General features: G+C 66.0%; 202 protein-coding genes, 3 tRNA genes and 1 pseudogene (1 of these 206 cut by a window edge). 89 read left to right on the plus strand and 117 right to left on the minus strand.

Going from position 1 to position 222304, the window contains the following annotated elements; all coding sequences use genetic code 11:
• Positions 1 to 896: the beginning of a hypothetical protein gene (locus ACWEFV_RS18965; protein WP_450071278.1), read on the minus strand. It extends 1042 nt beyond the left edge of the window; only the first 896 of its 1938 coding nucleotides appear in the window; it begins with the start codon at positions 894 to 896; its stop codon lies beyond the left edge, outside the window.
• A 253-nt stretch (positions 897 to 1149) separates the two neighbouring features.
• On the opposite strand from ACWEFV_RS18965, the gene ACWEFV_RS18970 reads away from it, so the two are divergent.
• From ACWEFV_RS18970 to ACWEFV_RS18985, 4 genes are read left to right on the plus strand one after another with little or no spacing between them, the layout of a single operon-like run.
• On the plus strand, positions 1150 to 1923 hold the full coding sequence (locus ACWEFV_RS18970) for a succinate dehydrogenase cytochrome b subunit (protein ID WP_450071279.1): 774 nt from the start codon (positions 1150 to 1152) through the stop codon (positions 1921 to 1923).
• Positions 1920 to 3872, plus strand: a complete 1953-nt coding sequence (locus ACWEFV_RS18975; RefSeq protein ID WP_450071280.1) for a fumarate reductase/succinate dehydrogenase flavoprotein subunit — start codon at positions 1920 to 1922, stop codon at positions 3870 to 3872. The genes ACWEFV_RS18970 and ACWEFV_RS18975 overlap by 4 nt, the downstream gene beginning before the upstream one ends.
• Positions 3869 to 4618: a succinate dehydrogenase/fumarate reductase iron-sulfur subunit gene (locus ACWEFV_RS18980; RefSeq protein WP_450071281.1), complete on the plus strand. Its 750-nt coding sequence runs from the start codon at positions 3869 to 3871 to the stop codon at positions 4616 to 4618. Before ACWEFV_RS18975 ends, ACWEFV_RS18980 begins: the two co-directional genes overlap by 4 nt.
• Before the next feature lie 21 nt (positions 4619 to 4639).
• On the plus strand, positions 4640 to 6094 hold the full coding sequence (locus tag ACWEFV_RS18985) for a DASS family sodium-coupled anion symporter (protein ID WP_450071282.1): 1455 nt from the start codon (positions 4640 to 4642) through the stop codon (positions 6092 to 6094).
• 93 nt (positions 6095 to 6187) lie between these two features.
• Here ACWEFV_RS18985 and rpsQ read toward each other — a convergent pair whose 3' ends face one another.
• From rpsQ to rpsJ, 11 genes are read right to left on the minus strand one after another with little or no spacing between them, the layout of a single operon-like run.
• Entirely contained in the window at positions 6188 to 6484 is a 297-nt protein-coding gene (rpsQ, locus tag ACWEFV_RS18990) for a 30S ribosomal protein S17 (RefSeq protein ID WP_044516145.1), read from the minus strand.
• Complete coding sequence (rpmC, locus tag ACWEFV_RS18995; protein WP_090424620.1) at positions 6484 to 6717, minus strand: 50S ribosomal protein L29; 234 nt, start codon at positions 6715 to 6717, stop codon at positions 6484 to 6486. Before rpmC ends, rpsQ begins: the two co-directional genes overlap by 1 nt.
• Complete coding sequence (rplP, locus tag ACWEFV_RS19000) at positions 6717 to 7133, minus strand: 50S ribosomal protein L16 (protein WP_036441254.1); 417 nt, start codon at positions 7131 to 7133, stop codon at positions 6717 to 6719. The genes rpmC and rplP overlap by 1 nt, the downstream gene beginning before the upstream one ends.
• Before the next feature lie 2 nt (positions 7134 to 7135).
• Positions 7136 to 7969 carry a 30S ribosomal protein S3 gene (gene rpsC, locus ACWEFV_RS19005; RefSeq protein WP_135452880.1) on the minus strand — a complete coding sequence of 278 codons (834 nt, stop codon included), beginning with the start codon at positions 7967 to 7969 and terminating at the stop codon, positions 7136 to 7138.
• Positions 7969 to 8433: a 50S ribosomal protein L22 gene (gene rplV, locus ACWEFV_RS19010; protein WP_135452879.1), complete on the minus strand. Its 465-nt coding sequence runs from the start codon at positions 8431 to 8433 to the stop codon at positions 7969 to 7971. The genes rpsC and rplV overlap by 1 nt, the downstream gene beginning before the upstream one ends.
• Positions 8430 to 8711: a 30S ribosomal protein S19 gene (gene rpsS / locus ACWEFV_RS19015; protein WP_003883480.1), complete on the minus strand. Its 282-nt coding sequence runs from the start codon at positions 8709 to 8711 to the stop codon at positions 8430 to 8432. Before rpsS ends, rplV begins: the two co-directional genes overlap by 4 nt.
• Before the next feature lie 21 nt (positions 8712 to 8732).
• Positions 8733 to 9569 carry a 50S ribosomal protein L2 gene (gene rplB / locus ACWEFV_RS19020; RefSeq protein WP_044516133.1) on the minus strand — a complete coding sequence of 279 codons (837 nt, stop codon included), beginning with the start codon at positions 9567 to 9569 and terminating at the stop codon, positions 8733 to 8735.
• Positions 9570 to 9597: 28 nt separating this feature from the next.
• Entirely contained in the window at positions 9598 to 9900 is a 303-nt protein-coding gene (rplW, locus tag ACWEFV_RS19025; protein ID WP_064885135.1) for a 50S ribosomal protein L23, read from the minus strand.
• Positions 9900 to 10547, minus strand: a complete 648-nt coding sequence (rplD, locus tag ACWEFV_RS19030) for a 50S ribosomal protein L4 (RefSeq protein WP_135452878.1) — start codon at positions 10545 to 10547, stop codon at positions 9900 to 9902. Before rplD ends, rplW begins: the two co-directional genes overlap by 1 nt.
• Positions 10547 to 11197 (minus strand): 50S ribosomal protein L3, encoded by a 651-nt coding sequence (gene rplC, locus ACWEFV_RS19035; RefSeq protein WP_044516127.1) that lies wholly within the window; start codon positions 11195 to 11197, stop codon positions 10547 to 10549. Before rplC ends, rplD begins: the two co-directional genes overlap by 1 nt.
• 14 nt (positions 11198 to 11211) lie before the next feature.
• A complete protein-coding gene (gene rpsJ / locus ACWEFV_RS19040) occupies positions 11212 to 11517 on the minus strand; it encodes a 30S ribosomal protein S10 (RefSeq protein ID WP_003925843.1) in 306 nt (101 codons plus the stop codon).
• Positions 11518 to 12037: 520 nt separating this feature from the next.
• Between rpsJ and ACWEFV_RS19045 the strand changes: the two genes are divergently transcribed.
• Positions 12038 to 12511, plus strand: a complete 474-nt coding sequence (locus ACWEFV_RS19045) for a hotdog fold domain-containing protein (protein WP_167857742.1) — start codon at positions 12038 to 12040, stop codon at positions 12509 to 12511.
• Here the strand turns inward: ACWEFV_RS19045 and ACWEFV_RS19050 are convergent.
• Positions 12508 to 12861, minus strand: a complete 354-nt coding sequence (locus tag ACWEFV_RS19050) for a nuclear transport factor 2 family protein (protein ID WP_135452877.1) — start codon at positions 12859 to 12861, stop codon at positions 12508 to 12510. The genes ACWEFV_RS19045 and ACWEFV_RS19050 overlap by 4 nt on opposite strands.
• A gap of 5 nt (positions 12862 to 12866) precedes the next feature.
• Positions 12867 to 14468, minus strand: a complete 1602-nt coding sequence (locus tag ACWEFV_RS19055) for a carboxylesterase/lipase family protein (RefSeq protein ID WP_450071283.1) — start codon at positions 14466 to 14468, stop codon at positions 12867 to 12869.
• 108 nt (positions 14469 to 14576) lie between these two features.
• On the opposite strand from ACWEFV_RS19055, the gene ACWEFV_RS19060 reads away from it, so the two are divergent.
• Positions 14577 to 15827, plus strand: a complete 1251-nt coding sequence (locus ACWEFV_RS19060) for a cytochrome P450 (RefSeq protein WP_450071284.1) — start codon at positions 14577 to 14579, stop codon at positions 15825 to 15827.
• On the opposite strand, the gene ACWEFV_RS19065 is transcribed toward ACWEFV_RS19060, so the two are convergent.
• From ACWEFV_RS19065 to mftA, 8 genes are all read right to left on the minus strand, one after another.
• Positions 15812 to 16444, minus strand: a complete 633-nt coding sequence (locus ACWEFV_RS19065; protein ID WP_135452874.1) for a TetR/AcrR family transcriptional regulator — start codon at positions 16442 to 16444, stop codon at positions 15812 to 15814. The two genes, ACWEFV_RS19060 and ACWEFV_RS19065, sit on opposite strands and share 16 nt — an antisense overlap.
• A gap of 60 nt (positions 16445 to 16504) precedes the next feature.
• Positions 16505 to 17920: a mycofactocin dehydrogenase MftG gene (gene mftG, locus ACWEFV_RS19070; RefSeq protein WP_450071285.1), complete on the minus strand. Its 1416-nt coding sequence runs from the start codon at positions 17918 to 17920 to the stop codon at positions 16505 to 16507.
• Positions 17921 to 17953: 33 nt separating this feature from the next.
• The gene (gene mftF / locus ACWEFV_RS19075) at positions 17954 to 19366 is read right to left on the minus strand and encodes a mycofactocin biosynthesis glycosyltransferase MftF (RefSeq protein WP_450071286.1); all 1413 of its coding nucleotides are present in this window, start codon (positions 19364 to 19366) and stop codon (positions 17954 to 17956) included.
• Positions 19363 to 20106: a mycofactocin biosynthesis peptidyl-dipeptidase MftE gene (gene mftE / locus ACWEFV_RS19080; RefSeq protein ID WP_450071287.1), complete on the minus strand. Its 744-nt coding sequence runs from the start codon at positions 20104 to 20106 to the stop codon at positions 19363 to 19365. The genes mftF and mftE overlap by 4 nt, the downstream gene beginning before the upstream one ends.
• Before the next feature lie 133 nt (positions 20107 to 20239).
• Positions 20240 to 21430, minus strand: coding sequence for a pre-mycofactocin synthase MftD (gene mftD / locus ACWEFV_RS19085; protein WP_135452870.1), 1191 nt, complete (start codon positions 21428 to 21430; stop codon positions 20240 to 20242).
• A 3-nt stretch (positions 21431 to 21433) separates the two neighbouring features.
• Positions 21434 to 22624 carry a mycofactocin radical SAM maturase gene (mftC, locus tag ACWEFV_RS19090; RefSeq protein ID WP_135452869.1) on the minus strand — a complete coding sequence of 397 codons (1191 nt, stop codon included), beginning with the start codon at positions 22622 to 22624 and terminating at the stop codon, positions 21434 to 21436.
• Positions 22621 to 22914, minus strand: coding sequence for a mycofactocin biosynthesis chaperone MftB (gene mftB, locus ACWEFV_RS19095; RefSeq protein WP_019344465.1), 294 nt, complete (start codon positions 22912 to 22914; stop codon positions 22621 to 22623). Before mftB ends, mftC begins: the two co-directional genes overlap by 4 nt.
• Positions 22915 to 22937: 23 nt before the next feature.
• Positions 22938 to 23033, minus strand: a complete 96-nt coding sequence (gene mftA, locus ACWEFV_RS19100; protein WP_019344466.1) for a mycofactocin precursor MftA — start codon at positions 23031 to 23033, stop codon at positions 22938 to 22940.
• Between the two features lie 93 nt (positions 23034 to 23126).
• On the opposite strand from mftA, the gene mftR reads away from it, so the two are divergent.
• Positions 23127 to 23732, plus strand: coding sequence for a mycofactocin system transcriptional regulator (gene mftR, locus ACWEFV_RS19105; RefSeq protein ID WP_450071288.1), 606 nt, complete (start codon positions 23127 to 23129; stop codon positions 23730 to 23732).
• On the opposite strand, the gene ACWEFV_RS19110 is transcribed toward mftR, so the two are convergent.
• Complete coding sequence (locus ACWEFV_RS19110; RefSeq protein ID WP_135452867.1) at positions 23718 to 24461, minus strand: phytanoyl-CoA dioxygenase family protein; 744 nt, start codon at positions 24459 to 24461, stop codon at positions 23718 to 23720. The genes mftR and ACWEFV_RS19110 overlap by 15 nt on opposite strands.
• A gap of 95 nt (positions 24462 to 24556) precedes the next feature.
• Between ACWEFV_RS19110 and ACWEFV_RS19115 the strand changes: the two genes are divergently transcribed.
• Together ACWEFV_RS19115 and ACWEFV_RS19120 are read left to right on the plus strand one after the other, a co-directional pair.
• The gene (locus tag ACWEFV_RS19115) at positions 24557 to 25072 is read left to right on the plus strand and encodes an RNA polymerase sigma factor (RefSeq protein WP_450071289.1); all 516 of its coding nucleotides are present in this window, start codon (positions 24557 to 24559) and stop codon (positions 25070 to 25072) included.
• Positions 25069 to 26355, plus strand: coding sequence for a VOC family protein (locus tag ACWEFV_RS19120; protein ID WP_450071290.1), 1287 nt, complete (start codon positions 25069 to 25071; stop codon positions 26353 to 26355). Before ACWEFV_RS19115 ends, ACWEFV_RS19120 begins: the two co-directional genes overlap by 4 nt.
• A 60-nt stretch (positions 26356 to 26415) precedes the next feature.
• On the opposite strand, the gene ACWEFV_RS19125 is transcribed toward ACWEFV_RS19120, so the two are convergent.
• Together ACWEFV_RS19125 and ACWEFV_RS19130 are read right to left on the minus strand one after the other, a co-directional pair.
• Positions 26416 to 27603 (minus strand): NAD(P)/FAD-dependent oxidoreductase, encoded by a 1188-nt coding sequence (locus ACWEFV_RS19125; protein ID WP_450071291.1) that lies wholly within the window; start codon positions 27601 to 27603, stop codon positions 26416 to 26418.
• 98 nt (positions 27604 to 27701) lie between these two features.
• Positions 27702 to 28148 carry an Lrp/AsnC family transcriptional regulator gene (locus ACWEFV_RS19130; RefSeq protein WP_135459869.1) on the minus strand — a complete coding sequence of 149 codons (447 nt, stop codon included), beginning with the start codon at positions 28146 to 28148 and terminating at the stop codon, positions 27702 to 27704.
• Between the two features lie 113 nt (positions 28149 to 28261).
• On the opposite strand from ACWEFV_RS19130, the gene ddaH reads away from it, so the two are divergent.
• From ddaH to ACWEFV_RS19150, 4 genes are read left to right on the plus strand one after another with little or no spacing between them, the layout of a single operon-like run.
• Positions 28262 to 29125, plus strand: a complete 864-nt coding sequence (ddaH, locus tag ACWEFV_RS19135; RefSeq protein WP_450071292.1) for a dimethylargininase — start codon at positions 28262 to 28264, stop codon at positions 29123 to 29125.
• Positions 29122 to 30372 carry an ornithine--oxo-acid transaminase gene (gene rocD / locus ACWEFV_RS19140; protein ID WP_450071293.1) on the plus strand — a complete coding sequence of 417 codons (1251 nt, stop codon included), beginning with the start codon at positions 29122 to 29124 and terminating at the stop codon, positions 30370 to 30372. The genes ddaH and rocD overlap by 4 nt, the downstream gene beginning before the upstream one ends.
• Positions 30373 to 30399: 27 nt before the next feature.
• Entirely contained in the window at positions 30400 to 31908 is a 1509-nt protein-coding gene (locus ACWEFV_RS19145; RefSeq protein WP_450071294.1) for an amino acid permease, read from the plus strand.
• Positions 31905 to 32786, plus strand: a complete 882-nt coding sequence (locus ACWEFV_RS19150; RefSeq protein ID WP_450071295.1) for a universal stress protein — start codon at positions 31905 to 31907, stop codon at positions 32784 to 32786. The genes ACWEFV_RS19145 and ACWEFV_RS19150 overlap by 4 nt, the downstream gene beginning before the upstream one ends.
• Before the next feature lie 14 nt (positions 32787 to 32800).
• On the opposite strand, the gene ACWEFV_RS19155 is transcribed toward ACWEFV_RS19150, so the two are convergent.
• From ACWEFV_RS19155 to ACWEFV_RS19205, 11 genes and pseudogenes are all read right to left on the minus strand, one after another.
• Positions 32801 to 33655: a mycofactocin-coupled SDR family oxidoreductase gene (locus tag ACWEFV_RS19155; protein WP_273732981.1), complete on the minus strand. Its 855-nt coding sequence runs from the start codon at positions 33653 to 33655 to the stop codon at positions 32801 to 32803.
• Positions 33656 to 33720: 65 nt separating this feature from the next.
• Positions 33721 to 33885 (minus strand): annotated as a pseudogene (locus ACWEFV_RS19160) (arginine deiminase family protein); the annotation flags it as partial.
• Positions 33886 to 33904: 19 nt separating this feature from the next.
• On the minus strand, positions 33905 to 34750 hold the full coding sequence (locus ACWEFV_RS19165) for an SHOCT domain-containing protein (RefSeq protein ID WP_450071296.1): 846 nt from the start codon (positions 34748 to 34750) through the stop codon (positions 33905 to 33907).
• Between the two features lie 56 nt (positions 34751 to 34806).
• Positions 34807 to 35652: a cutinase family protein gene (locus tag ACWEFV_RS19170; RefSeq protein ID WP_450071297.1), complete on the minus strand. Its 846-nt coding sequence runs from the start codon at positions 35650 to 35652 to the stop codon at positions 34807 to 34809.
• Between the two features lie 149 nt (positions 35653 to 35801).
• Entirely contained in the window at positions 35802 to 36992 is a 1191-nt protein-coding gene (gene tuf / locus ACWEFV_RS19175) for an elongation factor Tu (protein ID WP_135452838.1), read from the minus strand.
• Positions 36993 to 37080: 88 nt separating this feature from the next.
• On the minus strand, positions 37081 to 39183 hold the full coding sequence (gene fusA, locus ACWEFV_RS19180) for an elongation factor G (RefSeq protein ID WP_450071298.1): 2103 nt from the start codon (positions 39181 to 39183) through the stop codon (positions 37081 to 37083).
• Positions 39184 to 39270: 87 nt separating this feature from the next.
• Complete coding sequence (gene rpsG, locus ACWEFV_RS19185) at positions 39271 to 39741, minus strand: 30S ribosomal protein S7 (RefSeq protein ID WP_003881868.1); 471 nt, start codon at positions 39739 to 39741, stop codon at positions 39271 to 39273.
• Positions 39741 to 40115: a 30S ribosomal protein S12 gene (gene rpsL / locus ACWEFV_RS19190; RefSeq protein WP_003881867.1), complete on the minus strand. Its 375-nt coding sequence runs from the start codon at positions 40113 to 40115 to the stop codon at positions 39741 to 39743. The genes rpsG and rpsL overlap by 1 nt, the downstream gene beginning before the upstream one ends.
• 278 nt (positions 40116 to 40393) lie before the next feature.
• Positions 40394 to 41017: a TetR/AcrR family transcriptional regulator gene (locus ACWEFV_RS19195; RefSeq protein ID WP_135452836.1), complete on the minus strand. Its 624-nt coding sequence runs from the start codon at positions 41015 to 41017 to the stop codon at positions 40394 to 40396.
• 80 nt (positions 41018 to 41097) lie between these two features.
• Positions 41098 to 41607, minus strand: coding sequence for a DUF3558 domain-containing protein (locus ACWEFV_RS19200; RefSeq protein WP_450071299.1), 510 nt, complete (start codon positions 41605 to 41607; stop codon positions 41098 to 41100).
• Positions 41608 to 41631: 24 nt separating this feature from the next.
• Positions 41632 to 42216, minus strand: coding sequence for a DUF3558 domain-containing protein (locus tag ACWEFV_RS19205; RefSeq protein WP_450071300.1), 585 nt, complete (start codon positions 42214 to 42216; stop codon positions 41632 to 41634).
• Positions 42217 to 42348: 132 nt separating this feature from the next.
• On the opposite strand from ACWEFV_RS19205, the gene ACWEFV_RS19210 reads away from it, so the two are divergent.
• The 4 genes from ACWEFV_RS19210 to ACWEFV_RS19225 all read left to right on the plus strand — a co-directional run bounded on the left by ACWEFV_RS19210 (position 42349) and on the right by ACWEFV_RS19225 (position 46062).
• Positions 42349 to 42738, plus strand: a complete 390-nt coding sequence (locus ACWEFV_RS19210; RefSeq protein WP_450071301.1) for a DUF3060 domain-containing protein — start codon at positions 42349 to 42351, stop codon at positions 42736 to 42738.
• 31 nt (positions 42739 to 42769) lie between these two features.
• Entirely contained in the window at positions 42770 to 43186 is a 417-nt protein-coding gene (locus tag ACWEFV_RS19215; RefSeq protein ID WP_450071302.1) for a DUF3060 domain-containing protein, read from the plus strand.
• Between the two features lie 407 nt (positions 43187 to 43593).
• Positions 43594 to 44100, plus strand: a complete 507-nt coding sequence (locus ACWEFV_RS19220; protein ID WP_286174672.1) for a MarR family winged helix-turn-helix transcriptional regulator — start codon at positions 43594 to 43596, stop codon at positions 44098 to 44100.
• Positions 44101 to 44415: 315 nt separating this feature from the next.
• Positions 44416 to 46062, plus strand: coding sequence for a hypothetical protein (locus ACWEFV_RS19225; protein ID WP_450071303.1), 1647 nt, complete (start codon positions 44416 to 44418; stop codon positions 46060 to 46062).
• Positions 46063 to 46139: 77 nt separating this feature from the next.
• Here ACWEFV_RS19225 and ACWEFV_RS19230 read toward each other — a convergent pair whose 3' ends face one another.
• From ACWEFV_RS19230 to ACWEFV_RS19255, 6 genes are all read right to left on the minus strand, one after another.
• On the minus strand, positions 46140 to 46904 hold the full coding sequence (locus ACWEFV_RS19230) for a crotonase/enoyl-CoA hydratase family protein (RefSeq protein WP_450071304.1): 765 nt from the start codon (positions 46902 to 46904) through the stop codon (positions 46140 to 46142).
• Positions 46901 to 47632: a PaaX domain-containing protein, C- domain protein gene (locus ACWEFV_RS19235; protein ID WP_450071305.1), complete on the minus strand. Its 732-nt coding sequence runs from the start codon at positions 47630 to 47632 to the stop codon at positions 46901 to 46903. Before ACWEFV_RS19235 ends, ACWEFV_RS19230 begins: the two co-directional genes overlap by 4 nt.
• 1 nt (position 47633) lies before the next feature.
• Positions 47634 to 48548 (minus strand): crotonase/enoyl-CoA hydratase family protein, encoded by a 915-nt coding sequence (locus tag ACWEFV_RS19240; protein ID WP_135452829.1) that lies wholly within the window; start codon positions 48546 to 48548, stop codon positions 47634 to 47636.
• The gene (locus tag ACWEFV_RS19245; RefSeq protein ID WP_135452828.1) at positions 48545 to 50200 is read right to left on the minus strand and encodes an acyl-CoA dehydrogenase family protein; all 1656 of its coding nucleotides are present in this window, start codon (positions 50198 to 50200) and stop codon (positions 48545 to 48547) included. Before ACWEFV_RS19245 ends, ACWEFV_RS19240 begins: the two co-directional genes overlap by 4 nt.
• A 96-nt stretch (positions 50201 to 50296) precedes the next feature.
• The gene (locus tag ACWEFV_RS19250) at positions 50297 to 51418 is read right to left on the minus strand and encodes a phosphatase PAP2 family protein (RefSeq protein WP_450071306.1); all 1122 of its coding nucleotides are present in this window, start codon (positions 51416 to 51418) and stop codon (positions 50297 to 50299) included.
• Positions 51419 to 51482: 64 nt separating this feature from the next.
• Complete coding sequence (locus ACWEFV_RS19255; protein WP_450071307.1) at positions 51483 to 52235, minus strand: deoxyribonuclease IV; 753 nt, start codon at positions 52233 to 52235, stop codon at positions 51483 to 51485.
• A gap of 78 nt (positions 52236 to 52313) precedes the next feature.
• Between ACWEFV_RS19255 and ACWEFV_RS19260 the strand changes: the two genes are divergently transcribed.
• Positions 52314 to 52883: a CHAP domain-containing protein gene (locus ACWEFV_RS19260; protein WP_450071308.1), complete on the plus strand. Its 570-nt coding sequence runs from the start codon at positions 52314 to 52316 to the stop codon at positions 52881 to 52883.
• Positions 52884 to 52999: 116 nt separating this feature from the next.
• On the opposite strand, the gene ACWEFV_RS19265 is transcribed toward ACWEFV_RS19260, so the two are convergent.
• The 7 genes from ACWEFV_RS19265 to ACWEFV_RS19295 all read right to left on the minus strand — a co-directional run bounded on the left by ACWEFV_RS19265 (position 53000) and on the right by ACWEFV_RS19295 (position 64533).
• Complete coding sequence (locus ACWEFV_RS19265; RefSeq protein WP_135452824.1) at positions 53000 to 56953, minus strand: DNA-directed RNA polymerase subunit beta'; 3954 nt, start codon at positions 56951 to 56953, stop codon at positions 53000 to 53002.
• Positions 56954 to 56998: 45 nt separating this feature from the next.
• The gene (gene rpoB / locus ACWEFV_RS19270) at positions 56999 to 60508 is read right to left on the minus strand and encodes a DNA-directed RNA polymerase subunit beta (RefSeq protein WP_450071309.1); all 3510 of its coding nucleotides are present in this window, start codon (positions 60506 to 60508) and stop codon (positions 56999 to 57001) included.
• A gap of 412 nt (positions 60509 to 60920) precedes the next feature.
• Positions 60921 to 61466, minus strand: a complete 546-nt coding sequence (locus ACWEFV_RS19275) for a hypothetical protein (RefSeq protein ID WP_450071310.1) — start codon at positions 61464 to 61466, stop codon at positions 60921 to 60923.
• Positions 61467 to 61551: 85 nt separating this feature from the next.
• Positions 61552 to 62637: an ABC transporter ATP-binding protein gene (locus ACWEFV_RS19280; RefSeq protein WP_450071311.1), complete on the minus strand. Its 1086-nt coding sequence runs from the start codon at positions 62635 to 62637 to the stop codon at positions 61552 to 61554.
• Between the two features lie 202 nt (positions 62638 to 62839).
• Entirely contained in the window at positions 62840 to 63226 is a 387-nt protein-coding gene (gene rplL, locus ACWEFV_RS19285; RefSeq protein ID WP_135452819.1) for a 50S ribosomal protein L7/L12, read from the minus strand.
• A gap of 76 nt (positions 63227 to 63302) precedes the next feature.
• Positions 63303 to 63830: a 50S ribosomal protein L10 gene (rplJ, locus tag ACWEFV_RS19290; RefSeq protein WP_135452818.1), complete on the minus strand. Its 528-nt coding sequence runs from the start codon at positions 63828 to 63830 to the stop codon at positions 63303 to 63305.
• 253 nt (positions 63831 to 64083) lie between these two features.
• Positions 64084 to 64533: a DUF1772 domain-containing protein gene (locus tag ACWEFV_RS19295; RefSeq protein ID WP_450071312.1), complete on the minus strand. Its 450-nt coding sequence runs from the start codon at positions 64531 to 64533 to the stop codon at positions 64084 to 64086.
• 73 nt (positions 64534 to 64606) lie between these two features.
• Here ACWEFV_RS19295 and ACWEFV_RS19300 point away from each other — a divergent pair, with 73 nt between their 5' ends.
• Positions 64607 to 65041 (plus strand): winged helix-turn-helix transcriptional regulator, encoded by a 435-nt coding sequence (locus ACWEFV_RS19300; protein ID WP_135452816.1) that lies wholly within the window; start codon positions 64607 to 64609, stop codon positions 65039 to 65041.
• Here the strand turns inward: ACWEFV_RS19300 and ACWEFV_RS19305 are convergent.
• Genes ACWEFV_RS19305 through ACWEFV_RS19320 form a run of 4 tightly spaced genes read right to left on the minus strand, consistent with a single transcriptional unit; the run spans position 64942 to position 71374 of the window.
• On the minus strand, positions 64942 to 65859 hold the full coding sequence (locus ACWEFV_RS19305; protein ID WP_450071313.1) for an ROK family protein: 918 nt from the start codon (positions 65857 to 65859) through the stop codon (positions 64942 to 64944). The two genes, ACWEFV_RS19300 and ACWEFV_RS19305, sit on opposite strands and share 100 nt — an antisense overlap.
• 2 nt (positions 65860 to 65861) lie before the next feature.
• Positions 65862 to 66479: a DUF7158 domain-containing protein gene (locus ACWEFV_RS19310; RefSeq protein ID WP_450071314.1), complete on the minus strand. Its 618-nt coding sequence runs from the start codon at positions 66477 to 66479 to the stop codon at positions 65862 to 65864.
• Complete coding sequence (locus ACWEFV_RS19315) at positions 66476 to 70603, minus strand: glycoside hydrolase family 38 N-terminal domain-containing protein (RefSeq protein ID WP_450071315.1); 4128 nt, start codon at positions 70601 to 70603, stop codon at positions 66476 to 66478. The genes ACWEFV_RS19310 and ACWEFV_RS19315 overlap by 4 nt, the downstream gene beginning before the upstream one ends.
• An 18-nt stretch (positions 70604 to 70621) precedes the next feature.
• Positions 70622 to 71374 (minus strand): endonuclease/exonuclease/phosphatase family protein, encoded by a 753-nt coding sequence (locus ACWEFV_RS19320; protein WP_167857737.1) that lies wholly within the window; start codon positions 71372 to 71374, stop codon positions 70622 to 70624.
• A 64-nt stretch (positions 71375 to 71438) separates the two neighbouring features.
• Here ACWEFV_RS19320 and ACWEFV_RS19325 point away from each other — a divergent pair, with 64 nt between their 5' ends.
• Complete coding sequence (locus tag ACWEFV_RS19325) at positions 71439 to 71987, plus strand: nucleotidyltransferase family protein (RefSeq protein ID WP_135452813.1); 549 nt, start codon at positions 71439 to 71441, stop codon at positions 71985 to 71987.
• Here the strand turns inward: ACWEFV_RS19325 and ACWEFV_RS19330 are convergent.
• Positions 71980 to 72951 carry a helix-turn-helix transcriptional regulator gene (locus ACWEFV_RS19330; protein ID WP_450071316.1) on the minus strand — a complete coding sequence of 324 codons (972 nt, stop codon included), beginning with the start codon at positions 72949 to 72951 and terminating at the stop codon, positions 71980 to 71982. The genes ACWEFV_RS19325 and ACWEFV_RS19330 overlap by 8 nt on opposite strands.
• Positions 72952 to 73012: 61 nt before the next feature.
• On the opposite strand from ACWEFV_RS19330, the gene ACWEFV_RS19335 reads away from it, so the two are divergent.
• Together ACWEFV_RS19335 and ACWEFV_RS19340 are read left to right on the plus strand one after the other, a co-directional pair.
• Positions 73013 to 73540, plus strand: a complete 528-nt coding sequence (locus tag ACWEFV_RS19335; protein WP_450071317.1) for a DinB family protein — start codon at positions 73013 to 73015, stop codon at positions 73538 to 73540.
• A 13-nt stretch (positions 73541 to 73553) separates the two neighbouring features.
• Positions 73554 to 74153 carry a DinB family protein gene (locus ACWEFV_RS19340; RefSeq protein WP_135452810.1) on the plus strand — a complete coding sequence of 200 codons (600 nt, stop codon included), beginning with the start codon at positions 73554 to 73556 and terminating at the stop codon, positions 74151 to 74153.
• A 13-nt stretch (positions 74154 to 74166) separates the two neighbouring features.
• Here ACWEFV_RS19340 and ACWEFV_RS19345 read toward each other — a convergent pair whose 3' ends face one another.
• Positions 74167 to 74766 (minus strand): TetR/AcrR family transcriptional regulator, encoded by a 600-nt coding sequence (locus ACWEFV_RS19345; protein ID WP_135452809.1) that lies wholly within the window; start codon positions 74764 to 74766, stop codon positions 74167 to 74169.
• Between the two features lie 76 nt (positions 74767 to 74842).
• On the opposite strand from ACWEFV_RS19345, the gene ACWEFV_RS19350 reads away from it, so the two are divergent.
• From ACWEFV_RS19350 to ACWEFV_RS19380, 7 genes are all read left to right on the plus strand, one after another.
• Complete coding sequence (locus ACWEFV_RS19350) at positions 74843 to 75850, plus strand: oxygenase MpaB family protein (protein ID WP_450071318.1); 1008 nt, start codon at positions 74843 to 74845, stop codon at positions 75848 to 75850.
• Between the two features lie 52 nt (positions 75851 to 75902).
• On the plus strand, positions 75903 to 77270 hold the full coding sequence (locus ACWEFV_RS19355; protein ID WP_450071319.1) for an ABC1 kinase family protein: 1368 nt from the start codon (positions 75903 to 75905) through the stop codon (positions 77268 to 77270).
• Positions 77271 to 77279: 9 nt separating this feature from the next.
• Positions 77280 to 78197, plus strand: a complete 918-nt coding sequence (locus ACWEFV_RS19360) for an alpha/beta fold hydrolase (protein ID WP_450071413.1) — start codon at positions 77280 to 77282, stop codon at positions 78195 to 78197.
• 161 nt (positions 78198 to 78358) lie between these two features.
• Positions 78359 to 79237, plus strand: coding sequence for a cyclopropane mycolic acid synthase family methyltransferase (locus tag ACWEFV_RS19365; protein WP_450071320.1), 879 nt, complete (start codon positions 78359 to 78361; stop codon positions 79235 to 79237).
• Positions 79238 to 79421: 184 nt separating this feature from the next.
• Positions 79422 to 80282, plus strand: a complete 861-nt coding sequence (locus ACWEFV_RS19370) for a cyclopropane mycolic acid synthase family methyltransferase (protein WP_450071321.1) — start codon at positions 79422 to 79424, stop codon at positions 80280 to 80282.
• Between the two features lie 104 nt (positions 80283 to 80386).
• Complete coding sequence (locus ACWEFV_RS19375) at positions 80387 to 81082, plus strand: YciI family protein (protein ID WP_450071322.1); 696 nt, start codon at positions 80387 to 80389, stop codon at positions 81080 to 81082.
• A 6-nt stretch (positions 81083 to 81088) separates the two neighbouring features.
• Positions 81089 to 82315: an RNA polymerase sigma factor gene (locus tag ACWEFV_RS19380; RefSeq protein ID WP_450071323.1), complete on the plus strand. Its 1227-nt coding sequence runs from the start codon at positions 81089 to 81091 to the stop codon at positions 82313 to 82315.
• Positions 82316 to 82388: 73 nt separating this feature from the next.
• Here the strand turns inward: ACWEFV_RS19380 and rplA are convergent, their stop codons facing one another.
• The 13 genes from rplA to ACWEFV_RS19445 form a co-directional block, all read right to left on the minus strand.
• A complete protein-coding gene (gene rplA / locus ACWEFV_RS19385; RefSeq protein WP_044516013.1) occupies positions 82389 to 83096 on the minus strand; it encodes a 50S ribosomal protein L1 in 708 nt (235 codons plus the stop codon).
• 73 nt (positions 83097 to 83169) lie between these two features.
• Positions 83170 to 83601 carry a 50S ribosomal protein L11 gene (gene rplK / locus ACWEFV_RS19390; RefSeq protein ID WP_450071324.1) on the minus strand — a complete coding sequence of 144 codons (432 nt, stop codon included), beginning with the start codon at positions 83599 to 83601 and terminating at the stop codon, positions 83170 to 83172.
• 70 nt (positions 83602 to 83671) lie between these two features.
• The gene (gene nusG, locus ACWEFV_RS19395) at positions 83672 to 84475 is read right to left on the minus strand and encodes a transcription termination/antitermination protein NusG (protein ID WP_135452801.1); all 804 of its coding nucleotides are present in this window, start codon (positions 84473 to 84475) and stop codon (positions 83672 to 83674) included.
• Positions 84476 to 84502: 27 nt separating this feature from the next.
• Complete coding sequence (gene secE / locus ACWEFV_RS19400; protein WP_450071414.1) at positions 84503 to 84970, minus strand: preprotein translocase subunit SecE; 468 nt, start codon at positions 84968 to 84970, stop codon at positions 84503 to 84505.
• A gap of 70 nt (positions 84971 to 85040) precedes the next feature.
• Positions 85041 to 85113: transfer RNA gene (locus tag ACWEFV_RS19405), tRNA-Trp, on the minus strand.
• Between the two features lie 177 nt (positions 85114 to 85290).
• Positions 85291 to 85800: a (3R)-hydroxyacyl-ACP dehydratase subunit HadC gene (hadC, locus tag ACWEFV_RS19410; protein WP_135452799.1), complete on the minus strand. Its 510-nt coding sequence runs from the start codon at positions 85798 to 85800 to the stop codon at positions 85291 to 85293.
• Positions 85801 to 85814: 14 nt separating this feature from the next.
• Positions 85815 to 86243, minus strand: coding sequence for a (3R)-hydroxyacyl-ACP dehydratase subunit HadB (hadB, locus tag ACWEFV_RS19415; RefSeq protein ID WP_135452798.1), 429 nt, complete (start codon positions 86241 to 86243; stop codon positions 85815 to 85817).
• Positions 86243 to 86707: a (3R)-hydroxyacyl-ACP dehydratase subunit HadA gene (gene hadA, locus ACWEFV_RS19420; protein WP_135452797.1), complete on the minus strand. Its 465-nt coding sequence runs from the start codon at positions 86705 to 86707 to the stop codon at positions 86243 to 86245. The genes hadB and hadA overlap by 1 nt, the downstream gene beginning before the upstream one ends.
• Before the next feature lie 9 nt (positions 86708 to 86716).
• The gene (gene rpmG, locus ACWEFV_RS19425; RefSeq protein ID WP_003881823.1) at positions 86717 to 86884 is read right to left on the minus strand and encodes a 50S ribosomal protein L33; all 168 of its coding nucleotides are present in this window, start codon (positions 86882 to 86884) and stop codon (positions 86717 to 86719) included.
• Between the two features lie 45 nt (positions 86885 to 86929).
• A tRNA-Met gene (locus tag ACWEFV_RS19430) sits at positions 86930 to 87003 on the minus strand.
• A 39-nt stretch (positions 87004 to 87042) separates the two neighbouring features.
• Positions 87043 to 87115, minus strand: a tRNA-Thr gene (locus ACWEFV_RS19435).
• A 110-nt stretch (positions 87116 to 87225) separates the two neighbouring features.
• Positions 87226 to 88461: a globin domain-containing protein gene (locus tag ACWEFV_RS19440; RefSeq protein WP_450071325.1), complete on the minus strand. Its 1236-nt coding sequence runs from the start codon at positions 88459 to 88461 to the stop codon at positions 87226 to 87228.
• On the minus strand, positions 88458 to 88907 hold the full coding sequence (locus tag ACWEFV_RS19445; RefSeq protein WP_135452795.1) for an RrF2 family transcriptional regulator: 450 nt from the start codon (positions 88905 to 88907) through the stop codon (positions 88458 to 88460). The genes ACWEFV_RS19440 and ACWEFV_RS19445 overlap by 4 nt, the downstream gene beginning before the upstream one ends.
• A 172-nt stretch (positions 88908 to 89079) precedes the next feature.
• On the opposite strand from ACWEFV_RS19445, the gene ACWEFV_RS19450 reads away from it, so the two are divergent.
• The 4 genes from ACWEFV_RS19450 to ACWEFV_RS19465 all read left to right on the plus strand — a co-directional run bounded on the left by ACWEFV_RS19450 (position 89080) and on the right by ACWEFV_RS19465 (position 92691).
• Positions 89080 to 89805, plus strand: coding sequence for an MBL fold metallo-hydrolase (locus ACWEFV_RS19450; protein ID WP_135452794.1), 726 nt, complete (start codon positions 89080 to 89082; stop codon positions 89803 to 89805).
• Positions 89806 to 90045: 240 nt separating this feature from the next.
• On the plus strand, positions 90046 to 91035 hold the full coding sequence (locus ACWEFV_RS19455; protein ID WP_450071415.1) for a phospholipase effector Tle1 domain-containing protein: 990 nt from the start codon (positions 90046 to 90048) through the stop codon (positions 91033 to 91035).
• Positions 91036 to 91105: 70 nt separating this feature from the next.
• Complete coding sequence (locus ACWEFV_RS19460; protein WP_135452793.1) at positions 91106 to 91957, plus strand: hypothetical protein; 852 nt, start codon at positions 91106 to 91108, stop codon at positions 91955 to 91957.
• 23 nt (positions 91958 to 91980) lie between these two features.
• On the plus strand, positions 91981 to 92691 hold the full coding sequence (locus ACWEFV_RS19465; protein ID WP_450071326.1) for a crotonase/enoyl-CoA hydratase family protein: 711 nt from the start codon (positions 91981 to 91983) through the stop codon (positions 92689 to 92691).
• 73 nt (positions 92692 to 92764) lie between these two features.
• Here ACWEFV_RS19465 and ACWEFV_RS19470 read toward each other — a convergent pair whose 3' ends face one another.
• Positions 92765 to 93604, minus strand: a complete 840-nt coding sequence (locus tag ACWEFV_RS19470) for a hypothetical protein (RefSeq protein ID WP_450071327.1) — start codon at positions 93602 to 93604, stop codon at positions 92765 to 92767.
• A gap of 133 nt (positions 93605 to 93737) precedes the next feature.
• Here ACWEFV_RS19470 and ACWEFV_RS19475 point away from each other — a divergent pair, with 133 nt between their 5' ends.
• Together ACWEFV_RS19475 and ACWEFV_RS19480 are read left to right on the plus strand one after the other, a co-directional pair.
• Positions 93738 to 94214 (plus strand): MarR family winged helix-turn-helix transcriptional regulator, encoded by a 477-nt coding sequence (locus tag ACWEFV_RS19475; RefSeq protein WP_450071328.1) that lies wholly within the window; start codon positions 93738 to 93740, stop codon positions 94212 to 94214.
• A complete protein-coding gene (locus ACWEFV_RS19480; RefSeq protein WP_135452789.1) occupies positions 94211 to 95461 on the plus strand; it encodes an MFS transporter in 1251 nt (416 codons plus the stop codon). The genes ACWEFV_RS19475 and ACWEFV_RS19480 overlap by 4 nt, the downstream gene beginning before the upstream one ends.
• A gap of 11 nt (positions 95462 to 95472) precedes the next feature.
• On the opposite strand, the gene ACWEFV_RS19485 is transcribed toward ACWEFV_RS19480, so the two are convergent.
• On the minus strand, positions 95473 to 97680 hold the full coding sequence (locus ACWEFV_RS19485; protein ID WP_450071329.1) for a PEP-utilizing enzyme: 2208 nt from the start codon (positions 97678 to 97680) through the stop codon (positions 95473 to 95475).
• 103 nt (positions 97681 to 97783) lie between these two features.
• On the opposite strand from ACWEFV_RS19485, the gene recC reads away from it, so the two are divergent.
• The 3 genes from recC to recD are packed head-to-tail and all read left to right on the plus strand — an operon-like array spanning position 97784 to position 105893.
• Complete coding sequence (recC, locus tag ACWEFV_RS19490) at positions 97784 to 100981, plus strand: exodeoxyribonuclease V subunit gamma (protein WP_450071330.1); 3198 nt, start codon at positions 97784 to 97786, stop codon at positions 100979 to 100981.
• On the plus strand, positions 100978 to 104232 hold the full coding sequence (recB, locus tag ACWEFV_RS19495; protein WP_450071331.1) for an exodeoxyribonuclease V subunit beta: 3255 nt from the start codon (positions 100978 to 100980) through the stop codon (positions 104230 to 104232). The genes recC and recB overlap by 4 nt, the downstream gene beginning before the upstream one ends.
• Positions 104232 to 105893, plus strand: a complete 1662-nt coding sequence (gene recD, locus ACWEFV_RS19500; RefSeq protein ID WP_450071332.1) for an exodeoxyribonuclease V subunit alpha — start codon at positions 104232 to 104234, stop codon at positions 105891 to 105893. The genes recB and recD overlap by 1 nt, the downstream gene beginning before the upstream one ends.
• On the opposite strand, the gene ACWEFV_RS19505 is transcribed toward recD, so the two are convergent.
• The 3 genes from ACWEFV_RS19505 to ACWEFV_RS19515 form a co-directional block, all read right to left on the minus strand.
• Positions 105890 to 106039 (minus strand): hypothetical protein, encoded by a 150-nt coding sequence (locus ACWEFV_RS19505; protein WP_135452784.1) that lies wholly within the window; start codon positions 106037 to 106039, stop codon positions 105890 to 105892. The genes recD and ACWEFV_RS19505 overlap by 4 nt on opposite strands.
• A 160-nt stretch (positions 106040 to 106199) precedes the next feature.
• Complete coding sequence (locus tag ACWEFV_RS19510; protein ID WP_450071333.1) at positions 106200 to 106640, minus strand: hypothetical protein; 441 nt, start codon at positions 106638 to 106640, stop codon at positions 106200 to 106202.
• A 74-nt stretch (positions 106641 to 106714) separates the two neighbouring features.
• Positions 106715 to 108400, minus strand: a complete 1686-nt coding sequence (locus ACWEFV_RS19515) for an alpha/beta fold hydrolase (RefSeq protein WP_450071334.1) — start codon at positions 108398 to 108400, stop codon at positions 106715 to 106717.
• 180 nt (positions 108401 to 108580) lie between these two features.
• Between ACWEFV_RS19515 and ACWEFV_RS19520 the strand changes: the two genes are divergently transcribed.
• Positions 108581 to 109222 carry a TetR/AcrR family transcriptional regulator gene (locus ACWEFV_RS19520; RefSeq protein ID WP_450071335.1) on the plus strand — a complete coding sequence of 214 codons (642 nt, stop codon included), beginning with the start codon at positions 108581 to 108583 and terminating at the stop codon, positions 109220 to 109222.
• 10 nt (positions 109223 to 109232) lie between these two features.
• Here ACWEFV_RS19520 and ACWEFV_RS19525 read toward each other — a convergent pair whose 3' ends face one another.
• Positions 109233 to 110114, minus strand: a complete 882-nt coding sequence (locus tag ACWEFV_RS19525) for an SDR family oxidoreductase (protein WP_450071336.1) — start codon at positions 110112 to 110114, stop codon at positions 109233 to 109235.
• Between the two features lie 76 nt (positions 110115 to 110190).
• On the opposite strand from ACWEFV_RS19525, the gene ACWEFV_RS19530 reads away from it, so the two are divergent.
• Positions 110191 to 110751 carry a TetR family transcriptional regulator gene (locus tag ACWEFV_RS19530; RefSeq protein ID WP_450071337.1) on the plus strand — a complete coding sequence of 187 codons (561 nt, stop codon included), beginning with the start codon at positions 110191 to 110193 and terminating at the stop codon, positions 110749 to 110751.
• Here the strand turns inward: ACWEFV_RS19530 and ACWEFV_RS19535 are convergent.
• A complete protein-coding gene (locus ACWEFV_RS19535) occupies positions 110748 to 112004 on the minus strand; it encodes a L,D-transpeptidase (protein ID WP_450071338.1) in 1257 nt (418 codons plus the stop codon). The genes ACWEFV_RS19530 and ACWEFV_RS19535 overlap by 4 nt on opposite strands.
• 220 nt (positions 112005 to 112224) lie before the next feature.
• Here ACWEFV_RS19535 and ACWEFV_RS19540 point away from each other — a divergent pair, with 220 nt between their 5' ends.
• Genes ACWEFV_RS19540 through ACWEFV_RS19550 form a run of 3 tightly spaced genes read left to right on the plus strand, consistent with a single transcriptional unit; the run spans position 112225 to position 114938 of the window.
• Positions 112225 to 112887 (plus strand): hypothetical protein, encoded by a 663-nt coding sequence (locus ACWEFV_RS19540; protein ID WP_450071339.1) that lies wholly within the window; start codon positions 112225 to 112227, stop codon positions 112885 to 112887.
• A gap of 56 nt (positions 112888 to 112943) precedes the next feature.
• Positions 112944 to 114566: a peptide chain release factor 3 gene (locus tag ACWEFV_RS19545; protein WP_450071340.1), complete on the plus strand. Its 1623-nt coding sequence runs from the start codon at positions 112944 to 112946 to the stop codon at positions 114564 to 114566.
• 3 nt (positions 114567 to 114569) lie between these two features.
• On the plus strand, positions 114570 to 114938 hold the full coding sequence (locus ACWEFV_RS19550) for a hypothetical protein (protein ID WP_450071341.1): 369 nt from the start codon (positions 114570 to 114572) through the stop codon (positions 114936 to 114938).
• Between the two features lie 4 nt (positions 114939 to 114942).
• Here the strand turns inward: ACWEFV_RS19550 and cax are convergent, their stop codons facing one another.
• The 5 genes from cax to ACWEFV_RS19575 form a co-directional block, all read right to left on the minus strand.
• The gene (gene cax, locus ACWEFV_RS19555) at positions 114943 to 116019 is read right to left on the minus strand and encodes a calcium/proton exchanger (RefSeq protein WP_450071342.1); all 1077 of its coding nucleotides are present in this window, start codon (positions 116017 to 116019) and stop codon (positions 114943 to 114945) included.
• 46 nt (positions 116020 to 116065) lie between these two features.
• The gene (locus ACWEFV_RS19560) at positions 116066 to 118381 is read right to left on the minus strand and encodes an esterase-like activity of phytase family protein (RefSeq protein ID WP_450071343.1); all 2316 of its coding nucleotides are present in this window, start codon (positions 118379 to 118381) and stop codon (positions 116066 to 116068) included.
• A gap of 126 nt (positions 118382 to 118507) precedes the next feature.
• Complete coding sequence (locus ACWEFV_RS19565) at positions 118508 to 118918, minus strand: hypothetical protein (protein WP_450071344.1); 411 nt, start codon at positions 118916 to 118918, stop codon at positions 118508 to 118510.
• Positions 118919 to 118992: 74 nt separating this feature from the next.
• Positions 118993 to 119952, minus strand: coding sequence for a mechanosensitive ion channel family protein (locus ACWEFV_RS19570; RefSeq protein WP_450071416.1), 960 nt, complete (start codon positions 119950 to 119952; stop codon positions 118993 to 118995).
• 105 nt (positions 119953 to 120057) lie between these two features.
• Positions 120058 to 120972 carry a hypothetical protein gene (locus ACWEFV_RS19575; RefSeq protein WP_450071345.1) on the minus strand — a complete coding sequence of 305 codons (915 nt, stop codon included), beginning with the start codon at positions 120970 to 120972 and terminating at the stop codon, positions 120058 to 120060.
• Between the two features lie 546 nt (positions 120973 to 121518).
• Between ACWEFV_RS19575 and ACWEFV_RS19580 the strand changes: the two genes are divergently transcribed.
• From ACWEFV_RS19580 to ACWEFV_RS19605, 6 genes are all read left to right on the plus strand, one after another.
• The gene (locus tag ACWEFV_RS19580; RefSeq protein ID WP_450071346.1) at positions 121519 to 123492 is read left to right on the plus strand and encodes an OPT family oligopeptide transporter; all 1974 of its coding nucleotides are present in this window, start codon (positions 121519 to 121521) and stop codon (positions 123490 to 123492) included.
• A 559-nt stretch (positions 123493 to 124051) separates the two neighbouring features.
• Positions 124052 to 124693, plus strand: coding sequence for a DUF6308 family protein (locus ACWEFV_RS19585; RefSeq protein ID WP_450071347.1), 642 nt, complete (start codon positions 124052 to 124054; stop codon positions 124691 to 124693).
• Between the two features lie 242 nt (positions 124694 to 124935).
• A complete protein-coding gene (locus ACWEFV_RS19590) occupies positions 124936 to 126006 on the plus strand; it encodes a DNA-binding protein (RefSeq protein ID WP_450071348.1) in 1071 nt (356 codons plus the stop codon).
• A gap of 249 nt (positions 126007 to 126255) precedes the next feature.
• Positions 126256 to 126954 (plus strand): endonuclease/exonuclease/phosphatase family protein, encoded by a 699-nt coding sequence (locus tag ACWEFV_RS19595; RefSeq protein ID WP_450071349.1) that lies wholly within the window; start codon positions 126256 to 126258, stop codon positions 126952 to 126954.
• 42 nt (positions 126955 to 126996) lie between these two features.
• Positions 126997 to 127656 (plus strand): nicotinamide riboside transporter PnuC, encoded by a 660-nt coding sequence (gene pnuC / locus ACWEFV_RS19600; protein ID WP_450071350.1) that lies wholly within the window; start codon positions 126997 to 126999, stop codon positions 127654 to 127656.
• A complete protein-coding gene (locus ACWEFV_RS19605; RefSeq protein WP_450071351.1) occupies positions 127653 to 128741 on the plus strand; it encodes an AAA family ATPase in 1089 nt (362 codons plus the stop codon). The genes pnuC and ACWEFV_RS19605 overlap by 4 nt, the downstream gene beginning before the upstream one ends.
• Before the next feature lie 2 nt (positions 128742 to 128743).
• Here the strand turns inward: ACWEFV_RS19605 and ACWEFV_RS19610 are convergent, their stop codons facing one another.
• The gene (locus ACWEFV_RS19610; RefSeq protein WP_450071352.1) at positions 128744 to 128902 is read right to left on the minus strand and encodes a hypothetical protein; all 159 of its coding nucleotides are present in this window, start codon (positions 128900 to 128902) and stop codon (positions 128744 to 128746) included.
• Positions 128903 to 128911: 9 nt separating this feature from the next.
• Complete coding sequence (locus ACWEFV_RS19615) at positions 128912 to 129127, minus strand: hypothetical protein (RefSeq protein WP_450071353.1); 216 nt, start codon at positions 129125 to 129127, stop codon at positions 128912 to 128914.
• Positions 129128 to 129312: 185 nt separating this feature from the next.
• On the opposite strand from ACWEFV_RS19615, the gene ACWEFV_RS19620 reads away from it, so the two are divergent.
• Positions 129313 to 130284: a hypothetical protein gene (locus ACWEFV_RS19620; protein ID WP_450071354.1), complete on the plus strand. Its 972-nt coding sequence runs from the start codon at positions 129313 to 129315 to the stop codon at positions 130282 to 130284.
• A 144-nt stretch (positions 130285 to 130428) separates the two neighbouring features.
• On the opposite strand, the gene ACWEFV_RS19625 is transcribed toward ACWEFV_RS19620, so the two are convergent.
• The 7 genes from ACWEFV_RS19625 to ACWEFV_RS19655 form a co-directional block, all read right to left on the minus strand.
• Positions 130429 to 130935, minus strand: a complete 507-nt coding sequence (locus ACWEFV_RS19625; RefSeq protein ID WP_450071355.1) for an Ltp family lipoprotein — start codon at positions 130933 to 130935, stop codon at positions 130429 to 130431.
• Positions 130936 to 131257: 322 nt separating this feature from the next.
• Positions 131258 to 131644 (minus strand): hypothetical protein, encoded by a 387-nt coding sequence (locus ACWEFV_RS19630; protein ID WP_450071356.1) that lies wholly within the window; start codon positions 131642 to 131644, stop codon positions 131258 to 131260.
• A 79-nt stretch (positions 131645 to 131723) separates the two neighbouring features.
• Positions 131724 to 133223 carry an SIR2 family protein gene (locus ACWEFV_RS19635; protein WP_450071357.1) on the minus strand — a complete coding sequence of 500 codons (1500 nt, stop codon included), beginning with the start codon at positions 133221 to 133223 and terminating at the stop codon, positions 131724 to 131726.
• 7 nt (positions 133224 to 133230) lie between these two features.
• A complete protein-coding gene (locus ACWEFV_RS19640; protein WP_450071358.1) occupies positions 133231 to 134295 on the minus strand; it encodes a DUF2510 domain-containing protein in 1065 nt (354 codons plus the stop codon).
• Positions 134292 to 140621 carry a DUF3320 domain-containing protein gene (locus tag ACWEFV_RS19645; RefSeq protein WP_450071359.1) on the minus strand — a complete coding sequence of 2110 codons (6330 nt, stop codon included), beginning with the start codon at positions 140619 to 140621 and terminating at the stop codon, positions 134292 to 134294. Before ACWEFV_RS19645 ends, ACWEFV_RS19640 begins: the two co-directional genes overlap by 4 nt.
• A 361-nt stretch (positions 140622 to 140982) precedes the next feature.
• On the minus strand, positions 140983 to 144099 hold the full coding sequence (locus ACWEFV_RS19650; protein ID WP_450071360.1) for an AAA family ATPase: 3117 nt from the start codon (positions 144097 to 144099) through the stop codon (positions 140983 to 140985).
• The gene (locus ACWEFV_RS19655) at positions 144089 to 145018 is read right to left on the minus strand and encodes a hypothetical protein (RefSeq protein ID WP_450071361.1); all 930 of its coding nucleotides are present in this window, start codon (positions 145016 to 145018) and stop codon (positions 144089 to 144091) included. Before ACWEFV_RS19655 ends, ACWEFV_RS19650 begins: the two co-directional genes overlap by 11 nt.
• Before the next feature lie 153 nt (positions 145019 to 145171).
• Between ACWEFV_RS19655 and ACWEFV_RS19660 the strand changes: the two genes are divergently transcribed.
• Positions 145172 to 148606 carry a helicase-related protein gene (locus ACWEFV_RS19660; RefSeq protein WP_450071362.1) on the plus strand — a complete coding sequence of 1145 codons (3435 nt, stop codon included), beginning with the start codon at positions 145172 to 145174 and terminating at the stop codon, positions 148604 to 148606.
• 182 nt (positions 148607 to 148788) lie between these two features.
• Here ACWEFV_RS19660 and ACWEFV_RS19665 read toward each other — a convergent pair whose 3' ends face one another.
• Positions 148789 to 150666, minus strand: a complete 1878-nt coding sequence (locus tag ACWEFV_RS19665; protein WP_450071363.1) for an ATP-dependent nuclease — start codon at positions 150664 to 150666, stop codon at positions 148789 to 148791.
• A 1143-nt stretch (positions 150667 to 151809) separates the two neighbouring features.
• A complete protein-coding gene (locus ACWEFV_RS19670; RefSeq protein WP_450071364.1) occupies positions 151810 to 152301 on the minus strand; it encodes a hypothetical protein in 492 nt (163 codons plus the stop codon).
• 543 nt (positions 152302 to 152844) lie between these two features.
• Here ACWEFV_RS19670 and ACWEFV_RS19675 point away from each other — a divergent pair.
• Positions 152845 to 153861: a DUF2786 domain-containing protein gene (locus ACWEFV_RS19675; RefSeq protein WP_450071365.1), complete on the plus strand. Its 1017-nt coding sequence runs from the start codon at positions 152845 to 152847 to the stop codon at positions 153859 to 153861.
• A gap of 30 nt (positions 153862 to 153891) precedes the next feature.
• Here the strand turns inward: ACWEFV_RS19675 and ACWEFV_RS19680 are convergent, their stop codons facing one another.
• From ACWEFV_RS19680 to ACWEFV_RS19695, 4 genes are all read right to left on the minus strand, one after another.
• Entirely contained in the window at positions 153892 to 154455 is a 564-nt protein-coding gene (locus ACWEFV_RS19680; RefSeq protein WP_450071366.1) for a DUF3298 domain-containing protein, read from the minus strand.
• Between the two features lie 297 nt (positions 154456 to 154752).
• Entirely contained in the window at positions 154753 to 156171 is a 1419-nt protein-coding gene (locus ACWEFV_RS19685; RefSeq protein WP_450071367.1) for an SDR family NAD(P)-dependent oxidoreductase, read from the minus strand.
• Between the two features lie 74 nt (positions 156172 to 156245).
• The gene (gene arr / locus ACWEFV_RS19690; protein WP_450071417.1) at positions 156246 to 156686 is read right to left on the minus strand and encodes an NAD(+)--rifampin ADP-ribosyltransferase; all 441 of its coding nucleotides are present in this window, start codon (positions 156684 to 156686) and stop codon (positions 156246 to 156248) included.
• A gap of 130 nt (positions 156687 to 156816) precedes the next feature.
• A complete protein-coding gene (locus ACWEFV_RS19695) occupies positions 156817 to 157563 on the minus strand; it encodes a Mut7-C RNAse domain-containing protein (protein WP_450071368.1) in 747 nt (248 codons plus the stop codon).
• A 110-nt stretch (positions 157564 to 157673) separates the two neighbouring features.
• On the opposite strand from ACWEFV_RS19695, the gene ACWEFV_RS19700 reads away from it, so the two are divergent.
• Positions 157674 to 158012, plus strand: coding sequence for a hypothetical protein (locus ACWEFV_RS19700; RefSeq protein ID WP_450071369.1), 339 nt, complete (start codon positions 157674 to 157676; stop codon positions 158010 to 158012).
• Positions 158013 to 158061: 49 nt separating this feature from the next.
• On the opposite strand, the gene ACWEFV_RS19705 is transcribed toward ACWEFV_RS19700, so the two are convergent.
• The gene (locus ACWEFV_RS19705) at positions 158062 to 158274 is read right to left on the minus strand and encodes a hypothetical protein (protein ID WP_450071370.1); all 213 of its coding nucleotides are present in this window, start codon (positions 158272 to 158274) and stop codon (positions 158062 to 158064) included.
• 120 nt (positions 158275 to 158394) lie between these two features.
• Between ACWEFV_RS19705 and ACWEFV_RS19710 the strand changes: the two genes are divergently transcribed.
• From ACWEFV_RS19710 to ACWEFV_RS19720, 3 genes are all read left to right on the plus strand, one after another.
• Complete coding sequence (locus ACWEFV_RS19710; RefSeq protein WP_450071371.1) at positions 158395 to 158886, plus strand: hypothetical protein; 492 nt, start codon at positions 158395 to 158397, stop codon at positions 158884 to 158886.
• A gap of 129 nt (positions 158887 to 159015) precedes the next feature.
• Positions 159016 to 160590, plus strand: a complete 1575-nt coding sequence (locus ACWEFV_RS19715) for a protein kinase domain-containing protein (protein ID WP_450071372.1) — start codon at positions 159016 to 159018, stop codon at positions 160588 to 160590.
• A 100-nt stretch (positions 160591 to 160690) separates the two neighbouring features.
• Complete coding sequence (locus ACWEFV_RS19720) at positions 160691 to 161746, plus strand: hypothetical protein (RefSeq protein ID WP_450071373.1); 1056 nt, start codon at positions 160691 to 160693, stop codon at positions 161744 to 161746.
• Positions 161747 to 161753: 7 nt separating this feature from the next.
• Here ACWEFV_RS19720 and ACWEFV_RS19725 read toward each other — a convergent pair whose 3' ends face one another.
• Both ACWEFV_RS19725 and ACWEFV_RS19730 read right to left on the minus strand, forming a co-directional pair.
• Complete coding sequence (locus ACWEFV_RS19725) at positions 161754 to 162878, minus strand: hypothetical protein (protein WP_450071374.1); 1125 nt, start codon at positions 162876 to 162878, stop codon at positions 161754 to 161756.
• A gap of 135 nt (positions 162879 to 163013) precedes the next feature.
• The gene (locus ACWEFV_RS19730) at positions 163014 to 163334 is read right to left on the minus strand and encodes a PASTA domain-containing protein (RefSeq protein WP_450071375.1); all 321 of its coding nucleotides are present in this window, start codon (positions 163332 to 163334) and stop codon (positions 163014 to 163016) included.
• 282 nt (positions 163335 to 163616) lie between these two features.
• Between ACWEFV_RS19730 and ACWEFV_RS19735 the strand changes: the two genes are divergently transcribed.
• Genes ACWEFV_RS19735 through ACWEFV_RS19745 form a run of 3 tightly spaced genes read left to right on the plus strand, consistent with a single transcriptional unit; the run spans position 163617 to position 166492 of the window.
• Positions 163617 to 164666, plus strand: a complete 1050-nt coding sequence (locus tag ACWEFV_RS19735) for an ABC transporter permease (RefSeq protein WP_450071418.1) — start codon at positions 163617 to 163619, stop codon at positions 164664 to 164666.
• Between the two features lies 1 nt (position 164667).
• Positions 164668 to 165657, plus strand: a complete 990-nt coding sequence (locus tag ACWEFV_RS19740; RefSeq protein WP_450071376.1) for an ABC transporter ATP-binding protein — start codon at positions 164668 to 164670, stop codon at positions 165655 to 165657.
• A gap of 1 nt (position 165658) precedes the next feature.
• Entirely contained in the window at positions 165659 to 166492 is an 834-nt protein-coding gene (locus tag ACWEFV_RS19745; protein ID WP_450071377.1) for an NYN domain-containing protein, read from the plus strand.
• Here ACWEFV_RS19745 and ACWEFV_RS19750 read toward each other — a convergent pair.
• From ACWEFV_RS19750 to ACWEFV_RS19760, 3 genes are all read right to left on the minus strand, one after another.
• Complete coding sequence (locus tag ACWEFV_RS19750; protein ID WP_450071378.1) at positions 166479 to 167567, minus strand: galactokinase; 1089 nt, start codon at positions 167565 to 167567, stop codon at positions 166479 to 166481. The two genes, ACWEFV_RS19745 and ACWEFV_RS19750, sit on opposite strands and share 14 nt — an antisense overlap.
• Entirely contained in the window at positions 167567 to 168601 is a 1035-nt protein-coding gene (locus ACWEFV_RS19755; RefSeq protein WP_450071379.1) for a patatin-like phospholipase family protein, read from the minus strand. Before ACWEFV_RS19755 ends, ACWEFV_RS19750 begins: the two co-directional genes overlap by 1 nt.
• 151 nt (positions 168602 to 168752) lie before the next feature.
• Positions 168753 to 169466: a TetR/AcrR family transcriptional regulator C-terminal domain-containing protein gene (locus ACWEFV_RS19760; protein WP_450071380.1), complete on the minus strand. Its 714-nt coding sequence runs from the start codon at positions 169464 to 169466 to the stop codon at positions 168753 to 168755.
• 283 nt (positions 169467 to 169749) lie between these two features.
• On the opposite strand from ACWEFV_RS19760, the gene ACWEFV_RS19765 reads away from it, so the two are divergent.
• Positions 169750 to 169884 (plus strand): hypothetical protein, encoded by a 135-nt coding sequence (locus ACWEFV_RS19765; RefSeq protein ID WP_268952471.1) that lies wholly within the window; start codon positions 169750 to 169752, stop codon positions 169882 to 169884.
• A 119-nt stretch (positions 169885 to 170003) separates the two neighbouring features.
• Entirely contained in the window at positions 170004 to 171176 is a 1173-nt protein-coding gene (locus ACWEFV_RS19770) for an FAD-binding domain (protein WP_450071381.1), read from the plus strand.
• On the opposite strand, the gene ACWEFV_RS19775 is transcribed toward ACWEFV_RS19770, so the two are convergent.
• The 4 genes from ACWEFV_RS19775 to ACWEFV_RS19790 all read right to left on the minus strand — a co-directional run bounded on the left by ACWEFV_RS19775 (position 171173) and on the right by ACWEFV_RS19790 (position 174559).
• A complete protein-coding gene (locus ACWEFV_RS19775) occupies positions 171173 to 172513 on the minus strand; it encodes a cytochrome P450 (protein WP_450071382.1) in 1341 nt (446 codons plus the stop codon). The two genes, ACWEFV_RS19770 and ACWEFV_RS19775, sit on opposite strands and share 4 nt — an antisense overlap.
• 85 nt (positions 172514 to 172598) lie before the next feature.
• Positions 172599 to 173759, minus strand: coding sequence for a cupin domain-containing protein (locus ACWEFV_RS19780; protein WP_450071383.1), 1161 nt, complete (start codon positions 173757 to 173759; stop codon positions 172599 to 172601).
• A 94-nt stretch (positions 173760 to 173853) separates the two neighbouring features.
• Complete coding sequence (locus ACWEFV_RS19785) at positions 173854 to 174168, minus strand: hypothetical protein (protein ID WP_450071384.1); 315 nt, start codon at positions 174166 to 174168, stop codon at positions 173854 to 173856.
• Positions 174169 to 174346: 178 nt separating this feature from the next.
• Complete coding sequence (locus ACWEFV_RS19790) at positions 174347 to 174559, minus strand: hypothetical protein (protein ID WP_135452740.1); 213 nt, start codon at positions 174557 to 174559, stop codon at positions 174347 to 174349.
• A gap of 490 nt (positions 174560 to 175049) precedes the next feature.
• On the opposite strand from ACWEFV_RS19790, the gene ACWEFV_RS19795 reads away from it, so the two are divergent.
• Positions 175050 to 175712 (plus strand): sensor domain-containing protein, encoded by a 663-nt coding sequence (locus tag ACWEFV_RS19795; protein WP_450071385.1) that lies wholly within the window; start codon positions 175050 to 175052, stop codon positions 175710 to 175712.
• Between the two features lie 38 nt (positions 175713 to 175750).
• The gene (locus ACWEFV_RS19800) at positions 175751 to 176479 is read left to right on the plus strand and encodes a hypothetical protein (RefSeq protein ID WP_450071386.1); all 729 of its coding nucleotides are present in this window, start codon (positions 175751 to 175753) and stop codon (positions 176477 to 176479) included.
• Between the two features lie 195 nt (positions 176480 to 176674).
• Here ACWEFV_RS19800 and ACWEFV_RS19805 read toward each other — a convergent pair whose 3' ends face one another.
• The 4 genes from ACWEFV_RS19805 to ACWEFV_RS19820 form a co-directional block, all read right to left on the minus strand.
• The gene (locus ACWEFV_RS19805) at positions 176675 to 177778 is read right to left on the minus strand and encodes a fatty acid desaturase family protein (RefSeq protein WP_450071419.1); all 1104 of its coding nucleotides are present in this window, start codon (positions 177776 to 177778) and stop codon (positions 176675 to 176677) included.
• 130 nt (positions 177779 to 177908) lie between these two features.
• Complete coding sequence (locus ACWEFV_RS19810; RefSeq protein ID WP_450071387.1) at positions 177909 to 179387, minus strand: glycoside hydrolase family 130 protein; 1479 nt, start codon at positions 179385 to 179387, stop codon at positions 177909 to 177911.
• On the minus strand, positions 179384 to 180361 hold the full coding sequence (locus ACWEFV_RS19815) for a glycosyltransferase (RefSeq protein WP_450071420.1): 978 nt from the start codon (positions 180359 to 180361) through the stop codon (positions 179384 to 179386). Before ACWEFV_RS19815 ends, ACWEFV_RS19810 begins: the two co-directional genes overlap by 4 nt.
• Positions 180362 to 180399: 38 nt before the next feature.
• A complete protein-coding gene (locus ACWEFV_RS19820) occupies positions 180400 to 181533 on the minus strand; it encodes a glycosyltransferase (protein ID WP_135459850.1) in 1134 nt (377 codons plus the stop codon).
• A gap of 567 nt (positions 181534 to 182100) precedes the next feature.
• Between ACWEFV_RS19820 and ACWEFV_RS19825 the strand changes: the two genes are divergently transcribed.
• Positions 182101 to 182781, plus strand: coding sequence for a sensor domain-containing protein (locus tag ACWEFV_RS19825; RefSeq protein ID WP_450071388.1), 681 nt, complete (start codon positions 182101 to 182103; stop codon positions 182779 to 182781).
• A 13-nt stretch (positions 182782 to 182794) separates the two neighbouring features.
• On the opposite strand, the gene stpK7 is transcribed toward ACWEFV_RS19825, so the two are convergent.
• Positions 182795 to 184594 (minus strand): serine/threonine protein kinase StpK7, encoded by a 1800-nt coding sequence (gene stpK7, locus ACWEFV_RS19830; protein ID WP_450071389.1) that lies wholly within the window; start codon positions 184592 to 184594, stop codon positions 182795 to 182797.
• Between the two features lie 248 nt (positions 184595 to 184842).
• Between stpK7 and ACWEFV_RS19835 the strand changes: the two genes are divergently transcribed.
• Positions 184843 to 187218: a flippase-like domain-containing protein gene (locus tag ACWEFV_RS19835; protein WP_450071390.1), complete on the plus strand. Its 2376-nt coding sequence runs from the start codon at positions 184843 to 184845 to the stop codon at positions 187216 to 187218.
• Between the two features lie 375 nt (positions 187219 to 187593).
• Here the strand turns inward: ACWEFV_RS19835 and ACWEFV_RS19840 are convergent, their stop codons facing one another.
• Positions 187594 to 187743 carry a hypothetical protein gene (locus tag ACWEFV_RS19840; protein WP_450071391.1) on the minus strand — a complete coding sequence of 50 codons (150 nt, stop codon included), beginning with the start codon at positions 187741 to 187743 and terminating at the stop codon, positions 187594 to 187596.
• A 27-nt stretch (positions 187744 to 187770) separates the two neighbouring features.
• Positions 187771 to 188019 (minus strand): hypothetical protein, encoded by a 249-nt coding sequence (locus tag ACWEFV_RS19845; protein WP_450071392.1) that lies wholly within the window; start codon positions 188017 to 188019, stop codon positions 187771 to 187773.
• Between the two features lie 167 nt (positions 188020 to 188186).
• Between ACWEFV_RS19845 and ACWEFV_RS19850 the strand changes: the two genes are divergently transcribed.
• Entirely contained in the window at positions 188187 to 190136 is a 1950-nt protein-coding gene (locus tag ACWEFV_RS19850) for an SNF2-related protein (RefSeq protein ID WP_450071393.1), read from the plus strand.
• On the opposite strand, the gene ACWEFV_RS19855 is transcribed toward ACWEFV_RS19850, so the two are convergent.
• Positions 190120 to 191241: a DUF7159 family protein gene (locus ACWEFV_RS19855; protein ID WP_450071394.1), complete on the minus strand. Its 1122-nt coding sequence runs from the start codon at positions 191239 to 191241 to the stop codon at positions 190120 to 190122. The genes ACWEFV_RS19850 and ACWEFV_RS19855 overlap by 17 nt on opposite strands.
• 145 nt (positions 191242 to 191386) lie before the next feature.
• Here ACWEFV_RS19855 and ACWEFV_RS19860 point away from each other — a divergent pair, with 145 nt between their 5' ends.
• The 3 genes from ACWEFV_RS19860 to ACWEFV_RS19870 all read left to right on the plus strand — a co-directional run bounded on the left by ACWEFV_RS19860 (position 191387) and on the right by ACWEFV_RS19870 (position 193398).
• Positions 191387 to 191833, plus strand: coding sequence for a hypothetical protein (locus ACWEFV_RS19860; RefSeq protein WP_135452732.1), 447 nt, complete (start codon positions 191387 to 191389; stop codon positions 191831 to 191833).
• 126 nt (positions 191834 to 191959) lie between these two features.
• Positions 191960 to 193114 carry an inorganic phosphate transporter gene (locus ACWEFV_RS19865; protein WP_135452731.1) on the plus strand — a complete coding sequence of 385 codons (1155 nt, stop codon included), beginning with the start codon at positions 191960 to 191962 and terminating at the stop codon, positions 193112 to 193114.
• Positions 193111 to 193398, plus strand: coding sequence for a hypothetical protein (locus ACWEFV_RS19870; protein WP_450071395.1), 288 nt, complete (start codon positions 193111 to 193113; stop codon positions 193396 to 193398). The genes ACWEFV_RS19865 and ACWEFV_RS19870 overlap by 4 nt, the downstream gene beginning before the upstream one ends.
• 6 nt (positions 193399 to 193404) lie before the next feature.
• Here ACWEFV_RS19870 and ACWEFV_RS19875 read toward each other — a convergent pair whose 3' ends face one another.
• On the minus strand, positions 193405 to 194274 hold the full coding sequence (locus ACWEFV_RS19875; protein ID WP_450071396.1) for a cutinase family protein: 870 nt from the start codon (positions 194272 to 194274) through the stop codon (positions 193405 to 193407).
• A gap of 453 nt (positions 194275 to 194727) precedes the next feature.
• Between ACWEFV_RS19875 and ACWEFV_RS19880 the strand changes: the two genes are divergently transcribed.
• From ACWEFV_RS19880 to ACWEFV_RS19890, 3 genes are all read left to right on the plus strand, one after another.
• A complete protein-coding gene (locus ACWEFV_RS19880) occupies positions 194728 to 195978 on the plus strand; it encodes a PE-PPE domain-containing protein (RefSeq protein WP_450071397.1) in 1251 nt (416 codons plus the stop codon).
• Positions 195979 to 196019: 41 nt separating this feature from the next.
• Positions 196020 to 196733, plus strand: coding sequence for a TetR/AcrR family transcriptional regulator (locus ACWEFV_RS19885; RefSeq protein WP_135452728.1), 714 nt, complete (start codon positions 196020 to 196022; stop codon positions 196731 to 196733).
• Positions 196734 to 197007: 274 nt separating this feature from the next.
• Positions 197008 to 198609 (plus strand): PE-PPE domain-containing protein, encoded by a 1602-nt coding sequence (locus tag ACWEFV_RS19890; RefSeq protein WP_450071398.1) that lies wholly within the window; start codon positions 197008 to 197010, stop codon positions 198607 to 198609.
• Here the strand turns inward: ACWEFV_RS19890 and ACWEFV_RS19895 are convergent.
• Positions 198606 to 200264, minus strand: coding sequence for a DUF7937 domain-containing protein (locus ACWEFV_RS19895; RefSeq protein WP_450071399.1), 1659 nt, complete (start codon positions 200262 to 200264; stop codon positions 198606 to 198608). The two genes, ACWEFV_RS19890 and ACWEFV_RS19895, sit on opposite strands and share 4 nt — an antisense overlap.
• A 183-nt stretch (positions 200265 to 200447) precedes the next feature.
• On the opposite strand from ACWEFV_RS19895, the gene ACWEFV_RS19900 reads away from it, so the two are divergent.
• Both ACWEFV_RS19900 and ACWEFV_RS19905 read left to right on the plus strand, forming a co-directional pair.
• Positions 200448 to 202364: a hypothetical protein gene (locus tag ACWEFV_RS19900; RefSeq protein ID WP_450071400.1), complete on the plus strand. Its 1917-nt coding sequence runs from the start codon at positions 200448 to 200450 to the stop codon at positions 202362 to 202364.
• Positions 202365 to 202392: 28 nt separating this feature from the next.
• On the plus strand, positions 202393 to 202617 hold the full coding sequence (locus tag ACWEFV_RS19905; RefSeq protein ID WP_450071401.1) for a hypothetical protein: 225 nt from the start codon (positions 202393 to 202395) through the stop codon (positions 202615 to 202617).
• Between the two features lie 16 nt (positions 202618 to 202633).
• Here the strand turns inward: ACWEFV_RS19905 and ACWEFV_RS19910 are convergent, their stop codons facing one another.
• The gene (locus ACWEFV_RS19910) at positions 202634 to 203845 is read right to left on the minus strand and encodes an RtcB family protein (RefSeq protein ID WP_450071402.1); all 1212 of its coding nucleotides are present in this window, start codon (positions 203843 to 203845) and stop codon (positions 202634 to 202636) included.
• Positions 203846 to 204531: 686 nt separating this feature from the next.
• Between ACWEFV_RS19910 and ACWEFV_RS19915 the strand changes: the two genes are divergently transcribed.
• From ACWEFV_RS19915 to ACWEFV_RS19965, 11 genes are all read left to right on the plus strand, one after another.
• Positions 204532 to 205323 carry an IclR family transcriptional regulator gene (locus ACWEFV_RS19915; protein ID WP_450071403.1) on the plus strand — a complete coding sequence of 264 codons (792 nt, stop codon included), beginning with the start codon at positions 204532 to 204534 and terminating at the stop codon, positions 205321 to 205323.
• A 66-nt stretch (positions 205324 to 205389) separates the two neighbouring features.
• The gene (locus ACWEFV_RS19920; RefSeq protein WP_450071404.1) at positions 205390 to 206403 is read left to right on the plus strand and encodes a zinc-dependent alcohol dehydrogenase; all 1014 of its coding nucleotides are present in this window, start codon (positions 205390 to 205392) and stop codon (positions 206401 to 206403) included.
• Positions 206400 to 207125, plus strand: a complete 726-nt coding sequence (locus ACWEFV_RS19925) for an SDR family NAD(P)-dependent oxidoreductase (protein ID WP_135452723.1) — start codon at positions 206400 to 206402, stop codon at positions 207123 to 207125. Before ACWEFV_RS19920 ends, ACWEFV_RS19925 begins: the two co-directional genes overlap by 4 nt.
• A gap of 197 nt (positions 207126 to 207322) precedes the next feature.
• Positions 207323 to 208660, plus strand: a complete 1338-nt coding sequence (hisD, locus tag ACWEFV_RS19930) for a histidinol dehydrogenase (protein ID WP_450071405.1) — start codon at positions 207323 to 207325, stop codon at positions 208658 to 208660.
• Between the two features lie 143 nt (positions 208661 to 208803).
• Positions 208804 to 210246 carry a purine-cytosine permease family protein gene (locus ACWEFV_RS19935; protein WP_135452721.1) on the plus strand — a complete coding sequence of 481 codons (1443 nt, stop codon included), beginning with the start codon at positions 208804 to 208806 and terminating at the stop codon, positions 210244 to 210246.
• A complete protein-coding gene (locus ACWEFV_RS19940) occupies positions 210243 to 211460 on the plus strand; it encodes an alpha-hydroxy acid oxidase (RefSeq protein ID WP_450071406.1) in 1218 nt (405 codons plus the stop codon). The genes ACWEFV_RS19935 and ACWEFV_RS19940 overlap by 4 nt, the downstream gene beginning before the upstream one ends.
• A 91-nt stretch (positions 211461 to 211551) precedes the next feature.
• A complete protein-coding gene (hutH, locus tag ACWEFV_RS19945; protein ID WP_450071407.1) occupies positions 211552 to 213126 on the plus strand; it encodes a histidine ammonia-lyase in 1575 nt (524 codons plus the stop codon).
• A gap of 35 nt (positions 213127 to 213161) precedes the next feature.
• Positions 213162 to 214271, plus strand: coding sequence for an aminotransferase class I/II-fold pyridoxal phosphate-dependent enzyme (locus ACWEFV_RS19950; RefSeq protein WP_135458193.1), 1110 nt, complete (start codon positions 213162 to 213164; stop codon positions 214269 to 214271).
• A gap of 56 nt (positions 214272 to 214327) precedes the next feature.
• Positions 214328 to 214537, plus strand: coding sequence for a hypothetical protein (locus ACWEFV_RS19955; protein ID WP_135458195.1), 210 nt, complete (start codon positions 214328 to 214330; stop codon positions 214535 to 214537).
• 98 nt (positions 214538 to 214635) lie between these two features.
• Complete coding sequence (locus ACWEFV_RS19960; protein ID WP_450071408.1) at positions 214636 to 215814, plus strand: MFS transporter; 1179 nt, start codon at positions 214636 to 214638, stop codon at positions 215812 to 215814.
• 68 nt (positions 215815 to 215882) lie between these two features.
• Positions 215883 to 216338, plus strand: a complete 456-nt coding sequence (locus ACWEFV_RS19965; protein WP_450071421.1) for an acyl-CoA thioesterase — start codon at positions 215883 to 215885, stop codon at positions 216336 to 216338.
• 6 nt (positions 216339 to 216344) lie between these two features.
• Here the strand turns inward: ACWEFV_RS19965 and ACWEFV_RS19970 are convergent, their stop codons facing one another.
• Positions 216345 to 217136: an IclR family transcriptional regulator gene (locus tag ACWEFV_RS19970; RefSeq protein WP_135458199.1), complete on the minus strand. Its 792-nt coding sequence runs from the start codon at positions 217134 to 217136 to the stop codon at positions 216345 to 216347.
• Positions 217137 to 217256: 120 nt separating this feature from the next.
• Here ACWEFV_RS19970 and hutU point away from each other — a divergent pair, with 120 nt between their 5' ends.
• The 4 genes from hutU to ACWEFV_RS19990 all read left to right on the plus strand — a co-directional run.
• Positions 217257 to 218933, plus strand: a complete 1677-nt coding sequence (gene hutU, locus ACWEFV_RS19975; protein WP_450071422.1) for a urocanate hydratase — start codon at positions 217257 to 217259, stop codon at positions 218931 to 218933.
• A complete protein-coding gene (locus ACWEFV_RS19980; protein ID WP_450071409.1) occupies positions 218930 to 220159 on the plus strand; it encodes an allantoate amidohydrolase in 1230 nt (409 codons plus the stop codon). Before hutU ends, ACWEFV_RS19980 begins: the two co-directional genes overlap by 4 nt.
• On the plus strand, positions 220156 to 221529 hold the full coding sequence (locus ACWEFV_RS19985) for a formimidoylglutamate deiminase (protein ID WP_450071410.1): 1374 nt from the start codon (positions 220156 to 220158) through the stop codon (positions 221527 to 221529). The genes ACWEFV_RS19980 and ACWEFV_RS19985 overlap by 4 nt, the downstream gene beginning before the upstream one ends.
• The coding region (locus ACWEFV_RS19990) for an imidazolonepropionase (RefSeq protein ID WP_450071411.1) at positions 221526 to 222304 on the plus strand (779 nt) is incomplete at its 3' end. The genes ACWEFV_RS19985 and ACWEFV_RS19990, both read left to right, overlap by 4 nt.

Genomic DNA, 222304 nt, shown 5'->3' on the forward strand with positions numbered 1-222304 from the left:
TCACTCGGCAGCTGCGGAGTGTTGGACAGCGGCCCCACAACAGCCTTTGACTGCACCGCGAGTTTCGAGATGTCACTGGACAGCAACCGGGCCTGGTTGGTGACCTCTCCGGAAGGACCCGAAATGAGTAGGGCCGGAACAGCATTGGGACCTTGCAAGCTCAATCCAGGCGCCTCCCCCTCACGCACGATCACCTGCCGTTCCAGCGGCTGCGGCGGCGCAACCGGACCGCCGTCGGTCGTCACGATGTCCACGGAGGGACGTTGCGGGCCGTACCGGGCAACCACCGCCGTCGCGATCCCGATCGAGGCATCGGATTCCGATTGCGACGGATTCGGCGGCACGAACAGCGTCAGCTTGCTCAGCACCGGAGGCAGGAAGTCGGCGATCACCGTCGGCGGTTGTTCCAGACCGGTGAATCGAACGTCGCTGTTGATCAGCCGTAGCGGGTTCGTCGGGTCGTACACGCAGTACCCGTCGGGCATGGTCAGGTAGTCGTTCAACTGCACCGTCACGGAGTTTTCGACGACCCGGGCACCGGCCAGCGGTACCGTGATCGGCGCCTGATCGGGCGGCAGAGGAACGCGCGACAACACGCGTTGGTCCTGTGTCACCTGGAGGGTGCCACCGCGGGTGTTGACCGGCAGTTGCACCGTCGCGACCAGCTCAGCGGGAATCAATCCACGCGGCACCGGAATTGTCAGGGTCTGCGAACCCTCTATGCCGTAAAGCGCGATATCCGGACCTACGCCGAGCGTCCGCAGGTTCAATGTCGGGGAACTCACCAGCGACGGATCGTCTCCCGGAGCGGCTGCGGCCACCCCAGGCGTAATGGCTGTTCCTGCAACGAGCACCGCGGCCGCGACCACAGACAATATGCGGGAAGTCACCCGCATCAGCTTAGGGCGGGCATTGCGGCTGCACCCACCTTCGCCGGAATTAAATATCCGAATCCAATTCAGATGTGGCCGGACCTTCACGGTGCCGATAAGGCAGATCAATGTCGATCATTTGCTGCTTTTCACGTACCTGCTGCCGGAATCCATCGGGAATTCATCGACCCGGCAGGCCGTCAATCGCCACATCGGAAAACCTCTGCGATCACCTTTCGGACGAGGTAATTTCTGACTCGCAGGAGGTGGGAACCCGATGACTGCACCAGCGGAGAACGTCGACACCGCCGACGCCGGCCATGAAGTCACCCGCGGCCCAGCGATCGCCCGCCCGCACTGGGCCTGGCGCATGCAACCGTCCTCGGTGACACTCAAACTGGTCATGGCGGCCACGGGTATCGTCTTCGCGCTGTTCGTCCTGGTCCACATGATCGGCAATCTCAAGGTCTATACCGGCGCCGCCCACTTCGACGACTACGCCCACTGGCTGCGCACCCTGCTCGAGCCACTGCTCCCCTACGAGGGGGCGCTGTGGATCTTCCGCATCGTGCTACTCGGTTGCCTGGTCGCGCATGTCGGCTGCGCGGTCCTGCTGACCCGCCGGGCGCATGTGGCCCGCGGCCGGTTTCGGCGCAGAGGGCTGGGCCTGCGGTCGTTCACCGCCCGCACCATGCTGGTCAGCGGACTGGTGCTGTTGCTGTTCATCGTGTTTCACATCCTCGATCTGACCGTGGGGGCGCGGCCGTTCGCCAGTTCGGCGTTCGTCGGCGCAACCGAAACCACCAGCCGTGCCTACGACAACCTGATCGCCAGCTTCGACCGGCCCGGCGTCGCGGTGTTCTACCTGCTGGCGATGGCTGTTCTCGGCGCCCATCTGGTGCACGGACTATGGACGGCCGTCAATGATCTCGGGGTGACGGGCCAACGCGCCCGCCAGGTCGGCGTGGCGCTCGGCGGAGCACTCGCGCTGGCAGTGATGTTGGGCAACATGACGATTCCCGTCGCGGTGTGGACAGGGGTGGTGTCATGACGCCCGTGGAACTCGGGAGCCTGCGCACGGTGGGCGATCCGGTCACCGGCGGCGTGCCCGACGGTGATCCCGCCCGGGCCTGGCAGCGGCGCTGCCTGGACTACCGACTGGTCAGCCCGCTCAACCGGGGCAAGTTCACCGTGATCGTGGTCGGCACCGGACTCGCGGGCGCGGGGTGCGCGGCGGCGCTGGGCGAACTGGGCTATCACGTCGAGTGTTTCACCTTCCACGACGCGCCGCGCCGCGCACACAGCGTCGCCGCCCAGGGCGGCATCAATGCCGCCCGGGCCCGCAAGGTCGACAACGACAGCATCGACCGCTTCGTCAAAGACACCGTGAAAGGCGGGGACTTCCGGGCTCGCGAAGCGGACTGCTTTCGGCTGGCAAGCGAATCGGCCCGTGTCATCGACCACATGAACGCCATCGGCGCGCCGTTCGCCCGCGAGTACGGCGGCAGCCTGGCCACCCGATCGTTCGGCGGGGTGCAGGTCTCGCGTACCTACTACACCCGCGGTCAGACGGGCCAGCAGTTACAGATCGCCGGCAGTCAGGCGCTACTGCGCCAAGTGCGCGCCGGCACGGTCAACCTTCACACCCGGACGGAGATGCTCGACGTTGTCGTAGCCGACGGGCGCGCGGCCGGAATCGTCACGCGCAATCTGGTCACCGGTGAGGTGAGCGCCACTACCGGGCATGCGGTGGTACTCGCGACCGGTGGCTACGGCAACGTGTTCTTCCGCTCGACGCTGGCACGCAACTCGAATGCCACTGCGACGTGGCGAGCACACATGCGCGGTGCGCTGTTCGCGTCACCGGCGTTCATCCAGTTCCATCCGACCGCGCTACCGGTGAACTCGGAATGGCAGTCCAAGACCATCCTGATGAGCGAATCGCTGCGCAACGACGGCCGGATCTGGGTGCCCAGGCAAGCCGGGGACGGGCGCGACCCCAACGACATCCCCGACGACGAGCGCGACTACTACCTCGAGCGCATGTATCCGGCATATGGCAACCTCTCGCCGCGCGACGTCTCGTCGCGCGCCGCGCGGACCCAGATCGACTCGGGCCACGGAGTGGGTCCACTGAAGAACAGTGTCTACCTGGACTTCCGGGACGCCCTGGCGCGGCTCGGCAGGGACAAGATCGCCGAGCGGTACGGCAACCTCTTCTCGATGTACCAGGACGCGACCGGTGAGGATCCGTACCGGGTGCCCATGCGGATCGCACCTGGCGCACATTTCTCGATGGGCGGGTTGTGGAGCGACTTCGACCAGATGACCTCCATCCCAGGGCTTTTCGTGGCCGGAGAAGCCGGCTGGGGATACCACGGCGCCAACCGCCTCGGCGCCAACTCGCTGCTGTCGGCATGCGTCGACGGATGGTTCACCCTGCCGTTGTCAGTCCCGAATTACCTTGCCGGTCTGCTCGGCACCGCACCGCCGGCCGCCGGTCATCCCGCGGTGGCCGGCGCGCTGGACGATGTGGCCCGACGCGTCGACGGGCTGCTGTCGGTCGGCGGCAGCCAGGGGCCGGACCGATTCCACCGCAGGCTCGGTGACCTGCTCTACCGCGGTTGCGGGGTGTCGCGTTCGGAGCAGGGACTGGCCGACACGATTTCCGCGATCGACGAACTGACCGCCGAATTCTGGACCGATCTTCGGGTCGCAGGCAAGGGCGCGGAGTTCAACCAGGAGCTCGAAAAGGCGGGCCGCGTAGCCGATTTCCTCGGCCTCGCGCGGCTCATGTGCATCGATGCGATCGACCGTGACGAGTCTTGTGGTGCGCACTTTCGCGTCGAGCATCAGACATCCGCCGGCGAGGCGGAACGCGACGACGACAACTGGTGCTTCGTCTCGGCATGGGAGTACCACGCTGACGGGCCGCAGACGCGACATGACGAGAAGCTGAACTTCTCCGCCGTACCGCTGCAGACGAGGAACTACGCATGAAGCTCACGTTGCAGATCTGGCGTCAGAGCGACGCGGCCGCGGCCGGTCACTACGAGGACTACACGGTTGACGACGCAACCCCGGAGATGTCGCTGCTCGAACTACTCGATCGGCTCAACGACATGCTGGTCGCCGAAGGGCGCGACCCGGTCGCATTCGACTCAGATTGCCGCGAAGGTGTGTGCGGCTCATGCGGAATCACCGTCGACGGCCGCCCGCACGGTCCGGTGGCCAATACGCCATCCTGCCGACAGCACGTACGGTCGTTCGCCGAGGGTGCACGCATTCGGATCGAGCCGTTCCGCTCGGCCGCCTACCCGGTGGTGCGCGATCTCGTGGTGGACCGCTCAGCGCTGGACCGAATGATCTCCGCGGGCGGGCACATCGCCGTTGACGCAGGCACCGCGGCCGACGCCGATGCCGAGCCGCTGCCCCACGACGATGCCGAGTACGCACTGGATTTCGCGGCATGCATCGGATGCGGTGCGTGCGTGGCGGCCTGCCCCAACGGCGCCGCACATCTGTTCGCCGGCGCCAAGCTGCTGCACCTGGGCACAGTCACCCGCGGAAAGCTCGAACGCGGAAGGCGCGCACAGAGTCTGGTCGGCCAGATGGAGCAGGAGTTCGGGCCGTGTTCCAGCTACGGCGAGTGCTCCCAGGTATGTCCCGAGAGCATTCCCTTGACTGCGATCGCGGCCGTCAACCGCGAGGTGGTAAGAGCGCGCGTGCGCAGGCCGAAGAACTGACGCCACGAGAGGGACCGGTACATGACCGCCACCAGCTCGACCGAGACCGGCGAACGCCGCTTACCACCGTGGCTGCCTTACCTCTGGAAAGCGGGCATCCCGATCCTGGTCGCGGTGGTGGTGTACTTCCTACCGGTGCCCGACGGTGTCGAACCCACCGGGATGCGGATGCTCGGGATCTTCCTCGGGACCATTCTGGCGCTGATCCTGCAGCCGCTACCCACCGCCGCCGTGTCGATCATCGGCATGACCGCGGCCATGCTCACGAAAACCGAGACCGCCGCCAGAGCGCTCAACGGCTTCGCCAACACCACGGTGTGGCTGATCGTTGCGGCGTTCTTCATCGCCGAGGGGTTCCTCATCACCGGACTGGGCCGGCGGATCGCGCTGATGTTCGTCACCAGACTGGGGCGATCCACCCTGGGCCTGTCCTACGGGATGACGCTCACCGACCTGATCCTCGCGCCGGCGACGCCGTCGAACACCGCACGCTGCGGTGGTGTGGTGTTCCCGATCGTCGCATCGCTCAGCCACCTGGAGGACTCCTACCCCGAGCCCGAGGAATCACGTAAACGATTGGGCGCCTACCTGACTCTGACGGCGTTGCAGGTCAACGTGATCACCTCGGCAATGTTCGTCACCGCCATGGCAGGCAACCCGGTGGCTCAGGAGGCCGCCGGGAAACTGGGAATCGAAATCTCGTGGACGAGATGGGCCGTCGCCGCGATCGTGCCGGGAATCGTGAGCCTGATCGCCGTGCCGTGGGTGATGTCCAAGGTCTACCCACCCACCGTCACGAAAACACCCGAGGCGCCGCAACATGCCCGCGATCAACTACGCGAGGCCGGCCCCATGTCGGCCAAGGAATGGATCATGGCGGGCACCTTCGTCCTGCTGTTGCTGTTGTGGTGTCTCAGTGACCTGCTCGGGATCGACGCGACCACAGCGGCGTTCACCGGAATCGCGATCCTGCTCATCACGGGGGTGCTGTCTTGGAAGGACCTGGCCGACAACACCTCTGCGTGGAGCACACTGGTCTTCTTCGGGGTGCTGGTCGGGATGGCCAACGAGCTCAACGAACTCGGGGTGATCGACTGGATCGGTGACTCGGTGGCAGGCGCGGTCGGCTCACTGCCGTGGGTGATCGCCTTCGCGATCCTCACGCTGGTGTACTTCTACTCGCACTACCTGTTCGCCTCCAACACCGCCCACATCGTCGCGATGTATGCCGTCTTCGTCGGCGCGGCGATCGCCACCGGTGCGCCGGCGATGTTCTCGGCCTTGGTGTTCGGGTTCATCGGGAACCTGTTCGGCGGCCTGGCGCACTACTCGTCGGGGCCGGCCGGTGTCATCTACGGATCCGGATACATCAAGACCGCGGAGTTCTTCCGGATCGGTTTCACCATGAGCATCGTGATCATCCTGATCTGGACGATCATCGGCGGCGCGTGGATGAAGCTCATCGGCATCTGGTGAGCCTGTCGCCGAACGCAGAAGTGCCCCAAACCCGAAGGTTTGGGGCACTTTTCAGTCTGCTCGCGCGGAGCGGAAGAAGGGAAGGAGCCTTCGCTACTTCGCCTTTTCCAAAACCTCGACCAGCCGCCACCGCTTGGAGGCCGACAGGGGCCGGGTCTCCATCAGCGAGACGCGGTCGCCGATACCGGCGTCGCCGTTCTCGTCGTGCGCCTTGACCTTCTTGGTGGTCCGGATGATCTTGCCGTAGAGCGGGTGGCTCTTACGATCTTCCAGCTCGACCACGATGGTCTTCTGCATCTTGTCGCTGACCACGTAGCCGATGGCGGTCTTGCGACGGCCGCGCGGCGTCTCGGTGGCCGGCGTGTGCTTGGGGCCCTTGGTATCTGCCATTACGAATCCTCACCAACGGGTCCGGAAGCCAGACCCAACTCACGTTCACGCAGCACGGTGTAGACCCGTGCGATCTCCTGGCGCACAATGCGCAGCCGACGGTTGTTCGCCAGCTGACCGGTCGCCATCTGGAAGCGCAGGTTGAACAGCTCTTCCTTCGACTCGCGCAGCTTGTCCTTCAACTCGGTGTCGGACAGTTCGCGCAGTTCACCAGGCGTAGTTCCCACTGCCATCAGAACTGCTCCTCTCGACTCACGATGCGTGCCTTGATCGGCAACTTGTGGATTGCGCGAGTCAGAGCTTCCTTGGCGATCTTCTCATCCGGGTAGCTGATCTCGAACAAAATGCGTCCGGGCTTGACGTTGGCGATCCACCACTCCGGCGAACCCTTACCGGAACCCATGCGGGTCTCGGCGGGCTTCTTGGTCAGCGGGCGGTCCGGGAAGATGTTGATCCACACCTTGCCGCCACGCTTGATGTGCCGGTTGATGGCGATACGAGCGGACTCGATCTGCCGGTTGGTGATGTAGGCGTGACCGAGGGCCTGGATGCCGTAGTCACCGAAGCTCACCGACGTGCCGCCGCTGGCGATGCCACGCTGCCGTGGGTGGTGCTGCTTACGGTGCTTTACCTTGCGGGGAATCAGCATGATTAGTTCTCCGTGCTCTCAGCTGCGGGCGCCGAAGCTGCCGCGGCCTCGGTTGCGGCCGGTGCATCGTCTCCGGTCGCGGCGCGGCCGGCCTCGGTGCTCGTCGCCGTGGTGCCCGACGCACCGCTACGACGCGGCCGGGTGCCCGACGGACGCTCACGACGCGGCCGGTCACTGGCCGGCGCGGCGGCGGTGAGCTCACGCTTACCACCGACGATGTCGCCCTTGTAAATCCAGACCTTCACACCGATGCGGCCGAAGGTGGTCTTGGCCTCGTAGAGGCCGTAGTCGATGTCCGCACGCAGCGTGTGCAGCGGGACCCGACCCTCGCGGTAGAACTCCGAGCGGCTCATCTCAGCACCGCCGAGGCGGCCCGAGCACTGCACCCGGATGCCCTTGACGTTGGGCTGACGCATGGCCGACTGGATCGCCTTGCGCATCGCGCGGCGGAACGCCACGCGGTTGCTCAGCTGCTCGGCGACACCCTGGGCGACGAGCTGCGCCGTCGACTCAGGGTTCTTCACCTCGAGGATGTTCAGCTGAACCTGCTTGCCGGTCAGCTTCTCCAGGTCGGCGCGGATGCGGTCGGCCTCGGTGCCGCGGCGACCGATGACGATGCCGGGACGCGCGGTGTGGATGTCGACGCGGACCCGGTCCCGGGTGCGTTCGATCTCCACGTCGGCGATGCCGGCCCGCTCCAGGCCGGTGGCCAGCAGCTTGCGGATGGCAACGTCTTCCTTGACGTAGTCCTTGTACTGCTTGTCGGCGTACCAACGGGACTTCCACTCGGTGGTGATACCGAGCCGGAAGCCGTGGGGGTTGATCTTCTGGCCCACTACTCCGAGCCTCCCTTCGTCTCGGCCGTGCCCTTCGCAGCAGCAGCCTTGCTGCCCTGCGCACGACGGCTGCGCGCGGATGCGGCGGCCGCACCCTTTTGCTTGGGCGGACGGCTCTCAACGATCACCGTGATGTGGCTGGTGCGCTTGCGGATCCGGAACGCACGCCCCTGGGCACGCGGACGGATGCGCTTGGCGGTCGGACCCTCATCGGCGTGGATGGTCGCAACCACCAGCGTCGTCGGGTCCAGGCCCTCGTTGTTCTGCGCGTTGGCGGCAGCGCTCGCGATCACCTTGGCGACCGTCTCGCTGGCACCCTGCGGCGCCCACCGCAGGATGTCGAGGGCTTCCTCGACACTCTTGCCGCGGACCAGATCGATGACCCGGCGGGCCTTGCTGGCGGAGACGCGCACGAAGCGCGCCTTCGCCTGCGCTGACGGGTATTCAATGACTGTGGTACTCATCGCCGCTTGCTCTTCCGGTCGTCCTTGATGTGACCCTTGAAGGTTCGCGTCGGGGCGAATTCGCCGAGCTTGTGCCCGACCATCGCCTCGGTGACGAACACCGGGACATGCTTGCGGCCGTCATGCACCGCAAACGTGTGCCCGATGAAGTCGGGGAGGATGGTCGACCGACGCGACCAGGTCTTGATGACCTGTTTGGTGTTCTTCTCGTTCTGAACGTCGACCTTCTTGAGAAGATGGTCGTCGACGAACGGACCCTTTTTAAGACTACGAGGCATCGCTGCTACTCCTTCCGCGGCCTAGCGCTTCTTGCCGGTGCGCCGGCGACGGACGATGAGCTTGTCGCTCGGCTTGTTGGGCTTGCGGGTGCGGCCCTCAGGCTTACCCCACGGGCTGACCGGGTGGCGGCCACCGGAGGTCTTGCCTTCACCACCACCATGCGGGTGGTCAACCGGGTTCATCACGACACCACGGACGGTCGGGCGCTTGCCCTTCCACCGCATACGGCCGGCCTTACCCCAGTTGATGTTGGCCTGCTCGGCATTGCCCACCTCGCCGACGGTGGCGCGGCAGCGCACGTCGACGCGACGGATCTCACCGGACGGCATACGCAGCGAGGCGTAGGTGCCTTCCTTACCCAGCAGCTGGATGCTCACGCCGGCCGAACGGGCCAGCTTGGCACCGCCACCGGGCCGCAGCTCCACAGCGTGGATCACGGTGCCGGCGGGGATGTTGCGCAGCGGCAGGTTGTTGCCGGGTTTGATGTCGGCGTTAGGCCCCTGCTCGATGACGTCGCCCTGCTTCAGACCCTGCGGCGCGATGATGTAGCGCTTCTCGCCGTCCAGGTAGTGCAGCAGCGCGATGTTCGCGGTGCGGTTCGGGTCGTACTCGATGTGAGCGACCTTGGCGTTGACGCCGTCCTTGTCGTGGCGACGGAAGTCGATGAGGCGGTATGCGCGCTTGTGGCCGCCACCCTTGTGACGGGTGGTGATGCGGCCGTGCGCGTTACGCCCACCGGTGCCATGCAGCGGACGGATGAGCGACTTCTCCGGAGTCGAGCGAGTGATCTCGGCGAAATCGGAGACGCTCGAACCGCGACGACCCGGGGTCGTCGGCTTGTACTTGCGAATTCCCATATCAGTTAAATCCTCTTAGTTCCCGGCGTTACGCCGGGGCTCCGAACAATTCGATCGGCTTGCTGCCGGCGGCCAGGGTGACGATGGCACGCTTGGTGTCCTTGCGCTTACCGAAGCCCGAACGGGTGCGCTTGCGCTTGCCCTGCCGGTTGGCGGTGTTCACCGAACTCACCTTGACGTCGAAGATCTTCTCGATAGCGATCTTGATCTGCGTCTTGTTCGAATCCGGGTGCACGACGAACGTGTACACGTTGTCCTCGATCAGCCCGTACGACTTCTCCGAGATGACCGGGGCCAGGATGATGTCGCGGGGGTCGGTCACGGTAGCCATCAGGCCGACACCTCCTCTTTGGTATTCGCCGAGATGTACGCGTTCAGCGCCTCGACGCTGAACACCAGGTCGTCGGCATTGAGCACGTCGTAGGTGTTGAGCTGATCCGGCGAGATCACATGCACACCAGGCAGGTTGCGGACGCTCTTGAGCCCGACCTCATCGGTGCGGCCGATGATGATGAGAACCTTCTTGTTCTCGGTCAGCGAGCCCAGGAACGCCTTGGCGCTCTTGGTAGAGGGGGTCTGACCCTCGACCAGCTCGGTGATCGCGTGGATCCGCTCGTTGCGGGCCCGGTCCGAGAGCGCACCGCGCAGGGCGGCGGCGATCATCTTCTTCGGGGTCCGCTGGCTGTAGTCGCGCGGCTGCGGGCCGTGGACGACGCCACCACCGGTGAACTGCGGTGCACGGGTCGAGCCCTGACGCGCCCGACCGGTGCCCTTCTGCCGGTACGGCTTCTTGCCGCCACCGGAGACCATGGCGCGGGTCTTCGTCGCATGCGTGCCCTGACGCTTGGCCGCCAACTGAGCGTTGACCACCTGGTGCATCAGAGCGATGTTGGGCTCGACGTCGAACAGCGCGGCGGGCAGCTCGATGGAGCCGTCCTTCTTGCCTGCCGGCGTCTTCACATCAATTTTGAGAGTCATTACTTCTCGCCTCGCTTGATTGCGCTGCGGACAACCACCAGACCACCGTTGCGTCCGGGGATGGCGCCCTTGATCAACAGCACGCCGTTCTCGGCATCGACCTTGTGAACCTTGAGGTTCTGCGTGGTCACCCGATCGTGGCCCATGCGGCCCGACATCCGGGTGCCCTTGAACACGCGGCCCGGGGTGGCGCAGCCACCGATGGAGCCGGGGCGGCGGTGCACTGCCTGGGCGCCGTGCGAGGCGCCCTGGCCGGCGAAGCCGTGACGCTTCATGGTGCCGGCGAAGCCCTTGCCCTTGCTGGTGCCGGTCACGTCGACGTAAGCACCGTCGGCGAAGATCTCGGCGGTCAGCTCCTGGCCCACCTCGTACTCGGCGGCGGCAGCCTCGTCGACCCGAAGCTCAGCCAGGTGGCGGCGCGGGTTGACACCCGCGGCGGCGTACTGGCCGGTGACGGGCTTGTTGACCTTGCGCGGGCTGATCTCGCCATAGGCGAGCTGCACGGCGCTGTAGCCGTCGCGCTCGGGGGTACGGATAAGGGTCACCACGTTGGGGCCGGCCTTGACGACCGTCACCGGGACGACTTTGTTGTTCTCGTCGAACACCTGCGTCATGCCCAGCTTGGTGCCCAAAATGCCTTTTCTAGCCATTTTTCTCGGGTCTCCTACTGGATGTTGACGTCGACACTGGCCGGCAGGTCGATGCGCATGAGCGCGTCAACCGTCTTCGGCGTCGGGTCGAGGATGTCGATCAGTCGCTTGTGGGTGCGCATTTCGAAATGCTCCCGCGAGTCCTTGTACTTATGCGGCGACCGGATGACGCAGTAAATGTTCTTCTCGGTCGGCAACGGCACGGGGCCCACCACGCTGGCACCGGTACGGGTGACCGTCTCGACGATCTTGCGCGCCGAGGCATCAATGGCCTCATGGTCGTAGGCCTTGAGCCTGATGCGGATCTTCTGTCCCGCCACGCTTCTCCTACCTCTACTTCGTACATCGGCCGGCCGTATCGAAGCCTCGATGGGAAACCCACCGAAACCCGTCGGGCCTGGTCCCCGGCGCGGGTGCGCCGAGTATTGCCGCCGCTGTTTACCTGTCTGTGGTCCACCGGCCCCCGCGGTCGGGCGTGTCGCCTTCTCGCACACTTTCTCGCCCTGGAAATCAGTCGCGATCTAGTGTTGGGACCGGATGCGCCCGTGGGGGCGCGGGTCGGATGCCCGGCCAGGAATACCCGGCGCAAGGCAACCCGAACAGTATGCCTTAGATCCGGGCGTGCTCCAAATCCGCGATCGAGCAGGTCGGGGCCGGTCGACGCAACGGGGAAAAACGGCGTCCGGCTTCCGGATTTCCAGGCAGTATTCCTGCGCTCCGGCGACCGTGATCGCGTACGTAACGCCATGGCGGAAAAAGTCGCCCGCGGCGGCCACCACGTTACGGGCGGCGCGAGCCCAACCCTCCGCACCGAACTTACTCTTGAGTAAGGTTTGGCACATGACGCAGCCCAGCCCGACCTACAGAGCATGGAAGAAGTTGTCAGCGCTACCCGGCGGCAGCTGGGCGTTCTCCGCCGCGGCCATGGCCCGGGTGCCCTACTTCGCGTCGATCCTGCCGCACGTGGTGCGCATGGAACCGGGGCTGGCCGAGGTGACGGTGCCCAAATGGTTCTACGTCTACAACCACCTGCACACCGTGCACGCCATCGCGTCATGCAATGCCGCCGAGATGGCGATGGGCATGTTGATGGAGGCCACCGTGCCGACGACGCACCGCTGGATCCCCAAGGCGATGAACGTGCAGTACCTCGCGAAGGCGACCACCTCGTTGCGTGCCACCGCAGAGCTCGCACCGCCGGATTTCGGCGCGATCACCGAGGGCACCGACGTCGTGGTGCCCGTCAGCATCACCGACCGCAACGGCGTGGAAGTGGTGCACGCCGACATCACCACCTGGGTCACTCCGGCCTAGTCCAGGTAGGTGCCGTGCCCTTCGCGCACCAGGGCGCCGTCGAACAGCAGCACCTCATTGACCAGCCCGCCCCGCTGATTGCGGTAGTGGATCACCAGCGCCGACTCGCCGCGATAGGTGCCGAGCACCTCGAACTGCAGATCCGGCATGCCGGCCAGCGCCGTCGTCCAGTAATGACGTAATGCGTCCTTGCCCCGCACCACGCCACCGGTCTCGGGCAGCACGCGCGCGGCGACCGGTGAACTGAACACCACGTCGTCGTGGAAATGGGCCAGCACCGCCTCGACGTCGTGCGCGTTCCACGCACTCACCCACTCTTCGGCGAAGGCCTGCGGATCCGGTGTCGCCATCGAGTTCACTTCTCCCTCAGCCCCGCCCAGAACGGGCATTGATGAACGTGCGCATAGCCATTGTCGACGCGACTGCCATCGGCCTGCAACGACATTCGTGAGCCGTCGAACTCCGGCCAGCCCGGCTGGCCGTCGACCGCGGGATCACCGGTGCGCACGAAGGCGCTCCAGTAGTCGATCATCTGGTCCGAGAGCTGTTGCTGCGCCGGGTTCAACGGGGGCGCCCCGCCGACGTCGAACAGATAGCGAAGCTCCAGTGAGTGACTGGCCCCGACCGGGAAGGGCAGCGTCCGCATGACCTCCGGCGCCGGCGCGGAGCGGTCGTTGAACTCGTAGGCGTAGACCGGACCGGTACGGGACAGCTCACCGGCCATCCGGTCCGACACACAGGCAAACGCACCGTCGGTAACGGCCGCCGAATATGCCTGCGCCACACCGCCATAGCGATCAATCGGGTAATGCACCCCGACGGCCGCGGCATCGGCGCCGAAGGTCTCGGACAGTAGCCGCGGGTAATCCTCGGTGGTGTAGCGCTGCCCCTCCCGCAGATAGCGCAACGCCACGAAGAGCGTGAACTCATCACGGGTGGTGCCGATCAACACCGGCACCGCTTCGGCCCCACCTGATCCGAACGCCGCCAACGGGGCTTGGGGGATCAATGCCGATCCGGTGACCGGACCGGTCAGCTCGTCACTGCCGATATTGAAGTACCACACCGGTTTTCGCAGACCATCCACGGGAAGTGCCCGCAGGCAGGTACCAGCGGTCGCGGGGTCAGGACATCCGGCGGCGGCCGCGTAATCGAGCGACCGGCGGGTCGCTGCGGGGAGATCGGTCTGTGCCTGACACGGGGCGCTCATCAGTATCGCGGCGCGGAACAACCCCGCCGAGCCCGGCGACACCAGATGATCACACACTGACATGCCGCCCGCGGATTCACCGGCGACAGTGACCTTTTCCGGATCGCCGCCGAAGTCGGCGATGTTGTCCCGCACCCACCGCAGCGCCGCCTGCTGGTCGGCCAGACCGTAGTTTCCGACGTCCCCACCGGCCCCCAGGGCCGGGTGCGCGAGGAAGCCCAGGGTGCCGAGCCGGTAGTTGACCGTGACCACGACGATGTCGCCGCGCGCGGCCAGCCGTCCCGCGTCGTAGATGCCACTGCTGCCGCCGGCGAACGCGCCGCCGTGGATCCACACCATGACGGGGCGCAACTCATCCGAGACCGGCGGTGTCCAGACGTTCAGGCTCAGGCAGTCCTCGGCCGTGTTGGCGCCGCGTTCGGGATCTGAATCGGGGTCCTGGATGCACCGCGGGCCGGGGCGGGTGGCGTCGCGCTCCCCCGGCCATCCCGGCGCGGGAGCCGGCGCGGCGAACCGCATCGCACCCACCGGCGCGGCGGCGTACGGAATCCCGGCGAACAACCGATGGTCGGATACCACTGCGCCGCGCAAGGTTCCGGCCGCGGTCTGGACCAGCGCCGGGTCCGACCCCTGAGCGTGGCCCTGTGGATGGCCGGGCGTCACCGCCTGCCCGCCACCGCGCACACAGCCTGCAACCAGCATCGCCAGCATTGCCAGCAACGCGACGGCGCACCGCCCTGACCGCATGGCAGTGAGCGTACGGGCCCGATCGGAAAAATCCTCTCCCTTACGTGGCGGCGACCACATATGGTGGCAGTTGACACCCGTCAAGTACCGGTCACGTGAGGAGTCTGTATGAGCGCGCCGACGATGGACGACGCCGCGAAGGTGCTCGCCGACCCGACGGCTTATGCCGACGACGCGCGCCTGCACACCGCGCTGACCCATCTGCGCGCGAACAATCCGGTGGCCTGGGTGGACAACGCGCCCTACCGTCCCTTCTGGGCGATCACCAGACACGCCGACATCATGGCCGTCGAGCGGGACAACGACCTGTTCATCAGCGAGCCACGGCCATTGCTGGCCACCGCGGCGGCCGACGACCTCGCCAAGCAACAGCTCGAGGCCGGCATGGGCCTGCGCACGCTGATCCACATGGACGATCCGCACCACCGCAAGGTTCGGGCGATCGGTGCAGATTGGTTCCGCCCCAAGGCAATGCGTGACCTCAAGGTCCGCGTCGACGAGCTCGCCAAACGCTATGTCGACAAGATGCGCGACATCGGACCCGAATGCGATTTCGTCACCGCGATCGCCGTCGACTTCCCGCTCTACGTGATCATGTCGCTGCTCGGGCTGCCCGAGGACGACTTCGCTCGCATGCACATGCTGACCCAGGAGATGTTCGGCGGCGACGACGAGGAGTACCAGCGCGGCAAGTCCCTGGAGGACGGCCTGGCGGTTCTGCTGGATTTCTTCGCCTACTTCTCGTCGCTGACCGCGTCGCGTCGCGCCAACCCGACCGAGGATCTGGCCTCGGCCATCGCCAACGGCACGATCGACGAGGAGCCGCTGTCCGATGTCGATACCGCGTCTTACTACGTCATCGTCGCCAGCGCAGGCCACGACACCACCAAGGACGCCATCTCCGGCGGATTGCATGCGCTCATCGAGAATCCGGACCAGCTGGCCAGACTGAAGGCACAGCCCGAGCTGATGGGCACGGCGGTCGAGGAGATGATCCGGTGGTCCACCCCGGTCAAGGAGTTCATGCGTACCGCCACGGCCGACACCACCGTGCGCGGCGTGCCGATCGCCAAGGGCGACTCCGTGTACCTGGCCTATGTTTCCGGCAACCGTGACGAGGAAGTGTTCGACGCCCCGCACCGCTTCGACGTCGGGCGGGATCCGAACAAGCACTTGGCATTCGGATACGGCGTGCACTTCTGTCTCGGCGCGGCTCTGGCCAGGATGGAGATGAACAGCTTGTTCACCGAGCTGTTGAGACGGCTCGACTCCATCGAATTGGCCGGAACGCCACAGCTTTCCGCGACCACGTTCGTCGGCGGACTCAAGCACCTGCCGGTTCGCTACTCGTTGCGTTGAGGCGACGCCGTGGACCGGCGGTGGGTGGCCAGAAAGCCGTCCACCGCGGCCCGCACGCACGTGGTGTGGTCGAAGTCCGAAAACGTGGTGAGCTTGCCCAACACGATCGGGCCGAGCAGCAGTGCGGCAGCCTGCGTGCGATCCACCTCGCCGAGTTCGGCCATGGCTTCGGGGCTGTCGAAGATCGCCTCGAACGGCGCCGCGTAGTGCTCGGCCACCCGATCGCGCAGGGTCCGCACCTCGGCGCTGTCGCCCGTCCGCGGGGGCGGTTGCTCGATGTCGCCGCCCAGCGCCAGCCATGACATGGCGGTGATACTGATCGGCGCCTCGGCGATCGAGTCAGCCTGCGCCTGGACCAGCCCGATCAGACGGTCACGCAGCGAGCCATCCTCCGGCGGCATCGGCGCGGCCGGGATGAGTGCTCGAAATGCCGCTGCCAGCAGGTCATTTCCGCTCGGAAAGTGCCGATACAACGTCGCCCTGGCCACGTTCGCCGCCCTGGTGACCGCGTCGACGGTGACCGCGCTGGGCCCGCCTGATCGCAACAGCGCGGTCGCCGCCTCCAGCAGCCGGGCCCGGGACCGGGCCGGGCGCGGGTCACCGTTTTCGGCAGTCATTCGCCGTCCCACCTCCACCAAACACGCCTACCGTTCCGCCACGAGGCTAACGGTCCCAACTCAGATCGCGAGGAACTCCGCGGCCCGATGACCGATCATGGCAATGGTCGCGTGCGGGCCGCGACTGGTGATGGCCGGCATGATCGACCCGTCCACGACCCATAGGCCCTCGACTCCCAGCACCCGGCAGGTCGGATCGAGTACCGCGTCGGGCCCGGTTCCCATGGGCGCGGTCCCGGCCAGATGCTGCGATGTCGACCACGACGCATCACCGACTTTCGCTGTGTGACTTATCAATTCACGGGCCAGATCGGCACCCCGGCGGAGTGCGTCGACATCCTCTGCCACCGTGTCGTAGCGGTGCTGGATGACCGGCGCCACCGTCGGATCGGCCGACGCCAACCGGACCCGACCGCGCGAGTGTGGTCGCATCAGGGCCACACCCAGGTGCGGGAGTTCGGCGGGATCATGTCCGGGCCCGTGCACCATGGCGGCGAAACCGGCCGTGTACGGGCGAACCTCGATACCGTCGGCCGTGGTGAGCACGGCCTCCAACGGGGGCAGATCATGCGTGGCCACCCAGGAGACCGGGAGTACCCATTCCGGATGGTCGACGGTGCGCATGCCCACCGGCAGGCCGGCCACCACCTCGACATCGAGGGCCTCGAGATCGGACGGTGGCCCGACACCGGACAGCAGCAACAGGTGCGCTGACCCAATTGCACCAGAACACAGCACGATTCGGTCAGCGCGGAGAACCGCACCGTCATCGCACCGGACCCCGACGGCCCGGTTCGCGCGGAACAACACCTGATGAACCCGGGTGTCGGTGTGCATCTCGAGGTTGGGTCGCTCCAGCGCCGGTTTCAGGTACGCACCGCCCGGCCCAACCCTGGTCCCGCCGTTGATGTTCAACGGAACCGCCCCGACCCCGGCGGGCAGCGCCGCGCCGGCATCCGAGCCGTTCAGGTCCTCGATCCAACCGAACCCGGATCTGGTGGCGGCGTCGACGAATGACGCTGTGCAACCGTCGAATTCGCGCACCCGCCGAACCGTGATCGGGCCGCTGCCACCATGGAGTGCGGTGTCGAAATCCAGATCCGACTCGATGGCGCGGAAATGGGGTAGCACATCCCGCCAACCCCAGCCCGGTACCGCCCAGGTGTCGAAGTCTGTGGGCAACCCCCGGCAGAAGTAGCCGCCGTTGACCGCCCCGGAACCACCCACGACCGACCCGCGGATGATCTCGGTGTGCCTCGGCGGGTTCTCCGTCAGCACCGACGCGTAGTGGCGCACCACCGAGCTGGCCGTCCCGATCGGCAGCCGCAGACCGTCGGTGATCTGCGCCTCCACCCGCGGGTCACTGGGCCCCGGACCAGCCTCGACGACGGTGACGTTGCAGCCGGGATCGCTGGAAAGCCGTTCAGCCAGAATTGATCCGGCGCTTCCGGCGCCGACGATCAGGACGTCCCGCACGCGAGGAGGACAAGATGGCAGTTGCAACTGGCTTTAGCTCCGCAGCTGCGGCTTGAGCGCGCCCAGCTGGCGTTCCCGCACCACCCCGGTCCACAAGCCGATCCCATAGGCCAGGTCGTCCAGACGCTTCAGCAGAATATGGGCCAGCAGGCCCACCGGTTTGGTGTCGTCGTCGGCGTTGCCGCGCCGGCTCGCCCAGTCGACCACGCCGTCGAGTACCGCGGCCACCAGCACCGCGTGTCTGGCTCGCCGGAAAAACAGGGCGGCGATCAGGGCCACCGGCCAGTAGTGCCGGCAGATCGCCGAACACAGCTGCAGAGCCGCCGACCACAACCCGCGCGCGGTCACCGCGGCAACCTCGGTGGGCTCGGTGTCGACGGTACTGAGGGAGCGTGCGATGCGCCGGCCGGTGAAGATCGCGATCACCACGGAGCCCAGGTATCCGACGTACGACCCCATGGCCAGGAACAGCCACACCATCAACGTCCACCCGGAGATCACCACAGGGGCGGTCTTGCCCGGGTGCCGGACACTCAACGGCGCCGCCGAAGTGCCGTAGAAAGCCTTGCGGTTGAACCACTCTCGTAAATCGGTCCGGTGGTCGTGCGCCACCAGCGCGATCGGCTCGTACCGTAGCCGGGCCCCGGACTCGACCAGCCGCCAGCAGAGATCGACATCCTCACCGGACTGCATGGTCTCGTCGAACCCACCCACCGCGGCCAGCGCCGACCGCCGGCAGATGATGGCCGCACTCGGCACGTACGACACCGGGCCGTAGGGCACCACCGGTGCCTCACGCACTCCGAGATCCAACGACGAACGAACGGCCTCGTACCGCGCCACCACATTGTCGGCCGTGTGCAGTCCGACGATGCGGGGCGCAACCAGCGCCACCGCCGGGTCGCAGAAGTGTCCGAGCAATGCCTCCAGCCACCCGCGCCGCGGCACCACATCGGAATCCAGGAACGCCACGAAATCGGTCTCGGACGCGGCCATGCCGGTGTTGCGCGCGGCCGCCGGACCGTTGCTGCGGAGGTGCCGGAGCACCTGCACATCGCAGTGCATCCCGGCGAACTCCGATTGCGCGACGGGAACCGCCGATCCGTCGTCGACCACGATCACCCGCAGGCCCCGCAGCGCTGCGATCAATCGGTGCAGACCGGATACGTTGTCGCGCACCGGGATAACGACCGTCACGTCGCGGTGCGACGGCCCGCTGGGCGGACGAGGATGGGCGACCGTGGCGTCGAGCAAAGTCCGTGCCAGTTGTGCGCTCTGCGCATCATGCACTTCCAGGCGGCCACCGTTGAGCATGGTCTGCGCCGTCGGCGCCAACCGCAGCAACCGGGTCGGTGACCCGCCGAGCAGCGCCGCGCCGGCCCCGAGCACCTTGACACGGCGATCCACCTGGACGGCAAAACCGTCGGGCAGCCTCGGTCCGGTCATGTCAGCAATCCGTTCCGGTCCGGCTGCCATCGCTTCATCCGGCGGGCGGAGCCGTTGACCATTTCAGCAAAGATACGCTCCCCCTCGGCGGCCGTGGCGGTTGTCGGGTCACCGAGCACTCCGACTTCGCTGACCGCTGCGATCCCGCCACTGCGCATCGCAGGCATCAGCTCGGCCAATGGGGCGGTGTTCCCCGCAGTCAGGTCGTCGGTCCAGACATCGCCGGGCGAAATATGTAGCAATACAGATGTTTCGGTATGCCCCGCGTGTGCGTCGGCACCCGCGGCGATGCATGGAACCCAGCCAACGTCGCGGCCCTCCTGGCGCAACAGGGCGACCGCTCCGGCCAGCGCCTCGACATTCCCCCCGTGACCATTGACGAAGACGAGTTTCGACGCCCAGCTCGACGCGGAGCGTCCGTACTCCACCAGCAACGACCGCAAAGCGGCGGTGCCGATCGACACCGTGCCGGGGAACCCCTCGTGCTCGCCACTGGCGCCGTAGTGGACGGGCGGCGCGACCATCCAGTCACCGTCCGGGCCGCCGTCGAGTTGCTCGAGAACCCCGTGGGCGACGGCCGCAGCGATACGCGTGTCGGTGTCCAGGGGCAGGTGCGGACCATGTTGCTCGGTAGAGCCCACCGGGATGATCAACATTGGCGACACGCTGCGTAGCTGTCTCGACGTTGAGTTCCCGAGCCCGCTGGGGAAAGCCACGTGCCGATCGTAGGCCGAATTCACCTACTGTGCGCCAATTGTTGGAGCACGGGCAGCAATTGATTTGCCTTAGCTTTCCCGACACGGGCCGTGAGCATCACGTACGTCTCTCCTGCCACCCCTGTCACGCCACACCGCGGGGCGCCGGGAGCAACCGTCAGGCGTCGGCGCGCGGAACGCCGAGCGCCCGGGTGAAGCCCTCCGGAACCAGGATGTCATCCGGCGTCAGGTCGTGGATCGAAGACTTGCCCAGCCCGCGCAGCGCGGAGTCGATGCCACCGCTGAGGATGTCCAACACGTTCTCGACACCCGCCTGGCCGTTGGCGGCCAGGCCCCACAGGTAGGCACGTCCGATCATGACGGCCCGGGCGCCCAGCGCCACGGCCTTGACGACGTCGCTGCCGCGGCGGATCCCGCCGTCCAGCAAAACCTCGACCTGATCCCCGACCGCGTCGGCGATGGCCGGCAGGCAGCGGATCGCCGCGGGGGTCCCGTCCAGGTTGTTGCCGCCGTGGTTGGAGACCGTGATCGCCGAAACACCCGCATCCACGGCACGTTTGGCGTCATCGACGCGCACCATGCCCTTGAGTAGGAAAGGACCGCCCCACTGCTCACGCAGCCAGGCGATGTCCTCCCAAGTCGGGGGCGGGGTGCCCATCCACTGCCCGTAAGCCTCGAAGAACGTCGGCCCCGGCTCGCCACGCCGGCCCTGGTTGGGCACACGCAGGTCAGGCGGACGCAGATGCTTGCCGAAGCTCCACAGCCAGCGCGGCTTGGTGAGCACCTCCGGGGACATCCGCAGCATCGTGCGCAGGTCCATCCGCTCCGGGATCTTCGGGCTACCCCAGTCCCGGCCGTGGCTGAAGCTCCAGTCGGTCGTGGCGATGAGCCCGACGGCACCCGCGTCCTTGGCGCGCTGCACACGCTCGGCAATCTCGTCGCGGGACCCGAGCCAGTAGATCTGGAAGAAGATCTTGTCGTTGACGGCGGTGACTTCCTCCATCGGCTTGCTGGCGAACGACGACAGCCCCATGGCGGTTCCGCGTGCCGCAGCCGCGCGGGCCACCGCCACCTCACCGTCGGGATCAACCGCCTGCACACCGGTCGGCGAGATGATGACCGGCATCGAAATGTCTTGACCCATAACGGTTGTCGCCATCTCGCGCTTCTCGGTGGCACCCACCACGTGCGGCGCGAAGCCGAGTTCGGCGAACGACTCGACGTTGTCGGTGACCGTCACGCCCTTCTCGCTGGCAGAGATCAGCGACGAGTAGGCAGACTTGGGCAGCCGCTTCTTGGCCCGCTGCTGGGCGATGGCGACGGTTTCGAACCAGGTATCACGGGCCATGGATTACACCGGACTTTCGTTACAGATTCGGGCGGGGGGCTTGGTCAGCAACTTGAGTGCCACCGGCCCCTGCTTGGTACCGCGGGAGTGGTCACCGCTGGGCTTGGGTTTGATGCGCTCCTGCGCCAGGGCGGGCTCGCCCCAGCCTTCGACGCACTCGGGATCCGGTCCGTCCATCGGCAGACCGGTGAAGAACTTGGCTGCCATGCAGCCACCACGGCAGGCGTCGTAGTGCCCGCAACCGCTGCAGGCGCCGGCCGACTGGGGCTCGCGCAGCTCGCGGAACAACGGGGAGTTCTGCCAGACGTTCTGGAAGCCAGCCCCAAAACCGGTGTCTTCCAGGATGTTTCCGGCCAGGAACTTGTCGTGGATGGCGAACGGGCAGGCGTAGACATCGCCCACCGGGTCGATCAGGCACACCACCCGGCCGGCACCGCACAGGTTCAGACCGGCCAGCGCGCCGGGCTCGCCCAGGCCCGACAGATGGAAGAACGAGTCACCGGTCAGCACCCGCTCACCGTGGGCGACGAGCCAGTTGTACAGCTGACGCTGCTGGTCCGGGGTCGGGTGCAACTCGTCCCAGACATCGGCACCGCGGCCCGACGGGCGCAGCCGGGTGATCCGCAGCGTGGCGCCGTACCGGTCGGCCAGCGCCTTGAACTCATCAAGCTGGTCGACGTTGTGACGGGTCACCACAACTGAGATCTTGGCATCGGAAAAGCCTGCGGCAGCAAGGTTTTCCAGCGCGCGCACGGCCATGTCGAACGAGCCCTTGCCGCGCACGGCGTCGTTGACCTCGGCGTTGGCGCCGTCCAGGGAGATCTGCACGTCGACGTAGTCACTGGCAGCGAGCTTCGCGGCGACCTCGGGCGTGATGCGCACACCGTTGGTGGAGAACTTGACCCCGACATGGTGCTCGGTCGCGTAGTCGACCAGTTCCCAAAAGTCCGGGCGCACAGTGGGTTCGCCACCGCCGATGTTCACGTAGAACACCTGCATGCGTTCCAGCTCGTCGATGATGTCCTTGCACTGCTCGGTGGACAGCTCGCGCGGATCCCGCTTGCCCGAGGAGGACAGGCAGTGCACGCACGCCAGGTTACAGGCGTAGGTGAGCTCCCAGGTCAGGCAGATCGGGGCGTCGAGTCCGTGCTCGAACTGCTCGACGAGCCTTGGCACAGGTGCAACAGAAGTCATTGTGAATTCCCGGGGATGAGCATCTTCGAGGACACCAGCACACTCAACGCGTGCAGGTAGGGGCCTTGGTCGGAGTCTGCGATACCGGCCGCGCGGCACGCGGACCGGGCGTCGGGGTGATCAGCCAGAGAGTTGACCACCTCGACGACCGTCCGGTTCTTCAGAAACGACAGCTTGCGGGTTCCGAAGTGATACAGCAGGGCACCGAACGGCTCCGGCCGCACCGCCACCTGGTGGTGCAACCGCCAGCTGACATCAGGGTCGAATACGACGCCAGTGCGCCCAGCCATATCGGCAACCTCTGCGGACACCGTCAGTAGACCCCGCACATACCGTCGATCGAGACCTCTTCGACGAGCGTCTCGGTGACGAGCTGGGTTTCGGTTTCAACCTGCGGGTTCTGATCCATGAATCGCACCTTTCCTGCAACTGTGGGTCTCGACAATTGTGACCTGAGTCGCAAGAATATGGCATCGAGTGCACAAATGGAAGGGCGGGTTTCATGCGGCAGGCATCCGGGCCCCGCGTCGGTCGGCGCCCGTCCACCACGCAGGATCACATCACCGACGTCGCGCTGGCCCTGTTCGCCAGCCGAGGCTTCGACGAGGTGAGTGTCGACGACGTGGCCAAGGCCGCCGGGATCGCGCGGCGCACACTGTTCCGCTACTACGCCTCCAAGAACGCCATCCCCTGGGGAGACTTCGACGCCCACCTGCAACATCTGCGTGAGCTGCTCGACTCCCTGAGCACCGAGATCTCGCTGGCCGAGGCGCTGCGGGAAGCCCTGCTGTCGTTCAATACCTACGACGACCAGGAGATGGCCCAACACCGACGGCGCATGCGAGTGATCCTGGAAACCGCTGGACTGCAGGCATATTCGATGACCATGTACGCCGGCTGGCGTGAGGTCATCGCGGCCTACGTGGCACAGCGGATCGGCGCGGCACCCCGCGATCTGATGCCGCAGACCGTGGGCTGGCTCATGTTGGGCGTCGCACTGTCGGCGTACGAGCACTGGCTCGCCGATGAGTCGGTCGCCCTGGCAGATGCCATCGCCGACGCCTTCGAGGTGACGCGGCCAGGACTGGAGGCCCTAGCCCCGCGGTAGCTCGTCCCACACGCAGGCCAGTGCCGCCGGACCGGCCGGACCGAGTTTCCCGGTGAGCATGACGGGCGCCTGCGACATGAAACGTGGTGTGCTGCCGCGATGTATGTCGGCGGCATGTGCCGTGAACGGATGGACGACATACATGTCACCGGGCCGGCCCGTGGCATGGGCAACCGGACGGGTCCGGCTCACCTCGTCCACCAGCGCGCCGGCTTCGATGAAGTCGATCGGCTCCGGCCCCAGCGCCCGGGCGACGTCGCGATGTGAACCGACCCGGATGCGCGTCGGCGCATCGTCGGGCCCCACCTCGGACAGCAGCGTCAGCACCAACAGCGTGCTCGGGCGACCACTGACCGCCCATTCGCCTCCCGGCAGCGGGGTGTTGGCGTCGACGTGCCACCCCCGGTCCTCCGCGGGCGGATCGACCGGAAACCGGACCGGGATGTTGCCCAGGGCACCGCGCGGTAGCCAACCCCCGGTTCCGCAGATCCGGTCCAGGGCATCGGCGAGCGGGGCGCTACTCACCACCTGCCGGAACGGGCCCGCGCCGGTGAGATCGGCCGCCCACACCACGGGGTTCTTCCACGACGCCGGTTCATCTGGGGACAGCCCGATCTGCCGCCAGAGCAGATCCCTGGCCGCATCGGCGATTTCGGCCGGGACGGCCTGCGCGATCTTGACGAACCCGTCCCGCTGGAATACGTCGATGTTCACCACGCCGACCACCATGACGCACTCCGCCCGGCCGCGGCCAATGATTTTCCGCCGAAAGTTTCTTCGCACAACCCCGTCGGAGTTCGGTCCCCGGCGGCGACGATAAGGGTGTGAGCGCCGAAACTGACGCTCCGCGGGTACTGCTGAGGTGCTACGACGAGGCCCTGCCAGTGGTGTACGGCTACTTCGTACGACGCTGCGGTGACCGCGGAACCGCCGAAGACCTGACGTCGGAGACGTTCCTGGCCGCCATGGACGCGGCCCGCAGACCGTCGCCGCCGCCCATCTCGGTGCCCTGGTTGATCGGGGTGGCCAGGCATAAACTCGCCGATCACTACCGTCGGCGGCACGATCGGTTCACCGTGCCGGTGGCGGAGCTGCCCGAACCGGTGGACCCGGTGGACGACTGGGATGCCGAGTTGGATCGCATTGTCGCCGAATCGGTTTTGGCCCGGTTACCCGAACATCACCGCACCGTCCTCGTCCTGCGCTACCTCGACGACTGCACGGTGGGTGAATGCGCCGAGCTGATCGGCCGCACGGTGCACGCCACCGAGGCCCTGCTGGTGCGGGCCCGCCGCGCCTTCAGGTCGCAGTACCCGACACCGGAGGGAGGGACGTCGTGATCAACAACCACGATCCGCTGACGGTGCTGAACGGCAATGACCACCCGGTCTCCCCCGATCCGGCGTTCGCCGCCCGGCTGCGCGCGCGGCTGGAATCGGCCCTCACCCTGCCCACCCACGCCGAAGGAGTTGACATGAGCGGAACCGACACTGCCATCGCCGAACTGAATGAGCCCCCGGTCACCCCGGCTCCCCCGCGGCCCGCCGCGGCGGCGATCCCCTATCTGGCCGTACCCGACGCCCGCGCTGCCATCGCCTGGTACATCGAAGCCCTCGGGGCCGTACAGATCGGCGAACCGGTGGTCATGGACGACGGACGCATCGGCCACGCCGAACTCGAGCTGGGCGGCGGGGTGCTGTACCTGGCCGACGAGTACCCAGAGTTGGGCCTGAAGGCACCTGCACCACAGGCCAATTCGGTCAGCCTGATGCTCCAGGTGCGCGACACCGATGCCACCCTGGAGCGGGCCAGGAACCTGGGGGCACTCGTACAGCGTGAGCCCTACGAGAGCTACGGCACCCGCAATGCGGCGATCATCGACCCGTCCGGCCACCGCTGGATGCTGACCGGGGCGGCGACCGGAGCCGTCACCCCCATCCAGCACGGCGACGTCGGCTACGTCTCGGTCTGGGCACCCGACATCGCGCGTGCCGCCCGGTTCTACGGCCACGTGCTGGGCTGGACCTTTGACCCGGCCACCCGGCAGGTCACCAACACCGAACAGCACATCGGCATCTTCAACGCCGACGGCCCGTCCACCCTGTTCTGCGCATACGCCGTGACCGATCTGGACGGGGCCCGCCAGGCCATCCTGGCAGGCGGCGGCCAACCCGGGGAGACCCACGAGTTCGACTTCGGCACCGTGCTGGACGCCACCGACCCGGCCGGAACCGCCTTCGCGGTGTTCCAGCCGACCTCCGTCATCCCCCGCCCCAAGCTCAATGGTGCTGGGCCGGGCGAGCTTTCGTACATCACCTACGAAGTAGCCGACTCGACGGCGTTCAAGGCGTTCTACAGCCGGCTGTTCTTCTGGACCTTCGAATCCGGCCGGGTCGACGACGGCTGGGGGATGCAGGGCAGCCAGCCGATGTCCGGCATGGCCGGCGGCGCGGCACGGGCCGTGACCGTGCCGATGTGGACCGTCGCCGATATCGATGCCGCGGTCAGCCGCGTCGTCGAGGCCGGCGGCACGGTGTTGCAACAGCCGTCACGACAGCCCTACGGACTGATGGCCGAGTGCACCGACGACCAGGGCGGCCGCTTCTACCTCGGCCAGTTCTAGAGCGGTTTGTGGAGTTCTGGCCGCACCCAGCGCGGCTGAAACTCCACAAATCGGAGAAAGTCAGCCCAGGACGTCGGAGATGGGGGCGCCTGCGGCGATCTTGCCTCGGGCCTTCATCACCTTGCCGGGCATGCCGCCGCCGACCACACCGACCACGACACCGTCGCGCTCGTAGAAGGCCAGGAACTTGCGGCCGTCGTCCTCGACCACGTGCACGACATCGTCAGCCTCGGGCTCGCCCAGGCACTGGATCTTGACGTCGTACTGATCGCTCCAGAAGTAGGGCACCGACACGACGGGCGAGGCCTCCTGGCCCAGGATCGCCGGCACCATCGCCCGCGCCTGATCGGCGACGTTGCTCCAGTGCTCAACGCGCGCTTGGTCACCCACGTGATCACGCCACGACGCGACATCGCCGATGGCCCACACGCCCGCGGCACTGGACCGGCCGACCTCGTCGCAGACCACGCCGTTGTCGAGTTCGATCCCGCTGCCCTCCAGCCACTCGACCGCCGGGTGCGATCCGATGCCGACCACCACCAGATCGGCGTCGAGCTCGGTGCCGTCGCCGAGTACCACCTGCTCGACCTTGTCCGCGCCGCGCACCTCGGACACCCCGACGCCGCAGCGCACGTCGACGCCTTCGGCCTGGTGCAGCCGGGTCACCAACGCACCGATCTGCTCGCCCAGCACCGAAGCCAGCGGTGTCGGCTGCGGCTCCACCAGAGCCACCTCGACACCCAGCTTGCGCAGGCTCGCGGCCACCTCGCAGCCGATGAAGCCGGCTCCGACCACCACGGCACGTTGGGCCTTCCGGGCGTGCTCGCGCAGGGCCATGCTCTCGTCGTAGGACCGCAGCACGTGGATGCCGGCCAGATCGCCGAAGGACCGGATGCGCCTGGGCACCAGTCCGGTGGCGATCACGAGCTCGTCGTAGGCCACGTCGCTGCCGTCGGCGAGCTTCAACGTCTTGGCTGCGGTGTCCACCGACTGCCCGGCCGAGCCGAGCCGCAGCGTGATGTCGTTCTCTGCGTAGAACTCGGCCGGCTTGAGCGTGACGTCGTCGGTCTCGGCACGCAGGACTTCCTTGGAAAGCGGCGGCCGATCGTAGGGCAGATGGTCCTCGTCGCTGACGATCGTGATGGGCCCGGCGTACTCCGACCGGCGCAGCTGTTCGGCCGTCCGGGCCGCAGCCAAGCCGCCGCCGACGATGACGATGCCCGCCGCTGAACCCGTAGAAGTAGTCACGTGGGGTTTTTACACGATCGGGGTTAAGCGTTGTAGGGCACCCTACGTTTGCGCAGGCCGATGACCTACCGCCGATTTTGCTCCTCGCGTGCGCGGCGTCACGACCGGCCCCGGTCGATGACATTGGTGAGCACCACGATGCTCTCGCTGCGCTCGATACGGGCCGTTGATCGGATGCGTTCCAGCGCCTCCTCAAGGTGGCGCATGTCGCGTGCCAGCACGTGCAGGATGGCGTCCGCGGTACCCGTCACCGTTGCCGCACTGACCACCTCCGGGATGTCGATCCAGGCTGCGCGCAACTGATCCGGCGAGATGGTTCCTTGGCAGAACACCTGTACATAGGCCTCGGTGCTCCAGCCGAGCACATTGCGGTCGACCACGGTGGTGAAGCCGCGGATCACCCCGTCGGCGACCATGCGGTCCACTCTCCGCTTGACCGCGGGCGCCGACAGATTCACCCGCTGCCCGATCTCGGCGAACGTCGCCCTGGCGTGCTCGGTGAGTGCGGCCAGAATCCGCTCGTCGGTGTCGTCCAGACGCTCCACATCGACCTCCACGCAACAAACCATCGCCGTGACGCGACTTGTGCAATATATCCCCATACATAACGCAACAGGCAGCGATTGATTGCGTCACTGGCACTTCTTATCGTCGATTCATGACGATTTCCGAGGAAGTCATGCCCGACGCTGCGCCCGGGAGCGGCGCGGCGACACCGACACGGTCCGCGACAACCCGCCACTACGCCATGACCGCCCCCGAGTACTTCACCGTCGAATACGCCATCAACCCGTGGATGGACACCGCCACGCCCGTCGACACCGCGCTCGCACTGGCCCAGTGGGACACGCTGCGCCGGGTGTACGCCGACCTCGGCCACACCGTCGACCTGGTGACACCGCGCGACGGCCTGCCCGACATGGTCTACGCCGCCAACGGCGGCTTCCTGGTCGGGGACACCGCGGTGGTGGCTCGTTTCGCCTACCCGCAGCGGGCCGCCGAGGCGGACGCCTACGCCGAGTGGATGGCCGAGGCCGGCTACCGCCCCGTCCGCACCGACCACGTCAACGAAGGCCAGGGCGACCTGCTGCTCGTCGGGTCAAACCTGTTGGCCGGATACGGTTTTCGCACCGACCGGCGCGCCCACGACGAGATCGCGGCCATCACCGGCCTGGACGTGACCAGCCTGGAACTCGTCGACCCGCGCTTCTATCACCTCGACACCGCGTTGGCCGTGCTCGACGACTCGACGATCGCCTACTATCCCCCGGCCTTCAGCGACGACGCCCGAAGGCGTCTTGCCGAACTGTTCAGCGATGCCATCGAAGTGGGCTCGGCCGATGCGTATGTCCTCGGCCTCAACGTGGTGTCCGACGGCCACCACGTCGTGATGCCCGCAGCCGCCTCCGGATTCGCGGGCCAATTGCGCCGGGCCGGATTCGAGCCGGTCGGCGTCGACCTGTCCGAACTCCTCAAAGGCGGCGGATCCGTCAAATGCTGCACCCTGGAGCTACATCCATGACCATGCTGGACGGTGTGGACAACCAGGTCACCCCGGATTCTGTGACCGCCTCGGCGATCGCGCTCGACGATCGCTATGTCGCCCACAACTACTCGCCGCTGCCGGTGGTCGCGGAAAGCGCCGAGGGAGCCTGGATCACCGATGTGACCGGCCGGCGCTACCTCGATTGCCTGGCCGCCTATTCGGCGGTCAACTTCGGACACCGCAATCCCGAGATCATCGCCGCCGCACACGCCCAACTGGACCGGCTGACCCTGGTGAGCCGCGCCTTCCACTCCGACCGGCTCGGTCCGTTCGCGCAGGCACTGGCCGGATTGTGCGACAAGGACATGGTGCTGCCGATGAACAGCGGCGCCGAGGCTGTCGAGAGCGGCATCAAGGTGGCCCGCAAGTGGGCCACCGACGTCAAAGGGGTGACTGCAGAAACATCCAATATCGTGGTGGCGCACAACAACTTCCACGGCCGCACCACCACGATCATCAGCTTCTCCGATGACGAGTCCGCGCGCCGCGGCTTCGGCCCCTACACACCCGGGTTCCGCTCGGTGCCGTTCGGAGACCATCGGGCGCTCGCCGACGCGATCGACGCGAACACCGCCGCGGTGTTGATCGAGCCGATCCAGGGTGAGGCGGGCATCATCGTCCCGCCCGCCGACTTCCTGCCCCGGGTCCGCGAGATCTGCACCCGCAACAACGTGCTGATGATCGCCGACGAGATCCAGTCCGGCCTGGCCCGCACCGGACGCACCTTCGCCTGCGAACACTGGGATGTGGTTCCCGACGTGTATCTGCTCGGCAAGGCTCTCGGCGGTGGCGTGGTACCGCTGTCCGCGGTGGTGGCCGACCGCGACGTACTCGGCGTGCTGCACCCCGGCGAGCACGGCTCCACATTCGGCGGCAACCCACTGGCCACAGCCATCGGCACCACCGTCGTCGGCATGCTGCGCCGTGGCGAATTCCAGCGCCGTTCAACCCAACTCGGAGAACACCTGCACAACCGGCTCACCGGGTTGATCGGGCACGGCGTGACCGCGGTGCGTGGGCTGGGCCTGTGGGCAGGGGTGGACATCGACCCGGATCTGGGCACCGGCAAGCAGTTCGGCCTCGCGTTGGCCGAACGCGGTGTGCTGGTCAAGGACACCCACGGCTCGACCTTGCGGTTCGCCCCGCCCCTGGTGGTGACCGCCGACGAGCTCGACTGGGCCGTTGACCAATTCGCTGACACCCTGACCGAGGCGCGCCGATAATCGGTGGATCGGCAGCAAGGAGGCACCATGTCCGCCCCAGCCAACGGCTTGACCGGCCAGATGTTGCGACGAAGGCCGGTCCTGGGAGCTCCGGTCGCCCACGGCGCCTCCGACCACCTCCGACGAAGTATCGGCACGTTCCAGCTGACGCTGTTCGGCGTCGGCGCCACGGTCGGCACCGGTATCTTCATCGTGCTGCAGCAGGCCGTCCCCAAAGCCGGCCCCGCCGTGCTGGTCTCGTTCATGGTCGCCGGTATCGCCGCCGGATTGTCGGCGCTCTGCTATGCCGAAATGGCGGCAGCCGTGCCGGTTTCGGGCTCCACGTACTCCTACGCGTACACCACGATGGGTGAATTCATCGCAATGGGTGTCGCGGCCTGCCTGCTGCTGGAGTACGGCGTATCCATGTCGGCCACCGCGATCGGCTGGAGCGGCTACCTCAATCAACTGCTGGACAACTGGTTCGGTTGGCGGTTGCCGCACGCACTGTCCGCGGCTCCGTGGGGCGACAACCCCGGGCTGATCAACCTGCCGGCAACGGTCCTGATCATCATGTGCGCACTCCTGTTGATCCGCGGCGCCAGCGAGTCCGCGGCGGTCAACACCGTCATGGTGATCCTCAAACTCGCCGTGCTCGGGATGTTCGTGGCCATCGCGTTCACCGCATTCACCACAGACCATTTCGCCGGCTTCTGGGACAAGGGTTTCGCCGGGATCACCGCTGCCGCCAGCACCATATTCTTCACGTTCATCGGTCTGGACGCCGTATCGACCGCAGGCGACGAGGTGAAGGACCCGCAGAAGACCATGCCGCGGGCGATTCTCGGGGCCCTGGTGGTCGTCACCAGCATCTACATCCTGGTCGCATTCGCCGGCCTCGGCACCCAATCCGCCGACGAGTTCGGTTCCGACGAGCAGTCCGAAGCCGGGCTGTCGGTCATGCTCACCAACATCCTGCACGGGCAGACCTGGGCCAGCAGCATCCTCGCTTTCGGCGCGGTGATCTCGATCTTCTCGGTGACCCTGGTGGTGATGTACGGCCAGACCCGCATCCTGTTCGCCATGGGCCGCGACGGCCTATTGCCACCGATGTTCGCAAAGGTCAACCCGCGCACCATGACTCCGGTGAACAACACCATCATCGTCGCCGCGGTCACCGGCACCCTGGCCGGATTCGTGCCGCTGGACTATTTGTGGGATCTGGTCTCGATCGGCACGCTGGTGGCGTTCATCGTGGTGTCGATCGGCGTGGTCATCCTGCGGGTGCGGGAGCCGGACCTGCCACGTTCCTTCAAGGTTCCCGGCTATCCGGTGACTCCGGTCCTGTCCGTGCTGGCCTGTGGGTTCGTGCTGTGGGGCCTGCCGCGCATCACCTGGCTGTGGTTCAGCATCTGGGTTGCGCTCGTGCTGACGTTCTACCTGCTGTGGAGTCGGCATCACAGTGCACTCAACGACGGTGGCGACGGGTACATCCCGGGTGCGGCCGCGGGTGAGGACGATGTGATGACCACACCTGGAGCCGAGGAGACCCGATGACCGTCGTCGTCGGATACCTGGCCGGCAAGGGCGGGGCATCGGCACTGCACCTCGCGGTCGGCGCGGCCCGGACCCTGAACACCTCGCTGGCAGTGGCCACCGTCGTGCCACGTCCGTGGCTGAACCCGTCTCCGGCCCGCGTCGACGCCGAATATGCCGAGTACGCAGCCCAGTTGGCGGCATCCTCGGCCGAACAGGCACGCCAGCACGTGGCAGCGCTCGACGATCGCCTCGACGTCAGCTTCCACAAGTTCGCGCACCGGTCGGTTTCCGGCGGCCTGTTGGAGGCCATCGCCGAACTCGACGCCGAGCTCCTCGTTCTGGGCTCGGCATCTGAGGGTCAGTTGGGCCAGGTGGTGGTGGGGTCGACCGCGGATCGGCTGCTGCACTCCTGCCCGGTCCCGTTGGCGATCAGCCCGCGCGGCTACCGTCGGCCGAAATCCGCTGTCCTGGCGCGCATCACATGTGCCTACCCGGGATCCCCCGAAGCGGTGGCCGTCGTCCAGCAGGTGACCGACCTGAGCCGACGACTGGAAACGCCCCTGCGCGTGGTCACCTTCGCGGTCCGGGGACGCAACATGTACCCACCGACCGTCGGGCTGCACGCCGAGGACGCGATCCTGCAGGAGTGGGCGAAACAGGCCCAGCAGGCACTGACCCGGTTGAAGGACCAAAAGGTCATCGACGACGACGTGGACCTGCAGGTCGTCACCGGCAACGACTGGAGCGAAGCGCTCGACGCCATCGACTGGCTCGAGGGCGAGATCCTGGCGATCGGAACCTCCCCGGGCGGCGCGGTCGCCCGGGTTTTCCTGGGCTCACATGGATCAAAGATCCTGCGGCACAGCCCGGTTCCGGTTCTCGTCCTCCCGGGCTGACCGCTCCGGAACCGTCAGTACTTGAGCACACCCCGGTCTACGGCGATCTGGCTGCCCGACAGGGTGGCCGAGTTGTCACCGGCCAGGAACGCCACCACGTCCGCGACCTCCTCGGGCGCCATGAACGCCGCGAGTCCCTCGTTCTTGCCGTCGGTCACCTTGTGATACGGCATCGGGGCGAAACTGTGCAGGTAACTCGGGTACTTGGAGAAGATCTCGGCCATTGCCTCCGGTTCGATCATCGGAGTGTCGATCGAGTACGGATGGATCGAGTTGACCCGAATTCCGAACTCCCCCACCTCAAGTGCCAGAGCGTTGGTCAACGCGACCAGCCCGTGCTTCGAGGCAGAGTAGTGGCCGTTGCCCGGCGTGGCCTTGAGCCCGGCCGAGGAGCTGACGATGATGATCGAGCCGCCGTTGCCGGCCTCGATCATGGCGGGCACCGCGGCCCGGATGGTCCGCCAGGTGCCGTTCAGGTTGACGTCGATGATCGTGTCGAACTGCTCGGGCGACATCTCGAACAGCCGTCCCCAGCTGAGCACCCCGGCGTTGGCCACCACGATGTCGAGCCGGCCGAACTGCTCGACGCCGTCGGCCACCACCTGCTGCTGGGCGGCCAGATCGCGGATGTCGACCTCGCGCGCGAGCACCTTGCGGCCCGCGGCCTCGACGGCCGCGACCGTCTCGGCCAGATCCTCCGATGTCGCGGCCGGGTAGGTGATCGAGTCGTCGACGGGCCGGCACACATCGATCGCGATGATGTCGGCGCCCTCGTTCGCCAACCGCACCGCGTGCGCGCGCCCCTGGCCGCGTGCAGCGCCGGTGACGAATGCCACCCGGCCTTCCAGTGTTGCGTTACCTGCCGCCATCCCAGGGTCCTTTCAGTGAGTCTGGCCACAGGCTAACAGCAGAAGTAGAACGTGTTCCTGGACTCCTACCACTGAACGGGATCGCGGATGATCGGACAGGTCACACCGTGCCCGCCACCTCGGCCGCGGCCCAGTTCAGCACCGACGATCGTGATCACCTCTACGCAAGCCGTGCGCAGCAGGAAGCTGGTGTAGGTGATGCGGTCGCAGGCGAACACCACCCCCGGTTCGGGTTGATCCAGAACCAGATCAAAGATCGGCGATGATCTGTCCTCGCTTCGAGGTGTACTCGTCCTCGCTGATGGCGCCCGTCGCACGCAACGTTTCCAGTTCCTGAAGACGTTGGGCCGTCGACGGCGCGGGCGGTGCGATGAAGGGCGCGGACGGTGTACCCGGTTCCGGAGTCACCACCGACGGGGACGGCGCCGCCTGCTGCGCAGCGGCTCGCCGCACCACCGCCTGGACCTGTTCGCGGGCCGCGGGATTCGCCCGTAGGTCGACCATGCTGTTGATACCGATGCCGTGCGCCTTGAGGATCTGCAAGATCTCCATCAGCGGGCCGGACTGGCCGGTCAGGTCGTAGGTCTTGTTCTCCTCGGCGATGGTGAACGTCGCCGGCATCAGACCGCTGACCAGACTGCTTCTCTCCCAATCGATCCGGTATTCGTTGGTGGTCGGGTCAACCAAGGCGACCAGCTTGCGGTTGGTGATCATCGGCAGCCGCGACACCGAGGCCAGCACGCGGTCCTGACTGGCGAACGGCGCAAGGCCAGGTCCCGAGATCTGCAGATCCAGCTTCACCAGCGGCTGCTCGTTGATGCGGGTGTTGGTCTCCTGAATACCGGTGACCTGGGCCAGCGCCAGCACCCCGACCTGTTCGAGCTTCTCGTTCTGCGCCGCCGACTTCGTCCCGGCTGCGGTGAGCCCCAGCGCGATCAGAACATCGATCGCGGTGATCAACAGACCCACCCAGAACATCCACTTCATCATCGGATCACCGCCGCTGACGAAGTAGATGGTCAGGAAGATCGGACCGACGATGCCACACAGCAGCACGAAGGCCTGAATGCGCACGTACCGCCAGAATGTGGACATCACAGGCTCCTGTCGTCGGTTGGGCGCCATCAGATTAACGCCCGGGACCGCGCAGATCAGGAGTGAACGACTCCACCCGCCGCGCCACCCGTCGGCACCACCTGCTGCTGCATCGGCGACGGGCCCAGCATCCGGTACAGCGGCCAGGTCCACCGGTATCCCCCGCCGGCCGACCGGGCGTAACTGGTGTGCACGGCGATCGCCGTGGCGGTCACCTGTTCGGCATCCTCGTCGTAGTCGCAGACCGCGTCGCCACGATCGCACACGCTGATCGTGCGACTGCCGACCGACGCGGGCAGCACGGCCGGGGCGTGAGCCAGGATCGGCCAGTCCTGCGCAACGCCCTTACCGGCTCCGGACAATCCCGTGGCCGTGCCCAGGTTGACGGTGGGGTCGGCAGGCAACCGGTCACCGTCGGCGACCAACAGCGCGCCGGCCAGATTCGGGCTGGCCGACAACGCGGCCAGATTGCGGTGAACGACCATCGCACCCTGCGAGTAGCCGGCGAGAACGACCTTGCTGGACGGGCACTGCTGGGTGAACGCCGCGTACTGGTTGCCCAGCGCCGCCACCCCGGTGTCGACACTGCTCATGAATCCACCCCAGCCCAGTAGATCCCCGTCGGCGGGTACCGGCGCCGCGGGGTAGACCACCGCCTCGGCGGTCATGGTCCGGCCGTCCTGCTGCACCCACTGAGACAGATCGCGCAGGGAGTTGTACACCACCCGGCCCATGCCGGCGTCGACCGTCGGGTCGTCACGTTCACCCGAGCCCGCGACACCGATCCAGTGCAGGTCCGGACATCCAGGACTGGCCTGCGCCGCTCCCGCCGCAAATCCGACCGCCGTGGCGGCAAGTACTGCTGCCGAAGCCAGCGCCCATATCCGTCGCAGTTGTCTCATGTTCGTGCCCCCAAACCCCGTAGCTCGCCTATGCAATAAAGATCGTCTCAGCTACCACAGGCGTTACACCAGACCCAGCAAGAACACGCCGGGAAAACAAAAACGGCGCTCACCCGAAGGTGAGCGCCGCTCTCGCGTGCTAAGTCAGATCACTTGATGATCTTGGTAACGCGACCCGCGCCGACGGTACGACCGCCCTCACGGATGGCGAAACGCAGACCCTCGTCCATGGCGACCGGCTGGATCAGCACGACGGAGATGTCGGTGTTGTCACCGGGCATCACCATCTCGGTGCCCTCGGGCAGGGTAACCACGCCGGTCACGTCCGTGGTACGGAAGTAGAACTGCGGGCGGTAGTTGTTGAAGAACGGCGTGTGGCGGCCGCCCTCGTCCTTGGACAGGATGTAGACGCTGCCCTCGAACTCGGTGTGCGGGGTGGTGGTGCCGGGCTTGACCACAACCTGGCCACGCTCGACGTCCTCGCGCTTGATGCCACGAACCAGCAGACCGACGTTGTCGCCGGCCTGGCCCTGGTCGAGCAGCTTGCGGAACATTTCCACACCGGTGACGGTGGTCTTGGTCGTGGTCGGGCGGATGCCGACGATCTCGACCTCTTCGTTGACGTTAATCACGCCACGCTCGACGCGACCGGTCACCACGGTGCCACGACCGGTGATGGTGAAGACGTCCTCAACGGGCATCAGGAACGGCTTGTCGGTCTCGCGAACCGGATCCGGGATCGACTCGTCGACCGCGTCCATCAGGTCCTCAACCGACTTGACCCACTTCGGGTCGCCCTCCAGCGCCTTCAGCGCGGAGACCCGGATGACCGGGGCGTCCTCGTCGAAGTCCTGGGCGGCCAGCAGTTCGCGGACCTCCATCTCGACGAGCTCGATGAGCTCCTCGTCGTCCACGGCGTCCGACTTGTTCAGGGCCACCAGGATGTAGGGCACACCCACCTGGCGGGCCAGCAGCACGTGCTCGCGGGTCTGCGGCATCGGGCCATCGGTCGCGGCGACCACCAGGATCGCGCCGTCCATCTGGGCGGCACCGGTGATCATGTTCTTGATGTAGTCCGCGTGACCGGGGGCGTCCACGTGGGCGTAGTGCCGCTTCTCGGTCTGGTACTCCACATGGGAGATGTTGATCGTGATGCCGCGCTGACGCTCTTCCGGCGCATTGTCGATCTGGTCGAATGCGCGCGACTCGTTCAACTCGGGGTACTTGTCGTGCAGAACCTTGGTGATTGCTGCAGTAAGCGTCGTCTTGCCGTGGTCAACGTGACCGATGGTCCCGATGTTGACGTGCGGCTTCGTCCGCTCGAACTTCGCCTTCGCCACTGTGGTGTCCTCCTGGACTTGTTGGTGCTTTTACTTAAAGCAATGTTGATGTGTTCAGTTGTGAGCCGCGACAGTTGCCGCGACGAGCTTACTGACCCGTCGCCTTCGCGATGATCTCCTTCGACACGTTCGCCGGAACTTCGGCGTACGAGTCGAACACCATGGAGTAGTTCGCCCGGCCCTGGGTCTTCGACCGAAGGTCGCCGACGTAGCCGAACATCTCCGACAGCGGCACCTGCGCCTTGACGACACGCGCACCGCTGCGCTCCTCCATGGCCTGGATCTGACCACGGCGGGAGTTCAAGTCGCCGATCACTTCACCCATGTAGTCCTCGGGTGTGATGACCTCGACAGCCATGATGGGCTCCAGGATGACCGGCTGAGCCGCCTGCGCGGCCTTCTTCAGCACCTGCGAACCCGCCACCTTGAACGCCATTTCCGAGGAGTCGACCTCGTGGTAGGCGCCGTCGAGCAGCGTCACCTTGACGTTCACCAGCGGGTAGCCGGCCAACACGCCGTACTGCATGGCGTCCTGCGCACCGGCATCCACCGAAGGGATGTACTCACGCGGGATGCGGCCACCGGTGACCTTGTTCTCGAACTCGTAGGTGGCACCGTCCTCGCCGCTGAACGGCTCGAGGTCGATGAGCACCTTCGCGAACTGGCCGGATCCACCCGTCTGCTTCTTGTGGGTGAACTCGACCTTCTCCACCTTGCGGCGGATGGTCTCGCGGTAGGCCACCTGGGGCTTACCGACGTTGGCCTCAACCTTGAACTCGCGACGCATGCGGTCCACCAGGATGTCCAGGTGCAGCTCGCCCATACCGCCGATGACGGTCTGGCCGGTCTCCTGGTCCAGGTGCACCTTGAAGGTCGGATCCTCTTCGGCGAGCTTCTGGATCGCGGTGCCCAGCTTCTCCTGGTCACTCTTGGTCTTGGGCTCGATGGCCACCTCGATCACCGGATCGGGGAAGGTCATCGACTCCAGCACGACCTGCTGGTTCGGATCGCACAGGGTATCGCCGGTGGTGGTGTCCTTCAGACCGATCACGGCGTAGATGTGACCGGCGGACGCCGACTCGACCGGGTTCTCCTTGTTGGCGTGCATCTGGAACAGCTTGCCCAGACGCTCCTTCTTGCCCTTGGTGGCGTTGATGACCTGCGCACCGGACTCGACCTTGCCCGAGTACACGCGGACGTAGGTGAGCTTGCCGAAGAAGGGGTGCACCGCGATCTTGAATGCCAGCGCGGCGAACGGCTCGTCGACCGACGGCTTGCGCAGAACCTCTTCGTCCTCCTTGCCGGGGACGTGGCCCTTGACGGACTCGACATCCAGCGGCGAGGGGAGGTAGTCGATCACGGCGTCCAGCATCGGCTGCACACCCTTGTTCTTGAACGCGCTGCCACACAGCACCGGGTACAGCTCGCTGTTCACGGTCAGCTTGCGGATCGCGCCCTTGATCTCATCGATCGTCAGCTCTTCGCCGCCGAGGTACTTCTCCAGAAGCGCCTCGTCGGTCTCGGCGACGGTATCCATGAGCTCGCTGCGGTACTCGGCGGCCTTGTCGGCCAGGTCCGCGGGGATCTCGACGGTCTCGTAGCTCTCACCGAGCTTGGTCTCGCCGCGCCACACCTTGGCGTTCATCTCGACCAGGTCGACGATGCCCTCGAAGTCGTTCTCGGCACCGATCGGCAGCTGGATCACCAACGGCTTGGCGCCGAGGCGGTCCTTGATGGTCTGCACGGTGAAGTAGAAGTCCGCGCCGAGCTTGTCCATCTTGTTGACGAAGCAGATCCGCGGCACGTCGTACTTGTCGGCCTGACGCCACACCTGCTCAGACTGCGGCTCAACACCCTCCTTGCCGTCGAAGACGGCAACGGCACCGTCGAGCACACGCAGGCTGCGCTCCACCTCAACGGTGAAGTCGACGTGCCCGGGGGTGTCGATGATGTTGATCTGGTTGTTGTTCCAGAAGCAGGTGACGGCTGCGGAGGTGATGGTGATACCACGCTCCTGCTCCTGCTCCATCCAGTCGGTGGTGGAGGCACCGTCGTGCGTTTCACCGATCTTGTAATTGACGCCGGTGTAATAGAGGATGCGCTCGGTCGTCGTCGTCTTACCGGCGTCGATGTGCGCCATGATGCCGATGTTGCGGACCTTGTTCAGGTCAGTCAGCACGTCCTGTGCCACGGAAGTCTTCCCAACTCTTTCGCTTGCTTGATTAGGTGTTCGATTGCGCGCCGGCCGGCACCCGACTCTGGATGCCGGGCGCGGGTGTCACCAGCGGTAGTGCGCGAAAGCCCGGTTCGCTTCGGCCATCTTGTGAGTGTCCTCACGACGCTTCACAGCGGCACCCAGGCCGTTGCTGGCGTCCAGGATCTCGTTGGCGAGGCGCTCGATCATGGTCTTCTCGCGACGAGCCTTGGAGAAGCTGACCAGCCAGCGCAGGGCCAGGGTGGTGGAACGATCGGGGCGAACCTCGACCGGCACCTGGTAGGTGGCACCGCCGACGCGGCGGCTGCGGACCTCGAGAGCGGGCTTGACGTTGTCGAGCGCACGCTTGAGGGTGACGACCGGGTCAGTACCGGTCTTGTCGCGAGCCTGCTCCAGCGCACCGTAGACAATGCGCTCGGCCAGTGACTTCTTGCCGTCCAGCAGAACCTTGTTGACCAGCTGGGTGACCAGCTGCGACCCGTAAACCGGATCGTTGACCAACGGACGCTTCGGCGCGGGACCCTTGCGCGGCATCAGCTCTTCTCCTTCTTGGCGCCGTAGCGGCTACGGGCCTGCTTGCGGTTCTTGACACCCTGGGTGTCGAGCGATCCGCGGATGATCTTGTAACGGACACCGGGGAGGTCCTTCACACGACCACCGCGCACCAGCACCATCGAGTGCTCCTGCAGGTTGTGGCCCTCACCGGGGATGTAAGCGGTGACCTCAACGCCGCTGGTCAGCTTCACGCGCGCGACCTTGCGAAGCGCCGAGTTCGGCTTCTTCGGGGTGGTGGTGTAGACGCGGGTGCACACGCCACGGCGCTGCGGGCTGCCCTTGAGGGCCGCGGTCTTGACCTTCGCGACCTTGTCGCGGCGACCCTTGCGGACCAGCTGGTTGATGGTTGGCATGTACCGGCTTTCTCTGTGTTGCTCTGCTCTTTTTTGCTGTTCTAAGTCTCTGTACTGCTGTTATCCCCCGACCGCGTACCCCGCGTCCGGGCGTGTCGCACGTGCTTACACCGGTGGAATTCCGATGCGTGATAGACATGCAAATTGGCCCGGCGTGCGGGCACGCTTGCGAATCACTCAGCAGCGTGCGCCTTCCGGCCAGGCACGATCTACCACAATACCAGGGCTGGCCGCGCCGAACCAAACCCGCTTACGACGACCTATTCCCAGGTCAGACGCTACGACTCCAGTTGCCCCATACCTGCGGCCAGTCGTCGCAGCATATCGGTGAACACCGCATCGGTGTCGATGTCATCCATCACACCCGTCATTTCCAGCAGGACGAAGCCGTGCAGGGCAGACCAAAACTGCAGTGCGGCATAGAAGGCATTCTCGCCCTCCAACCCATAGGAGGTCAGCACTTCGATGACCGGGCCGGCCGCGGCCCTGGTGGCCGCCGAGTACTCGGGATCGTCTCCGCCGAAAGGCATTCGGGTGAACGCCGAGTAGCGACCGGGATGGTGGTGGGCGTAGCTGCGGTAGGCGCTGGCCATCACTGCCACCGCATCGTCACGGGTACGGCCGGACCCGACGGTGTTGAGCATCTCGATGATGTCGTCGATCACGCGCATCCGGACCGTGCGACGCAGGTCGTCAAGGCTCTGCACGTGGTTGTAGAGCGACGGGCCCTTGGTGCCGAGCTGGCCGGCCAGCGCGTTGATGGTCAGGGCATCCCAGCCCTCGCGGTCCAGGAACGTCAGCGCGGCGTTGACGATGGCATCGCGGCTGAGCTTGGTGGTCCGCGCCGGCCGCGACTGGGAACGTCGGGCACTGGCCACCTGTGGCTCCGGCCGAGCTGACATGTACGCACTGCCTTCGAATCGAAGTGATTGACGCCCCCGTTGGGGTCGCCGTGAAACTGTAGCCCCTCTGACAGCGCAGATCAGTTCATCCGGCCCTGACTGAGCCGGGCGAGTTTCTCGGTGACCTGACACAGATCAGGCAGCGTGGCCGGGTTCATCGTCTGAATCGACCACGTGATCACATCCTGCCCCTTGGCGACATAGATACTGCAGACATTCGCATCCGCCGCGCGGAAGCCTTGGTTGCCGTCGATGGACAGTTCGGTGAGGGTGCGGCCGGCCCGGGTCTCCAGCGTCCTCTCGGTGTCCATGTCACTCCCCCGGTACCACCAGGTGGAGATGCCCATCCCGGCGCCGAAAGTGCCCAGGACCGAGTTCTCCTGCCAGAAACACCCGGTATCGCTGACCACAGCCTTGGTGAACATCGAGGAGCCGACGGCATCGGCGATGTCAGCGTCGGTGACGCCGTTGCAGTCCGCGCCGTGAAATCCGTCGCCGGCGGGAGCCGACTCCAGAGCCGGCGGTACGTCCGTCGACCCGCACGCGGTCAGCAGCGCCGCTGCGGCTGCGACGCCGACCAGACACCTCATTGCGAGGTAGCGATGCGCCACGGGTCAGAGTTCCGATTGAAGCGTGGCCGACAGCAGCTTCTTGGCGTCCTGGCACGGATCGCCCTTGGCGGCGTTTCCGGCTGCGCCCGCACTGCGGAACTGCACCCACCAACTGATCACGCCCGACCCGGCGGCCGCGGTCGCCGAGCACGCCGCGCCCGTCACATCGCGGCGCGCCACGAACGCCTGATGCCGCTCGACCACGACGTCGGTGATCTCCGCGTCCCGGCTGCGGGCCACTGCCCGCTCGCGCTTCAGCGAGCCCTTCTCGAACCAGGAGAAGATCACGTCGAGCATCGCGGGCGAGCCCGCATCCAGCCCGGGAGCGGGCTGGGCCTTACGTGACAAGACGTACTGACAGACCGCACCGCTGTACGGGCGCACGACGTTGTCGGCGGCCAGGATCTCCTGGATCGTGCTGTCGACGAGCAGCCCGCACCGGTCGTCGACGTATCCGAAACTGCGGTCGGGGTCAGCGGTATCGGCCGATGCGCGCCGGGCAGCCCCGTCGATGGTGTGCGAACACCCCGCGACGGTCACCACGGCTGTGACCGCCACGGCAGCAGCCTGAACAACACACCGACGCATTGCTGAACACGGTACCCAGCACCGACACCGCACGCGACCTGTCGGCGAACGCCCGTCAAACTGGTCAACACTTACCGCCACGGGGAGAGCGCCACGTACTCTTCTCGCAGCAGATCGGAAGGGGAACTCACCGTGAATTGGACAGCTGTGGGCCGGAGGATGCTTGTTGGGCTGGCAGCCGGCACGCTCGCGTTGCCGCTGGCGCTCACCGTCGGCACGCCCGGCGCGGTAGCCAAGAACGGTGACACCACGATCACCGGCCAGAGCGTCGAACAAACCATTGATTGCAACAACGGCACGCTGTTCGTCAATGGAACCGATATCCGGATCACCGCGGTGGGCACCTGTTGGGCGATCGCCGTGCAGGGCGGGTCCAACGTGATCGTCGCGGACAACGTCATCAACGACGTCACTGTGTACGGCTTCAACCAAACCGTTTTCTTCAAAAATGGCGATCCGATACTCGTCGACCGCGGCCGAGAGTTGGGGATGACCAACCAGATCGGTCGCGTCCCCGCCTGATCAAGCCCGACGCAGAAAGCAGAGACACACCGTGCTCACCCGTTTTACCCACACCCGACTGATCCTCGGTATCACTGCCGCCGCCGCTGCACTGACATTGGCGGCCTGCGGATCCGAAAGCTCGGACACCAACACGCCCAGCGCCACCGCGGGACCGTCCGGCGTCAACGTCGAGGTCGGTAACACCATCAACTACATGTCGGTCGGCACCACGACCGACATCGACTGCGCCGACGGCAAATCCCTCACAGTGGGCGGCACCAACAACACCCTGACGGTGAAGGGCACCTGCGCCAATGTGAACATCGGCGGATCCGACAACAAGATCACGTTCGAGCGGATCGACAAGGGCCTGACGATCATCGGGCTGAACAACACCGTCAGCTACTCCGCCGGTGACCCGAAGGTCACCAACACCGGCAGCAACAACAAGGTCAGCAAGGGCTGATCGGTCCTCCGTAGCGGATTTCGCCGGCCAATGGCGGCGGCGAGCCGCCGGAGGTGTTCTGCGTCCAGTTTTGCGTGCGGCTTCGCGTCGAGGCCAATCACACTGCGGCCGAAGATGTTTGCACTCCTCGGCCCGCACGCTTCCGGGGTTTCTCGGCTGGGGAGCGACTGACCCCGGACAGTGCGATCTTCCGACAAGTGCCGACCGACACCGTACCGGTCGACGCCTGCGTAACCGCGCCTTTTGAATACTTATCCCCATCGTTGGATAGGCACCCTGCGGACCATCACGCCGAACAGGAATGATTCTCCGCACTGCAGCAGCAGATTTCACCACTCAACGCCCAGTCGCTAAATAAATTCATTTAGTGCGCAAGGACCGGTCCGAGGCTGTTAGAGTCCCGCACCGTGGAGCAGACGCGGACGAACCGTCTCGGAAGCCGCTTGCCCGGCCTGGACGAAGTCGAGTACGACTGCTGGCAGTCCTTTCTCGCATCGTCGACCCAAGTCGGCGAGATCCTCTACCAGCGACTGCTGGACGAGCACGACCTCACCCTGGTCGACTTTCTTCTGCTCGACGCACTCGCCAAATCGGACGGCGGCTCGGCCCGGATGAGCGATCTCGCCAACCGCCTGACGTTGACGCCCAGCCGCGTGACCGCGCGGATCCAGCGCCTGCAATCACGGAAACTTGTGAGCCGCATCAGCAACAAGGACGACCGAAGGTCAGTACTGGCCATCATCACTCGCGACGGCCGGGCCTGCATGCAACGTGCGACGTGCACCTACGCACGAACCGTTCGTGAGCTGTACCTGGATCGGCTTTCGCGTCGCCGCATGACCGCACTTGGTGACAGCTGCCGCCGGATCAACTCAGACTTGCCGCCGGTCCGCCGGTGGTTCGACAGCGTGTAACCCGCCGGGAGTGGTCACCGAAATTTGCTGACCGTCCGCTCGACGGTCCTGAACATTTCCGTGAATGGCCCTGACGCAAGCCAGGCCGTGACTATCGACGATCAAGGGCCGGCCACAACTCCGTAGGCCCGACCGAACCGCTGCCACTGCATCGAGCGACGGCCATCTCGGCGTTGCCACCATTAGCCGGTCGGAACGCAAAACCGATGCGCGGCTATTTTCGATTGCCCCCTCACAGCTAATCGTCATTGACAAGGTATCAGCATCTCGGAATCGTTCATTTCTGCTTGCAGCTATGCACTGATGTGGTACAACATGTTGCAGTTGTCCATAAAGTACTTTTCCAGTGAAGTAAAAATCTCTGAATATTTCTTTGCTGGAAACTGGGACGCAGCCGCTGATTGGGGCTTTCATCAAGACCTCCCGTTGCCGATTCCCGCGCAATACAAGAAACATTTCGCCGATCCGCCAGACACCCGATTTCTTCGGATACCTTCTGACGCTGTCAAGATCACGCACAGAAGAGAGCTCTCCATGCACTTAGCTATCCGATCGACACTCACCGCCGGTATAGCGCTGGCCGGCGCAGGCGCCATCGCGGTGAGTCCGATCAGCCCGGTGGCGGCACCAGTGGCCGACGCTCCGGTCGCAATACCCCATTCCTCCTGGGCCCCAGTCGAACTCACCGCTCTCGCCGACGGGCTTCTTCAGGATCCATCCCTTACCGATCCACTCACCGAATGGCTGGGGGTTTTCGGGACGACGTTCGACAACGCCGCCAAAATCGGCGGCCAGATGGCCGCCGACCCGTTTCCGATCCTGCAGCAGGTCATCGCCAACCAGATGGCCAACGGACAACTTCTCGCGAGCTCGCTCGACGCTGCCGCCATGAGCTACATCAGCTTCTTCACCTCGGATGAGGACTACAAGCTGAAGTTCCTTGCCCGGATGGCTCTCGACTACCTCGAGTCGGGCGATGTGGCCGGGGTGGCGAGTGTCGTCACCAGTGTTGTGTTCCGCCTCTTTGCCTTTGCGAACCCGCTGCTCAACATCATGCAGCTCCCGCTGAGAACGGGTCAGAACGTCATGAACGCGCTCTCCGCAGTGCCGGACTTGATGATGCCCCTGGGGTTGGGGGTGCTGAATCCGGTGGAGGGTGCGATCAACGCATTCGGTGACAGCGCCCAGCACGTTCTCAACGCCGTCAACGCCGGCGATCCGGCCGCGGCATTCAGTTCGCTCATCAACACTCCCGCGGTACTCACCGACGCGATCCTGAATGGGTACCTCAGCGATATGGGGGCCGGGACCTCCGGCCTGTTCACCAACGGAGAGTTCGTGTTGAACAGGGGCCTGCTCCAAACCCTGCTCGTGACCGTGCCCCAGACGATCGCCAAAGCCATTGGCTGGCAAGGGCCCGGCGCAATGCAAATGCAAGGCACCGCCATCGAGGACGTAGCGCCGGCACCAACCGATGTCGGCACCGACCTGCCCACGGCGTCACCGTTGGTTCAGCGCAAGGCACTCGGCACCGCGGCGGTGGTGAGCCATCCCGCCGCCGATGTCACCAGTACCGTCGACCGCATCTCGGAGACCACCTCCGCAGCGGTCGAGAAGCTCAAGACCGTCACCCTGTCGGTCGCACCGCAACGCAACGCAGTGGACGCTCAAACCGCCGGCACACCTGCCGAAAACGACGGTGCCGAGGTCGGGTCCGGTTCGGCAGAGGCACCCGCCTCCTCCGCAACGCCGGATGCCAAGACCGAGGCGAAGTCCGGTCGGGACGATCGTTTGGCAACGAGAGCTGCCAAACGGGCCGCCAAGCAGGAAGCCAAAGCTGCGGGGGCTGAGGCCAAGGTGCAACACCGCGCGGCCAAGCGGGAAAGCAACGAGAGCAAGCAAGAAGCCAAAGCAGGCACCAGCGGTGCCAAACACCGTGCGGGTGGTGATCACTCCGACTGACGCCGACTGACGGCATGACGTATGCAAGGTGCTCGGGCGGGTTATCCCACCGAGCGCCTTGTATTCGTCAGGCTCGTTCAGGCACTCGCGCCGTGTCTGCCCGCACCTCCGGCGAACCGGCCGGCGCCATGGGCGGCCTCCTCGGCAACACGGGGGATGCTGGCGAATTCGAATTCCATTGCGGCCTGTTCGGATTCGCCCCACTGATGAAGTGCCGAAAGGCGGTCCGCCCGCATGCATTGCTGCGGCAGCCGCGACAGCTCTGCGGCCAGTTCCTCGGCCGCCGCACGGGCGTGACCTTTAGGCACCACCCGGTTGGCCAGACCGATCGCGTGGGCTTCGGCCGCATCGACGGCGCGCCCGGTCAGGATCAGGTCCATCGCGCGGCTCTCCCCGATCAGCCGGGGCAGCCGCACGGTGCCACCGTCGATCAGCGGCACTCCCCAGCGACGGCAGAACACCCCCAGCACGGCGTCCTCCTCGACCACGCGCAGGTCACACCACAAGGCCAGTTCCAGTCCGCCGGCCACCGCATGGCCGCCGATCGCGGCGATCACCGGCTTGGACAACACCATTCGGCTCGGCCCCATGGGACCGGGCCCCGCGGGGTCGAGCCGGTTCATCTCCGGCGTGCCGAAGGCTTTCAGATCGGCGCCGGCGCAGAAGGTGCCGTTGGCACCGGTCAGCACCGCGACCGCGGCCTCCTCATCGGCGTCGAACTGCTCGAAGGCCGCGAACAAGGCCGCGGCGGCGGGGCCGTCGACCGCGTTGCGGGCGTGCGGTCGGTCGATGATGACGGTGGTCACCGGTCCGTTGCGCTCAACCCGGACAGCTTCGGTCACGTTGCCTCCATCAGTTCGGTACGGTCGCGCCGCACGACGAGTTCGGCGGCAAAGTCGCTGTACGCCTTACGCAGTTCAGCACCCGGCCACTCGCCCGACAGTAACCCGTCCGGCAGCACCGGGTCCGCCAGCAGGTGACGCACGATGCCCGCGGCCGCGACGAACCGGCCCGGAACGTCGGTCGCGGCGGCCATCTCCTCCAGTAGCTGCTCGCCCGTGCGCCGCCAGCCGGGCAGATCCCACAGCGTGGCGGCCAGGCCGGCCGGATCCTCGTCCCGGGCATGCAGCAGCCGCACCCGGCCGGTGATCTCCTGGGGCAACACCTGGTCCAAATTGTCCGGGCGCATCCACACACCCTCGCGCAGTTCGCCGAACCGATACTGCTGCAGGGCATTCCGCAGCGCAGCGCGGGTGCGGGCGTCGGTGCCAACACTGGTGATGACCAGTGTCTGCCACTGTCCGTCGTAGTCCCGCAGTTTCGGGTCGATCGCGTCGTCCTGGCGCCGTTGGCGGTTCAGCAGGCGGTCCGACAGCCGGTAGCCGTCCTCCGAACGGATCAGGTCACCGGCGCCGACCATGCGGGTCAACGCCACCCGCAGGGTAGGTTCCTTGATGTCGAAATCGGCTGTCAGCCTGATCAGTTCGGCGGCACTCGCCCAGGCCGGGTGGGCACCGAGCAGCACGCTCAGCACCACCGACCGGGCCGTCATCCGTGTGAGCGCGGGCATGTCAGACCTCGGAAGACCTGCGCCCGTAATCACCCATCGGCTCGTCGCGATGGCGCACCGCTTCGCGGAAGCCGTGTTCAACTGCGTCGGCCACGAAGGCGTGCCCTTCGGGAGTGTGCCGGGCGATGCCGTCGAACACCGTGCTCACCATCCGGCTGGTCGCCACCCCCTGCTGCAGCAGCGCGGAGTTGCAGGCCAGCTTGGCCATGATGAGCTGGTTGACGGGCATGGCGGCGATGCGTGCGACGAGGCGCTCGGTGCGCTCATCGAGGTCTTCCGGTTCGGGCGCCTCGACGGCCAGGCCCCATTCGGCGGCCTGCGCGCCGGTGATGCAATCCCCGGTGAACAGAAGGCGTTTGGCGCGTTGATCCCCCAACCGGTGCGCCCACAGGCCGGCGGCCGGAACGCCCCACACCCGCATGGGCGGGTAGCCGATCTTCGCGTCAGAGGCGGCGATCACCTGGTCGGCGTGCAGCGCGATGTCAGTGCCACCGGCCACGCAGTAGCCGTGAATCTTGACCACGGTCGGCTTGTCGGCGTGCATCAGGCTGGAGAAGCCGCGGACGAACCGGCTCATCATCTGGTAGTCCACCATCGGATCCCATGGTTGATCCGGAAGGTGGTTGATCGCCTGGGTTTTCCCGGACAGCACGGTCCCGTCGTATCGGCCTCCCCCGGCTTCACCGGTCCCGTCCGCGTACGCGGACAGATCGAATCCCGCACAGAAGCCCTCACCGCGCCCGGACACCAGGATCACGTGCACGTTCGGGTCCAGGTCCGCGCGCTCGACCAGTGCCTGCAGTTCCAGCGGGGTGTCGGCGACGATCGAGTTGCCCTTTTCGGGGCGGTTGAAGGTGATTCGCGCTATCCGATCGGTGACCTCGTAGGTCATCGTCTTCAGCGTGTCGACCGTCATCCCTTGACCAGGGCACGCTCGAGGATCGGCGCCAGGTCGAGCCCGGTCGGCAGGGTGCCGAAGGCCTGTCCCCACTGCCCGCCGAGCCTGCTGGCCAGGAAGGCCTCGGCCACGGCCGGGTGTCCGTGACGCACCAGCAGCGCGCCCTGCAGCGCCAGCGAGATGTCCTCGGCGACCTTGCGGCCCCGGTAGGTGATGGTCTCCAGATCCTGCAGATCGTTCTGCAGGGTGGTGACGTGGCGGTCCAGCCGCGGGTCCTGCCCGGCGGTCCTGGAGAGTTCGTCGAAGAGCACCTCGATGCTCTCCGGCCGGGTTGCCATGGCGCGCAAGGTGTCCAGCGCGCTGACGTTGCCCGAGCCTTCCCAGATACCCATCAGCGGGGCCTCCCGGTACAGCCGGGGCATGCCCGAGTCCTCGACGTAACCGTTGCCGCCCAGGCATTCCATCGCCTCGGCGGCATGCGGGGTGGCCCGCTTGCAGACCCAGTACTTGCCGGCGGCCAGGCCGATACGGCGCAGCAGCGCCTCGCGCTCGTCACCGCGGACCGCCTTGTCGGTGGCACCGGCCATCCGCATCGCCAGCATGGTCGCCGCCTCGGCCTCCACAGCCAGGTCGGCGAGCACGTTGCGCATCAACGGCTGGTCGATCAGATAGGCGCCGAACGCCTTTCGATGCTGGGCGTGGTGCACGGCACGGCTCAGGCCGTTGCGCATGCTCGTGGCGCTGCCCAGCGTGCAGTCGAGTCGGGTGAGGTTGACCATCTCGATGATGGTCGGCACGCCACGGCCCTCCTCGCCCACCAGCCAGGCGGTGGCACCGTCGTATTCGACCTCGCTCGAGGCATTGGCGTGGTTGCCGAGCTTGTCCTTGAGCCGCTGCAGGAACATCCGGTTGCGGCTGCCGTCGGGCAGGACGCGCGGCAGGAAGAAACAGCTCAAGCCTCCCGGAGCCTGGGCGAGAACCAGGAAGATGTCGCACATCGGGGCCGAGGTGAACCACTTGTGCCCGCGCAACGAGTAGGTGCCGTCACCGTTGGGCGTCGCCTCGGTGGTGCCGGCGCGAACGTCGGAGCCGCCCTGCTTCTCGGTCATCGACATGCCCGCCGTGATACCGGCCTTCGTCGTCGCGAGCTTCAGTTCGGGGTCGTACACCCGGCTGGTCAGCAGCGGCTCGTAGATGGCGGCCAGTTCCGGGTTGAACCGGAGTGCGGGCACCACGGCGTAGGTCATCGAGATCGGGCAGACGTGCCCGGGTTCGACGGTCCACACCGAGGTCTTGGCCGCGCGCACGACGTGGGAGCCCTCACGGTCATCGGCCCACGGGGCACCGTGCAGGCCGTGGGTGACGGCCACATTCATCAGCTCGTGATAGGCCGGGTCGTATTCGACCTCGTCGATCCGGTGGCCGTAACGATCGTGGGTGTGCAGCACGGGCCGGTTCCGGTCGGCGAGTTCGCCCCAGCGCTGGGCCTGGGCGCTGCCGTTGATCGCGCCGAGTTCGTGCACCTCGTCGACGCCCCACTGCCCGCCTTCGCGGATGAGGGCCTCGGCGAGCACCGGCGAGGTGGCGGGGTTGTAGTCCTCCAGCGTGGGGACCTGATTGGTGACGACGTGTGTGCCCGCGGACGTGAGGAGCGATGGATCAACAGCCATGCGTCCAGTGTTACAAATCTCCGACAACTGCACAATACTTGTAATGAGACGGCTCGGCGGCCCATCGCGTCACGCCAGTCGCCCCTGCTCCGGGAGTCAGGCCGGGTCGAGTTCTCCGACCGCGGTCGGTACGTCTTCGCTGTCCCGGGGCTGTTCGTCGCCCTCAGCCTCGCGCGCCCTCCGCGCTTCGTACCGATTGAGGGCGAACAACACCACCGCCGCCAAAATCCAGCCGAGCAGGATGTCGACCACATAGTGCTCGGCGGTGTACACCAGCGTGAAGGCCATGATGAGCGGATAGGCCACCAACAGCGGCCGCCATCCGCGATTCACCCGGTTCCAGAGGAAGACCGCGACCGCAGCGGTCAGGCCGGCATGCAGGGACGGGATGGCCGCGACGAGGTTCACGCTGGCCTGCCCCTGATCGATCAATGCCGTCGCGGTGTGCAGGTTGAGCTTGCCCCAGCCGCGGGTGACGATCCGTTCGATCCAGTCGTGCGCGCCGTCCCGACTGCCCTGCATCGTGCCGAGGAGTCCTCCGTCGACGGATTCACGCGCCGATCGGAACATGCACCCGGGCCCGGACGGGCCGCCGTCGACGTCATCGGCACTGCACCGTGCCGCGGCCCACGGTGGGGCGGCGGGCAGCAGCGCGTAGATGATCAGCGCCGCGAACGACAGTCCGACGAACAGGCGAACGAACCGTTTCCACTCCTCACGGTCACGCAGCCACAGCACGCCTGCGACGACGTAGGGAAGGATGAAGAACGACATGTACACGGTGCTGATCACCACTTCCCACCACGGCGGGTGAAGCAGTTTCAACCGTTCCTGCAACCACACCGTGGGCACCGTGCCGAAGAACATCCAGCGATCCGCGTCGACCTGCCAGTGCCACAACGTAGGACGGCCGACCAGGGTGGCCGCTCCGCGGCTCAGGTCGTAGGCAGCCAGCACCGCGGCGAACGGCAGCCAGTCGCGGATCACATAGAGCATCCGCCTGCCCTGGCCGATGCTCGCCGCCAGCAGCCCGGTGGCGATGTAGAGCAGCAAAAGTTCGCGGTTGAACGCGAAACCGTCGGTGACGGTGCGGTAGACCACGACCGACGCCCACACCAGGATCGCGACGTATCGCAGAATGCGCAGTCGATCGGCGCGGGTGTCGGCGCCCCATTGCGCTGACGCTTCTTCGGTTACCGAGTCATCAACCGCGGTCACAGAGGTGACGTTAGTTCACCTTTACGTCACGATGCCGTTGAAAACGGTTCAGGTCGCGAACGTGTCAGTCGGCGTGCTCGCGCAGGAACGCGATGTCGTCCTTGCGTCCGGCTTCCGAGGTCTCACAGATAACGGGCGCATCCGCTGCCTTCACCACCGCCGCCAGCAACTGCGGATCGATCTGCCCGGCACCGAAATTCGCATGACGGTCGGCACCCGAACCGGCCGCATCGCGTGAATCATTGCAGTGCACCAGATCGATGCGCCCGGTGATGGCCTTGATCCGGTCCACCGAATCGATCAGCGCCTCCCCCGCCGCCCACGCGTGGCACGTGTCGAGACAGAAGCCAATGCCCTTGTCCCCGATGCGATCCCACAGCCGGGAGATAGTGTCGAAATGCCGTGCCATGGCGTGATCGCCGCCCGCAGTGTTCTCCAGATACACCGGCATCTCGGTATTCAGCGCATCCAGGGCCTTGACCCACCGCTCGAACCCGGCCTCCATGTCGTTGTCGTCGGCATGGCCGCCGTGCACGATCACCGCGGTCGCGCCGATCTCGGCCGCGGCGTCGCACGTGTCCTGCAGGATCTTGCGGGACGGAATCCGCACCCGGTTGTTGGCCGAAGCCACGTTGATCAGGTACGGCGCGTGTACGTACAGCGGCACCGTCGACGCCTTGAGTGCCTCGGCGTCTTCACGGGGCTTGGGCTTCTTCCAACTCTGCGGGTTGCCGAGGAAGAACTGCACCACGTCGGCGCCATCTGCGGCGGCCGCGGCCAATGGGTCGGTGTTGTCTACATGCGAACCGATGAGCACACCGCCAAGTCTAGGTGGCTGCCCCGACACCCAAACTGCCGCGCGGCGACGAGGATTCGATGACTTAGTGTGGCAAACATGCACAAACGCGCGTGGCTCATCGCGGTGGCGGTGGCTGTCCTGACGGTCGCTGCCGTGGCCGCGACGGTGGGATACCGCGGCTACCGCGAGCACGTCGCCCAACCGGAGTTCCCGCAGGTCGACACGTCGTCGCTGAGCCCCGGCCGAGCCGCCGTCATGCGCATCGTCGCGCAGGAGTACGCGACGCAACCAGGCATGTTCAAGTACTCCGAAGGCAACGACGAGCCATGGTGCGCGGACTTCACCAGCTGGGTGATGCGCGAGTCGGGCGAACCGTTCGCCAACCCCAACTCCGGGCATTGGCGCATCCCGGGCGTCCTGACGCTCACCGACTATCTGCACAACGAGGGCCGCTGGGAGCCGACGGATTACCTGCCCCAGCCGGGCGACATGGTGATCTACGACGAGCCCAGCCCCAAACACCAGCACGTCAACATCGTCGTGGCCGACGACAACGGCACCCTGACCACCATCGGCGGCGGAGAGGGCCGCGACGGTGGGCTGGGGCTGTCGACCTACAAGATCATCGATGACCCGGGGATCCAGGGGTTCGGCCGCTACGAGTGACGCCGCCGAGTGGCCACCTGTTGCACATGAATTTCCGATAGGCGTGCAACAAGTGGCCACTCCCGCCAAAGGAAAAGCCCCCCGCGCTGACGCACGGGGGGCTTTTCCTTGACTAGCTAGCGGTAGTCGCTGTAACCGTAATCGTCCAGCGGCACCGCGGCACCGGTGGCCGCACCGAAGTCCGGGCTGTAGTACTGATCCTCGTAGGACGGGATCGTGTACGCCGCAGCGCGGGCCTCTTCGGTCGGCTGCACCTGGATGTCGCGGTAACGGGCGATGCCGGTACCGGCCGGGATCAGCTTGCCGATGATCACGTTCTCCTTCAGACCCAGCAGCTTGTCGCTGCGGCAGTTGATCGCCGCATCGGTAAGCACACGCGTGGTCTCCTGGAACGACGCCGCCGACAGCCACGAATCCGTGGCCAGCGATGCCTTGGTGATACCCATCAGCACCGGGCGGCCGGCCGCGGGCTCGCCACCCTCGGCAACAACCCGACGGTTGGCGGTCTCGAACTCGGCACGCTCGGTCAGCGAACCGGGCAGGAACTCCGTCGCACCCGAATCGATGATCGTGACGCGACGCAGCATCTGCCGGACGATGACCTCGATGTGCTTGTCGTGGATCGACACACCCTGGGCCCGGTAGACCTCCTGGACCTCCTTGACGAGGTGGATCTGCACCTCGCGGGGGCCCTGGACACGCAGCACCTCGTGCGGATCCGCGGAGCCTTCCATGAGCTGGTCGCCGACCTCGACGTGGTCACCGTCGGACAGCACGCCTTCGGAGCCGTCCTCGTGGGTGAGCACGCGCAGCCGCTGACGCTTGGAGAGCTTGTCGTAGACAACTTCCTCGCCACCATCGTCGGGGACGATGGTGATCTTGAAGAACTTGTCGCTCTCCTCCAGCCGGACCCGGCCCGCGACGTCGGCGATGGGCGCCTTGTTCCGCGGGATACGAGCCTCGAACAGCTCCTGCACGCGAGGCAGACCACCGACGATGTCGGCGCCACCGGTAACACCACCCTGGTGGAAGGTACGCATGGTCAGCTGGGTACCGGGCTCACCGATGGACTGGGCGGCGACGATGCCGACGGCCTCGCCGATGTCGACCAGCTTGCCGGTGGCCATCGAGCGGCCGTAGCACTTGGCACACACACCGGACGCCGAGGCGCAGGTCAGCACGGAGCGGACCTTCACCTGCGAGATGCCGGCAGCCAGCAGCGCGTCGATGGCCGGGTCACCCAGGTCGTGGCCGCGCTCGATGACGACGTTGCCGTCGGCGTCGACCGCATCGGTGGCCAGGGTCCGGGCGAACGCCGAGGTCTCGACGTGTGCATCGCGGATCAGCGAACCGTCCGCAGCGCGCTCGGCCAGCGTGACGATGATGCCGCGCTCGGTCTCGCAGTCGTTCTCGCGAACGATGACGTCCTGCGACACGTCCACCAGACGACGGGTCAGGTAACCCGAGTCGGCGGTACGAAGAGCGGTGTCGGCCAGACCCTTACGAGCACCGTGGGTGTTGATGAAGTACTCCAACACCGTCAGGCCCTCACGGAACGAGGACTTGATCGGGCGCGGGATGAACTCACCCTTCGGGTTGGTCACCAGGCCCTTCATGCCGGCCAGGGTGCGGGTCTGGGTGAGGTTACCCGTGGCGCCGGACTTCACGATCGTGATGATCGGGTTGTCGGCCGGGTAGAACTCCTCCATCGCCTTACCCACCTCTTCGGTGGCGTCCTGCCAGATCTTGACCAGCGACTCGTTGCGCTCGTTGTGGTTCAGCGCGCCGCGCTGGTACTTGCGCTCGATCGCCTCGGCCTCGGCCTCGTGCCGCTCCAGGATCTCCTGCTTCTGCGGCGGCACCAGAACGTCGGCCATCGAGACCGTGACACCCGAACGGGTGGCCCAGTGGAAGCCGGCGTCCTTGAGCTTGTCGACGGTCTGCGCCACCACGATCATCGGGAAACGCTCGGCCAGATCGTTGATGATCCGGGCCTGGACCTTCTTGTGCATCTGCTCGTTGACGAACGGATAGCCCTTGGGCAGCAGCTCGTTGAAGAGCACCCGGCCCAGCGTGGTGTCCGCGGTCCAGGCATCGCCCGGCTTCCAGCCGTTCTCGAACAGCTCGGCCTCGACGGCGGCCGGCGGACGCTGCTGCGTCAACCGCACCTTGATCTTGGCGCGCACCGACAGGGCACCGCGGTCCAGCGCCATGATGGCCTCGGCGGGCGAGCTGTACACGCCCTGCTCCGGCTGGTCCTTGGCGGCCGGCACGTACTCGCCGGGATCGCCCGCGACCTCGGTGGTCAGGAAGTACAGACCGGTCACCATGTCCAGACGCGGCATGGCCAGCGGCTTACCCGACGCCGGGGACAGGATGTTGTTCGAGGACAGCATCAGGATGCGAGCCTCGGCCTGGGCCTCTGCCGACAGCGGCAGGTGCACGGCCATCTGGTCACCGTCGAAGTCGGCGTTGAACGCCTCACACACCAGCGGGTGCAGCTGGATGGCCTTGCCTTCCACCAGCTGCGGCTCGAAGGCCTGGATACCCAGGCGGTGCAGCGTAGGTGCACGGTTCAGCAGCACCGGGTGCTCGGCGATGACCTCTTCGAGGACATCCCACACCTGGGGACGCTGACGCTCGACCATGCGCTTCGCGCTCTTGATGTTCTGCGCGTGGTTCAGGTCGACCAGACGCTTCATCACGAACGGCTTGAACAGCTCCAGGGCCATCAGCTTCGGCAGACCGCACTGGTGCAGCTTGAGCTGCGGGCCCACCACGATGACCGAACGGCCCGAGTAGTCGACACGCTTACCGAGCAGGTTCTGACGGAAGCGGCCCTGCTTGCCCTTGAGCAGATCGGACAGCGACTTGAGCGGACGGTTGCCCGGACCGGTGACCGGGCGGCCACGGCGGCCGTTGTCGAACAGCGCGTCCACCGACTCCTGAAGCATGCGCTTCTCGTTGTTGACGATGATCTCGGGCGCGCCGAGGTCGATCAGTCGCTTGAGCCGGTTGTTGCGGTTGATCACGCGGCGGTACAGGTCGTTCAGGTCGGAGGTGGCGAAACGGCCACCGTCGAGCTGAACCATCGGACGCAGCTCCGGCGGGATCACCGGCACAGCGTCGAGCACCATGCCCAGCGGGGAGTTACCCGACTGCTGGAAGGCCGCGACGACCTTCAGACGCTTGAGGGCGCGAAGTTTCTTCTGGCCCTTGCCGTTCTTGATGGTGTCGCGCAGCGACTCGGCCTCGGCCTCGATGTCGAAGGTCTCGATGAGCTTCTTGATCGACTCCGCGCCCATGGCGCCGGTGAAGTACTCGCCGTAGCGGTCCTGCAGCTCGCGGTACAGCACCTCATCGACGATGAGCTGCTTGGGGGCCAGCTTGGTGAAGGTGGTCCAGATCTCGTCGAGCCGGTCCAGCTCACGCTGGGCCCGGTCACGGAGCTGACGCATCTCACGTTCGCCGCCGTCGCGCACCTTGCGGCGCACGTCGGACTTGGCACCCTCGGCCTCCAGCTCGGCCAGGTCGGCCTCGAGCTTCTGGGCCCGGGCCTCCAGGTCGGCGTCGCGCTGATCCGCGACGGCCTTGCGCTCGACGGCCATCTCGGCCTCGAGCGTGGACAGCTCGTTGTGGCGCATCTCGTTGTCGACAGAGGTGATCACGTAGGCCGCGAAGTAGATGATCTTTTCCAGATCCTTCGGGGCCAGGTCGAGCAGGTAGCCCAACCGCGACGGAACACCCTTGAAGTACCAGATGTGCGTGACGGGTGCGGCCAGCTCGATGTGGCCCATCCGCTCACGGCGCACCTTGGCGCGAGTGACCTCGACGCCGCAGCGCTCACAGATGATGCCCTTGAACCGGACGCGCTTGTACTTGCCGCAGTAGCACTCCCAGTCGCGAGTCGGTCCGAAGATCTTCTCGCAGAACAGGCCGTCCTTCTCCGGCTTCAAGGTGCGGTAGTTGATGGTCTCCGGCTTCTTGACCTCGCCGAAGGACCAGTTACGGATGTCGTCCGCGGTGGCCAGGCCGATGCGGAGTTCATCGAAGAAGTTGACGTCTAACACGTAACTCCCTTTCCCCTTTCGGGACTAGAAATTCTCGGACGAGATCTACGCAAGATCTTCAACAGAGGCGGACTCGTTGCGCGACAGGTTGATACCGAGGTTGGCAGCGGCACGCTCCAAGTCCTCGTCATCGCCGTCACGCATCTCGATCGCCGCGCCGTCGCTGGAGAGCACCTCAACGTTGAGGCACAGCGACTGCAGCTCCTTGAGAAGCACCTTGAACGACTCCGGAATACCGGGTTCAGGGATGTTCTCGCCCTTGACGATCGCCTCGTATACCTTCACGCGGCCGACCGTGTCGTCGGACTTGATGGTCAGCAGCTCCTGCAGCGTGTAGGCAGCGCCGTACGCCTGCATGGCCCAACATTCCATCTCACCGAACCGCTGACCACCGAACTGCGCCTTACCACCCAGCGGCTGCTGGGTGATCATCGAGTACGGACCGGTCGAACGGGCGTGGATCTTGTCGTCGACCAGGTGGTGCAGCTTCAGCATGTACATGTAGCCGACCGTCACCGGGTACGGGAACGGTTCGCCACTGCGGCCGTCGAACAGCGTCGCCTTGCCGTCGCTGTCGACCATGACGTCTCCGTCACGGTTGGGCAGCGTCGAGCCGAGCAGTCCGGCCAGCTCCTCTTCGCGGGCACCGTCGAACACCGGGGTGCTGACGATGCTGTCGACCGGGGCCGAGTGCAGACCCTCGGGCAGCCTGCTCGCCCATTCCGGCGTTCCCTCGGCCACATCGATGTTCCAGCCGGCCTTGGCCACCCACCCGAGGTGGGTTTCCAGGATCTGGCCGATGTTCATACGACGCGGCACACCGTGGGTGTTCAGGATGATGTCCACCGGGGTGCCATCGGGCATGAACGGCATGTCCTCGACGGGCAGGATCTTGCCGATGACGCCCTTGTTGCCGTGGCGTCCGGCGAGCTTGTCGCCGTCGGAGATCTTGCGCTTCTGGGCCACGTACACGCGGACCAGCTCGTTGACGCCGGCCGGCAGCTCGTCGTCGTCCTCACGGGAGAACACGCGGATGCCGATGACCTTGCCCGACTCACCGTGGGGCACCTTGAGCGACGTGTCGCGGACCTCGCGGGCCTTCTCACCGAAGATGGCACGCAGCAGGCGCTCCTCCGGGGTCAGCTCGGTCTCACCCTTCGGGGTGACCTTGCCGACCAGGATGTCGCCGTCGCGGACCTCGGCGCCGATGCGGACGATGCCGCGCTCGTCGAGATCGGCCAGCACCTCATCGGAGACGTTCGGGATGTCCCGGGTGATCTCCTCGGCGCCCAGCTTGGTGTCGCGGGCATCGATCTCGTGCTCTTCGATGTGAATCGAGGTGAGCACGTCCTCTTCGACCAGGCGGTTCGAGAGGATGATCGCGTCCTCGTAGTTGTGGCCCTCCCACGGCATGATCGCCACGAGCAGGTTCTTGCCCAGGGCCATCTCACCGTTCTCGGTGCACGGACCGTCGGCGACGACCTGGCCGGCCTCGACACGCTGCCCGGCGTCCACGATCGGACGCTGGTTGGCGCAGGTGCCGTGGTTGGACCGGGCGAACTTGCGCATCCGGTAGGTGTGCCGGCTGCCGTCGTCGGCCATCACGGTGATGTAGTCAGCCGAGACCTCCTCGACGACGCCCGCCTTCTCCGAGACGACGACATCGCCGGCGTCGATCGCGGCACGCAACTCCATGCCGGTACCGACCAGCGGCGCCTCGCTGCGCACCAGCGGAACCGCCTGGCGCTGCATGTTGGCACCCATCAGGGCGCGGTTGGCGTCGTCGTGCTCGAGGAACGGGATCATGGCGGTCGCGACCGACACCATCTGGCGCGGCGAGACGTCCATGTAGTCCACGTCGGACGGGGCCACGTTCTCGACCTCGCCGCCCTTACGGCGCACCATCACGCGGTCTTCGGTGAAGCTGCCGTCGACGTCGATCGGCGAGTTGGCCTGCGCCACGACGTGGCGGTCCTCCTCGTCGGCGGTCAGGTAGTCGATCTGGTCGCTGACCACACCGTCGATGACCTTGCGGTACGGGGTCTCGATGAAGCCGAACGGGTTGACCCGGGCGTACACCGACAGCGAGCCGATCAGACCGATGTTGGGACCCTCAGGGGTCTCGATCGGACACATGCGGCCGTAGTGGCTGGAGTGCACGTCGCGGACCTCAAGGCCGGCACGTTCACGGGACAGACCGCCGGGGCCCAGCGCCGACAGGCGACGCTTGTGGGTCAGACCCGACAGCGGGTTGTTCTGATCCATGAACTGCGACAGCTGGCTGGTGCCGAAGAACTCCTTGATCGCCGCCACGACGGGACGGATGTTGATCAGGGTCTGCGGCGTGATCGCCTCGACGTCCTGAGTGGTCATGCGCTCACGCACGACGCGCTCCATGCGGGAGAGACCGACCCGGATCTGGTTCTGGATCAGCTCACCCACGGTGCGGAGACGACGATTACCGAAGTGGTCGATGTCGTCCACCTCGACCGGGACCTCGACGCCGCCGGGGACGGTCATCGTGGTCTGGCCCTCGTGCAGACGCACCAGGTACTCGATGGTGGCGACGACGTCTTCCTCGGTCAGAGTCGACGACGTGATCGGCTTGCCGGCGTTCAGGCCCAGCTTCTTGTTGACCTTGTAGCGGCCGACGCGGGCCAGGTCGTAGCGCTTCTCCTTGAAGAACAGGTTCTCCAGCAGGGTCTGCGCGGACTCCTTGGTCGGCGGCTCGCCCGGGCGCAGCTTGCGGTAGATGTCCAGCAGCGCCTCGTCGGGACCGGCGGTGCTGTCCTTCTCCAGGGTGCCCATCATGATCTCGGAGAAGCCGAAGCGCTCCACGATCTGCTCGCTCGTCCAGCCCAGCGCCTTCAGGAGCACGGTGACCGGCTGCCGACGCTTACGGTCGATGCGGACACCGACGGTGTCGCGCTTGTCGACGTCGAACTCCAGCCACGCACCGCGGCCCGGGATCACCTTGACGCTGTGCAGCGTCTTCTCGGTGGACTTGTCGATGCTGTCGTCGAAGTACACACCGGGAGAACGCACGAGCTGGGACACCACGACACGCTCGGTGCCGTTGATGATGAAGGTGCCCTTCTCGGTCATCATCGGGAAATCACCCATGAAGACCGTCTGGCTCTTGATCTCACCGGTGTTGTTGTTGATGAACTCGGCCGTGACGAACAGCGGAGCCGCGTACGTCATGTCCTTGTCTTTGCACTCGTCGACCGGCGCCTTGACCTCGTCAAAGCGCGGGTCGGAGAAGCTCAGCGACATCGAGCCCGAGAAATCCTCGATCGGCGAGAGCTCTTCGAGCACCTCTTCGAGGCCGCCCTTGGGGTCGGTCTCACCGCGATCAACGGCCTTCTGGCGCCATCCGTCCGCTCCGACCAACCAGTCGAAGGAATCCGTCTGAACGTCCAGAAGCCCCGGAACCTCAAGCGGTTCGCGGAGCTTGGCAAAGGAAACTCGGTTCGGTGCTCCGGGGACGGAGTTATTGGTGTTAGCGTTCGCTGTGCTCTGGCTAGAGACTGCCAAGATGCATCCTTCCAGCACCTCATGCGACTTTCGAAAAGGCCAGCAAGAGCCGTCCTTCTGGGCCGCGATTCTGCGTCGGTTCGGCTGACTGTTTCCTACTTCAGCTCGTCCAGAACCCCATACGCACGGCACTAAGGACTAGGTGCTGAGCAATGCTCAGGCTAGAACTACGATGTGCAGGTCAGATGAGATGGGCAGGATGCAGCCAGCGCAACGTCCAACAATAGCGCAGAACGGCGCATTCCTCAACCACCACACATCCACTGTATGAAACGGATCACCTGGCGCTGGCTGGCGTCCCTAAACCCGTCACACATGCTGCCCAACAGATTGGCCTGTCCATGGCCTTCCGTCAAGTGCTCACACGCGGTTTCGTGTGGGAGATTTCCGGACCGCGCGGCAGCTCTGGCAACGGCTGGTAGAGCTTCACCTACGCCGCGCCGAAACGCGCCAGGAGCGCTGCGCCCACCTGCGCCGGAACGAGCTGTTCGGCAATGATCAGCCCGGCCGCCACCCCTCGCACGGAGACGTGAAACGCGCAGTCGGCGTGCCGGATGCGTTTGATCGAGCCGAGCTCCAGCGTTTGCAGGTAACCACCGAGCCGCAGGCCGATCCGCTGAGGCCCGAACTCGGCCTCGATCGGAGTGCCCGGCGGAATCAGCCGGCGGAATCGCGTCGGCATCCCCCAGTACATGAAGTACCCGACCAAGCCGACGGCAACGACCATCACCACGACGGCCGGTAACACCGAGGAAGCCGTCAACCCCCCGCCCTTCAGCGAGGTCATGACCAGCGTCAACAGCGGGATACCGACGGCCGACGCAAGCGCGACCCCCGCCTCGGTGCTGTGTCGAGCCGCTGCGGCCAGTTGGTCGGCCAATCCGACGCCGGCAATGCCCGCGGTGCGGGTCACCTGGTCGAGCCCGGCGCCCGGTTGCGCACCGGACACCGTCGGCTGCGTCCGCGGCGGATTCATCGCGGCTGCGCGTGCATATCGGCTCCTGGTGTCCACGAGACAAGTCAGGCCGGACCCTCGGGGTCCGGCCTGACTTGTTCGAAACTCAGCTCTGGTGAGGCACCTCGATGGCGCCGGTCGGGGCGTCGTCCTCGACCGGGCGGTGGTGGCGCGCGGTGGGCTCGTCGCCGAACTGGTGCACCGGCAGCTTGTGCGTGCCCTCGAGGTCGTCGAGGATCGCGGCCTGCGCTGCGGGCGGCAGGGTGTGCAGGATCTCCCGCACGCGGGCCTGGCGGCGGCCCACGGCCTTGCGTTCCGGCATACCGGGAGTCGCCATCAGCTGCGGCGGCACACCCTCGATCTCCTCGACACCGCCGTCGTGCTGGCCGGCGTCGATCATGGCCTGCTCGGCGGCCGCGGTCGCCTCGTCCTTCTCCTCAGACATACCGATCGGCCCAATACGGCGACCGTTGAGGAACTGCTTGACGACGGGCTCCTCGCTGGTCAGCAACACCTCGCGGGGGCCGAACATGACCAGCTGCTTGCGGAACAGCATGCCGATGTTGTCGGGCACGGTCCGGGCGATGTTGATGTTGTGCGTCACGATCAGCACCGTGGCGTCGATCTGCGCGTTGATGTCGATCAGCAGCTGGCTCAGGTAGGCGGTACGGACGGGGTCCAGACCGGAGTCCGGCTCGTCGCACAGGATGATCTTCGGGTCGAGCACCAGGGCGCGAGCCAGGCCGGCGCGCTTGCGCATACCGCCGGAGATCTCGCCGGGGAACTTGTGGCCGTCATTGGGCATACCGACCAGGTCGAGCTTCTCCATGACGATGTTGCGGATTTCGCTCTCGCTCTTCTTCGTGTGCTCGCGCAGCGGGAAGGCGGTGTTGTCATAGATGTTCATCGAGCCGAACAGCGCGCCGTCCTGGAACAGCACACCGAACAGGGTGCGGATCTCGTAGAGCTCCTTGGCCGAGCATTCAAGAATGTTGGTGCCGTCGATGACGATCGAGCCGCGCTCGGGACGCAGCAGGCCGATCAGGGACTTCAGGAACACCGATTTGCCGGTACCCGACGGGCCGAGCAAAACGCTGACCTCACCCTCGGGAACCGTCAACGTGACGTCTTCCCAAATCTTTGACGATCCGAAAGATTTGCTCAGTCCCGTCACATCGATCTGGACGCCCATAAAGATCCTTCCGCCTACGGCTCACCCCGCCACCTGCTGCGGCCTGTGGCTTGAGTCACCATAGCGCACGGGGCACCGCCCACACATGCTTGTCTCCCAATATTCGGGAGTACCCGGACCCGGACCGAATCAATCCAGCTCATACAAGCAAAGAACCCCCGAATCCGTGGGGATTCGGGGGTTCTTGCGGTCCAGTTTTGGACTACTTGACGGTGACGCTGGCGCCGGCAGCCTCGAGCTTGCCCTTGGCGTCCTCGGCGGCCTCCTTGGAGACCTTCTCCAGCAGCGGCTTGGGAGCGCCGTCGACCAGATCCTTGGCTTCCTTCAGGCCCAGGCCGGAGACGATCTCGCGGACGACCTTGATCACGCCGATCTTCTTCTCGCCGGCACCCTCGAGGATGACGTCGAACTCCGACTGCTCCTCGGCGGCCTCGGCGGCGGCCGGGGCGGCACCGGCGGCGGCAACGGCGACCGGAGCAGCAGCGGTGACCTCGAAGACCTCTTCGAACTGCTTCACGAACTCAGAGAGCTCCAGCAGGGTCATTTCCTTGAAAGCGTCGAGCAGTTCGTCGGTGGACAGCTTGGCCATGTTTATGGTCCTTCCTGATTTTTCTTACAGATGTTGGGTGGTTTGTGCGGTTGCGGTTACGCGACAGCGATTGCGGTTAAGCAGCCTCTTCGGCAGCCTTCTTCTCCTGCAGCGCCGCGGCGAGGCGGGCCATCTGAGAAGCGGGCGCGTTGAACAGGCCGGCGGCCTTGGACAGGTTGCCCTTCATGGCACCTGCCAGCTTGGCGAGCAGCACCTCGCGCGACTCGAGGTCGGCGATCTTCTCGACATCGGCGACGGACAGCGCTTTGCCGTCCATGTAGCCGCCCTTGATGACGAGCGCCTTGTTGTCCTTGGCGAACTTCTTGATCGCCTTGGCGGCGTCAACGGGCTCACCCTTGACGAACGCGATCGCCGTGGGACCGGCGAACAGCTCGTCGAGACCTTCAATGCCGGCTTCGGAAGCGGCGCGCTTCACCAGAGTGTTCTTGGCGACGGTGTACGAGGCGGAGTCGCCGAGGGAACGACGCAGCTCAGCCAGGTTCGCCACAGTCAGCCCGCGGTACTCGGTGACGACGGTGGCCGTCGACGCCTTGAACTGCTCAGCAATGTCGGCAACCGCCGTGGCTTTATCAGCCTTGGCCATGCATGCCTCCTTGTGGTGGGTATCGGGCGCTCCACCAACTTGGGGCCGTGAAATGACGAACGCCCCGACGCAGATAGGTCGGGGCGCAGATATACCCAGCACGAAACTGGTCTAGCCTCGTCCTCCTGCGTGGGCCGCCGGGACATTTCCCGGACCTTCAACCGATTGCTCGGTGACCGACGGTCTTCGGTGGAACCCGACCAGAGTAGCCGAACACCTACCAGTCAGCCAAAACGAGCACGCTCGCCGCGCCTCAGCACCCGCCGGCCAGCACCAGGCAGACGAACGCGGCCGCGAGCAATCCGACCCTCAACCAGTGCAATCGGCCCCAGCGGCGGACCAGTTCGTGGAACTGCCCGGGGTCCTCACCGGCGTCGTTACCGCCGAATCCCGCCGCGACGCGGTTGTTGATCGGTACGAGCGTGGTGAGGGTCAGCAGAATGACCAGCACCATCAGCACGACCGGCGCGATGAGCAGGGGCGCGGGACGGAACACCGCGGCGGCGATCATCAGCGCCACCGCTGCCATGTACCAGAACGGCATCGCGGTCCCGAGGATCTTGGCGCCGGTTCCGCGCGCCTGCCGATAGGCGGCGTCGGGTAGCCGATGCAGGATCGGGTTGGTGAACGCGGCGACCCCGAACTCGACGCCCAGCAGCGGCCCGGTGACGATGACGGCGAGAATCTGAACGATTTCCTTCACATCATCGAGCCTGGTCAGTAAGCTGCCAAAAAACAAGGTACTGACAAATTAGTCAGCATATGAAGGGCCGGAGATGGCGGTTTCCAAGAAAGAGGTCGGCGACTGCCCGATCGACGCGACACTGTCGGTCATCGACGGGCGCTGGAAAGGCACCATCCTGTGGCGGTTGGCCGACGGGCCGATGCGCACCGCTGAGTTGCGCCGCAGCATTCCCGACATCACCGAGCGCATGCTCATCCGGCATCTGCACGATCTGGTCGACGCCGGGATCATCGACCGCCACGATGCGGGCACGGTGCCACCGTGCGTGCACTATTCGATCTCCGAATACGGCAAGACGCTGGGCCCGGTGCTAGGTGCGTTGTGCGAGTGGGGTCGCACCCACATGGAGATTCAGAAGCGGAAGCGTCAGTCACGCGCCAGGGCGGCCGCACCGACCAGGCCTGCGTCCCCGCCGAGTTCGGCCGCCACCACCCGGAGCCCGCGCAGGAAGTCCAGCCCGGCGTAGTCCGCCAGCGCCGCACGGACCGGGTCGAACAGCAATGTCCCGGACTTGGCCACTCCCCCGCCGATCACCACCAGGTCCAGGTCGCATACCGCGCCCACCGAGGCGATCATGGCCGCCACCGCGCGGGCGCCACGCTGAAAGGCCTTGATGGCCAGCTCATCTCCGTGATTTGCCGCGTCGCCCAGCGCCTTTGCGTCAGTGCCGGACCAGCCCTGTCGGCGGGCCCAGCGCACCATGCTCGGCCCCGATGCGATGGTCTCGACGCAGCCGTGCCCGCCGCAGGTACACAGCTCACCGCCGTCGGGCGCGACGACGACGTGGCCGACGTGCCCGGCGTTACCGGTGCGGCCGTCGTACGGTGCGCCGTCGAGAACGAGCCCGCCGCCGACCCCGGTCGAAACCACCATGCCGAGCAGGAACTGCGCACCCCGGGCGGCCCCGCACCACTGCTCTCCCAGCGCCATGCACAGCCCGTCGCCGCCGAGTCGCACCGGCAATCGGGCAACGCCGGCAACCCGCTCGACGATCGGAAAGCGTTGCCACTCAGTGATATTGATCGGGCTTACGGTGCCGTTGGGCAAATCGATCGGCCCGGCGGAGGCGACGCCGACGCCGGTCGCGGCTCCGTCCGCGGCCCGCATGGTCTCGCCGAGCAGCTTCTCGACGACAGCCCACACCGTCTCGGCATCACCGTCCGGGGTCGGCAGCTGGGCCCGATGGACCAGCTTTCCGTCGGGATCCACCAGGCCGGCGGCGATCTTGGTGCCGCCGATGTCGAGCGCCAGGGTCACCGGCTGAGTCAGGGTCACGTTGGGCATTCCTAGTGTTTGTGCGTGTTGTCCGGCTGGCGGGGATCACCGGGGTGTTCATACCCGGGGGCGAGTTCCACCAGGGCGGCGCATCGCGCATCGAGCCACTGCCGGTAAGCCTGCCTTCGAGCGGCCGCCCGCAGGTGCGCGGCGATCCGGTCGTGGACCTCGTCAAGGGACGGTGCGACAGGACCCGCGCGCCATCCGTGCGCCCCGGCCTGTGTCTCGGCGAAGCGCAGCGGATTGCGTGCGTGATATCCGGCCACCTCTGCGTCCGAAACATCGACCGCCGCAGTCACATCCGCGAACACCGCCCGGGCCAGGGGGGTGCCCAGCGTGGCGGCGGCGACACTGCCGATCTCCAGCCGGGCCGCGGTGTCGGGGAGCACCTCACCCAGAGCCGGCACACCATCGGAACACAGTCCGCGCGCGGAGGCCTCGCCGTCGACCACCCGTTCGGCCACCGCCAGTTGAGTCAGCCACCGACGCAGCTGACGCCCCTCGCTGGTTCCGGGGCGCGGCAGCGCCGAGACCTGGTTTCCTGCTCGCAGTGTTGCCTCCCTCTCGTCGATCTCCTTGATCGACACCGGTTTTCCGGCCACCTGCGCCACCCAAGCCACCTGGTTCATCGCACCGTGACCTTCACCGCAGGCGAGTAGATCAGCCGCCCGGCACAGCCCACCCGGATCAACGCCCACCACTGGCCCGGCTCGACCCACGATGGCGGCGCGACGTCGAACCCGATCTTGGCGGTACCACCAGCGGGCACTTCGACACCCACCGCCGCAGGCCCCATCCATTCCCACGTTCCCCACGGGCTGATGAGGTGCGCCTCAGCGGTCAGGTCCGCGAGTGCGTCGGTGCCGATCGTGATCGACAGTCGCGCGGTCTCACCGGCCTTGACGTCGACGGCATGTGGATCGGACACCAGCTTGAGCACCTGGGCGCTGGTCTCACCGATCGTGACGACGCAGACGTCCTCGACCACCTGCCGCCACGACGGAGGCAGGGCCGCACCCCCACCGGTCACCACGAGTTCGGCGCGCAACGGGTACAGCCCGGGCCCGGCCCCGGCCGGGATGCTCAGCACCACATCGGTTTCCAGGTGTTCCCCGGGCGGCAGCACATAGGGCAGCTCAGCGGGGTGCACCTCCCACCCGGGCGGGGCGGACAACCTGACCCGACCGTGCAGCGCGTCGTCGGTGCAGTCGCTGGCCGCGGTCAGGCGCACCACGACGTCTGTACCAGGTTGCCCGGCAGTGCTTTCGGGGTGCAGGTATGCGACGGCAGGCAGGCCACCCAACGGAGCCGGACCGCGATTGTGCAGCCAGTACCTGGCATACAACGGCTGCGCCGCCTCGGCTTCCGGCGCCAACCTCCGGTGCTCGGCACGCACCACCTTGGGCAGATTGAGCTGGGTCGACACCGTGGCGATCTGGTAGCCGTGCAGCCTCAGATCCGAAGGCTGCTCGGGCGCCGGCTCCTCCAGCAGGTTCAGGTTCGCGGCGGCCGAGACCGCGCGCAGGCCGGAGCGGAGCGTGACTTCTGCGGAACTACCGGTGATCTCGACCAGACGCGCGGTGACCCCGTCGACCGGATCGGCACTGCGCACGCTGCCCGACGCCAGCGGATTACCGGCCGCCTTGAGTGCACCGAGTTGCACCGACCCGGCGGGCTCGATCTCCAGCAGCGATCCCCACGCCGGCAGCCCGCCACCGGCGTCCGAGTCGACGACCACCGGCTGCAGCGGCCGGTTGAATTCTGCGGCGCTGGGTGCGACCCCCGCGGCCCGCCAGTCACCGGCACCGCTGACCAGTGCGTAGTCGAATGTGTGTGTCCAATGCTGCAGTTGGAAGTTGGATCCGTCCGGTGCCGTGCGCCGTGGCGGGTCGATCCAGGTGCCGGACGGCCAGCCGGTGCAGGACCGCATGAGTGACGTGTGCAGGGTGCCGTCCGGCTCGACCGCGAAGCTCGGCACACCGCGGTTCAGCAGTGCCACGGTGCGGGCCTCGAACGGCTCGGCCGCCGCGGGAGCCTGTTGGGTGACGGCGATTTCGGCCTGCCCCAGCTCATCGACCACCGCATCGAGGTCGCCGGCCAGGATCAGCACCGGCAACGTGCGCACGCCGCGGAGATCGGCGCCGGGCACCCAGTGTTCGATCAACGGCGCGGCGGCAGGCACCCACACCCGAGCCGATCCGGTGGCGTCGATCTGACGTTTGAGCTCATCGGTGTAAGCGACGTCCGCTTCGGCGAGAACAGCTTCGGTGAACGGGTTTTCATCCGGACCGCCGAGAGCGAACCGGGTGTCGGGCAGGTTGGAGTCGACGCTGAGGTCGCCGTACCGCGGCTTGTCGGCGGCACTGCACGTGGCGGTGACGCCGGCCCGCACCAGGGCCACCATCAGATCGCGGGGGTTCACACCGTCGGGAGCGACCACCTCGGCCACCGAGACCGCCCGTACCGCCGCGCCGATGCGCACCCGTACCGCCGAGGACAGCCCGAACCAACCGTAGGCCGGGTTGTCCAGCGTCCACGGGTGTTGCGCGGCGTCAACGGCGTGATGATCCGAACCGTCGTGCAGCAGCCCGAATCCGCGACCGATCACTGCGTCGCCGACTTCGCTCACCGGCAGCGCGCCGGGTACCGGGCAAGGCCACCGAAGCCGGACCAGACGGTCCGCGCCGACGAATTCGTCGATGACGGTGCGGCATTCGACGCGGTCCACACCGGACCAGAGCGTGATGATCTGGGTGTAGCGCAACAGGTCTGGAATGCGGCCTCGCACGATCACCCGCTGCCCGAGTGGGCTCTGATAACACTGCACGTCGTCGGCCGGGCCGGCCGAGGAGCACACCACCGGCCCCGTGGGCAGCAGGTGCCAGGGCCCTTCCCCGGCTTGGGGGTGGGCCGAATACTCCTCGTAGACGGCCAGTTCGTTGCCGACGCCGCCGGCGGCGATGAGCTCGCGCCCGTCGTCCACAAGCGAGCACACCGCCCCGCCGCGGGCCGCGTCGACGCGCAGCCGGTAGCGGTCGTTGGCGATCTCGTCTCCGGCCAGCGGTTTCCAGCCGCGCGCCGTCCCGGAGACGAACCGGTAGGACCGCCAGCCCAGTGACGGCACGTCGCGGGCCAGCCAGCTCACCGTCGCGCCGTCATGCTCGACCAGCACGGGCACGTCATTGCCGTCGCTGTCGAGCACCGCACCGGAGAACGGTTCGTCCAGATGCACCGTGACGATGTCGGTCCGGTTGTGCGCCACCGCGTTCCACACGACTACTGACCCATCGACCGCCTCCGACAACAGGCCCAAGGCGTTGTCCCGAGCGGTGACGCCCAGCTCCCAGGCATCGCGCCAGCCGGTGAGCAGGTCGAGGTAGACCTGGTCGGATTCCGATCCGGTGATGGCGTCGTGATGCGCTCCGTAAGCCAGCTGCACCCACGCCTTGGCCATTGCCGCCTGCGGATAGTCGGCGCCGCCGAGCAGCCCGGCGAACACCGCGAACCGCTCGGCGTCGAGCACCGCATCCTCTGCAGCCCGGTTGGCCTGCTTGGTGTCGATGTAGGAGACGTCCTTGCCGGTGTAGATCGGGTTCATGTCGCGGGTCTGCGGGGACGGCGTGATCCCGCGCTCGTCGATCTCGGCCCGCACCGCGCTGAAGAACTCCGACGGCAGCGCGCACACGAACTTCGGCCAGACGTAGCGCGAGTTCCAGTCGCGGTGGATCTGGGTTACCCATTTGTTGGGCGGGGTGTAGTCGGTGCCGACCGGTAGGAGCACGTTGCGGGTCAACGCAACTCGCTTGAGTTTGGTGAACAGCGTGTAAGTGGATTCCTCGGCCTCGGCCAGTGATGCCGAGGAATCCATCCACCATCCGGCCGAATAGTGCGCAGGCATGTAGTGCGTGAGAAGCCCTCGGCCCGAGGGCGCGATCCACTCGAACTCGCTCGCGAACTGCATGCGCTCGGGGTCGCCGTCGTTCTGCATGGGACCCCACTGGTGATGCGGCCCGCGGGCCCACGAACTGGAGGTCAGGCCGACGTCGGCCGCCATCCCGGGAAACTGCGGGTCGTGCCCGAACACGTCGAGCTGCCAGGCGGTGGCCGGGTCGGCACCCAGCACGTCACGCTGAAAACCCATGCCCGCCACAAAGTTCCGGATCGCGGTCTCCGGGCTCGTGAGGTTGGTATTGGGCTCGTTGTAGGTGCCGCCCATGATCTCGACGCGGCCCTCGGCGATGAACCGGCGCAGATCGGCCCGGTCTCCGGGTCGGGCGTCCCAGTAGGGCTTGAGATAGTCCACCTCGGCCAGCACGAACTTGTACTCCGGAACACGGCGGGCCATTTCCAGGTGTGCGTGCACCAGGTCGAATCCGTTGGTCTGCCGGCACTGACCGGGCGGGTCCTCCGTCCACACGCTGGTGTAGGCGGCCTGGGTATTCCACCAGACAGGGTCGTAGTGGAAGTGGCTGATCATGTACATCGTCCAGCCCGGCTCCGCCACGGTGAACGCGAAGTCGGTGGAGCCCACCCGGGCGCGCCGGATCTCGCCGGGCACACCCCGCTCGACGTCCACCGGTACCTCGACGGCGCCGTCGCCGGGCGCGGCGATCGCCTCACCGGAGAGCCCGTCCCCGCTGACCCGCACGGGCGTCGGCGAGGCACAGGCCTCGTATCGCACCCGAACCAGCTGCCGAGGGGCATCCTCGGGCCCGGCAAACAGCTCCGTCGTCTCCACTGACGTGACGTGCATCTGCAAAACCCTACGACGTCAAGGCACCGAAATGTCGACGACCAGCGCCCGATGATCCGAAATCGGTAAGTGCGGCGCAGCGTATGCGGCAGCGGCCAGCGTGGGGTCGTCGGTGAGGATGTGGTCGAGTTGCGTGGTCGGCGTGTCGGCAGGAAACGTCGGGGCGGCCCCGAGCGGCCGCCAGTGCTCCGGCGCGCCCGAGTTCAGGTCCCCCATGAGAATCCTCGGGCCCGGGAAGCCACCCAGATCCCGCACGAGATGCCGCAGTTGCACCCGGTTCCACCCCGGCACGAACGACAGGTGGGTATTGGCCACCGAGATCGCGCCGAGTGGCGTATCGACGCGGGCCACCATCGCGGCCCGGGGTTCTTCGTGGACGATCCGGAACCGGCGGATCCCCGAGACGTACATCGGGAACCGGACCGGTATCCGCGGGAGCCGCAACACCTGCCAGTTCTCGACCGGGTACCGGGTGAGCAGGGCGATGCCGTAGGCGGCGGTGCCGGGTTGTTCGCGGCCGGTGGCGGCCATCCAGGTGGCACCGGGTGTTCCGGAGATCGCGGCGACGAACCGGTGGTGCACGGCGTTCATCGCGTCAGCGGCCACGGCGGTCAGGTCCGCCTTGCCCGAGCGCGGCTGATCCAGGTCGACTTCCTGCAGAGCGAGGATGTCGGCGTCGAGTTCGGCCACCGCGGCAGCCAATCTGCCCAGGTCGACGTCGCCGTCGTGGACACTGCGCCCGTGCAGGATGTTGAAAGTCGCCAGCCGCATGGGTACTCAGTACCCACAACCGCGCCGGCTCCACCATCGGCGCCCGACAGACCCGGGATCACACATGCTCGACCGCAACGACGCCCTTCGTGACGCACTGAAGCGCGCCGCGGCGGCGTTCAAGGCGCACGGGCCGCAGTTCGCGCTCGCCGGCAGCTACGCGCTGTGGGTCTACGGCGCGCCCGAACCCGTGCACGACGTCGATTTCGTGGTCGCGGAGGCCGACGCCGAGGCGGCCGAGGTGACGTTGCGCAAAGCCGGGTTTCAGATCGTGCACGTCCCCGAGGACTGGTTGTTCAAGGCCTATCCCGACGATGACGTCCTGGTCGACGTGCTCTACCAACTCAACGGGGCCTCGGTGGACGCGGCGACGCTGCGATCCGCCGAGGTGCTCGACGTGCTGGCGATCCGGATGCCGGTCCTGCCGCCGACTCTGGTGGTGTCGGAGAAGCTGTTGTCGCTCAACGAACACCACTGCGACTTCGCGGCGCTGTTGCCGGCGGCCCGTGCGGTGCGCGAGCAGGTCGACTGGGATGCGGTGCGGGTCACGACAGCCGACAACGACTTCGCCGCCGCGTTCCTGGAGCTCGTCGACCGGCTCGGCATCACGTAGTCCGCTGCGAGGCGGCGTGCAGGCGGGCGGCAACAGCACTGACGGCCGTCGCCACCTCGGGTGGTTCGAGCACCTCGAAGTCGTAGCCCACGGTGGCGAAGTACAGCACCATGCGTTCGGAGTCGTCGGCGCCCGCGGTGACGATGCAGGCGTCGGGTCCGTCGGCCTCGACGGTGGCTGATGCCGGTGGAAACTTTTGTGCCACAACCTCTTGCGGGGCGTGGTAGCGGACCCGGGCGCTGTAGCGGTACGGCGAGGCGCTGATCGAGCGGCGCACGTAGTCGGCCGCGTCCGGAGCCTCGCGTGGCACGAACGTGCTGCCGCGGGCCGCCACCGCCGACATCCGGTCCAGCCGCAGGCTGCGCCAGTCTTCGCGGTCACGGTCATAGGTCATGAGGTACCAGCGCCGTCCGGTGGTCACCAGTTGATAGGGCTCCAACCGCCGCTGGGTGTGATTGCCGCGGATGTCGGTGTAGTCGGCGCTGACGTGTTCGTGGTCGCGGCAGGCCCGGGCCAGGGTCATCAGCACCTCGGGTTCCACGGGCGCGTCCGACGAGTTGGGGGCCAGGGTGACGGTCGCGTCGTGCACCGCCGAGACCTGCGAACGCAATCGCGCGGGCATGACCTGGTCGAGTTTGGACAGCGCCCGCAGTGCGGCTTCGCCGACGCCTGCGACGCTTCCGCCGGCGGCCAGCCGCAGACAGACGGCCATCGCGACGGCCTCGTCGGGGTCGAGCAGCAGCGGCGGCAGCGCCGCACCGGCGCCGAGTTGATAGCCCCCGCCCTGGCCCTTGCTGGCGTGGACGGGGTATCCGAGTTCGCGCAGCCGCTCGATGTCACGGCGGACGCTGCGCGTGGTGACGCCGAGGCGGTCAGCCAGTTCCTCACCCGTCCAGGCCCGGCGCGACTGCAACAGTCCGAGAAGCTGCAGTACGCGGCCGGTGGTTTCAGTGCTCACGGCCATGCAAGAAGTGTGCCGCACTTTTAGGACCGAATCTGTCCTATATGCATGAAACGGTAGTCCTATGTGGACAAACCTCCTCGCCGACCAACTGGACTTCCATTGGACCCATCAACTCAGGCCGCGTCTGGACGGCCTGACCGACGACGAGTACTTCTGGGCACCGGTCAAAGACTGCTGGACTGTTCACCCCGACGGCGCTGTCGACTTCAGTTATCCACCGCCACAACCGGAACCGTTCACCACCATGGCGTGGCGCCTGGCGCACGTGATCGTCGGGGTGTTCGCGATGCGCAACCACTCGCACTTCGGCGGGCCGCCGGCTGACTACGAGTCCTGGCCTTACGCCACCGATGCGGCCACGGCCCTGAAACAACTCGACGACGCCTACCGACATTGGATCGACGGGGTCAGAAGCCTCGACGACGATGACCTGAAGAAGCCGTGCGGGCCCGCGGAGGGGCACTACGGCGATGAGCCGATGGCCGTACTTGTTCTGCACATCAACCGGGAGGTAATCCACCACGGCGCCGAAATCGCCTGCATCCGTGACCTTTACGTGCACTCCAACCAAACGACCCACAACAGCTGAGGAGAACTGAGCCATGCCAGGAATGCCCCCACCCGCCGGCGACGAACGTCAGACCCTGATCGATTTCGTCGCCTTTCAGCAGAACGCCTTCTTAGCGGTGGCGCACGGCCTCACCGATGAGCAGGCGCGGTCAACCCCGTCGGTCAGCGCGCTGTCGGTCGGCGGTCTGATCAAGCACGTCACCGCCGTACAGAAGGGCTGGGCCGACCGCGCCGAGTATGCACCGCAGTTCCCGCCGCCGGATCCCCGTCCGTTCGAGGAACAGGCGGCCGACTACGCCGATCTGCACGTCATGCGTGACGACGAGACCCTCGCCGGTCTACTCGAGGCGTTCAAGGCCCAGAATGCCGAGACGCTGCGGGTATTCGCCGAACGGGATCTGGACACCGCGGTCCCGGTCCCCCATGACGTGCCGTGGTTCCCCCAAGACGTCGACCACTGGTCGGTGCGGTGGGTGGCCATGCACCTGATCGAGGAACTCTGCCGGCACGCCGGGCATGCCGACATCATCCGCGAATCCATCGACCGCGCAACGATGTACGAATTGCTGGCCGCCGAGGAGCAGTGGCCCGAGACCGAGTGGATCAAGCGCTGGCGGCCCGCCGAAGTCTGATGGATCTGAGCAATCAGCGGCCCAGGACCAGCCGTAGCGCGTAATCCACCACGGCCTCAAGGTCGTCGCCCAGGTTCCCGCCCAGCCACTGCTGGGCAAGCTCGGCCATCGCCCCCGTGTACATGGCCGCGCCGACCTGGGCGGCGACCGGGTCCGAACCCGGATTGAGCCGGCCACCCTCGGACAGCACGGCCTCGCGCAACAGGTCCTGGGTGGCCGCGCGTCGCGCGGCCAGCACCGGGTTGGCCCTGGCGTCGGTGAACAGCACCCGGCCCCGACGCGGGTCGGCCGAACTGAAGCCCAGTACGGCGGCGATTCCGGCCCGGGTTCGGGCCGGCACTGAATCTCCAGCCCCGGCCATCGCGGCGTCGACATCGGCCGCCAGGGCCGCGTTCACCTGGTCGTACACCGCACCGAGCAGGTCGTCGGTGTCAGCGAAGCTCTCGTAGAAGTAGCGGGTGTTGAGGCCGCATTCGCGGCAGACCGAGCGCACCGAGGTCGCGGCTTCCCCACCGTCCCCGAACAGCCGGAACGCCGCGTCGACGAGCAGTGCGCGACGTTCGGCACGGCGGTCCGTCAGCGGCACGCCGGCCCATCGCGTAGGACTGGACATTCCCTCAGCCTAAGTCTGGTCACACCCGTACCCAAAATGTATTCTGGCTACGGACGTAACCAGAAGGGGGTCCACGGTGGACATGCCGCACCAGGTGCTCGAGCAGATGCTGCAGCGGAAGTTCGACAAGGACATTCGTCAGCACTACTTCCGTGGCATGGAGTTCGCCGGGCCGGCAGGCGATCCGGGCTGGTTCGGCCCGGGCAGCGCCGTCTGGCATGTCCACTCCCACACCGAGGCGTTGATCTTCGGTCTGCAGTGCGCGGCCTACATCGAGCGCCTCGATCCATCGATCTACTGGATGGGCATGCACCATTCGCGCCTGGTCAAGCGCGACGAAAACGGCGATGCAACCGGGGCCGGAGTACCTCAGATCGACCCGCAGGGCGCAGCGGTGCGACTGGGCCACTCCATCGCGTTCTTCATCGGCACCGCCTACGGCAATACCGAAACCGCCGAACGGGTGGCCAAGACCGTGCGCGCCATGCACCACACCATCAAGGGCACCCGCCCCGACGGCGCGGCCTATGACGCCGACGATCCGGACTGGCTGCGCTGGAATTACGCGACCGTGGTGTGGGGGCTGGCCACCGCGCACGAGATCTACCATCCGAACCCGTTACGCGGTAAGAAACTTGACCGCTACTACCAGGAGTTCATCCGCGTCGGACATGCGTTGGGTGGCACCGACCTGCCGGAAACCAAGGCCGAGACGCTGGACTGCCTACACTCCTACCTGCCCAAGTTGGCGCTCACCCACGGGGCCGCGATGGCCACCGGCCCCAACCTGCCGATGCCACAGAGCGCCGTGGACTGGGCGATCCGTGACACCATGCCGAAGTGGGCCAAACAGCTGATCGGGCACACCGATCCGAACCCGATCGAGCGCGCGGGCCGGCGCGCCATGGTGTGGTCGATCATCAATGGACTACACACCGCGGCGGGCCCCACCTTGGAGTTCCGGGCAGCGCAGAAACGCGTCGCCGCAGGCACCACCATCCCTCATACCGAGCCCACTTACCTACCCGGGAGCGACCCGGTTCTGAGCCGCGAAGAGATCGAAGAAAGGTTTGCGTCGGTGTGACTCACGGCACAGATGTTTTCGGGCGCACGGTGGCCTTTGAGACACTGCAGCTATGAGCACTACGCCGCCGAAAACCAAGCACCGCGAGGTCGCCAGGTTGAGTCGGGTGCCGTTGCCCGTGGAGGCCGCCCGGATCGGGGCCACCGGATGGCAAATCACCCGCACCGGAGTCCGGGTCGCCGCCAACATGTTCGGCAAAGGGTCGCTGCAGCAGAAGATCATCAAGCAGGTGCCGCAGACCTTCTCTGATCTGGGTCCCACGTACGTCAAGTTCGGCCAGATCATTGCGTCCAGCCCCGGCGCCTTCGGTGAGCCGCTGAGCCGCGAATTCCGCAGCCTGCTCGACCGGGTGCCGCCGGCCGACACCGATGAGGTGCACAGGCTGTTCGTCGAGGAACTCGGCGACGAGCCGACGAACCTGTTCAAGAGTTTCGACGAGAAGCCGTTCGCCTCCGCCTCGATCGCGCAGGTGCACTTCGCCACGCTGCACACTGGCGAGGAGGTGGTGGTCAAGATCCAGCGCCCGGGGATCCGCCGCCGCGTCGCCGCGGACCTGCAGATCCTCAAGCGTGGCGCCCAACTGGTGGAGCTGGCCAAGCTGGGCCGCCGGCTGTCGGCGCAGGACGTGGTCGCCGACTTCGCCGACAATCTCGCCGAGGAGCTCGACTTCCGGCTGGAGGCCCAGTCGATGGACGCCTGGGTGTCACACATGCACGCCTCTCCGCTGGGCGAGAACATCCGGGTACCGCAGGTGTATTGGGACCTGACCAGCCCGCGGGTGCTGACGATGGAGCGGGTCACCGGGGTCCGTATCGACGACGTGGCCGCGATCCGCAAGAAGGGCTTCGACGGCACCGAGCTGGTCAAGGCCCTGTTGTTCAGCGTGTTCGAGGGCGGCCTCAAACACGGCCTGTTCCACGGCGATCTGCACGCGGGCAACCTCTACGTCGACGACGACGGCAAGATCGTGTTCTTCGACTTCGGCATCATGGGCCGCATCGACCCGCGTACCCGATGGTTGTTGCGCGAGCTCGTGTTTGCCCTGCTGGTCAAGAAGGATCATGCGGCAGCGGGCAAGATCGTGGTGCTGATGGGGGCCGTGGGAACGGTGAAACCCGAGGCGGAGGCCGCCAAGGACCTGGAGAAGTTCGCTACCCCCCTCACGATGAAGTCGCTCGGCGATATGTCCTACGCCGAAATCGGCAAGCAGCTCTCGGCACTGGCGGATGCCTACGACGTCAAACTGCCACGCGAACTGGTGCTCATCGGCAAGCAGTTCCTCTATGTCGAGCGCTACATGAAGCTGCTGGCGCCGAAGTGGCAGATGATGAACGACCCCCAGCTCACCGGGTACTTCGCGAACTTCATGGTGGATATCGGCCGCGAACACAAAGACAATGCCGACGGGAACGAGGCCTGAGTGGCCGGGATGAGGGTGCGGACCGGGTTCGCCAAGTCGTCCGCCGAACCCGGCGACGTCGACGTCTACTACGAGGACATGGGTGACCCGAACGATCCGGCCGTGCTGCTGATCATGGGTTTGGGCGCACAGATGCTGTTGTGGCGCACAGGTTTCTGCGAAAAGCTGGTCAACCAGGGTTTGCGGGTCATCCGGTACGATAACCGCGACGTCGGCCTGTCCACGAAGCTGTCCGGCAAGCGGGTGGACTCCCCGCTGCCGCTGCGGATGGCCCGGTCGTTTCTGGGCCTGCGCAGCCCGTCGGTCTACACGCTCGAAGATGTCGCAGATGATGCTGCCGCCCTGCTCGATCACCTCAACATCGACACCGCCCACATCGTCGGCGGCTCGATGGGCGGGATGATCGCCCAGGTGTTCGCCTCCCGGTACGCACAGCGCACCAGGACACTGGCGGTGATCTTCTCCAGCAACAACCAGCCGCTGCTGCCGCCGCCCGGCATCAAGCAGCTGCTGTCGGTGATCACCGGCCCGCCCGCCAGTTCATCGCGAGAAGCCATCATCGACAACGCCGTTCGGATCAGCAGGATCAACGGCAGCCCCGGCTATCCGACTCCGGAGGAGGAGATCAGGGCCCAGGCCGCCGAGCTGTACGACCGCGCCTACTACCCGGCCGGGATCGCCAGGCATTTCGATGCCATCCTCGGCAGCGGCAGCCTGCGCCACCACGACAAGCGGATCAGTGTGCCGACCGTGGTGATCCACGGTCGCTCAGACCGGCTGATGCGCCCGTTCGGGGGCCGTGCGGTGGCCCGCGCGATCGCCGGTGCCCGCCTCGTGTTGATCGACGGCATGGGCCATGAGCTCCCCGAACCCGTGTGGGACGAGATCGTCGGCGAGCTCAAGACGAACTTCGCCATTGCCACCTGATCTCTGCATCTTCAACGTTAATTGCTTTGCCGGGCACCGGAAAGCTCGGTAGCTGGCCGAACTGCCTCTACGCTTCACTGGAAGCAGCCTGGGGGGGCGGCTAGGTCAAGAAGTGGCATAGCGCAGCTCTCGCCAGTGGGCCTCCTCCCGATAGGTGCCGCATGGCAAAACAACCGGAGCAACTCAAACCCCATTTCGACGATGTACAAGCCCATTACGACCTGTCCGACGATTTCTTCGCCCTGTTCCTGGATCCGACCAGGACATACAGCTGCGCGTACTTCGAACGCGACGACATGTCGCTGCAGGAAGCCCAGTTGGCGAAGGTCGACCTCGCGTTGGGCAAGCTCGGCCTCCGACCGGGGATGACCCTGCTCGACGTCGGATGCGGTTGGGGCGCAACGGTTATGCGCGCGATCGAACGCTACGACGTCAACGTCGTCGGCCTCACGCTCAGCCGGAACCAGGCGACCTACGTGCGACAGCTGTTCGACGAATCCGACAGCCCACGCACCAAGCGGGTGCTACTGGCGGGCTGGGAAGAGTTCGACGAGCCGGTGGATCGCATCGTCTCGATCGGCGCGTTCGAACATTTCGGCCACGACCGCTATGACGACTTCTTCCGCTTCGCCCACGACGCCCTGCCCGCCGACGGCGTGATGCTTCTGCACACGATCACCGGATTGAAACCACAGCAGATCATCGACCGCGGGATGCCGTTGTCGTTCGAATTCGCCCGGTTCGTCAAGTTCATGGTGACCGAGATCTTCCCCGGTGGGCGACTGCCGTCGATCGAGATGGTCGAGGAGCACTCCGCGCGGGCCGCGTTCACCCTCACCCGGCGGCAGTCGCTGCAGTCGCACTATGCGCGCACCCTCGACATCTGGGCAGCCAACTTGGAGGAACGCCGCGAGGAGGCCGTCGCGATCCAATCGCAGGAGGTCTACGACCGGTACATGCGCTACCTGACGGGTTGCGCGAGCAGCTTCCGGACCGGGTACATCGACGTCAACCAGTTCACCCTGCATGTCGCCGCTTAATTTCCTTCGCTAACGAAGCGCAGCCGGTGCATTTCCGCAGGCACCGACCGACAAATTATCGCGTATCAGGCAAAATTTGTTTGCCGACGAAATTGATTGACAGTGGCGACAACAGGCCCGCGGTAGTGACCTGCGGTACCCTAAGATTCGCGGGGAGAACTCTACAGCTTGGAGCATATCGAATATGTCCAAATTGACACCGAAATATGAAGAACTCCAGTCGATCTACGACATTTCCAATGAATTCTACGAACTGTTTCTAGGCCCCACGATGGGTTATACGTGCGGCTATTTCGAGCGCGAGGACATGACCGGCGACGAGGCCCAGATCGCGAAGTTCGATCTGGCGCTGGGCAAGCTGGGCCTCGAACCGGGGATGACGCTGCTGGACATCGGCTGCGGCTGGGGCGCGTGCATGGCGCGGGCAATCGAGAAGTACGACGTCAATGTCATCGGTCTGACACTGAGTGGCGAGCAGCGTGAATACGCCATCGAAAAGCTCTCCAAGGTGTCCACCGACCGCAATGTCGAAGTTCGCCTGCAGGGCTGGGAAGAATTCGACGACAAAGTCGACCGCATCGTGTCGATCGGCGCCTTCGAGCATTTCGGATTCGAGCGTTATCCGGCGTTCTTCGAGACGGCCTACAACTCGCTGCCCGACGACGGCACCATGTTGCTGCACAACATCACGGGATTCGACCTTCGCCAAGGCCAGAAGCTCGGCCTGCACATGACGTTCGAAGACGCCCGGTTCGCCCGGTTCATCATGACCGAGATCTTCCCCGGCGGCCGGCTGCCCTCGGTGTCGATGGAGGAGGAACGAGCGACCGAAGCCGGGTTCAAGGTCACCCAGCTGCAGGAGATCGGGCCGCACTACGTCCGGACGCTCAAGATCTGGGCCGACGCGCTCGAAGCCCACAAGGACCAGGCCATTTCGATCCAGGGTCAAGAGGTCTACGACCGCTACGACAAGTACCTCAACGGCTGCCAGAAGTACTTCGCCTCGGGTCACATCAGCGTCCATCAGTTCACGCTGCAGAAGTAGTCGGAAGCAATCTCGCGCGGCCTGTCGCATCCCGGCACCGTCGTTCGTCGAATAGGTAGAGAGTGGAACAGACGGTTCTCACTCGCTGACACCGGGAGACGACGATGCATTACTTCGCACTACTGATCAGTCGAGACGTGGAACTCGCACCCGACGAGCGGGCCGAGGGCATGGCCGCGTTCCAGGCTTTCCACGCCAAAGCGGCAGCGGCGATCCGGGCGGGCGACGCGCTGGACAAGCCCGCCGCCGCCACCCGCATCACCGGTGGGCCGGACAATCCGACGATCACCGACGGCCCGTTCGCCGAGGGCGCCGAGGTGGCGTGCGGCTACTACGTGTTCGAGGCCGACAATCTCGATGAGGCCCTTGCGTTGGCCCGCGACATCCCAGTCGCCCAGTTCGGTGCGGTCGAGGTGTGGCCGATGGTCCATTGGCAAGCGCCCGAACAGCCGCTGGGCAACGATTGGCTGGCATTGCTCTTGGAGCCGCCCGAGGACGTCAACACGCCGGGCACCGACGAGTGGAACCAGCAGGCGGCCAAGCACGGCGAACTCGCCAAGACCATCGGCGACAAGACCCTTGCCGGGGCGCCGCTGCATCCGCCGTCGACCGCAACCACCGTGCGGGTGCGCGACGGTAAGGTGGTGCTGACCGACGGGCCGTACATCGAAGGGGCCGAGGTGGCCAACGGCTTCTATGTGCTGCGGGCCGCCGATCGCGACGAAGCGGTCAAGCTGGCGTCGATGATTCCGGCGTCAGCCATCGAGGTCCGCCAGTTGGCCGGGGTTTCCGGCCTGTAGTCGCCGATGATCCAGCTGGACGGCGTCTTTCGGCGCGAGTGGGGCCCGGCCGTTGCCGCGCTCGCACGGTGGTCGGGCGATCTCTCGGTGGCCGAGGACGCCGTCCAGGAGGCCTGTGCGCAGGCACTGCGGGTATGGCCGGCCGACGGCGTGCCCGCCAATCCCGGTGCGTGGCTGACCACGGTGGCCCGCAATCGGGCATTGGACCGGTTACGGCGTGAATCTGCCCGTCCCGGAAAGGAACTCGCAGCGGTGTACGAGGAGGTGAACGCGTCGGGCGGTGACGGGGAGCTGCACCCGGTGCGCGATGACGAGCTGCGGATGATGTTCACCTGCGCTCATCCCGCGCTGGACCGCAGCTCGCAGCTGGCCCTGACACTGCGGCTCATCTCGGGGCTCACCGTCACCGAGATCGCCCGCGCCCTGCTGCAATCCGACACCGCGGTCGGGCAACGGATCACTCGCGCCAAGAACAAGATTCGCAATGCCAACATCCCGCTGCGGGTTCCGCCGCCGGAGCTTCTGGAGGAGCGCACGCCGCACGTACTCGGCTGTATCTATTCGGTGTTCACCGAGGGCTACTGGTCGACCGGTGGGCCGTCGGCGATCCGCGACGAGCTGTGCGACGAGGGGGTGCGGCTGGCGGGTGAACTGTGCGCGTTGATGCCCGGCAACCGGGACGCGCACGCGCTCTCCGCCCTTGTGCTGCTGCATGATTCGCGCCGCCGTACCCGGGTGGACGAGGGCGGTGCGTTGATCCCGCTGGATGAGCAGGACCGTAGCCATTGGGATCGGGGGCGTATCGCGCGGGGTCTGGAGCAGTTGCGGTTGGCCGAGGGAGCATCCGGCACGTACCTTCCGCAAGCGGTGATCGCGGCGCTGCATGCCACCGCGCCCACCTGGCAACACACCGACTGGGCCACCATCTGTCTGGCTTACGACCAATTGGTCGCGATGACGGACTCGCCCGTCGTTCGAGCCAATCGCGCACTCGCCGTTGGCTTTCGCGACGGCTTCGCGGCCGGGCTGGCCGCCCTCGACGAGGTGGCCGGCGATCCGCGGCTGGCCCGGACCAATGCGGTGGCACCGATCCGTGCGGATCTGCTGCGCCGGGCGGGCCGCTTCGAAGAGGCCCGGCGCTGGTACCGCATCGCACTTGACGGTGAAGCCGCCGGTTCCGAGCCGGCGCAGGTCTTCCTGCGGCGTCGGCTCGCTGAATGCGCCAACCCTTGATTGCCGAGCAGACGCAAAAGTGCCCCAAATCCGTAGATCTGGGGCACTTTTGTGTCTGCTCGCGCAGAGAAAATTACGCCTCGGTGAAGTTCCGGGTCACCGACGGGTCGACCGGGATACCCGGGCCCGTGGTGGTGGAGACGGTCACCTTCTTGAGGTAACGACCCTTCGAGGACGACGGCTTGGCACGCAGCACCTCGTCGAGGGCGGCGCCGTAGTTCTCGGCCAGCTTGGCCTCGTCGAAGGACGCCTTACCGATCACGAAGTGCAGGTTGGCCTGCTTGTCGACGCGGAAGTTGATCTTGCCGCCCTTGATGTCGGCCACAGCCTTGGTGACATCGGGGGTGACGGTGCCGGTCTTGGGGTTCGGCATCAGACCGCGCGGGCCCAGCACGCGGGCGATCCGACCGACCTTGGCCATCTGATCCGGGGTGGCGATCGCGGCGTCGAAGTCCAGGAAACCGCCCTGGATCTTCTCGATCAGGTCGTCGCTGCCGACGACGTCGGCGCCGGCGGCCAGTGCCTGCTCGGCCTTCTCACCGACGGCGAACACGGCGACGCGGGCGGTCTTACCGGTGCCGTGGGGCAGGTTGACGGTGCCGCGGACCATCTGGTCAGCCTTGCGGGGGTCGACGCCGAGGCGGATGGCGACCTCGACGGTGGCGTCCTGCTTCTTGGAGGAGGTCTCCTTGGCCAGCTTCGCGGCCTCAAGCGGGGTGTAGAGCTTGTCCCGATCGACCTTCTCCGCGGCTTCGCGGTATGCCTTGCTGTTCTTGCTCATTTGTGAAATCCAATCGTGTTCTTGGAGTCGTGGTGCGGGCCGATGCCAGCCCTCCCACTGGGGATGCGCTTCGCTATTCGACCGTGATGCCCATGGAGCGGGCGGTGCCGGCGATGATCTTCGCGGCGGCGTCGATGTCGTTGGCGTTGAGATCGGCCTTCTTGGTCTCAGCGATCTCGCGCACCTGGTCCCAGGTCACCTTGGCGACCTTGGTCTTGTGCGGCTCGCCCGAGCCCTTGGGCACACCGGCGGCCTTGAGCAGCAGCCTGGCGGCGGGCGGGGTCTTCAGGGCGAAACTGAAGGTGCGGTCCTCGTAGACGGTGATCTCCACGGGGATGACGTTCCCGCGCTGCGACTCGGTCGCAGCGTTGTACGCCTTGCAGAACTCCATGATGTTGACGCCGTGCTGGCCAAGTGCAGGACCGACCGGCGGGGCGGGGTTGGCCTGCCCGGCCTGGATCTGCAGCTTGATGAGCCCGGCGACCTTTTTCTTCTTCGGGGCCATGCTTCTGGTGTTCCTTTACTTGCTCATCCAAGGGCGCGTGAACGCCCTTTGTTACTAGCCGCTGTGGCGACTAAATCTTGGAGACCTGGGTGAAGGTCAGCTCGACTGGTGTCTCGCGGCCGAAGATGGAGACCAGCACCTTGAGCTTCTGCTGCTCGGCATTGACCTCGCTGATGGAGGCGGGCAGCGTCGCGAACGGGCCATCCATGACGGTGACGGACTCGCCGACCTCGAAATCGACCAGGATCTCGGGGCGCTCCAGGGTGGCCTCGGTGCTGGCACCGGCCGCGGCGGCGGCGCTGGACTTGGCGGGCTTCTTGGCCGCGCCCTGCGGCAGCAGGAACTTCACCACGTCGTTCAGCGACAGAGGCGACGGACGCGAGGTGGCACCGACGAAGCCGGTGACGCCCGGCGTGTTGCGCACCGCACCCCACGACTCGTCGTTGAGCTCCATGCGCACCAGGATGTAACCCGGCAGCACCTTGCGGTTGACCTGCTTGCGCTGGCCGTTCTTGATCTCGGTGACCTCTTCGGTGGGCACCTCGACCTGGAAGATGTAGTCACCGACGTCCAGGTTCTGCACGCGGGTCTCGAGGTTGGCTTTCACCTTGTTCTCGTAACCGGCGTAGGAGTGGATGACATACCAGTCGCCGGGCTTGAGTCGCAGCTCCTTCTTGAGCGCGACTGCCGGGTCCTCGTCTTCGTCGACCTCAGGAGCCTCGTCGGCAGCAGCCTCTTCGGCCGGAGCCGCGTCCGTCTCGTCGACCGTATCGGCCTCGACGGCCTCCTGGCCCTCGGTCAGATCGTCGGTCTGCGACTCGACGCCGTCGACGGTCTCGTCGGCGACCGTCTCGTCGCCGTCGAACGTAGTCACGTTGTCAGTCCTCTCTCAAATTCCAGATCAGGTGCCGAATACCAGCGACACCAGCCGCGCCAGTCCAAGGTCGGCGCCGGAGATCAGCGCAACCATGAACACCAGGAAGACCAGCACCACCGTGGTGTAGCTGACCATCTGCTTGCGGTTCGGCCAGATCACCTTGCGCAACTCGGCAACGACCTGCTGCAGGTAGTTGACGACGAACATGATCGGGTTCCGCGACGGACCGTTCTTCTTGGCCTTCGCGTTCTTCTTGGCTTTCTTCGACTTACTCGAGTCGGCCTTGACATCGTCGCTCGACGCGTCGCCCTCGGCGGCCTCGTCACTGTCGGCCTCATCAGCCGCACCACGACGGGTCCGCTTACCGGTCGGGCGCACCGGCCGGGTCACCACCGCGGTCTGGCCGTGGGTGGTGTCCGTAGCCCCGGTATCGGTGCCAGCGTCGGTTCCAGTGTCGTCTGCGGAGCCGGCACCTTCGCGCTCGTCGCTCACCGCATGCCTTTCATCCTGGTTTGCGTGGTCACCTTCCAGTGTCCACACGTTGTCGAGTATTCAGTTTGAGCAGGGGCGACAGGACTTGAACCTGCAACCTGCGGTTTTGGAGACCGCTGCTCTGCCAGTTGAGCTACGCCCCTCTGTTGGTGACATGCTGGCGCTTTCGTCACCGTACTGCGCCGAGGCTTACACAATTCGCGCGCTCTCCGATCGCTCGATGGTCAAGCCGACGGACAGCGCGCTGAAATGGGAAAAACCCCGGGTTCCGAGTGTACCCGGCGTGGGCGCCAGAAACTAATCGCGCCCATTGATGACAACTACTCCCCGGCGGCCTTCCGCATGACCTTGCCGGTTTCCGGATCCCACTTCACCTGGATGGAATCGTCGGCATCGTGACCCATCATGGTGGTGATGGCTTCCAGAACCACCGCACCGTCATCGTCGGTGCAGACGTTGTGGGTGACGACGATGTCGGCGCCGAAGCGCTCCTCGACCGAGGTGACCTCCATGATGGCGTGCAGCTGATCGCCGGCCTTGAGCGGCTTGCGGTACACGAACTTCTGATCCACCTGGACGATCTGCTTGGTTTCCATGCCGATGTCGACGTTCTGGAAGAAGTGTTCCTGCACCAGTAGCGCCAGAGTTGAGGCGAAGGTGAGTGGCGCGACCAGGGCGTCATGGCCGAGTTCGGCGGCGGCAGCCTCGTCGTGGCTGGCCGGATCCATGGCCTTGACAGCCTTGGCGTACTGACGGATCTGCTCGCGGCCGATCAGGAACGGATACGGATACTTCCAGACCATTCCCTTGATGTCAGCCTTGAGTGCCATTGGCCCAGAACTCCTTACGCCAGTTTCGCGGTCGCTACGGCCCGCCCGAAGATCTTCTTCCCGCCCGCGGTCGCCGAGATGGCGACGGTGACCAATTTGGCTTCGGGATCCACGGACTTGACCCGCCCGTTGAAGACGATCTCTGCTCCGACACCGTCATTGGGGACCGGCACCACCGCGGTGAACCGGACGTTGTACTCGGTCACGGCAGCCGGGTCGCCGACCCATTCGGTGACGTAGCCGCCGCCGAGGCCCATGGTCAGCATGCCGTGGGCGATCGCGGTGTCGAGGCCGACCTGCTTGGCGATCTCGTCGTCCCAGTGGATCGGGTTGAGGTCACCGGACACACCGGCGTAGTTGACCAGATCTCCGCGGGTCAACGGGATCACGCGCTCCGGAAGCGTGTCACCGACCTTGACCGAACTGAACTCGCGCAGCGCCATCAGTTAAAACCCTCTTCTCCGTCACCCGCACGCCCGGCCAGGGTCGTGTAGGCCTCCTGGACCACCTCACCCTTGTCATCGGTGATGATGTTCTTGGTCACGATGATGTCGGTGCCGTGCGCCTTGCGAACGGAGTGCACGTACACGTCGCAGTACAGCTTGTCACCGGCCCTGACCGGCTTGAGGAACTTCAGCTCCTGGTCGACCTGGACGATCTGAGCGTCCTGAATACCGATTTCGGCCCATTCGAAGAACGCCCACTGCGCCTGGTAACCGAAAATGCAGATAAAGGTCAGAGGCGCGAGCAGCGAGTCGTGTCCGAGCTCGGCTGCGGCAGCCTCATCGTGAAAGCACGCGTCGTTGTTCTTGACCGCGAGCGCATGCTCGCGGATCTTTTCGCGTCCGACCTCATAGTGCTCAGGATGCCGATAGTGCATCCCGACGATGTTCGTCGATAGAGCCACGGCGAATTGCTATCGCGACTCTTTGTGCGGCTGGTGGGTACCGCAGTTGGGGCAGAACTTCTTGATCTCGAGCCGGTCGGGATCGTTGCGGCGGTTCTTCTTGGTGATGTAGTTGCGGTGCTTGCACACCTCGCACGCCAAAGTGATCTTCGGCCGTACGTCGGTACTCGACGCCACGTCAGTTCTCCCTGCTCAAAATCATGCTCTGCTTTGATGTTCCTGTAGCGGTGGGGGGACTCGATCCCCCGACCTCACGATTATGAGTCGTGCGCTCTAACCAGCTGAGCTACACCGCCCCGATGAGGCGAGTCGGCGCACCGCCTGCTCGTCCACCGAGCCCCCTAACGGAATCGAACCGTTGACCTTTTCCTTACCATGGAAACGCTCTGCCGACTGAGCTAAGGGGGCTTGTCCCGCAGCGTTGCGGCTGCGGGGCCTTAAAGAGGGTACAACCTCCCCGGCGGCCGCACCAAACCGCAGGTCAACGCGGCCGCCCGGGAGCTATTTTGCCTGGTCGGCTAGTCCAGGAGCCAATCGTTGGGCGCGAACAGCTCGCAGTGCACCCGCTCGGTGGCGACTCCGCGCTCGCTCAGTTGGGTGCGGACCGCCTCGATGAATCCGGCCCCGCCGCACAGGTAGTAGGCGGCGTCGGCGGGCAGCTCGATGCCGTCGAGCTTGAGCAGGCCGGCGTGCACACCGGGGGCACCACCGGTGACGCCGTCCTCGTACCAGAGGTCGAGGCTGGCGTTGGGCAGTGCGTCGATCAGCTCGTGCTGACGCTCCCGCAGCGGGTGGCCATTGTCGGTGCGGTCGGCATGCAGGACGCGCACGTGGGCATCGGGCGCCTCGGCGGCCAGGAATTCCAGGATGCCGACCATCGGGGTGACACCGATTCCCGCGGACACCAGCACCAGCGGGCCATCGGGCCGGCCGCCGTTGTACAGGTCGCCGAAGGGCACCGTGATGTCGAGCAGGTCGCCGACGCAGAGGTTGGCCCGGATCCAGGACGACACCTCGCCTGCAGGCTGGTCCGCGACGGCGTCGACCGGTTTGACCGCAAACGTCAGATCGGTCGAGCCGGGCGCCCCGACCAGGCTGTACTGGCGTAGCTGACGGGCACCGTCGGGCAGGGTCACGCCGACCGAGACGTATTGTCCGGCAGCGAAGTTGACGGGCTCGGCGGCGCGGACGGTGACGAGCACGGCGCCGGACGGGTCGTCGACGCGGGAGATGACGCGCAGCCGCCGGAAGACGTCACCGGGTTCGACGCCGGCTCCCGCGTACAGATCCCGCTCCAGCGCGATCAGAGTGTCGGCCATGATCCAGTAGACCCGGTCCCAGGCCTCGGCCACCTCGGCGGTCACGGTGTCGGCGCCCAGCACCTCCACGATCGCGGCGAACAGGTTGTCGTGCACGATCGGGTACTGGTTGGCGGTGATCCCGAGCGAGGCGTGCTTGTGGCCGATGCGCGCCAGCAGGGCCGAGGGGTGGGGCAGGTCGGGGTTCACCAGATGGGTGGCGAACGTGGCGATCGAGGCCGCCAATGCGCGCTGCTGGGCACCCTGGGCCTGGTTGCCACGGTTGAACAGGTTGCGCAGCAACTCGGGGTGGTTGGCAAACAGCCGCCGGTAGAACTCCGAGGTGATCTCGTCGATGTGCGCGCCGATGAGAGGCAGTGTCGCCGAGACGATCTCGGCGTGGTGCGGCTCCAGTTCGTCGCGTACCGCAGACGGCTCGGGGCTGGTGACGGTCATCGGAGATTCCCTTCGGTTGTGAGTTGTAAAACAATCGGTAGGCGGTTGCCTGCCGTCAGGTCTGTCACGGTGTACCGGTCGAGTTCGCGATAGAACGCCTCTTTGGCGTCGGCCAGTACGCGGCGGAGCCGGCAGGCCGCGATGAGCGGACACGGGGAATCCCCGCCGCATTCGATGACCTCACGGTCACCTTCGAGTTCGCGCACCAGCCAGCCGATCGAGGCGTTGCGCCCGGCGTCGGTGAGCACCAGTCCCCCGACCCGGCCGCGCCGGGCATGCACCATGCCCAGTTCGGACAGCTTGGACACCGCCTTGGCGACGTGATGCTCGGAGGCATTGGCGCCCGTGGCGATGGTGCGGGTGGTGATGCGCCGGTCCTCGGACTCACCCGAGGCCAGCAGCATCAGCGTGCGCAGTCCTAGGTCGGTGAACCGGGTGAGGTGCATACCGCTGACGCTAGTAATTCCGCATTTGAGATGCGAGTTTTATGCCGTGTGGGGTCAAACACTTCGTGACGTGCGGTTTTTAGACCTGCGGGGATGCGCGCAGCGGGTGATTCAGGGCACCGCACACCCCGTCGGTCATGGGCCTCGTAGCGCCCACGAATAGTCTTGATTCATGTCCGAGCCCCAGGTTGATGACCGCTTGTACTTCCGGCAGTTGCTGTCCGGTCGCGACTACGCGGCGGGCGACGTGATCGCCCAGCAGATGCGCAACTTCTCCTACCTGATCGGCGACCGCGAGACGGGCGACGCCGTGGTGGTCGACCCTGCGTACGCGGCCAACGACCTCGTCGACGTGATCGAGAACGACGGCATGCACCTGTCCGGCGTGCTCGTCACCCACCACCACCCCGACCACGTCGGCGGCACGATGGCGGGCTTCTCCCTCAAAGGCCTGGCCGAGCTGCTGGAACGTCAGAGCGTGCCGGTCCACGTCAACACCCACGAGGCCGAGTGGGTCTCCCAGGTCACCGGAATCGCGCCGAGCGAGCTGATGGGGCACGTGCACGGCGACAAGGTTTCGGTGGGCGCGGTGCAGATCGAGCTGCTACACACTCCCGGCCATACCCCGGGCAGCCAGTGCTTCCTGCTGGACGGCCGCCTGGTTGCCGGGGACACGTTGTTCCTCGACGGATGCGGGCGCACCGACTTTCCCGGCGGCAATGTCGACGACATGTTCCGCAGCCTGCAGGCGCTCGCCAAGCTGCCCGGCGACCCGACCGTCTTCCCCGGGCACTGGTACTCGGAGGAACCGAGCGCCCCACTCGATGAAGTCAAACGCAGCAACTACGTGTATCGGGCATCAAACCTTGAGCAATGGAACATGTTGATGGGCGGCTGATGAATCGTTCCAGTCCGGCCGAATACGGAATCCAGTGAATTAACGGCGCCGCAACGGAGCAATTCCGCCTTAGGATCAGCCGTCTGCCACGGATTTCGTTGCCTGAACGGTTGCAAGGGGAACTATGGCCCATTTTGCGCGATTCGAGTAGTGCAATACTCAGGACATCAGGCCGCATACCCGGCAAAGTAAATGTCAGCAATTGTCGAGGAGTAGTTGACAGTCCCGCCGGGGGTCACCGTGAAGAACATCGTGCTGTGCTTCGACCACACAGATGAACATCCCGGACTCCGTGACGCATCGAATACCGAGATGCTGTTTCGGTTGCTGGACGGCACCGATCAGCTGAACTGGTATCACAGCGGCACGCCGATGCGACCCGGTCGAAGAATCACGCCGGGCCGCCGCGGCGACGCCGTCAGCGAAGCCCGGACAGCCATCGTCGAGGCGTACCGGTTCCTCGGAGACGCGTGGGATCCCGGGGACCGGATCTTCGTGTTCGGGGGCGGCGAGGGCGGACACCGCGCCGGTGAGCTGGCCACCCTGCTCGGCACGGTCGGCCTGTTGCCGGCCCACTCCGACGACGTACTGGATTACGCGCTCGCCACCTACGTACTGCCCCGCACCCCGCGCACGCCGCAGGATTGGCGACAGATCAGGGTGCTGGCGGCGCAACTCGTCGGCGACCGCGACCCCGCGGTCCCGGTGCGGTTCGTCGGCCTGTGGAACGCGACGGCCACTCCGGGCACCAAACAGCAGATGGGCCCGCTACCGACCGTGGAATCGGGTCGGCACGCGGTGGGCGTGGATGGCGGGCGCCGGACCATGCGGTACTGCGAGCGCCTGGACGAAGTCTGGTTCCGGGGAACCCGCTGCGATGTCACCGGCGGCACCGGCGCGTGCTGGCCGCTGTCCGATATCGCGCTGGACTGGATGCTGGACGGGGCCATTGCCGCGGGGCTGCTGGTTGTCGACAACAGTGCCTGCCCCACTGACCTCGATGCGCTGGCCGGGACCGCGCCGACGATCGGTCGGTGCCGGCCGCCGCTGGACGCCAAGGTGCACGCGAGTGTGGAGGTGTATCTCCGTTCGCACCCGCACTATTGGCGGCGACTGCCCGCGCGTATCGAATGGGCCGACGTCGAATGGCTGGCCCGCGGTGAGCGCCTGGTGCACACACCGGTCACCGAGACCGTGCACCGCGACATCCTGACTGCCGTCGCGTCATGAGGCCGGTTTTGGTCGGAGTTTGCTGAGCCGGACCGCTGCCCGCGCCGAATGTCCGTGATATACCCACTTGGTGGGGATCATCGATTCAGTCACGGAGCGGGGGCGTGAGTTGGCTAGTTTCGAACCGGGTGCATGGACTGCGCTCGCGGCATGGGTGGCAATTGTCGTCGTCGTCATCGCGTTGATCTATGCGTGGCGGCAGTATCTGAAAGCCAAGGACCGGCAGGCCGAGCTGACCCAGCCCAATGTGTCGATGTTCATGGAGCCCAGCAGTGCCGATTGGCACCTGGTCGAGCTGGTCGTCCGCAATTACGGGCAACGGCCGGCCTACGGTTTGCGGTTCGAATTCGCGAACCCGCCGACGGTCGGCAAGTACGAAAGCTCCTATGACGACAACTTCGTCGACATCGTGCCGCTGAACCTGCCCGCCGAGATCCCGTACCTGGCGCCATCGCAGGAGTGGCGCATCGTGTGGGATTCGGCGCTGGACCGCAAGCAATTGGGTGAGGCCATCGCGTCCCGCTTCGATGGCGCGGTCACCTACTACGACGAGCCGGGCTCCCCCGGCAAGCCCAGTGGCCGCAAGCTGCGCAACACCGCGGTGCTGGACTGGGCCACGCTGCCGCCGGTGGACCGCATGGAGCTGCTGACCACGCATGACCAGGCGCGCCGGGAGAAGCAGAAGCTGGAGTTGTTGCGCGGTGTGCTGACCTATTTCCAGTACGCGGCCAAGGAGAGCGACGAGCAGACGCTGCGGAACGAGATCAACCGCATCAACTCCTTGGGCTCCGAGGTGCGGTCCCGCTGGCGCGACCGCTACGAGGCCAGTCATGACGATGACGACGACGATTACGACGATGACGATCCCGAGACCGACCTGATCAAACCGGCGGCAACGTCCGGCAGGCGTCATCGGGCCTGAGGCCACTCACTACCATCGGTGCGATGAGCAGTCTGGTGAGCTACGAGCTCAACAATGCCGTGGCCACGATCACGATGGACGACGGCAAAGTCAACGCACTGTCGCCTGCGATGCAGGCCGAGATCAACGCGGCGCTGGATCAGGCGGCCGCCGGCGCGGCGGCCGGCGAGGTGAAAGCCGTGGTGCTGGCGGGCAGTTCGAAGGTGTTCAGCGGCGGGTTCGACCTGAGCGTGTTCTCGTCCGGCGACGTGGCGGCGACGCTGGGCATGCTCGCCGGCGGCTTCGAACTGTCGGTGCGGTGTCTGAGTTTCCCGGTCCCGGTGATCATGGCCGCGACCGGACACGCCATCGCGATGGGCTCGTTCCTGCTGCTGTCCGGTGATCACCGGGTCGGCTCGTCGACTGCGCGGTGTCAGGCCAACGAGGTGAAGATCGGGATGACGCTGCCGATCGCGGCCATCGAGATCATGCGGATGCGCTTGACCCGGGCGGCTTTTCAGCGCGCGATCGCCATGGCCGCGGTGTTCACCGGTGATGCGGCGATCGCGGGCGGCTGGCTCGATGAGGTCGTCGAGGCCGACGCGGTCCTGTCCCGCGCTCAGGAGGTCGCCGCCGAGGCCGCCGCGGCCTTGAACACCGGTGCGCATGTGGCCAGCAAGCTCAAGGCCCGCACCGAGACCCTGACCGCGATTCGCGCTGGAATCGACGGACTGGCAAAGGAATTCGCGGGCTAGGCGCAGTTTTTTGGGCGTTGGCTTCGCGTACGTAGCGCTACGGCGATTTTTCGACCGTTTTTCCGCCACAGCGCTACGCACGCGAGGCGCGAGCTTTGGCGATCCGGCCGAGCACGTTGGCGGCACCGTCCCTGCGAGTGACCCGGATGACGATCCAACCCATCTCGATCATCTCGTCGACCCGGGCGATGTCCTTGCGGAGCCGGTCGAGGTCGGTGTGATGGCGCCCTTCGTATTCGAGCGCAATCTTCAGCTCCGGCCAGGCGAGATCGACCTCGCCGACCACCACGCCGTACTCGTTGCAGACGGGATACTGCGTTTGGGGCGGCGGATAACCAGCGCGAACGACCAAGAGCCGCAACCAGGTTTCCTGCGGTGACTCCGCTCCCGGATCCACCAAAGCGATCGTGGCGCGGGCCCGCTTGATACCTTTACGGCCCGAATGGCGTTCGGCCGCCAACTCGATGTCAGAGACCTTCAGCCGGGCCGATCTCGCCAGTGCATCGATGGCCGCCACTGCCGTATCTTCGGGAAACTTGCAGGCCAGATCGAGCGCGGTGCGGGCAGGTGTGGTGAGGCGGATATCGCCGACCCGGCAGATTTCGTCGTCCGCGATCGCGTCGGCCCACGTGACGATCCCTCGGGCCGGCCTCCGATTGTTGTTGTTGATGACGTAGGCGGGCAGGCCCGCATCAATCCACCGCGCCCCATGGAAGGCCGACGCCGAGAACCCGGCCAGGACTCCGTTTCCGCGACATCGCAACCAGCAGGCCTTGGCGCGCATGAGGGCAGTCGGCTGAGTGCCTTTGGCGACGTAGATGTCTCGATGAACGGCCATGAACCGGGTTCGCAGCTGATGCCGGGTCAGAGCACCTGAGGCCAGCGCTTCGCTTCCGACGAATGGATCCCCCATGGGCGGAGTGTGCCGAGGCCTACCGACATCTCACGTGTGTAGCGCCACGGCGATTTTTCGACCGTTTTTGCGCCCTGGCGCTACGTACGCGGATCAGTTCGGCCACGCACGCGCCGCGGCCGCCAATATATCTATGTGCTATGCACATATGGTGCCTCGCTACAACCAACTCGATGAGCTTCTCGTGCGCATCCACACCGTCCGGCAGCGCCCGGGATGGCGGCGCCGGCTGATCGACGCATCGGGCAGTGTTCCGACGCTGTCGACGCTGCGGGTGTTGCGCGCCGTCGAGCAACGGGAGAAGGCCAGGCAGAGTGCATCGGTCGGCGAGGTGGCCGAGTACATGGCGGTCGAGCACTCCACCGCCAGCCGCACCGTCGCCAATGTCGTCGCTGCCGGTCTCCTGACCAAAACCCAAGACGTCGAGGATCAGCGTCGGTGCGCGCTCGCCCTCACCGACACCGGGCGCCAGGCCCTGGCCGACGTGACCGAACGGCGCCAGGAGATGGTCGCCGAGACCGTGGCCGACTGGCCCGCATCCGACGTGGACAAACTCGTCGACCTGTTGGAGCAGCTGGTCTCCGATTTCGAGCGGGGGATCAGCTCGTGACGGCCCAGGCCACTTCCCGCCCGCAGCCGCGCGGTGCCCTCCGGCTGATGTTCGACCCGGTCTTCGGCGCCTTGTTCTGGGGCAAGATGTTCTCGGTCGTCGCGGTGTGGACGCACGGCATCGTGGCGGCCATCGTCATCTTCGACGCGACCGGCTCGGCGGTGATGGTGGGCATGGTCGGCGTCGCGCAGTTCCTGCCCCAGCTCATCCTCAGCCCGACCAGCGGCAAGTGGGCCGACGTAGGCAACCCGGCCCGCCAGATCCTGTGGGGCCGGGTGTTGTGCATCATCGGCTCCGGTTCGACCGCGGTCTGGCTGGCGCTGTCCCCCGATCTGCAGGGCACCGCCGCCGCGGTACCGGTACTCGTCGGCTCCACCCTCGTGGGCTTCGGATTCGTCATCGGAGGACCGGCCATGCAGTCAGTCGTGCCGAGCCTGATCCGCGACGGCGAACTGCCGACGGCCATGGCGCTCAACAGCATTCCGATGACCATCGGCCGCATCCTGGGCCCGGCCATCGGCGCGTTCCTGGCCGCTCGTCTCGGTGCGGCGCCGGGCTTCGCGATCAGCGCGGGCCTGCACATGGTGTTCGCGATCTTCCTGCTGCTGGTCACTTTCCCGGCCCGGCCCGAGCGCAGCCCCGACGGCGACTACCGGGTGCGTGCGGCGCTCAATTACGTCTGGCGGGACCGCCCGCTGCTGCTGGCGCTGCTGGCCGTGACGACCGTCGGGTTCGCCTCCGATCCGTCGATCACGCTCACCCCGTCGATGGCAGAGGAGCTTGGCGGCGGCGCCCACCTGGTGGGTGCGTTGTCGGCGGCGTTCGGCCTCGGCGCGGCCGTCGGCATGGTGGTGCTGGCCTCGATGCGCGGACGGTTGCCCGCTGCCCAGGTGTCGGCGATCGGGCTGTGGCTTCTGGTGGCCGGGTCTGGCCTGCTGGCGCTGGGCACCGTGACGGCCTTGGCCCTGGCCGGTTTCGCGGTCGCGGGGCTGGGTTTCGGTTGGGCGATGACGGGCCTGAGCACCGTCGTGCAGGAGCGTGCCCCAGAGGAACTGCGGGGCCGCATCATGGCGTTGTGGCTCGTCGGCTTCCTCGGGTCGCGTCCGTTCGCGGCGGCGCTGCTGGGCGGCGCGGCCGACGTGTTCAACGTGCGGGTGGCGTTCGTCATCGCCGGTGCCGTCACACTGCTCGTCACCCTGGCTGCCCGACCCGCCGCGCTGTCGGCCCCGAATCCGGTGACGGTCTGACGGTCTGACGCTCAAGCCACCCGCACGATGCGTCCGGCGGCCCCGTCGACCTCGACGATGTGGCCGGTACGCAGCACCCGGCTGGCGGTCTTCGATCCCACCACGCACGGTATGCCGAACTCCCGGGCGATGATCGCCGCGTGCGACATCGTGGCCCCGGTACTCATGACGACGGCGGCCGCGTAGGTGAAGTACGGGGTCCAGCCGACGTCGACGCTGTCGGCGACCAGGATTTCGCCGGGGCTCAGTTGGTGCAGCGATTCCACGGTCACCACCCGCACCCGACCGGTGGCGGAGCCGACAGACGCCGGTATTCCGGAAAGCGCTTCGCCACATCCGATTTCGGGAACCGTCTCCGGACTCGGCGTCCAGGTCCCGACGAAGTCCAGCGGTGGCCGCTCGCGCTCCAGACGCGCCCGTTCGGCCCGCCGACGCAGTACCAGGTACCGGACGTCGAGCGGAGGCCACAGCAGTTCGTCGAGCACGAGGTAGAACACGTCGTCGGCGTCGACGATGACGCCCTGCGCCACCAGCCGCGCTCCCAGTTCTCGCGCAGCGAGCCGATATTCATGGGTGAGGCGGATCGCGGCGTCGCGTCCGCGTTCCCTGGACCGCTGGAACCACGCCCCGACCCAGGTCAGCAATCGCACCCAAGGCGACATCGCCGGCTCGGGCACTCGACGTCGGGCAGCGCTCGCGAGCTTGCCGATCACCTCCAGCAGCACTGCCGGGTCGTCGGCGTAGACCGGGTTGGCCAGCTCGCTCTCCCCCGGTCCCCGGTGGCCCCACGCGGCGACCACCGCGTCGAGCCGCGCAACGAACTCCGGGTGTTGCCTCCTCAGCAGTTCGATGGCCGACGAGGGTGGGTGTTCACCGAGGACGGCCGCGATCGCGGGGTCCGACGCGACATCGGCGGCCAGCGAACGGGTGGCCACGGTGAGACCCGCGCTCGCCAATTTCTCCATCCCGCCGAAGAATTCGGTGGACAGCGAGCGGCGGGCCAGGATCTCCAGAACGCCGGTGAACGACACCGAGGCCAGGGTGATGAGTGCCGCCGTGGCCCAGGCGTCGACGACTTCGTCGTGCAGACAACGCATTTCGTCGCGCAATTGCACGTCGGACCGGCCGCGGTAATGGGCGGCACCGCGCTGCCGGCTGCGCGCGTCGGCGTCCATCCGCTTGGTTTCGGTACCGGAGGATGCCACGAACACCAGCAGCCGCGGCAACCGGCGCGCCTTCGCCCACAGCCCCGCCCGCGCGGTCTCGGAGCCATTGTCGTCATGGTCGGCGCCGAACAGCTTGTCACGCCAGCCCGCCGGTCCAGCGGCGGGAAGCACGGCGCCGGCCGCGAACAGCACGGTGAGGTTGGCGTAGATGCGGTGGCCGAAGGCCCCGGTCTGCTCCTCGATGACCGCGCGGCGCAGCTCACCGTCCACGCTCATCGCCTCGACCGCGTGCACTCCCATCGCCCGCATGCCGTCGAGCGAAAGCTCCAGCGACAGCGGTGTCATCGGCCCCGGAAACGCCTCGGTGGTGTTCACCGCGGTGTACGCGGGCCAGCGTGGATCGATGTCGGTGTCGAATTCGCCGCGGGCCTCGCTGGCCGGGTATCGAGGCGCCGGCGCACGGGTAGGCACACGCGCCCACGGGTAACGCCACGGCAGCCGAACCTGCCTACCGCGCACGACGATGTGGGCCCGGTTGGCCTTGGCGAAGTCCTGCACGCATTCGGCCGTAGACCACCCGGGCCGGAAGCCGAACGCGCTCAGCCGGGTGGTGTCGAGCACCGGTTGGTCCTCGCCGGCCCGTTCGAGGTACGGCTTGCCCAGCAGCGCGGCCACCTGCCGTAGCGGCAGCGGATCGGCGGCCAGGCCCACCGTCCCGGCCCAGTCCGGGGTGTCGACGGCGTCGGCGATGAAGCGCGCGACGTCGTCGTGGTGAATGAACTGCACCGTGTTGGGCCGGTTCCTGGCCCCGACGATGACAGGTGCGGCATAACGCTGTCGTGCCGCACCGGCCGAATCCCGGCCCAGCACCGGGGCCAGCTCGACGCGCAGCTCGGCGTCCCGTGTCACCGTGACGACGCGGGACGCGAGCCGGAGGACGACGGCGGGGACAACGGAGCTGCCCGCCTCGGACAGGTGGTGTCCCCTGCGCCGCAGTTCCGCCCGGATAGCGGCGTCGGCGCCGTCGCAGGTACCGCTGACCACAACACGCATCCCAATCAGTGTGCGGCGGCCACAGGCGGGCTGTCAGTCGATTTGCTCAGGATCGTCGGCCTGGGGTTTTCGGTGTCAGCCCGCGGTCTTATCGTGTGTGTCGATGGCACTGCACCTGCACCGGGCCGAGCGCACCGATCTGCTCGCCGACGGACTGGCCGGTCTGCTGTCGCAACCTCCGTCCGATCCGTTCGCCCAGGACCTCGTGCTGGTCCCGGCCAAGGGCGTGGAGCGCTGGCTGAGTCAGCGGCTGTCGAACCGGCTCGGGGTGTGCGCGGCGGTCGAGTTCCGCAACCCGCGTTCGCTGATCGCGGAGCTGACCGGGACAACAGATGAGGATCCCTGGTCGGCCGATGCGATGGCCTGGCCCCTGCTGGCGGTCATCGACGACAACCTGGATCAGCCGTGGTGTCAGCCGGTGGCCACACACCTCGGGCATTTCGAGACCGGTGACGAGTATGAGCTGCGTCAGGGCCGGCGCTATGCGGTGGCCCGCCGGTTGGCCGGGCTGTTCGCCTCCTACGCGCGGCAGCGCCCGCAACTTCTGGTCGACTGGGCCGACCTGCCCGACGACCTGGCCTGGCAGGCCCCGCTATGGCAGGCGCTGGTCGAGCGGATCGGCGGCGAGCCGCCGTACCTCCGGCACGCGAAAACCCTTGCCCGGCTGACTGAATCACCCAGTGGCCTGCCTGAGCGGCTGTCGTTGTTCGGGCATACCCGGCTACCGGTGGCCGAGATCGAACTGCTCACCGCGCTGGCCACCCATCACGATCTGCATCTGTGGCTGCCGCACCCCAGTGACGACCTGTGGCAGTCGCTGGCGGCGCACACCGGACCGCTGCCGCGTAGTGAAGACAGCAGCCACCGCGATGTGGGCCACCCGCTGCTGGCCACCCTCGGCCGCGATCTCCGCGAGCTGCAGCGCAGCCTGCCCGCCCCGGACACCGACGAATATCTCAGTGGCACCGGCTATCCCGACACCGTGCTGGGCTGGTTGCAGTCCGATATCGCCGCCAACGCGGTGCGCCCGATCGGGCGGGTGCCCCGTCGCGAGGACCGCTCGGTGCAGGTGCACAGCTGCCACGGCCCGGCCCGGCAGATCGAAGTGCTGCGGGAGGTGCTGCTGGGCCTGCTCGCCGACGATCCGAGCCTCGAGCCACGCGACATCCTGGTGATGTGCCCCGACATCGAGACGTATGCGCCGCTGATCACGGCGGGGTTCGGGTTGGGCGATGTGGTGCGCGGCGCACATCCGGCGCACAAGCTGCGGGTGCGGTTGGCCGATCGTGCTCTGGTGCAGACGAATCCGCTGCTGGCGGTGGCGGCGTCGGTGTTGGCCCTGGCCGGCGGGCGGGCCACCGCGAGCGAGGTGCTCAATCTGGCTGAGTCGGATTCGGTGCGGGCCAGGTTCGGGTTCACCGACGACGATCTGGACGCCATCACCGCCTGGGTGCGTGAGGCCAACATCCGGTGGGGTTTCGATCAGGAGCATCGCGGCCCGTACGGCGTCGAATTCCTGCACAACACCTGGCGTTTCGGTATCGACCGGGTGCTGGCCGGGGTGGCGATGTCCGACGATTCGCACGCCTGGCTGGGCACGACTCTGCCGCTCGACGATGTCAGCAGCAACCGCGTCGAGTTGGCCGGCCGGTTCGCCGAGTTCGTGGAAAGGCTCAGGCACGCTGTCGATCAGCTCAGCGGGGTCCGCCCCCTCGGTGAGTGGCTATCCGCGCTGAGCACCGGGATCGAGGCGCTCGCCTCCTCCGACGAGGAGTGGCCCGCCGCCCAGGTGCAGCGCGAGTTCGCCGAGATCACCGAGGCCGCAGGCGCGGCCGCGACGCCCATGCGGCTCAGTGACATCCGCGCACTGCTGGACCGGCATTTGGCCGGCCGCCCGACGCGGGCCAACTTCCGCACCGGAACCCTGACGGTGTGCACCATGGTGCCGATGCGCTCGGTGCCGCACCGGGTGGTGTGCCTGGTCGGGTTGGACGACGGGGTGTTCCCGCGGCTGGGGGCAGTCGACGGCGACGACGTCCTGGCTCGTGACCCGCGTACCGGCGAACGCGACATCCGTTCCGAGGACCGCCAGTTGCTGCTCGACGCGATCGGGGCGGCCACCCAGACCCTCGTCGTCACCTATACCGGCGCCAACGAATACTCCGGTCAGGCCCGCCCGCCGGCGGTGCCGTTGGCCGAGCTGCTCGACACGCTCAAGATCACCGCTGAGCAACCCGTGGATGTGGTGACCGCACACCCGTTGCAGCCCTTCGATATCCGCAACGTCACCCCCGGCGCCCTGCTGCCCGACGGCCCGTTCACGTTCGACCCCACGGCGCTCACCGCGGCGCAGGCCAGCGCCGGGCAGCGGGCCGACCGGCCGCCGTTCTTCGCCCACCCGCTGCCGGAACCAGCTGCCGCGGACGTCCCGCTGGAGGATCTCGTCACGTTCTTCAAAGATCCGGTGAAGGGCTTCTTCCGGGCGCTGGAGTACACGCTGCCCTGGGATGTGGACGGGGTGTCGGATGTGATGCCGGTCGACATCGACGCTCTGGAGGAATGGACCGTCGGCGATCGCATGCTGAACGACATCCTGCGTGGCATGACCCCGGCCGACGCCCAGCAGGCCGAGTGGCGTCGCGGCACCCTGCCGCCCGGACAGTTGGGCTGGCGCCGTGCGATCGCGCTGCGGGATCAATGCGCGCTGCTGGCCGCCGAGGCATTGCGGCACCGCGGCACCGACCCGCAGGCCTACGACATCGACATCGATCTGGGCACCGGGCGGCGGCTGACCGGTACGGTCTCCCCCGTGTTCGGTGACCGGCTGGTGTCGGTGACGTATTCCAAGCTCGACGGCAAGCACCTGCTGCAATCCTGGATTCCGTTGTTGGCGTTGGCCGCGGGGCATCCGGGGCGGGACTGGTCGGCGGTGTGCATCGGGCGGCCCCGGCGCGGCGACAATCCGCGCGTCGAGGGGTTGGGCCGCCCGGACGATCCGGTCGCGCTGCTGGCCGATCTGGTGGCCATCTACGACGCGGGCCGCCGGGAGCCGTTGCCGCTGCCCATCAAGACCTCCTATGCGTGGGCGGCCGCGCGGCACGCCGGTGACGACCCGGAACGGGAAGCCGGATTCCGGTGGCGTAGTTCCAGATTCCCCGGCGAGGACGAGGCGCCCGCCCATGTGCGGGCGTGGGGCCGCGGCGTGCCGTTGAGCCGGTTGCTCGGGCTGGGTGAGTATTCCGAGCGGTTGTGGCTTCCAGTCCTACGGGCCCAGTTGCAGGCCGAGGGACCAACCCGGTGAAGGTCTTCGATCTGCTCGGCCCCTTGCCGGAGAAGAACAGCACCACGGTGCTGGAGGCCAGCGCGGGCACCGGCAAGACGTTCGCGCTGGCCGGGTTGGTGACCCGGCTGGTTGCCGAGGGTGCGGCGACGCTGGATCAGATGCTGCTCATCACGTTCGGCCGGGCCGCCAGCCAGGAGTTGCGTGAGCGGGTGCGTGCCCAGATCGTCGGTGCGCTCGTGGCTTTGGAGGATCCCTCGCGTGCCGACAACGATCTGCTGCGGTATCTGATATCCGAAGATCAGCAGGCCCGCGGGCAGCGGCTGCGCGACGCGCTGGCCGGTTTCGATGCCGCCACCATCGCCACCACGCATCAGTTCTGCCAGATCGTACTGAAATCCCTTGGCGTGGCCGGGGACAGCGATTCGGGTGTGACGCTGGTCGAAAGTCTTGACGAGCTGGTGTGCGAGATCGTGGACGATCTGTATCTCGCCCACTTCGGTGCTCAGCGGGATGTCCCGGAGCTGGGGTATGCCGAGGCCCTGCGGTTGGCCCGCGTCGTGGTGGCCAATCCGGCGACCGAACTGCGCCCGCTGGATCCCGAGCCGGAGTCCCCGGCGGGGATACGGATCGGGTTCGCGCGGGCAGTGCTGGCGGAGTTGGAGATTCGTAAACGCCGCCGCGGTGTGCTGGGCTATGACGATCTGCTGACCCGGCTGGCCGGAGCGCTGGCGGCGGAGGGCTCGGCGGCCCGGGTACGTATGGCGCAGCGCTGGCCGATCGTGATGGTCGACGAGTTCCAGGACACCGACCCGGTGCAGTGGCAGGTGATCGAGCGGGCCTTCTCCGGGCGTTCCACCCTGATTCTGATCGGCGACCCCAAGCAGGCGATCTACGCGTTCCGCGGTGGGGATATCGACACCTATCTGCGGGCCGCGGCCACCGCCGGCGACAAGCAGACGCTGGGCATCAACTGGCGCAGCGACAGCGTCCTGGTGGACCGGTTGCAGGCCGTGCTGCGCGGCGCCGAACTCGGCGGCCCGGACATCGTGGTGCACGACGTACAGGCCAACCACCAGGGCCACCGGCTGGCCGGGGCGCCGCACAACGATCCGTTCCGGCTGCGGGTGGTGACGCGGAACCGCACCGGCACCAAGGTGATTCCGATCGCCGATCTACGCGGGCACATCGGCAAGGACCTGGCCGCCGACATCGGTGCGCTGTTGACCAGCGGCGCCACCTTCGACGGGGACAAAGTGCAAGCCCGCGACATCGCGGTGATCGTCGAGACCCACAAGGATGCCCGGGCCTGCCACACCGCGCTGATGGAGGCCGGTATCCCTGCGGTCTACACCGGGGATTCGGATGTGTTCAATTCCGAGGCCGCCGAGGACTGGCTGTATCTACTGGAAGCGTTCGACCAACCGCACCGACCCGGGCTGGTGCGCGCCGCGGCGGCCACGATGTTCTTCGGGGAGACCGCCGAAACCCTTGCCGCGGGCGGGGATGCGTTGACCGACCGGGTCGCTGACACGCTCCGCACCTGGGCCGGTCACGCCCGCGAGCGCGGTGTGGCGGCGATCTTCGAGGCCGCGCAACTGGCCGGCATGGGCAAGCGCGTGCTGTCCTGGCAGGGCGGTGAACGGTTGATGACCGACCTGTCCCACGTCACCCAACTGCTCGGCGACACCGCGCACCGGGAGGGGTTCGGGTTGGCAGCGCTGCGGGACTGGCTGCGCACGCAGCGCTCCGAGGGCGGCGGCACGTCCGAGCGCAACCGGCGCCTGGACAGCGACGCCGCGGCGGTCCAGATCATGACGGTGTGGGTGAGCAAGGGCCTGCAGTTCCCGATCGTGTATCTGCCGTTCGCGTTCAATCGGTATGTGCCGGAGCCGGATCTGGTGTTGTTCCACGACGCGGGGGTGCGCTGCCTGCAGGTCGGCGGGCCCGACCCGGCGGTGACCCGGGCCGGGCGGGCCGAGGCGGCCGCCGATGACAGCCGCCTGACCTATGTGGCGATGACGCGGGCCCAGTCCCAGGTGGTGGCGTGGTGGGCACCGTCGAACGACGAGCCGAACGGCGGCCTGTCGCGTCTGCTGCGCGGGCGCACCCCCGGCCAGGCCGCGGTGCCCGACCGGTGCGCGCCGGCCAAGGTCTCCGATGACGATGCGCTGACCCGGTTGCGGGCCTGGGAGGCCGCGGGTGGTCCGGCGTTGGAGGAGTCGCTGATCTTTCCGGCGCCACCGGTGCCCGCCCCGGCGATACCAGATGATCTGGCGGCGCGGCATTTTCATCGCTCCATCGACACCGCGTGGCGGCGCACCTCGTACTCGGGGCTGCTGCGTGCGGCCGAGGACGACGGGAACTCCGGGGTGTCCAGCGAGCCGGAGGTCGCCGAGCTCGATGACGAGTCGACCGACATCGCCGTCGTCGCCCCCGCCCAGGGCGCCGACGTCCCCTCCCCGATGGCGGCGCTGCCGACCGGGGCCACATTCGGCTCGCTCGTGCACGCGGTACTGGAGACCGCCGACCCGCTGGCCGCCGATCTGACGGCCGAGCTCCAGGTCGAGGTACGCCGCCACGCGGCCCACTGGCCGGTCGAGGTGTCAGCCGACGAGCTGGCCGCGGCGCTGTTGCCGATGCACGACACCCCGCTGGGCCCGTTGGCGCCCGGCGTGACGCTGCGCCAGATTGGGTTGCGGGACCGCCTGTGCGAGCTGGACTTCGAGTTCCCGATGGCCGGCGGTGATCTACGCGGCGGCGAGTTCGCGCGGCTGGCCGACATCGGGGAACTGCTCGATGAACACCTCCCGGACGACGATCCGATGGCCGTCTACGCCGAGCGGTTGTCGACGGGGCTGCTGGGCCGCCAGCCGCTGCGCGGGTATTTGTCCGGTTCGGTCGATGTGGTGCTGCGGATAGGGCAGCGCTTCGTCGTCGTCGACTACAAGACCAACTGGCTGGGCACCGGTGACGACCCGCTCACCGCGGCCGATTACGGGCGGGACCGGATGGTCGAGGCCATGCTGCACTCGGACTACCCGCTGCAGGCGTTGCTGTACAGCGTTGTGCTGCATCGGTTCCTGAGTTGGCGGCTACCGGACTACGACCCGGGCACCCATCTGGGCGGGGTGATGTACTTGTTCGTGCGGGGGATGTGCGGGGCGCAGACGCCCGTCGTCGACGGACACCCGGCCGGGGTGTTCAGTTGGGAGCCGCCCGCGGCGCTGGTGATCGCGATGTCGGAGCTACTGGATCAGGGAGCCTCGTGATGCTGGATGCGTTCGCCGAGATCCTGGAACCCGCTGATGTGCATGTGGCCCAACGGTTGAGCTCGCTTGCCGAGAGCTCCGACCCGTCCGTCGAGCTGGCCCTGGCGCTGGCAGTGCGGGCACTGCGCGGCGGGTCGGTATGTGTGGATCTGCGTTCGGTGGCCGAACAGTCTCAGTTGCCGGAGCTGCCGTGGCCGCAGGCCGACGAGTGGCTGGCGGCGGTGGCGGCCAGCCCGCTGCTCGGCGCTCCCCCGGTGGTGCGGTTGTTCGGGGACCTGCTGTACCTCGACCGGTACTGGTTGGAGGAACAGCAGGTCTGCGATGACGTGCTGGCCTTGGTGGGTGCTCGACCCGGCGGCTCGGCGCCCGACGTGGCGCGGTTGTTCCCGCCGGGATTCGAGGAGCAGCGGGCCGCGGCGAACGTGGCGTTGTCGCAGGGGCTCACGGTGCTGACCGGCGGGCCCGGCACCGGCAAGACCACCACGGTGGCCCGGTTGTTGGCGCTGCTGGCCGAGCAGGCCGCGCTGGCCGGTCGCCCGTCCCTGCGGATCGCGCTGGCGGCGCCGACCGGTAAGGCGGCGGCCCGATTGCAGGAGGCCGTCCAGCTCGAGGTGAACCGGCTCGATGCCGTGGACCGGGAGCGGATCTCGGGCCTGCAGGCCACCACGCTGCACCGGCTGCTGGGGCCGCGCCCGGACACGTCATCGCGGTTCCGCCATCACCGGGCGAATCGGTTGCCGCACGACGTGATCGTCGTCGACGAGACCTCGATGGTGTCGCTGACCATGATGGCCCGGTTGTTGGAGGCGGTGCGGCCGCAAACCCGGCTGCTACTGGTCGGCGACCCTGATCAGCTCGCGTCGGTGGAAGCCGGCGCGGTGCTGGCCGATCTGGTCGACGGGCTGGGATCGCGCGGGGTGGCAGCGCTGCAAACCTCGCACCGGTTCGGTGAGTCGATCGGTGCGCTGGCGTCAGCAATCCGGGCCGGGGACGCCTCGGGCGCGGTGGAGGTGCTGGCGGCCGGTGGCGAGCATGTGGAGTGGGTGTCCTCGGAGGCAGGCGGGCGGCTGCGGGAAGTGCTTGTGCCGCATGCCCTGGCACTACGGCAGGCGGCGATGCTGGGGGATGCGGGCGCGGCGCTGGCCATCCTCGACGAGCACCGATTGTTGTGCGCGCACCGGCACGGTCCGTTCGGTGTCGCGCAATGGAACCGTCAGGTGCAGCGCTGGCTGGCCGAGGCGACCGGGGAGCCCATGTGGGCGTCGTGGTACGTGGGGCGGCCAGTCCTGGTGACAGCCAACGACTATGGGCTCAAGCTCTACAACGGCGACACCGGCGTCACGATTGCCACCCCGGACGGGTTGCGTGCCATCGTGGGTGGGACCGTGGGCGGGTCCACGTCATTCGCGACCGGCCGGCTCACCGAGGTGGAGACCATGCACGCCATGACGATCCACAAGTCCCAGGGCAGCCAGGCTGACGAGGTGACCGTGCTGCTACCGCCGGAAGACTCCCGCTTGTTGACCAGGGAGTTGTTCTATACCGCGGTCACCCGGGCCAAGACGCGGGTTCGCGTGGTGGGTTCCGAGGCGGAGATTCGCGCAGCCATCGCCCGGCAGGCAGTCCGAGCGACCGGCCTGCGAAAGCGGCTGAAGCTCTAAACGGCGCGTCCGGCGAAAAATGCGCCGGAAATGAGGCCGATCACGAGTGCCAGGGTGGGCAAGCCCATCGCGACAGCCGTGACGACGCCGGCGACCGCACCGATGCCGAGCACCAGCAGAAGTACGCCCACAAATGCACCGACCATTGCACGCCCTTTCCTATGACAGCGATCACAATGTACATCGTCCGTGGGCTGAATCACATACGGATCGCGCACCAATTCGGTTAACGATTTCGCGGCAAAATGTATAGCTGAGCTTGGTATATGCCTTGTTCAGCGAATGTCAGCGAACTCGAGCGCGGCGCTATCCGGCACCCGAGACGCTCAGCGCCCAGAACACCAGCGCGTTGAGGGCCACGAGGGCCAGCAACGAGATGACGAAGGCGCGCCCCCAACGGTTTCTGGGTGCGGCGAACGGCAACACCAGGGCCGAGAAAAGGCTCAGTGGCACGGAGATGAGGACGCCGAAGACGATCCCGTAGCCGTGCGGATCGGTGGCCGGGTCCGTGTCGAAGGCCGAACTCAGCATCGCGAAGACGATGAGCGCCCACAGCGCCGCGGCGCCGGCACCCATCACCCCGGCGAAACAGCGGATGGTCAGCACGGCTTGGTAGTTACGCTGGGCCGCCGACGTGGGCGGGACATACCTCGGGGGCATATAACCCTGGGGTACATACGCCTGGGGCCCGTACCGGTCGACCCACTCGTGCGGGTATTCCTCTGGCGGCGTCTCGTCCACAGCCACGGCAACCCCCCGGTTTGGCGTCCTCACCAGGATATGGGCCGAATCGTGTGGCGGCAGGCACCGATTCTCGTTCGTCAGACGGTCATCGGAACAGACTGTCCGGCCAGCGGTTCGTACACCGCGTACTGGAACAGGGCATCCAGGATCGGCCCGACCAGCCCGTCCCACGGTGTCGCCTGCACCGGCTCGGTCGAGGTGAACGGCAGCACCACCGCGGTGGCGGTGCCTGACGAGGTCGGGATGTCGATGCTCTGCTGTGGTTCGCCACCGATGCCGTCGTCGGTGCCGTCGTACATGTCGTTGATCCAGCCGGTGGCAATCGCCTTGACCGCCTCGGTGTTCTGCGGTTGCGAGAAGCCGGCGATGAGGTACTCCGCGAACTGCAAGATGACGTTGCCTCCCTGCATCCCGTCGATGTGCCGCCCACCGACCAGCATCACGCCATTGAACTGCCCGGGCCGGGCGGCCTGCAGTTCGTCCCCGACGGTGCCGTTGCGATTCCACACATACCGTTCGGATGAAATGAGCAGCACCGGACGGTAATTGGCGCCGCTCAGGCCGTCCAGCGCCTCGGGCATGTCGTTGTGGGTGTCCACCGCGTCGAGCAGCACAACGCCGGCCAGGTTGTCGACCGCGCCGTTGTCGACCATGCGTCCGGCGGCGCCGGTCACCAGCATCCCGCCCAGGGAATGGCCGACCAGGACGAACTTGGACGGCAGCGTGACGGGGTGGCCGGCCGCCGCACTGGCGCTCGCGGTCAGTTCGGTCCGGTCGCCGGCGAACAGGTCGGCGACGGACTGCTGCATCGGTTTTCCGCCGATCCAATCGCCGCTGGGGTCGAACAGGTTTGACGACAATGTCGGTACGACGACGATGCTGTTTGTCTCCTCGGCCAGGTATGCCGCGGTGTAGCTGTACATCGGGCCGGTGGCCATGAACCCGTGCTGTAGATAGATGACACCGGTCGCCGAGTCCGGGTCCTCGGGGAAGTACCAGTCGGCCCGCACGGTCTGGTTGGCGCCCGGCATGTCCAGCGTCGAGCTGCGGACGGTGACGTTGCTGCCCGGCGGGAGCACCGGCGGGCCCGAGAACACCTGTAGCGCAGCGCCGACCACGTTGAACACCAATGAGCCGACGATGTTGACCAGGGGTACCGATCTCTGCTCGATCGCGGGAGTGCTGATGGCCGCGGCCAGTTGGGCGATCGGTCGCGAGGTCTGAGTGTTCGACGCCCGGTCAGTGATGTCGGCGAGCACGGTGCGACTCTGCGCAGCGACGTGGTCGACGACCGTGTTCACCTGCACGAGCGGCGCCTTCGCATCAACGGGGTGGGTGATGGCGTCGATCGCGTCGGCGATGTCTGGTGCGGCATGCTCGGCTGCGGTGGCGTTGGCGGCTTCGGGCACCTTCGGCACTACACGTTTCGTGGTGGGCTTGGACCTCGGAAGTGATTGCGCGGTCCGGGTTCCGGTCTCGATGTCGTCGACCGCCTTGGACAGCGGTCTCGGCAGAGACAGGCGCAGGCGCTCCCGCGGCGACACGTCGTCAGCCTTCGCGTCGACATCCTTCGCGTCGGCCCGGCGCAGCTTGTCCTTGCGCAGGCCGAAGCGTGCGGGCTCGTCGCGTCGCGTCGACGATTTGTCAGAGTCGTTGGCGGACTGCGTCGTTGATTTCCCGCCGCCAGGATCGGCGTGCGCCGTCGTAACCGTGGCCGCGATCAACCCCATCCACAGGGCGGCCACCAACACGACCCACCCCATCGCCGGCACCGCTTTGATTGCAATCCCCCGTTTGATCACGCCCGCACGCTAACCGGCGGCAGCGACCGCCCGGACCGAAATAGAACAAATTGGTAGAAATGTTTCTTTAATGCTGCGGAAGCCGCGGTGCCCCGTCCGGCATACTGAAACTCCGATTACGCCGCCGAGCAGGACAGTCGATTGTCAGCACCAGAACGCCGACCCCGCGGGCGCCCGGTGGGCGGCGGCAACAGCGCCGAGCAGGCTCGCGAAGTGCTGATGGATGCCGCCGAGCACCTGTTCACCACGCGCGGCTACCGGGCCTCGACCATGGAGGTCATCGCCCGCGAGGCCGGCTATTCGCGTACCGCCATCTACCGTCAGTTCGCCAACCGCAACGAGTTGATCGCGGCGATGGTGCAACGCACCACGCAGCGGCACATGGCCTCGATCCTGATGCGCATCCCCGAGAACGCCAGGCCGATCGAGCTTCTGACCGAGAGCATGGTCATCGTGGCCACCGAACTGGTCGCCGATCCGCTGCTCAACACCATCGCCGACCAGACTGCCGACGGCACGATCGCTTCGTTGATCGCCAAGGACTCGGAACTGACCGAACTGGTGACCGCCACCGTCGAGGGAATCATCGCCGACGACGCCACCCAGTTCCGACCCGGTGTGCACCCGAACGATCTGGCGCAGTTCATCATTGCGACCGCGCTGAGCTTCCTGGTGAACGCTGTGCCGGTACGCAACGACCCGGTGGTGGCGCGGGGCTACATCGAGACGTTCATCCTGCCCGCCATCGTGAAGAAGCCACCACCGCCGCGTCGGGTGTTCTGAGTAGCGCCGCTCATGCGAAGTAGTGCCCGCGGTCGAGATCCTCGACCAGGCCCACTCCGGATGGCCGCCAGCTGAACCGTTGCCGGGTCAGCGCACTGGATGCCGGGACGTCGAGTGCGAACATGCCGCCGATCCACCCGAAGTGTTCGAAGGCGTGCTCAAGCGGGACCGTGGTCACCGGCAGTCCGAGGTGGCGGCCGATGGCAGTGGCGATGTCGCGGCCCGCAACACCCTCCTCGGCCACCGCATGCAGGACTGTCCCAGAAGGCGCCCGCTCGACGGCCAGCCGGAACAGTGGGGCCGCGTCGAGGCGGTGCACGGCCGGCCACCGGTTGGCGCCCTCACCTATGTAGGCCGAGACGCCTTTCTCCCGGGCGACTTGGATCAGCCGTGGCACGAATCCGTGATTACCCTCTCCGTGCGTCGTCGGTGACAGGCGCACGATCGAGGCCCGCACACCCTTGTCGGCGAAGGCCAGCACCGCAGGCTCGGAGTGCCGGGGCAGACCGGGTTGAAACGCGTCGTTCTCGGTCAGTACGCGGCCGGCGCTGTGACCCGCCACGCCGGAGGTGACCACCAGCGGGCGGTCCGAGCCCGCGAGGGTCGTGCCGAGCACCTCGATGGCGCGACGGTCCAGCTCCCCAGCGTCGGCGAAGTCGTCGAAGTCGTGATGGAAGGCGAGGTGGATGACGCCATCGCTGGCGTCGGCGCCGGCGCGCAGGCTGTCGTGATCGTTCAGATCGCCGCGATGGACGCGGGCTCCGGCCGCACTGATCGCGTCGGCCGAGGCGTCGGAGCGCGCCAGGCCGACCACGTGGTGCCCGTGGGCAACGAGATCACGAACCACCGCGTCGCCCACAAAACCGGATGCACCCGTGACGAAAACCTTCATGGAATCCTCCTGATGTCAGTAACTGTCATCACCAGGAACGCGATGACAGTCACTGACATTCCCTAGGATCACATCCATGAGCCGCTGGGAGCCCAACGCGAGCGACCGCCTGCAGGAGGCGGCCCTGCAGCTGTACCTCGAGCGCGGGTTCGACCAGACCACGGTCGCCGAAATCGCCGAGCGGGCCGGGCTGACCGAGCGCACGTACTTCCGGTACTTCACCGACAAGCGCGAGGCACTGTTCGGCGGACAGGCCATGCTCACGGAGCTCTTGGTCACCGCCATCGCCGACGCCCCGGCCGAGGCGTCACCACTGGATGTGGTCGGTGGCGCATTGGCCGCACTCGGCCCGGTATTCGACGGCCGGCGCGGCCATGCCCTGCGCCGGCAGTCCGTCGTCGACGCCAACCCCGCGCTTCAGGAGCGCGAACTGATCAAGCTCGCGACGTTGTCCGCCGAGATGGCCGGGGCGCTGCGTCGCCGCGGCATCGGCGATGCCGCCGCACGCTTGGCCGCCGAAACCGGGATGGCGGTGTTCAAGGTCGCGTTCAGCCGATGGGTGCACGACAGCGCCGGCGTCGGGCTGGCCGAGATCGTCACGTCGACGATGAACGACTTGAAGGCGTTAACCGCCTAGCGCAGCGCGCTGCCCTTGACCCATTCGGTCCACGGCACCGACCAGTCGCCGTTGTTGGTCGGCTTGAGCGGGTCGCCGCCGGTGTTGCGGATCTCGACGATGTCGCCGGGCACTGAGAAGTTGTAGAACCACTCGGCGTTGTCGCCGTTGAGGTTGAGGCAGCCGTGACTGGTGTTGGTGTTGCCTTGGGCCCACACCGTCGCGTTGAGCTGGTGCAGGTAGATGCCGTCAATGCTGATGCGGGTGGCCCACGGGATGGTCGTCTTGTAGCCCAGGCGGGAATTGACCGGCAGACCGTAGGTCGAGGAGTCCATGACCACCGGGTTGGCCTTGTCCATCACGGTGTAGATGCCGCGCGGGGTCCAGAAACTCATCGTCGTACCGGCGATGGTCTCGGTGCCGCCCATGCCCATCGAGGTCGGCATGGTGCGCACGAGCTTGCCGTTCTCGTAGACCTTGACCTGCTTGTCGGTGTCGTCGGCGACGGTGACGTGCGAGGCTCCGATGGTGAACGAGACCTTCTCGTCCTGCGCGCCGTAGAGGTCGTCGCCGAGCTTGGCGCCGTAGATGCCGGCGTCGACGGTGACCTTGGTGCCCGGGGCGTAGTACTTCTCGGGACGCCAGTGCGCGGTCTGGTCGTCGATCCAGTTCCACGAGCCGACGGCCTTGGGCTCGGTGATCACCTTCATCCGGTTCTCAGCGGTGGCCTTGTCGGTGACCGGCTCGTCGAAGCGGGCGACGATCACCATGCCGACGCCGTAGGTGGCGCCGTCCTGCAGCGAGGCGTACGAGGTGCCGTTGAGGTAGACGCGGGCCTGGTAGCCGGGGGTGAGGGTGGAGAAGGTGGTGGTCCTGCGGGTCGGCATGCCGCCGGGGCCGCGTGCGTCGACCTTCAACGTGTAGGTGCGTCCGTAGCCGAGCGTGGTGGTCGGCTTCCAGGTCCTGGCATCGGGGGTGAGGACGCCGGGGATCTCCTTGCCGGCGTCGTTGACCATCTTCACGCTCGCCACCGTGCCGGTATCGGCCGTGACCATGACCCGGGCCAGCGGGTCCACCTCGGCGTCAGGCTTGGGGATGATGGTCAACTTGGCCGGCTCGGTGGGCGAGGGCTGCGGCACGCCCTGTGGCGGCGCGGCCAACGTCTGGCAGTGCTCGGCGCAGTCCGGCAGGGCCGAGACAACGACACCACCCGACACGGCCAGCACGGCAAGTGCGACCGCCAGGTAGGCACGGCGAACAGACGTCAATTTCACTCCAATGTGGTTCGGCGACGGCCATATTGATCGAGGTTCCGATCAGTGGCCCAATCGTAGCCGGACGGCCTGGTCTTCGGCTCAACGGCTACCCGTTGTGGGCGAGTCGTAATGGTGCTGTTGTCTGCGGTGGCAACACCGTCAGCGGGTGTGACGATTCGCCCTCGCCGGTTCGAAAGTTCGGGGATTGTGAAGCCAGGTCACGAAGGAGGTTCTCGTGATGTGCGGACGGGTCTCGGGCTGGTCGCGCGGTGCGGCTGCGTTGACGGTCATGGCCGCTGCCGCTCTGCAGTCGCCGGCACCGGCCGGCGCGGATCCCGGGGCAACGGCTGTCGTCACTGTCGTGGCCGTCGCCAACGGTGAGCCGGTCAACGGCTACCACGTGATCAACCGCCAACCCTCGCCCAACCTCTCGACATGCCCGGGCCCGTCACCGGCGGCCACGGCCGGCGACATCTACGCGTGTGAGCCAAATCAGGCCTTGGCCCAGGTGTGCTGGCCGAGCCCCGGTTCCGTGCTGTGTGCGGTGGATCCCTGGCGCAAGGAACTTCGCCGGTTCCCCACGCCGGGCGCACTGCCGCCGGTGGATCCGCCGGGTACACCGATGCCGTTCGCGTTGGTCCTCGAGGACGGAACGAGCTGCGTGCTCTCCGGCGGCATCGACTGGGGCGGGCGCAGAGACGGCCTGGTCCCCGCGTACGGATGCGATCCGAGGGTCATATCGCGAGGGGTCCTTATCGATCCCGGCCAGGACTTGGTGTCAGCGATCGACCGCTCGCAGGAACCGTGGGCGGTGCAGGTCGGCCAGTTGGGTCCGCGGGGCACATCGTTTGAGCCTCCGCGCCGGTACACCGTGACGACCGCCTGGTTCGCGGGCAACTGACCCGAGGAGCTCGATTACGGGTTTGCACCCGAACCCCCATACCATCGCTAATCGAGATGACCGACAACGCCCTGGCCACCCCTGCCTCCAACACCCCGCAAGCTGCCCGGATCGCCGCCGAAGCGGCCCGTCGCCGCACCTTCGCCGTCATCAGCCACCCCGACGCCGGTAAGTCGACGCTGACCGAGGCGCTCGCATTGCACGCCCGGGTGATCACCGAGGCCGGCGCGATCCACGGCAAGGCAGGCCGGCGCTCCACGGTGTCGGACTGGATGGAGATGGAGAAGGCCCGCGGCATCTCGATCACCTCGACGGCGCTGCAGTTCCCGTACCGCGACTGCGTGATCAACCTGCTCGACACTCCCGGGCACGCCGACTTCTCCGAGGACACCTACCGGGTGCTGACCGCGGTGGACTGCGCGGTCATGCTCATCGACGCCGCAAAAGGCCTTGAGCCGCAGACCCTCAAGCTGTTCCAGGTGTGTAAGCACCGGGGAATCCCGATCATCACGGTGATCAACAAGTGGGACCGTCCGGGCCGGCACGCGCTGGAGTTGATGGACGAGATCCACGAGCGGATCGGGCTGCGCACCACTCCCCTGACCTGGCCGGTGGGTATCGCCGGCGATTTCAAGGGCGTGATGGACCGTCGGGCCGAGAAGTTCATCCGGTTCACCCGCACCGCGGGTGGCGCCACCGCGGCGCCCGAGGAGCACATCGCGGCCGCCGACGCCCACGCTGCCGCCGGGGATGACTGGGACACCGCAGTCGAGGAATCCGAGCTGCTGTCGATCGACGGGTCCGACTACGACCGCGAGACCTTCCTGTCCGGCGAGTCCTCCCCGGTGCTGTTCACCTCGGCCGCGTTGAACTTCGGCGTGAACCAGCTGCTGGACATCCTGGTCGAGTTGGCCCCGGCGCCGAGCGGTTCGCTCGGTGTTGACGGGGTTCACCGGGCGGTGGACTCCCCGTTCAGCGCGTTCGTGTTCAAGGTGCAGGCCGGCATGGACTCGTCACACCGCGATCGCATCGCCTACGCACGGGTGGTCTCGGGCACGTTCGAGCGCGGCGACGTGCTCACCCACGCCGCCACCGGCAAGCCGTTCGTCACCAAGTACGCGCAGTCGGTGTTCGGCCAGCAGCGCTCGACGCTCGATGACGCCTGGCCCGGCGATGTGATCGGGCTGGCCAACGCCGCGGCCCTGCGCCCCGGCGACACGCTGTACCGCGACATCCCGGTGGTGTACCCGCCGATCCCGAGCTTCTCCCCCGAGCACTTCGCGGTGGCCCGTGGCACCGATCCCAGCAAGCACAAGCAGTTCCGCAAGGGCATCGAGCAGCTCGAGCAGGAAGGCGTCGTGCAGGTCCTGCGCTCCGACAAGCGGGGTGAGCAGGCACCGGTGTTCGCCGCTGTCGGGCCGATGCAGTTCGAGGTGGCCGCCCACCGGATGGCTACCGAGCTCAGCGCACCGATCTCACTGGAGAACCTGCCCTATCAGGTGGCGCGAGTCGTCCGCCCCGAAGACGCCGACTTTGTGAATCGCCAGGTGTCGGCCGAGGTGCTGACCCGCAGTGACGGCGTCATGCTCGTGCTGTTCTCGACACCGTGGCGGCTGGAGGGTTTCCAGCGCGACAACCCCGACATCAAGCTCGGGTCGCTGGTGGCTGCGGAGGGCTAGTCGATGACCGACCCGACACCGCCCGCCAGCGCCCGCAACAGCGGGAAGCACTGGGCCTGGTTCGTCGGGTTGCTCAGCGTCATGGGCATTTTCGGTTTCGTAGTGGCCTTCGTGTTGATGCTGCCGCTGGCCATGGCGACGGACCCCTGCCACGAAGGTGTCACCGACAAGGTGTGCCAACTGTCCGCGAAGGGCGAGAACGTCCTCGTGTGGATTCCGTGGATGTGTCTGGCGGTAGGCACAGTCCTGGCCGTCGCGGGTGCGGCACTGGCCGAATGGCGCAAGTGGACGCCGCTGATCGGGATCCCCGTCGGAATCCTCGGGTATTTCGCGATGATCCCGATCGGCTACTGGTTGGCGTTCGCCGTCTAAGTCGTCATCCCCACCAGAACGAGGCGGCGATGATGCAGTACAGCGCGATCAGGGCCGCGCCTTCCAGCCACGTGGATTCGCCGTCGAAAGCGATGATGGCCGCCAGAACGACGGCGACCAGCAGCGCGACGATCAGCATGGGCCCGAACACCAGGGTCAACGACGCCAACCCGAAGATCTGACTCACCAGCACGAGCACCGGGGCCAGCACCAGGGCGATCTGGATCGGACTGTTCAGGATGATCGAAAAGGCGTACTCGGACTGGTTTTTGGCGGCCAACTGCACACCGACCACATTCTCGACCGCGTTGCCCGCGATCGCCACGATCACCAGACCGGCGAACGCCTGCGAAATGTGCAGCGAGTCCATCGCCGGTTCCAGTGCGGCGACAAACCAATCGGATACGAACGCCGCTGATGCGCCGGCGATGGCCAGCATGCCGATCGCCAATCCCACCGGCCACCGCGGCGGCTCCTTATCCGGTTGCGGCACAGCCGCACTGGTCTTGTCCCTGTCGCGGCTCAGCGAGTACGGCAACGACAGCCCGAACAGCACCAGCAGGACGACCGACACGATCATCGAGAAGGCCACTTCGTGTTCAGAAGCGGGAGCGTGCACCTCGTGGGCGATCGACGGAATCGCCATGGCGGTCACCGACAGCACCATCAGCACGAGGATGGTCCGGACCTGGGCCGAGCCGAGCTTCTGCGAGCCATGCTTCAGTCCACCGACCAGGAAGGCCAAGCCCAGTACCAACAGCAGGTTGGCCAGGATGGAACCGATCAGCGCGGCCCGCACGACGTCGACCAACCCGGCCTTGAGCGCGAAGATGCAGATGAACAACTCCGGCAGGTTGCCGAGTGCGGACTGCAGCACTCCGGTTGCCCCGGGGCCGAACCGATCTCCGAGTTGATCGACGGCCAGGCCGACGAGGGAGGCCAGTACACCCACGGCCAGTGCGCTGACGGCGAACGCGAGCAGGTGCGGCCAGCCACCGTAATGAGACAGCCCCGCCACGACGCAGATGGCAAGGCCACCAAAGATCAACAGCTTGTCGGATCGGATGAGCGCCGTCCCCATGCGCGCCATCATGACACGACGGCCGGGCTCAGGGGCCGAACCGGCGCTACCCCTTCAGCGCCTCGGCAACCGGGCCCAGATCCAGAAACACGGTTTCGCCGTTGGCGTCGTCGAGCCCGTCATTGTCGGTGACCACATACAGGTTCTGATTGCCGGCGATCGCGACGCCCTCGACCTTCTCCTGCACATAACCGTTGGTGGCCTGCAGGTCCGGCACCAGGTTGCGGGCCAATGTCTTCGGCAACACCCGCGGTTTCTCAGCGGTTTCGCTTGCGCCGTCGGGAATCGCCACCCGGTACAGCGCCTTCACTCGTGCCTCGGGTCCGTTCAGTTTGTCGCGTTCGAGCACCAGCAATTCACCGTCGTGGACCGAGATTTCGGAGATACCGATCCAGTCGTCCTTGGCGCTGGCGGAGTCCAGCTGGTAGCCGAACCATTCCCACTTGTCCCCGTCCGGCGTGTAACGCCCGATGCGGACCACACCTTTGGCGTCGGACTTGAGCTCGCGCTGCAGCGCGACCCAGACCGAGTCTCCATCGACGGCAACACCTTCGAACCCGTTGCTCCCGAGTTGCGCCGCAATGTCTTTCGGCAGCGGCACTCGCTTCTCGATCTTGCCGTCGCCGGCAACGTAGATGAGCTGGTTGCCGGGCCCGTCTTCGCCTTCCACCGCCAGGACGAATCCGCCGTCGGGGCGGGCCGCGAGACCTTCGGTGTCGAGGGTGACGGGCTTGCCGTCCTCGGTGATCGGCAATTCGGTGTCGATCAGGGCCGGCCTCTGTGCCACGTCCACGCCGAGGATGCGGGCCGGGCTGTAGGCGATGTCCGTGGCGGTGTAGAGCCGGTTCTCGTCGCGAGGGTCCGCCGACAATGCGCCGAGCGCGCCCCACCCGATCGGGGCACCGTCGATATCTCCCGAGACGATGGACGGAAAGTTCGGTTTCCCTGCGGCGGCGAATGATTCGCCGTACCCGTAGAGGTTGACCGAGGCACGCACGTGGGCCTCGGCATCGTCGGCCTCCGACGAGATGGCCAGCAGATTGCGCGACGGGATCGGCAGGACGCCTTCGGGGCCGGGCGTGGTCGGCAGGATCTGCCGGAACTCCGGCGCCTTGGGGTTACTGACGTCGTAGACGGCGACGAAGTTGCTGCGTTCAGAGGCGATCAGCGCGGTGGGGTGGCCGTCAATGTTGGTGATGGCCAGGCCTTCCGGCTCGGGCCCCTTGGACTCGGCCCGGCTTTCGATGTGCAGGCCGGTGCGCACCGCAAGCTGCTCGAGGGAGTTGCCGGCATCCCAGGTGACGTCGCCAGTGCCGGCGTCGAAGATCGTCCAGCCCCGCGTGCCGCCCTTCCAGTCGCCTTCGTTGGCGGTGGCGAAGTAATCGTCGCCGATCCAACCGATGGCGTCGGGTTCGCGCGGGGTGTCGGGGATCGAACCCGTCTGGTCGATCACGCCGTCCTCTTTGGTGTCGATGCCTTGGACGGATTGGCTTCCGGCGCTGAAGATCTTGGTGACCTTGCCGGTGGGGCCGTCGAGGACGGCGATGCCGTTGTTCTCCTGCAGGGTCACCGCGACCTGGCCGCGGGAGTTGATGCTGACGTACTCGGGTTCGAGGTCCTCGGGAGTGTCCAGCCCGGCTTGTCGCGCGGCTTCGACGTCGAAGTCGACCTTACGGGGCTTCCAGGTGTTGGGTGCGCCCTTGAGGTCGATCAGTTGCACGAATCCGGTCGGCGGCTGCGGCAGGTCGCCTTCTTCCTTGCCGGGCGGGGTGAACTCCTCGTTGCGCTGGTTCTCCATCGCGATCGCGGCGAAGGTGCCGTCGGGGCTGATGGCGATTGAGTCGGGCTGGCCGCCCAGATCGATGCTGTGCACGCGGGTGCGGTCACTGGTCCGGACGATGTCGACGCGCCCGGTGGGATGCGCGAAGTCACCTCCGGTGGTGTCGACGACAACGAGGACGAACTCGCCGACCGCCGCCACCGAGGTGGGCTGATCATCTTTGTGGCCCAGCTCTGCGAGGGAAAGCGTGCCTTTACCAACGGGTTTGGCCGGATCGTGGATGTCGACGAAGCCGATGCGTTTGGCGGCAGCGTCGGTGTAGATGACGGTGTTGCCGTCAGGGGTGACGGTGGAGATCTCGGCGACGGTCTCCTTCTCGGCGGGGTCCTGGGCCGGCCGGTTGAGATACACCGGGTAGGTGGCGGTGCGGTGGTAGCGGTCCGCGTCGGGCACGCTCCAGTCGATCGGCGACGTCGCCTTCGGGGATGTGGCGTCGCCAGGCCGTTCGTCCTCCGTGGAGCAGCCCGCCAAGATCAGCGCTGCCGCCGTGGTCACTGCCGCAGCCGCTCTCGCCCGTTTCATTCGCCACCCTCTTCAGTTGTGCCGGTGCGTCGACCGAGCCTGCCTGGCACAGGTAACTGACAGGGATTCCACAGGTGAACGAACGGCGACGGATCGGCCCTCCGGTTCAGGCGGCCGCCGTGACGGTTACAGCGGCGCCGCGAGCGGGCCGAGCACCTGGCACTGCGGGGCGATCTCCCTGATGCCCATCCAACCGCCGCATCCCCGGCCGGTTGACACGTAGGTCGCTCCGGGCCGGTAGGGCGTCAGCACCTCCGCCGGTTGGGCTCCCCTGCCCTGATTGCACTGGATGGGTGAGGCGTTGTCCTGACGCTGGACGCACGCCACGCTGAAGCGGGGGTCTGCCGGCGCTCCACACGCGGCTGGGGCGACGGTCACGCTGACCATGTCGGCGCCATCAACGTGGACGACGGCAGGTAGTGACAGTGTGAAAGCGCACGGCGGCGCTGGTTCGGCGTGCGCCACCGTCGCGGTGACGACGCCCGTGAACCCCGCGATCACGACTCCCGACAACAGCACCGAACCGGCCCGAGCCATACGGGGAGCATAGTTCCGTTATGCCGTCATGAAGGTCTAAATGCGCATGTCACAGGGTGGATCAACCCGGCCAATTACGAACCGTTGGTCTCCTGACCGCCGACGTAGGCGTGGATGCGACCCTGCGGGTAGGGCAGGTTGATCCCGTTTTCGTCATAGGCACGCAGAATTTCCCGACGGAGTTTGCGCTGCACTGACCATTGCGCGTTCGGCCGGGTCTTCAGCGTCATCCGCAACGTGAGCTGGTCCGCCGACAACGACTGCACACCGAGCATCTCCGGTTCGCCGATGACCTTCCCGGCCATCGACGGGTCGGCGATCACCTCGTGCGCGGCCTCGACGGCCACCTGCTCGGCACGGTCCACGTCAGCGGTCAACGCGACGGGTACCTCGACGCGGGCCACGGCGTAGTCCTGGCTCATGTTCCCGACGCGGGCGATCTCACCGTTGCGGACATACCAGAGCGTGCCGTCGATGTCGCGGACCGTGGTGATCCGCAGCCCGACAGACTGCACTTCCCCGGACACCTCCCCGAGGTCGACGTTGTCGCCGACGCCGTACTGGTCCTCCAGCAACATGAATACGCCGCTGACGAAATCGCGCACCAGGTTCTGCGCACCGAAGCCGATCGCGAGGCCGACCACGCCGGCCGAGGCGATGAACGGCGCGATGTTCACGCCGAGCACGCTGAAGATCGCCAGCACCACCCACACCAGCAGCACGATGGACGTGGTGGACTTCAGGACCGACCCGATGGTCTGCGCCCGCTGCTGACGACGTTCGGCCGCTCGGATGCCATTGGTCGTCGCCGAGGCCCGGTCCCGCAGATAGCGCAGCAGCGGAGGTTTCCTGGCTTGCCCCTCGATCTCTCCGCTACGGGGCTTCTTGGTCCGACCGGTGGTCGCGCGGTCGATCATGCGATGCAGCAAAAATCGAATGATTAATGCGACGACGATGTAAGCGACAACCCGAATGGGAACCTCGATCAGCCAATGTCGATTGGTATCTGTCCATTCGAAAGCCTGGTTGTACATCTCCACGTTTTCGACCGTACGACAGAACTGACGCACCCGTCGAATGAGCGGAGCGGCTCACGTTTGACGGTCGGCAAATCGCCTCAGTAGAGGTCGAATTCGCGGTTACCGGAGATTGAGACTCACATCACCTTTCGGCGCGCGATGCCCTTTCGCTTCTAGGAACGATCCCGGAGTCGACTGGTGGATCTCGAAACCATGCCCGCGATACCAGCCGGCGAGTCGTTCGGCACTGCCCTCGGTGCGATCACCGGGCATGATCATGAGCTTGACGGTCAAGCCGTAGTGGTCGGCAGTGCAACACAAATGTTGCAGCGCCGCGGTCCCCAAGCCAGACGAGCACGTCGGCCGGCTGTCAGCGGGCAGCTCAGTGGCGACGAGGTCGTGCAACTCCAACGTGTCGATCGCAACCAACGACACAGTGAAGGTGCGCAGCTGAAACCGCGTCCCGGCACAGAACCAGGCTGGCTCCATGTAGTGGAAGTAGCGCTCGGCGAATCGCACAATTCCATGGCGAGTGAGATTTTCGGCTTCGACGTCGAGATCAACATGCGGAATCGGTCGCGCCCACGCCGGGAGGTGGTGCACGAAATGGCGTGCGCGCTCATCGCAAGGTTCCAATTCCAGGCAGGACGCGAGGTCACGCGTCAGCTCCGCCTCAAGATCTCGATCTCCAGTGTGCGCTGCTATCCGCGCCTCAAAAACCTTGTCACGTATGGCTTTCAGCCGAACACGCAACTCGTCGCCGATATCGCGGTGCAGGCAGTAGTCCAGCGTCGATTCAACGTTATCGCTCAGCAATCCCCATTGATGCGGGATCGAACCGACACCTGCCCGAGCGATACCGGAGAACGCGTGCTCGAACCTCCGGTCCGCCACATCGAGCGTTTCCACAGCTTCGTAGTACTTGCGTTTTCGCCACCAGCGCCGCTCGGGTATCGCTGCACCCGCAATGCAAACCGCGTCCCACGCGGTTTCCAACTCGGCGACAGCCTCGTCAGGTGTAGCGGGGTTCTTCATGCGGTCCATGATCGGCCCAGGGTCCGACAAACGGGGGCGTCAGTCACACGCTCTCGTCCGCCAGCACGTGTGGTCACCCCGAGTGCTTCGTAGGTGGCTCTCGCACGGGCCTCCCGGCCACCACCCCTCGTTGAGTACGTTCAGGCGGGCAGCTCGCAGTCTTGGTCCACTTCGACGCGGATGTGGATGTGGATGCCGAGCCTTGATGCGATATCGACGAGTGCGTCGAGGGAAACTTTGAGATCTTCCCTCGGATGAGGTCGGATACCCGCGGCTGTCTCAACCCAAGATGACCTGCGGCTACTGCTTGCGACCATCCGGCTTCGGCATCAACGCTGCGCGAACTCTGAGATTCTCGGCTTCCTCGCGGCTGTGCGCGATGTCATCCCACACGCTCAATGTCATCACCCCAAGACGATTGGCGTCGCGCCTGGCACGGCGTCAACTTATATCGGTATCGATACATCCGCTGCAGGCCGATCATCCCGCGACACCGCGACCCAGCGCCTACCGTTAGTCAGCAACTTCAACCGAGAGGACGCCGAGTTGGCTGTCGCAGAACCCACCACACCGACGCTGCGCGAACTGACCCTCCGCGGGATCCTGCTCGGCGGGGCGATCACGCTGGTGTTCACCGCGGCCAACGTCTACCTCGGCCTCAAAGTCGGCCTGACGTTCGCCACTGCGATCCCGGCCGCGGTGATCTCGATGGCGCTGCTGCGCAACTTCGCCAACCACTCCATCGTGGAGAACAACATCGTGCAGACCATCGCCTCGGCGGCGGGCACGCTCTCGGCGATCATCTTCGTGCTGCCCGGGCTGATCATGATCGGCTGGTGGACCGGGTTCCCGTACTGGATCACCGTGGCGGTGTGCGCGGTTGGCGGGATCCTCGGCGTGATGTACTCCATCCCTCTGCGCCGGGCCCTGGTGACCGGCTCGGATCTGCCCTACCCCGAGGGCGTGGCCGCGGCCGAGGTGCTCAAGGTCGGCGACAGCAGCGGCGGTGTCGAAGAGAACCGCGTCGGGATCCGGGTCATCGCGTTCGGCTCACTGGTGTCGGCCGGGTTCGCGCTGCTGGCCAACCTCAAGGTGCTGGCCAATTACGTGGCCGCGTATTTCCGGGTCGGGGCCGGCGGCTCGATGTTCGGCGCCAGCCTGTCCCTGGCATTGGTTGGGGTGGGGCATCTGATCGGGATGACCGTCGGGTTCGCGATGCTCGTCGGGCTCGTCATCTCGTTCGGAGTGCTGCTGCCGATCCGCACCATCGGGACGTTCGGGACCGACGAGTCCGTGGCCGACGTCATCGACGGGGTGTTCGTCCACGAAGTCCGGTTCATCGGGGCCGGGGCGATCGCTGTGGCCGCGGTGTGGACGCTGCTGAAGATCCTGCGCCCGATCATCAAGGGCATCACCGAGGCGCTGGCCTCGGCGCGTGACCGACGGCAGGGCCAGCTGGTCGACATCACCCAACGCGACATCCCATTCCCCATCGTGGTGGGCATCGTGGTGGCGATGCTGATTCCAATTGCCGTGCTGCTGTGGGATTTCAGTCATAGCACCGTGCTGCACGGTAGCTCGACCGGGATCATCGTGGCCAGCGTGGTGTTCATCTTCGTCATCGGTCTGGTGATCGCCGCGGTGTGCGGCTACATGGCCGGCCTGATCGGCTCGTCGAACAGCCCCATCTCCGGCGTCGGCATCCTCACGGTGCTCATCGCCGCACTGCTGATCAAGCTGGTCTACGGCCCGACCACGGATGACGGGTCCCTCGCCCTGGTGGCCTTCACCCTGTTCGTCGCCGCCATCACCTTCGGGGTGGCCACCATCTCCAACGACAACCTGCAAGACCTCAAGACCGGCCAGCTCGTCGGGGCCACCCCGTGGAAACAGCAGGTAGCGTTGGTGATTGGCGTGCTGTTCGGCTCGGCGATCATCCCGCCGGTACTCGACCTCATGCAACGCGCCTTCGGATTCCTGGGCGCACCAGGCGCCACCGACCACGCCCTGGCCGCGCCGCAAGCCGCCCTGATCTCCTCACTGGCCAAAGGCGTATTCGGCGGATCCCTGGACTGGTCGCTGATCGGGCTGGGTGCGGCGATCGGAGTCGGGATCGTCATCGTCGACGAGATCCTCACCCGGACAACACGATTCTCCCTACCACCGCTGGCCGTCGGGATGGGCATGTACCTGCCGATGAGCCTGACCCTGATCATCCCGCTCGGCTCCCTGCTGGGTTACTTCTACAACAAGTGGGCTGACCGCACCGGCGGCAACGTCGAGCGCAAGAAGCGGCTCGGGGTGCTGCTGGCCACGGGCATGATCGTCGGCGAGAGCCTCTACGGCGTGGTGTTCGCCGGGTTCGTCGCCGGCACCGGAAGCGACGATCCGTTCGCGATCTTCACCGGCAATGACGGGACGTTCGCCGAAGTACTCGGGGTGATCGGGTTCGCGCTGGTTCTCCTTTGGTTGTACAAGCGGACGCAGAAGATTTCTGCGCGTCAGCTCGTGACGGAGTGAGCGGTTCCGCGATCCTAGAAGGCAGCCTTCTCTGCTTGTCACGAATCCCGCCGTGCAACACCTTCCGGAATGTAGGGTGAGCGCGATTTCCGGGTTTGCCGCACCCCAACGGGTGGGTGATGTTGCGGCGCGACAGGAGGCTGGTTGCGGCATGTTCGGACGAAGCGACGACGAATGGGACGCGATGGTCGACGACGCCATTGCGTTTCTTTTCAACCAGGCCCGGCTCCGGCGCATCGTCAGCTACAGCGAGCTGAATTCTGCGTAGCCCGCCGCGGCCACAATCCTTCGATTTCGCGATCGAAAGCGACCGCAACGCAGTCGGTGCGATTCTCGGTGACGCGGTCCACCGCACAATCGGAGAAACGAAGCTGATGCTGTCTGCGATTGTCGCTTACCTGGACCGCAATGACGCAGGCCCCGGGTTCTATCGACTGGCTATCCAACTGGGGCTGCTACCGAACACCGCCAGTTCCGACGACAAACTCATCTTCTGGTCGGCCCAAGTCGACGCAGTTCACAATCGGTACGCACGGCCGCCTCGCCGACGGCAACAAGCATGACGGAAATTGATTCGTCCTCGACTTTGCGGGCACACATCCTCGAAAATATCGCTCCTCCGGCAGGCCGCCTCACAGCCGAGTTCTTCAGTCCTGCTGGACCATTCGCTGCGACCTCCTTCGACACACTGCCGGATAACCCCTCGGATCGTTTCACGGCCACGGACCTACTTGCCGTTACGTTGCTCGATGTGGTGTTGCCGCCGAATGCTGTGCGGCAACTGCTCGACACTGATGGGGACCGATTCAGCGCCCTTCTCGATGCTGTGCCCGCCGACGTAGACCTTTGGGAGGCGAGCGACGAGCATCTCGCAGCCGCTCTCCGGCTGTACGACTCGCTCGACGAGTTGCCCAAGGTGGGCGAGACTCGTGCGAGCAAGCTCATGGCCCGCAAGCGTCCGCGTCTAATCCCAGTGATCGACAGTGTCATTCGTCGCGCACTAGCACTCGGTGATCAACCCTGGACCGAGCTGCGTCACTGTCTGGCTGATCCAGATGTACGGAGATCCATCGAAGCTATACGTCCCACTGCGGCATCTGATGCGATCTCGACGCTGCGCCTGCTCGACGCCGCGGTGTGGATGCGCCATAGCCAATCACGTAACGCCAAGAAGGAGCGAGCGAAAGCGGCTGCAAGCTGACGTACCGCTGGACGTCGTCTATCCGAAAATGGGAAACAACACTCGGATGGCCGATCTCCTCGTAGGACGATCACAAAGCCCCGGTTCTCCAGCTTCAAAACAGATGAAGCACCAAGACTCGATGTTGAAGCAAGGGCGACATACACCTGAGGCAGTTCCAAGCCATTGAATGGTGCAAGCGATCCTTTGTCTTAGGAGTCCGATGCGTGACGGCGAGCAGTTACCGATGCGACACTGGCCGCATGCAAAGTGACATGCAGATGTTCACTGTCGTTGGTACCGACACAGGGTGCGTTTCAATGCCGCCGCGCCACCTAGCCGAAATTGGCATCTTGGAGCCCACACACCTTGAGAAATGGGTGGTCGAGCACCCCGAGGTGCTCGGAGACCACGTCAAGGTGGTCACCACTCAATATGACAAGTGGTCCTCGGATTCTGGCGACCTCGCGCGAGAGCGGCTAGACGTGCTCGGCCTCGATAGTTCCGGTCAGCTGGTCGTCGTTGAGCTGAAGCGGGGTACTGATTCCCGCATCCACCTCCAGGCAATTACCTACGCGGCGCTCGTCGCGGGCTTCAGTAAGGAAACCTTGGCCGAAGCCCACGCCGACTACCTCAACCGTCTCGCCAACGAACCCGTTAGCCACGCAGAGGCTCGACAGCATCTCGAAGATCACGTCGACGGCACATGGGACGAGGACATCCTCACCGTGCCGAAGATAATCCTGCTCGCTGAAGATTTCAGTGCGCAGACGTACACGACGGTGACGTGGCTTTCAGACCTCACGCCGAACTTAAGCATTGAAATGCACACCGTCAACGCGTTCGTGTGGCCGGATTCAGCACCGGCACAATCATGCATCGTTTTTAGGCGCCTCTATCCGGCGGTCGACCCAACGACTAGAGTCCTGACTCCCGGAATTGCAGCTGCGTCGGCCGACTCGGTGGCCACAAAGATTGCAGAAAAGAAGCGGCGTATCCGTTCTACGTATTTACTTTATGAGTCCAATGCGATCCCCGAGGGCGCGGAAATCGAACTCGACCTGCATACCTGGATCAACCAGGACCTCGTTGCCGCTGTTGACGCGTGGGTCGCGGTGGATCCACGCCGAGGACGCGCTGTGTGGGTTAATAATCGAGACCGTCCGCTGCAATGGTGTGCTGGCCCAACAGATCAGGCCACGATGACGCCGACCACTCTGGCCAAGCAGATTGTGCTCGAAGCCACCAACACACCCGTTGACGCGATACCGGGTGCTGACGTTTGGCGCTACAAAGGGGAGTCACTGGCCGCCATTGCCACACGCGTCGACTAGCTCAGTGGCCGGTCGCGCTAACTCGTTCCGCGCCGTACGACGAACGAGAGCGCCACTGTGGAGGCGGGGCTGGACCGAACCCTCAGAATTGCTGATGAAAGTCTGGGTAGCCGCTCCACCTCAGGGCGGAGGACTCTCCAAACCTTCCTTGACACAGACGTTTTGTAGAGGCATCAGAAGTTTGTCGGCGCCTTCCTCCATACTGTCCGGCTCGCTGGAGGTTCCACGTTGAGCGAGAGGGACAGCCCGATGACGACCACCATCGCGGCATTGAACATCCGCCACGGCGGCAGCAAGTTCGCTGACGCGCTCACCGCCCGACTGCTCGGCTACACCGCCGACCTGCTCGTGGTGACCGAATTCCGGGCCAACGACACCGGCGCTCGCCTCATCGCCCAGCTCGAACGCGCCGGATATGAGACCTCACATCCCTCGGCCGACCCGAAGCAGAACGCCGTGCTCATCGCGTCGCGCACCCCGATCGACCGCGCATCCCGCTTCAGCCGCGACCTGTCCGCCCACCACCTGTGGTGCGTCGAGTTCGACGGGACCATCGTCGGCGGTGTCTACCTGCCGCAGGCCCACGCGAAACTCCCCTACTGGGAGGCGCTGATCGACCGGGCCAGACGCAGCGCCGTCGACCTGCTCATCGGTGACTTCAACACGGGCAACAACGATCTCGACAAAGATCCCAAGGGCACGAAGTTCATCGGGCCGGAGGTGCCCGGGCGCCTGATCGCGTCGGGCTACGTCGACGTGTGGCGCTCGCTGCATCCGACGGTCCGCGAGTACTCGTGGTTCGGCCGCCCCAGCGACAACGGGTTCCGCCTCGACTACATCTACGCCACGCCGGAGATCGCGCGACACGTCCGCACGTGCGAATTCGACCATGCACCGCGTCTGACCGCCGAGACGGACCACTCCGGGCTGGTCGCGACGCTGGACTAGTGCCTGACCGGGGATGGCGACGTAGCTAATAGGCTGTGCCAGATGATCGACTGGCTGGCCCGAATGGTGGAGCCGCTCAACAGTGCGCTCTTCACGATCGGCACCGACACGGTCAGCTGGGCCGAGTTCCTCGGCTTTGTCACGGGTGGCCTGTGCGTCGCACTGACGGTCCGGCGCAACATCCTCAATTTCCCGGTGGGGATCGCCAACAACGCGTTCTTCCTCGTGCTGTTCACCTCGGCCAGTCTGTGGGCCGCCTCGGGCCTGCAGGTGCTCTACATCGCGCTGGGTTTCGCCGGGTGGTGGCAGTGGCTGAAAGGCCGGGCAGATACGGGCACCACCGTGGTGCGTCGGTGCGGTCGGGTCGAGTTGGCTTGGTGCGCGGTGTTCTTGGTGCTCGGCACCTGGGTTCTGTACGTCATCCTGACTGCGGCGCACGATGCGGCCCCGTTCCTGGACGCGGTGACGACGTGCCTGTCGCTGGTCGCGCAATGGCTGCTGAACACCCGGCGGATCGAAACCTGGTACTTCTGGATCGCCGCCGACTGCATCTTCATCCCGCTCTATCTCAGTCAGGGGCTGATCCTCACCGCGGCGGTGTACGTGTTGTTCCTCGGCCTGTGCATCGCCGGTTTGCGTGCTTGGGCACGCGAGGTGGAGCCGGCCGACGCGGCGCTGCCCGCAGACAGCGCGGTGCGATGACCGAGTTCCGGCACGGCCTGATGATCGGCAAGTTCTATCCGCCGCGGATTGGGCATCATGTGGCGATCCGGGCGGCTGCGGCGCGCTGCGACCAGTTCACCGTGCTGGTGATGGCTGCGGCGGTCGAGACGATTCCGCTGGCCGACCGGATGGCGTGGCTCCGCGAGGAGCACGCTGCCGACGTGAACGTGCGGATCGCCGGAATCCCTTGTGATGCACCCGTCGACGTGACCGATCAGCGGGTGTGGGCGGCGCAGGTCGCCGCCATGCGCGCCGGCGTGCACGCCTCCGGCGCTGCACCGGACATCGATGCGGTGTTCAGCGGTGACGACTATGTCGACGAGCTCGCCCAGTGGTTCGGCGCGACCGCCGTCAGGACCGGCCGTACCGGCAGCAGCACCGCGGTACGACACGACCTCGCCGGCCAATGGCATGAATTGGCGCCGGCGACTCGGGCGGGATTGACCACCCGCGTCGTCGTGGTGGGCGCCGAATCGACCGGAACCACGACGGTGGCCGAACGCCTCACTCAGCACTATGCCGCGCGCGGCGGAACCTGGGCCGCGACGCAATGTGTGCCCGAGTACGGCCGCGACTACACCGAACTCAAGTGGGCGGCCAATCCCGAGGTCGACATCACCGAACTACATTGGGATGGGTATGATTTCGATGTCATCGGTCCCGAGCAGACCCGACTCGAAGAACTTGCGGCGCGTACCGGCTCACCCGTCTTGATCTGCGATACCGACGCCTTTGCGACCGGCGTCTGGAAGCGCCGCTACCTCGACGACGCGTCCGGCGGCCCCTGGACGGAAGTCCCGCCGCGAGCGGTGTACCTGCTCACCGACCATGAGGGTGTGCCGTGGGACGACGACGGGATGCGGGAAGGTGATCTGGCCATCCGCGCGGCGATGACCGGGTGGTTCGCCGACGCGCTCACGGCCGCCGGGCACTCATGGGTGCTGTTGACGGGGACGTTGGAGGAGCGGCTGGATATTGCCGTCCGCACGATCGAACCGCTGTTGGAGCTGCGGGCACGGTTCGGGGAACCGTTGCGGGGGCCGGGGTTTGAGGGGACGTCGTAGTCCTAGATCTTTTCCAGGACGGTCGGGCGGTTCTGCACCACCACGACATCAGGGAACTGGGCGAGCAACGCACAGACGAATGCCGACCGCTTGACGTTCAGGTAGTTGAGCAGCTCGATATGGCTGAGAGTTCCGTTCTTACACAACTGTTCCCACGCCACGGCAATCATTCATGCCGGCACTAGCTGCGGTCCGGATGCACGGGCCCTGGACCGCTCCGTCTCCACCCACACGCCCGCATGGTCGAACGACGTCATCCAGTTGGTGCGCTTGTTGCTCAACGTCTCCACGACATCGCTGCCGGCGATCACCTCTGTGATGCGCGCGAACAGGTCGTCGTCGAGTTCGACCGCCTTCTTGCGACTGCCTCCGGTATCACGTGTCATTACCCCTGTGCCTCCCATCGTTCTTTCCTTTCGCAATCGGTAGCGCGATGTGCGCTCGAGCGAGCCGGACAGAATGACAGAGCCCTCCGACAACTCTTGATTTCACACCGCTGAGGCATGGCAGACAGTCCCCAGCGGCAACCAAATCCACATCCTCCGCAATGGGACAACGGTAGTGTTCCGCCATGCCGTCAACCGTCAACGCCCTGTTGGGGTCTGCTGGCTTGACATGGGCAGATGCTGTTGCCTGGGGAGCAGCGGTGCCCTTTGACGAACCGGGCGTCTACATCGTCGCGCTGAGTAGGTCACCCGATGGGTTGGATACTCGCGACACACCACCTATCTCCCTGAGGGCGGTCGAAGCGCTACTGGATGCCCGCCCGGAGCTTCTACTTGACCGGCAACGACCCACCGCCGAAGAGCTGAGAGACCGCCTGGGATCGATGTGGCTAGCCGATGAAACGGTGCTGTACGTGGGACTTGCAGGGACATCTGTCGCCAATCGGATCGACCAGTACTACAAGACGCGATTGGGTGCGCGTCAGCCACACGCGGGCGGTTGGCCAATCAAGACCCTCGTCGGGCTCGATCAACTTTGGGTGCACTTCACAGCCTGCGCAACAGCGGATGTCGCCGAGCAGACGATGATCGACACATTCATGATGAATGTGTCGGCGACATCGCGCGCAGCAGTTTGTGACCCGAGTTTGCCGTTGCCCTTTGCGAACTTGAAAGACCCGCGTGGGCCGCGGAAACGTCATGGCATCACCGGCGCGCGGGAGCCCCGGGTGTCCGCCACGATTTCACCAGGAACACCCCCACCAGATAACGCCATGCCGGTTCGTTCGCGGCTCGACGCTATTGCACCAGAACCCGTTTCGTCGCAATGTTATTCACAGCCCGTGCGCGCTGGCGACCTCAAAGCGGGTCGTATCCGCATCCCCAAAGCGACCAAGTCCTTGTTCCCTGACTCCAAGATGCAACTCGCAGTCTTGTTGCGCGGACAATCGATAGAAGCTCTGTGGGACCCGCGACACGGCCCCGACCGACCGCGATCGGGTGTGCTGGCTGTCGGGCGAGGGATACTAGCTGCCCTGGTTCACGAGGACGAGGTACTCGCGGTCTACCACAGCGGCGGACGGATAAAGCTGTCCTGAGATTCCCATTGAGCTGTTCGACGACTGTCGTCATATCGAGTTAGGCGGTGGGCCGGAAGCCGCGGGAAACCCGCAAACCGTGACATTGGTCAGGGAATGTGGGCGCCCCGTGGCTCTGGTCCCGCCGCCGATCTGCTCGGTTGACTACAGCCCTGCTGAGGTGGCTCCGTAAGCCGCCTGTGCTGGTGTGAACCCGTCGTACTCCAGTTGGTCGATGAGTCCGCCGCGGGAAAACCCCGAATAGTCCAGGTAGTCCTTGGCAGCTTTTGCAGCCTGCTCATTCCAGTCAACGGCGATATGGTCGACGGCGAAAGTCGCGTCTGCGGTTGAGAAGTCGTCGTATTCCAATTGCTGGATGAGCCCCTCACGGGAGAAGGCGGTGTAGTCGAGGTAGTCCTTGGCGGTACGCAGCGCATTGCGCTGGCTGACCGTCGAGACCGGTTCCAAGGGGACCGTAGGTCCGGAGAATGCTCGCACGTGCGGTTCGCCGCGTTCTTCGATGCTCGTGACGGCGCAGGCCAATTGCACTGAGGGAGGGGCCCCGTCGAGTCCTGCAATGCTCCTGGCGTTGACCGCCCACAGCGCGGTGCAACTGATGGCCAACAGCAGCATGCCTGCGGCAAGCGCGCCGAGATGGTTCTTCGTTGTCATAGTCCGAGATCCGGCATTCGGAGGCGCCACATTCTCCGTCGTGCGGCCCGACGAGCGGCGGGTCGCGTCATGATGCGTGGCCGTGGCAGTCGTCACCAAGTAGTTGGTCATCGTATGTGCTCCATCCGTTGTTCGTGGTTGCTCGCACACGCGAGCCGAACAGAATGACAGAGGCCACCGACACGCTGGCGAATCCGCATCGCAGGAATGCAGTTGGCATAACGAGCCTGCACCGGATTGGAAGTGCCACAGGAGATCGACAATGCCAAAGCACGCCTCCCACAGGGTGCTGATCCGGTGTGCGTGTTCAGCCGCTGAGACCCTATCCGTCCGGGTTCAAGCAATAACCGTCCCAGCCACACCAGTCCGCGCGATTGAAATCGGACGGATGTTCAGCGACCTGACAAACGCGCCGACCCCACGTGGCGATCCACGCATCTGAGGCTGTCCGCGCCGCCTCGGCGGCCCTCAAGAGACGTGGGTCGGTGCGGTCCGAATGGCCGAACAGGCAATACAAGCTGTCGAGAAGGTACTTCCGGGCAAGGCACGCTTGATCACCGATTAGCTCAAGGAGCAGGTCCAGGTTGTCCACGTCGGCGATGATGAGGTCCCAGTCCTGCATCGGCTCGAACGCTCCGCTGTATGCCCAGGCGCGGATCTCCTCCGGCGTCGGGTTGACCACTTCGACAAAGCACGGCTCGTCGGACATCGCCCCATCCTCGCAGGATTTCTCCCAGCGTCTGTCTGATCGAGCTGGCAGCATCGGCGACAACGCATCTCACGGTCGCCTACTTGACCGTTGCGCCCATCCCTCTGAGGGTCTCGGCGATCCGTGACCATCCGGGACTCGTCTTCGCCACGGGTTCTACGGTGTCCAGAAATTCGTAGACGGCATCCCGCAGTGCCCGCTCACTCGCGCGCAAACCACTCTTGTAGTCGTCGTCAAGAAGATACTGAGCGGCCCGTTCGTCGCTGGAAGCCGCCTTCCAGCAGAGCCGGTCCAGAAAGATCTCCAGACGGCGCGCTCCCTCGGCGAACGACATCGCCCCCATCGATACTGAGTACAGGTCCTGGTATCCGAAGTCTGCGACTGCGCTGTCCACGAGTGCGATAGCCGTTCCGGCGCGGCTCCCGTCGTCGCGACGGGCTCGCTGTCGAACCCGGGTAACCTCGCTCGCCAACGCCAGAAAACTCTGTTCGCGAAGGCTGTAGCCGACGAACAGCAAGTGGCTGGTGAGCAGCAGACCCTGAACCACTCCTCGCAATGCCTGGCTCTCCGCCTCGTGCCGGCCGAAGTCATCGCGTGTCAGGACAACGGATTCGGGCACTTTGATGTCGCCATTGAGCTTGAGCAGCCACGGCAAGCTACCGTCGGCGAGTTCTCGTGCGAGCACGCGGTATTCGTGGGCCAACACCGAATCGAGCGCCGCCTCTAGGCATGGGTCGAAATTCGTTGTAACCATCTTCTGCACACGCAGGCTTGCCAGCAGGGCGTGACCGACTGCATGACGTGTTACGTCCAGCAGTTCGGACAAGCGCGCGTGGTACCGGCTGCCGAGCTTCGCACGAATCTCGGTTGCAGCGTCCTCGGGTGCTGTCTCCTCGGTGGCATGCGGCAGGCCTGCCTCGTCTGCCAGCCGCTGCAGCAGCACCGTCCAGTCAGGTAGCCCGGCTGGCCGGGATACGCCTGCCCCCAGGAATAACGAGAGCTGACCGCGCCTGCCAAGTTCTCCGAGACGGTCCGCCTCTGATATCAGTTCGTCGGACAGCTCCGACCAATCACGATGAGGATCTCGTCGGTTCTGGGCCGCGGCAAAGTCGCGTTGATCGAAGAGGATAAGGGCGATGTCGCATGACTGCTCCACGCTGCGATACTGATCGAGCAGCCTGTCGATCACTTCCCCGCGGCGGCCGCTCAGCCCACCTTCACCTGTTCCAGGCAGGGGAACCCCGATCAGCGGACGCATGCGCCCATCGCCCGCTTCCAGCCCCTGTGACACTTGGTCTATCGCCATCCACATCCGGCGCACCACACCGTCTGGAGTCGTGCGTCCTTCAATCGCGACGAAGGCCCGCACCTTCCTGCCGTCGTGGTCATCCAGCGTGACAATGCCATTGGTGTCTTGGCTTCCGGGCATCCGCAGCCAGCCAGCATCTCCCGCTGGGAGGCCTTTCGGCAGAACGCTCGACCACACGCGGTTCACGTTCAGGCGGGTGTCACAGGGAATCAGCACCGCGTCGCACGCCAGCTTGGTCAGGTCGCCCTGGGCGACGAATAGGTGCCCCACAGCCTTGTTACCTAACCTTGGAGGCAACGTGCTCAGTCCACCGCGCGCCGTCCCAATAGCGAAGCATGTGTGGGTTTTGCGGATCGTCGTACCATGCAGCCGGTGGCAGCGGAGGCGCCACGGGACCGGAGGTCGAGCGAGGGTGTTTTTCAGCGGCATAACTGTGCCTAGCGGATGGTTGAACAGTCGTTCCGTTTGTCGCACAAGAGATGTCGTATCTCTCAGGGTCGGATTGCGGCCCTACGAGTCTACGGATCGTCTCCGGGTCGCCGTCGAGGATGATGGCGTCAGCTTCGTTCGCCTTGATGCCGTCAATGCGTACCTCTGCCGCGACCGCCGAGCCCTTGATATCGCCCCAGCAGGCTGTCACCAATCCGCGGGCCTCAAGATGGCGGATCATTGGTAGAAACCGCTGACTCATCTGCGGTGTCAGTTGCCCGATCCGCACATCGTCGATTCGGACCTCCACCAACGCCTTTGCCGAGGATGCACGGCCCGTGGCGCATTCGTGCAGTGTCACGAACAGCGTCCCGTACCCATCGTCTGGAACGAATGACAAGAGAGCATCCGTGTGCTCGTCTTCCTTTGTGACTTGCACAATCGTCGAACGCGGGATGATCGTGTAGGGAACCGACGGCGGGTCGTTGATCGGCAACGCCGCTTTCGGGTCGCCGAGCTTGAGTTGCACTTTCGCGGCGAACTCTTTCGGGGGGTCGTGCTCGCCGTCCCAGTCCTCCCAGTTGACAGCATCGAATGCGTAGATACGGCCGGGTACCACCGGGACAAGCCCCGAGGCCACAACTCGTCGGATGACGTTCGCCCATAGCGGGCAATCCTCGCGCTGCAGGTATCCCACGGTTCGCCCGTCGGCACGTACTGAAATCGCCCAGGGGTCATGTGGGTTCGCGGGTTCAGGGATCAACTCAAAGGTACGTTGAACCTCAACCCCATCACCCGACCATCCCGCGGGTAGAAGACTGCGGATCGTTGCGCCATAGGACTTCTCTCCGACAATGTCGTAGTTGCACCAGTCCCCTCGCTGCTCGTTCCACAGCAGATAGTGCTGAGTCATGCCGACCCGGCCACGACGATTCCGGACGACAGCTGCTTGAGAATCCCCATCGTGAGTGCCCGGTCGAGCGCATCAGTGAGCCGCGCACCGATGGCCTGTGTGACACGACTACCACCGAACAGCGCGAGTGCGTCGCGTTTGAGGTCCTCGACGGCAATGCCGCCAGACTGTTCCGCGACAATCACCATCGCATTGCCGATCTCCACGAGGCTGATCTCGGCGGGCGGCCTGCCCTCTCCCTTCATCGACGTGCGGGCGGACCGCCAGGTGACGGGATCGACACCGGTGGGCCAATAGAAATCCCGGTCGTTCGCCCGCAGGTACTCCGCGGGCACGACACCCTGAATCGCAACCCGACGAGACTCGGCTACCTTGCCAAGACTGAAGGCCCCAGCCACGAGCTTGGCCAGCCGGTCCCGATGCACCGGACCCTCCGATTCGATGATCGACTCGACGACCTTTCGCACCTTCGACGTGTTGTACGGGGTGTGGATTTCATCCAGAACCCTGATGTCACCGACGACGATCGGCATCCACGCACTGAAGTCCACGAGGTTGGCATGCCGCCGCGGCGCCACCGGTTCCGGCTTCGGAGCCGCACCCGGTGCCGATTTGAACGCGAAGTCCTCATTGCGCACCTCTGACACCGGCTCGTGTGCCACAACAGGTGCTGGTGGTGTCACCTCCGCCGGTGGTTCAAGTCGACGTTTATTGGCCATGGCCACCGCGTCCCGCAAGCGGGCGATCGTCGCTTCCCGTTGGCTCAGCCATTCGGGCAGCCAAACCCGTTCCACGCCAGGCCAATGCAATAGTGTCGACAGCACATCGACCGGCAGCCCGTCACGGTCGGCGACTGTTCGGCGCTCGTACCATTCGAGGCCATCGAGCAGCACCGCCACCAACGGCTGGTCAGGTTCGTCAGGCTCGGCGATCACCAGATCGACGCGGAAGTCCGACAGCCCCACATCCGCTCTCACGACAAAACCTTCGCGACGCAGCGCCTCGGCAATGTCATCACGGTGCCGGTCGATCACCGCATTGCGCCGCCCACCCTGCGTGATGGTGTCGACACCGCGGTGAGCCATCTCCAGATATGCGCGCAGGTGCTTGGTACCCACCTGCGTCGTCTCCTCTGCCCGCAACTCAGCAGGATCGAAGCTCGCGTAGAGCACCACTTCGCGGCGGGCCCGGGTGATCGCCACATTCAGTCGGCGCTCCCCGCCCGGTTTGGACAGCGGTCCGAAGTTCAGTGGTACAACGCCCTTTTCGTTCTTGCTGAACGCCACCGAGAACAGGATCGTGTCTCGCTCGTCGCCCTGGACGTTCTCCAAGTTCTTGACGAAGAGTCCGTCCGGTTCATCGAGCGCCTGCAGCAAGCGGTCATCCCCGGCGTCCCGCAGCAGGTTTTCGATGAGGTCGCGCTGCTGGGCGTTGAACGTAATCACACCGATCGACGGCGCAGCCTCGGGGGACTCATCGAACCGCTCACGGATGTCCGCCACGATTCGATCAGCTTCAACCCGGTTGGTACGCAGGGTCTTCCCGCGCCCGGACCGCTCGAACTGCCCGTCAACCCGGACCAGGGAAATGCCATGTCCGCTGGCCGGGGCCAATGGCGCGGGGAACGACGCCAGCCTGCCGTTGTAGTAGTGGATGTTGCTGAAGGCGATCAGCGCCTCATCTTGACTTCGGTAATGCCAGGAGAGCCACTGCTGCGGCACCAGTGACTGCACACATTCACTGAGGATCGACTCTTCATCGGCGACGGCTTCGGGGGTGACGTCCTCTTCACCATCGTCGACGGAGGCATTGGCGTCAGCGAAGCTGGTAGGCGGCATCTGCTTGCTGTCACCCACGACGACAACAGATCTCGCGCGCCCCATGGCGCCGATGGCATCGGCGACCCGGATCTGCGATGCCTCGTCGAACACCACGATGTCGAAGATGTCGGATTGTGCCGGGAAGAAACGCGCGACGGAGTCCGGGCTCATCAACGTGCAAGGCAGGATCTGGGTGATCAGGTCCCCGAAGTTGTCCATCAGACTGCGGACACTCATGCCGCCGCGCTTGCGGTCCAGCTGGCGTTTCAGCAGCCCGATCTGGCCGCTCTCGGTGTATGCGTCAAACGAACGGCCGGCGAGTAACCGGGCGGGGATGGACCGCCGCAACTCGTCGCGGATAGCTGACGAGCTAGTGGTGAACCGATCGATTGCTTTGCCGTGTGCGGTCACGTCAAAGTCGCTGAGACCGCTGGCATCAAGCCGTTCAGCGATGGAGGCGATGGCAACGCCGCGGTCGAACGCGAGACTCGCGTCCTCAGCCACGACATTGCCCGTGAGAATGCCCGCGCGCGCCTCGCCCATGTCGGCCCGCAGCAGGGGTTCGACGTGTTCCAGGAGCGCGACCCAGCGCTCGATGGTCGCCGTGGACTCCAGCCTGCGGGCACTGCGCCCGGCCCACCATTCCTCGATGAACGAACCCCGCTGCGCCGACGGCGCGCCAGTCGTTTCCGCCAGCCGCCGCCACCCGGTCGCCAGCGCGTTCAGGGTCAGCGCCAAAGCCCCAGTCTGGCTGCTGCTGTAGAACGTTCGGAGGTCGGCGATGCGCGGGTCGGTCGAGTTCTTGCACAGCACCTCACCCACGCGCCGCAGGGCCGCGATGGTCTCCGTAAGGTGCGCGGCGTCCGCGACGATGTACGGATTCCATGGGCGATCAAACACTGTGACCGGCAGTGCGGAAACCCGTTGACGTAGATCAGCAACCGCGGCGTGGCTGCCCTGCATGTCAGCGCTCAGCGTCGATAGCGACTTGAGTTTGACCGCTGCCGGGTCCACCGTGAGCACATCGGTGAGTTGTGCGAGGACGGCACGGCGGCGCTTCTTTCGGCCGAAGAACCCAGATTCGTCGGCCGCCGCCGCCGCGGCGTGGATCGCCGGGATGTCGAGATCCATCGCCGCCGGTGTCGCGGTGGCCAGCCATCCGGGCGCTGCTTGGTGCAGGCTGGCGAGAAGCTGTTCGATCCCGCTGAGGTGGCCCTGCCACTGTGCGGTGCTCACCGCGTCTACCGCCGCCAACGGATACCGCGGCTCGATGGTCAGCCGGGCCCACGTATCGATGGTCTCGGCACTGTCGTACTTGCTGACCATCTCCAGGGTGATCCCGCCGGCTTGGAGTTCGGCCAGGGCGGTGTCGAACGCGACCGCGGCGGCGTGGATGCTGGCGGGGTCGAGGCCTGACGGCGGTACCGCGTCGATGAAAGCCCACGGGTGGTCGGGCCGCGGGCGAGCGTCGTCGACCTTCTCGGGCAGGGTGCGCAACACTTGCGCCACCGCGTCGAAGAGCGCCGGATCCGTGTTGGTGACAAGGCTTCTCGGCACAGCAAGCGGGCTGACGTCCTGGTCGGTGGCCAGCTCTGAGGATCGGGCGATGTAGAGAGACTGGCCGACGGCATTGCGCTCGTGCAGCAGGTTGGCGTAGCGGGCCAGGCTGTGCCGGCTTGACTCTGCCACCTGCAGTTTGGTGCGCAACAGGTCCGCATCGTGGCTCAGCCGCAGTTCCAATGCGTTCTTGATCTGCGCCCGCACCGCCGCGGGGCGTGCGGATTTGTCGTGGATGTCCAGGGACAGCTCCCCCAGACCCACGCTTTCCAAGCGCTTCTTCACCACGTCCAGGGCGGCCCGCTTCTCGGCGACGAACAGCACGCGACGACCCGCCGCCATCGCATGGGCGAGCAGGTTGGTGATGGTCTGCGACTTGCCGGTTCCCGGTGGGCCTTCCAGGACGAAGGTCCGGCCACCGACCGCGTCGGCCACAGCTCGCAGCTGGGAGGCGTCGGCCGGGACCGGCACCGAGGTGCTTAGCTCATCGAGATCGACATCGGCGGTACCGGTGACGGGATCGACGAACTGGTTCTGCGGACTCTCAACGAGGTGGCGGACCAAGCTGTTGCGGGTCAAACCTTTCCATGATTCATCGAGGTCTTTCCACAGCGGGAACTTCGCGAACTGCAGGATTGATAGGTGCACGGTGTCTTCGACCCGGAACGGGAGACCCGCCTCGGCGATGGCGCGGCGGACCGCGTCGAAGGTGCCAGTGAGGTCGATTCCTGAGGCGTCTTCGTCGGGCTGGGCCAGGGCGGGGATTTCCAGGCCGAGTGCGGTGCGCAGCTTCTCCACCAGGCAGTAGTTCGGCGTGGAGGCACCGGTGTCGTCCATGGTGATCACGTAGCGCTCACCACGGTTGGTGGTGCTGAGCGTCACCGGGATCAGCACCAAAGGTGAGCGCAACGGGCGGTCGTTGAGGTGCCAGCTCAGCATTCCAAAGGCGAGGTAGAGATTGTTGGCGCCGGTTTCTTCACGGATCGTTTTCGCCTTGTTGGCAAGGTATCTCAGCTTGGTCTTGTAGGACGCCGCGGTGATATCGATGTAGGCGCAGCGCCTGTCGGCGAGCAGAATCTCCCGTTCAGTCTCGGGTAGGTCCCGGCCGAAGCGCACACCGCGGGCGATCTCGACGTTCTGCACCTCGTCGGAGCCCAGCAGGCTGAAGCCAGCCCCAGCATTGACTGCGTCTTCGAAGCGACTGAGCGCCCCGCCTGGAACCTCAAGCCGGTAGCCGGCGCGGTCGGTGTAGTTGATGAGCTTGTTGCGCAGGCTGAGATCGAGCAGCGCGTTCTTCCACTGCCTGACGCGGGCGGGGACGGACTCGGCCTCCGGTGCCGGTTTCGTCTCGCTGGCCACATAGGGTTCGAAGACGGGGCCGGCGGCCGGTTTATATTCCGCGACAACGACATTGCCCTGTTCGTCGGTGCTGCGGCTGGGTAGCGGGTAGATACGTGCCTGACGGGCCTGACGCACATCGGTGACACCGAGGATGTTCGTCAGGTCATCGGACAGGTGACGGACGCGTGGCGCCCGGCGCGCGTCGTCGAATGTCGCGTCGGCCGCCGACTGCGTCACCATGGTGGTTTCGATGAGCCCGATGTTGTTGAGGTCGACCTGGTTGACGACCTCGACGGGCTCGGTGGTGGAGACCGTCGCGAGTGCGCCGTCAATGCGCCAGTAGCCGAGGAAGGCGTGACCACGGATCAGCCAGATGGTGGAGTTGATTCCGCATTGCTCGAGAACGGCCGCCATTACCAGGGTGGTGTCCAGGCACGTCCCCAGGCGCCCGTCCAGCACCTCAGCGGGGGTCCGCACCTTCTGTCCGATGTCACCCCAGCTGGCCGGCGGCTCGGCGTAGCGGATATCACGGGCCTTCATGGCGTCGAAGACCGCTCGGACGATGGCGTCGACGCGCTCGGGGTTCTCGCTCTGGTAGCCGTCGATCGAGGAGTTCCCCGTGGCTGCGCGCAGTCGGTCGGAGATGTCGACCATCAGGCCGGCGACAGCCGCGGCGTTGGGCTGGATGAAGGTGGCCAGGACCTCCAGCGCGAGTTGCGGCGGGGTGGCCTTCCATTGGTTGGCCGCCAGAATGTTGACCTCTTTGGCGGCCTCGGCGAGGACCTCGCCGGCACTGTCACGCAGGACGACGCGGATGTCGCCGGGCCGCTGTTCATCGACCTGCAGCATTGAGGCCGGGTCGAGCTTGAGATCGACGGTGTTCAGGACGGTCGGCTGGTGTGCCAACAAGTCGAGGTGAATCTCGGCGGGTCCGCCATGGGAGCCATCGGCGCTGACGACGTCGACCTCGATGACTGCGCCTTGGCGGTCACCGCCGGTGTTGTCCACCGTGATGTGATCGATGACCGGGATTCGGCAATGCGCCATGGCGTAGCTGAGGTCAGCGATCGCGGAGATGTCGATGCGCGGTGCGTCGGCCACTGGAGTGGGTGCCGTGTCTGAAGTGGGTGCTTCGGTGGCCGGCACCTGTTGCGGCACGGGCGGGGCCTTCACGGGTACGGCCGACACCTTGAGTTTGTTGATCCGGGCGGCGACATCGGTGGCGCCGATGGCGCGCAGGAGCAGTTCCGCCGAGTCGATCGCCCGGTAGGTCTCGGCTTCGGTGAACTCCCCGGTGTGGGCCCACTTGTTGCGGACCTCGCGCAGCTCCTTGGCGTAGATCTCGGCCTGCCGCGGCATCGCCCGGTTGAAGGGGTACCCGAGGTCGCCGAGGCGTTCGGTCATGGCCCGCAGCATCAAGGCCAGGTCGCGGCTCTGATACTCACCGCCACGGCGACCGTTGGCCTGGTCCTTGGCCCGCAACAGATCCGCCCAGTCCGTGCCGGAAGGCAGCACACGGTTGAGGACTTGCGTCACGAAAGGCGAGAGCCCACCAGCCAGTGTGGTCAGTGTCTGTCCGACGAGTTGATGACGGTCAACAGAATTCACGAATCACACCTCTGCCTTCAGGGCGTTATGCATTGTGCAAGCACCGCGCACGCGAGTACCGAAAGCCGCTGACGGGTATCCCGACGCAGCAGCCAAAACATGGAACCACGGCCCACCCACCCCGCGGAGTTCTTTGCAGACGTTAATTTGCCGAGGATGGTAGCGACCAGGGTCGACGGGGCCGCGGTCCGGAGTGAGCACAGGGATCGAGCGGTCGGCGATCACCATGGTCTCCATCCATCGGGCTCGTGTGCCCGCGGGTGGCGAGCTGATCAGAATGGCACGAGGTACCGACACCGGCAGCACCCCAGCTCACAGGATCGCGGTCCTCGCGCCCCATAACTTCCGAAACACGCCACAATCACCGCAAAGCGACAACAGCATTGGGCGGCAAATTCTCGTTCGCCCATTGCACTACCTCAGGTTCCTGGCTGAACAGGACAATCTGATGGTCTGCGCTAAGTTCGTGAAGCAGCTCCAGAATCGCCCTTGTCCGCTCTGGATCGGCTTGCACCGTGACGTCGTCCAGCACGAGCGGTACTGACTCCTCGGCCGTCGAGAGATGCGACGCTAGCGCGATTCTGAGAAGCAGGAAAAGCTGCTCTGTGGTTCCGTGGGACAGAATGTCGCCTTCCCACTTGCGTCCGCTCGAATCGAACGCAAACAGCTTTAGCTCCTCCGGGTCAACAGTGATGTCACGGTATCGCCCCGCTGTCACTCGCGATACCCACGGCCGCATCGTGTCTGCGAGTGCGGGAGCAATATCTGCATGAGCGCGTTCCTTCGCAACCTGAAGGTGCCTCTCGGCAAGGGACAAGTAGCGGTCGAGCCTCTTCACATTCTCCAGATCTTCGGAAGCACGCATCTCACGCTCAACTGCTGCGGCGACGGGTTTCGATGCCTCTAGGAGATCCGTAATCGCACGCCGAGATTCCTGTACGTCGCCATCCGCTGCTGCCTTTGCGTGCCGCGCTTCATCGAGCCGAACTAACTGGCTGGCGTCGATGTGGACCGGCCGGGGTCGTGCCACGAGGCGCCGCGCTTCGGCCTGCGCTTCCAGCGCTTCGAATGTGGCCCCGGCAAGCAGCTGCTCTAGCTTGCCGACGTCTAGGTTCGCGTTCGCGTGCGCGTCGGCTAACGCTCGCTGGTCACCAAGCCAATCATCAAGCACCTCGAGAGCATGATCCTCCGAGGGCGCGTCGTAGCCAAGGGCAACGGCTGTCTCAACGAGATTTGCGCAGATCCGTTCGTAAGCCCTTACTGCCGAGGCGTACTCAGCATCACGTTGGTTGCGCTGTTCGAGCGCCACGAGCAAGTCAGGCATGCGCTCTGCCTTCTTAGCCTGCTCATCTCGCACCTTGCAGGCTCCCCTGTAATCGCGCATTCCATTTGCAGCCTGCACGATGAGATCCTCGTCTGACGGCGCGGAGATAGCTTGGCTGAGGCGCTGCAGTAGCGCTTCGGCCGAGGTACGCAACAACTTCCCAGCTCCCTCAACACGTTGTGTGTGCTGCATGTGCCTTCGCTTTGCATCAGCGTTGTCATCGATCGACCGCGCGAGAGCCCTCAACTCTGCGGGAACAGGGCTGAGGCCAAGCTCTTGCGCGCGAGCTCGTGCTGATGCAGCCCTCTCCGCGTGCGCCCTGTATTGGGCCTTCCAGCCATCACGTTCACGTTCGAGCTGAACGTGCTCAGGCGACGGTCCCGGAGTATCGCCAGGATGCGCTAGGTCGAGCGGTGCCGGCGGCAGTGGAGGTAACGGTGATGTAGGTCTGTCCCTCACCTCAGGGAGCGGCGCTTCGCGGTACTCGGGGACAGTATCCCCTGCACTTCGGCGAGTGATCGCGACAGAACCGGCGGCCAGCAGGACTGCGGAGACGACGCCAAGTACGACCGCCACCGGGACCAGTCCGATGATGCCCACTGCCACGGCGCCGATAGCAAGGAGGCCGCCTATCCCGAGCCCTGCATAAGCAAAGCTCCTAAGGCGAACTGCCGATTCTTGCGTATGACGCGCTTGTTCTTTGGCGCGCTCGTGCTCCGCGCGCGCCTCATCACGACGGCTTCGCGCTGCGTTGTACTCCTCAACCTGTCGGCTGTACTCAGCCTCGTCTGCATTGAAGCGCTCACGGGCTTGTTTATAGACGCTGAACTGCTCGGAATACCTGTCCTGCGCTGCTCGATACTCAACTGCCGACGATTCATATGCGGCGATTCGCTCGTTGTGCTGAGTGCGCTGGTTCGTGAGATCCGCTCGCAGACTGGCTATCTGGCTGTCGACGTCTTCCCGCAAGCGAGGCGCTTCATCCTCGAGTCGTTCAGCGATGCTGCGCAGTTCGTCGGAGCTGGCATCGAAAGCGATATTGGGTAGGTCTTGAACCGGTTCAGAACGAAGCGTTTCCAGTGCCGATCTAGCTGCGTTGAGATCGCTCTCAAGTTGGACAATGTCAGGCTCAGGCTCCCGAGGTCCAGCGGGAAGCGCTGGGAGGCTGTCAATGTCGGCCTGTAGTTCGGCAGCTGTTCGTCCAGTCGGCTTCGCTGGCGGTTCGCCTCGATTGGTGTATCGCTCAACGGTGCCGGCAACTCGCCGCGTTGAAGCCTCTTCCGCTGGCGCACCTAGCTTCTGCGCCTCCGCGAGCTTCTTCGTCAGCTCGCGCGCCTTGGCCGCACGTCCAGCGAGTTGGTCAATTTCGACCCACTCGGCGATAGCCTCAAGTTCGACCAATCTCAGTCCGGCCTGCCCTGCGGTCGTGACCTTCCTCTTTAGCGCCGCTTGTTCTGTAAGCAATCGGTGCTGGATGTCGAGAGCTGAGTCAGCGTCAGCGCCAGCCTCTTTGGCTGCGGCAGTCAGCGCTCTCAGCGGTCGATTGCCGACGTGCGGCGACCCGACCCTCGAACTCCGCAGATCACCTACTCGTTGGAGTGCTTCTTCGGCGGTGGTGTCGACGCGGCTAGACGCGGCAGCGCGCTGCAGATGGCTTTGCAGCTCGCTCGCCTTGTGGAGAACGGCAAGTACGTCCGCCTGGCCGACGAAGAGCGTGGATCGCACCGCATCTCGGTCAAGGCCAAGAATGCACGATCCGTCAAAGGAGCCATCGCTTTCCAGGGCCGAACCGAATTCGCGCTCAAGCGCTTCGATGCTGAAGTTCTCACCGGTCGCGGCGTCCGTCACCGTCACTGAGCAGTCGACGAGATTCTGTTTCAGATGGAGGCGACGTCCGGAGTCAAGAGCGAGCGCTAATTCGACACGCCATGCCGACCCGGCCCACGGCTTGTGACGCCGCCGGAAGTCGCGTTGCGGGCCCGACTGTCGCCCGCGCTGAGACTTGCGCCCGACCAATCCGGCGTAGAGCGCAGCGAACCACGTCGACTTGCCTGCTTCGTTCGGTCCGTGGATCACCGTCATCGCAGGGTCAAGATCTAGCTGTTGTCCACGAAGTGCACCAAAGGCACTCCCTATCACACGCTCAAATCGCATTGTTCACAGATCCAACCGAAGGGACAAGTGCGGCGAGGCCGAGCGCAATGGCCTGGTGTCGATCCTGGGGGCCGGCATCGGCGTCAGCTAATGAACGGACGAATTCCGCCAGGGCCGTGTGGTCGTTCTCGGCGGGTGAGGTGAAGCCGAAACTGACTTCGTCGGTCCGGAGTGCCACGTCACCTCGCGGAGAAATGTACTCTGCCGTGACCGGCAGCTGCACGCCTTGCAACAGTTCACCCACGAGCGTGACAACTGACCATTCGGGGGCCGTCGCAATAGAATTGTTCAGAGCTGCGAGCAAGTCTTGAGTCGTGGCGATCGCAGACACATCGATCTCGATGGTTTCAGCCGATGGACTTGTCGTGAGCGTGACCCATTCACTGCTGGTGACCCCCGACCTGTCATACGTGACTACCGCCGCGTGCCCCCACTGCTCACCAAGACCGGGGTTCACCGGCGCCAACAACGTGACGCCGTCTGCCGGCATGCTTGCAGATCCGCTCGTGATGACATGACGGTTGCGGTATCCACTTACCCAACTCATGCTGTCTGCAAGGTCCAACCCAACGTCGACCAGTACCCTCGCGCGTCCGGCATCATGTTCGGCTGGCAGCGCCGCGGGTGATCCCGGTTGACGTGCGCGCCCTAGAACTGCGCCGAACGGCTCTGGTGCCGCGGCAAGCTCCTGAGATGACCACACGAAAGTCCGCGGCCCCCAGTTCGTCGCCGAGTAGATCCCTTCGCCGTCCGCGCCAGGAGCGATGAGTATCTGACCTGAGTACGCATCGAGAACCTGCACCAACGACGTTAGAGACACAGGACTAACGCAACGGTCGTCGAAGAGCCCGCCCACAAAGACCAGGGCATCAACTCTCCGATCCTGCGCTTGACTGATCGCACCGAGAAGGAGTGTCATCGCTGCGGCGCGGCGTCGCTCCGCAGCATCTACGCCTAACTCTGGAAACGTCCGGTCAAGATTTAGCCCTGCTAAAGCGAGTAACGACGGCACCCCAGTCCCCCAATCTGGCGAGTAGGCAGGCTCCGGCTCAATCCCTGATAGGAAGTATGGATGTCGACGGCGGAAGTTTTTGACGCAATCGCGAATGGCATGCAACTCACGGGAATCATCCCTGGCACGCCCGTTGAGGTAATCGCGGTCATCCCCTTTGGCGCGGACGCAAAACAGGTCGTCTATCGGACGCCTGATGGTTCCATCCAAGAGCGAGTGCTCTATCGCGCCGACGATCCAACCCTCGACATTCACCATCCCTGCGGCCGCCCGTTCGATGCTGACCCTCAAGAGTTCCGTCTAGCTGCAGAAGCGCAGCGCATCCTTCTCGCAAGCCACTCCGATCCGATGCTCGCAGTGTCGACCAGTGCAGTTGAACCGCTCCCCCACCAAATTCGCGCCGTCTACGGCGAGCTGATCCCTCGAACCCCATTGCGATTCCTACTGGCCGACGACCCCGGCTCCGGCAAGACCATCATGGCGGGCCTGTACATCAAAGAGCTGTTACTCCGCGACGATGTCAAGAAATGCCTTATCGTCGCGCCTGGAAGCCTCGTGGAGCAGTGGCAGGACGAGCTACGGCTCAAATTCGGCATGGAGTTCGACATCCTCGCCCCTGGTTCTTTGGATGTCGCGCCGGGTGCCAACGTATTCGAATCGAAGCGATTGCTCATCGCGCGAATGGACCAGCTGGCGCGCAACATTCAACTTTTAGATCAGTTGCACGAGGCCGAGTTCGATCTCGTTGTCGTCGACGAAGCCCACCGGATGAGTGCCTCATGGTTCGGCGGCGAGCTCACCGAGTCGAAGCGCTTCCAGCTGGGCCGGCTCCTGGCCGACCGCACCCGTCATCTCCTCTTGATGACCGCTACCCCCCACAACGGCAAAGAAGAAGACTTCGAGACATTCCTCTCGCTTCTTGACGGTGACCGCTTCGCCGGGCGTGGTCCTCGCCGGGCACACGCGAATGTCGCCGACGGCTTCATGCGGCGCATGATCAAAGAAGACCTGCTGACGTTCGAGGGCACGAAGCTGTTTCCTGAGCGATACGCCACGACGGTCGACTATGCATTGTCTTCTGCTGAGATGCACCTCTATGACCGAGTCAGCGAGTATGTGCGCGAGGGCATGAATCGAGCCGACCGTCTTGAGGGAAAGCGAAAGCTCACGCTCGGGTTCGCGTTGACTGTCTTGCAACGCCGGCTTGCTTCCAGCCCGCGCGCGATCTTTGAGTCGTTACGCCGGCGGGCAGACCGGCTGCAACAGACTCGCGACCACTTGCTCGCCGGCAGAATCGCGCAGGCATCTCTCAACCCACTCGGTGAAAACCTCGGCGAGGATATCGATCCGGACGAATACGACGCTGACGAATTCGAGACGATGGAGGAGGCGGTTCTCGACGGTGCTAGCGCTGCGCTTACCGCTGCCGAGCTCGAAACCGAAGTCGCAGAACTTCGCGACCTCGCCCGCATCGCAGAGAATGTCCTACTGAGCCAGCAAGACAGCAAGTGGATACAGCTGCGTGGCGTGCTCGAAAGCGAGATCCTCGAGAAGCCAGATGCCACGCGCCACAAATTGATCGTGTTCACCGAACACCGCGACACCCTCGACTATCTGGAAGATCGGATCACCAGACTCATCGGCCGCCCCGATGCAGTGGTTGTGATCCACGGAGGTGTAAATCGCCTCGAACGTCGACGTGTCACTGAGGAGTTCACCCACAACCCAGCAGTACAGATACTTCTCGCGACCGATGCCGCTGGCGAAGGGCTCAATCTGCAGGCTGCCCACTTGATGGTCAACTACGACCTCCCTTGGAACCCCAACAGGATTGAGCAACGATTCGGCCGCATCCATCGGATCGGGCAGAAGGATGTCTGCCAACTTTGGAACATGGTTGCTCGCGATACACGTGAGGGTGAGGTGTTTCGGCGGCTGCTTGACAAGATTCAAGAGCAGCGAGCCGCATATGGCGGCAAGGTATTCGACGTACTAGGGACTGCGCTAGGCAATGTCAAACTCGCCGACCTACTCCGTGAGGCGATTCGCTACGGAGAACAGGATGAAGTGCAGCAGCGAATGCAGGAAACAATCGACGCCGGTGTGGTCGAAGGACTCCACGAGCTTGTCACTGACAATGCCCTGACACACGACATGCTGCCCCAGGACGACCTCGACAAACTGCGCGACCAGATGGAGGAGGCGCGGGCCCGACGCTTGCAGCCTCATTTCATCAGAGACGCATTCACTGAAGCGTTCCGGCAACTCGGCGGGCGAATCGACGTGCGAGAGAACGATCGATTCGAAATCACACACGTCCCAGCAGTAGTGAGGGAGTCCACGCGGTTACCTATTGCGCGTCGCTACCACCGTGTGACCTTCGACCTTGCGAGAATCGACGGCCCGGGTGTCGAACGGGCCGAACTGTTAGCACCGGGCCATGCCCTTCACGATGCAGTGCTGCGTCTCACCGTCGATCGGCTGCAGAACGTCCTCGAAAACGGGACAGTTCTGGAAGCCGATGGTTTAGACGAGCCCTCGCTACTTGTGGGAGTTCTGAACGAGATTCAGGATGCGACAGGCGCGACCATCGCTCAACGCTTTGGCTACACACTGGCCGACTCTCACGGTTTCATCGTCGACGCTGGGCCGGCTCCCTACCTGGACTACAAAACTCCAGAGCAGGGAACGCAACATAACGAGTTGTCCTGGCTCGCAGATGGCGAAACCAACGCCACACAATGGGTGGTGTCCCACCAGCTGCCCGCATTTGCAGAGGAGATTACGTCGCGCAGGACCACCGAGTACCAACGTCTCGCTGACGCTGTCAAGGAACGACTAGGTCGCGAAATCAACCGACTTGAAGCTGAGGCTTCCCGCGTCGACTCCGCGGCCGCCGCCGGCCGGCGGGTGCGCACTTCAGGAGATACGTTGCGAAGGCGCGCCGGCGACTTGGTCGCTCGTTTAGAGATGCGCCTAGCACTAATCGAGAAACAGCTTCGAATGAATCCTCTTCCACCAAAGATTATTTCAACTGCGCTAGTTGTGCCGTCCCCCGCAGATGCATCTGCGGACCCGATGACCACTGACCCCGCAGCACGGAAGGCGATAGAGCGCCGCGGAGTTGAGGCAGTGCTAGTCGCAGAGAGATCCCTCGGCCGCGTTCCAGTTGAACAAGCCTCCAACAACCCTGGATTTGACATCCTGTCCAAGCGCGCTGGCGACCCCAATCTCCGGATTGAAGTCAAGGCTCGAATCGTGGGTGCCGACACATTCAGTATTACCCGCACGGAAGTTCTGCTCGCTCTGAACGCCGCACCTGATCACCGCCTCGCGCTCGTCTCGGTGCATCCAGACGGACCGGACCTCGATGAGGTGCGCTACATCAGCGGCGTGTTTACGGGGGCAGAACCCTCTTGGCTCAACAGTTTTGGCGTGGTGAGTCAGACTCTGTCTTGGGACCACTACTGGAACGAAGGGTGCGACCCGTTCTAAATTGAAGAACCGGGTCGCGACCTCATACTCTGCTGATGCATCCGGTATGGCTGAGGGGGACCCGTCTGTTGCTACAGCTGCTGTTCGAAGTCGCTATTACAAAACTACTTGACGATGTCGGCGTAGCCCGCCATATCGATAGTGAATATCTGCCCACACTGGGCACTTGATCACTTGCATGCTTACGCCTCACTCGTTTTCACCAGAATCTGCGTCAGCATCTCGGGAACCGATCCGCCCGCTGCGAACGTCGCGGTCCGATATGCAAGCTGATTCTTCTTGAGCGAGATACCGGCGGCAGCCTCGACCGCGTCGCATGCCTCCTGCCACTCCTGCCAGTTGGCGGCGAGGAAGCCCTCTAGATGGTCAGCGAAGATCGCAACCGAATCTGTTACCTGCTCGGCAGGGAAGTCGACTTCAGCGAGCCCGAAGTAACGCAAGATGGAACGGTTCGCAGCGACATGGGACTTCCGCTCGTCCTCGACCTTCTCGGCTGCCTTCCCGTTCGCCCTCGCCTCGAAGCCGCCGTCGCCATCAAACAGCGTATAGGCCGGGATGCCGAGCGATGTGAGGATGGCGTGCAACAGTGGAATATTGGACTTCCCGCCCGCCGGAACGATCGAAACCCCGCTGGCTTCGAGTGAAGCGATGTTGTCACGGTCTGCCAACCCATAGAAAATGGCCGACTCGGTCGTGCCTTCAACAATGAGAGCACGGTGCGCGAATAGCGCCACGGATAGCTGGCCCGCGATGATGCCGTCGAGTTGACGATCAACCCTCGACTCCTCAATGAAACCAACGAGTTTCGCCTTTACCTCAGCAGCCGTCGCCGAGTGAACAGTCACAACAGGTTTCTTGCAGGAAGATCGAGTGAGACGACGCACTTGATGGAACTGTCGAGCCTCGATGAAAGAAGGACTATGCGTTGCGTACGTCACTTGGATGCGCTTTCCCTCGTTCTCTGCAAGCGAACGAAGGACCCTGGCGAAGGCCTGCGCCTGAATCGGGTGTTGGAACAACTCTGGCTCTTCGATGCCGAGGCAGATAACCCCCTCAGCTGACGCAGAACCTGACTGCGCGAGAACTTGAAGTGCTGAGATCAGAAGTGTGCGTTGGAACCCATGGCCTTGCCCGCCGACAGCAGTTTCCGTCTCGCCGTCGAGGATAGAAACGTCAAATGTCGTGCGCGGTGGCTTCATTTCCATTTCCGACGGAGCAACCGAGACTAGTCGCCCAGGCGAGTAGCTAGCGACGACCTCATTAAGCTGTTCAGTCACCCCCTCGAGTTGCGCCTTGAACTTCTCGTCGTAGACCTTCTGCTGCTTGTCCCGGCTCTCTTCGACAATCCTGGCGATCTCTTCATCGGCGGCCGTCCGATCAACGGACCGCTCGAGAATGCGTCCGATGATGCTTGCCTTAGCATCGAGTGACTCCTCGCTCGCGCGAAGATCCGCGGTCACGAGCACGAAGTCGAAGAGACCGCTCATCTTGCCACCGCTATTGAACCCAAAGAAGTTGGTCTGGAGCACTTCCGGTACGGGCGTGAGTTTGTCGGTGTTCGCCGCCTCCCACGTTGTTAAAGCCTGGTCTATCGCGGTTCCGCTCGAAGCAGCGACAAGCTCGAGTTCAGGATGATCGGCACGCAGCGCCGCATAGAACTCCTTCTTCTCTGTTACGGTTGGAGCGCTCTTGATCTTATTGAACTCGGGAAACCCTTTCGCATTGGCGGAGAGCACTTCGGAGCCATCAGGCGAGCGCCGCTTCCACGCGGTGAATGTCGCCGTGCCATCCGGCGCGTACTTCCCCAGCTCCTCGCGGTCCCTACCAGTCAGACCTGCGAAGGTGACTTGCACTTCGATGTCCTCATCCAAAGCACCGAAGGAACAGTCCTTCCCCGTCAGTATCCCGGTCTTGCCGCCGTTGAAGAACCAGTCAAGTGCTCGAAGCACTGTTGATTTGCCTGCACCGTTCGGTCCGATGAAGGTCGTCACCGCGTCGAAACTGATCGAAACGTCCTTGAGCGCGCGAAAGTTCTTTATACGTACTGACTGAATCTTCATTACAGGTTCCATCTTTCAGAGACCGCGCCCGCAAAGCCTTTGGCGCAGAAAGAGTTAACGTGCTCGTTCGCCGACCTGATATATCCATCGTCGGCACTGCAATTCGCTGGATCTTCGCAACTCAGAGTGGCGGCTACTCGTCCTCTACCTCGTCGTCCTCGCTGCCGGCGATGTCGTCAACGTCGTCTTCGTCAAGTTCGGTGGCCTAACTTTGCGATTCGGGGTCGGCTCAGCCATGGCACGCCACGATCACGGCCAACCCGACCACACGGGTGACGAAACACCGGGGCATGTGACACTCCTTCTCCCAGTCCTCGATCCAAATCGAGAGAGCCGCACAGATTCGCATAGGCCACTGACAAGTGGTTCTGCCCGCAGATCCTGAATGCTGAACTACAGGCAGAAACTCGGCGCTACCCGCGGAATCTCTTCGCGACCTATCGACAACCGATGGCCAACGCCGAATTCAGCGCTGCTCTCGCTGGCTCTGTCAGACGCTTGAGCACCGTCATGCTGAGCACCTCACCGAATATCTCGTCGTTGGCGACCTCGACTCCATCGGCAAACTCACGCGCGTCAAACGCACGTCGTCGGTTCCATGCTCGGCAGCCATCGCGTCCCCTTCGTGACGAGTCCCGATCACAAGGCGAAGGACGATGCGCCGTCCGCCACTTGCGTCAATTAGCGATGATTATGGCCCTTGCGTCCGGCAAATGAGCGCAGACCGTCAACATTGCGGTCCACATCCACCGTCGGTTCGCCGACTGCGTACATCAGGCGGGCGTTTTCCCGCCGCTCAGGCCCCGATCAACACAGACGCCGGATGTCGTCTTTAGGTCTGGCGACCTGCGTATCTGGTTCACGCCAGCACTGCTCGATGACAGATTGTGTGCGGGACGCATGCCCGACGCGGGAGTGCGCGGCCCCTTTGCCAACATGTCTCCGTCGTCGGCGAGTCCACCAAGCACCCATGCCGCCGGCGGAAGGCACCCTGTCGTCTCTAACGGCGTTTCACGGCAGTAGAGGCTTCGCACCAATGCAAGACTCCGGGCGCAATACGAGCAGGTTGCAGGATCCAGTTGCCTCCCAGCCGAAGCAATCCGGACGGCCCGTATCACGGAACTTCGGCCGCTGGCGGCTCGCCTACGACGACCGTGTTGGGACGTTGTCGGTCACAACCGGGCCGACAGGCTTCAACCGGAACACGAAAACCTTCCGGAGGACTCCGTCTGTCCCTTGTGCCGCCCGCACCTCGTACGGCCGCTCCAGATCGACCGCAAATTGCCCAAGATAGCGTTGAATGCGGGTCTGTGATCCGGGCTTGTTCCCGATGGCGAGGAACAGCCGCAACGCGTACTCGTCGGCAACATGGTCGGCGATGGCCCTGTTACCACGGTCCATCTTCTGATCACCGACCTTGCCCTCACCGGTGTAGTAAAAGACTTCCTCTCCGACATCCCAGCCGTCGAAGTCGTAGCCGTTGTCGCCAGCCTTCTCTGGGTCGGAGTACACGATCACATTCGCCGTAGTGCCTGACCTGGCAATGCCCGCTTGCGGATTCCCGCCAAAGCGACGATGAATCTCCTCCCTGATCAGGGTTTCGCCAGGTTGGACGCTCCACGATGCCGATGTCATGCGCGGAAGCGTATTCGGGAAACCGCCGCACCTAGTGACAAACGCGCACGGGGTCAGCGAATGTCCGGCGCTGGATAACCAACGGTACCTCCCAGCTGTCGAACCCCGCCGGTACGCGGATCCGTCCTAAGCCCAGCGGGCCGCCCTGCAAGCGACGGCGTCGAGCTACACACCGGCCAATTGCGGTCGATGACCTGTGCCCGGCGATGAGCAGGAACCTAACGCCCGCGGTAGCAGACGGTACTTGTCGGACCGTTCCACCACACTCCAGACATGAGCCGCCGCAACCGCTAGAAGCGCGCCGCCAAGCACAAGAACCGCCGCGCAACGCCACAAAGGGAACGCTGGAGCACCGATCCCGGGTACGACCGGGTCACCCTTCTCGACCGCCTCACCGCGGCACTGTACAACTCCGCACTGTGTCCCGACCACGACGCGGAATTCCACGCCGCTGAGCTGCTCGACGAGTTCCCCGGCCGGGCACACGATCTCGACCTTGCCGCCGACGGCACCTTGGCCGGTGCCATCAGCAGAGCGTGGCAGGTGGGTTGGTCGCCCAATGACCTGTACGAGTCCGCTCGTCGCCGTCTCGACGCAGCGGCAGCCGGCTACCTGGCCGAGGCCGTCGTTCGCGAGTCCCGGCACTATCCCGTCGCCACACTGCACCCGCGATGGCGCGCCGAGCTCGCCGCGTTGCCCTCGGGCATCGATCACGGCGCTCCGCAGATGTGGGACTGGGCGGACACGAATGCCGTCGACCATCACACAGCGGTGACGGTCGTGTTGAAGGTGCTGCGGCTGCTGGGGACCCTTCCCATCCTCGAGCCGTTGCTGCCGTTGCCCGGCGCGCACCAGCATTCGGCGGTCGCGGTGAACACGGCCGATGCGAAAGCGCTCAGCCGAGTGCGTGGGCTGCTGGCCAAGGCAGAGGCCACCAAGTTTCCCGAAGAAGCGGAAGCGCTTTCGGCCAAGGCGCAAGAACTGATGAGCAGATACTCGCTGCAGCATGCGATCCGCGATCACGAGCAAGGTCGCGCAGCGGAGGCGACCGCCCGGCGGATCTGGATCGACAGTCCCTACGTCATCGCCAAGGCAGCACTGGTGCAGTCTGTGGCAACAGCCAACCGGTGTCGGATGGTGTGTGCGGAGAAGCTCGGATTCGTCGCCGTCATCGGCGCCGAATGCGATCTGGAATTCGTTGAGCTGCTTTCTACTTCACTATTGGTCCAAGCCAACCGGGCGATGCTGGCCGCGGGCCGCACAACCAGCGACGGACGGGCCCGGACGCGCTCTTTTCGCCAATCATTTCTTCTCTCGTACGCCGCGCGCATCGGTGAACGCCTCACCGCCACTTCTACGACGGTGGCCACCGAGGTGGACCTCGGCACACTGCTTCCGGTACTAGCAGCGCGCAGCCAGGCAACCGATGACCTCACCAACCGGCACTTCCCATCGACCATTCCCTGCACGATGTCGGCGTCCAACGGCGCCGGATGGTCGGCCGGACGTATCGCAGCCGACCTGGCCCAGCTGGATGTGCGTCGCCCGATCGCCGGGTGACGTGCCTTAAGCGCCATGTTCAAGCGACCCTCAAACCGCACAACTGCCTTCGCGCAGAATGGAATTCAACTCCGCCAACGGGATATGCGGCTGCCATAGCCCGGCCCGCGCAGGACCGGAGCGGGCGGCCGGCATGACCAGCACGAGGTCGGACCCGTCGAGGTACCACGCTCGGTAGTCGTCGGTGTAGTTGTATCTGTGCCCGGGATCGAATTGGGCGATGTCAACATCTTGGGTCACTTCACGTTTCACGTAAGGGCGCGCCAGCGGAGGCAGAGCGGTCAGCGGGTCGATGCCCCGACAGAACAAGTCTGCGAGGGCGAGCTGCTTGCCGCGCTGCAAGTCGAAGGTGAAGGTGGTGATCTCATCGTTCGGGTGCGCTCCGCCGAGGTACCAGAAGATGCTGAACACAACGGACCGGATTCCTGGCGCATGTTCGAATGTCTGGTAGGTCAAGTCCGCCTGTCCATTTCGGACCAGGCCGTCGTCCGGGTCGCCGAACCTCGTGAAGAAATCGCGCACAAACTCTTTCAGCGGTGGTCCCGCTGTCTGGTCGTTCAGCAGGTCCTCGGGGTACTTGGCGGACAGTTCCACAGCGATCTGGCGAGCATTGGTGACCGTGCGCGTGCAGACGCCACCGGCCTGATCCCAGGTTCCGCCGTTGTCTTCGCAGAAGGAGGCGAGCGAATCTGCCCCCCGGGGACGGGTCGGCGAAAGCCCGCGAATCCGAACCCACCCCGACCAACGTGAGACCCGCCGTCAGTACGCACAGCGCTCGGGCCATGAAACCGGCGCGCCACCGCGCCACCACGGACTTGTCAGTCGTACGACGATTCCCCCGGCGCTGTCGAAACCTGATTGATGCCCGTTCACGCTTCGGCCACGACGCCCCTACCAACTAGCCGGCGAGTAATCCTTCAAGAAACACCCATACAGATCCTCGCCCAGTTCCCCGCGCACAATCGGGTCATACACGCGCGCAGCACCATCCACCAGATCCAGCGGTGCGTGGAAGCCTTCCTCGGCCAGCCGTAGCTTCGTCGGGTGCGGACGCTCGTCGGTGATCCACCCGGTGTCGACCGCGGTCATCAAGATCCCGTCCTGCTCCAGCATCTCGCCGGAACTGGTGCGGGTCAGCATGTTCAGCGCGGCCTTGGCCATATTGGTGTGCGGGTGCCCGGGTCCCTTGTAGCCGCGGCCGAACTGGCCTTCCATCGCGGACACGTTCACCACGTACTTGCGTCGGGCGGGTGACGCGGCCAGCGCCGGGCGCAGCCGGCTCACCAGAATGAACGGCGCGGTCTGGTTGCACAGCTGCACTTCGAGGAGCTCCATCGCGTCGACCTCGTGCACGCGTTGGGTCCAGCTGTTCACCGACGCGGTATCGGGCAGCAGCCCACCCGCGTCAATGGCAGTCCCAGCGGCAATCCGCTCCGGCGAGGCGCTGCGGGCGGTCAGGGCCAGCTCGGTCAGCGCGTGTGGGGCGGGGTGCTCGCCGAGGCTCCCGGCCAGGGCATGCGGATGCGCGTCACTGACGTGGTCAAAGGTGACCACGTCCACCAAGGCCGGCGGCGGGGTGCGCTCGGCCTCGACCAGCGCGGCATACGAGCCCGGCGGGCGGCGCACCGTCTGCGCGGCGTTGTTGATCAGGATGTCCAGCGGCCCCTGCGCGGCCACCTCGTCGGCCAGGGCAACCACCTGGGCCGGATCCCGCAGGTCGATCCCCACCACCCGCAGCCGGTGCAACCAGTCGGCACTGTCCTCCATCGCGGCGAAGCGGCGCACCGCGTCGTTGGGGAACCGGGTGGTGATCGTGGTGTGCGCGCCGTCACGCAACAGCCGCAGCGCGATGTACATGCCGATCTTGGCGCGCCCGCCGGTGAGCAGGGCCCGGCGCCCGGTCAGGTCGGTGCGGGCGTCGCGCTTGGCCCGGTTGATCGCGGCGCATTCCGGACAAAGCTGGTGGTAGAAGGCGTCGACCACGGTGTGGTGGTTCTTGCAGATGTAGCAGGCCCGCGAGCGCAGCAGCGTGCCCGCACTGGCCCCGACCGCGGTCGATACCAGCGGCAAACCCTGGGTCTCGTCGTCGATCCGTCCGGGCGCGCCCGTGGCGGTGGCAGCGATGACGGCGCGGTCAGCGGCCGCGATCGCGTCGCGTTTGGCGGTCCGGCGGGCCTTCTTCAGCGCCTTGAACATCTTCGCGGTGGCCAGGCGCACAGCAACGGCGTCGGGGTGCTCGGGAGGCAGTTCGTGCACCTCGGACAGCACCCGCAGGCACGTGCTGAGCTGGTCGGGGTCGATCGCGTTCACCATGGAAGGGTACGGCGGGCGGCCACAAATCCCCGTATCGAGCGAACAGCAGCACAGCGGCGCGGCCCGCGAAATCAGTCGTAGATGACGTCCAACCCTCGCCGGCGAAGGTCAGCCAGGCCGTCGCGCATGCCTTGCAGCTGCTCGGGTGAATGCCCCACCCAGTCGGTGATCTCACCGACGATTTTCACCGGCTCACGGGTTCGATAGGAGCGGGTCGGGTTTCCGGGAAGCTTCTTGTCGGTCACGTTCGGGTCGTCCTCCAGCGCACCCTCGGGTTCGACGATGTAGATACGGCCCCGCCCCTCGCCGGCGGCCATCTCCGCGCCCCACACCGCGGCATCCAATGTGCGGGTGACATACACATGGTTCATGATCCGGCCGGCTTCGTAATTCGACTCGCGTCCGGGCACCAAACGATCACCCACCGCCAGGTCGGCCTTGGTGCCGTGCAGCAGCGCACCAGACTCGTGCACCTCAAACGGTATCGGCGTACTCGTCACAACATCCCCCATCTCGTCACGGATCGAAGGATTGTGCAGCACGTCAGGGGCCTTGCCGCAAGCCCCACCTCCGGCCTTATAGTGAGAGTGGGAGCGGATCCAAATTCCTTCGCACCCAGCCAATCCGATTCGGCCCCAACGATCAGAGTCGGTCGAGGAACCCGTCGACGAGGCTGGACAGTCTCGCGAAATGCGCACCGGGCCAATAGATCTGACCGCAGTCCGGGCAATGACTGAACTCGTCGTAGTAGCGGCGGGTCAACGGCTCAAGGCGGTCCATCACCGCCTCCTTCGGCACCGCGGCCAGCCGCCCATTGCATCGCACGCACCGGGTGAACGGCGTTATCCGCCGCCGCAGATCCAGCCGCCGCAGTACCTCCAGCGTCTGTTCCTCCGGCAGCTGGGAGTGGACGAACAAACCGTGGGTGATCGCGCGGCGCTTCAACAGGCCGCGGTCTCGGGTGAGCAGAATTCGCTGCTGTTCGACGCTGATGTCGGCCAGAGCCTGATCGTCGGCGTCATTGGACCACCAGACGTCGAACCCGAGCAGGCGCAGCAGCCGTGCCAGCCGGCCGAGGTTGACGTCGATCACGAACCGCGGATGCCGCAGCGGCTCCGGCCGGAGCCGGGCCGTCGCCCCAACGTCGAGCGCCTCGAACATCGGGTACACCGCAATGCGATCACCGACCGCCGGTCGATGCTCGAACCCGACAGGATCCCCGTTCACCAGGATCAGGTCGATCTCGGTGTGCGGAATGCCCATGGCCTCCAGCACATCCTTGACGGTCTGGTGGCTCTTGCAGGGACGACGCAGGGTCTGACTACGCGAGTCGGCTTCCAAGAAGTCGTTGAGCTCGGCGTAGGCCCGGACGTTCACGAAGCCGGCCACACCGCCATGGTCGCGCGCAGGGGGGCCGGCCGCAATACAACGAACCTAGTGAACTGCCGAGCAACCCCAGGCTGGACGTAATCTATGTGCAACGAGTTGTTGGGGGGCAAATGAACGGATTCCTTCGATTCGTCGACGGCAATTGGTCATGGAATTCGTCGATTACCCACTTTTTGTTCGATTTCCTCGCCGAGCAGCTCCCTGAGGGACCGAAGAGATCAGAAGTCGTTGAGCTGCACGAGAATAACGTGCCGATGCTCGATTTGCGGGAGCCGTCCAACGACATCGTCGTTACGACGGTCGTCGAAAAGCTACCCGCGCACCTCGAAACACTGGATCCGGACACACGTTCGGCGTTTCAGCCACCGCTCGAGGAATTGCTTCGTCTGGCCGCGTCCCAGCATCGCCACAATCAGCAGGTGCCACCGGTGACCAACGGACCAACATAACGACGAGTTTCCTCGAGGAAGTTCAGGCGATCGTAGGACCGCTACTGGCTCAGCTTGGATTCACCTTCGACGAGGTGACCGACTGAAGGGAAGCCACGCTCGTCGCTTCTGTCACCCGCGACATCGTGATTCCGGCCCTGATCGAGATGAACGCCACGGGGGTGTGCGACTTGATCGGGGCAAGGCCGTCAAAATTTTTGACGGTTTCCCCCTTCAACCCGCAGCCCATGGCCCGCGGCCCGGCACGCCAGGTCTTCGACATTCCTCCGTGCCGATGCGCACCACCCCGAAGTCGATCTCGGTCGACACAAGCCCTGGAGGACATCGCCGAGCATCCACCGACACCCTGGGCATCGTCGAACAATCGGCCTAGCGTGAGGTCATGACAGCGCAATCACCCGCGATCACCGTGGCGCATCCGCCGAAAGCGATGATGCGCGTCGTCAACCCGGCCCTGCGGTTCATGCTGCGCACGCCCTTCGCCGGCCCCGCACGCCACCAGTTCATGGTCCTTACGGTGCGCGGCCGAAAAACCGGACGGCAGTATGCGATTCCGCTGAGCGCACACGTCATCGACAACACCCTCTATGCGATGACCGATGCCGGATGGAAGCGCAACTTCCGCGACGGTGCCACCGCCGAGGTCCTCCATGACGGCAAGACAACGACCATGCGGGGCGAACTCATCGAGGACCGCGCGAGCGTCGCCGATCTGTTCCGGCGCTGCGCCGAGTCCTACGGCCTCAAACGCGCCCAGCGCATGATGGGGTTGACGTTCCGCGATCAGCGCATCCCCACGCTGGAGGAGTTCAGCGAGGCGGTCGATCGTTTGCACCTCACCGCGATCAAGCTGACCCCGGCCGGCCAACCCTGACGGCAGCCTGAAGGTCAGGCGTGCCGGCACCAACTACGCGTCAATTCCCACTACGGAATCGGCGACCGCGAATAAACTTGTCAGCACCCCACGCTACGTTCGCCTGTTCGCCAGTCGAGGAGGCACAGGATGGTCGAGAACAACCCGCGCGTGGGTGGCCGTTTCGGCAAGTACGAGCTGACCGCGCTGCTCGGCCGAGGCGGCATGGGCGAGGTATACGAGGCCGTCGACGTCGACAAGGGCCGGACCGTCGCCCTGAAGATCCTCCGCGCGGAGTTTGCGCACGATGAGCAGTTCCGGACCCGGTTCCTACGCGAGTCGCAGGCGGCGGCAGGTTTGGAGGAGCCCCACGTCGTGCCCATTCACGACTGGGGCGAGATCGACGGGAACCTCTACATCGACATGCGCCTGGTCCGCGGACAGACCCGGCACGACCTCATCAACACAGGTCCTCTCGAACCCCGCCGCGCGGTCACCATAGTCGAGCAGATCGCCGCCGCACTGGACGCCGCTCACGCTCAAGGACTGATCCATCGAGACGTCAAGCCTCAGAACATCATCGTCACCCCCACGGACTTCGCCTACCTGCTGGATTTCGGAATCGCTCAGGCCCAAGGTGATTCGCGGCTCACGCAGGCAGACATGCGGATCGGCTCGTTCAGCTATATGGCCCCGGAACGGTTCGGCGACGAGCCGTGCTCGCCCGCCGCCGACACCTACTCGCTGGCCTGTGTGCTCTACGAGGCGCTGACCGCCGATGCACCTTTTCCCACCCACAGCCACGAACAGCTGATCGCGGCGCACCTCTCCAGCCCGCCCCCACGGCCCAGTACGGCCCACGCGGGAATCCCCACATCCCTCGACACCGTCATCGCGCGCGGCATGGCCAAAGAACCCGACGACCGTTACGGCAGCGCCGGCGCATTCGGTCGCGCCGCGCAACGCGCGTTACACACGACGGACGAGGTGATCGCGGCCAGCGCGGAAACCATGATGGCGCCGTATCTTTCACCACCAGTGCTCACGGCACCACCGGTCTTCGCGCATATGGCACCCGGCACCCCGGATGCCGGCACGCCCTCGCGGCAACCGCTGGTGCCGCTGGCGGCCGTCGGACTGGTGTCTGCACTTCTGCTCGGCGCCGTGGGCCTCGTCATCGGTCTCCTTCTCTCGAAAAACTCTGCGCCGACGGTCAACTCGTCCCCGGCACAGACATCAGCGCTCGCACCACCGCCGAGCGTGACCGTCGCCGGGCCGACCGTATACAAGACGGTGCCGGCACCGACGACGCCGTCCTACACACCGACGGCAGCCCGCAACCCCGAAGTGTCGAGTTCCGCGCAGCTACGGCAGATCTCGCTGGAAGACCACACCGTCGTGAGCACCCAGGGCTCCGATCGATGGGTGCCGCAATTGAGTTCCAAGCGGCCAGGAGTCGTCGACGAAGGTGTCGTATGGAACAACGCATTGACGCTGGAGGAACATCTGCGCCTGCGCCAGGAGTACGACGCCAAGCTGCTGTGGTCTGGCGACTGGTCGACGTTCGATGCGCCCAACTTCTGGGTCACCATCGCGCCGATCTCCTACCCCGACGCGAGCGGGGCATTGGCCTGGTGCAGCTCCCATGGCTTCGACTCCAACCACTGCTACGCCAAGCTCATCAGCAAGACCCACGCCGTCTCGGGCAGCACCGCGTTCAACTGACCTGGTGACGGAATTTAGCGCAACCAGCCCTCGACGAGCGATGTCACAATCGCAGGAAGTCAGCTGAACTCAGCGCCATCCGTCGAAAGGACGTCGTCCGTTGTGGGTTTGGTACAACATCGCCCCGCGGTGGGCTCGTTGGCTGGTCACGTCGGCGTGGATGACGGTGTGGTCCTTGCTGTTCTGCTGGGCAGTACTGCAGCCGCAATACCGTTGGTGGACACCATGGCCGGCCTGGGTCATGGTGTCCGGCCTGGCCGTGTTCGGGCTGTTGGCCGGCATCCTGATCACCCTGCTCACCCAGCCCGTCGTCAACACCTACGCCACCGTGCTGAACGGGCTCACCGCGCCGCAACGCACCGCTGTCGCCCGTGCGGTACGCGGCGAACCGATACCCACTGACCCGGCCGTCCTGACTGCGACCGTGCGGGCCACCGACCTCGCCCACGGATATCGGAACCGCGTCACCCCGGCGCGCCGCCGTCTCAGCTGGGTGCTCATCGGATTGTTCGCGGTTCTGCTGCCGGTCCTCGAATTCGTCGCGGACCGGCCGCGGCTGGGGCTGACCTATCTGGGTCTTGCCGTGGTGTTGGTCGTCCTCCAGGTGTGGCCGGAATGGGCCCGGCGTCGCCGCGAGCCACATCTGGCACGGTTGCGTGCCGCGGCCGACGCAGATCCAGAGGTCGCCGCCGCGGTCGCTCAGGCCGTGGCGCCTGCGGTACCGACGGCCCGTCAGCGCTGGCTTCGAGTCGGTCTGGTCCTCGTGTTGGTTGTCGCAGCCGGACTCGCAACCGCTTGGCTCAGCCACGTTTCCGGCCGCGACTGCCGCACCGCGCGGACAGTGGTGGGCTACATCAGTGACCACCAGGATCTTCTCGACCCCGGCCGGATCGCACCTGGCGGTCCAGACCTGTCCGAGTACCGAGCGTGGTCAGCTCAATTGGGCCGCTATGCCGATCGGGTCGACGACCCGGCGCTCGGCCGGCATCTGCAACAGATCAGTGACCGTTCGGCCGAGGCGGTCGACATCGTCAAGCAGGCCCGCACACCCGGAATGCCCAACGGCGAGATCGGCATCCGACAAATGAGTTACCTCAACATCGTTCAACGACTGGTCGACGCAGATACGCAGCTGCTCGACGAATACAGGCGGTAGACAACGCTCAGCTCGCACGCTGGACAGCCGCGAGTGCCACCCGCTTGGCGTTGTCACCGCAGTTCTCCCCCGCGGGCGCGTTCAGCCAGACCGAGACCACGGGAATTGATGGCGCCAGGTCGGGTGCACCGGTTCGGACGTCGGTCGGTTCGATGGTGACATCGGTCTTGGCGATGACGGAACAGCTGGGTGATTCGGCAGAACTGAAGTCGAGCAGTTGCACACCGTCCTGCTCGCTGCGGACAGGAACATTCCCTGACGGAGACTGGACAACATCGTCGGACCAGACGGCGAGCCCGTACTTGACGATGGCCGACCGGGCCGCGGGGCCGTCAGCGGCCCTTTCCCGTTGCAGCTCACAGACGCTGGGATGCCGCCAGGTGGTCGGCCACTGCGCCTCTGGATTGGGTTCCCACCACTTGAAGCTCACCGCGTGAACGTCCGCCGCAGCGGTACACGGATCGGCAGTGAGAAACCGCGTCGCACTTGAGGACTTGTCGGAATGCACCGGCACCCCGCTCGCTTCGACGTGTGCCGCGACGCCACCCGCGATCACGCCACCGAGTTCACACAGCGCGGAGTCGTCGAATTCCACCCGTCCATCGGCGATGTTGATCGGAGTCACCTCGAGCACGGGATCGCGCATCGACGCGGGCGCGCCTTCCAACCCCGTCAGTGGAATCGGGGCGCGGAACGTGCACATCGACGTCCGCTGCATGACGCCCGGGTGCGCCGGGTCGGGGCTGAATTGCATGTCATTGCCCCGACGCTCACCCGCTGCGACCGAGAGTTCGAGGCCCACCGTCATCGACGGGAAGGCGATCGTGCAGCCGTCTCCGCCGATCGGGAACACCGGGGACACGCCCTCCACGGCGATCGCGTGCGCGGCGGTGTAGGTGTAGCTGAAGTCCTTGTGGCCGTTGTCTTCCAGGGCTTTCCGGTCGACGAAGCCGCACGGATCGATCTGACGAAGCGCGTACAACTCGGCCAGGTGGTCCTGGTCGGTCGGTGTGAGGTCGAGCCCGTAGGTCTGAACTGTCCCAGGAAAGAAGACCTTCGATTGATCCGGCTGTGCTGGCGCTTCTGTCCGGGGGCCGCACGCCGTCACCGATATCCCGAATGCCAACAGCACGGACGTACACACCATCGCTCGCAACATCTGGTCCCCCGGTTCCGTCGTCAACCAGATTAAGGCGGGCCGGCCTACTGCCGACTCAGAGATTTTTGGGGCTCGAAGCGACGGCTTCGAGCCCCATGGGTCACAGCGTCACGGACACTTCTCCGTGTCGATGCGCACCACCCCGAAGTCGATGTCGGTCGACGCCGAGAACTTCGCCCCCGGCGGCGGCGTCGAACTGCACACCTGCCAGTTGCGATCGCTGATCTGGGCCCGGCCCTTGCCGGTGAGATCGGTCGAGCTGCTGAACCACACCTCACCGCGCGTCAGCGACTGGATCGCATCCTGGGCACCCTGCAGATCCATCCCGATCAGATTCGGCATGGTCCACGACGGCGACGCCACCGCCACCGAGCTCGTCGCCAGAGCGACAGCCACCAGACCGATGACCGCGACGAATACACGCTTCATATCAACCTCCTGTTTGAAGTGAACCGCGCATCGTCGCATCAGCCACCGACATTGACGGCGGCGACCGAGCGAGGATCTGTGCGGTCGATGTCAGCCGGGAAGATCGTCAAGAATTTTGACGATCTTTCCGCCCGCACATACCGCCCGAACCGGCCCGGCCGACCCGTCGCAGCTGCCATGACGATCGCGACTGGCCACCCACGTCCCTCACCAAATGCCCGAATAACCGCCACCCGCCACACCCACCTCGGTAACGTCACACACGATGAGCGGGGCACCGACGTGTTGATCGCGGCGTTACGCGATCTGCAGTGGCGCCGACGGCGATTCATGATCGCCGCGGTCGGCACCGCGTTGGTTTTTGCCATGACCTTGGTGTTGACGGGCCTGGCCCATGGCTTCCGCGTCGAGGCCGAACGCAGTGTCGACGCCCTGGGCCTGGACGCATTCATGATCAAGTCGGGTGCAGCCGGCCCGTTCCTCGGCTCGGCACCGTTGCCGCCCACCGCAGTTCAGCTGGCGGCCAAGCTTCCGGGTGTCGTCACAGCCGTCCCGCTGGTGTACGGCTCGTCGACCATCCCCGCCGGCGGCACCCCGCGCAATGTGAACGTGTTCGGAGTCCCGGACCAGGGCCCCGGCACTCCGGCGTTGAAGGACGGCCGGGCCCCCCACGCCCCCGACGAAGTCGCGGTCTCGACGACGATGGACCGCCCGATCGGCGCCGATATCAACGTCGGCGCGTCCAAACTGCGTGTTGTCGGGCTGGTCGACGACCTCACCGCCCTGGCCGCCCAGGACAACATCTACCTGACGGTCCCCGGTGCCCAACAACTGCTGTTCTCCGGGCAGAAGCTGATCTCGTCGGTCGGTATCGTCGGCAACCCGGGCACGGCACCGCCCGAATTCCGCATCGTCGACCGGGCCGGCGCCATCGACGACATGGTCCGCCCACTGCGCGGCGCCAACCAGGCGATGAGCTTGATGGCCGGCCTGCTGTGGGCGGTCGCGGCGCTGATCGTCGGCTCGGTGATCTACCTGTCCGCCCTGGAACGCACCCGCGACTTCGCGGTGTTCAAGGCCGTCGGCGTGGCCACCCGGTCCATCATGGCCGGATTGGCGATGCAGGCCGTCGCCGTCGCCCTGCTTGCCGCCCTGCTGGGCGCGGGACTGTCACTCGTGCTCGGGCCGCCGTTCCCGATGCGCTGCGACGTCCCCACCCTGGCGTTCATCGCGCTGCCGATCGTCGCCGTCGTGATCGGTCTGTTGGCCAGCGTTGCCGGGCTGCGCCGCGCGGTCACCGTCGACCCCGCCCTGGCATTCCGAGGACCCTGACATGGCCGACCTACTCGTCAAAGACCTCGTCGTGGAATACTCCAGCGGCGGCTACGCGGTGCGCCCGATCGACGGACTCGACCTCGAGGTTCCAGCCGGATCACTGGCAATCCTGCTGGGCCCCAGCGGTTGTGGGAAGACCACGCTCCTGTCCTGCCTGGGCGGGATCCTCAAACCGACCGCCGGCCGCATCGAGTTCGGCGATGTCGATGTGACCACCCTGAACAAGAAGGAGCTGTCGGACTACCGGCGCGACACCGTCGGCATCGTGTTCCAGGCCTTCAACCTCGTGCCCAGCCTGACCGCGCTGGAAAACGTGATGGTGCCACTGCGCGCCGCCGGCAGAACGAGGCACGCAGCCCGCGAACGCGCCACGGAACTGCTGACCCGCGTCAACCTTGAGGACCGACTGCACCACCGCCCCGGCGATCTCAGCGGCGGGCAGCAACAGCGCGTCGCGGTGGCCCGCGCGATCGCCCTCGATCCGCCGCTGATCCTGGCCGATGAGCCGACTGCACATCTGGATTTCATCCAGGTCGAGGAGGTACTCCGGCTCATCCGTGAGCTCGCCAGCGGTGAGCACGTCGTTGTCGTCGCCACCCACGACACCCGCATCCTGCCGCTCGCCGACCAGGTGGTGGAGCTCGTCCCGCATGTTGCCGTCGAGCATCAAGGCCCCGAAACCGTGACCATCGAAGCCGGCGAGGTGCTGTTCGCGCAGGGCGAGATGGGCGATCTCATCTACATCGTCACCGACGGCGAGATCGAACTTGCTCGCGAATTGGCCAGCGGTGGTGAGGAAGTCATCAAAGTCTCCGGACCCGGCGACTACTTCGGCGAGATGGGGCCGCTGTTCAGCCTGCCTCGGTCGGCCACCGCCCGCGCGAAGACCGACGCCACCGTCGTCGGCTACACCGTGCAGGCGTTCCGGGAACTGCTCGGCCCGACCGGCGCTCGAAACCTCATCGGGCGATCCGAATCAGAGGACTGATGTGACCGAACTCGACACCCGCGTCGCGGTCTACCTCGACTTCGACAACATCGTCATCTCCCGCTACGACCAGGTCAACGGCCGCAACTCCTTTCAGAAGGACAAAGCCAAAGGCCTGGAGGCCGACAAGCTCACCAAGGCCACCGTCGACCTCGGTGCCATCCTCGACTTCGCCTCGTCCTTCGGCACGTTGGTGCTCACCCGCGCCTACGCGGACTGGTCGGCCGATCTCAACGCCGGATATCGCGAGCAGCTCGTCGGTCGCGCCGTCGACCTGGTGCAGCTGTTCCCCGCCGCCGCGTACGGCAAGAACGGCGCCGACATCCGGCTCGCCGTCGACGCGGTCGAGGACATGTTCCGGCTCCCCGACCTCACCCATGTGGTGATCGTGGCCGGCGACTCCGACTACATCCCCCTGGCCCAACGCTGTAAACGGCTGGGGCGCTATGTCGTCGGCATCGGGGTGGCCGGGTCCTCCAGCCGGGTGCTGGCCGCCGCGTGCGACGAATTCGTCGTCTACGACTCGCTCCCCGGTGTCCCCGCGCCCAGCCCCGAGCCGGAGCCCAAGCAGCAGAAGCGCACCCGCAAGACGGATGAGCAGGACCCACAGGCCCAGGCCACTGCGCTGCTCACCCGCGCCTTGCAGATCGGCCTGGAGAAGGACGACGCCGAGTGGCTGCACAACTCCGCGGTCAAAGCTCAGATGAAGCGGATGGATCCGTCCTTCAATGAGAAGTCGTTGGGTTTCAAGTCGTTCAGTGATTTCCTGCGATCACGGTCCGATGTGGTCGAGTTGGATGAGAGTTCGACGACGCGGATGGTCAAGCTGCGGTAACCGGCCCCGCACCGGCGCCCGCATGAGTCCTGGTGATGGCCGGCTCCGAATATCCGGCATCGCGCACCGCGCGGAACACGGCCGCACCGACGGCATCCACCCGCGCATCCGGCACCAGCGCGATGACACAGCCGCCGAACCCGCCACCGGTCATCCGGGCCCCGAGCGCACCCGCCCGAACCGCAGTTTCAGCGATCAGGTCGAGGTTCGGGGTGGTGATCTCGAAGTCGTCACGCATCGAGGCGTGCGATGCGGTCCACAACTCACCAACCGCGGCGAAGTCCGAAGATTGCATCGCGGCAACGCAATCGAGTACCCGTTGGTTCTCGGTCAGCACATGACGCGCGCGCCGGGTATCGACCGGATCCTTCACCGCCCCGAGCGCCGACGTGCCAGAGACCTCACGCAGCGAGGCCACCCCGAGATCGGCGGCCGCCCGCTCGCAGGACGCCCGCCGGGCCGCATACTCGCCACCGGCGTGCGCGTGCCGGGCCCGCGAGTCGATCAACAGCAGGGCCACTCCGGAGGCCTCGGGGTCGAAGCGCACCGGCTGCACGGTGACGTCGCGGAAGTCGATCAGCATCGCCGCCCCCGGCTCGCCGAACAACGACGCCAGCTGATCGAGCAGTCCCGTTGGCGCGCCGACATACTCGTTCTCGGCCCGTTGGGCGATCCGGGCCTGCTCGACGCGATCGAGATCGACACCCGCCGCCGTGAGCAGGGCACCGAGCACCGCGCATTCCAGCGCGGCCGATGACGACAACCCCGAACCGATCTCGACGTCGCTGGTGATCGTCATGGCCCCGCCGCCCGGCACCGCGATCCCGGCACGCCGCAGGGCCCACACCACCCCGGCGACGTACGCAGCCCAGCTCGTCACTCCTCCCGGCACGGTGTCCAGCCCGATCCGCGCGTCACCGAACGTACTCGACACCGACAGCACACCCGACGAGTCCGGAGCGAAACCCACAACGGTCCGCTGCGGCAGGGCAATCGGCAGCGCGAAACCGAAGTTGTAGTCGGTGTGCTCGCCGATCAGATTGATCCGGCCGGGCGCGGAATATCTGATACTCACTAACGCCGATTCACCCGATGGGCCCGGCGGAAGCGGTCCAGGTAGGCCGGCCAGTCCCAGGTGGACAGGAACTCCGTCGTCGCCGCGTAGCCCTTCTCGTACAGGGCTTCGGCCTCATTGCGGGTGATGTCGAAGTCGAGCACCCCGACTTCGGTCGAATCCACCTGGATCGCACGCACCTTCACCCACGGCTGGCTGAGGTAGGCCTGGTCGTGGCCGACCAGCATGGTGGTGATCAGGCTTTCCAGAAAGGTCGGGCGGCCGAAGCGCAACATGCCCAACCCGGGGATGAGTTGCTCGGCCGTCGGCGCGGGCAGGTACGGCACCACCGTCACCCCGAACGTCGGCCAGCGCGGCTCGGCACCGTCGGGGCGGTCGAAGGTGTCGATCGGGAAGTTCGACAACACCCCGCCATCCACGAGCGTGCACGCCTGCCCGTCAGCGGTTTTCAGCGTCACCGGATGGAACAGGAACGGTATCGCCATCGAGGCCCGCACCGCGTCGGCGACGAGCTGCTCGTCGGGGTCCAGGCCGTAGACCCGCCGGTAGTCCCACGGCAGGCGCACCAGTTGCCCGGTGGTCACGTCGGTCACCGTGACCGTCAGCCGGTAGCGCCGCTCGGGCAGTAGATTCTTGTCGTCGATGGCCAGATCGCCAAAGGTCTTGACGCCCAGATTCTTCAGCTCGCTGCGGATCCAGTCGTACGCGAAGTCACCGCGATAGATACCGGTCTCGCACAGCAGGCCCCACGCCGTGCCCAGCACCGGGATCCGCTCGATCGGCCCGCTGTCGCGAAACTTGCGGTACGGCACGCTCAGCGCCAACTCGTGCAGTTGGTCACTGGTCAATTCATTGCGATGCACCGCCGCGGCGACCACCGCGCCGACCAGTGAGCCGGCCGAGGTGCCCGAGATCCGCTCGATCGCGTATCCCGCGTCCTTGAGCGCGACGATGGCGCCCACCAGGCCGATGCCCTTGACCCCGCCCCCGGAGAGCACGAGGTCGGCACGGTGCGGGGAACGATTCGCAGCCATAGCCCCAGCTTGGCACGCCTGCCTGACAATCAGCCGCAGATCGCGTGACGCATTGGCGCGTACTTGTCGGTGGCGGCTTGTGCGTCCTCCTGTACGCCTGGCGCGGTGCCGGCACGCATCGAACTGCATGACCCGATGTTCTCGGGCGGGGTCACGGTGAACCTGACGCCGTTGCAGTCTTGCGTGAGCCCATGGTGGTCTCCAACCCGATGAATAGCACGTCGAGCCCGCGGTCGAGTTCGGCCGCACCGTCGTAGCACCCCAGCGCGGAAGCCAGTGCGCGTACCTGCGGGAACTCGGTGATGGACAGTCGGTGCAGACCCAGCCGCAGCACATCGTCGGGCTCCTCTGGCCGTTCGACGACCTCCTGCAACTCGGTGAGGATGTGACCGTGCAGGTAGCCGAAGAGCATTCGGTAGATATGCAGGGCATCGGTCCCGGAGAATCCGGCCGTCGTCAGCAGCGTCAGGACGTCCTCCAGCGGCCGCAGCATTCCCGGCGGACGCTGCCCCAACGGGGTGGCCAGCGGACGAGTTACCATCAGCGGCACCACGTTTGGGTGCGCCAGAGCCAACTGCCGAAATTTGTGCGCCACCGTGCGGAGCTGGCCGGCCCAATCTGGGTCGGCGGTGTCGACGCGCAACTGGCCGATCACCATCTCGGTAACCCCGTCGAGCAGCGCGGCCTTGTTGGGCACATGCCGGTAGAGCACGGCAGGATCCCGGCCGACCTCCTCACTGAGCCGGCGCATGGACAGGCCATCGACACCGTCGCGGTCCACCAGACGAAGGGCAGCCTGCAGGATCACCGAACGGTTTATCTGCCCCTCCACACCACGCCGTGGGGCGGTCGCTTGTTTGACCATCGTGACGACTCCTCCACCTGACTGGGGAGCGCCAGATTATGTCGCCTGCCCAAAACGGAACGTCCACATCTTGACAGCAGCCCGGACACTTCTCCACGGCCCTGGCTGGTTTCGCGCACGACCACCAGACCGCACCCTTGGCGCAAGCTCGATCAATACTCAAGTCAACGCGCTCCGATAAGCACTGTCAACACTGTAGGCATACATCGTTGCGGTTGTGGTGGGCCGCGCGTAGGGTCGAGCCATCGGGACCGCACAGGCCCCCAAGTCAAAGGGGCCAACCATGGCTGACAAGTCGCCACGCCAGAGCATGACCAAGAAATCGGGCAAGTCGCTCAAGGAGAAACGCGCGGCCAAGCGGGACAAGGCAGTCGACGCGCACTCGACCGAGGAAGTCCTGCACCACAAGCGGCGCTGAGACTTCGCCAACTCGGCTCGCCAGATAAGCCAGGGGGTAGGAGGGGCCCGGACGTACTCAACGTCCGGGCCTTTCGACGTAAACGCCCGAAACCGCCGCTCACGTAGCATCGAATCGCTATGCGAATCGCCATCAGTGGGGCCGGGGTCGCCGGGGCGGCGCTGGCACATTGGCTGCACCGCACCGGCCACATCCCCACGCTGATCGAGCGGGCGCCGGCATTCCGCACCGGCGGCTACATGATCGACTTCTGGGGCATCGGCTACCGGACGGCCCGGCAGATGGGCATCGAGTCGGCGATCCTCGAGGCGGGCTACGACGTGCAATCGGTGCGCTCGGTCGGACCCGATGGCACGACGCGCGCTGCACTCCGCGTCGACGTGTTCCGGCGCATCATCGGCAATGACTTCATCAGCCTGCCGCGCGGTGATCTCGCTGCGGCGATCTACCGCACGATCGAGGGCCGCGTGCCGACCGTTTTCGGCGACAGCATCACCGGCATCGATCAACACCCCGGCGGGGTGCGGGTGACGTTCGAGAACGGCCCGGCCGACGACTTCGACCTCGTCATCGGCGCCGACGGCCTGCACTCCAACGTGCGCAGCCTGGTCTTCGGGCCCGAGGAGCGATTCGAGCGCTACCTGGGCTGCAAGGTCGCCGCCTGCGTGGTCGACGGCTATCGCGGCGGGACTTCGGATGCCTATCTCACGTACAGCGTTCCGGGGCGCCAGATCGGGCAGTTCACCTTGCGCGGCGACCGCACCATGTTCCTGTTCGTGTTCCGTGACGAGCACGATGACCACGGCATGACGCCAAAAGAGCAGTTACACAAGCAGTTCGACGATGTCGGCTGGGAATGCCGACAGATCCTGGCCGCAGTGGACGGCGTCGACGACCTCTTCTTCGACGTGGTCAGCCAGATCCGGATGGACCGTTGGTCCGACGACCGGGTGTTGTTGATCGGTGACGCGGCAGGCTGCATCTCGCTGCTCGGCGGTGAGGGCACCGGGCTGGCGATCACCGAGGCCTACGCCCTGGCCGGGGAACTCGCCCGCGCCGACGGCGACCACCGCCGCGCCTTCGAGAACTATGAGTCGCTGCTGCGGCCGTTCATCGAGAGCAAGCAGGCCGGGGCCGAACGGATGCTCGGCTTCTTCGCCACCAGAACAAGGTTCGGGTTGTGGTTCCGCAACGTGGCGCTGCGGGCGATGAACCTGAGCCGCCCGGTGGCCGGCCTGTTCACCGGCAGCGTGCGCGACGACCTCGACCTGCCCGGCTACCGGATCGACTAGCGGCGGGCCGACTCCGCCCGATGGCCCTCGACCTCGGACGGCTCCCGAACCGCCCGCACACAGATCCGCGCCCCGCGGTGCGGGACCAACGTCACGTGCTTGACGCGCTGCTGCTCGTCGGCAGCTGTCGTGGCGAAAAGGTCCACCCGGCGCAGGATTTCGCGCAGCACGACCCGCAGTTCGACCATCGCGAACGTCGCGCCCAGGCAGCGACGGTTGCCACCACCGAACGGGAACCAGGTGGTGGGGCCGAGCGCCACGCCGAGCATCCGGTCCGGGTCGAACCGGTCGGCGTCGGGATACACGTCGTCACGTTCGTGCACCAGGCCGATGCCGGGCGCCACCATCACCCCGGCCGGCAGCCGGTAGCCCGCCAACTCGACCGGCTGCTTGAGCACCCGGCCCACGTCGAACACCACCGGCCGGATCCGCAGGGTTTCCTTGGCCACCGCGTCGAGGTACTCGTCATCGCCGTCGCGCGCGGCCCGCACCGCCTTGTCCAGCACCGCGGGATGACGGGTCAACCGTTCCAGCGCCCACGACAGTGCCGTCGCGGTCGTCTCATGCCCGGCGGCCAGCAGGGTCATCAACTGATCGCGCAGCTCACGGTCGGTCATGGTGTGCCCGCCCTCGCCGGCGGATCGCACCAGCATGGCCAGCACATCGGTGCGGGTCGCGACCTCCGGGTCAGCCCGCCGATCGGCGATCTCGGCGTACAGCAGCCGGTCGGCCTCCTCGATGTTGCGCTGCAAGGCCCGCCACGGGCGCCTCCGCCGCAGTCCCGGGCTGGCCAGCGCCAGCGTCTCCCAAGGGCCGACACTGAGCAGCCGTGGCATGACCGACCGCAACGCGGCCAGCCGGGCCGGATCCGACGCCCCGATCACGGTTCGCAGGATGACCTCAAGGGTGATCTCGGCCATCTTCGGGGCTACCGGGAAGGCAGTGCCCACCGGCCAGCCCGCGATGTTCGCGGCGGCGATCTCCGTCATGATCTCGGTCTGGCGGGCCACCGCATCGCGGTGAAACGGCGGGAGCATCTGCCGCCGGCGTTCGTGGTGTTCATCCTCATCGATCACCAGCACCGAGCTGTCACCGAGTAGTGAACTCAGCACCGAATTCGCTTCTCCGGCATGAAAGATCGTCGGATCTCCGGCGAACACCACCTTGATGTCAGCGGGGTCTGCCAGATACACCATCGTGCCCATCGCCGCGACCCGCAACGTGAATACGTCGCCGTAGCGGCGCCCGCAGGCCGAAACGAATCGCGGCCAGTAACGCAACATCAACAACGCCTGCACCAAAGGGGGCAACGGAGGCCCCGGGGGTAACCCCACCATGCCTCCACCCTACGAGCCGATGCCACCTGTTGCTGCGGATACCGACGCCGTGATGCTGGAGCGTGCGATTCTCCGGCCGCGACCGTCAGGCATCGATCGTCAGGAGCCCTTCCCGGACAAGACGTTTGACCAGAACCAGGCGGCCCGGATCGTCCAGATTCCCCGGTAGGTCCTGCGGGGTGAAGGCACCGGTGCCGCGGATGAATTCCAGGTCTTCAGAGACGAATTCCGGCATCCGCAGCGTCTTGCCGTGGAAGGTCAGCTCAGCCTTCCCGCCGGCGACCGCGAAGGTAGACGGAGTCGGCCGGCGCCGCACGCGGGTGTCGAGCCGCAGGTCAGGCGTCGCGGTCAGATCGACCAGGTGCCTGTCCAATGACGCCCCGGTTCGACGGGCGATCACCGCAGCGGCGTTGTCGATCATGTGCGGGACATCGACGCGCGGGCCGAAGGCCTCGATCAGGCCTGCCAGTCGACGCTCGGCGTCCACCCGCGCTTCGCCGCCACAGGCGAAGCCCACCGGAAGCGATTCCCGCAGTTGCGGGTCTCGCTCGATGGCCTCCTCCATGGCCGCGAGCAACACGAACGCCCATGTGATCGGCCGGACGCCCACGGTGAGATGCAGCGATGTCGAACCGACCGACACCGCGTCGTGGCCGAAGCCCCGCGGAATGTAGATGGCATCCCCCGGGTGCAAGTCGACCTCGGCGATCAGATCGCTCCGCGTCGCGCTGACGGGTCGCATCTCCTGCCCCGGCAAGGGCAACCTCACGGCTTCGTTGAACAGACGCCAATGCTTCACGCCGGAGATCTGAAGGACGAACACGTCGTGAGTGTCGTAGTGGGTGTCGAGCCCTTGTTCGTCCGGCGGGGTCAGGTAGGCATTGACCTGGAAAGTAGCGGAAAGCTCAGCCGCCAATGCCCGGCAGAGACGGGCCAGTGAAGGTACCCGCTCCTGCAGGAACTGCAGCGCAATGGTGCATCCCTGTTGAAACTGCCCATAGGTGTCCTCGACATACCCCGGGCTCCCCACCGACACTTCCTCGCCCTTGCGCAGGATGCGCAGACGTGGAGATCTCAGCGGCAACGCAAGGAGGTCGTCGAAACCCGCGAGCGTCATAAAATCGTGGTAGTAACCGGGCTCCTCACGTTTGATCACCAGAGGCGACTGCTCCCAGTGCCGACGTTTGAAGTCTTCGGGGCTGAACGGATGGATCAGACTCGCCAAAGTCAGCTCGGTATCAGTCATCGAGTTCTCCTCGAACGGATCGTGAACGGAGTGCATGGCGGCAACCCCTCGCTGCCACCATGCGACCGCTGGTCAAATCGATTGCGCTGCCGAGCTAATGCGGAAGATCACCGCCGTGTTCGGGACCACCGTCGTTGAAAGCGTCGGTGCCGTCGTCGTTGTCGGCCCAGAACGGATCTTTGTGTCGCCGCTGTGATCGGGCCGCGCCGGCAGTGACCACCATCTTGTCGAGGAGAACGGAGCTCGGCACAGTGAAAGTCACTGCCACCGACTCGATGTCACCATCTCCGAGCGTGGCACGCTGCACTGTGAACGTCGTCTCCTCGGAGGAGCTGAACTTCTTGCGCAACCGGTCGGCTTCCTGCTGGACAGGGTCGACGGCCTTGTGAGTATCGGATTTCTCGGTCATTTCAGGCACTCCTACTGGGCTGTACCGTGGCCCTCCACGGCAGGTTCGGTTCCTGCATTGCGATGCTCACACCGAACTGCCCGGCGGCAATAGAGTAGTGCGCTACTCGTTCCTGGGCGGAAGCCCGCACAGCCGGAAGCCCGGACGCTGGCTGCGTCCGGGCCCCGCCTCCCCTGGCCTACTTGGCGTGGTTGTTCTGGTGGTGGTGATGAATCGAGGACCCGGGCTGCGGCATGTTGTGCTGGTTCGGGAAAGCCTTGTGCGAGCTGACCGACGGGCCGGTGTTGGCGACGGAAGCGTCGGCGTGAGCGGTGGCGGCGCCCAGGGCGATCAACGCGGGGGCGGCGGCGAGGGCGAAACCGGCGGCGATGCGGCGGGTGATGGTGCTCATGTCGACTCCTTTGTCGGATAAGGCTTTTGGTGTTTTTGTCCGGTGTGTTCCGGCGTTGAAATAAGAATGCGCCGATCTGATCCGCGGCTGTATCGACCGACCGGCCCCTCCACCGGACGAATCCCGTGTCCCCCGATCGGGGGAACGAGCAGGCTCGCCGGCGCGCGAACGCGCTGCGGGCTGCGGGCTGCGGGCTGCGGGCTGCGGGCTGCGGGCTGCGCCGTTTTCTACCCCCGGGTCGTGGCAACTCGACCATCACGACGCGGGCGTAGAAACGGGCGCGAACATCCGACAGAGCAGCTCACCGATTTCCACCCACGGGTCGTTGACTACGCAGACGAGCGGCCGTGGCGTAGAAAACGACGACAAGGGAGACCTGCTGGCCGGTGCAAAGGAACGAGCCAGTTGTCACCCACTGACCACCAAATTGCCGTCTGGCGCATTCCGGGTTCGCGATTAGGATCAGCAAACAGATCCAAGGGGGGACCTGATGGGCATCGATCTCAAGGCGGCCGGCGTCACGCTGTGCGCGGTCCTACTCGCCGCCTGCACCCCGACCGTCCCCGGCTCCGACGGCACTCACGTCGACGTCCTGGGCAGCATGATGGCGAGCGAATCCGAGATCAACACCGTGATGAACGCCAAGGTCCGGCCCAAGACCGCGCTGCGCAGCCCGATGACCAACGCCAACTACGAGCCGCTCTCCCGTCCGGAGTGCATCGTCGTCATCGGCAACGGGATGGAGTGGGTCTACGGCGACAGCGGCTACAAAGAGTTCCGCGAAACCCAGCTCGCCGACGACGCCGACGATGTGGAGGTCGACCAGGCCATCACCAGGTTCGACACCCCCAAGGCCGCCGAGGCCATGGTGGCCCGCACCGTCGACATCTGGCGCCGCTGCGGCGACGACACCCTGACGTTCAGCTACGACGGCGGCGAGACGCGGGACGCCCGCCGGATGGGCGTCCCGACCGTGCTCGACGGTGTCAACATCACCCACGACGACCCGACGGATGTCACCGACCGCATGACCCACCGCGCGATCCTGGCTGTCGACGCCTTCGTCGTCGACCTGCGGATCAGCGGCTACACCATCAACGACCAGCAGACGGTCCAGCTGGCCAAGATCATTGCCGGCCGCAACGCACTCTGACCGGCCTACGCTGGTCACAGGAGTGCGAGGACGACAACATGACGAGCGATGTGGTGAGTCAGAGGGTCCCGAAGACCCTGCGTTCCCGGTGGATCGTGCGCAGCGCCGCCGTCATCACCGACACCCTGTTCTCCGACGTCTCGGAGTGGCAACGCCCGGTCGACGACACGTACCCGTACCAGGTGCTGTCGATCCGGGTCAGCGACGGCACCTACCGCGACCACAATTTCGCGGCCAACTACGCCTGGATGCGCAGCGCATTGGGTTCCGGGCGGCTGGTGTTCGGCATCGTCTACACCTACTGCCGGCCCGACTGGCAGGCCAACGCCGACACCGTGCGCTCGATGATCGAGGCCAACGGCGGCCTGCACCCCCGCGTCGCGCTCATGCTCGACGTCGAACAGGGCGGCAACCCGCGCGGTGACGGGTCGGATTGGATCAACCGGCTGTACTGGGACCTGGCCGGGTACACCGGTAACCGCGCCCGCATCATCGGCTACGGCAATGTGAGCGACCTGAACAACATGTGGCCCACCAAACCCAGCGGCATCAGGCTCATCATCGCGGCGTACGGCAGCAATCCCGACTATCCCGGCAAGGTCGCCCACCAGTACACCGACGGACGAGGGTTCAGCCCGGGATTGCCGCAGGGCGCCCCACCGTTCGGCAACTGCGACATGAACTCGGCCGACGGCCTCGACCCGGTGCAATTCGCCGCGGCCTGCGGTGTCTCAACCCCATCACCGGATGGCACTGAGCTCGTCTGACGGGCACGGTCAGCGAAATCGAAACACACTGAACCACAATGGATTACAACCGACGATCCGGCCACGTTGACACGGCCCCGATAACGGCGTCTACTGGGGGTACAGGGCGCGCCACCCGATGATCGACAGCTTCTCCCTGTTCGACCACCAACGGCACAGGGACTGCAGAAGTGAAGTTCCTTTTCGGGATCCCGGTCAGACGGGTGGCGCAGCTCGAAACAGTGATCGCCACCCCGCATTGGGCAGTGCGAGTTTGAAGATCGTCCGCAGCGTCTGCAGATACTGGCGGGCCAGAGAACCGCTGGTGTAGGGCAAGTTGTACTTCTCGCACACGTCGCGCACCCGCTCGCTCACCTCTGCCATTCGGTTGCTCGGCAGATCCGGGAACAAGTGGTGCTCGATCTGATAGCACAGGTTTCCACTTGAAAATGCCAGCACCGGACCGGCTTTGAAGTTCGCCGCACCCAGCATCTGTCGCAGGTACCACTCGCCGCGACTCTCCTCCTGCAGCGTTTCCGGGCCGAACCTCTCCGCGCCGTCGGGGAAATGACCGCAGAAGATCACCAGGTACGCCCACAGATTGCGCAGCACGTTCGCACCCAGATTCGCGACAAGCGTCCGCTTCCAGCGCCCCAGGCTCAGCGCCGGCAGAATGACGTAGTCCTTGCTCAGCTGGCGGCCGACCTTGGCGCGCAACTGTGCTCGCGCGGCGTTCTTTCCGTCCTCGGTGTCCGCGCGGTCCCGGGCGGAGTAGAAGTCGTGTAGTGCGATTCCCCACTCGAAGATCATGGCCAACAACACATTTCGCAGCGGTTGCACCAGGTGCTGAGGTTCCCATTGCTGGTCACGGCTCATCCGCAGGATGCCGAAGCCGAGGTCGTCGTCCACGCCCAGCACGTTGCTGAACACGTGATGGTGGTAGTTGTGCGAGTAACGCCACTGCGCAGACGGGCCCACCATGTCCCACTCCCAGGTGGCGGAGTGAATCTCGGGATCGTTCATCCAGTCCCACTGGCCATGACCGACGTTATGCCCGATTTCCATGTTCTCAACGGATTTCGCGTAGGCCAGCGCAGCCGTCCCAGCCAACAGGCCGGTCTTCGACCGGGTGCCTGCGATCAGCAGCCGTGCGACCACCTCGAGCGCCCGCTGGAACACGATGGTGCGCCGAATGTAGGCGGCGTCCCTCGCCCCCAACGACTCCTCGACGTCGCTGCGGATGGTGTCGAACTCGGCACCGATCGCGTCGATGTCGGTACGGCTCAACTTCGCGTATGCCGCGATATCTCTGATTGTCAGAATTCCCGGTCCGTCTGTGTACGGCGGCATGGTCCGGGCCACCTGGGTGAAAGTACTTTCAGCCTAGGTGGTGATACCGATCCCTGCCACCACACCAGGTCGAGCACCCGTGACCGGTGCCCATGCTGCGCTACGCGCGCAATGCGCCCAGCAGTTCGGGCAGGGGAACAGTGGCGATGCGGATGGCGGAGTCACCGACCCCGAACGGCAGCACCAAGGTGTCGGCGTGCACGAGCGCGCCACACGAGTACACGACATTGGGCACGTAACCGTCGCGTTCGTCGTCCGCCGCACTCAGCAGTGGTTCGGTCAGCCGACCGAGAATCCGGGTCGGTTCATCCAGGTCGAGCAGGAGGGCCCCGATCCGGTAGGTGCGCATCGGGCCGACGCCGTGAGTGAGCACCAGCCACCCATCCTCGGTCTCGATGGGTGGACCGCAGTTTCCCAGCTGGAGCGCCTCCCAGGGCTGCGTCGGCCGCTGGCACGGCAACGAGCTCGTCCACACCGCCGGGTGCTCCGAATAGGCGATGGTGTTCGATTCCCGGTCGGATCGCGACATGGCCGCGAATCGTCCGCCGATCCGGCGCGGAAACAGGGCAAGTCCCTTGTTCGCGGCGGCCCGTCCGACCATCGGCACGGAAGTGAACGACCGGAAATCAGTGGTCGCAAGGAGCTGTTGACTGATCTGCGAGCCGCTGTACGCCGTGTAGCTCGCGTAGTACCTGACCGCACCGTCGTCGTCGACGAAACGTACGAACCGCGCGTCCTCCACTCCGGCGGCTTCAGCGCCGGTAGCAGGCCACAGCACGCGTTCGGAGAGTGCGGTATCGCCGGAGAACTCGACCCCGTACGCGCGGTCCGCGATCGCTCGGATCGACGCGATCGTCGCCGGTGCATGCCTGCGGGTGCTGCGATGTCGCTGCAACTGTTCGAGCCGCTCATCCAGGTCGGCACGGGTGAACCGATCGCCGAGCGCGTCGAGCACATAGTCGGACGCCTCGCCGCCATCGTGCAGCCAGGCCAGCTCGCTGCGGAACACATCCGCATCGAGGAGTGTCGGCACGGTCGCACCGGCGGAGGCGAACGGTGCCGGGTCGTCGACCACGACGCCGCCGGCATCGTCGACGGTGCCGGTCCGGAAGCCGATCGAAGACCGGTGCCCCTCTCCTATCCCCCGCACACTCATCACGAATCTCACACTGCCCGTGGCGATTCCGGATTGGTCCGGGTGCACGACGATGCTGGGGTTGCACAATGCGGCACCCTCGATCGCGTATTCGTTGGTGAACACCGCGCCGAGCAACAACATTCGAGACTCGGACAGCTTCGAACCGGAAGCGAGCCGGTCGGACAGTTCGGCGGCGTGACGCCGAAACGTGTCGATGAGGCCGCGGTGGCGATCACCGTATCCGAGAAGGACGTCGTCCAGCGCCGACAGCACCTGGGTCTCGTCCAGATCCAGGATCCTGGTGAGAACCTTGCCGGCCCGGGATTCCTGATGCTCGAAACCCTCCTGACCCGGTACGAACAGCTGCGTGATCACCCGTGAATGGTCAGCTCTCAACCACTGTGGACTGCGCGTGAGGGCTACCGGCCGGATCGACGTCATGGGGAGACGGGAGAAAAGCGTTGCGCCTGCAGAAAAGTCGAGAGCGCCGCCAGCGTCGACTCGGCACCCTGGTTGCGGTTCACCCCGTCGGCGTGCAACCCGTCGAATCCGCCACCGGTCTCGGGATCCCACATCAGCTCGCCGATGTCGTTGGCACCCTGAAACCAGGCGGCAGCGGCCCGCACGGTTTCCGGCCAGATGGCGCTCGGATCAACAGCTGCGGCGCGGGCACAGGCATCCGCCAGTGCAGCGACCTCGATCGGCTGCTGGTCGAATCCCGGTCGCGGGTCATCGACGCCCCAGCCGCCGGCGGGTGTGACCGACAGGTGATCGTCGGCCGTCTCGCGCTCGACCAGCCATGCCAGCAGGTCCAGGCCCCGGTTGTACAGCGCCGAGTCGTCGATCGCGACGCCCGCGGCAATCATGGCCTCGGCGAGAACCGCATTGGCGTAGGCGAGTCGCGGTTCGGGCCAGGGCCAGGCCGGGTTACCGGTGGGCGCAGGGATACCGGCGACGTAGTCGGTGATGAGTGCGAGGGCGGCACTGTGCCCGGGTTGGGCGGAGAGCAGCTCAGCCGCTCCCAGCACAGCGAACGCCATCGCCCGTGGCCATATCGACCGCTGCTGCGCGGCACGCTTGAACTGGATGACCGCCATCTGGCGGACCATGCCGACATCACTGTGCGCAGCCGCGGTGCCCAGGCCCCACAGGCAGCGGCCCCAAGAGTCCTCCAGCGCCGGTTCGTCGACCCACGTGCCGGTGCGGTCCATACGGTTGTGGCAGGCGCCGGTGAGCGTCTGCGCCTCGTTGAGGAAGCGCATCGCCACACCCGCCAGACGGTTCAGGTCACTGTCGGGGCCGGGTGCGCGGGTGGCGACGATCAATACGCGCGCCATATCGTCCGTGCAGTAACCGTTTTCGGCTCTCGGTTCAGCCAGTCGGGCATGTTCGAAGGTGCCGCTGCCGTCCGTCATCCGCAGCAGGTGGTCGAACCGCGGAATCGGCAGGTCGGTCACTGGCGTTCCGATCGCTTGGCCAGGATCTGCCGTGCCACCGACTGGTACGAATTCGCGACGACGGACCACGACATCGCGGGCGCCAGCCGACGAGCCTCGGCGGCCATCGCGCCGGCGAGGCGCGGTTGGGTGAGCACGCTGCGCAGGGCGGCGGTGAGCGCCTCCGGATTCCCGTGCTCGACCGCAATGCCGGCCCCACTCCCGAGTAGCTCGACGGCATGCGGAAAGGCGGTAGCGACAACAGGCCGCCCATGGGCAATCGCGTCGACCAGCACCCCGGACGTGACCTGCTCGGTCGAGTCGTAGGGCAGTACCACCACAGCCGCGGCCCGGAGCTGAGCAGTCAGCGACCGCGCATCGAGGTAGCCGGAGTCGAAGTGCACTGCGTCGGCGAGGCCACTCAACCGTGCCTTCTCGATACAGAAGTCGCGGTACTCCTCGCCATCGGCAGCCAGCACCTTTGGATGGGTCTGGCCGGCCACCAGGTACCGTGGTCGGCCGTTGAGCTGATGCAGCTCGCCCATTGAGTCGATGACCCGCTCGATACCCTTTCCCGGCCCGAGCAACCCCCAGGTCAACAGGGTGGGTCTGCCGCCGCGCTTGGTCTGCGCGGGTGCCGGGACCATCGCACCGTGCGGGATCGTGGTGACCTTGTGTCGGTCAACGTGGAAGCCGAGACACAGTCGCCGGTGGGCCGCCTCGGACATGACGACGACCCGGTCCGCCAGCGCCGCCACTACCTCGAGTAGTGAACGCTGGTGGGGCGTCGGATCTTTGAGAACGGTGTGCACAACGACGATCGACGGGATGTCGAGGTCACCGATGATGTCGACAATCTCGTCGCCGTCCAATCCCCCGTAGAGGCCGTACTCGTGCTGGATGACGGCAATGTCGTTGTGATTGAGCAGATCCGAACTGGCAGCCATCGATGCCTCGGATCCGTTGACCAACTCGCCGACCACCCGACCGTCGCCGGACGGCGAACCATCAGAGACTCGAACGACACTCACATCCGCACCGGTCGCGGACAAACCGCGCGTGAGCGATGCGCTGAACGTCGCCAGACCGCAAGGAGTCGGCGGATACGTGCTGAGGATCCCAACCCTGAGAGAGTCGGGATAGGCGCGCACCGCGGTAGGGCCCGCCGGCAAGTGCAGAACGGACGGAGCACTCAAGATGAACCCGACATGATCTGGGCGCGAAGCACTTCCCCGGCGGTCAAGGCCGCGATTGAAACTTCTGAATCGTCAGCGCTTTTCGGCTTTGACGGCCCCATGTCTGCGTGATTGCCGATTACCCGCGGCTCGGTGATGTGCGTAATGACTGCCCTCGCTTCGGCTCGCGGCCGACATCTCGGGCTACTCCGAGCACGTCAAGACCGACGTGAATGAACTGAACCGAATTTCGCGATACCGCAGGAAAACTGATTGCTCTCCGCTAGCGCTTGGATCGATTGTGCCTAGTGACGGGATCCGGGCCAGAGCCCTAGTCAACGCTGCACCACAGGCATTGTCAACTGCACGGGTCCGCCTTGCCCGGAACTGGTATCACCCGCGATACCGCTTCCCGGGATCGAATACCGGCACTCCCCTGGTGCTGCTGTGACCCGTGTGATTGCGGATGTTCAGCGCATCCTCGAACGCTGCGCCCGGCCCCTCTGACAGATTACGATCAGCAAACACGGGCAAGGGGGTCAGATGGACGTGCAACGAGTGGTCGTCCCCGTCATCGCGGCTATCGCGCTGGCGGGTGCCGCCCTCAGCGGGTGCAGCACCAAGCAAACCGGCGACGACGGCAGTCCACAGGTCGACGTCCTCGGCAGCATGCTCGCCAGCGAATCCGAACTCAACACGATCCTGGCCACCACAGGGCTGCGCTCCAAGACCGCGCTACGTCAGCCCGCCAGGCTCGACGCCGACGAGCACGCGTCGCGGCCGGTGTGCCTGGCTGTCATCGGCAATGCCATGGACGAGGTGTACCGCGACAGCGGATTCCGGCAGTTCCGCGAGTCCCTGTTCGCCGACGAGGGCGACGACCTGGAGGTCGATCAGGCCGTCACGGCCTTCGATACCCCCACGGCCGCAAAGACACTCGTCGCCCGCACGGTGGACACCTGGCGGCAATGCGCCGGGGACAACCTTGCGATCAGCTACGACAGCAATCGCCGGCCCAGTACCTTCGTGCTCGGCAACCCGAGCGTCGTCGACGACATCGACGTCACCAATGAGCAGTCACCGACCAGCCCGCAGCAGGGCAGCCGCCGCGCGATCCTGGCCGTCGACAACGTCGTCGTCGATGTGCGGATCACCGGAACCAACCTGACCGACGGCCAGGTGGTGCAACTGGCCAAGGCCATCGCCGGCCGCAACGCGGTCTGAGATCCGAAAATCCTTAGTGGAAGGCACCATTGATCACCGGCTGGGTGATCATGCCCTTCTCCACGCCCCACATGGTGGCGATCGTGCGGTACTCCCCGGTGTTCATCACGTGCTCCAGCGCCAGCCGCAACGACTCGGCCAAACCGGACCCCTTGGCCACGGGCCAGCCGTAAGGCGCGGAGTCGAACACCTCACCGGCCGGCTCCAGCGCACTGCCGCTGAGCTTGATCGCGAATCCCGCGACAGGTGAATCGGCGGTCATCGCGTCGACCTCGCCGGCGATCAGCGCGGCCGTCACCTCGTCCTGATGGGTGCGCACCACTTTCTCGATGGGCGGCAGCCCGGCCGCCACGCAGGCATCCGATTTGGCCGGGATCTCCTGAGTCTCCTGAATCGTGCTGTACGCCACGCCTACTCGCAGCCCGCACGGGGATCCGGGATCGGCCGACGATCCGGCCCGCCGCGCCCACAGCGTGCCCGCCTGGAAGTAGGTGACGAAGTCGGCCTCTTTCTCGCGCTCGGCGGTGTCGGTGATCGAGGACATCCCGACGTTGAAGTTGCCGTCCTGAACCGACGGCAGAATCCCCTCGAAACCGGTCTCGCGGAAGTCGGGCACCAACCCCATCGTGCGCGCGACGGCCTTCATCAGATCGATGTCGAACCCGACGATCTCGCCGCTGGAATTCTTGAACTCGTTGGGCGCGTAGGGCATATTCACCCCGATCACCAGTCGCCCGGAGCCGCGGATCCCTGACGGCACCGTCTGCGCGATCTCGTCCACCGCACCCGTCGGCACCTGCACCGGACCGGACCCGGCTGAACCGGCCACATTGGCAACACGGCCCGAACCGTCATCGCGCAGCTGCCACACCCCCACCGCGCCCAGCGCCGCCACCAGAACGGTCGCTCCGGCGATAACAGCCACCTTCTTGGACACCCGCGCCCGGGTCGGAACCCGCTGTGCCGAATGGCGCCCCGACCGCCCGCCCGGTCGCACGGGCACCGCCGACGCGGCGCGCGCCGCGGCTGCCAGATCCCCAGCGGTCTGATAGCGCTTGGACGGCTTCTTGGCCATGCCCTTGGCGATCACCTCGTCGAAGGCCGCCAGGCGCGGATCCTTGTCGGACGCCCGCGGCGCCGGGGACACCATGTGCCCGGCGATCTGCTGCTCAAGACTGTCCCCTGGATAGGGCCGCACTCCAGTGAGGCATTCGTAGAGCACGCACGCCAGTGCGTAGATGTCCGAGCGCGGATCGGCCTTCCCGCCTTCGAACCGCTCCGGGGCCATGTACGCCAGCGTGCCCACCGTGCTGCCCGCGGTGGTCACCCCCACGTCGTCGGCGCAGCGAGCCAACCCGAAATCGATGAGATAGACGAAGTCGTTGTCAGCGATCAGGATGTTCGACGGTTTGACGTCCCGATGGACCAGCCCCACCCGGTGGGCGGCGTCGAGCGCCATTCCGACCTGCTCGACCATGCTCACCGCAGCAGCCGGCTCCATCGGCTTCCCGGTGTTGGCGAGCATGGCGCCGAGGTTGCGTCCCTCGATCAGCCGCATGTCCAGGTAGAGCCGGCCGTCGATCTCGCCGTAGCCGTGGATCGGCACCACATGCGGATCGTTGACCCCGGCCGCGGCATGCGATTCCTGCCTGAACCGCTCCTGGAAAGCCCGGTCCTGGGCCAGGTGCGGCGGCAGAACCTTGAGCGCGACGACGCGATCGGTGTCGGAATCGTAGGCCTGGTAAACCTCACCCATCCCGCCCCGACCGATCAGCTTCTGCAGCTGATAGTGCCCGAATGGGGTCGAATCCACCGTTCAACTCCTCCGGAGCGGCCAATTCGGCGTCGGCATGTCGATCGAAGTTACATCACGTTTGCCGCATGCGTCGCCCTGGATCACAACGCGCGAGCAAAAATTGTCGCCCTCGGTGACAAATGAGACCGATGTGAATTCGTAACGGTCCAGATCCCCACCAAATGCCGATATCCGCATCCGATCCCGCTACTTTGGTCGCGGGCTTTGATAGCGGGTCTCGATAACCGGCTGGGAAAGGGGGAACATTGCGCGTTGACGGACGGGACATCACTGTCACCGGCAGCCTCCTGCAACCGCCGACCCGTCGCACCAACGACATCCTGCGGCTGACGCTGGCCGCGATCTTCCTGGCCACCGTCATCACCAGCTCGCTGATCACCCGCTACGAGTGGGTGGCGCTGGAGAAGTCGATCTCCGAGATCGTCGGCGTGCTGACGCCCACCCAGTCCAACCTGGTCTACCTGGCGTACGGCATCGCGATCCTGGCACTGCCGTTCGTGATCCTGGTCAGCCTGGTCCTGGGACGCCAGTGGAAACTGCTCGGCGCCTATGCCGCCGCGGCCCTGATCACCATGCTGTCGCTGTCGATCACCGCCAACGGCATCGCCGCGCCCAGATGGCATTTCGATCTCTCGGACCGGCTCAGCTCCCAGCTCTCGCAGTTCCTCGATGACCCGCGCTGGATCGGCATGCTCGCCGCTGTCCTCACCGTCTCCGGGCCGTGGCTGTCACGCCGGCTGCGCCGCTGGTGGTGGACGCTGCTGCTGGCATTTGTCCCGATCCATCTGGTGGTCAGCGCCGTCGTGCCGGCCCGCTCCCTGCTGGGCCTGACCGCGGGCTGGTTCGTCGGCGCCCTGGTGGTGTGGCTCGTCGGCACCCCCGCCCTGGAAGTCCCGCTCGACGGCGCGGTGCGCGCGCTGGCCCGGCGCGGGTTCGTCGTCTCGGCGTTCACCGTGGTGCGCCCGGCCGGCGCCGGCCCGTTGACTTTGACCGCGCAGTCGCCGGATCCCGACTCCAGCGCCATCGTCGAGCTTTACGGCCCCAACCAACAGAGCGGCGGCGCGGTACGGCAGGTGTGGCGCAAGCTGCGGCTGCGCTCCAATGAGACCGCGCCCCTGCAGACCTCGATGCGCCGCGCCGTCGAGCACCGGGCCTTGATGGCCATCGCCATCGGCGACCTGGGCCTGGCGAGCACGTCGACCATGTCGGTGGCGGCGCTGGACCGCGGGTGGACGCTCTACGCACACAACCGCAAACGCGGCATCCCGCTGGACCACAGCACCGAAGAAACCACCGTCGGTCGCGTCTGGAACGCGCTGCGCACCCTGCACGACCACCAGATATCCCACGGCGACCTGTGCAGCAACGAGATCACCGTCGACGACGGCGCCGTGCTGTTCGGCGGGTTCGGCAGCGCCGAATACGGTGCCACCGACGTCCAATTGCAGTCCGACATCGCGCAACTGCTCGTCACCACCACGGCGTTGTACGACGCGAAGGCGGCGGTCACCGCGGCGATCGATGCGTTCGGCCGCGACACCGTGCTCACCGCATCACGCCGGCTGACCAAGGCCGCGGTGCCGTCCCGGGTGCGCGACGCCGTCCCCGACGCCAAAGCAGTGATGGCCGCCGCACGCGACGAGGTGAAACGCCAGACCGGCGCCGACCAGATCCAGGCCGAGACCATCACCCGGTTCACCCGCACTCAGGTGATCCAGCTGGTGCTGCTGGTGGCGTTGGTCTACGTGGCCTACCCGTTCATCAGCACGGTGCCGACGTTCTTCTCCGAACTGCGCACCGTGGACTGGTCGTGGGCCCTGCTCGGGCTGACCGTCTCGGCCCTGACCTATGTCGGCGCGGCGGCCGCGCTGTGGGCATGTGCCGACGGGCTGGTGAGTTTCCGCAACCTCTCGATCATGCAGGTGGCCAACACCTTTGCCGCCACCACCACGCCCGCAGGCGTCGGCGGCCTGGCACTGAGCACCCGGTTCCTGCAGAAGGGCGGGCTGAGCACGACGCGTGCCACCGCGGCGGTGGCCCTGCAGCAGTCGGTACAGGTGATCGTGCACGTGATCCTGCTGATCTTCTTCAGCACCATGGCCGGGGCCTCGGCCGACCTGTCGCATTTCGTCCCGAGCTCCACCGTCCTGTACCTCATCGCCGGGCTCGCACTCGGGCTGATCGGGGCGTTCCTGGCCGTGCCCAAACTGCGGCGCTGGCTGTCGTCCTCGTTGCGCCCCAAACTCAAAGAGGTCACCGACGACCTGGTCAAACTGGCCCGCGAACCACAACGGTTGGCGCTCATCGTGTTGGGCGCCGCGGGCACGACTCTCGGCGCGGCCCTGGCACTGTGGGCCAGCGTCGAGGCGTTCGGCGGAACCACCTCATTCATCACCGTCACGGTCGTCACCATGGTCGGCGGCACCCTGGCCTCGGCAGCCCCCACCCCCGGCGGTGTGGGCGCGGTCGAGGCGGCCCTGATCGGTGGTCTCGCGGCATTCGGCGTGCCTGCCGGGATCGCAGTGCCGGCGGTGCTGCTCTACCGGGTGCTGACCTGCTGGTTGCCGGTGTTCATCGGCTGGCCGGTGATGCGCTGGCTCACGAAGAACGACATGATCTGAGGCTTTCGCGTGTTGCCCGGCGGGATCGGCGTGTCGCGGGCGGGACGGGAGTGCCGAGTTGCCCGGCTATCAGCGACTTTTCAGCGACAATCGCCACATCCACACCGTGAGCACCATGTGCCGCGCGCCCGAAGTGAACTTGTGCCACTCGAATGCATACCAGTTTCATTCGTCACAGATTTCGAGGTGCCCGGTTATCAGCGACAGTGTCGCTGATACGCGGGCACTGGACCAGTGAGACTGATGAGGTCAGCGGTGCCGGATTGGCGAAAACGGTCAGCGACAATGGGTTTGACGAGCTAGGAGTTAGCCGTGTGGCAATTGTCGCTGAAAAGTCGCTGACAGGCGGGCACATCGATCAATCGTCCGAATCGGCTAAATCGGCATGCGGTAGCCGAAATACTCGTGGTCCTCGTTGTACCCACCACGGCCCCAACCGACTTCACGGAAATCAGACACGAATTCGACCGCCTCGATCCACTTCACCTGTTTGAAGCCGAGCTCCAACTTGTTGTCGACGGCCATGCCCCGACCTCCTAGAAACAGTGCGCATCACAGAATCCACGGGAAGGCCCCGTACATCGGGAACGCGTCGACGAACGGCGGAGAGTCGTTGATCTGCGCATTGCCGGGCGAGATGCACTCACTGCCGACGTTGGTGGTGGTACACGACTGCGGCGCCGGCGCAATGTGCTGACTGCCGGTCGGCACTCCCGCCACAGTGGCTCCCGCGAGGGGCGCGAGGATGATCGACGTCGCGGCGCCGGCAGCGGCCAGCGCGGCGGCAGAGATTATTCGCATGATCCGCACCTTCCATACGTTCCATACGTTTATGTACGGTCACCTCAAGCTATCGCTGCGACCTGGGCATTCCCCGTGGCGAAACTGAGCGGAGGCGAGATTCCGCCGAAGAATTCCGGACATTCCGTGCACCCGGCCACCGAGGTGAGGTGCCATGATGATGAGTCATGGACGGCGCCGATCTCACCGAGTTGATCCGCCATGCCGACTCCGCGCTCGCCGGTGTCGGCAAACTCCGCGCCGAGATCGCCGACCGTATCCGCGCCCGCACCGACGAGGTGGTTACGCAGACCCTGCAGTCGGCGCCGCTGCAGCACCTGCGCCCGTATCTGGCGCCCGGCGCGCGTCTCGGCGGGCTGGCCAACTCCGAGTACCGCAGGGTCGCCGACATCCACACGGTGCCCGCCCGGCTGTTGACCCAGGTGCCCGGCGTCGACATCGAGGCCGCGCAATCGGTGCAGGCCGCAGCCCAGGCCATGGCCCACCACATCCGCACCACCACCCGGCCCCGGCTGCGCGCCGGGGAGGACACCGAGCTGTTGTCCTCGCTGCTGACGCTGACCGAGACCGACGTGCCGGTCAAGCAGTTGCGCCGGCTGATGCCGCGGCTGCGCAGCCACACCGCGTCGGATCCGCTGCTCGAGTCGGCGCGCGGACTGCTGGACCGCATCGACGATGCCCATCACCACGACGGCGACGTGTGGGCACACTACCGCGCCGACCCTCGCCCCATCGACCAGCTTCTCAGTGAATTCGCCTCCGGGACAACCGATGTGGATGCAGCCCAGGGATTCGTCGGAGCCGAGGTGGCCGTACAGGTCGAGCAGACCCCGTTGAACCGATCACTGCTGCGCACCGAATTGCGCGGATACCAGGAATTCGGCGCCCGCTACGCGCTGGCCCGCGAGCGGGTGCTGCTGTGCGACGAGCTCGGCCTGGGCAAGACCCTGCAGGCCCTGGCGGTCGTGGCACACCTGGCCGCCGCCGCGCAGCTACGCCACACCCTGGTGGTGTGCCAGCCCAACACCGGAATCCATTGGGCCGCAGAGGCCGCCAAGCACACCGCGCTGCGGGCAATCGAGATCCGCGGCAGCGAACGCGATGCGCGCCTTGAGGATTGGAAGACCTCCGGCGGTGTGGCCATCGTGTCTTACGACACCCTGCAACGCATCAAACTGCCCGAACGCCCCGGGCTGGTCATCATCGACGAGGCACACCTGCTGCGGGACCCGAAGTCCGACCGGTCCCGGGCCGTCCGCAACGTGCTGACCTCCGACAACCGCGTGCTGTTCCTGTCCGGCGTGCCGATGCACCAGCGGATCGGCGGTTTTCGCCATCTCGCCGACTTTCTGCAACCCGACGTCGCGGGCAAGGTCGCGCCCAACGCCGGCGAACGCGGATCGATCGCCTTCCGCCGCGCCGTGGACCGGGTGTACCTGCGACGGGACTACCGCGATGTTGTCGACGAACTGCCGGTGCGGATCGCCACCGAGGAGTGGGTGCGACTCGGCCGAGCCGACCGTGAGCGCTACCGACAGTCCGTCTCCAGCGGAAACTTCAGCGCGATTCGGCAAGGCGCCTGGCCGTCGGGCTCACCGACACCGGGAGCCAAGCTGGACCGGCTCATCGAACTCACCAACGAGGCCCACATCAACGGCGCCCGGGTGGTGGTGTTCTCGCATTTTCCCGCGGTACTCGAGGTGATCCGGAAAGCCCTGCCGGGCAACATCTTCGGACCGGTGGACGCGTCGGTACCCGATCAGCAGGCCGTCGTCGACGCGTTCGCAACCGACCGCGGCCCGGCCACCCTGTTGGCCCACATCGGGGCCGGCGCGCTGGACCTGCGCCGGCTGAATGCTCCGGTGGTGTTCATCATCGCCGAACCCCAGTGGCAGCCCCGCACCGAGCGGCAGGTGATCGGACGCACCCAGCGGCTCAGCGAACTGCACACCGTGCGGGTGTACCGGCTGCTGGCCAGGGGCACCGTCGATGAGCCGATCCGTCGCCTGGCGCAGCATCCCGAGCAGGCCCCACCACATCAGGACGAGGTCGTGCGAGCCGAGCAGGCCCGGCTGGCCCGAGCGGGGCTGACCGCCAAGTTCAGTGGAACCGGTTGATGATCGGAATGCGCTCGATGATCCGGTCCCGCAGCCGCGGCTGCGGGTAGGTCACCGGCGGGGGAACATACGGCGGCGGTGCATAGACCGGCGCGGGTGCGGGCGGAACGTAGGCGGGCGCGGGCGCCGGGGCCGGAGCTGCCGGGGCCGGCGGGATCTGGGCGGGTGGCTGGTGTGCCGGCGGATTGGCGGCCTCGACCGCCTGAGCCGGCGGCGGAGCCGCGGGGGCCGGTTTGACGGCGGGCTTGTCGACCGGCTTGTGCACCGGTTTCGGTGCCGGCCCGGCAGCGGGCGCCGAATCCTGGATTCCAGCGGCGTGCGCGGTTTCCGATACCGCGCCCGGATGCAGGTGCAGCCCGATGGCGGCCGAGGTCGCGACGACGAGCGTCACCAGGGCCCCGCCGACGACCGACGACAAGGCGCCGACCTTGGTCCAGTGCACCGCCTTGGCCGGTGTGGCCGCGGTGTTCACCGCGAGCGCCGCCGCCAGTCCTGCGCCCCGCGCAAACGCCAGATCGGATTCGGCCGCGGTGATCACCGCAGTCGAGACGGAATCGGCCAGCTCCGACACGATCGGGCCGTAGGCGTCGGAGCCCAGGATGAACATCGCGCTGATCGGCCGGCCGGTCAGCGCCAACAGTCCGGTGATGTCGGCGACGAACGTGTCGGACCGCTCGATGCGGTCGGCACTGACGTCGTCGGGGGTCACGATCGCCACCACCGCGGCGTCGGGTTCGACGATGCACACCGCGATGTCGTCGTGCTCGGTGATCTCGGCGATGCCACTGGCCAGCATCCCGGCCGCCTCGATCTCCGAGACCGCGAAGACATTTCCGTAGCCGCGGTTATCCAGAGATTGCATGATGTGACCGGCCAGTGGCGCGGCATCATTCGTCCACGTCACGCCGATGGCATGGATTCGGTGTCCGCCGTCGAGTTCGGTGTCGTCCACCAAGCCCCGCAGCAGGCCGTCGGGGTCATAACCGGCGACATCCTCGAACGAGATCGCGCCGCGATCGAGCGGACGCCCCTCGCCCGTCGTCCCTTCGACGAGCACCCACCGAACGGCTCTCGAAGTCATCGCGAGGCCGAGCACGAGATCCATACCGATCCCCCGATCTGCCTAGTCAGTCGTTGATCAGGTTACCGGTGTGACGCCGGTTACACGTGGGTGCGGCGATCTGCGCGCAAACTCCTCCGTCTGATATCGGCCCGCACCCATGCGGCCGCACACCATAAGCTCGCTGCATATGAGGTACCTCGCCGCCGCGTTGGCCACCATGTCCGTGCTCGCCGGGTGCGCAGTCGCGGGCAGGCCGACCGCGGCCCCGGTGGACGATGAATGGCGCCAAGCGGTAATGGACGCGGTCGCGGGACTGGGCACGCAACTGGGCCCGATCGGCGACGCGATGACGGCTCCCGTCACCGACTACCCGGCACTGCACCGCGCCTGCACCGATATGCGCGCCTACGTCGACTCAACACAGCCGAAAGTACTGCCCGGGCCCGACGTCCTGGTCAACGCCGCCCTCGGGGACGGCTTCGACGGCTTCCGCAGCATGGCCGACCAATGCGTGGCCTTGACCCCGGCAAACAGTGCCACCCGGTTGACGAAGTTGGGCACCACCATCGATGAGGCCCATCTCCGCATGAACGAGGGGCTCAAGCTGCTGGGCATCGAAATCCCGAAACGCTGACGGCCCACCCGACCGGCTACCACACGCGAGCCATTTTCGGAGCCACACCTCGGGGCCCCGAACGTGACACAGACCTCAGCCAGTTAATTAGGCTTCCGTAGCGATTGTGTTCAAGAATTGTTTACCGTGTCGTTACAGTTCCTCCTGCTGTGCATTGTCGTTTTCACCGCTTTGATGTTCGACTTCACCAACGGGTTTCACGACACCGGCAATGCGATGGCGACGTCGATCGCCAGCGGAGCACTGAAACCACGTACGGCAGTAGCGCTGTCAGCGCTGCTGAACCTCGTCGGCGCGTTTCTGTCCACCGCTGTGGCCGCAACGATCGCCAAGGGTCTCGTCGACGCGAATCTCGTGACCTTGGAGCTGGTGTTCGCCGGGCTCGTCGGCAGCATCCTGTGGAACTTGCTCACCTGGCTGATGGGTATTCCGTCGAGCTCGTCGCATGCCCTCATCGGCGGCATCGTCGGCGCGATGATCGCCGCCGTCGGAGGCCATGGCGTGATCTGGCACGGCGTGGTCTCGACCGTCATCGTGCCCGCGGTGTTGTCGCCACTGATCGCCGGTGTGGTGGCCTGCATCGCCAGTTGGCTGGTCTACCGGCTGATCCGGGGCCTTCCGAAGGACCGCACGATCGCCGCCTTCCGTTACGGACAGATCGGCTCGGCATCCCTGATCTCACTGGCGCATGGCACGAACGACGCGCAGAAGACAATGGGCATCATCTTTCTCGCCCTGATCTCCTACGGCGCCGTCGACGACTCCGCGACGATGCCGCCGTTCTGGGTGATCGCCGCCTGCGCCATCGCCATCGCCCTCGGCACGCTCTCAGGTGGTTGGCGGGTCATCCGCACCCTCGGCAAGGGACTGGTCGACACCGAGGCTCCCCAGGGCATGGCCGCCGAAGTGTCCTCGGCGGCAACCATCCTGCTGTCCAGTCACTTCGGCTATTCGCTGTCCACCACGCACGTCGCGACCGGGTCCATCCTCGGCAGCGGATTGGGCCGTCGCACCGAGGTGCGCTGGGGCGTCGCCCGCAACATGGCCACCGCGTGGCTGATCACCCTGCCGGCCGCGGGCCTGATCGGCGCACTGACCTATGTCCTCGTGCACGGGATCGGCGGCTTCGCCGGGCCGCTGGTCGGGTTCGTCGCCCTGATCGCCTCGACGGTGCCCATCTGGCTCAGGTCGCGCAAGCCCCCGATCGACCACAAGAACGTGAACGACGCGTGGCAGGGCAGCCTGACCGCGGTTGAGGACCGGAGCGGGAACATCGCATGAGTGACTGGATCAATCTCGTGGCCGTCGGCAAGATCCTGCTGTTCGGCCTGGCAGTGGGCGCATCCGTGCCGACCCTGTTCGCGATCGGTGTGCGCCTGCACATCGCGGGTGATGTCGCCGATGACGCCTCAGACGTCGGCCGCCGCCGTCTGCTGACGGGCCTCAGCTGGGTGATGTTCGCGTTGGTGCTGGTCGTGGTGGTCGCCGGCGTGCTGTTCATCGCCAACAATTTCATCGGCCATCACACCGGCGTCTACCTGTTCGGCGGTGACGCGCACCGCTAGGCCGGCTCAGGCCAGCGGCGCGACGGGCGCCGGTGCGGCCGGTGCCGGCGAGGGCGCTGTCGGCGACGTCGCCGGTGGGCTTTGAGCAGGGGCTGGCCCGGGAAGTGACTGCGGCGCCGGGCCCATGTGCTGGGCGGCCTGTGCGGGCTGGGCCGGCTGGACACGCGCAGGCTGCGACGGGCCGGTGCCGGCCAATATCGCCGGCGCAGCGGGCTGGGTCGACTGCTGCGCCCAGTCGTCCTGAAGCTTGCTCGCCGCGAACGCGGCGCCCTGGTTCACCAGGCCGGCTTCCGCGTACTGCGTGTGAATGCCGAAGCTTCTGCCCTGCGGGTCGCACACCAGATCGTTGTCGACGCAGAGGTCGATGGACTTGGCCGCGTAGTTCGGCCCTACGACGACCGACGGGTTGTTGAGCACCTTCATGAATCGCGGCGACGGCTTGCCGAACAACGCGACGGCCGCCACGTGGTCCGCCACATCGGACGGCATCGGTGCGGGCACATCTGCCGGTGAAACCCCGTCCGGCACAACGCTTGCCGTCACGAACCCGATGACCGCCGCACCCTGGGAGAACCCGCCGAGCACCATCTTGGTGTCCGGGCAGTTGGCGGCGGTGGTCATGATGCGCGCCCGAGCATCAGCGATTCCTTGTACGGCAGTTGGGAAATCGGTGGTCGCCGGGTAATCGACGGGATAGACCCCCACCGATTTCGGAGCGACGTTGGCGCGCAGAGAATTGATGAACGCCTCCCCGGTGTCTCCTACGCCCGGCGCTTCCATCGTGCCGCGGGCGAAAACCACCTCGGCATCCGGACACGGTGTCGCATTGGCGGACGGAATCGCCACGTTGTTCATCACGGAAGCCGCCGCCGCCATGACGGCAACTAATCCGGCACTTCCGAATTTCCCCACCAATTCACTGTGACACAGCGCAGCATGGAGCGCGCCCCGAGAAGGCGGAGGCATAAAGGTCCCTCAAGAACCAACGAGAACTCTTAAGAAAGGAATTCATGAATGAAAGGTCGGGGGATATCGTCATGCCGTCCGCGCCGGCAGCGTTTTTCGCATCGGTGGGCTTCGATGTTGTTGGCCGGTGGCGTCGTGGTCGCGGTATCGGCAGGAATCACGGTCAGCACACCAACAGCCACTTACAGTGCTGAGATTCGGCTGGTGGGCACGACGATCGGCGTGGGGCCCTCTTTCGACGCATTCGGATTGACCGTCCCGATGTTGTTCTACGGAAGCACCATCCCGGAAGGCGACTCGTACCGCACCCTCCCCTACCCCGCACAGATCAACCTCAACTACCCGATCATCTCGGATCTGCCGGTGCTGTCGGGTCTTCCGTACTGGCCGCAGTCCCTGAAACGATCCGAGGGGGTCGGCGCCGGCTACCTGCTGCAGGACATCGCCAACACGGCGGCCGGTGAGAAGATCACGATCATCGGCGTATCGCAGGGCAACCAGGTCGCCGAACTGGCGCGGGCAGCAATGGCCAAAAGCCTGAATTACGTTGCCAATGCCGAGAATTACGAGTTCGTCTTCATCGGAAACCCCTATCAACCAAACGGCGGCATTCTCACCAGATTGGCATCGTGGAGCACCCTTCCGGTACTGGGCGACATCTTCCCGCTCGGCCGTCCCGGGCCTTCCGACAGCCCCTTCAAGACCACGTACTACCAGAATCAATACGACGGCATCGCCGACTTCCCCGCCTATTTCAACGTGCTGTCGCTCGTAAATTCCTTTGCCGGCCAGGCGTTCGGGCATGCATTCCCCGGCTACGCCCTGGAGTATCCCGACGCCCCGAACGCGGTGAAGACACAGGTCGGCAACACCACCTACGTGATGCTGCCCCAGTATCTTCCGTTGCTGGCACCGCTTCGCATACCCGCATCCCTGATCGGCGCGGAACGATTCGTCGACGCCCTGGACCCCGTGCTGCGGGTCTTCGTCGAGATGGGATACGACCGCACCGCAGATCCCAGTCACGCCCAGGAATTCAGCTGGGTCACGCCTCAGGAGAAGGTGCAGGAAGCACTGAACGAACTGCCGCGCGCGTTCAAGCAGTCGATCGCCATCCTCGCCGGCGAAAAGTACACCCCCACGCTGCCCCAGCCGGTCGTCTCCGACACCGAACCCGAGACACCGGTGACCGAGCATCCGATTGTGCCGGTGGGCACCTCGCCGTTCGAGCAGGACGTACGCCGCGCGGTGGAGGACATGGCGGCAACGTTGTCAAACGCCACCCGGCCGTTTGCCAAAGTGCTTCAAGCCATCGGCGAGGCGACGAGGACACAGAAGACCATTGAGCCCACCGAGCCGACCGACGCCGTCAACGCGTCGACGTCACTGCGCGCCCCGAAGACGCACACGCAAGTGGGCTCGCCCCGCAGCGATTCGGTGCAGCGGTTGAGGGCGGCCCTGCAGCCGAAGGGCTCCGACCGGGATTCCGTTCGCTCGATTGTTCGCTCGTCGGTTGGCTCGGCTGTCGGCGCGGCCAAGGCCAAGAAGGCCGCGAAGTCTGCACCCGCTGAACGCCATCGCCCTTCGGATCGCAAGCGCAACCGCGCGGGCTAACCGTCCGACCTCGGGATACCGACCGCACTACACTCCGGGCCATGGATAGACCGCCGGCGGCGCCCGGCGCAGGCACAACGCCGGGCCAGGCTGCAAAGCCCCGCGGGCAGCGCACGATCCGCGGACTCGACGCCGAGCAGCGTCGTGCGTATCGCCGTGAGCAGTTGTTGACAGCGGCCTTTGACCTGATTGCGCGCGACGGGTATGCCAACACCTCGATCGAGCAGATCTGCCAGACGGCGTATGTCGGCAACAAGGCGTTCTATGAAGTCTTCGACAGCAAAGAAGACTGCTACCTGGCCCTGCTCGCCCAGATAGCAGCACGGATCGAGAAGCAAGCGGTCGAGGCGCTCGCCGATGCGCCGGACGATCCCGACGAAACCGTCCACCGACTGTTGTCGGCCTTCGCCCACGCTCTCGTCGACGACCCCCGGGTGGCTGTGGTCGCCTTCGGGGAATGTGCCGGCATCTCGCCGCGCGTCGAGCGGCTGCGCCGCGAGAATCGCCGCTGGACTGCGGCGTTTCTCGAAAATCTGTGGCGGCAGCGCGAGTTTCCCTGCCTGCCCGATACCGGCGCGGTCGACTATCACGCCTTGGCGGTGTCGACCGTGGGCGGGCTGTTCGAAAGCGTGGCCGACTGGCTGCACCAGCGGGAGACCGACAGCGCTTCACCGCCGACCATCGACACGCTGATCGGCAATCTCGCGAGCTTTGTGGCGGTGGTTCGCGCCGGGATCGCGGCGTCCACCCGCTGAATCTGCAAACCCCGGTTTGCAACAAGAGCCCTTGTTTCAAAAAGCGACTCTTGTCATTCATCTCTACCCACTGGTAGCTTTCCGGCAGCATGCGAAGTGGCGCCCGTCACATTCCGCTGTTGACGTGCTGGTCGCAGGCTCAGATGTTCCGGCCGTGCCATCTGGACGGCCGACTCACCACGATGAGGAAAGAAGGAACAGCATGCGGGGTTGGGGTCGGGGGGAGTCGTCGCGCGGTGCGCGCCGACAGCGCGGTTCACGCCGTTGGGGGTCGATGTTGCTGACCGGCGGCGTCGTCGTCGCGGTATCGGCGGGAGTCACGGTCAGCACCCCGACGGCCACATACAGTGCCGCCGTTCGACTGATCGGTACGACGATCGGCGTCGGGCCCTCCTTCGACGGATTCGGGTTGAGCATCCCGATGTTCTTCTACGGGAGCACGGTGCCCGAAGGCGACTCGTTCCACACAGTCCCCTACCCGGCGCAGATCAACCTCAGCTTCCCGATCATCTCCGATCTGCCTGGGCTGTCCGACATTCCGTACTGGCCGCAGTCGCTCAAACGATCCGAGGAGATCGGGGCGGGCTACCTCCAACAGGACATCGCCAACACCCCCGCCGACGACAAGGTCACGATCATCGGCATGTCGCAGGGCACCCAAGTCGCCGAGATCGTGCGCGCCAGCATGGCCAAAGACCCGAATTATGTTGCCAACGCCGACAATTACGAGTTCGTCTTCATCGGCGACCCGTACCAGCCCAACGGCGGCATCCTGACCCGCTTCACCTCGTGGAGCGATCTGCCCGTGCTCGGCGACATCTTCCCGTTCGGCCGGCCGGGGCCGTCCGACAGCCCCTTCAAGACGACCTATTACCAGAACCAGTACGACGGATTCGCTGATTTCCCGGCGTATTTCAACGTGATGTCCGTCGCGAACGCGGTTGCCGGGATCTTGTTCCAGCATGTCTTTCCCGGCTATGTGCTGGAGCACCCTGACGCACCCAACGCCGTCACCACACAGGTCGGCAACACCACCTACGTGATGCTGCCCCAGTACCTGCCACTGCTGGCACCGCTGCGCATTCCCGCATCCTTGATCGGCGCGGAACGATTCGTCGACGCCATGGACCCGATCCTGCGGGTGTTCATCGAAATGGGCTACGACCGCACCGCAGACCCCAGTCAGGTCAAGGAGTTCAGCTGGGTCACGCCTCCAGAGAAGATCCACGAAGCACTCAACGAGCTGCCGGCGGCGTTCGCACAGTCACTGGCGATTCTGGGCGGCCAAAAGTACACCCCCACCCTGCCCCAGCCCGTTGTGCCGGGCACCGAACCCGAAACACCAGTGACCGACCATCCCATCGACCCGGTGGGCAACTCGCCGTTCGAGCAAGGCGTGCGCCACGCGGTCGAGGACGTCGCGGCAGCGCTGTCCGACGCCACCCGGCCACTGGCCAAGGTGCTGCAGGCGATCGGCAGCGCGACAGCGCCGCACAAGACGGTTGTCCCGGCCAATAGCCCCGTTCCGGCAGAAATCAAGGCGGACAGCACTGTTGCCGCCACGGTCGAGACCGGCAACGAGACGAAGTCAACATCGATCGGTCGTCCGACGCTGACACGATCGGACTCCCCGCGCACCGACTCGGCGCCGCGGTTGAAGGTGGTCCGCGACACGGACGATTCGCAGGCGCGCGACGGGAAGGCTTCGCCCGCCGGCGAGTCAGCCCATGAGTCCGCGCCGAGCGCCGGGTCGGACAGTGACAAGCCAGACCGGAAGTCCGTTCGCACCGCGAAGCGGGCGGCCAAGCAGGCCGCGAAGTCGGCGGACACTCAGAACAACCGGCCCTCGAAGCACGAGAGCGCGAAGGCCGGCTAACGCTCTGACGGCGGGCGCTGCGGACGACGCTGAATCCGCAGCGCCTGCGTCGGAACCTGAAGATCGGCGGTCGGCGGGGCGGCCAGCACCGTCGTCGAATCCTCTTTCAGGCGAACGATTCTCGGGACGGACGCCGCCCGGGGTTGCCGAACGATGGTCGGCGGTGCGAACTCTTCGACGGCAGGTCTCGACGGCACGACCTCCGTCGGCGGTTCGGGCGCCGGCTTGGCGGAACGGGTTTCGCGTCGCACCAGGTAGCCGGCAAACGGCCCGGTGAACACCATCACCACCAGCACGAGCAGGCTCAGCACACACACGGTGACGTCGAAGGTGCTGGTGATCTGCTGGGCCAGGTTGTTGCCGTAGATCGCCGCGGGTGCCGGACCGGCGTAACGCGGTGCCAGGGCCACCCCGATGGCCACATTCGCCACGGTGAAGACGAACAGCACCGCGCTGAAGGCGGCGGCCACGGTCGTCGAGGTCAGCCCCTGCTCGAGCTGGCGGTGCAGCCACCGCGCGACCAGTGCGGTGACCAGGTTGAACACCGTCATCGCGACGGTGTCGTACGCCGCCCGTGGGAGGTCGAGCGATAGGGCGATCAGGAAGTCGACGATCCGCAGCGCCGCCGCCGCGAACGCCCAGAAGGCGATGAGCGTCAGGCACTTCTGCGCGGCACCGCGGTAGGCGCCGACGGTCGGCGGCTTGATCAGGAAGACGGCGTACAGCGTCGTCGGCGCCACGATCGCGGCGGCAGCCGCCCAGGCGAGGTAGCCCTCGTAGCCCACGGCCGCCGTCGAGGTGTTCTGGGCGATGCCGTGGAAGGCGTCGATATCGCGGCCGATGCCGGCAAGCCACACCAGAGTGGCAGCGATCGCGCCCGAGACACCGATGGCCGTCGTGGCCAACCGCGCCGCCCCGGTGCGCTCGGTGAGCCAGCGCGAGGCGATGACCAGAGCGATCATCGCCTCCGCGCCGTAGAGCAGGGTGGTGACGATAACGGCGATGTCGTGACTGCCGAACTCGACCTGGGTGACGAACAGGTACCGCAGCCGCCAGTAGAGGTTGAATGCAACCGACAGCGTCGCCAAGGCGATCGAGAGGAAACCGATCGCCCGGGCTATGGCGTACCAGCGGCGAAACCTGTTGTCCTCGATCGTGATCGACGTGATGGGCGGCTGCGCCGCCAGCAGTGCGCCGGCGAGGCCGAGCAGCATGCCCGGCCCCACCCCCGGCGGCACGGCCCCGGTTCCGCCGCTGCCCACCGTCTGCGCAAGGTGGTACCCGACGAAACAGATGACCACGACGAGGTAGGCGGCGCTGAGCACGAGCCGGATGCGGCTGGTGCGACCGACGTCGGATTTGGGGGCGGCCAGGCGGAACGGACCGAGGTGCGGGGCGAGCGCGGCGCCGATGGCCAGCAGCGTCACGACGGCCAGCACGCCGAACGTCGACCCGGCACTGCCGGGCACCCCAAGGCCGAATTCAAGGTTCCACGGGAGCAGCATCGCGACGACGAGCAGCGCCACGGCGAAGCCGTCACGCACCCGGTTGGTCCGGCTGGGTACGTAGCCGACCCGCGGGGGTCGCTCCACGACCCGCGCGGCCATTGTCGCCACCTGCACGGTGGCGGACGCGTCGTAACGCTCGTCGCTCAACTACCGATTCCTCTCTATGAGTGACAACGCAACGGGACTCAACCAGCGTGCTCACTTTTGCTCCGACGCACAAGCAGCGCTGGCTACCGCGCCGTTTGACCAGCAGGGCCTGTCGCAGCTGTGCGGTAGCTTGGAAATGTCCGTCGGGGATCGAAATACATCCATGAAGCAAGGAGTGGGGCCGTGGACGTAGTCCTCGGGGTGGCGGTCACCGGGCGTGTGGCGCGCTTGGCCATGATCGGTTCGCCCGCGAGTGGCGGCCAGGTTCTGGATCAGTACGCGCTCGATCTGCCCGACGACCTGGTTGCCGAGATGTCGGAGTTGGCCGAGACCATCATCGGCACCTACCGCGCGGTGACCGAGTCCGGTAATCAGGTCGCCGCGACCCGACTGTGCGTGCCCGACGATTCGGCCGCCGACACGTTGCGCCGGACGGTGCTCGACGCCGGGGTGCCCAACGTCGAGGTGGTGACCGAAGCCGAGGCCGCCGCAGCACTGGCCCGCAGCGTAGGTGCAGACGCCGCACTGCTGCTCGCCGATGACGACACCGTGTCGCTGACGACGGTCGGCCAGGCCAGCGAGGCACCCGCGTCGACATTGACGACATTGGCCACGATGCCGATCGGCACTGCCGGGGCGGCCGCCGCGTGTGCAGCCGTGCTGCACCGGGTACCCGCCGGCGAAGCCCCGGGGCGCGTGCTGTTGGTCGGACAGCGCCTCGATCTTGATTCCGTTGCGGCAGAGCTTCGTTCGACCGCACCGGTGGAGGTGGCACCGGACGCGGGCTACGCGATCGCCCGGGGTGCGGCCCAACTGGTCGGCGATGTCGCACCGGCCGGCGCGGCCACCCAGATGGCACCTGCCCTCGAGGCGACGCAGATGGCACCTGTATCGGCGGCCACCCAAATGGCTCCCGCCGCAGCCGATGCCACGCAGATGGCGCCAGCTGCCGCTGATGCCACGCAAATGGCTCCTGCCGCCGCCGATGCCACCCAGATCGCACCCGCCCGTGGGGACGCCGCCGCCGTCGGGCCGGACCTGGCCTACTCACAGGCGGCCGATGACGAGCCCTGGGCCGACGAGATGCCCATGGACGCGGTCAACGAGTTCGTCCCCGAGCAGGAAGACGACCCGGAGTACACGACCGTCATCGCGCCGCCGCCGCCGCGGATGCTGCTGATGGGCAGCGCCTTGGCATTCGTGGTGGTCAGCTTCGCCACATTGGCCGTCACCGTCGCGATCAACGTCCGGCCGACAGCCGATGTGCGGGCCCAGCCCGCGCCCACCCAGCAGGCGGCCACCGTGCCAGGTAACTACCTCCCGCCGGTGCCGCATGAGCCGGATCCGGTGGCACTGCCCGTGGCGGTGCTCACCCCGCCACCCGCCGCTCCGGCTGCGCCCAAGGTGCGCTCTGACACCGGCAACCAGCCGGTCAACCAGGCTCCTGCGGTAGTGCCGCCGGCCGCACCTCCGGCCGTGCCGGCGCCTCCGCCCGTCGAGATTGCACCGGGACCAGTTCCAGTACCTGTGCCTGTGCCGGTGCCCATTCCGATCCCGATCCCTCCGGTTGTGTGGCCGACTGTGCCGACGTGGGTGCCGACGACACCTCCGACGACCCCGCCGACCACGACCACCGCACCACCCACCACCACTACGGCTCCCCCGACGACAACGACAGCCCCGCCGACCACCACCACGGCACCGCCTACGACGACAACGGCACCGCCGACGACGACCACCGCGCCGCCGACCACTACCGCGCCACCCACGACGACGGCACCGCCCACCACCACGGTGGCGCCGCCGACCACCACCGTGCCGCCGACACACACGTCCACGGAAGCGTCGGAGCCGACGATCGAGGCTCCGGCCCACACCGCGCCGGCATACACACCCCCGGTCGAACAGCCCGTGACTCAGGCTCCGGCGACTCAGGCTCCGGTCACAACGGTGGCACCACAGTCTCCGTTTGGTGGTGACTCCCCGTTTGGTGGGTCTTCGTCCGGCGGCGGACTGTTCGGTCGCGGTAGTGGCTCCGGCAGCGGCAGCGGTTCCAGCTCCGGCGGCTCGCCGGTGACGACGATGCCCCTCAGTCCGTAACTCGCCCTTCCTCGAAAGGACCGCCCTAGTGGCCAAGAAGCGCTGGAATGACCTGTCCCCCAATGCCAAGAAGGCCGTCATCGCCGTGGCAGCAGTCGACGCCGGGTTGCGGGCCTGGGCGCTGCGTGACCTCGCGGGCCGCCAGCCGAACCAGATCAAGGGGCCAAAGTGGTTGTGGGGCAGCGCCCTCGGACTGCTGAGCACCTCGGGTGTGCTGCCCGCGGCCTATCTCGTAGTCGGGCGTAGGTCCTGACCTGGCAGCCCAGGACCTACGTGCCCTTCACGTTGAGCACCTGACGCAGCTCATGCTCAATCTCGACGAGGCCGGCTGCGTCCGCCATGACGACGTCGATGTCCTTGTACGCGTCGGGGATCTCGTCGACCCATTCCGCGCCGTGGCGGTACTCGATACCCTGCATCCGCTGTGCGAGGTCGTCGGCAGTGAACCGGCGACGCGCCTCGTTACGGGAGAACCGGCGCCCGGCACCGTGCGGCGCTGAGCACAGGCCGGCGGGGTTGCCCTTGCCGCGCACCACATACGAACGCGTCCCCATGCTGCCGGGAATCAGCCCCATGACGCCTGCGTGGGCGTCGATCGCACCCTTACGGGTCAGCCACACATCGCGGCCACCGTGGTGTTCCTTGCGGGTGTAGTTGTGGTGAGTGTTGATCCGCTCGACCTCGAAGTCGCCCGCCGTACGTGGCTGGTCCAACTGGGCATAACCCATCCACGCGGCGAACACCCACATGTAACGATCCATCATCTCGGCGCGGTTCTCGAAGGCGAATCGCTGCGCCCAGTTGAGTTCCCGCAGATAGTCGGTGAACTCCGGTGTGCCCTGAGGCAGGTAGGCGAGGTCCGGGTTGGGCAGGTCGATCCACCACCGCTTCATGAGCTTCTGCGCAACCTTGATGTGCTTCTGGGCGATCTTGTTTCCCACACCACGAGAACCGGAATGCAGGAACAGCCACACCCGATCGTCCTGATCCAGGCACAGTTCGATGAAGTGGTTGCCGCCGCCGAGGGAACCGAGTTGCTCGCGCCACTTGGGTGAGTGGGAGAGGTCGATTCCGCCGTCTCCTGCCAAGTGTTCGAGGTCGGCGATGCGGCCCTCCGTGAACGGGAACCGGGCGAGCGTGTCGTTGTAGTTGCCAGGCGACAGCGGAATCGTCGTCTCGATCGCGGTACGCAGGGCAGCCAGGTCACGGTCCTGAATATCGGCAGCGGTGAATTCCGTGCGGGCAGCGATCATGCCGCAGCCGATGTCGACGCCGACCGCGGCCGGGATCACGGCGTCAATGGTCGGGATCACCGTGCCGACGGCTGACCCCTTGCCGCTGTGAGCATCCGGCATCAGCGCGACATGGGGATGCACGAACGGCATCGAGGCGGTCTGCTTCGCCTGCTCGATGGTGTTGTCGTCGATGTGGCTGGCGAAGTTCACCAGCTTGTGGTCGGCGACGTGGTGGTACGCGGTCATGACGTCGATTCTCCCGACGGTGTCGAGTCGATTATCAGCCACGGCTGCGCGGCCGCTGAAACCAATCAGGCCCCCGGGGCAGCATTTCACCGCCACGCCTGAGCGACGGCAACCCCGGTACGAGCGGCCCCTGGGACAGAGACTGTCAGGTCACCACGACCTTGAGAGTGGTTTGTCTCCTCGTGCGCGTGCGGCAACGGCGGTCGCAGAGTTGACGAATGCGGCGACCGCAGTGGAGCGGGACTGCTGCGACCAGGCGACAACCAATCTGGCCGGCGCAAGATCGGTGATCGGTCGGTAGTCACAAAGTGCCAGATCCGTTAGTTGTTCCCAGCCGTCATCGACTCGTCGATTGCGTTTTGCTGATCGACGATGCCAGCGCAGCCGCTACGACACCTAAGCCGCTGAACCGCATCCTGATTGGGCTCATCTTCACCGCCTCCTTGCGGCTTCGTCGAACCACGAATCGGTTCGAGCGAGGTCAACGTAGGGCGAGGGGCTAGCTAAGCGCTCTCTTGGCCTTATGGGTGAGCTGTGAATCGCGCTCAGGACTCTAGAACTTGGTGGGCTCATTCACCGGGAACGGGCCAGAGCCCAGGTCGGCTAACCTATTACCACAGATTGTTGTCTTGTATCCGAGACGACAAGGGGCGAGAGGGGGACGGGCTGTGGCCACGGCAAGTCGCGTGAAGTCTGCTGAGCGCGTCATGGACGTGCTGGACTTGCTTGCGCGACGAGGAGTTCCGATGGCGACCATGGAGATCGCGGAGACGCTGTCCCTGCCGAAAAGCACCACCCACCATCTGCTCAACGTCATGCGGGAACGCCGCTTCGTCTCGTACTGGCCCGATCAACGAGCCTGGACTCTGGGCGTGTCGGCCTTCGAGGTTGGCGCGTCCTATATGCGGTCAGGACCGCTACATCGCGCCGGCCAGCGCTACATGCTCGCCTTGACCAATGCTGTCAACGAAACATCACACCTCGCCGTACTGCAGGGCACCGACGTCATCTACCTGGACAAGCGCGAGCCCCTGACACCAGGCGTTCGACTGGTGACCGAGGTCGGTTCGCGGCTACCGGCACATTTGACCGCGGTGGGCCGGGCCATCCTCAGCCGTCTGGATGTCGAGCAGCTCTCGACGCTGTATGACGGCTACGCCTGGCAGTCGCGCACAGGCGAGGGGCCAACCTCGTTGTCGGCGCTGCGCGAGGTGCTCCACGAGGTGCGCGCCCACGGCTACGCCCACGAACAGGGCACCACCACCTCAGGTATTGACTGCATCGCCAGCCCCGTGCTCACTCGCGACGGCCGCGCTGTCGCGGCACTCGGCGTGGCGTACATGTCGGCCACCAAGACAGCCGAACAGGCTGCCGAGATCACCAAGACGGTGGTCGCTACAGCAGCAGACTTCTCGGAAAGCTTCGGCGCGCGGGTGAATGAGGCGCCGGGCGATGGAGGCGCCTCCGGCATCGCCTGACCATCGCCGGGCACGCTATTCCACTTTGCCATTCCACTTTGCCCCCGAGTCTGGTAATCAAGACTCATGTCTTGGATCACAGATCCCGGTGGTGGGCCGGCGCAAACCACAGCCTTGCTATTGGGCGAGAACTTGTCCCTGAGCGTCGGCACGCGCGAGCTGACCGACCTGGCCGACGGTGACGTCCTCGTTGACGTCGACTATGCCGGGATCTGCGGATCGGACCTGCACGTCCTGCAGACGGGTGACTGGGTGGCCTACTGGCCGGCCACGTTGGGGCACGAAGTGGCCGGGCGGGTGCGCCAGTCGCGGCATGCGAGCTTCGCCGCGGGCGAAGCGGTGGTGGCCGATTCACGGATACCGTGTCGTGTCGTCGATGGCCGCCAGCAATCCGACCGCTTGGCCGAGGATCTCCAATGGCTCGGCGAAGCCCGACCTGGCGGCTACGCCGGGGCCATGGTGATCCCCGGCGACAGCCTCTATCGCGTGCCGCCCGGTCTGAGCACGGCCGATGCCGTGCTGGCCGAGCCGCTGGCCGTCGTCATGTGCGCCATCGACCAGATTCCCGTCGACCACCCCGAGACCGTGGGCATTCTCGGTTACGGTCCGATCGGGGCGCTGGCCCACGCCGAGGTCGCACGCCGGTGGCCGCACGCCGCCGTCACCGTGGTCGAGCCGAACGCCCTACGCGCCGAGCTGGCGCACACCCAGGGTGCTCGCGTCGGAGTACTGACCGGGACGGACCGGTACTCCGTGGTGATCGATGCCGCAGGTTATGACGGCTCTTTGGAGACCGCCATCGCCGCCACCGCGTTCGGCGGCTCCATTCTGCTCATCGCGCTGGGCCACGCATCGGCCACCGTGTTGCCGGCCACAATCGTCGAGCACAGCCTGCACGTCGTGGGCAGCGTCGGATTCGACGACCACCACGTCGACGAGGCGCTCGCCGCCCTCGCCGAGAAGCCCGAGCGGTACAACGCCATCGTCACCCACACCGTCGACCTCGCCGAGATCCCGTCCTTCGTGACCGACGGTGGCATGCGAGAAGCCATCAAAGTCCTGATTCGGTGCACCGCATGACCACTCCACGGCGCTATCTGATCACCGGCGGCACCAGCGGCATCGGCGACATGTGCGCCCAGTACCTCAGCGCCGAAGGCCACCAGGTGTGGGTGACCGGTACCAGCGAACAGTCCGTCGCCGCTGCCCTCGGACGTGGCGCTGCCGGCGGCAGCATCTGTGATGCCGCGGATGCCGCGGCCGTCCATCAGACGTTTGACGACGCCGCGACAGCGTTCGGAGGGCTCGACGGAGTTTTCCTCAATGCCGGGATCGACGGGGAGGGTAAACCCGCCGAGCAGCTTGATCCTGCGACCTTTCGCCGGGTACTCGACGTCAACGTGCTCGGCATCCTGCACGGAGCCCAGGCCGCGCACCGCGTCCTGACCCGGCCGGGGGCCATCGTCGTCAACGCCTCGGTCAACGCGATGCGACCCGAAGCGCACTTCGCCGACTACAACGCCAGCAAGGCCGCCGCGGCCGCGCTGGCGAGCACCTTGGCCCAGGAGTGGAGTACCGACGGCCTGTGCGTCACGTGCGTGTGCCCGGGTTATTTCCGCACCAACATGACCGCCCAGTACCTCGACGATCCACAGGTCAGGGCTGAGCTGCTGGCCCGCATACCGGCGGGCAGATTCGGCGAAGCCGCCGACATCGGCGCCACCGTGGCCTTCCTGCTCGCCAACCAGGCCCCGTTCCTCAGCGGTGCGACCATTCCTATCGCCGGGGCCAGCAACATCTAGACGACGCTGTTGCCCGCCAGGCCCGCGCATCCGGCGCGCGCCTGGCGGTTCGCGTCCCGCCGCATTCCAACCCCTTCAGAATGTTCCCCGATCCGTCATCAAGTCTTGCATTACAGATCAATGTCTCGTATACAAGACGTGCGGCGAGTGTGACGCTTGCCTCACCTACAGTCACCGAACCAATGGGAGTCATGCACATGTCAACCGACCGCCCCATCCTCGAGCGCGGCCTCTGGCAGGAGATGTCGACCGCAGACCGGGCCGATCTCATCGACCGCGGCAGCGCCAAGATCTTCGACCCCAACCTGCGCGAAGGCGTGTTGGAAATCATCGAGGACGTCCGCCAGAACGGTGACGCCGGCCTGATCCGCGCCCTGGAAAAATGGGACAAGATCTCCATCACCCCTGATCGCATCCGGGTTTCGCCCGAAGAATTCGCCGCGGCACGGGAGAAGATCAGCCCCGAACTGCTCACCGCGATCCGGGACCTCCTGGCACACCTGAAGTCGTTCAACGAACAGCTCACCGCTCACGGCGACTGGAGCTTCGAAAGCGAGCCGGGTCTGATGGTCGGCGAGAAGGTGACCCCGATCGCCAGCGCCGGGTTGTTCGTGCCCAGCGGCAAGGGCTCCTACCCGTCGGTGATGGCTCAGCTGGGTGCCCCAGCGGTGGTGGCAGGTGTGCAGAAGATCGCCGTGGTCGTGCCGCCCATCCCCGGCGGGGACGGAGAGGTCGACCCGGCCGTTCTGGTCGTGGCCGACGAATTGGGCATCCACGACGTGTTCCGCGCCAACGGTCCGGCCGGTATCGCCGCATTGGCGTTCGGCACCGAGAGCGTGCCGCAGGTCCGCAAGGTCTGCGGACCTGGCAGCCCGCCGGTCACCTGCGCCCAGGTCGAGGTGCAGCGCTACGGCACCGTCAGCGTGATGCTGCTGGGTCCCAGCGAGTCACTGATCCTGGCCGACGACTCCGCTGACCCGTACCTGCTGGCCGCCGACCTGCTCAACGAGGCCGAGCACGGCGCCGATTCCACGAGCGTGTTCGTCACCGACAGCCAGGCCCTCATCGACGCGGTCCAGGTCGAGGTCGCCAAGCAGCTGCTCGATCTGCCCGACAACCGCGCCGAGTACGCCCGTCAGGCACTGGGCAAGAACGGCGGCGCCGTCCTGACCACATCAGTCGAGGAATCCGCCGAAGTCGCCAACGCGTTCGCCCCCGAGCACATGCAGATCGCCGTCCGCGACGAAGACCACGCCCTGGACCTGCTGGTGGATGCCGGAGAAATCCTTATCGGTCAACACACCACGGTGTCGATGGCCAACTTCATCATCGGCTGCCCCGCCGCGCTGCCCACCAGCGGCTACGCCAAGGTCAGCAGCGGCGTCACCGCCGACGCCTTCCGCAAGCGCACCGCTGTGGCAAAGTCCACGCCCGAGGCGCTCAAACGGATGTCGGACACGGTGATCGCCTTCACCCGCCACGAGGGCTTCCCCGCCCACGAGTTCGCCGTCACCCGCCGACTGAACCGGCACTGACAGGCCGACCTCCGTGAGCCCGGCCCGGTCCTCCCCGCGGCTCACGGAGGTCACCTCTCCCACAACTCAAAATGTGCTATCCCACTTGCCTTTTCACACCACTTCCCCGATAGCCCGCGGGCGCACCGAAGGGACCACACACCATGTCCATCCTCAACCCCGAGCAGCGCTCGATCGAGTACGTGCCTCATCACGAGCGACACGGACGGGTCCGCAGCCTGTTCACCCTTTGGTTTGGCGCCAACCTGCAAGTCACCGCGATCGCCGCCGGCGCCATCTCCGTCGCCATCGGCCTGTCGCTACCGTGGGCGCTGCTGGCTAGCCTGGTCGGCAACCTCATCGGCGCGGTCTTCATGGCCCTGCATTCCGCGCAAGGCCCCATCCTCGGCATTCCGCAGATGATCCAGTCGCGCGCCCAGTTCGGCTTCTACGGTGCCGTGCTGCCGCTCATTCTGGTGCTCCTGATGTACATCGGCTACTTCGCCACCACCGCCGTGCAGGGCGGAGCCGCCTTCTCCAGCCTGACCGGCGTCAATATCGACGCCTCGATCATCGTCGTCGTGGTCGTCACCGCCACGCTGGCCATCGTCGGGTACCGCCTTATTCACGCCGCCGAGAAATGGCTCTCGGTGATCAGCGGCCTGGCCTTCCTCTATCTGAGCTACCGGCTGGTGACGGCCAACGACCTCGCCGCGGTATGGACGATGAACGACTTCTCCTGGGCACTGTTCCTGGCCGCCGCCGCGATCGCGGCCACCTGGCAGCTGACGTACGCACCCTACGTTGCCGACTATTCGCGCTACCTGCCCGCCGACACCTCGGTACGCGCCGCATTCTGGTACACCTACGCCGGCGCGGTGCTGTCTACGACGTTCATGTTCGCCTTCGGCGCCACCGCGACCGCCGTCGCCGCCGATGCATTCGATGGCGGATCGGTGGACTTCATCGTCGCCCAGGCTGCCGGGTGGCACGCGTTGTTCTTCCTGATCATCATCGCCGGCGTCATCGGAGTGAACTCCCTGAACGTCTACGGCATGTTCATGTCGACCAGCACGGTGCTCAACTCGGTGTTCAAGATGAAGGTTTCCCCGTCGATGCGCGTGGGGCTGATCGTGGCCGTGGCCGCGGTGGCCACGACGATCGGCATCCTCGGCAAGGACAACTTCCTGATCAACTTCAGCAACTTCATCCTGCTGCTGGCTTACTTCCTGATCCCGTGGACCTCGATCAACTTGGCCGACTTCTACGTCATACGCAAGGAGCGCTACAGCATCGACGACATGTTCAAGCCGCACGGGCACTACGGCGGTGTGGACTGGCGCGCGATGACCGCCTACCTTGTCGGCATCATTGTCGAGATCCCGTTCATCGCCAGCCCCTTCTACACCGGCCCGATCGCCACTGCGCTTGGCGGCGCCGACATCTCCTGGATCCTCGGCATCTTCATTGCCGGCGGCCTCTACATCTTCCTCATGAAGAAATTCCCGACACGCGCCAACTACCCCGAACCCACCTACGCCATCCCGTCCACGCCTAGCCCGCAGGCCGACGCGATGGCCGACGAACAGGAAGCCACACCGGCATGAAGGCCCGCGAGGTACGCGCCCTCATTCAGGTCAAGCCGCCACAAATCGATCGCCGCACCGCCCGGCTGGACGCCTGCAGGACCATCGAGGATCTGCACCGGCTTTCGCGCCGACGACTGCCACGCCCCGTTGCCGACTACGTCGACGGGGGCGCCGACGAAGAACTGAGTCTGGCCAACAACGTCGCGGCCTTCCGGCGCTGGCAGTTCACCCCCAGCGTGCTGATCGACGTCGCCAACGTCGATACATCGACCACACTGCTCGGCCAACACAGCACAATGCCGCTGGGTCTGGCACCCACCGGCTACACACGGATGATCTCGGCTCTGGGCGAGCCCGCGGTCGCCGGCGCCGCCGGCCGCGCCGGGATCCCCTATGTGCTGTCCACGATGGCCTCGACCTCCCTGGAGGACTTGGCCGCTCATCGCGGAGCCGGCGACACCGACCGATGGTTTCAGCTGTACATCTGGAAGGACCGCGACCTCACCGCGCAACTGGTGACGCGCGCAGCCTCCGCCGGTTACCGGGTACTGGAGATCGCCGTCGACACCGCCGTCTCGGGCTACCGGGTCCGCGACGCGCGCAACGGCCTGACAATCCCCCCGCAGATGACCCTCAAGGGTCTCGTCGACATCGGCCTGCGCCCGGGGTACTGGACGAAGATGCTGGCCAGCCCGGCACTGGAGTTCGCCAACGTCACCAGTGGCACCGGCGGCGAGGGCTACACCATCGAGAACATCACCAAGCAGTTCGACCCATCGGTGTCGTGGCAAGACCTGGCTCGCATCCGCGATCTGTGGCCCGGACCCGTGGTGCTTAAAGGTCCGCTCGGCCCGGAGGACGCCACCCGCGCCCACGATCTGGGCATCGACGGAGTGCACCTGTCCAACCACGGCGGTCGCCAACTCGACCGTACGGTCGCGCCAATCGATCTCGTTGCACCCGTACGCGACGCTGCCGGCTCAGACTTCGCCATCTTCGTCGACTCCGGGGTGCGCCACGGCGCCGACATCGCCACCGCCCTGGCCCTGGGCGCCGATGCGGCGTTCATCGGCCGCCCCTACTTGTGGGGTCTGGTCGCCGGCGGCGGAGCCGGTGTCGACAAGGCGATCGGGCTGTTGTCGGATCAATTCAGCCGGACTCTGGCACTTCTCGGCGTCACCAGCGTTGACGAGCTGCGCAAACGCGGCCGCTCGCTGCTGCAACAGCACTGACCAATTTTTGGCTTCTTACACAGCGGCCTAGCTCCCACCAGTATCAAACAAACGAGACTTACGTCTGCAATACAAGACAAAGGTGAAATTGATGACTCCGTCCTCCCCGACCACCACGCTGCAGCCCACCGCCGTCGTCACGGTGGGAATCGGGCCAGTCAGCTTCGCCGACGTGATTGCGGTCGCCCGCGACGATGCCGCCGTGCAGTTGTCCGATGAGGCGATGACCGCAGTCGCCGAGAGCAGGGCGCGCATCGACGCCCTGGCCGCGGACCCGGCCCCTGTCTACGGTGTATCCACCGGCTTCGGCGCCCTGGCAACCCGCCACATCCCACACGAGTTGCGCACCCAGTTGCAGCGCAGCCTGATCCGCTCGCATGCTGCCGGTTCGGGCACCGAGGTGGAACGCGAAGTGGTGCGTGCCCTGATGCTGCTGCGTTTATCGACGCTGGCCACCGGGCGCACCGGCGTGCGGCCCGTGGTGGTCCAGGCCTACGCCGGGCTGCTCTCGGCAGGCATCACCCCGGTGGTCTACGAGTACGGCAGCTTGGGCTGCTCCGGCGACTTGGCGCCGCTGGCGCACGTGGCACTGGCACTCATCGGCGAAGGGCAGGTCCGCACCCGCGACGGCGAACTCAAATCCGCAGCCGAGGCACTCTCCGAACACGGACTGCAGCCCGTCGTGCTGGCCGAAAAAGAAGGCCTGGCACTGATCAACGGCACCGACGGCATGCTCGGCCAGCTGGTCCTCGCACTACATGAACTCGACAGTCTGCTGCGGCTGGCCGATATCGCCGCCGCAATGAGCGTGGAAGGTCTGCTGGGCACCGAGCGGGTGTTCGCCGCCGATCTGCAGGAGCTGCGGCCGCACCCGGGGCAAGGCTTGGCCGCGGCGAACATGACGCGCTTGCTTGCCAATTCGGCCATCGTCGCCAGCCACAAGACCGACAACTGCACCGTGGTGCAGGACGCCTATTCGCTGCGCTGCGCTCCGCAGGTCGCCGGGGCCGCTCGCGACACCGTCGAACACGCCCGGCTGGTAGCCCAGCGCGAACTGGCCAGCGCCGTGGACAACCCGGTGGTCACCCTCGACGGCCGGGTGGAGTCCAACGGCAATTTCCACGGCGCTCCGGTGGCCTACGTGCTGGACTTCCTGGCCATCGTCGTGGCCGATCTGGCCTCGATCAGTGAACGGCGCACCGACCGGTTCCTGGATCCGGCGCGCAACCACGGACTCAACGCGTTCCTCGCCGATGATCCCGGCGTGGACAGCGGTCACATGATCGCCCAGTACACCCAGGCCGGCATCGTCTCCGAGCTCAAGCGCCTGGCCGTCCCGGCCAGCGTGGATTCGATCCCGTCCTCGGCGATGCAGGAAGACCATGTGTCGATGGGCTGGTCGGCAGCACGCAAGCTGCGCCGCGCGATCGACGGGCTCAGCCGGGTACTGGCCGTGGAAGTGCTCACCGCCGCACGCGCCCTCGACCTGCGCGCGCCGCTGACCCCGGCACCGGCGACCGCGGCCGTCATCGCCGCCGTCCGCACACACGTTCCCGGCCCGGGCGCCGACCGCTACCTGTCCCCCGAGATCGGCGCCGTCGTCGACCTGGCCCACAGTGGGGCGCTGGTGGCAGCCGCCGAGAGTGCGATCGGCGCATTGCAGTGACCCGCTCCGTCCCCGCCCACCCACTGGGAGCATCCGTGCCCGATCAGCCCGTCCGCCCGACCGTACGGCCTCGTCCCGTGGTGGCCGAGCTGCCCCGTTACTCGCGCGCCGCGGGCCTGAGCCAGGTGCGCTGGCGCGCGTCGTCGAATGAATCGACGGTGCCGCCGTCGCCGCGTGTGCAGCAGGCCATCGCGGAGGCGGCCGGGCAGGCTCACCTGTATCCCTCGCTGCAAGGTGATCTGCTCATCGCCGATCTGAGCACCCGGTTGCAGGTCGCCCCCGAGCAGATCGTCGTCGGCGGCGGATCTCTGGCGGTGCTGCAGCACACGCTGGCCGCCTACACCGGGGCCGGCTCCGAGGTCGTGCACGCCTGGCGCAGCTATGAGGCCTACCCGATCCTCATCGGTGTCGTCGGGGCCACCCCGGTCGCGGTTTCCCTCGATGCCACCCACACCCACGACATTGACGCAATGCTGGCCGCAATCACCCCGGCCACCCGGGCGATCATCGTGTGCAACCCCAACAATCCAACCGGCACCGAACTGCCCCGCAGCGAGATCGAGCGCCTCATCACCTCGGCGCCAGGCAACGTGCTGGTACTGCTCGACGAGGCCTACCAGGAGTTCGCCAGCACCAACGTCGACGGGCTCAGCCTGGTCCACCAATACCCCAATGTCGTTGTCTTCCGGACTTTTTCCAAGGCCTACGGCCTGGCCGGACTACGCGCCGGGTACATGGTCGCCCATCCGGAGGTCGCCGCCAACATCCGCGCAGCCGCGCCACCGTTCGGATTGAGCCGGCTTGCCGAGGCCGGCGCCCGGGCCGCGTGGGCCGACACCGATCACACCGATCACATCGTCAAGGTGGTCCGCGACGGACGCGAGTACCTGCGTAGCGAGGCCGCGAAGCGCGGGCTCGCTACCCCGGCCAGCGGTGCGAACTTCGTCTGGTTCCCCGTCGGGTCGCGCACAGTGGAGCTTCAGGACGCCTGTGTTGCCCGAGGTGTTTCGGTCCGGGCGTTCGACGGCGAAGGAGTGCGGGTCACCGTCGGTGGCCGTGACGCCGAGGATGCCGTGCTGGCCGCGATCGACAGCCTCAACTGGGCCGCCACCGCCAGTCCGCACGCCCCCTCCCCCGCGCGCTGACAAGTCGCCATCCAAGGTTGCTGGCGTTCTGGGACAAATCCGACGAAAGGACCGGCATGAGCATCCTGCGCACGCTGACGACGCTCTCGGTTACGAAACCTTGCAGCGACGCCGACGGCGAGGCACTGGCCGCATGGTTGGACGCCAAGGCCGACCTGCACAGCACCATCGCCGGCCACGGCGGCCCGGACGCCGGTAGAGCACACCAACTCGCCGAGGCCACTCGACGGCGCGCCGCAGCACTGCGCTGCGACCGGGGCCGATGAGCGGCGGCCACCCTGATTCGGCCGCGGTGGCATCGCCGACGGCGACCGAGGCAGACTGCGACACACGAGGGTTGGATACCCGGGCCGGTTGGAGGGTGGTGTGGGCCGTACATGCCTTGACCGCTGTCACCTACGGCTCGGCATACTCCTTTTCCGCCGCCTTTCCCGGCTTGGCCGACGAGTTCCACGCCTCCCGTTCGGCGGTGGCATTGGTGTTCTCGTTGGCTGCAGGCGGTTTTCACTTGTTCGGCGCCATCGCGGGGCGACTTGCCGACCGCGTATCCATCCGCCTGATGTGCGTGGCTGGGGTCTTGGTGATGACGACCGGATACCTGGCGGCCTCGCGCGCACCGACGCTCAGCGCTCTCTACGCCTGCTACGGCCTCGGTGTCGGCTTGGGCATCGGCCTGCTCTATGTACCGTCGATGGCCGCCGTGCAAACCTGGTTCGCCGTCAAGCGCTCCGCAGCGGCGGGCATCGCCACCGCGGGACTGGGAATCGGCACGGTCGTGGCGCCGATGGCCGTCGGCGCCGTCTTGCCGACACTGGGATGGCGCACGTGCTTCGTCATCCTCGGCGCCGCCATCGCCACCGCGGGATTGCCTGCGGCGCTGCTGGTTCGGCGACGTCCGCGTGCCGTCCCGGCGGCGATAGCGTCGACGTCGCGGCCCCTGTTGCCGGTCCTGCGCACCGCGGTGTTCGCCCGGTTCTACCTCTCGGTGCTGCTGGCCTCGATCTGCACCTTCATCCCCTACGTGCACCTCGTGCCGGCCGCCCGTGACCAGGGCTACTCCCTGCAGATGGGGACCCTGCTGATCGCACTGATCGGCGTCGGCAACATCCTGGGCCGGTTCGGGCTCGGCGGTATCGCCGACCGGATGGGGCGCCTGCGTGTGCTGGCTGCACTGACCGCCATCCTCGGGTTCTCGTTCCTGGGATGGGCGGCCAGCAGTGCCCTGCCCGTACTGATCGGCTTCGCCGTCCTGTTCGGCCTCGCCTACGGCGGGTGCGTCAGCCTGTACCCAGCAGTTACCGCAGATCTGTTCGGTGACAACGGAATCGGCGCTACCCTCGGCGCCCTTTACACCAGCGTCGGGCTGGCCGCGCTGGTCGGCCCCACCTTGGCGGGTTACTTGCGCGACAGCACGCACAGCTACACCGCGCCCGCACTGATCTGCGCCGCCGCCGCGCTGATCGCCGCCACGCTGACCCACACCCTGCACCGCAACGCCACCAGCGGTGACGGCACCCGACCACACGTGAGGACACACCCGTGACCGGCCCAGAACCGACACCCACCTCCGCAAGCACTGGCGCGCAGGATTCACCGGCCCGCAGCCTGACCATGACCTTGCTGATGACCCCCGACATGGCCAACTTCTCCGGCAACGTCCACGGCGGAGCGATCCTGAAGATCCTCGACCAGGTCGCCTACGCGTGCGCCAGCGCCTACGCCCGAAGCTACGTCGTGACGCTCTCGGTGGATCGCGTCCTGTTTCGCGACGCCATCCACGTCGGCGATCTGGTCACCTTCTCGGCATCGGTCAACTACACCGGTCGCACCTCGATGGAGATCGGGATCCGCGTCGACACCCTCGACATCATCTCCGGAATCGCGCGCCATACCGACAGCTGCTACTTCACCATGGTCGCCGTCGATGCCGAACGGCGGCCCATTTCCGTACCCGCGTTGCAGTCCGCCGATCCCGTTGCCACACAACGTTACGAATCGGCCCGCCGGCGGCGGAGGGCCCAACGGCAGCAGTTTGAGAGCCCACACAACTGCGAATGCGGCGCCTGACCAACGTCAACGCGAGAACCAGCCCGGCGGCGCTACCCCCGACATCGCCCACGTCAGCTGCTGGGCGGCATGACGCACCGCACGAACCAGCTCGCTGACCGCCACCGAGGATCGGTCGGCGCGCCGCGTCACGCTGATCGCCGCGACCGGGCGGCTGGAATGGTCGAACGCGCACGCAGCCACCGAGTGCAGCCCCTCGGTGATCAGGCCGTCCTCCTCGGCCCAACCCTGGCTTCGTTCAACCCCGAGCAGCCGCCGCAGCTGCGGCAGCGACGTCGGACCACGGCCGGTCCGGATCACGAACCCTGTGCTCGCCGGGAACAACGCGCGCACCTGAGCGGCGGGCAGGTGTGCCAGAATCGACCGCCCGCTGGCCGTCAGATGAGCCGGCAGCCGGACACCGACGTCGGTCACCAACGTCACCGGCACACGGGCGACTGCGGGCTGTTCCTTGATCAGATACAGCGTCTCCGCGCCATGCAGGACGCCCAGATGAGCGGTCTCGCCGATCGCGTCGACCAGTCGGCGCAGCACCGGCCGTGCCAGCAATTCCAGCGGTTCGTGGCGCATGTAGGCCGAACCGATCTCGAAAGCGGCCACGCCCAGCCCGTAGCCGCGCTGCTCAGGCAGATGCACGACGAAGTGATGCTCGATGAGCACTTCGAGCAGGTGATACACCGTTGATCGAGGAATGCCCAGCTCGCGGGCCAGCGTCGCCGCACCGACCGGACCGGTGCGCGCCGCCAGCGCTAGCAGCAACTCCAGGGAGCGGCCCACGGCCGGAGAGGCACTCGACACCCAACCCACCCATCTGTCTCGGATTCGAGACAGTATCGCGGAAACGGCTCTGCAGCAATGCGACCGGATGCGGTGTGCTGGACACCAACAACGCCACCACCCGCACAGCCCCTCAAAGGAATCACCGTGACCGAGCAGAATTCCGGCCCCCGCACCGTGCGCGCCGCCCGTGGAGCCACCCTGTCTTGCAAGGGCTGGCAGCAAGAAGCTGTCCTGCGCATGCTGAGCAACAACCTCGACCCGGAGGTCGCCGAGCACCCCGACAAGCTGGTCGTCTACGGCGGTACCGGCCGCGCAGCACGCAGCTGGGAGGCGTTCGACGCGATCGTGGCCAGCCTGCGTGACCTCGAGAACGACGAGACGCTGCTTGTGCAGTCGGGCAAGCCCGTCGGCATCCTGCGGACCAGTGAATGGGCCCCGCGGGTGCTCATCGCCAACTCCAACCTCGTCGGCGACTGGGCCAACTGGGAGTACTTCCGCGAATTGGAAGCTGCCGGGCTGATCATGTACGGCCAGATGACGGCCGGATCATGGATCTACATCGGCACCCAGGGCATCCTGCAGGGCACTTACGAAACCTTCGGCGCGGTGGCCAAGAAGCGGTTCAACGGCACCCTGGCGGGCACCATCACGCTGACCGCTGGCGTCGGCGGCATGGGCGGCGCCCAGCCGCTGGCCGTCACCATGAATGAGGGCGTGGCCATCTGCGTGGACTGCGACGAGAGCCGCATCGACCGCCGCATCGCCCACCGCTACCTCGACACTCGGGCCGCCGACCTCGACGACGCGCTCCGCCAGGCCATCGAGGCCCGCGACGCCAAGAAGCCGCTGTCGATCGGCCTCGTGGGCAACGCCGCCGAGGTGTTCCCCGAACTGCTCTCGCGCAATGCTCCCATCGATATCGTCACCGACCAGACCTCTGCTCACGACCCGCTGTCGTATCTGCCGGTCGGGATCGAATTCGAGGACATGGCCAAGATGGCCGACAAGGACCCGGGCTACTTCACCGAGCAGGCCCAGGCCTCCATGGCCCGTCAGGTCGAGGCGATGGTCGGATTCAAGGACCGCGGCGCCGAGGTGTTCGACTACGGCAACTCCATCCGCGACGAGGCCCGCAAGGCCGGCTACAACCGCGCGTTCGACTTCCCCGGATTCGTGCCCGCCTACATCCGCCCGCAGTTCGAGGAGGGCCTGGGCCCGTTCCGGTGGGTCGCACTGTCCGGCGATCCCAAGGACATCGAAGCCACCGACCGCGCCATCCTGGAACTGTTCCCCGACAACGAGCACCTGCGGCGCTGGATCACCATGGCCGGAGAGAAGGTGGCCTTCGAGGGACTGCCCGCCCGCATCTGCTGGCTCGGCTACGGCGAGCGCCACCGCGCAGGGCTGAAGTTCAACGAGATGGTGGCCAGCGGTGAGATCTCCGCCCCCATCGTCATCGGCCGCGATCACCTCGACTCCGGATCGGTCGCCTCGCCCTACCGCGAAACCGAGGCCATGCTCGACGGCTCGGACGCCATCGCCGACTGGCCCCTGCTCAACGCCCTGGTCAACACCGCCTCCGGGGCCTCGTGGGTGTCACTGCACCACGGCGGCGGCGTCGGGATCGGCCGCTCCATCCACGCCGGCCAGGTGTGTGTGGCCGACGGCACCGAACTGGCCGCACGCAAACTCGAGCGGGTGCTCACCAACGACCCCGCCATGGGCGTCATCCGCCACGTCGACGCCGGCTACGACCACGCCGCCGACGTCGCCAAGGAGCGTGGCGTGCGCATCCCCATGCAGGACGCCAAGTGAGCACCTTCGACTCTCTGTGGGAGTCCATCCTCGACGTCGGCCGCGACCCCGCCAGCGGCGGGTATCGCCGATTCGCCTGGAGCACAGCCGATCTGACACTGCGCGAATGGTTCACTGGCGAAGCCCAGCAGCGCGGCATGAGCGTCGAAGAGGACCGCAACGGCAACCTGTGGGCCTGGTGGCTACCGCCCGGCCACACCGGTGACCCGCGCGATGCATTCGTCACCGGGTCACATCTGGACTCGGTTCCCGACGGCGGCGCATTCGACGGTCCTTTGGGGATCATCACCGCCTTCGCCGCGATCGACATCCTGCAGCACACCGGTGTCACCCCGCATCGCCCCGTGGCCGTCGCCGCGTTCTCCGACGAGGAGGGCGCGCGCTTCGGCGTGGCATGCGTCGGCTCGCAACTGTCGGCAGGTGCGGTCACCGCCGAACGTGCCTTGGGACTGCGCGACGCCGAGGGCACCTCCCTGGCCGAGGCGATGAGCGCCGCCGGACGCGACCCTCGCCACGTCGGCGTCGACCCGACGCTGACCCAGCGGGTCGGGGTCTACGTCGAACTACACGTCGAGCAGGGCCGCGCACTCGACCTCGTGGACAAGCCGCTGGCCGTCGCCTCGGCGATCTGGCCACACGGCCGCTGGCAGTTCTCGTTCTGCGGGGAAGCCAACCATGCCGGGGCCACCCGGCTGGTCGACCGCCGCGACCCCATGCTCACCTTCGCCACCTCGGTGCACGACGCCCGCACCCGCGCAGCCGCCCACCAGGCGGTCGCCACCTTCGGCAAGGTACAGGTCACGCCCAACGGCGCCAACGCCATTCCGTCGAAGGTGTTGGCGTGGTTGGATGCCCGCGCCGCCGACGAGGACACCTTGCGCGCCCTCGTCGACGACATCACCGCCGACGCCACGCGCAACGCCGGAATCGATCTCACCTCGGTACAGATCGAAACCGAGTCCGTCTCTCCGGCCGTGCACTTCCCCGGGGAACCGCGTGAGCGTATTCAGCGCATCCTGGCGCCCCAGTTCGGTGAGCTGCCCGTATTGCCCACCGCTGCCGGCCACGACGCCGGTGTGCTCGCGGCGGTGCTGCCGACCGCGATGTTGTTCGTGCGCAACCCCACTGGCGTCTCCCACTCACCCGACGAGTACGCCGAGATCAGCGATTGCCGCCTCGGCGCCGACGCGCTGGCCGCCGTCATGGCCGATTGGATCAGCCAATGAGTTCCGCCCGGTACTGGTGCCAGCATGCTTGGCTCGGTGGTGACACCGTCGCCGACGGAGTCACCATCGAGGTCGCCGACGGCTACATCACCGCCGTCACCGCCGACACCGACCACGGCGACGGCGACACGGCGCTGACCGGATTGGTCCTGCCGGGATTGGCCAACGCCCATTCGCACGCCTTCCACCGCTCGCTGCGCTCACGCACCCAGCGTGACCGCGGCACGTTCTGGACCTGGCGCAACCTGATGTATCAGGTCGCCGACCGGCTTACCCCGGATTCCTACTACCGGCTGGCGCGCGGTGTGTACGCGGAGATGGTCCTGGCCGGCATCACCTGCGTCGGCGAGTTTCACTACCTGCACCACGACGATCGTGGCACCCCTTATGCCGATCCCAACGCGATGGGCCATGCCCTGATCGCCGCCGCCCGCGACGCCGGGTTACGGATCACCCTGCTCGACACCTGCTATCTCAGCTCGGGTGTCGACGGTTCGCCATTGGCCGACGGACCGCAGCAACGCTTCGGCGACCACACCGGACTGCGGTGGGCCGAACGCGTCGAAACCCTGCACCAGCACTACACCGGCGACAGCTCCGTCGTGATCGGCGCGGCACTGCACTCGGTGCGTGGGGTCCCCGTCGCGCACATGGGCGCCGTCGTGGAGTGGGCCGCCACCCACGACGCCCCGCTGCACGTGCACTCCTCGGAACAGACCGCCGAGATCGACCAATGCCTGGTCGTGCACGGCTGCACCCCCACCGCGCTGCTGCGCGACCACGGAGCGCTGGGGCCGCGCACCACCGCGGTGCACGCCACCCACCTCACCGACGCCGACATCACCGACCTCGACACCACCATCACCGGTGTCTGCTTCTGCCCCACCACCGAACGCGACCTCGGCGACGGCATCGGCCCCGCCACAGCCCTCATGCAGGCCGCCGGGCTGTTCAGCCTGGGCTCCGACAGCCACGCCATCATCGACCTGTTCGAGGAAGCCCGTGGCGTCGAACTCGACGAACGCCTCGCCCGCCGTGAACGCGGCCTGTTCGCCGCCGCCGACCTGCTCACCGCGGCCACCGCCAACGGACACCAGGCCCTCGGGTTCAGCGACGCCGGCCAGCTACGGATCGGCCACCGCGCCGACCTCGTCGCCGTCGACCTGAACTCCATCCGTACTGCCGGCAGCCCGGCGGCGGCAGAAACCGCGGTGTTCGCCGCGACCGCCGCCGACGTCACCGACGTCATCATCGACGGCCGCCGCGTGGTGGCCGACCGCCGTCACACCAGCATCGAACAGCCCACATCCGCAATTGCCCACAGCATTACCGCACTGCTGGACGCGGAACCGATCAGGAGCTCCCCATGACCGTGCTCTACGACAACATCGGCGAACTAGTCACCAACGACCCCGCCCAGGGCGATCACAGCCCGCTCGGAATCCTCACCGACGCCGCACTTCTGGTCGACAATGGGCAGATCGCCTGGGTCGGACCGGCCGCCAAAGCTCCCGCCGCCGACCAGCGCGTCGACTGCCGGCATGCGGCGGTCATTCCCGGCTTCGTCGACAGCCACGCCCACCTCGTCTTCGATGGCGACCGTGCAGCCGAATTCGCCGCCCGCATGGCGGGGCAGCCCTACGACGGCGGTGGTATCGCCACAACAGTCGCAGCGACCCGACAGGCCACCGACGATGTCTTGGCCGCCAATGTTGCGCGCCTGGGCCGGGAACTGCGCGACGCCGGCGTCACTACCTTCGAGACCAAGAGCGGCTACGGGCTCAATGTCACCGACGAAGCCCGCAGCCTGCGCGTGGCGACCAATTACACCAGCGAGACAACTTTTCTCGGAGCGCACGTCGTGCCAGCCGAATACGCCTCCCATCGCGACGATTACGTCGAGCTGGTACGCACCACCATGCTCGAGGCGTGCGCCCCGCATGCCCGCTGGATCGACGTCTTCTGCGATCGGGGTGCCTTCAATGTCGATGAAGCGCGCGCCATTCTCACTGCCGGAGTTGCCCGAGGCTTGCAGCCACGACTGCACGCCAGCCAGCTCGGCCGCGGCGACGGCATCAAACTTGCCGTCGAACTCGACGCCGCCTCGGTGGATCACTGCACCTACGCCACCGACGAGGACATCGA

It is taken from the genome of Mycobacterium sp. NPDC004974 (assembly GCF_053600815.1).

Coding starts and splice junctions, on each gene's coding strand:
- ACWEFV_RS19320 (WP_167857737.1), bottom strand. CDS start 71,374: ATGCGGCTGGCGACTTTCAACATCCTGCACGGGCGCAGTGTCCACGAC.
- ACWEFV_RS19365 (WP_450071320.1), top strand. CDS start 78,359: ATGGCAAAACAACCGGAGCAACTCAAACCCCATTTCGACGATGTACAA.
- ACWEFV_RS19630 (WP_450071356.1), bottom strand. CDS start 131,644: ATGTCCGACGAGCCGTGCTTTGTCGAAGTGGTCAACCCGACGCCGGAG.
- ACWEFV_RS19785 (WP_450071384.1), bottom strand. CDS start 174,168: ATGACCGAGAAATCCGATACTCACAAGGCCGTCGACCCTGTCCAGCAG.
- ACWEFV_RS19550 (WP_450071341.1), top strand. CDS start 114,570: ATGACCGACCCGACACCGCCCGCCAGCGCCCGCAACAGCGGGAAGCAC.
- recD (WP_450071332.1), top strand. CDS start 104,232: ATGCTGGATGCGTTCGCCGAGATCCTGGAACCCGCTGATGTGCATGTG.
- ACWEFV_RS19470 (WP_450071327.1), bottom strand. CDS start 93,604: ATGGGGGATCCATTCGTCGGAAGCGAAGCGCTGGCCTCAGGTGCTCTG.
- hadB (WP_135452798.1), bottom strand. CDS start 86,243: ATGGCGCTGCGCGAGTTCAGTTCGGTCAAGGTCGGTGACACGCTTCCG.
- ACWEFV_RS19450 (WP_135452794.1), top strand. CDS start 89,080: ATGTCCGAGCCCCAGGTTGATGACCGCTTGTACTTCCGGCAGTTGCTG.
- ACWEFV_RS19315 (WP_450071315.1), bottom strand. CDS start 70,603: ATGCACGTCACGTCAGTGGAGACGACGGAGCTGTTTGCCGGGCCCGAG.
- ACWEFV_RS19910 (WP_450071402.1), bottom strand. CDS start 203,845: ATGACCGCGTACCACCACGTCGCCGACCACAAGCTGGTGAACTTCGCC.
- ACWEFV_RS18970 (WP_450071279.1), top strand. CDS start 1,150: ATGACTGCACCAGCGGAGAACGTCGACACCGCCGACGCCGGCCATGAA.
- ACWEFV_RS19330 (WP_450071316.1), bottom strand. CDS start 72,951: ATGGCCGTGAGCACTGAAACCACCGGCCGCGTACTGCAGCTTCTCGGA.
- ACWEFV_RS19875 (WP_450071396.1), bottom strand. CDS start 194,274: ATGGCGGCGGCGGCTTCCGTGATGAACAACGTGGCGATTCCGTCCGCC.
- ACWEFV_RS19890 (WP_450071398.1), top strand. CDS start 197,008: ATGTTGCTGACCGGCGGCGTCGTCGTCGCGGTATCGGCGGGAGTCACG.
- ACWEFV_RS19665 (WP_450071363.1), bottom strand. CDS start 150,666: ATGAAGATTCAGTCAGTACGTATAAAGAACTTTCGCGCGCTCAAGGAC.
- ACWEFV_RS19840 (WP_450071391.1), bottom strand. CDS start 187,743: ATGGCCGTCGACAACAAGTTGGAGCTCGGCTTCAAACAGGTGAAGTGG.
- ACWEFV_RS19505 (WP_135452784.1), bottom strand. CDS start 106,039: ATGGTCGGTGCATTTGTGGGCGTACTTCTGCTGGTGCTCGGCATCGGT.
- mftB (WP_019344465.1), bottom strand. CDS start 22,914: ATGGCTGGGCGCACTGGCGTCGTATTCGACCCTGATGTCAGCTGGCGG.
- ACWEFV_RS19855 (WP_450071394.1), bottom strand. CDS start 191,241: ATGGATCTCGTGCTCGGCCTCGCGATGACTTCGAGAGCCGTTCGGTGG.
- ACWEFV_RS19845 (WP_450071392.1), bottom strand. CDS start 188,019: ATGCGAATAATCTCTGCCGCCGCGCTGGCCGCTGCCGGCGCCGCGACG.
- ACWEFV_RS19155 (WP_273732981.1), bottom strand. CDS start 33,655: ATGGCGGCAGGTAACGCAACACTGGAAGGCCGGGTGGCATTCGTCACC.
- ACWEFV_RS19375 (WP_450071322.1), top strand. CDS start 80,387: ATGCATTACTTCGCACTACTGATCAGTCGAGACGTGGAACTCGCACCC.
- rocD (WP_450071293.1), top strand. CDS start 29,122: ATGACCATGCTGGACGGTGTGGACAACCAGGTCACCCCGGATTCTGTG.
- ACWEFV_RS19485 (WP_450071329.1), bottom strand. CDS start 97,680: ATGCGTGTTGTGGTCAGCGGTACCTGCGACGGCGCCGACGCCGCTATC.
- ACWEFV_RS19585 (WP_450071347.1), top strand. CDS start 124,052: ATGACGGAAATTGATTCGTCCTCGACTTTGCGGGCACACATCCTCGAA.
- ACWEFV_RS19605 (WP_450071351.1), top strand. CDS start 127,653: ATGACCGAGTTCCGGCACGGCCTGATGATCGGCAAGTTCTATCCGCCG.
- ACWEFV_RS19710 (WP_450071371.1), top strand. CDS start 158,395: ATGACAGCGCAATCACCCGCGATCACCGTGGCGCATCCGCCGAAAGCG.
- ACWEFV_RS19705 (WP_450071370.1), bottom strand. CDS start 158,274: ATGTCGAAGACCTGGCGTGCCGGGCCGCGGGCCATGGGCTGCGGGTTG.
- rplC (WP_044516127.1), bottom strand. CDS start 11,197: ATGGCTAGAAAAGGCATTTTGGGCACCAAGCTGGGCATGACGCAGGTG.
- ACWEFV_RS19525 (WP_450071336.1), bottom strand. CDS start 110,114: ATGAAGGTTTTCGTCACGGGTGCATCCGGTTTTGTGGGCGACGCGGTG.
- ACWEFV_RS19245 (WP_135452828.1), bottom strand. CDS start 50,200: ATGGCTGTTGATCCATCGCTCCTCACGTCCGCGGGCACACACGTCGTC.
- rplB (WP_044516133.1), bottom strand. CDS start 9,569: ATGGGAATTCGCAAGTACAAGCCGACGACCCCGGGTCGTCGCGGTTCG.
- rplA (WP_044516013.1), bottom strand. CDS start 83,096: ATGAGCAAGAACAGCAAGGCATACCGCGAAGCCGCGGAGAAGGTCGAT.
- mftD (WP_135452870.1), bottom strand. CDS start 21,430: ATGGCCCGTGATACCTGGTTCGAAACCGTCGCCATCGCCCAGCAGCGG.
- rplL (WP_135452819.1), bottom strand. CDS start 63,226: ATGGCCAAGCTGTCCACCGACGAACTGCTCGACGCTTTCAAGGAAATG.
- ACWEFV_RS19985 (WP_450071410.1), top strand. CDS start 220,156: ATGAGTTCCGCCCGGTACTGGTGCCAGCATGCTTGGCTCGGTGGTGAC.
- ACWEFV_RS19355 (WP_450071319.1), top strand. CDS start 75,903: ATGAGCACTACGCCGCCGAAAACCAAGCACCGCGAGGTCGCCAGGTTG.
- ACWEFV_RS19625 (WP_450071355.1), bottom strand. CDS start 130,935: ATGACAACGAAGAACCATCTCGGCGCGCTTGCCGCAGGCATGCTGCTG.
- rpsG (WP_003881868.1), bottom strand. CDS start 39,741: ATGCCGCGCAAGGGTCCCGCGCCGAAGCGTCCGTTGGTCAACGATCCG.
- rpsL (WP_003881867.1), bottom strand. CDS start 40,115: ATGCCAACCATCAACCAGCTGGTCCGCAAGGGTCGCCGCGACAAGGTC.
- ACWEFV_RS19360 (WP_450071413.1), top strand. CDS start 77,280: ATGAGGGTGCGGACCGGGTTCGCCAAGTCGTCCGCCGAACCCGGCGAC.
- ACWEFV_RS19925 (WP_135452723.1), top strand. CDS start 206,400: ATGACCACTCCACGGCGCTATCTGATCACCGGCGGCACCAGCGGCATC.
- ACWEFV_RS19340 (WP_135452810.1), top strand. CDS start 73,554: ATGCCAGGAATGCCCCCACCCGCCGGCGACGAACGTCAGACCCTGATC.
- rplW (WP_064885135.1), bottom strand. CDS start 9,900: ATGGCTACCGTGACCGACCCCCGCGACATCATCCTGGCCCCGGTCATC.
- ACWEFV_RS19870 (WP_450071395.1), top strand. CDS start 193,111: ATGAGTGACTGGATCAATCTCGTGGCCGTCGGCAAGATCCTGCTGTTC.
- ACWEFV_RS19055 (WP_450071283.1), bottom strand. CDS start 14,468: ATGCGGTCAGGGCGGTGCGCCGTCGCGTTGCTGGCAATGCTGGCGATG.
- ACWEFV_RS19795 (WP_450071385.1), top strand. CDS start 175,050: ATGGGCATCGATCTCAAGGCGGCCGGCGTCACGCTGTGCGCGGTCCTA.
- ACWEFV_RS19770 (WP_450071381.1), top strand. CDS start 170,004: ATGCGAATCGCCATCAGTGGGGCCGGGGTCGCCGGGGCGGCGCTGGCA.
- ACWEFV_RS19150 (WP_450071295.1), top strand. CDS start 31,905: ATGACCGTCGTCGTCGGATACCTGGCCGGCAAGGGCGGGGCATCGGCA.
- ACWEFV_RS19200 (WP_450071299.1), bottom strand. CDS start 41,607: ATGAGGTGTCTGGTCGGCGTCGCAGCCGCAGCGGCGCTGCTGACCGCG.
- ACWEFV_RS19335 (WP_450071317.1), top strand. CDS start 73,013: ATGTGGACAAACCTCCTCGCCGACCAACTGGACTTCCATTGGACCCAT.
- ACWEFV_RS18975 (WP_450071280.1), top strand. CDS start 1,920: ATGACGCCCGTGGAACTCGGGAGCCTGCGCACGGTGGGCGATCCGGTC.
- ACWEFV_RS19615 (WP_450071353.1), bottom strand. CDS start 129,127: ATGACACGTGATACCGGAGGCAGTCGCAAGAAGGCGGTCGAACTCGAC.
- ACWEFV_RS19370 (WP_450071321.1), top strand. CDS start 79,422: ATGTCCAAATTGACACCGAAATATGAAGAACTCCAGTCGATCTACGAC.
- rpsQ (WP_044516145.1), bottom strand. CDS start 6,484: ATGGCAGATACCAAGGGCCCCAAGCACACGCCGGCCACCGAGACGCCG.
- ACWEFV_RS19575 (WP_450071345.1), bottom strand. CDS start 120,972: ATGAAGAACCCCGCTACACCTGACGAGGCTGTCGCCGAGTTGGAAACC.
- ACWEFV_RS18985 (WP_450071282.1), top strand. CDS start 4,640: ATGACCGCCACCAGCTCGACCGAGACCGGCGAACGCCGCTTACCACCG.
- ACWEFV_RS19540 (WP_450071339.1), top strand. CDS start 112,225: ATGTGCGGACGGGTCTCGGGCTGGTCGCGCGGTGCGGCTGCGTTGACG.
- ACWEFV_RS19465 (WP_450071326.1), top strand. CDS start 91,981: ATGAGCAGTCTGGTGAGCTACGAGCTCAACAATGCCGTGGCCACGATC.
- ACWEFV_RS19920 (WP_450071404.1), top strand. CDS start 205,390: ATGTCTTGGATCACAGATCCCGGTGGTGGGCCGGCGCAAACCACAGCC.
- ACWEFV_RS19850 (WP_450071393.1), top strand. CDS start 188,187: ATGGACGGCGCCGATCTCACCGAGTTGATCCGCCATGCCGACTCCGCG.
- ACWEFV_RS19760 (WP_450071380.1), bottom strand. CDS start 169,466: ATGGTCAAACAAGCGACCGCCCCACGGCGTGGTGTGGAGGGGCAGATA.
- ACWEFV_RS19860 (WP_135452732.1), top strand. CDS start 191,387: ATGAGGTACCTCGCCGCCGCGTTGGCCACCATGTCCGTGCTCGCCGGG.
- ACWEFV_RS19260 (WP_450071308.1), top strand. CDS start 52,314: ATGCACAAACGCGCGTGGCTCATCGCGGTGGCGGTGGCTGTCCTGACG.
- rplP (WP_036441254.1), bottom strand. CDS start 7,133: ATGCTGATTCCCCGCAAGGTAAAGCACCGTAAGCAGCACCACCCACGG.
- ACWEFV_RS19060 (WP_450071284.1), top strand. CDS start 14,577: ATGAGCGCGCCGACGATGGACGACGCCGCGAAGGTGCTCGCCGACCCG.
- mftF (WP_450071286.1), bottom strand. CDS start 19,366: ATGACCGGACCGAGGCTGCCCGACGGTTTTGCCGTCCAGGTGGATCGC.
- ACWEFV_RS19275 (WP_450071310.1), bottom strand. CDS start 61,466: ATGAATCCGCCGCGGACGCAGCCGACGGTGTCCGGTGCGCAACCGGGC.
- ACWEFV_RS19815 (WP_450071420.1), bottom strand. CDS start 180,361: ATGACGGACGGCAGCGGCACCTTCGAACATGCCCGACTGGCTGAACCG.
- ACWEFV_RS19935 (WP_135452721.1), top strand. CDS start 208,804: ATGTCCATCCTCAACCCCGAGCAGCGCTCGATCGAGTACGTGCCTCAT.
- ACWEFV_RS19755 (WP_450071379.1), bottom strand. CDS start 168,601: ATGGCTGCGAATCGTTCCCCGCACCGTGCCGACCTCGTGCTCTCCGGG.
- rplV (WP_135452879.1), bottom strand. CDS start 8,433: ATGAGTACCACAGTCATTGAATACCCGTCAGCGCAGGCGAAGGCGCGC.
- ACWEFV_RS19885 (WP_135452728.1), top strand. CDS start 196,020: ATGGATAGACCGCCGGCGGCGCCCGGCGCAGGCACAACGCCGGGCCAG.
- ACWEFV_RS19475 (WP_450071328.1), top strand. CDS start 93,738: ATGTGCTATGCACATATGGTGCCTCGCTACAACCAACTCGATGAGCTT.
- ACWEFV_RS19700 (WP_450071369.1), top strand. CDS start 157,674: ATGAACGGATTCCTTCGATTCGTCGACGGCAATTGGTCATGGAATTCG.
- ACWEFV_RS19240 (WP_135452829.1), bottom strand. CDS start 48,548: ATGACGGTCGACACGCTGAAGACGATGACCTACGAGGTCACCGATCGG.
- ACWEFV_RS19655 (WP_450071361.1), bottom strand. CDS start 145,018: ATGACACTCCTTCTCGGTGCGATCAGTCAAGCGCAGGATCGGAGAGTT.
- ACWEFV_RS19225 (WP_450071303.1), top strand. CDS start 44,416: ATGTTGCAGTTGTCCATAAAGTACTTTTCCAGTGAAGTAAAAATCTCT.
- ACWEFV_RS19325 (WP_135452813.1), top strand. CDS start 71,439: ATGCTCGACCGCAACGACGCCCTTCGTGACGCACTGAAGCGCGCCGCG.
- arr (WP_450071417.1), bottom strand. CDS start 156,686: ATGGGGGATGTTGTGACGAGTACGCCGATACCGTTTGAGGTGCACGAG.
- ACWEFV_RS19280 (WP_450071311.1), bottom strand. CDS start 62,637: ATGGGCGTCCAGATCGATGTGACGGGACTGAGCAAATCTTTCGGATCG.
- ACWEFV_RS19790 (WP_135452740.1), bottom strand. CDS start 174,559: ATGAGCACCATCACCCGCCGCATCGCCGCCGGTTTCGCCCTCGCCGCC.
- ACWEFV_RS19345 (WP_135452809.1), bottom strand. CDS start 74,766: ATGTCCAGTCCTACGCGATGGGCCGGCGTGCCGCTGACGGACCGCCGT.
- ACWEFV_RS19065 (WP_135452874.1), bottom strand. CDS start 16,444: ATGACTGCCGAAAACGGTGACCCGCGCCCGGCCCGGTCCCGGGCCCGG.
- ACWEFV_RS19590 (WP_450071348.1), top strand. CDS start 124,936: ATGCAAAGTGACATGCAGATGTTCACTGTCGTTGGTACCGACACAGGG.
- ACWEFV_RS19670 (WP_450071364.1), bottom strand. CDS start 152,301: ATGACATCGGCATCGTGGAGCGTCCAACCTGGCGAAACCCTGATCAGG.
- mftC (WP_135452869.1), bottom strand. CDS start 22,624: ATGACTTCTGTTGCACCTGTGCCAAGGCTCGTCGAGCAGTTCGAGCAC.
- ACWEFV_RS19595 (WP_450071349.1), top strand. CDS start 126,256: ATGACGACCACCATCGCGGCATTGAACATCCGCCACGGCGGCAGCAAG.
- ACWEFV_RS19170 (WP_450071297.1), bottom strand. CDS start 35,652: ATGAGACAACTGCGACGGATATGGGCGCTGGCTTCGGCAGCAGTACTT.
- ACWEFV_RS19800 (WP_450071386.1), top strand. CDS start 175,751: ATGACGAGCGATGTGGTGAGTCAGAGGGTCCCGAAGACCCTGCGTTCC.
- ACWEFV_RS19965 (WP_450071421.1), top strand. CDS start 215,883: ATGACCTTGCTGATGACCCCCGACATGGCCAACTTCTCCGGCAACGTC.
- ACWEFV_RS19515 (WP_450071334.1), bottom strand. CDS start 108,400: ATGGGGTGGGTCGTGTTGGTGGCCGCCCTGTGGATGGGGTTGATCGCG.
- rplJ (WP_135452818.1), bottom strand. CDS start 63,830: ATGGCCAAGGCTGATAAAGCCACGGCGGTTGCCGACATTGCTGAGCAG.
- ACWEFV_RS19650 (WP_450071360.1), bottom strand. CDS start 144,099: ATGCGATTTGAGCGTGTGATAGGGAGTGCCTTTGGTGCACTTCGTGGA.
- ACWEFV_RS19145 (WP_450071294.1), top strand. CDS start 30,400: ATGTCCGCCCCAGCCAACGGCTTGACCGGCCAGATGTTGCGACGAAGG.
- ACWEFV_RS19050 (WP_135452877.1), bottom strand. CDS start 12,861: ATGGCGACACCGGATCCGCAGGCCTTCGCCGAAGAGTGGGTGAGTGCG.
- ACWEFV_RS19780 (WP_450071383.1), bottom strand. CDS start 173,759: ATGACTGATACCGAGCTGACTTTGGCGAGTCTGATCCATCCGTTCAGC.
- ACWEFV_RS19775 (WP_450071382.1), bottom strand. CDS start 172,513: ATGGTGGGGTTACCCCCGGGGCCTCCGTTGCCCCCTTTGGTGCAGGCG.
- ACWEFV_RS19300 (WP_135452816.1), top strand. CDS start 64,607: ATGGCGGTTTCCAAGAAAGAGGTCGGCGACTGCCCGATCGACGCGACA.
- rplD (WP_135452878.1), bottom strand. CDS start 10,547: ATGACTCTCAAAATTGATGTGAAGACGCCGGCAGGCAAGAAGGACGGC.
- ACWEFV_RS19530 (WP_450071337.1), top strand. CDS start 110,191: ATGAGCCGCTGGGAGCCCAACGCGAGCGACCGCCTGCAGGAGGCGGCC.
- ACWEFV_RS18980 (WP_450071281.1), top strand. CDS start 3,869: ATGAAGCTCACGTTGCAGATCTGGCGTCAGAGCGACGCGGCCGCGGCC.
- ACWEFV_RS19165 (WP_450071296.1), bottom strand. CDS start 34,750: ATGTCCACATTCTGGCGGTACGTGCGCATTCAGGCCTTCGTGCTGCTG.
- mftR (WP_450071288.1), top strand. CDS start 23,127: ATGCGGCAGGCATCCGGGCCCCGCGTCGGTCGGCGCCCGTCCACCACG.
- ACWEFV_RS19110 (WP_135452867.1), bottom strand. CDS start 24,461: ATGGTGGTCGGCGTGGTGAACATCGACGTATTCCAGCGGGACGGGTTC.
- ACWEFV_RS19235 (WP_450071305.1), bottom strand. CDS start 47,632: ATGCCCGCGCTCACACGGATGACGGCCCGGTCGGTGGTGCTGAGCGTG.
- ACWEFV_RS19810 (WP_450071387.1), bottom strand. CDS start 179,387: ATGACGTCGATCCGGCCGGTAGCCCTCACGCGCAGTCCACAGTGGTTG.
- ACWEFV_RS19660 (WP_450071362.1), top strand. CDS start 145,172: ATGTCGACGGCGGAAGTTTTTGACGCAATCGCGAATGGCATGCAACTC.
- ACWEFV_RS19620 (WP_450071354.1), top strand. CDS start 129,313: ATGCCGTCAACCGTCAACGCCCTGTTGGGGTCTGCTGGCTTGACATGG.
- ACWEFV_RS19765 (WP_268952471.1), top strand. CDS start 169,750: ATGGCTGACAAGTCGCCACGCCAGAGCATGACCAAGAAATCGGGCAAG.
- ACWEFV_RS19640 (WP_450071358.1), bottom strand. CDS start 134,295: ATGACTCAGCACTATCTGCTGTGGAACGAGCAGCGAGGGGACTGGTGC.
- ACWEFV_RS19730 (WP_450071375.1), bottom strand. CDS start 163,334: ATGAAGCGTGTATTCGTCGCGGTCATCGGTCTGGTGGCTGTCGCTCTG.
- recC (WP_450071330.1), top strand. CDS start 97,784: ATGGCACTGCACCTGCACCGGGCCGAGCGCACCGATCTGCTCGCCGAC.
- pnuC (WP_450071350.1), top strand. CDS start 126,997: ATGATCGACTGGCTGGCCCGAATGGTGGAGCCGCTCAACAGTGCGCTC.
- hutH (WP_450071407.1), top strand. CDS start 211,552: ATGACTCCGTCCTCCCCGACCACCACGCTGCAGCCCACCGCCGTCGTC.
- ddaH (WP_450071292.1), top strand. CDS start 28,262: ATGACGATTTCCGAGGAAGTCATGCCCGACGCTGCGCCCGGGAGCGGC.
- hadC (WP_135452799.1), bottom strand. CDS start 85,800: ATGGCACTCAAGGCTGACATCAAGGGAATGGTCTGGAAGTATCCGTAT.
- ACWEFV_RS19440 (WP_450071325.1), bottom strand. CDS start 88,461: ATGACCGTCACCAGCCCCGAGCCGTCTGCGGTACGCGACGAACTGGAG.
- hisD (WP_450071405.1), top strand. CDS start 207,323: ATGTCAACCGACCGCCCCATCCTCGAGCGCGGCCTCTGGCAGGAGATG.
- ACWEFV_RS19570 (WP_450071416.1), bottom strand. CDS start 119,952: ATGTACAACCAGGCTTTCGAATGGACAGATACCAATCGACATTGGCTG.
- ACWEFV_RS19560 (WP_450071343.1), bottom strand. CDS start 118,381: ATGAAACGGGCGAGAGCGGCTGCGGCAGTGACCACGGCGGCAGCGCTG.
- rplK (WP_450071324.1), bottom strand. CDS start 83,601: ATGGCCCCGAAGAAGAAAAAGGTCGCCGGGCTCATCAAGCTGCAGATC.
- ACWEFV_RS19045 (WP_167857742.1), top strand. CDS start 12,038: ATGACGCAGCCCAGCCCGACCTACAGAGCATGGAAGAAGTTGTCAGCG.
- ACWEFV_RS19565 (WP_450071344.1), bottom strand. CDS start 118,918: ATGGCTCGGGCCGGTTCGGTGCTGTTGTCGGGAGTCGTGATCGCGGGG.
- cax (WP_450071342.1), bottom strand. CDS start 116,019: ATGGGGACGGCGCTCATCCGATCCGACAAGCTGTTGATCTTTGGTGGC.
- ACWEFV_RS19825 (WP_450071388.1), top strand. CDS start 182,101: ATGGACGTGCAACGAGTGGTCGTCCCCGTCATCGCGGCTATCGCGCTG.
- ACWEFV_RS19305 (WP_450071313.1), bottom strand. CDS start 65,859: ATGCCCAACGTGACCCTGACTCAGCCGGTGACCCTGGCGCTCGACATC.
- ACWEFV_RS19205 (WP_450071300.1), bottom strand. CDS start 42,216: ATGCGTCGGTGTGTTGTTCAGGCTGCTGCCGTGGCGGTCACAGCCGTG.
- ACWEFV_RS19380 (WP_450071323.1), top strand. CDS start 81,089: ATGATCCAGCTGGACGGCGTCTTTCGGCGCGAGTGGGGCCCGGCCGTT.
- mftA (WP_019344466.1), bottom strand. CDS start 23,033: ATGGATCAGAACCCGCAGGTTGAAACCGAAACCCAGCTCGTCACCGAG.
- ACWEFV_RS19195 (WP_135452836.1), bottom strand. CDS start 41,017: ATGTCAGCTCGGCCGGAGCCACAGGTGGCCAGTGCCCGACGTTCCCAG.
- ACWEFV_RS19310 (WP_450071314.1), bottom strand. CDS start 66,479: ATGAACCAGGTGGCTTGGGTGGCGCAGGTGGCCGGAAAACCGGTGTCG.
- rpsS (WP_003883480.1), bottom strand. CDS start 8,711: ATGCCTCGTAGTCTTAAAAAGGGTCCGTTCGTCGACGACCATCTTCTC.
- ACWEFV_RS19715 (WP_450071372.1), top strand. CDS start 159,016: ATGGTCGAGAACAACCCGCGCGTGGGTGGCCGTTTCGGCAAGTACGAG.
- ACWEFV_RS19940 (WP_450071406.1), top strand. CDS start 210,243: ATGAAGGCCCGCGAGGTACGCGCCCTCATTCAGGTCAAGCCGCCACAA.
- ACWEFV_RS19545 (WP_450071340.1), top strand. CDS start 112,944: ATGACCGACAACGCCCTGGCCACCCCTGCCTCCAACACCCCGCAAGCT.
- ACWEFV_RS19740 (WP_450071376.1), top strand. CDS start 164,668: ATGGCCGACCTACTCGTCAAAGACCTCGTCGTGGAATACTCCAGCGGC.
- rpmC (WP_090424620.1), bottom strand. CDS start 6,717: ATGGCAGTGGGAACTACGCCTGGTGAACTGCGCGAACTGTCCGACACC.
- ACWEFV_RS19955 (WP_135458195.1), top strand. CDS start 214,328: ATGAGCATCCTGCGCACGCTGACGACGCTCTCGGTTACGAAACCTTGC.
- ACWEFV_RS19445 (WP_135452795.1), bottom strand. CDS start 88,907: ATGCACCTCACCCGGTTCACCGACCTAGGACTGCGCACGCTGATGCTG.